189 protein-coding genes, 1 tRNA gene, 1 pseudogene and 1 riboswitch (2 of these 192 only partly in view) are annotated in these 230,686 nt (G+C 61.6%); of the genes and pseudogenes, 114 read left to right on the top strand and 77 right to left on the bottom strand.

Annotated elements, in window-relative coordinates; all coding sequences use genetic code 11:
• The 14 genes from JFN93_RS00490 to JFN93_RS00555 form a co-directional block, all read left to right on the top strand.
• Positions 1-1,014: the 3' portion of a glycosyltransferase gene (locus JFN93_RS00490; protein WP_199382018.1), read on the top strand. Its footprint begins 165 nt before the window's first position; 1,014 of the gene's 1,179 nt are visible here — the last part of the coding sequence; its start codon lies off the left edge, out of view; the stop codon is at positions 1,012-1,014.
• 151 nt (positions 1,015-1,165) lie between these two features.
• On the top strand, positions 1,166-2,329 hold the full coding sequence (locus tag JFN93_RS00495) for a hypothetical protein (protein WP_199382019.1): 1,164 nt from the start codon (positions 1,166-1,168) through the stop codon (positions 2,327-2,329).
• On the top strand, positions 2,326-3,759 hold the full coding sequence (locus JFN93_RS00500; RefSeq protein ID WP_199382020.1) for an MBOAT family O-acyltransferase: 1,434 nt from the start codon (positions 2,326-2,328) through the stop codon (positions 3,757-3,759). The genes JFN93_RS00495 and JFN93_RS00500 overlap by 4 nt, the downstream gene beginning before the upstream one ends.
• A gap of 138 nt (positions 3,760-3,897) precedes the next feature.
• Complete coding sequence (locus tag JFN93_RS00505) at positions 3,898-5,655, top strand: carbamoyltransferase family protein (RefSeq protein ID WP_199382021.1); 1,758 nt, start codon at positions 3,898-3,900, stop codon at positions 5,653-5,655.
• Positions 5,656-5,664: 9 nt separating this feature from the next.
• A complete protein-coding gene (locus tag JFN93_RS00510) occupies positions 5,665-6,414 on the top strand; it encodes a glycosyltransferase family 2 protein (RefSeq protein WP_199382022.1) in 750 nt (249 codons plus the stop codon).
• On the top strand, positions 6,411-7,364 hold the full coding sequence (locus JFN93_RS00515; protein WP_199382023.1) for an NAD-dependent epimerase/dehydratase family protein: 954 nt from the start codon (positions 6,411-6,413) through the stop codon (positions 7,362-7,364). The genes JFN93_RS00510 and JFN93_RS00515 overlap by 4 nt, the downstream gene beginning before the upstream one ends.
• 54 nt (positions 7,365-7,418) lie before the next feature.
• Complete coding sequence (locus tag JFN93_RS00520) at positions 7,419-7,832, top strand: four helix bundle protein (protein WP_199382024.1); 414 nt, start codon at positions 7,419-7,421, stop codon at positions 7,830-7,832.
• A complete protein-coding gene (locus tag JFN93_RS00525; protein ID WP_199382025.1) occupies positions 7,829-8,389 on the top strand; it encodes a sugar transferase in 561 nt (186 codons plus the stop codon). Before JFN93_RS00520 ends, JFN93_RS00525 begins: the two co-directional genes overlap by 4 nt.
• Positions 8,390-8,538: 149 nt before the next feature.
• Positions 8,539-10,476 (top strand): polysaccharide biosynthesis protein, encoded by a 1,938-nt coding sequence (locus tag JFN93_RS00530; RefSeq protein ID WP_199382026.1) that lies wholly within the window; start codon positions 8,539-8,541, stop codon positions 10,474-10,476.
• A gap of 138 nt (positions 10,477-10,614) precedes the next feature.
• Positions 10,615-12,261 (top strand): capsule assembly Wzi family protein, encoded by a 1,647-nt coding sequence (locus JFN93_RS00535; protein WP_199382027.1) that lies wholly within the window; start codon positions 10,615-10,617, stop codon positions 12,259-12,261.
• Positions 12,262-12,440: 179 nt separating this feature from the next.
• A complete protein-coding gene (locus JFN93_RS00540; protein ID WP_199382028.1) occupies positions 12,441-13,316 on the top strand; it encodes an ExeA family protein in 876 nt (291 codons plus the stop codon).
• A 120-nt stretch (positions 13,317-13,436) separates the two neighbouring features.
• The gene (locus tag JFN93_RS00545) at positions 13,437-14,300 is read left to right on the top strand and encodes a hypothetical protein (protein ID WP_199382029.1); all 864 of its coding nucleotides are present in this window, start codon (positions 13,437-13,439) and stop codon (positions 14,298-14,300) included.
• A gap of 234 nt (positions 14,301-14,534) precedes the next feature.
• Positions 14,535-14,810 (top strand): CxxCxxCC domain-containing protein, encoded by a 276-nt coding sequence (locus JFN93_RS00550; protein ID WP_199382030.1) that lies wholly within the window; start codon positions 14,535-14,537, stop codon positions 14,808-14,810.
• Positions 14,811-14,896: 86 nt separating this feature from the next.
• Complete coding sequence (locus tag JFN93_RS00555; protein ID WP_199382031.1) at positions 14,897-16,153, top strand: DUF6178 family protein; 1,257 nt, start codon at positions 14,897-14,899, stop codon at positions 16,151-16,153.
• 207 nt (positions 16,154-16,360) lie between these two features.
• Here the strand turns inward: JFN93_RS00555 and mtaB are convergent, their stop codons facing one another.
• The 4 genes from mtaB to JFN93_RS00575 all read right to left on the bottom strand — a co-directional run bounded on the left by mtaB (position 16,361) and on the right by JFN93_RS00575 (position 21,531).
• Positions 16,361-17,653 (bottom strand): tRNA (N(6)-L-threonylcarbamoyladenosine(37)-C(2))-methylthiotransferase MtaB, encoded by a 1,293-nt coding sequence (gene mtaB, locus JFN93_RS00560; RefSeq protein ID WP_199382032.1) that lies wholly within the window; start codon positions 17,651-17,653, stop codon positions 16,361-16,363.
• Positions 17,654-17,940: 287 nt separating this feature from the next.
• The gene (locus JFN93_RS00565) at positions 17,941-19,209 is read right to left on the bottom strand and encodes a glycosyltransferase family 2 protein (RefSeq protein ID WP_199382033.1); all 1,269 of its coding nucleotides are present in this window, start codon (positions 19,207-19,209) and stop codon (positions 17,941-17,943) included.
• Between the two features lie 10 nt (positions 19,210-19,219).
• Positions 19,220-20,119, bottom strand: a complete 900-nt coding sequence (gene miaA, locus JFN93_RS00570) for a tRNA (adenosine(37)-N6)-dimethylallyltransferase MiaA (protein WP_328753203.1) — start codon at positions 20,117-20,119, stop codon at positions 19,220-19,222.
• A gap of 2 nt (positions 20,120-20,121) precedes the next feature.
• Positions 20,122-21,531 carry a S41 family peptidase gene (locus tag JFN93_RS00575; RefSeq protein ID WP_199382263.1) on the bottom strand — a complete coding sequence of 470 codons (1,410 nt, stop codon included), beginning with the start codon at positions 21,529-21,531 and terminating at the stop codon, positions 20,122-20,124.
• A 138-nt stretch (positions 21,532-21,669) separates the two neighbouring features.
• On the opposite strand from JFN93_RS00575, the gene JFN93_RS00580 reads away from it, so the two are divergent.
• The 3 genes from JFN93_RS00580 (at position 21,670) to JFN93_RS00590 (ending at position 24,175) form a co-directional block, all read left to right on the top strand.
• Positions 21,670-22,386, top strand: coding sequence for a response regulator (locus tag JFN93_RS00580; protein ID WP_199382034.1), 717 nt, complete (start codon positions 21,670-21,672; stop codon positions 22,384-22,386).
• Between the two features lie 169 nt (positions 22,387-22,555).
• On the top strand, positions 22,556-23,146 hold the full coding sequence (locus JFN93_RS00585) for a DUF502 domain-containing protein (RefSeq protein WP_199382035.1): 591 nt from the start codon (positions 22,556-22,558) through the stop codon (positions 23,144-23,146).
• Positions 23,147-23,194: 48 nt separating this feature from the next.
• Complete coding sequence (locus tag JFN93_RS00590) at positions 23,195-24,175, top strand: D-2-hydroxyacid dehydrogenase (RefSeq protein WP_199382036.1); 981 nt, start codon at positions 23,195-23,197, stop codon at positions 24,173-24,175.
• Between the two features lie 651 nt (positions 24,176-24,826).
• Here JFN93_RS00590 and phoU read toward each other — a convergent pair.
• The 5 genes from phoU to pstS form a co-directional block, all read right to left on the bottom strand.
• Positions 24,827-25,498, bottom strand: a complete 672-nt coding sequence (gene phoU / locus JFN93_RS00595; RefSeq protein ID WP_199382037.1) for a phosphate signaling complex protein PhoU — start codon at positions 25,496-25,498, stop codon at positions 24,827-24,829.
• A 150-nt stretch (positions 25,499-25,648) separates the two neighbouring features.
• A complete protein-coding gene (gene pstB / locus JFN93_RS00600; RefSeq protein ID WP_199382038.1) occupies positions 25,649-26,407 on the bottom strand; it encodes a phosphate ABC transporter ATP-binding protein PstB in 759 nt (252 codons plus the stop codon).
• A gap of 80 nt (positions 26,408-26,487) precedes the next feature.
• Complete coding sequence (pstA, locus tag JFN93_RS00605; RefSeq protein ID WP_407931865.1) at positions 26,488-27,327, bottom strand: phosphate ABC transporter permease PstA; 840 nt, start codon at positions 27,325-27,327, stop codon at positions 26,488-26,490.
• Complete coding sequence (pstC, locus tag JFN93_RS00610; protein WP_328753210.1) at positions 27,327-28,259, bottom strand: phosphate ABC transporter permease subunit PstC; 933 nt, start codon at positions 28,257-28,259, stop codon at positions 27,327-27,329. The genes pstA and pstC overlap by 1 nt, the downstream gene beginning before the upstream one ends.
• Before the next feature lie 105 nt (positions 28,260-28,364).
• The gene (gene pstS, locus JFN93_RS00615) at positions 28,365-29,390 is read right to left on the bottom strand and encodes a phosphate ABC transporter substrate-binding protein PstS (protein WP_199382040.1); all 1,026 of its coding nucleotides are present in this window, start codon (positions 29,388-29,390) and stop codon (positions 28,365-28,367) included.
• 402 nt (positions 29,391-29,792) lie between these two features.
• Here pstS and pdhA point away from each other — a divergent pair, with 402 nt between their 5' ends.
• The 3 genes from pdhA to JFN93_RS00630 are packed head-to-tail and all read left to right on the top strand — an operon-like array spanning position 29,793 to position 33,013.
• Positions 29,793-30,848, top strand: a complete 1,056-nt coding sequence (gene pdhA, locus JFN93_RS00620; protein WP_199382041.1) for a pyruvate dehydrogenase (acetyl-transferring) E1 component subunit alpha — start codon at positions 29,793-29,795, stop codon at positions 30,846-30,848.
• Between the two features lies 1 nt (position 30,849).
• Positions 30,850-31,809, top strand: coding sequence for an alpha-ketoacid dehydrogenase subunit beta (locus tag JFN93_RS00625; RefSeq protein ID WP_199382042.1), 960 nt, complete (start codon positions 30,850-30,852; stop codon positions 31,807-31,809).
• A 1-nt stretch (position 31,810) separates the two neighbouring features.
• On the top strand, positions 31,811-33,013 hold the full coding sequence (locus JFN93_RS00630) for a dihydrolipoamide acetyltransferase family protein (RefSeq protein WP_199382043.1): 1,203 nt from the start codon (positions 31,811-31,813) through the stop codon (positions 33,011-33,013).
• A 362-nt stretch (positions 33,014-33,375) separates the two neighbouring features.
• Here the strand turns inward: JFN93_RS00630 and pnpS are convergent, their stop codons facing one another.
• Both pnpS and JFN93_RS00640 read right to left on the bottom strand, forming a co-directional pair.
• Positions 33,376-35,121 (bottom strand): two-component system histidine kinase PnpS, encoded by a 1,746-nt coding sequence (gene pnpS / locus JFN93_RS00635; RefSeq protein ID WP_199382044.1) that lies wholly within the window; start codon positions 35,119-35,121, stop codon positions 33,376-33,378.
• On the bottom strand, positions 35,121-35,795 hold the full coding sequence (locus JFN93_RS00640) for a winged helix-turn-helix domain-containing protein (protein WP_199382045.1): 675 nt from the start codon (positions 35,793-35,795) through the stop codon (positions 35,121-35,123). The genes pnpS and JFN93_RS00640 overlap by 1 nt, the downstream gene beginning before the upstream one ends.
• Before the next feature lie 527 nt (positions 35,796-36,322).
• On the opposite strand from JFN93_RS00640, the gene JFN93_RS00645 reads away from it, so the two are divergent.
• Together JFN93_RS00645 and JFN93_RS00650 are read left to right on the top strand one after the other, a co-directional pair.
• Positions 36,323-37,549 carry a M24 family metallopeptidase gene (locus JFN93_RS00645; protein WP_215907647.1) on the top strand — a complete coding sequence of 409 codons (1,227 nt, stop codon included), beginning with the start codon at positions 36,323-36,325 and terminating at the stop codon, positions 37,547-37,549.
• A 232-nt stretch (positions 37,550-37,781) separates the two neighbouring features.
• Entirely contained in the window at positions 37,782-39,107 is a 1,326-nt protein-coding gene (locus JFN93_RS00650; protein WP_199382046.1) for a citrate (Si)-synthase, read from the top strand.
• A gap of 287 nt (positions 39,108-39,394) precedes the next feature.
• Here JFN93_RS00650 and amrA read toward each other — a convergent pair whose 3' ends face one another.
• Positions 39,395-39,946 carry an AmmeMemoRadiSam system protein A gene (gene amrA, locus JFN93_RS00655; protein WP_199382047.1) on the bottom strand — a complete coding sequence of 184 codons (552 nt, stop codon included), beginning with the start codon at positions 39,944-39,946 and terminating at the stop codon, positions 39,395-39,397.
• A 577-nt stretch (positions 39,947-40,523) separates the two neighbouring features.
• Between amrA and JFN93_RS00660 the strand changes: the two genes are divergently transcribed.
• From JFN93_RS00660 to coaBC, 15 genes are all read left to right on the top strand, one after another.
• Positions 40,524-40,742, top strand: a complete 219-nt coding sequence (locus JFN93_RS00660; RefSeq protein ID WP_199382048.1) for a hypothetical protein — start codon at positions 40,524-40,526, stop codon at positions 40,740-40,742.
• A gap of 138 nt (positions 40,743-40,880) precedes the next feature.
• The gene (gene ndk / locus JFN93_RS00665; protein WP_199382049.1) at positions 40,881-41,294 is read left to right on the top strand and encodes a nucleoside-diphosphate kinase; all 414 of its coding nucleotides are present in this window, start codon (positions 40,881-40,883) and stop codon (positions 41,292-41,294) included.
• A gap of 63 nt (positions 41,295-41,357) precedes the next feature.
• Complete coding sequence (gene rlmN / locus JFN93_RS00670) at positions 41,358-42,413, top strand: 23S rRNA (adenine(2503)-C(2))-methyltransferase RlmN (protein ID WP_199382050.1); 1,056 nt, start codon at positions 41,358-41,360, stop codon at positions 42,411-42,413.
• 43 nt (positions 42,414-42,456) lie between these two features.
• Positions 42,457-43,320: an S-methyl-5'-thioadenosine phosphorylase gene (gene mtnP / locus JFN93_RS00675; protein ID WP_199382051.1), complete on the top strand. Its 864-nt coding sequence runs from the start codon at positions 42,457-42,459 to the stop codon at positions 43,318-43,320.
• A gap of 53 nt (positions 43,321-43,373) precedes the next feature.
• Positions 43,374-44,291, top strand: a complete 918-nt coding sequence (locus JFN93_RS00680) for a PfkB family carbohydrate kinase (RefSeq protein ID WP_199382052.1) — start codon at positions 43,374-43,376, stop codon at positions 44,289-44,291.
• Between the two features lie 112 nt (positions 44,292-44,403).
• Positions 44,404-45,150, top strand: a complete 747-nt coding sequence (locus JFN93_RS00685; protein WP_199382053.1) for a tetratricopeptide repeat protein — start codon at positions 44,404-44,406, stop codon at positions 45,148-45,150.
• Between the two features lie 7 nt (positions 45,151-45,157).
• Positions 45,158-46,072: a helix-turn-helix domain-containing protein gene (locus JFN93_RS00690; protein ID WP_199382054.1), complete on the top strand. Its 915-nt coding sequence runs from the start codon at positions 45,158-45,160 to the stop codon at positions 46,070-46,072.
• A 228-nt stretch (positions 46,073-46,300) separates the two neighbouring features.
• Positions 46,301-46,741, top strand: a complete 441-nt coding sequence (locus tag JFN93_RS00695; RefSeq protein ID WP_236021463.1) for a response regulator — start codon at positions 46,301-46,303, stop codon at positions 46,739-46,741.
• The gene (locus tag JFN93_RS00700) at positions 46,707-47,150 is read left to right on the top strand and encodes a universal stress protein (protein ID WP_199382055.1); all 444 of its coding nucleotides are present in this window, start codon (positions 46,707-46,709) and stop codon (positions 47,148-47,150) included. Before JFN93_RS00695 ends, JFN93_RS00700 begins: the two co-directional genes overlap by 35 nt.
• Positions 47,151-47,226: 76 nt before the next feature.
• Positions 47,227-48,420 (top strand): response regulator, encoded by a 1,194-nt coding sequence (locus tag JFN93_RS00705; protein WP_199382056.1) that lies wholly within the window; start codon positions 47,227-47,229, stop codon positions 48,418-48,420.
• A gap of 77 nt (positions 48,421-48,497) precedes the next feature.
• Complete coding sequence (locus JFN93_RS00710) at positions 48,498-48,890, top strand: response regulator (RefSeq protein ID WP_199382057.1); 393 nt, start codon at positions 48,498-48,500, stop codon at positions 48,888-48,890.
• Between the two features lie 5 nt (positions 48,891-48,895).
• A complete protein-coding gene (locus tag JFN93_RS00715; RefSeq protein WP_199382058.1) occupies positions 48,896-50,461 on the top strand; it encodes an NAD(P)/FAD-dependent oxidoreductase in 1,566 nt (521 codons plus the stop codon).
• Between the two features lie 191 nt (positions 50,462-50,652).
• Positions 50,653-51,786, top strand: coding sequence for a 3'-5' exoribonuclease YhaM family protein (locus JFN93_RS00720; protein WP_199382059.1), 1,134 nt, complete (start codon positions 50,653-50,655; stop codon positions 51,784-51,786).
• A 349-nt stretch (positions 51,787-52,135) separates the two neighbouring features.
• Positions 52,136-52,756 (top strand): MBL fold metallo-hydrolase, encoded by a 621-nt coding sequence (locus tag JFN93_RS00725; RefSeq protein WP_328753227.1) that lies wholly within the window; start codon positions 52,136-52,138, stop codon positions 52,754-52,756.
• A 9-nt stretch (positions 52,757-52,765) separates the two neighbouring features.
• Complete coding sequence (coaBC, locus tag JFN93_RS00730; protein ID WP_199382061.1) at positions 52,766-53,974, top strand: bifunctional phosphopantothenoylcysteine decarboxylase/phosphopantothenate--cysteine ligase CoaBC; 1,209 nt, start codon at positions 52,766-52,768, stop codon at positions 53,972-53,974.
• 243 nt (positions 53,975-54,217) lie between these two features.
• Here coaBC and JFN93_RS00735 read toward each other — a convergent pair whose 3' ends face one another.
• Positions 54,218-55,126 (bottom strand): zinc dependent phospholipase C family protein, encoded by a 909-nt coding sequence (locus tag JFN93_RS00735; protein ID WP_199382062.1) that lies wholly within the window; start codon positions 55,124-55,126, stop codon positions 54,218-54,220.
• 50 nt (positions 55,127-55,176) lie between these two features.
• On the opposite strand from JFN93_RS00735, the gene JFN93_RS00740 reads away from it, so the two are divergent.
• Positions 55,177-55,932 carry a uracil-DNA glycosylase gene (locus JFN93_RS00740; RefSeq protein ID WP_199382063.1) on the top strand — a complete coding sequence of 252 codons (756 nt, stop codon included), beginning with the start codon at positions 55,177-55,179 and terminating at the stop codon, positions 55,930-55,932.
• Positions 55,933-55,984: 52 nt separating this feature from the next.
• Here JFN93_RS00740 and JFN93_RS00745 read toward each other — a convergent pair whose 3' ends face one another.
• Positions 55,985-57,664, bottom strand: a complete 1,680-nt coding sequence (locus JFN93_RS00745; protein ID WP_199382064.1) for a thiamine pyrophosphate-binding protein — start codon at positions 57,662-57,664, stop codon at positions 55,985-55,987.
• Between the two features lie 377 nt (positions 57,665-58,041).
• Between JFN93_RS00745 and JFN93_RS00750 the strand changes: the two genes are divergently transcribed.
• Both JFN93_RS00750 and JFN93_RS00755 read left to right on the top strand, forming a co-directional pair.
• Positions 58,042-58,503: a YaiI/YqxD family protein gene (locus JFN93_RS00750; RefSeq protein ID WP_199382266.1), complete on the top strand. Its 462-nt coding sequence runs from the start codon at positions 58,042-58,044 to the stop codon at positions 58,501-58,503.
• 2 nt (positions 58,504-58,505) lie between these two features.
• Positions 58,506-59,051 carry a YaeQ family protein gene (locus JFN93_RS00755; protein WP_199382065.1) on the top strand — a complete coding sequence of 182 codons (546 nt, stop codon included), beginning with the start codon at positions 58,506-58,508 and terminating at the stop codon, positions 59,049-59,051.
• Between the two features lie 117 nt (positions 59,052-59,168).
• Here JFN93_RS00755 and JFN93_RS00760 read toward each other — a convergent pair whose 3' ends face one another.
• The 3 genes from JFN93_RS00760 to JFN93_RS00770 form a co-directional block, all read right to left on the bottom strand.
• Positions 59,169-59,780: a helix-turn-helix transcriptional regulator gene (locus tag JFN93_RS00760; protein WP_199382066.1), complete on the bottom strand. Its 612-nt coding sequence runs from the start codon at positions 59,778-59,780 to the stop codon at positions 59,169-59,171.
• Between the two features lie 379 nt (positions 59,781-60,159).
• The gene (locus JFN93_RS00765; protein ID WP_199382067.1) at positions 60,160-63,291 is read right to left on the bottom strand and encodes an EAL domain-containing protein; all 3,132 of its coding nucleotides are present in this window, start codon (positions 63,289-63,291) and stop codon (positions 60,160-60,162) included.
• A gap of 414 nt (positions 63,292-63,705) precedes the next feature.
• Positions 63,706-64,146, bottom strand: coding sequence for a PaaI family thioesterase (locus tag JFN93_RS00770; protein WP_199382068.1), 441 nt, complete (start codon positions 64,144-64,146; stop codon positions 63,706-63,708).
• 214 nt (positions 64,147-64,360) lie between these two features.
• Here JFN93_RS00770 and JFN93_RS00775 point away from each other — a divergent pair, with 214 nt between their 5' ends.
• On the top strand, positions 64,361-64,846 hold the full coding sequence (locus tag JFN93_RS00775; RefSeq protein WP_199382069.1) for a protease complex subunit PrcB family protein: 486 nt from the start codon (positions 64,361-64,363) through the stop codon (positions 64,844-64,846).
• A 7-nt stretch (positions 64,847-64,853) separates the two neighbouring features.
• Here JFN93_RS00775 and JFN93_RS00780 read toward each other — a convergent pair whose 3' ends face one another.
• Positions 64,854-65,987: a tetratricopeptide repeat protein gene (locus JFN93_RS00780; RefSeq protein WP_199382070.1), complete on the bottom strand. Its 1,134-nt coding sequence runs from the start codon at positions 65,985-65,987 to the stop codon at positions 64,854-64,856.
• Between the two features lie 211 nt (positions 65,988-66,198).
• The gene (locus JFN93_RS00785) at positions 66,199-66,888 is read right to left on the bottom strand and encodes a hypothetical protein (RefSeq protein ID WP_199382071.1); all 690 of its coding nucleotides are present in this window, start codon (positions 66,886-66,888) and stop codon (positions 66,199-66,201) included.
• A gap of 213 nt (positions 66,889-67,101) precedes the next feature.
• Here JFN93_RS00785 and prfB point away from each other — a divergent pair.
• Positions 67,102-67,227: pseudogene (gene prfB, locus JFN93_RS00790) on the top strand (peptide chain release factor 2); the annotation flags it as partial.
• A gap of 151 nt (positions 67,228-67,378) precedes the next feature.
• Here prfB and JFN93_RS00795 read toward each other — a convergent pair.
• Entirely contained in the window at positions 67,379-68,053 is a 675-nt protein-coding gene (locus JFN93_RS00795) for a lipid-binding SYLF domain-containing protein (RefSeq protein WP_199382072.1), read from the bottom strand.
• A gap of 98 nt (positions 68,054-68,151) precedes the next feature.
• A riboswitch (cyclic di-GMP riboswitch) is annotated at positions 68,152-68,228 on the bottom strand.
• 392 nt (positions 68,229-68,620) lie between these two features.
• Between JFN93_RS00795 and JFN93_RS00800 the strand changes: the two genes are divergently transcribed.
• On the top strand, positions 68,621-69,310 hold the full coding sequence (locus JFN93_RS00800; RefSeq protein ID WP_199382073.1) for a type 1 glutamine amidotransferase domain-containing protein: 690 nt from the start codon (positions 68,621-68,623) through the stop codon (positions 69,308-69,310).
• A gap of 162 nt (positions 69,311-69,472) precedes the next feature.
• Here JFN93_RS00800 and JFN93_RS00805 read toward each other — a convergent pair whose 3' ends face one another.
• Positions 69,473-69,946 carry a VOC family protein gene (locus JFN93_RS00805; RefSeq protein ID WP_199382074.1) on the bottom strand — a complete coding sequence of 158 codons (474 nt, stop codon included), beginning with the start codon at positions 69,944-69,946 and terminating at the stop codon, positions 69,473-69,475.
• Between the two features lie 520 nt (positions 69,947-70,466).
• On the opposite strand from JFN93_RS00805, the gene ercA (JFN93_RS00810) reads away from it, so the two are divergent.
• Positions 70,467-71,627 carry an alcohol dehydrogenase-like regulatory protein ErcA gene (gene ercA, locus JFN93_RS00810; protein ID WP_199382075.1) on the top strand — a complete coding sequence of 387 codons (1,161 nt, stop codon included), beginning with the start codon at positions 70,467-70,469 and terminating at the stop codon, positions 71,625-71,627.
• Complete coding sequence (locus JFN93_RS00815; protein WP_199382076.1) at positions 71,611-73,617, top strand: hybrid sensor histidine kinase/response regulator; 2,007 nt, start codon at positions 71,611-71,613, stop codon at positions 73,615-73,617. The genes ercA (JFN93_RS00810) and JFN93_RS00815 overlap by 17 nt, the downstream gene beginning before the upstream one ends.
• Positions 73,618-73,681: 64 nt before the next feature.
• Here the strand turns inward: JFN93_RS00815 and JFN93_RS00820 are convergent, their stop codons facing one another.
• Positions 73,682-74,011: a helix-turn-helix domain-containing protein gene (locus JFN93_RS00820; RefSeq protein ID WP_236021464.1), complete on the bottom strand. Its 330-nt coding sequence runs from the start codon at positions 74,009-74,011 to the stop codon at positions 73,682-73,684.
• A gap of 606 nt (positions 74,012-74,617) precedes the next feature.
• On the opposite strand from JFN93_RS00820, the gene JFN93_RS00825 reads away from it, so the two are divergent.
• From JFN93_RS00825 to JFN93_RS00835, 3 genes are all read left to right on the top strand, one after another.
• The gene (locus JFN93_RS00825) at positions 74,618-75,976 is read left to right on the top strand and encodes an FAD-dependent oxidoreductase (RefSeq protein ID WP_199382078.1); all 1,359 of its coding nucleotides are present in this window, start codon (positions 74,618-74,620) and stop codon (positions 75,974-75,976) included.
• A gap of 122 nt (positions 75,977-76,098) precedes the next feature.
• A complete protein-coding gene (locus JFN93_RS00830; protein WP_199382079.1) occupies positions 76,099-76,818 on the top strand; it encodes a PAS domain-containing transcriptional regulator in 720 nt (239 codons plus the stop codon).
• Positions 76,819-76,913: 95 nt separating this feature from the next.
• The gene (locus JFN93_RS00835; RefSeq protein ID WP_199382080.1) at positions 76,914-77,969 is read left to right on the top strand and encodes a rhodanese-like domain-containing protein; all 1,056 of its coding nucleotides are present in this window, start codon (positions 76,914-76,916) and stop codon (positions 77,967-77,969) included.
• 941 nt (positions 77,970-78,910) lie between these two features.
• Here JFN93_RS00835 and JFN93_RS00840 read toward each other — a convergent pair.
• From JFN93_RS00840 to JFN93_RS00875, 8 genes are all read right to left on the bottom strand, one after another.
• A complete protein-coding gene (locus JFN93_RS00840) occupies positions 78,911-80,053 on the bottom strand; it encodes an ABC transporter substrate-binding protein (RefSeq protein WP_199382081.1) in 1,143 nt (380 codons plus the stop codon).
• Between the two features lie 411 nt (positions 80,054-80,464).
• On the bottom strand, positions 80,465-82,480 hold the full coding sequence (locus tag JFN93_RS00845) for a kelch repeat-containing protein (protein WP_199382082.1): 2,016 nt from the start codon (positions 82,478-82,480) through the stop codon (positions 80,465-80,467).
• Positions 82,481-82,510: 30 nt separating this feature from the next.
• Positions 82,511-83,497 carry a DUF3089 domain-containing protein gene (locus JFN93_RS00850; protein WP_199382083.1) on the bottom strand — a complete coding sequence of 329 codons (987 nt, stop codon included), beginning with the start codon at positions 83,495-83,497 and terminating at the stop codon, positions 82,511-82,513.
• A 191-nt stretch (positions 83,498-83,688) separates the two neighbouring features.
• Positions 83,689-83,910, bottom strand: a complete 222-nt coding sequence (locus JFN93_RS00855) for a Franean1_4349 family RiPP (RefSeq protein ID WP_199382084.1) — start codon at positions 83,908-83,910, stop codon at positions 83,689-83,691.
• 39 nt (positions 83,911-83,949) lie between these two features.
• The gene (locus tag JFN93_RS00860) at positions 83,950-85,971 is read right to left on the bottom strand and encodes a kelch repeat-containing protein (RefSeq protein WP_199382085.1); all 2,022 of its coding nucleotides are present in this window, start codon (positions 85,969-85,971) and stop codon (positions 83,950-83,952) included.
• A gap of 278 nt (positions 85,972-86,249) precedes the next feature.
• The gene (locus JFN93_RS00865) at positions 86,250-87,608 is read right to left on the bottom strand and encodes a sigma-54-dependent transcriptional regulator (protein WP_199382086.1); all 1,359 of its coding nucleotides are present in this window, start codon (positions 87,606-87,608) and stop codon (positions 86,250-86,252) included.
• A complete protein-coding gene (locus tag JFN93_RS00870; protein ID WP_199382087.1) occupies positions 87,605-89,581 on the bottom strand; it encodes an ATP-binding protein in 1,977 nt (658 codons plus the stop codon). The genes JFN93_RS00865 and JFN93_RS00870 overlap by 4 nt, the downstream gene beginning before the upstream one ends.
• Positions 89,582-89,786: 205 nt before the next feature.
• The gene (locus JFN93_RS00875; protein ID WP_199382088.1) at positions 89,787-91,169 is read right to left on the bottom strand and encodes a sigma-54-dependent transcriptional regulator; all 1,383 of its coding nucleotides are present in this window, start codon (positions 91,167-91,169) and stop codon (positions 89,787-89,789) included.
• Positions 91,170-91,294: 125 nt separating this feature from the next.
• Between JFN93_RS00875 and JFN93_RS00880 the strand changes: the two genes are divergently transcribed.
• Together JFN93_RS00880 and JFN93_RS00885 are read left to right on the top strand one after the other, a co-directional pair.
• Positions 91,295-92,065 (top strand): slipin family protein, encoded by a 771-nt coding sequence (locus tag JFN93_RS00880; RefSeq protein WP_199382089.1) that lies wholly within the window; start codon positions 91,295-91,297, stop codon positions 92,063-92,065.
• Positions 92,066-92,192: 127 nt separating this feature from the next.
• Positions 92,193-92,705 (top strand): ferritin, encoded by a 513-nt coding sequence (locus JFN93_RS00885; protein WP_199382090.1) that lies wholly within the window; start codon positions 92,193-92,195, stop codon positions 92,703-92,705.
• Positions 92,706-93,007: 302 nt separating this feature from the next.
• Here the strand turns inward: JFN93_RS00885 and JFN93_RS00890 are convergent, their stop codons facing one another.
• Entirely contained in the window at positions 93,008-94,006 is a 999-nt protein-coding gene (locus JFN93_RS00890; RefSeq protein ID WP_199382091.1) for a peptidylprolyl isomerase, read from the bottom strand.
• Between the two features lie 235 nt (positions 94,007-94,241).
• Here JFN93_RS00890 and JFN93_RS00895 point away from each other — a divergent pair, with 235 nt between their 5' ends.
• Complete coding sequence (locus JFN93_RS00895; RefSeq protein ID WP_199382092.1) at positions 94,242-94,469, top strand: YtxH domain-containing protein; 228 nt, start codon at positions 94,242-94,244, stop codon at positions 94,467-94,469.
• On the opposite strand, the gene ptsP is transcribed toward JFN93_RS00895, so the two are convergent.
• Complete coding sequence (ptsP, locus tag JFN93_RS00900) at positions 94,466-96,811, bottom strand: phosphoenolpyruvate--protein phosphotransferase (RefSeq protein WP_199382093.1); 2,346 nt, start codon at positions 96,809-96,811, stop codon at positions 94,466-94,468. The two genes, JFN93_RS00895 and ptsP, sit on opposite strands and share 4 nt — an antisense overlap.
• 152 nt (positions 96,812-96,963) lie before the next feature.
• Between ptsP and JFN93_RS00905 the strand changes: the two genes are divergently transcribed.
• A complete protein-coding gene (locus tag JFN93_RS00905; RefSeq protein WP_199382094.1) occupies positions 96,964-97,758 on the top strand; it encodes a tetratricopeptide repeat protein in 795 nt (264 codons plus the stop codon).
• A gap of 327 nt (positions 97,759-98,085) precedes the next feature.
• Here the strand turns inward: JFN93_RS00905 and JFN93_RS00910 are convergent, their stop codons facing one another.
• Positions 98,086-99,198 (bottom strand): NAD(P)-binding domain-containing protein, encoded by a 1,113-nt coding sequence (locus tag JFN93_RS00910; RefSeq protein WP_199382095.1) that lies wholly within the window; start codon positions 99,196-99,198, stop codon positions 98,086-98,088.
• 286 nt (positions 99,199-99,484) lie between these two features.
• Here JFN93_RS00910 and JFN93_RS00915 point away from each other — a divergent pair, with 286 nt between their 5' ends.
• The gene (locus JFN93_RS00915) at positions 99,485-99,847 is read left to right on the top strand and encodes a YtxH domain-containing protein (protein WP_199382096.1); all 363 of its coding nucleotides are present in this window, start codon (positions 99,485-99,487) and stop codon (positions 99,845-99,847) included.
• Here JFN93_RS00915 and JFN93_RS00920 read toward each other — a convergent pair.
• The 3 genes from JFN93_RS00920 to JFN93_RS00930 all read right to left on the bottom strand — a co-directional run bounded on the left by JFN93_RS00920 (position 99,844) and on the right by JFN93_RS00930 (position 103,148).
• Positions 99,844-100,476, bottom strand: a complete 633-nt coding sequence (locus tag JFN93_RS00920) for a DUF3047 domain-containing protein (protein WP_199382097.1) — start codon at positions 100,474-100,476, stop codon at positions 99,844-99,846. The genes JFN93_RS00915 and JFN93_RS00920 overlap by 4 nt on opposite strands.
• 12 nt (positions 100,477-100,488) lie before the next feature.
• Entirely contained in the window at positions 100,489-101,379 is an 891-nt protein-coding gene (locus JFN93_RS00925) for a phosphoribosylaminoimidazolesuccinocarboxamide synthase (protein WP_199382098.1), read from the bottom strand.
• Positions 101,380-101,555: 176 nt separating this feature from the next.
• Entirely contained in the window at positions 101,556-103,148 is a 1,593-nt protein-coding gene (locus JFN93_RS00930; RefSeq protein WP_199382099.1) for a SurA N-terminal domain-containing protein, read from the bottom strand.
• Positions 103,149-103,580: 432 nt separating this feature from the next.
• On the opposite strand from JFN93_RS00930, the gene JFN93_RS00935 reads away from it, so the two are divergent.
• The 6 genes from JFN93_RS00935 to JFN93_RS00960 all read left to right on the top strand — a co-directional run bounded on the left by JFN93_RS00935 (position 103,581) and on the right by JFN93_RS00960 (position 108,935).
• Complete coding sequence (locus JFN93_RS00935) at positions 103,581-104,621, top strand: rod shape-determining protein (RefSeq protein WP_215907641.1); 1,041 nt, start codon at positions 103,581-103,583, stop codon at positions 104,619-104,621.
• A gap of 8 nt (positions 104,622-104,629) precedes the next feature.
• Positions 104,630-105,640 carry a glycosyltransferase gene (locus JFN93_RS00940; RefSeq protein WP_199382100.1) on the top strand — a complete coding sequence of 337 codons (1,011 nt, stop codon included), beginning with the start codon at positions 104,630-104,632 and terminating at the stop codon, positions 105,638-105,640.
• Between the two features lie 139 nt (positions 105,641-105,779).
• Entirely contained in the window at positions 105,780-106,370 is a 591-nt protein-coding gene (gmhA, locus tag JFN93_RS00945; protein ID WP_199382101.1) for a D-sedoheptulose 7-phosphate isomerase, read from the top strand.
• Between the two features lie 7 nt (positions 106,371-106,377).
• On the top strand, positions 106,378-106,962 hold the full coding sequence (gmhB, locus tag JFN93_RS00950; protein WP_199382102.1) for a D-glycero-beta-D-manno-heptose 1,7-bisphosphate 7-phosphatase: 585 nt from the start codon (positions 106,378-106,380) through the stop codon (positions 106,960-106,962).
• Positions 106,963-107,068: 106 nt separating this feature from the next.
• Positions 107,069-107,836: a TSUP family transporter gene (locus JFN93_RS00955; RefSeq protein ID WP_199382103.1), complete on the top strand. Its 768-nt coding sequence runs from the start codon at positions 107,069-107,071 to the stop codon at positions 107,834-107,836.
• Between the two features lie 367 nt (positions 107,837-108,203).
• Positions 108,204-108,935, top strand: coding sequence for a peptidylprolyl isomerase (locus JFN93_RS00960; protein WP_199382104.1), 732 nt, complete (start codon positions 108,204-108,206; stop codon positions 108,933-108,935).
• A gap of 3 nt (positions 108,936-108,938) precedes the next feature.
• Here JFN93_RS00960 and JFN93_RS00965 read toward each other — a convergent pair whose 3' ends face one another.
• Positions 108,939-109,727: a L,D-transpeptidase gene (locus JFN93_RS00965; protein ID WP_199382105.1), complete on the bottom strand. Its 789-nt coding sequence runs from the start codon at positions 109,725-109,727 to the stop codon at positions 108,939-108,941.
• 82 nt (positions 109,728-109,809) lie between these two features.
• Positions 109,810-111,036: an MFS transporter gene (locus JFN93_RS00970; protein WP_236021467.1), complete on the bottom strand. Its 1,227-nt coding sequence runs from the start codon at positions 111,034-111,036 to the stop codon at positions 109,810-109,812.
• A 702-nt stretch (positions 111,037-111,738) separates the two neighbouring features.
• On the opposite strand from JFN93_RS00970, the gene JFN93_RS00975 reads away from it, so the two are divergent.
• Together JFN93_RS00975 and ygiD are read left to right on the top strand one after the other, a co-directional pair.
• On the top strand, positions 111,739-112,242 hold the full coding sequence (locus JFN93_RS00975; RefSeq protein ID WP_199382107.1) for a DNA-processing protein DprA: 504 nt from the start codon (positions 111,739-111,741) through the stop codon (positions 112,240-112,242).
• Positions 112,239-113,024, top strand: coding sequence for a 4,5-DOPA-extradiol-dioxygenase (gene ygiD, locus JFN93_RS00980; RefSeq protein WP_236021468.1), 786 nt, complete (start codon positions 112,239-112,241; stop codon positions 113,022-113,024). Before JFN93_RS00975 ends, ygiD begins: the two co-directional genes overlap by 4 nt.
• Before the next feature lie 73 nt (positions 113,025-113,097).
• Here ygiD and JFN93_RS00985 read toward each other — a convergent pair whose 3' ends face one another.
• Positions 113,098-113,496 (bottom strand): response regulator, encoded by a 399-nt coding sequence (locus tag JFN93_RS00985; protein WP_199382108.1) that lies wholly within the window; start codon positions 113,494-113,496, stop codon positions 113,098-113,100.
• 529 nt (positions 113,497-114,025) lie between these two features.
• On the opposite strand from JFN93_RS00985, the gene JFN93_RS00990 reads away from it, so the two are divergent.
• Positions 114,026-115,090, top strand: a complete 1,065-nt coding sequence (locus tag JFN93_RS00990) for a sigma 54-interacting transcriptional regulator (RefSeq protein WP_199382109.1) — start codon at positions 114,026-114,028, stop codon at positions 115,088-115,090.
• A 3-nt stretch (positions 115,091-115,093) separates the two neighbouring features.
• Here the strand turns inward: JFN93_RS00990 and JFN93_RS00995 are convergent, their stop codons facing one another.
• The gene (locus JFN93_RS00995) at positions 115,094-115,546 is read right to left on the bottom strand and encodes a hypothetical protein (RefSeq protein ID WP_199382110.1); all 453 of its coding nucleotides are present in this window, start codon (positions 115,544-115,546) and stop codon (positions 115,094-115,096) included.
• 220 nt (positions 115,547-115,766) lie between these two features.
• Between JFN93_RS00995 and cysD the strand changes: the two genes are divergently transcribed.
• Both cysD and cysC read left to right on the top strand, forming a co-directional pair.
• Complete coding sequence (cysD, locus tag JFN93_RS01000) at positions 115,767-116,678, top strand: sulfate adenylyltransferase subunit CysD (RefSeq protein ID WP_199382111.1); 912 nt, start codon at positions 115,767-115,769, stop codon at positions 116,676-116,678.
• Positions 116,678-118,597 carry an adenylyl-sulfate kinase gene (gene cysC / locus JFN93_RS01005; RefSeq protein WP_199382112.1) on the top strand — a complete coding sequence of 640 codons (1,920 nt, stop codon included), beginning with the start codon at positions 116,678-116,680 and terminating at the stop codon, positions 118,595-118,597. Before cysD ends, cysC begins: the two co-directional genes overlap by 1 nt.
• A gap of 156 nt (positions 118,598-118,753) precedes the next feature.
• Here the strand turns inward: cysC and JFN93_RS01010 are convergent, their stop codons facing one another.
• From JFN93_RS01010 to JFN93_RS01020, 3 genes are all read right to left on the bottom strand, one after another.
• Positions 118,754-118,951 carry a hypothetical protein gene (locus JFN93_RS01010; RefSeq protein WP_199382113.1) on the bottom strand — a complete coding sequence of 66 codons (198 nt, stop codon included), beginning with the start codon at positions 118,949-118,951 and terminating at the stop codon, positions 118,754-118,756.
• A 96-nt stretch (positions 118,952-119,047) separates the two neighbouring features.
• Complete coding sequence (locus JFN93_RS01015; RefSeq protein WP_199382114.1) at positions 119,048-120,430, bottom strand: TldD/PmbA family protein; 1,383 nt, start codon at positions 120,428-120,430, stop codon at positions 119,048-119,050.
• Positions 120,415-120,654, bottom strand: coding sequence for a DUF4911 domain-containing protein (locus tag JFN93_RS01020; RefSeq protein WP_199382115.1), 240 nt, complete (start codon positions 120,652-120,654; stop codon positions 120,415-120,417). Before JFN93_RS01020 ends, JFN93_RS01015 begins: the two co-directional genes overlap by 16 nt.
• Positions 120,655-120,769: 115 nt before the next feature.
• Between JFN93_RS01020 and JFN93_RS01025 the strand changes: the two genes are divergently transcribed.
• From JFN93_RS01025 to JFN93_RS01045, 5 genes are all read left to right on the top strand, one after another.
• Positions 120,770-122,062: a DUF11 domain-containing protein gene (locus JFN93_RS01025; protein WP_199382116.1), complete on the top strand. Its 1,293-nt coding sequence runs from the start codon at positions 120,770-120,772 to the stop codon at positions 122,060-122,062.
• 311 nt (positions 122,063-122,373) lie between these two features.
• Positions 122,374-128,292, top strand: coding sequence for an OmpA family protein (locus tag JFN93_RS01030; RefSeq protein ID WP_236021469.1), 5,919 nt, complete (start codon positions 122,374-122,376; stop codon positions 128,290-128,292).
• On the top strand, positions 128,289-129,593 hold the full coding sequence (locus JFN93_RS01035) for a FecR domain-containing protein (RefSeq protein WP_328753267.1): 1,305 nt from the start codon (positions 128,289-128,291) through the stop codon (positions 129,591-129,593). The genes JFN93_RS01030 and JFN93_RS01035 overlap by 4 nt, the downstream gene beginning before the upstream one ends.
• Positions 129,594-129,658: 65 nt before the next feature.
• The gene (locus JFN93_RS01040) at positions 129,659-131,425 is read left to right on the top strand and encodes an ATP-binding protein (RefSeq protein WP_199382118.1); all 1,767 of its coding nucleotides are present in this window, start codon (positions 129,659-129,661) and stop codon (positions 131,423-131,425) included.
• A gap of 9 nt (positions 131,426-131,434) precedes the next feature.
• Positions 131,435-132,376, top strand: coding sequence for a GGDEF domain-containing response regulator (locus tag JFN93_RS01045; protein ID WP_199382119.1), 942 nt, complete (start codon positions 131,435-131,437; stop codon positions 132,374-132,376).
• A 13-nt stretch (positions 132,377-132,389) separates the two neighbouring features.
• Here the strand turns inward: JFN93_RS01045 and JFN93_RS01050 are convergent, their stop codons facing one another.
• From JFN93_RS01050 to JFN93_RS01085, 8 genes are all read right to left on the bottom strand, one after another.
• Complete coding sequence (locus JFN93_RS01050; protein WP_199382120.1) at positions 132,390-133,664, bottom strand: hypothetical protein; 1,275 nt, start codon at positions 133,662-133,664, stop codon at positions 132,390-132,392.
• 368 nt (positions 133,665-134,032) lie between these two features.
• Complete coding sequence (locus tag JFN93_RS01055) at positions 134,033-134,920, bottom strand: 4-deoxy-4-formamido-L-arabinose-phosphoundecaprenol deformylase (RefSeq protein ID WP_199382121.1); 888 nt, start codon at positions 134,918-134,920, stop codon at positions 134,033-134,035.
• Positions 134,921-135,121: 201 nt separating this feature from the next.
• The gene (locus tag JFN93_RS01060) at positions 135,122-136,162 is read right to left on the bottom strand and encodes a bifunctional UDP-4-keto-pentose/UDP-xylose synthase (RefSeq protein ID WP_199382122.1); all 1,041 of its coding nucleotides are present in this window, start codon (positions 136,160-136,162) and stop codon (positions 135,122-135,124) included.
• Positions 136,163-136,323: 161 nt separating this feature from the next.
• Positions 136,324-137,244, bottom strand: coding sequence for a formyltransferase (locus JFN93_RS01065; protein ID WP_199382123.1), 921 nt, complete (start codon positions 137,242-137,244; stop codon positions 136,324-136,326).
• 18 nt (positions 137,245-137,262) lie between these two features.
• On the bottom strand, positions 137,263-138,198 hold the full coding sequence (locus JFN93_RS01070) for a glycosyltransferase (protein ID WP_199382124.1): 936 nt from the start codon (positions 138,196-138,198) through the stop codon (positions 137,263-137,265).
• Between the two features lie 248 nt (positions 138,199-138,446).
• On the bottom strand, positions 138,447-139,622 hold the full coding sequence (locus JFN93_RS01075; protein WP_199382125.1) for a DegT/DnrJ/EryC1/StrS family aminotransferase: 1,176 nt from the start codon (positions 139,620-139,622) through the stop codon (positions 138,447-138,449).
• 64 nt (positions 139,623-139,686) lie between these two features.
• Positions 139,687-141,354, bottom strand: a complete 1,668-nt coding sequence (locus JFN93_RS01080; protein ID WP_199382126.1) for a phospholipid carrier-dependent glycosyltransferase — start codon at positions 141,352-141,354, stop codon at positions 139,687-139,689.
• Positions 141,351-142,571 (bottom strand): peptidase U32 family protein, encoded by a 1,221-nt coding sequence (locus tag JFN93_RS01085; RefSeq protein WP_199382127.1) that lies wholly within the window; start codon positions 142,569-142,571, stop codon positions 141,351-141,353. The genes JFN93_RS01080 and JFN93_RS01085 overlap by 4 nt, the downstream gene beginning before the upstream one ends.
• Before the next feature lie 295 nt (positions 142,572-142,866).
• Here JFN93_RS01085 and ybgF point away from each other — a divergent pair, with 295 nt between their 5' ends.
• The 9 genes from ybgF to JFN93_RS01130 all read left to right on the top strand — a co-directional run bounded on the left by ybgF (position 142,867) and on the right by JFN93_RS01130 (position 152,060).
• Positions 142,867-143,721, top strand: coding sequence for a tol-pal system protein YbgF (ybgF, locus tag JFN93_RS01090; protein WP_199382128.1), 855 nt, complete (start codon positions 142,867-142,869; stop codon positions 143,719-143,721).
• Positions 143,722-143,735: 14 nt separating this feature from the next.
• The gene (locus tag JFN93_RS01095; RefSeq protein WP_199382129.1) at positions 143,736-144,770 is read left to right on the top strand and encodes a LysM peptidoglycan-binding domain-containing protein; all 1,035 of its coding nucleotides are present in this window, start codon (positions 143,736-143,738) and stop codon (positions 144,768-144,770) included.
• A gap of 27 nt (positions 144,771-144,797) precedes the next feature.
• Positions 144,798-145,862 carry a DNA-processing protein DprA gene (gene dprA, locus JFN93_RS01100; protein WP_215907643.1) on the top strand — a complete coding sequence of 355 codons (1,065 nt, stop codon included), beginning with the start codon at positions 144,798-144,800 and terminating at the stop codon, positions 145,860-145,862.
• Positions 145,863-145,931: 69 nt separating this feature from the next.
• Entirely contained in the window at positions 145,932-148,256 is a 2,325-nt protein-coding gene (topA, locus tag JFN93_RS01105) for a type I DNA topoisomerase (RefSeq protein ID WP_199382131.1), read from the top strand.
• 236 nt (positions 148,257-148,492) lie between these two features.
• Positions 148,493-149,806, top strand: coding sequence for a methylenetetrahydrofolate--tRNA-(uracil(54)-C(5))-methyltransferase (FADH(2)-oxidizing) TrmFO (gene trmFO / locus JFN93_RS01110; RefSeq protein ID WP_199382132.1), 1,314 nt, complete (start codon positions 148,493-148,495; stop codon positions 149,804-149,806).
• A gap of 161 nt (positions 149,807-149,967) precedes the next feature.
• Complete coding sequence (locus JFN93_RS01115; protein WP_199382133.1) at positions 149,968-150,168, top strand: hypothetical protein; 201 nt, start codon at positions 149,968-149,970, stop codon at positions 150,166-150,168.
• 193 nt (positions 150,169-150,361) lie between these two features.
• Positions 150,362-150,943 carry a Maf family nucleotide pyrophosphatase gene (locus JFN93_RS01120; protein WP_199382134.1) on the top strand — a complete coding sequence of 194 codons (582 nt, stop codon included), beginning with the start codon at positions 150,362-150,364 and terminating at the stop codon, positions 150,941-150,943.
• On the top strand, positions 150,940-151,638 hold the full coding sequence (locus JFN93_RS01125) for a YggS family pyridoxal phosphate-dependent enzyme (RefSeq protein WP_199382135.1): 699 nt from the start codon (positions 150,940-150,942) through the stop codon (positions 151,636-151,638). Before JFN93_RS01120 ends, JFN93_RS01125 begins: the two co-directional genes overlap by 4 nt.
• 194 nt (positions 151,639-151,832) lie before the next feature.
• Positions 151,833-152,060, top strand: coding sequence for a hypothetical protein (locus JFN93_RS01130; protein WP_236021470.1), 228 nt, complete (start codon positions 151,833-151,835; stop codon positions 152,058-152,060).
• Here JFN93_RS01130 and JFN93_RS01135 read toward each other — a convergent pair whose 3' ends face one another.
• The gene (locus JFN93_RS01135; RefSeq protein WP_199382136.1) at positions 152,061-152,432 is read right to left on the bottom strand and encodes a hypothetical protein; all 372 of its coding nucleotides are present in this window, start codon (positions 152,430-152,432) and stop codon (positions 152,061-152,063) included.
• A 340-nt stretch (positions 152,433-152,772) separates the two neighbouring features.
• Between JFN93_RS01135 and JFN93_RS01140 the strand changes: the two genes are divergently transcribed.
• The 4 genes from JFN93_RS01140 (at position 152,773) to JFN93_RS01155 (ending at position 157,052) form a co-directional block, all read left to right on the top strand.
• Complete coding sequence (locus tag JFN93_RS01140) at positions 152,773-154,407, top strand: ABC-F family ATP-binding cassette domain-containing protein (protein ID WP_199382137.1); 1,635 nt, start codon at positions 152,773-152,775, stop codon at positions 154,405-154,407.
• Positions 154,408-154,741: 334 nt separating this feature from the next.
• Positions 154,742-155,119: a hypothetical protein gene (locus JFN93_RS01145; RefSeq protein ID WP_199382138.1), complete on the top strand. Its 378-nt coding sequence runs from the start codon at positions 154,742-154,744 to the stop codon at positions 155,117-155,119.
• Between the two features lie 10 nt (positions 155,120-155,129).
• On the top strand, positions 155,130-155,702 hold the full coding sequence (locus JFN93_RS01150) for a hypothetical protein (protein WP_199382139.1): 573 nt from the start codon (positions 155,130-155,132) through the stop codon (positions 155,700-155,702).
• Positions 155,703-155,996: 294 nt separating this feature from the next.
• Positions 155,997-157,052, top strand: coding sequence for a hypothetical protein (locus tag JFN93_RS01155; protein ID WP_199382140.1), 1,056 nt, complete (start codon positions 155,997-155,999; stop codon positions 157,050-157,052).
• 162 nt (positions 157,053-157,214) lie between these two features.
• Here the strand turns inward: JFN93_RS01155 and JFN93_RS01160 are convergent, their stop codons facing one another.
• Both JFN93_RS01160 and JFN93_RS01165 read right to left on the bottom strand, forming a co-directional pair.
• Positions 157,215-157,391 (bottom strand): hypothetical protein, encoded by a 177-nt coding sequence (locus JFN93_RS01160; RefSeq protein ID WP_199382141.1) that lies wholly within the window; start codon positions 157,389-157,391, stop codon positions 157,215-157,217.
• Positions 157,392-157,513: 122 nt separating this feature from the next.
• The gene (locus tag JFN93_RS01165) at positions 157,514-158,365 is read right to left on the bottom strand and encodes a polysaccharide deacetylase family protein (protein ID WP_199382142.1); all 852 of its coding nucleotides are present in this window, start codon (positions 158,363-158,365) and stop codon (positions 157,514-157,516) included.
• A gap of 166 nt (positions 158,366-158,531) precedes the next feature.
• Here JFN93_RS01165 and JFN93_RS01170 point away from each other — a divergent pair, with 166 nt between their 5' ends.
• Positions 158,532-158,972, top strand: a complete 441-nt coding sequence (locus tag JFN93_RS01170; protein WP_199382143.1) for a thioredoxin family protein — start codon at positions 158,532-158,534, stop codon at positions 158,970-158,972.
• Between the two features lie 233 nt (positions 158,973-159,205).
• On the opposite strand, the gene JFN93_RS01175 is transcribed toward JFN93_RS01170, so the two are convergent.
• Together JFN93_RS01175 and ligA are read right to left on the bottom strand one after the other, a co-directional pair.
• The gene (locus JFN93_RS01175; protein ID WP_199382144.1) at positions 159,206-159,940 is read right to left on the bottom strand and encodes an FKBP-type peptidyl-prolyl cis-trans isomerase; all 735 of its coding nucleotides are present in this window, start codon (positions 159,938-159,940) and stop codon (positions 159,206-159,208) included.
• 69 nt (positions 159,941-160,009) lie between these two features.
• Entirely contained in the window at positions 160,010-162,016 is a 2,007-nt protein-coding gene (gene ligA / locus JFN93_RS01180; protein WP_199382145.1) for an NAD-dependent DNA ligase LigA, read from the bottom strand.
• 366 nt (positions 162,017-162,382) lie between these two features.
• Between ligA and JFN93_RS01185 the strand changes: the two genes are divergently transcribed.
• Positions 162,383-164,419, top strand: coding sequence for an ATP-dependent helicase (locus JFN93_RS01185; protein WP_199382146.1), 2,037 nt, complete (start codon positions 162,383-162,385; stop codon positions 164,417-164,419).
• A 1-nt stretch (position 164,420) separates the two neighbouring features.
• Here the strand turns inward: JFN93_RS01185 and JFN93_RS26005 are convergent, their stop codons facing one another.
• Genes JFN93_RS26005 through JFN93_RS01200 form a run of 3 tightly spaced genes read right to left on the bottom strand, consistent with a single transcriptional unit; the run spans position 164,421 to position 165,622 of the window.
• Positions 164,421-164,738 (bottom strand): type II toxin-antitoxin system RelE/ParE family toxin, encoded by a 318-nt coding sequence (locus JFN93_RS26005; RefSeq protein WP_199382147.1) that lies wholly within the window; start codon positions 164,736-164,738, stop codon positions 164,421-164,423.
• Positions 164,707-164,946 carry an addiction module protein gene (locus JFN93_RS01195; RefSeq protein WP_199382148.1) on the bottom strand — a complete coding sequence of 80 codons (240 nt, stop codon included), beginning with the start codon at positions 164,944-164,946 and terminating at the stop codon, positions 164,707-164,709. The genes JFN93_RS26005 and JFN93_RS01195 overlap by 32 nt, the downstream gene beginning before the upstream one ends.
• A gap of 58 nt (positions 164,947-165,004) precedes the next feature.
• Positions 165,005-165,622 (bottom strand): peroxiredoxin, encoded by a 618-nt coding sequence (locus tag JFN93_RS01200; protein WP_199382149.1) that lies wholly within the window; start codon positions 165,620-165,622, stop codon positions 165,005-165,007.
• Between the two features lie 191 nt (positions 165,623-165,813).
• Between JFN93_RS01200 and JFN93_RS01205 the strand changes: the two genes are divergently transcribed.
• The 5 genes from JFN93_RS01205 to JFN93_RS01225 all read left to right on the top strand — a co-directional run bounded on the left by JFN93_RS01205 (position 165,814) and on the right by JFN93_RS01225 (position 172,272).
• The gene (locus JFN93_RS01205; protein WP_199382150.1) at positions 165,814-166,332 is read left to right on the top strand and encodes a peptidylprolyl isomerase; all 519 of its coding nucleotides are present in this window, start codon (positions 165,814-165,816) and stop codon (positions 166,330-166,332) included.
• Positions 166,333-166,655: 323 nt separating this feature from the next.
• Positions 166,656-168,422, top strand: coding sequence for an ATP-binding protein (locus JFN93_RS01210; protein ID WP_199382151.1), 1,767 nt, complete (start codon positions 166,656-166,658; stop codon positions 168,420-168,422).
• Complete coding sequence (locus JFN93_RS25415) at positions 168,419-170,179, top strand: sensor histidine kinase (protein ID WP_236021472.1); 1,761 nt, start codon at positions 168,419-168,421, stop codon at positions 170,177-170,179. The genes JFN93_RS01210 and JFN93_RS25415 overlap by 4 nt, the downstream gene beginning before the upstream one ends.
• Before the next feature lie 4 nt (positions 170,180-170,183).
• A complete protein-coding gene (locus JFN93_RS01220; RefSeq protein ID WP_199382152.1) occupies positions 170,184-170,558 on the top strand; it encodes a response regulator in 375 nt (124 codons plus the stop codon).
• Between the two features lie 46 nt (positions 170,559-170,604).
• Positions 170,605-172,272, top strand: coding sequence for a response regulator (locus JFN93_RS01225; protein WP_199382153.1), 1,668 nt, complete (start codon positions 170,605-170,607; stop codon positions 172,270-172,272).
• A 176-nt stretch (positions 172,273-172,448) separates the two neighbouring features.
• Here JFN93_RS01225 and JFN93_RS01230 read toward each other — a convergent pair whose 3' ends face one another.
• Together JFN93_RS01230 and JFN93_RS01235 are read right to left on the bottom strand one after the other, a co-directional pair.
• On the bottom strand, positions 172,449-172,931 hold the full coding sequence (locus tag JFN93_RS01230; protein ID WP_199382154.1) for a hypothetical protein: 483 nt from the start codon (positions 172,929-172,931) through the stop codon (positions 172,449-172,451).
• A gap of 137 nt (positions 172,932-173,068) precedes the next feature.
• Entirely contained in the window at positions 173,069-181,120 is an 8,052-nt protein-coding gene (locus tag JFN93_RS01235) for an MBG domain-containing protein (RefSeq protein ID WP_199382155.1), read from the bottom strand.
• A gap of 247 nt (positions 181,121-181,367) precedes the next feature.
• Between JFN93_RS01235 and metK the strand changes: the two genes are divergently transcribed.
• Positions 181,368-182,537: a methionine adenosyltransferase gene (gene metK, locus JFN93_RS01240; protein WP_199382156.1), complete on the top strand. Its 1,170-nt coding sequence runs from the start codon at positions 181,368-181,370 to the stop codon at positions 182,535-182,537.
• A gap of 178 nt (positions 182,538-182,715) precedes the next feature.
• On the opposite strand, the gene JFN93_RS01245 is transcribed toward metK, so the two are convergent.
• Together JFN93_RS01245 and JFN93_RS01250 are read right to left on the bottom strand one after the other, a co-directional pair.
• Positions 182,716-183,417, bottom strand: a complete 702-nt coding sequence (locus JFN93_RS01245) for a response regulator transcription factor (RefSeq protein WP_199382157.1) — start codon at positions 183,415-183,417, stop codon at positions 182,716-182,718.
• Positions 183,418-183,420: 3 nt separating this feature from the next.
• Entirely contained in the window at positions 183,421-184,377 is a 957-nt protein-coding gene (locus JFN93_RS01250; RefSeq protein WP_199382158.1) for a sensor histidine kinase, read from the bottom strand.
• A 272-nt stretch (positions 184,378-184,649) separates the two neighbouring features.
• On the opposite strand from JFN93_RS01250, the gene JFN93_RS01255 reads away from it, so the two are divergent.
• The 9 genes from JFN93_RS01255 (at position 184,650) to JFN93_RS01295 (ending at position 196,579) form a co-directional block, all read left to right on the top strand.
• Positions 184,650-185,798 (top strand): NAD(P)H-dependent flavin oxidoreductase, encoded by a 1,149-nt coding sequence (locus JFN93_RS01255; RefSeq protein ID WP_199382159.1) that lies wholly within the window; start codon positions 184,650-184,652, stop codon positions 185,796-185,798.
• 231 nt (positions 185,799-186,029) lie between these two features.
• On the top strand, positions 186,030-186,941 hold the full coding sequence (locus JFN93_RS01260; RefSeq protein ID WP_199382160.1) for an ArsR/SmtB family transcription factor: 912 nt from the start codon (positions 186,030-186,032) through the stop codon (positions 186,939-186,941).
• A 184-nt stretch (positions 186,942-187,125) separates the two neighbouring features.
• Positions 187,126-188,517 (top strand): adenosylhomocysteinase, encoded by a 1,392-nt coding sequence (gene ahcY, locus JFN93_RS01265; protein ID WP_199382161.1) that lies wholly within the window; start codon positions 187,126-187,128, stop codon positions 188,515-188,517.
• 814 nt (positions 188,518-189,331) lie between these two features.
• Positions 189,332-189,406: transfer RNA gene (locus tag JFN93_RS01270), tRNA-Gly, on the top strand.
• A gap of 602 nt (positions 189,407-190,008) precedes the next feature.
• Positions 190,009-190,773 carry a PEP-CTERM sorting domain-containing protein gene (locus JFN93_RS01275; protein ID WP_199382162.1) on the top strand — a complete coding sequence of 255 codons (765 nt, stop codon included), beginning with the start codon at positions 190,009-190,011 and terminating at the stop codon, positions 190,771-190,773.
• 708 nt (positions 190,774-191,481) lie between these two features.
• Positions 191,482-192,153 (top strand): hypothetical protein, encoded by a 672-nt coding sequence (locus JFN93_RS01280; protein ID WP_199382163.1) that lies wholly within the window; start codon positions 191,482-191,484, stop codon positions 192,151-192,153.
• Between the two features lie 402 nt (positions 192,154-192,555).
• A complete protein-coding gene (locus JFN93_RS01285) occupies positions 192,556-193,401 on the top strand; it encodes a site-2 protease family protein (protein ID WP_199382164.1) in 846 nt (281 codons plus the stop codon).
• Between the two features lie 176 nt (positions 193,402-193,577).
• Entirely contained in the window at positions 193,578-195,239 is a 1,662-nt protein-coding gene (locus JFN93_RS01290) for an Ig-like domain-containing protein (RefSeq protein WP_199382165.1), read from the top strand.
• Between the two features lie 782 nt (positions 195,240-196,021).
• Positions 196,022-196,579, top strand: coding sequence for a hypothetical protein (locus JFN93_RS01295; RefSeq protein WP_199382166.1), 558 nt, complete (start codon positions 196,022-196,024; stop codon positions 196,577-196,579).
• A gap of 788 nt (positions 196,580-197,367) precedes the next feature.
• On the opposite strand, the gene JFN93_RS01300 is transcribed toward JFN93_RS01295, so the two are convergent.
• Entirely contained in the window at positions 197,368-198,897 is a 1,530-nt protein-coding gene (locus JFN93_RS01300) for a sigma-54-dependent transcriptional regulator (RefSeq protein ID WP_328753301.1), read from the bottom strand.
• Between the two features lie 218 nt (positions 198,898-199,115).
• On the opposite strand from JFN93_RS01300, the gene JFN93_RS01305 reads away from it, so the two are divergent.
• The 4 genes from JFN93_RS01305 to JFN93_RS01320 all read left to right on the top strand — a co-directional run bounded on the left by JFN93_RS01305 (position 199,116) and on the right by JFN93_RS01320 (position 206,469).
• Complete coding sequence (locus tag JFN93_RS01305) at positions 199,116-200,153, top strand: amidohydrolase family protein (protein WP_328753303.1); 1,038 nt, start codon at positions 199,116-199,118, stop codon at positions 200,151-200,153.
• Complete coding sequence (locus JFN93_RS01310; protein WP_199382168.1) at positions 200,150-203,554, top strand: acyl-[ACP]--phospholipid O-acyltransferase; 3,405 nt, start codon at positions 200,150-200,152, stop codon at positions 203,552-203,554. The genes JFN93_RS01305 and JFN93_RS01310 overlap by 4 nt, the downstream gene beginning before the upstream one ends.
• Positions 203,555-203,571: 17 nt before the next feature.
• Positions 203,572-204,942 (top strand): B12-binding domain-containing radical SAM protein, encoded by a 1,371-nt coding sequence (locus JFN93_RS01315; protein WP_199382169.1) that lies wholly within the window; start codon positions 203,572-203,574, stop codon positions 204,940-204,942.
• A 525-nt stretch (positions 204,943-205,467) separates the two neighbouring features.
• Complete coding sequence (locus JFN93_RS01320; RefSeq protein WP_199382170.1) at positions 205,468-206,469, top strand: metalloregulator ArsR/SmtB family transcription factor; 1,002 nt, start codon at positions 205,468-205,470, stop codon at positions 206,467-206,469.
• A gap of 132 nt (positions 206,470-206,601) precedes the next feature.
• Here the strand turns inward: JFN93_RS01320 and JFN93_RS01325 are convergent, their stop codons facing one another.
• A complete protein-coding gene (locus JFN93_RS01325) occupies positions 206,602-207,027 on the bottom strand; it encodes a type II toxin-antitoxin system VapC family toxin (protein ID WP_199382171.1) in 426 nt (141 codons plus the stop codon).
• Entirely contained in the window at positions 207,024-207,323 is a 300-nt protein-coding gene (locus JFN93_RS01330; RefSeq protein ID WP_199382172.1) for a type II toxin-antitoxin system Phd/YefM family antitoxin, read from the bottom strand. The genes JFN93_RS01325 and JFN93_RS01330 overlap by 4 nt, the downstream gene beginning before the upstream one ends.
• Positions 207,324-207,734: 411 nt before the next feature.
• Here JFN93_RS01330 and JFN93_RS01335 point away from each other — a divergent pair, with 411 nt between their 5' ends.
• The gene (locus tag JFN93_RS01335) at positions 207,735-208,106 is read left to right on the top strand and encodes a hypothetical protein (protein ID WP_199382173.1); all 372 of its coding nucleotides are present in this window, start codon (positions 207,735-207,737) and stop codon (positions 208,104-208,106) included.
• Between the two features lie 241 nt (positions 208,107-208,347).
• Here JFN93_RS01335 and JFN93_RS01340 read toward each other — a convergent pair whose 3' ends face one another.
• Positions 208,348-208,992, bottom strand: coding sequence for a flavodoxin family protein (locus JFN93_RS01340; RefSeq protein ID WP_199382174.1), 645 nt, complete (start codon positions 208,990-208,992; stop codon positions 208,348-208,350).
• Positions 208,993-209,165: 173 nt separating this feature from the next.
• On the opposite strand from JFN93_RS01340, the gene JFN93_RS01345 reads away from it, so the two are divergent.
• The 4 genes from JFN93_RS01345 to JFN93_RS01360 all read left to right on the top strand — a co-directional run bounded on the left by JFN93_RS01345 (position 209,166) and on the right by JFN93_RS01360 (position 213,453).
• Positions 209,166-209,480 (top strand): ArsR/SmtB family transcription factor, encoded by a 315-nt coding sequence (locus JFN93_RS01345; protein WP_199382175.1) that lies wholly within the window; start codon positions 209,166-209,168, stop codon positions 209,478-209,480.
• Between the two features lie 480 nt (positions 209,481-209,960).
• Entirely contained in the window at positions 209,961-211,592 is a 1,632-nt protein-coding gene (locus JFN93_RS01350; RefSeq protein ID WP_236021473.1) for a methyl-accepting chemotaxis protein, read from the top strand.
• Positions 211,593-211,863: 271 nt separating this feature from the next.
• Entirely contained in the window at positions 211,864-212,406 is a 543-nt protein-coding gene (locus JFN93_RS01355; protein ID WP_199382176.1) for an AAA family ATPase, read from the top strand.
• A gap of 345 nt (positions 212,407-212,751) precedes the next feature.
• Positions 212,752-213,453 carry a hypothetical protein gene (locus JFN93_RS01360; protein ID WP_199382177.1) on the top strand — a complete coding sequence of 234 codons (702 nt, stop codon included), beginning with the start codon at positions 212,752-212,754 and terminating at the stop codon, positions 213,451-213,453.
• Between the two features lie 173 nt (positions 213,454-213,626).
• Here JFN93_RS01360 and JFN93_RS01365 read toward each other — a convergent pair whose 3' ends face one another.
• On the bottom strand, positions 213,627-214,529 hold the full coding sequence (locus JFN93_RS01365) for a DUF3108 domain-containing protein (RefSeq protein ID WP_236021474.1): 903 nt from the start codon (positions 214,527-214,529) through the stop codon (positions 213,627-213,629).
• Positions 214,530-214,637: 108 nt separating this feature from the next.
• Between JFN93_RS01365 and JFN93_RS01370 the strand changes: the two genes are divergently transcribed.
• The gene (locus JFN93_RS01370) at positions 214,638-214,817 is read left to right on the top strand and encodes a DUF1059 domain-containing protein (RefSeq protein ID WP_199382178.1); all 180 of its coding nucleotides are present in this window, start codon (positions 214,638-214,640) and stop codon (positions 214,815-214,817) included.
• 91 nt (positions 214,818-214,908) lie between these two features.
• Here the strand turns inward: JFN93_RS01370 and JFN93_RS01375 are convergent, their stop codons facing one another.
• Positions 214,909-215,277, bottom strand: coding sequence for a CZB domain-containing protein (locus JFN93_RS01375; RefSeq protein ID WP_199382179.1), 369 nt, complete (start codon positions 215,275-215,277; stop codon positions 214,909-214,911).
• 293 nt (positions 215,278-215,570) lie between these two features.
• On the opposite strand from JFN93_RS01375, the gene JFN93_RS01380 reads away from it, so the two are divergent.
• The 5 genes from JFN93_RS01380 (at position 215,571) to JFN93_RS01400 (ending at position 222,582) form a co-directional block, all read left to right on the top strand.
• Positions 215,571-216,044, top strand: coding sequence for a hypothetical protein (locus JFN93_RS01380; protein ID WP_199382180.1), 474 nt, complete (start codon positions 215,571-215,573; stop codon positions 216,042-216,044).
• A complete protein-coding gene (locus tag JFN93_RS01385) occupies positions 216,041-216,328 on the top strand; it encodes a J domain-containing protein (RefSeq protein ID WP_199382181.1) in 288 nt (95 codons plus the stop codon). Before JFN93_RS01380 ends, JFN93_RS01385 begins: the two co-directional genes overlap by 4 nt.
• 365 nt (positions 216,329-216,693) lie before the next feature.
• A complete protein-coding gene (locus JFN93_RS01390) occupies positions 216,694-219,159 on the top strand; it encodes a bifunctional diguanylate cyclase/phosphodiesterase (protein ID WP_199382182.1) in 2,466 nt (821 codons plus the stop codon).
• Positions 219,160-219,671: 512 nt separating this feature from the next.
• Complete coding sequence (ercA, locus tag JFN93_RS01395) at positions 219,672-220,829, top strand: alcohol dehydrogenase-like regulatory protein ErcA (RefSeq protein WP_199382183.1); 1,158 nt, start codon at positions 219,672-219,674, stop codon at positions 220,827-220,829.
• Positions 220,813-222,582 carry a hybrid sensor histidine kinase/response regulator gene (locus JFN93_RS01400; protein ID WP_199382184.1) on the top strand — a complete coding sequence of 590 codons (1,770 nt, stop codon included), beginning with the start codon at positions 220,813-220,815 and terminating at the stop codon, positions 222,580-222,582. Before ercA (JFN93_RS01395) ends, JFN93_RS01400 begins: the two co-directional genes overlap by 17 nt.
• Positions 222,583-222,724: 142 nt before the next feature.
• On the opposite strand, the gene JFN93_RS01405 is transcribed toward JFN93_RS01400, so the two are convergent.
• The 8 genes from JFN93_RS01405 to JFN93_RS01440 all read right to left on the bottom strand — a co-directional run.
• Positions 222,725-224,836 carry a putative bifunctional diguanylate cyclase/phosphodiesterase gene (locus JFN93_RS01405; RefSeq protein WP_199382185.1) on the bottom strand — a complete coding sequence of 704 codons (2,112 nt, stop codon included), beginning with the start codon at positions 224,834-224,836 and terminating at the stop codon, positions 222,725-222,727.
• 242 nt (positions 224,837-225,078) lie between these two features.
• A complete protein-coding gene (locus JFN93_RS01410; RefSeq protein WP_199382186.1) occupies positions 225,079-226,074 on the bottom strand; it encodes a hypothetical protein in 996 nt (331 codons plus the stop codon).
• On the bottom strand, positions 226,071-226,757 hold the full coding sequence (locus tag JFN93_RS01415; protein ID WP_199382187.1) for an ABC transporter ATP-binding protein: 687 nt from the start codon (positions 226,755-226,757) through the stop codon (positions 226,071-226,073). The genes JFN93_RS01410 and JFN93_RS01415 overlap by 4 nt, the downstream gene beginning before the upstream one ends.
• A gap of 9 nt (positions 226,758-226,766) precedes the next feature.
• A complete protein-coding gene (locus tag JFN93_RS01420) occupies positions 226,767-227,894 on the bottom strand; it encodes an ABC transporter permease (RefSeq protein ID WP_199382188.1) in 1,128 nt (375 codons plus the stop codon).
• On the bottom strand, positions 227,878-228,195 hold the full coding sequence (locus JFN93_RS01425) for a hypothetical protein (protein ID WP_199382189.1): 318 nt from the start codon (positions 228,193-228,195) through the stop codon (positions 227,878-227,880). The genes JFN93_RS01420 and JFN93_RS01425 overlap by 17 nt, the downstream gene beginning before the upstream one ends.
• Complete coding sequence (locus JFN93_RS01430; RefSeq protein WP_199382190.1) at positions 228,192-228,662, bottom strand: nitrous oxide reductase accessory protein NosL; 471 nt, start codon at positions 228,660-228,662, stop codon at positions 228,192-228,194. The genes JFN93_RS01425 and JFN93_RS01430 overlap by 4 nt, the downstream gene beginning before the upstream one ends.
• 154 nt (positions 228,663-228,816) lie before the next feature.
• Complete coding sequence (locus tag JFN93_RS01435; RefSeq protein ID WP_199382191.1) at positions 228,817-229,986, bottom strand: YbfB/YjiJ family MFS transporter; 1,170 nt, start codon at positions 229,984-229,986, stop codon at positions 228,817-228,819.
• Positions 229,986-230,686 carry the 3' portion of an NAD(P)-dependent alcohol dehydrogenase gene (locus JFN93_RS01440; protein WP_199382192.1) on the bottom strand. The gene runs 349 nt beyond the window's last position, so the window shows 701 of its 1,050 coding nt (coding positions 350-1,050); its start codon lies beyond the right edge, outside the window — the gene reads right to left on this strand; the stop codon is at positions 229,986-229,988. Before JFN93_RS01440 ends, JFN93_RS01435 begins: the two co-directional genes overlap by 1 nt.

The following is a 230,686-nucleotide window of genomic DNA, read 5'->3' on the forward strand; positions in this document are numbered from 1 at the left end:
AAACCGCTCTGCTTTTCCACCTCAGGGCCGGTCACCTTCGGCTATGCTAAGGGACTCCTTCCCGGCCTGGAACAGGTGAACCCGGATCTGATCCATAACCACGGACTGTGGAAGTACACCTCCGTTGTCACCCAAAACTACTGTGGCAAAGCTAAAAAGCCATATCTGGTTTCTACCCACGGGATGCTCAATCCTCAGGCGCTGGGGATCAATAACTGGAAAAAAAAGGTTGGCGCGCTGCTCTACGAAAATCGTCACCTCAGGTCCGCCTCTTGTATTCACGCGCTGAGCTTGGCGGAGGCTAGGATGGTGAAAGCGTACGGAGTGACGGTTCCGATCTGCCAAATTCCGAATGGGATTGATTTGCCGCCCGCCGAGGCTGAGTTTTCCCCTCCCCCGTGGCTGGGGCGGGTGCCCCAGGGAAGACGGGTGCTTTTGTACCTGGGGCGCATCCATCCTATCAAGGGGATTGACAACTTGGTCGACGGTTGGTCGCTGCTCAAACGGAAAGCGGGGGGGGGGGGCTCGAACTGGACCTTGGTGATAGCCGGCTGGGGGCAGCATGGTCACGAATCCACTCTTGCCACCCGCGCCACTGAGCTTGGGCTGGGAGACGACATCCTGTTTCTCGGGCCGCAGTACGGTGACAGCAAGGCTTCCTGTTACCACTTCGCCGATGGTTTTGTCCTCCCTTCGTTGAGCGAGGCGTTTCCGATGGTGGTTTTGGAGGCTTGGGCTTACGGAAAGCCGGTGCTCATGACCCCGCAATGCAACGTCCCGGAAGGGTTCGCGGCCCGTGCCGCTTTGAGGATAGAGCCCGAACCCAGAGCTATCGCTGATGGCCTCGCCACCTTTTTTGAGATGGATGATGCTGAGCGCAGGTCGATTGGTGCCCACGGACTCGAACTGGTGCGAACTCGATTTACCTGGGGAAAAATTGCCTCCGAAATGAGGTCCGCATACGAGTGGCTTCTGGGCGGAGGTTCCCCTCCCCCCTGTATCCTCACAGATTAGTGCCGCGGCGTGTTTCCCCGGATGAGGGTTCAACCTCGGGGATCGAGCCTACTGGTCCGGGGGAAGCTGGAGGCCAACGCCGACTGTTCGGCAGCAGAACAAAGGAAGAGTCAGGGTTTTAAGGCATTCAACGGCAAGGAGTGTTGTTTTCATGGTTACCTCTCACCTCAAATTGCATACGATGGTCCGCGACAAAAGGCTTCTTTTCGGCGTGCCGACGCTGGTGATTTTTCTGTTGATTCTGGTTGATTTCTGTGTCATTTCCTGGCAGAAGGCCCTGACCCAGCAGCGGCAGCAAAATCTTTTGATCTCGGCTCCGCAAGATCCTTCGCGGCGGACCGTGAACTGGGACATGTCGGTCGGGGAGAACCTCGAGCAGTACCTCCCGTATCTCCCCGACAGCAGCATGGGGCGACTGACGATCCTGGCGGGCATGTCACAGATGTACGCCATCAACGACCAGAAGCCAGGCGACCGGATCATCGTCGAGCACCTCGATGCTGCTCTTTCGCCAAGCGGCATGCGCGCCTTTGGCCTGGCGGCGCCCAACATGCACAATGAAGAAGCGCTCCTGATGCTGCTCACCACCCTGAGCATACCCAAAGCCCACCCGAACTACTTCATTTATGGCGTCTGCTTTGACAAATTCCGTAACGTTGACCTCCGCCCCGGTCTGCAACGCCTGCTGGGCACCCGGCCTGAACTGGCGCAAATCTGGCGTGATGCGGCCCTCAGGTACCGCAACAGGTACCCCAAGGCGGCTGAGAAAATGCTTGCTTCGCTGGCCGCCGTCGAATCCACCCAGAAAAAGGGGGAGGTTACCTTTGAAGAGCGCCTGCGCAGCAAGGTGGCATCCCTGCTCCCGCTGGTGGCTGCCCGGCAGGACCTGAACGCGGTAACCATGGGGCAACTTTTCGAACTGCGCAACTGGATGTTCCATATCACGCCGCAGAGCAAACGGCCCATCCTGCAGTCTCGCTACCAGCTCAACCAGGAGTTTCTGGAAATGATCGCCGATGTTGCCAATGAGAACCATGTGCAGCCGATCTATTACGTTATTCCTTTGAATCCACTGGCCCGGAACCCGTACGTCCCTTCCCAGTATGCCGCCTTCAAGGTGTGGCTACAGCAGCTGTGCCAACAGAAGGCCATTCCATTCGCCAACCTCGAAGGGACCGTCCCCTCCAAGTACTGGGGGGAGTTCATGGGGGGGCCGGATTACAAACACTTCCGTGCCGAAGGCCATGCGATCACCGCCCAGGCGATCCTCAGGGAGTTCGGTCCGCTGTTGGGAAACGGGGGGAGGGCACAGTGATCTTCACCAGCTACACCTATTTGCTTTTCCTGTCCATGGTCTTTCTGCTCTACTGGAGCATGCCACCCCGCTGGCGCAACGTGCTCTTGATCGCCGCCAGCTACTTCTTTTACAGTACCTGGGACTGGCGCTTCGGGTTCCTGCTTCTTGGGATCAGCGTTTTCAACTGGGCCTATGGCCGTTTCCTGGCCACCCGGCAGGAGGCGAACACACCTCTTGTGCTGGGGGTCCTGGTCAACCTAGTACCGTTGCTGTATTTCAAGTACACGGGATTTTTCCTTACCAACCTCGCCGCACTGGTTACCGCTGCCGGGGGAGGGTGGCACCTGGACATCCCGAAAATCATCCTCCCCCTGGGGATCTCCTTCTTTACCTTTCAAGGGGTTGCCTACCTGGTTGACGTCTGGGTCGGCGAGGAGCCGTTTCAACGGCTGCGCGACTTCCTTCTCTTCAAGGCCTTTTGGCCGCAGCTCATCGCTGGCCCGATCATCCGGCCCCACGAGATCGCGGACCAGATCCTGGCAACGCGCCACGTGACCCAGGCTGACCTTGCTTTCGGCTGCCAGCGGATCCTGTTTGGGTTCTTCAAGAAAGTGGTGATTGCCGACGCGCTCTCCACCTACATCGATGCAGTCTTTCTACGCGGCGCCACACCCAACGGCGTGGACGCGATTTTCGCCACCTTCGGGTTCGGGCTGCAGATCTACTTCGACTTCAGCGCCTATTCCGACATCGCCATCGGATCGGCCCGACTGTTCGGGTTCACCTTCCCTGAGAACTTTAACTGGCCGTATGCCGCGCCTTCGCCGCAGGAGTTCTGGACCCGCTGGCACATGACCTTGTCCCGTTGGATTCGGGACTACGTGTTTACACCGATCAGTTTTTCCACCCGTAACTATCCTCGGTTGGCCCTGCTCTGGTTGCTGGTGGCCATGGCGATTTGCGGGCTCTGGCATGGTGCCCAATGGACTTTCGTGGCCTGGGGATGCTGGCACGGATCCCTGCTGGTGCTGAATCAGACCGCCCTGAAAGGCATCTTCACCCTGAACCGGAAGAAGCTCTCCAAAGGCGCCTATTTCATCAGGTACCTGATCGGGTGGGGAGTGACGTACCTAATGGTCAATCTCGCCTGGGTCCTGTTCCGGGCCCAGGACATGACGTCAGCCCTTTCCATGTACCGGGCCATCTTCACTCTGAAAGGGGGCCTGCATCCGGCGGTCATGCGGGAGAACACGATGGTGTTCATCGGCGTGGTGGCCCTGGCCCTTCTGGCACTCCAAGTGGCCCGGCCCTGGCTGGAAGTAAATCTCGGCCAGCAGCGCCCCCATCCGCTGCACATTTCCGGCCGGGCGCTCGTTTATACCGCAATGATCGTCGCGGTCATCGTCTTTGACACAAGTTCGAAGGCATTCGTGTATTTTCAGTTCTAGCAGTCGTTCCGACTCGAGGGCCTGGAGGTGCCGAACCCTCATCTGCTTGGGATTGCGACCGGAGACGACGTGTCTGCTCAACCAGCAGTTCATCCAAAAAATTCTTTTTTTAACTTTTTGATCGGGAGGTTACTACTCATGGCACGCATCCTCGGCATTAATGCCTATCACGGAGATTCCTCGGCCTGTCTGGTCGTCGACGGCAAACTGGTTGCTGCAGCGGAGGAGGAACGCTTCCGCCGGATCAAGCACTGGGCCGGCTTTCCCTCCGAGGCGATCAAGTACTGCCTCGCCGAGGCCGGGATCGGGATCGCCGAGGTGGACCACGTCGCGCTCAACCGCAACCCGAGCGCGAACCTGCTGAAAAAGGCGCTGTTCGCCTTCTCCAAACGCCCGAGCCTCGCAGCGATCAAGGACCGCCTTTCCAACGCCGGCAAGATCAAGGACGTGAAAACCGCCCTGGCCGAGGCGCTCGGCGTCTCCGCCGACAAGGTCCGCGCCGAGATCCATAACGTCGAGCACCACTTAGCCCACCTGGGGAGCTCCTTTTTCGTCTCTCCCTTCGACGAGGCGGCGGTGGTCTCGGTGGACGGCTTCGGCGACTTCGTGAGCACCATGTGGGGGACCGGGAAAGGGGGGCGGATCAGCGTCCGCGACCAGGTGAATTTCCCCCACTCCCTGGGGCTTTTCTACTTGGCCATGACCCAGTATCTCGGCTTTCCCCACTACGGCGACGAATACAAGGTGATGGGGCTTGCGCCCTACGGGAAACCGACCGAGATGGACAAGATGCGCCAGATCGTGAAGCTTCTCCCGAAGGGACGCTTCGAGCTCGATCTTGACTACTTCCTGCACCACTCGGAAGGAGTCTCCATGGTTTGGGACGACGGCGAGCCCAAGATCGGGACCGTCTTCTCCCAAAAGCTCGTGGAACTGCTCGGGCCGGCACGCGGCAAGGACGAACCCCTCACCGACTACCACAAAAACCTTGCCGCCTCGCTGCAGGAGATGTACGAGGAGGCCTTCTTCCACCTCCTCGACGAGGTGCACCGGGAGACCGGGAGCAATAACCTCTGCCTGGCCGGCGGCTGCGCCATGAACTCGGTCGCCAACGGGAAGGTCTTCGAAAAGAGCGCCTTTCGCGAACTCTACATCCAGTCCGCCGCCGGCGACGGGGGCGGGGCCATCGGGGCCGCCTTCTGCGTCTGGAACCAGGAGCTCGGTCAGCCGCGCGGCTTCGTCATGGACCACGCCTACCTGGGGTGCGGCTTTTCCCGTGATGACATCAAGGCCCGCCTGGACGGCAAGCAGGCGGAACTTGCCGCGGAGGGGTGCCGCGTCGAGCTGATCGAGGACGAAGCCGAGCTTTGCCGGCGCACCGCCGAGCGGGTCGCCGAGGGGAAGGTGATCGGCTGGTTCCAGGGCCGGATGGAGTGGGGTCCGCGCGCCCTGGGGAACCGCTCCATCGTCTGCGACCCGCGCCGTGCCGACATGAAGGACATCCTGAACCTCAAGATCAAGCGCCGGGAGTCCTTCCGCCCCTTCGCCCCCTCCATCATGCGCGAGGCGGTCGGAGAGTGGTTCGAGACCGACTACGACGTCCCCTTCATGCTGCAGGTCTACCAGATCCGCCCCGAGAAGCGCTCCCTCATCCCGGCGGTCACCCACGTGAACGGCTCCGGGCGCCTGCAGAGCGTGACCGAGGCGCAAAACCCCCGCTACTACCGGCTGATCAAGGCGTTTCAGGCTAAGACCGGCGTCCCGACCGTGCTCAACACCTCGTTCAACGAGAACGAGCCGGTGGTTTGCACTCCGAAGGAGGCCCTGGACTGCTTCTTGCGGACCAAGATGGACGTCCTGGTCTTGGGGGACTTTTTCGTCGAGCGCAAGGGGTAGGCTTTCCACGTGCGATTCTCCATCATCACGGCTACCTTCAACTCCGCGGCCACCGTCGCTGATTGCCTGCAAAGTGTGGCCGGCCAGACCGTCCCCGCCGAGCACATCGTCATCGACGGCGCTTCACGCGACGCCACCGTCGCGCTGGTGCGCCAGTTGGCCCCTGCCGCGCGGATCCTCTCCGAGCCGGACGAGGGGATCTACGACGCCATGAACAAGGGGATCGCCCTGGCGACCGGCGACATCGTGGGGATCCTCAATTCGGACGATTTCTACCCGGATGGCCAGGTGCTGGAGAAGGTGCGAGCGCTCTTCGAGGATCCAGGCGTGGACGCGGTCTTCGCCGATCTCGTCTTCGTGCGTCCGGAGGACCTGGAGCGGGTGGTCCGCTACTGCTCCGGGGCCCGCTTCACCCCCGATCAGTTCGCCTGGGGATGGATGCCGCCGCACCCGACCTTCTTCGTCCGCCGGAGGCTCTACGAAAAGTACGGGAGCTTCCGGACCGACTACCGGATCGCCGCGGATTTCGAGCTGACCGCGCGCTTTCTCTACCGGCACCGGGCCCGCTACGCCTACCTCCCCGAGGTGATCGTCAAGATGCGCACCGGAGGGGTGAGCACGCGCAACCTCAAGAGCAACCTCATCCTCAACCGGGAGATTCTCCGGGCCTGTGCGGAAAACGGCATCCGGACCAACATCCTCAAGGTGTACGCCAAGTACTTCCGCAAGGTGGGACAACTTATCGCGAGGCCGGCATGAACCTCTTCGTCACCGGCGCGACCGGTTTCGTCGGAAACGCGCTTTTGGCCCGGTTCTCCCGGGAGCCGGTAACCGTTACCGCCGCCGTCCTGGAAGGGGAGGATGCCTCACACCTCCCGGAGGCCGTGCGCCGGGCGGTGGTCCCCCCGCTGAGGCCGGACTGCGACTACGCCGGGGCGCTGGCCGGGGCGGAGGTGGTGATCCACCTGGCGGCGCGGGTCCACATCATGCGGGACACCGCCGCCGATCCTTTGGAGGAGTTCCGCAAGGTGAACCTCCATGGTACCGAGCGCCTGGCCCGCCAGGCGGCCGCCGCCGGGGTGCGCCGCTTCGTCTACGTGAGCACGGTCAAGGTGCTCGGGGAGGAAAGTCCGACCCCGTACCGCGCGGAGGATCCGTATCGGCCGCTCGACCCTTACGGGGTGAGCAAGGCGGAGTCCGAGGTGGCGCTCAAACGGGTGGCCGAGGAGACCGGCTTAGAAGTGGTGATCCTGCGTCCCCCTCTGGTGTACGGTCCCGGAGTGAAGGCGAACTTTTTGGCCCTCATGAAGGCTGTGCAGCGGGGTGTTCCGTTGCCGCTGGCAAGCCTCTCCAACCGGCGCAGCCTGGTGTACGTCGGCAATCTGGCCGATGCCCTGGCGGCGTGCGCTCTGCATCCCGCTGCGGCGGGGGAGACGTTTTTGGTCAGCGATGGCGAGGCCGTCTCGACCGCTGATTTGGTGCGCCGGATGGCCGCGGCTTTGGACCGAAGAGCGCATCTGCTTCCGGTACCGGAAGCTCTGTTGCGGCAGGTCGGACGACTCCTGGGGCGGTCCGCGGCGGTTGACCGGGTGGCCGGCTCGCTTCAGATCGATAGCAGCAAGATCACCCGCATCCTCGGCTGGCAACCACCCTTCACCTTGCAACAGGGACTGGCGGCGACGGCAGAATGGCTGAAAAAGCAGTTTTGAGTTTTGGGTTTTGGGTTCTGGGTTCTGAGTTTTTCTGCCGGAGGAACGGTGCGTATGCAGAAGAGTCTGGTGAAAGAAAAGAGCTACGCCTTCGCCCTGAACGTGATCGAATTCTGCAGACTGTTGACTGAGCAGAGAGAATTTGTCTTGTCCAAACAGCTGCTGCGTGCTGGGACGAGTATCGGCGCAAATATAGAAGAAGCTCTGGCAGGGCAGAGCCGGGCAGATTTTATTGCAAAAATGTCAATTGCTTCTAAAGAGGCACGGGAATCGAATTACTGGTTGCGTTTGTTTCGCGACAGCAAACTATCCACACTAAGACAGCTGCAGCCTCTTCTTAACGAGTCGGACGCACTGATCAACATGCTGACGGCAATCGTAAAGACTGCTACCACAAAGCAAGTGACAAAAGTATCCGGTAACGAGAAAACAACTCAAAACGCAAAACCCAAAACTCAAAACAAATGAAGCGAACTTTCGACATAGCCCTTTCCCTGTTTTTGCTTTCCATCTGTGCTGTTCCCATGCTTGTTGTGGCGGTCGCGGTGCAGCTGACCTCCAGGGGGCCGGCGCTGTACTGGTCGGACCGGGTCGGGCGGGACAACCGTATCTTCCGGATGCCCAAGTTCCGGACCATGCGGATCGACACCCCGGCGGTGGCAACCCACCTTCTGAACGATCCGTCGCGGTTTCTCACCCCGATCGGCGGTTTCCTCCGGAAGTCGAGCCTGGACGAGCTCCCCCAGCTTTTGAGCATCCTGTGCGGGGACATGAGCTTCGTCGGTCCCCGTCCCGCCCTTTTCAACCAGGACGACCTGATCGCGCTGCGCACCGAGAAGGGGGTGCACCGGATTACTCCCGGCCTTACTGGCTGGGCCCAGATCAATGGACGCGACGAGCTACCCATTCCGGTGAAGGTCGACTTCGACGCTTATTACCTGCAGCACCGCTCGTTGTTGCTGGACCTCCGGATCATGTTCCTAACCTTCGTCAAGGTGCTGCGCAGCGAAGGGGTGAAGCATTAACAGCCTGATCAGTGTAAGGTGTTTTGGGTATTACTTCTGTTAAAGTTGATCTAATGCATTGCTTTTTATGGTTTAGATGCTATATTAGCCCCCTGTCACACTCGGCTTTGAATTACAGCAGTTCTTCGTTTTGCTTTTGAGGGGGGTGTATGTTTCCTGCAAAAAGGATCTTCGTCTTTTTTCTCGACGTTGCCTTGATTGCTTCCGCGTTTTGCCTCTCCTTCCTGCTTCGTTTCGACTTCCAGATCCCCGATTACGAGATCACCGCCCTCAGTCAGGGGCTCATCGTGGTGCTGCTGGCCAAACCGGTGCTCTTCGCCGCCTCGGGAATGTACCGGAACATCTGGCGCTACGCCTCGCTCCAGGACGCCTACGAGATCTTGAAGGTCGTCACCTTTTCCTCCCTGGTCGCCGCATTCCTCCTGGTGTTCTCCAGGGGCCCCTTCATCCTGCCGCGCTCAATCTACGTACTGGACTGGTTCCTCCTTTTTGCCTTAGTGGCTGCCAGCCGCCTGGTCTGGAGGGTCTACCGGGAAATGCGCTTCATCCCGTCTTTGCGCAAAGGGAAGCGCACCCTCATCGTCGGCGCCGGGGAGGGGGGGAACCTGCTCTTGAAGGAGATTCGCAAGCAGTCCAATTCCCCCTTCAACGTGGTCGGCTTCGTCGACGACGACAAGAGAAAACACGGCCTGCGCCTGTCCGGGGTCCGGGTGCTCGGTGCCACCAATCGCTTAAGGGCGCTGGTGCGCAAGCATCGCGTGGAAGAGGTGATCTTCGCCATCCCCTCCGGAGACGGTCGCCTTTTGCGCCAGGTAATCGCCAGCTGCGACCGGACCAAGGCCCACTTCAAGACCCTTCCCGCCATCACCGACATCGTCAACGGGAAGCTTTCCATAGCCCAGATCAAGGACGTGGAGATCGAGGACCTGCTCGGGCGTGAGCCGGTCGTTTTGGACCAGACGGCGATCCGCAACTACCTCACCGACAAGAAGGTTCTGGTTACCGGCGCAGCCGGGAGCATCGGCAGCGAGATCTGTCGTCAGGTCGCCCTGTTTAACCCCACCAAGATCGTTCTTTTGGACAACGCGGAGACTCCCCTTTTCTACATCGAGAAGGAGCTTGCCGCCTCGTTCCCGGAGGTGCGGATCATCCCGATGGTCGCGGACGTGAAGAACCAGGAGCGCGTCGAGACCATCTTCGACGAGTTCAACCCTGACGTCGTCTTCCATGCCGCCGCCTACAAGCACGTTGCGATGATGGAATACAACCCGTCGGAGGCGATCCTCAACAATGTCATGGGCTCCAAGATCGTTGCCGATGCCGCCGATCGCTTCAAGGTGCGCAACTTCGTCATGGTCTCCACCGATAAGGCGGTAAACCCCACCAACATCATGGGGGCCAGCAAGCGCTGCGCCGAGATGTACGTGCAGGCTCTGGCCGCCAAGAGCAAGACCAAGTTCACCACCGTCCGTTTCGGAAACGTCCTCGGGAGCAACGGCAGCGTCATCCCGCTTTTCAAGGAGCAGATCCGAAACGGCGGGCCGGTCACGGTCACCCACCAGGATGTTGTCCGCTACTTCATGACCATCCCCGAGGCGTCCCAATTGGTGCTGCAGGCGGGCTGCATCGGCAAGGGGGGGGACATCTTCGTCTTGGACATGGGTGAACCGGTCCGGATCCTTTCCCTTGCGGAGGAACTGATCCGTCTCTCCGGCTTCGTCCCCTACAAGGAAATCGATATTGTCTTCACCGGGCTCAAGCCGGGGGAGAAGCTGTTCGAGGAACTTCTCATCGAGGGGGAGGGGATCAAGCCGACCACCCACAAGAAGATCCGGGTCATGGCGCCGGTGGAAAGCGACCTGGCCCAGATCTCTGCCGAGTTGGAGGAGCTCTTCACATTGGCGCGGGCCGAGGATATCGCTGCCCTGATGAAGCTGCTGCGGAGCACCGTGCCCGAATTCGTCCCGCGCTACAACTTCGACGTGGCCCCGCCGCTTTCCTTCCAGAGGGTTCGGCCCGACTTGTTCCCGCCCCAAAAGCTTGCCTTCATCCGGAACCTCCGCATCGCCGGTCAGGGCGACGGGTAGTCCCGACGAGCCTTGCCAGGCAAGCGGGATGAAAGGGATGGAGGCTATATTGCCTTATTCCCTGAGTCTCCTGAAACCGTCGTTTCGTGGTATCGCCTTTATCCCCAGCATCCCTGTTCTTTTTGATTGGATTCTTTGATGCGTCTTTTCCGACTGCTGTTCGCGCTTCTTGTCGCAGGACTCGCCTTTCCCGGCTTGGCTTCCGCCCTTTCCTCAACCAACATCCCTCTGGATAGCCCTATTTACCTCTACCTGGAGAAGCTCTCCGGGTTCGGCCTGATCCGCAGCGACTTCAAGGGGATCCGTCCCTTTTCCAAGGCCGAAGCGGCGCGACTGGTCGACGAGGCCCAGGAGCGGATGTCGCACGGTGATTATCCTCCCTTTGCCGCCGATCTGGTGGCCCGGCTCAAGGAACTTCTGCCGCGGGAAGAAAAGCTGCGCCGGGAGCCGGGTAGCGCCCCTTCCTTCGAAATCACCCCGGTTGCCAACGCGCGGGTCCGTTACGTCTACGTCGATGGCGTCCCCCGTAACTACACGCGCCCGGTCAACGACCCCGGCAACGATGGGGTCTTCGGCATCGGGTCCGGTCTGCGCCCCCCCAACCCCTACCCGACTCCGGTCCAGCAGCGGGGGACCGAGGGGACGCCGCTTTTCGAGAACAACCAGGGGGTGGTCTACGATCGGGGCAACAACCTCGACCTGCGCGGCACCGCCGAGGCGTACGTCGGCACCGCCGCATCGCTGCTGGTGGAGCCGCTGCTCCTCTGGTCAGAGCGCTCCGACGCGTCGCTCCGGATCAACAAGGGCTATCTCAAGCTGGGAGGAGGGGGGCTGGAACTCGAGGTTGGGCGCGATGAGAACTGGCTCGGCTTGGGGTACCGCGGCAACGTCACCCTCACCAACAACGCCAAGAACTTCGACCTCGTCAAGCTCTCCAGTCCGGAGCCGGTGCGCACCAAGTACCTTTGGGACCTCAAATACGACTTCATCTTCTCGCAATTTGAAAAGACGACGACTTTAGTTGGCGGCGTCCCTGTGGAGCGCCAGCCGCTGTTCATGGCGGGAAAGCTCTCGATGAAGCCGACCGAAAACTTCGAATTCGGTATCAACCTGGGGCGCCAGGTAGGGGGCCCCGGGATCAACAACAGCACGCTGGAGACGCTCCGGGGCCTGATCGGCGGATTCAACAACGACAACTCCAACTCGCTGGCCGGCTTCGAACTCCGCTTCCGTTTCCCGTGGTTGAGAGACAGCGAACTTTATGGCGAATATTCCGGCGAAGATGCCGCCGCTTTCTGGCCTATCGTGGAAAGCTACGTGGCCGGAATCTTCGTGCCGCGGCTCACCGAAAACGGCCGCGACGATCTTCGCTTCGAGTATTTCCTGGGCAACCAGATCCTCTACACGCATGGGATCTACCAGGAGGGGTACCTGCGCCACGGCATGCCCATCGGCGACTCCCAGGGGGGCGCCACCCAGGACTTCTTCCTCCGCTACAGCCACTGGTTCTCGGTCCGCAACAACCTCGCCCTGGAGGGGATCCGCACCTCCCGCGGCGATATCGGTAAGCTGCCGCAAAACGCCCAGGGGATCTACGACCCGAACGGAACGCCGCAGGCGATCGAACGGGTCGTCGCGGTGCGTGCCTTCTGGAGCTTTCCGGTCCACGGCGAGTGGAATGCGCTCCTCGGCTACGGACGGGAGTGGATCGACAATTTCGATCTCAAGCCCGGCGAGCACCGGGACAACCAGATCGTCCGCGCTGAGCTTACCTACCGGTATTGAACCGGTTCAACGTTCAAGGTGGGAGAAACCGGTTCAATGTTCAACGTTTTACGTCCAACGTTCGCCTTGCAAAGACATAAACCATTACGCCCAGACCTCCCGGTCAATCCCCTTTCCTTTCGGTAGGATTCGCGCTATATTCTCCCCCTGTACTATCGCCACCCTTTTCGAGGGCCCACATGTACTGTGAATTCTTCGGATTTCGGGAGAGCCCTTTCAGCATCACCCCGAATCCCCGGTTCCTTTTCATCAGCGAGCAGCACCGCGACGCCTACGCCCACCTGGTGTACGGGGTGGAGAGCCGCGCCGGCTTCATCGAGCTGACCGGGGAGGTCGGGACCGGGAAGACGACCCTGCTGCGTACCTTCCTCAATCGCCTCGATGCCGAAGGGCACCGCACCGCCTACATCTTCAATCCCTGCCTGTCATCGCTGGAGCTTTTGCAAAGTCTCAACCGGGAATTCGGCCTTCCCTGGGAACGGGAGAGCCGCACCGCGCTCTTGGAGATCCTCAACGCCTTTCTCCTGGAGCAGAAGCAGCTGGGGCACTGCGTGGTCCTGGTGCTGGATGAGGCGCAGAACCTTTCGGCCGAGGTGCTGGAGCAGATCCGCCTGATCTCCAACCTGGAGACCGAAACCGACAAGCTGATCCAGATCGTGCTCGCCGGGCAGCCGGAACTCCTCGCCCTTTTGGCCCGGGAGGACCTGCGGCAGCTCAACCAGCGGATCACGGTCCGCTATCATCTCCGCCCGATGGGGATCGACTGCATGCGGCGCTACATCGAGCACCGTATCGAACTGGCCGGCAAGTTCCGGGCCGCCGAGTTCACCCCTGCCGCGCAAAAGCTCCTCTACCGGTACTCCGGCGGCGTGCCGCGGCTGGTGAATATCGCCTGCGACCGGGCGCTGCTCGTGGCCTACACCGAAGACACCCGCGTGGTGAGCGGAAAGATCGCGGGACAGGCGATCCGGGAATTGGTCGAGGAGGCCTCCTTTGGCAAGGGGGCTCGGTTGATGGCGCAACTCGCGCGCTTCATTCCCGCCCTCAAAAGGTAAGCAACCGTTACGAGTTCCACGTTCAAAGTTCATGGTTGTGAATCTCAAACGACTTGCCCCTGCCGACCTCGAACCCTGAATGTTGAACCCTGAACCCTGAACGTTGAACTGGAGTAGTGAATGAGCTCGATCCTCAAGGCTTTGGAAAAAGTGGAACGTGAGCGGGCAGCGCGCCGTGAAGGGCTTTCCCCGGTGCTCTCTTCGGCGGGTAAACGCCGCTCACCCTGGACCCTTCCGGTTGGGGTCGCCATCGGCGCTGCGGTCGCTGGATTCGTGACCTTCGCTGTAATGGGGGGATTGTCCCGCCACAAAGGACCGGCTCCGGTGGCCCAGTCCGCTGCGCCGGAGCGCACGGTTGCCGCGGCACCGGCGGTAAAGGCGCCGAGCCTGGCGGCGACGCCGTCCGCGCCGGCTGAGCCGGCTCCCCGTGCCGCGGTCGCCCCGGTCGCCGCTTCGGTAAACAAAGTCGTGACCGTGAAGAAGATCGACCTGCCCAAGGCGGAGGTCGTATCCGCAGCCGCTTCGGCGGTTGCAACCAAGCCCATAGCTGCCGCAAAGACAGTCGCCAACAAGCCGGCGTCCAAGGTGCCGCCGGTGCCCGTGGCGAAGCGGGCCGTAACGGTCCCGGCCGCCCCGGTAAAACCGGCGGCCCGGGCAGCGGTACCGGTGAAATCGGTGCTGGCCAAAGCGGCTCCCGTCCAGCCATCGGCCAAGACTGCTCCCGCTCCGACGGCCGCACCTGCAGTTTCGTCCGTTGCGCCGGCTCCGCCCACTCCGGCTCCGGCCGCGCTTCCCGAGGTCAAGGTGAACGGGATTGCGCTGCAGAGCAACGGCGACACGAGCTTCGCCATCGTGAACGGCCGTCCGGTTTCCAAGGGGGGCGTGGTCGATGGGGCGCGCGTGGATGAGATCCTTGCCGACCGGGTCCGCTTTTCCAGCGGCGGCAAGCATTTCGAGGTGAAGGTCGAGGACGAGAAGCAGTAAACCCGGGGCTAGGGGCTAGGGGCCGCGGGCGTGGACTCCGAGCTGGTACTGTGAACTTGGAGTCGTATAGTCGTAGGTCGCGTTGAGGAAACGAAACGCGACTGGCTGCCGCCCATCATTTGGTGCGGATCACGAACACCGAGGGGATGTCGCGTTTCGTTCCTCAACGCGATCTACAGCTGTAAGCATTGAACGCTGAACCTTGAACGTTGAACTGAATTTGAGGAGAAGGGATTGAGTCTGGAGTCGTATAGCAAGGAAGAGTGGGAAGGGCTTTGCGAGCAGTGCGGGCTCTGCTGTTTCGAGAAGTTTGAGGACGAGGATGGGAGGATTCTCTTTACGTCGACTCCCTGCCGGTACCTCGATGTCGTTACCAGGCGCTGCAAGATTTACAAAAAGCGCTTCAAGGTATGCAAAGAGTGCATGCAGCTCACCCCGGAACTGGTAAAGGACCTGAAATGGTTGCACCGGGAGTGCGGATACAAGAAGGCAATGAGCAATGAGCAGTGAACAAAGAGCAAAGACGGCGTCAGCCGCGAAACGATAGGGTTTTGACGTCGAACGCCGAACGTCGAACGGAATTAAAGGAGCAACTTTTGGCAAAGGCAGGAAAAGACATCACTACTACCGGGAAGGTGTCGGCAAAGGAATTCGCCGCGCTTCCCGTTGATGAGAAACGCGCTCACCTTCAGACGGTCACTCCGAAAGAGCGGATGGACCTCATCATCGGCGACCCCGAAGGCAAGCGTCTGGTTCGGGCCATGGATCCGCAGGAATTCTTCTGGCTGGTAAAGGAGATCGGCGAGGCCGACTCCATGGAGATGATGCAGCTTGCCACGGCGGAGCAGATCATCTTCATCCTCGACATGGAAGTGTGGGACGGTTGGGCGTTTTCCCAGAAAAAGGCCTGCGAGTGGGTGGGGCACCTGGTGGAAAGCGGCAAGCCCCGGGTCCACGAATTCCTGAAAAAGGTCGATTTCGAATTCCTCCTCCTCTTCCTCGGCCGTGAACTCGCGGTAGGCGGGGGGATCGGCGACCTGGCCGACGACGAGGAGCGGTTCGCCGATTACGACCAGTCCTTTGACAACGTCTTCTTCCTTACCTTCAAAAACCCGCAGCACAGCCGGCTCATCGGCACCTTCGTCTCCATGCTTCTCGAACTGGACAAGGAGCTCTACACCTCCGTCCTGGAAGGGATCAAAGGGGGAATCGACGTGGAACTCGAGGAGGATTGCCAGCGATTCCGTGCCGGTCGGCTCCAGGACCTCGGTTTCCCTCCGCTGGAGGAAGCGGTTTCCATCTATGGTCGGGTGAACCCGGAATCCTTCGAGCTCTCCGGCACGAAGGAGCTCTATCCGACCGAGGGGAGGCAGGTGGTTCCCTTCTCGGCCCCCAAGGATTCGCTGCTGCTGCGTGCCCTGGCCCGCACCACTTCAACCGCCGTGATGCAGGAGCTCAACTACCTGGTGAACAACGCGCTGGTTGCCGAAGGTCAGGCTTTCCAGGATTCAGACCGGATAAACGACGTCCTGCAGCGGGTTTATGGTTACTTGAACATCGCCTTGGAGCGACTGACTTCCGGGGATGAGGCACGCGCCGCCGAGGTTTTGGTCCACGAGGAACTGAAACGCCTGTTCCAGCTCGGGTTCAGCGTCGTCCTCAACCTCAAGTTCGCCGCGGAGACCGTGCAGAGTTCGGACTATGCCAGCGGTAAGGTCCTGGCCGGACTAAAGCAGAAACGCCCGCGTTTCTATCGCGGTCTGGATCCGGACGGCATCGACGGCTATCGCGAGTTCCGCGATGTGACCGACGTGCAGCGGGTGGCCGATTTCCTGGCCATGTTCCACGGCTGAGCCGACAGGCAATTCCGCTAAAACAAAGGGGGCATTCCATTCCAGGAATGCCCCCTTTTTGTTTAGATGTGCCCATTACGGTGGGGGGGCCTTTTCAGGCGCGATCCGCCGCAGGCGGTGACAGCACTTTTCGGCTAAAACATTACAACCCGCCTGCGGGTTGATCGCGCCAGGAATGGCACTCCCACAGGGGGGGCTCCAGTCTCTTTAAGATTCGGCTGCCACGACCTTCCCGAACAGTTCTCCGCCCCGTGCCTCGGTGATCAGCACCGGGACCTCGGTATTGTATTCGGCCTTTCCTTCCAATAAGCGCACCGTCAGGTAGTTCCGCGAAAGACCGCTCTCGTTTTCCTTCTGCACGAGAACCTGGAGCTCCCTCCCGACGAACCTCAGGCAGTACTCTGCCATTTTCTTTTCCGAAATTTTCCGCAAGGCGGCGGCGCGGTCACGAACGACGGCAGGGGATATCTGCGGGGTCATCGTGGCGGCCGGAGTGCCGGGACGGGCGGAATAGGGGAATACATGCAGGTAGGCGAGGGGGAGCGACGCGATGAAGTCGCACGCCTCGGAAAACTCGGCGTCGGTCTCGGTGGGGAAACCGGCGATGACGTCGGCACCAAGGCAAATGTCCGGGACGGCGGCGACCAGCGATGCGACCAGTTCGCGGAAAAGGGCCGTGGTGTAGCCCCGGTTCATCCGGTCGAGAACCCCGTCGCTTCCGCTTTGCAAGGGAATGTGCAGGTGCGGGCAGACGGTGCGCGAGCCGGCCAGGAACTCGACGAACTCAGGAGGGATCTCGGTCGGCTCGACCGATCCGACCCTGAGCCGGGGAACTGCGGCTACTGCGTCAGCCTCCTCCAGCAGGAACAGGAGATTGGTGGGCGGCGTGAGATCGAGGCCGTAGGCGCCGAGGTGGATGCCGGTCAGGACGACCTCCTGGAAGCCCTTTGCCGCGAAGGAGGAGATGGCGTCCAGGGCCTCTCGGGGCGCAACGCTGCGGCTGGCGCCGCGCGCATAGGGGACGATGCAGTAGGCACAGCGGGCGTCGCAGCCGTTTTGAACCTGCAGAAAAGCGCGGGTGTGCTCGGCGAAGGTTTCCAGTTGGAACCCCTCGGTGCTCTTCTCCCGGGCGATGTCGCTCACCACCGCCTTCGGCTCGTCGCCCAGGTCCCTGAGGAAATCGGTGATGCTGCGCTTTTCGCTGTTTCCGAGGATCAGGTTCACCCCCGGGATCTTCAGGAGATCCTCGCCCGCCATTTGGGCATAGCAGCCGGTGACGACGATGCGGGCGTCCGGATTGAGCCGATTGCCCCTGCGGATGAGCCGGCGCGACTCGGCGTCGGTTTTGGCGGTAACGGTGCAGCTGTTGATGATATAGACGTCGGCCGTCTCCGAAAAGGGAACGAGTTCGTACCCTTCCTTGGCCAAGGCTTCCGTCATTGCCGCTGATTCGAATTGATTGATCTTGCACCCGAGGGTGGTGATGGCTACACGAGACATGTCTTTAACCTGTTCTACGTTAAGAACCTTTCTTTCAAAATGGGAAGCCGTCGCTGAGCGAGGTCCGCTACCTTCGTACCATGGCGGCCGGCAATACGTCAATTTATAAGGAGGTTATGTCTTCTTGCGGAGGGCGTGGGCAGGGGGGCATGAAGGGCGCTGCCGGTTCTTAAATACTATGTTCGCCATAACTGTGGGAGCGCCTTTCCAGGCGCGAATCGATCCTTAGGCTTCGGATTATTCGCGCCAGGAATGGCGCTCCCACAAGTGTGATTGGCTCTCTATGGTCATCGGTGGCCGAGCGCTTCGAAACCGCCGGTTCCCAGTTGCAGGTGCCTCAGTACTTCAAGTTGCGCCGATTCCGTTTCCGGGGCGTCAACGCCGTACTTTGCCAGCAGATGCGGGACGCTTTCCTCGGGCCGGCACCTCGGCAGGGCGGCCGAGAGATGGTGAATGAGGCGCACCGTCTTCAGCGAGTCAAACCATACGTGAAACGCTGCAGTGAGGGCGTCGGCCCCTTTACTGTTAGCCGCCAAACGGTCCCACACCGTTGGAAATCCGGCGTCTGCCAGATAATCGCCCAGCATCGGATGGATCTCTTTCGCCTGCTCCAGGAGGGCATCCCCGTCCTGCCCCAGTCCCTGTCCGGCGACCTCCAGCCACCGCTTCAGGATCTCGTAGCATTCAACCCGGTAGAAGCTGACGGCATCCTCACCTTCCGCAAGCAGCCGCGCAATGCTCTTACCGGTTCCGAAGGGGACCCTCCATGAGCTTCGCGCCGCGGGATGAACGGTGCAGCCTTGCACCTGCTCGATTCCCGCCGTCCGTTTGAGCTGCTGCAGGAAATAGAAGTCCTCTCCGGCGCAGCGGCTGTTCATCCCACCCATGCGAAGATAGGCCCGCGCGGTGCACGCCATGGCGCTGCCGACGGTGTGAAATGCATACGGCGAACCGGCGTAGTCGAGCCCCAGTACATAGTGGCGCAGGTACAACTCGTAGAGGGTGATCGCCCGCTCCTCGTGCTCACTTGCTCCCCGCTGGTGACGAAACGGGATGACCGCACCCCCGCAACGGCTGGTGGTGAAATGGGCCGAGATCGCCCGGAGGTAGTCAGGCCCGACCAGGGTATCCGCGTCGAGGCAAATCAGGATGCCGTCCGCCGCAAGGCGAGGCAGGGCCAAGTCCAGGCCGATCTTTCGCGCCAGTCCGACCCCGCCGGTGCGGGAGGGTAATTCCCGGTCGGGGGTCGCGGCATCGATGAAGGCCAGGTTCATAGGAGATTCCCAGCTCCGCAGCCGCTCCAGGGTCATCCGGTTGTCCTCTTTTTGCTGCGGCGTCGCGTCTTCCCGGTGGTTCACCACCACCAACACAAGAAATCGCTCCAGCATTTCCGGCGGATTTGCGGCGAGCGAATCCAGAGTGCCGAACAGCCGCTCCGACTCGCTCAGCGCCGGTATGACAACGGCCCCGGCGAATCCGGTCCCGGTGCACCTTTCAATGCTCCACGGCCCCTTCACGGAGCGGGTGGCGACGTATTTGGTGAGAAGGTTGTTCATGTAATGGACTCTACGTCAACATCTCCCCGTCGATCCACAGAATTTCGGTGCCGCGGCTTTCCATCTTCCGGAACCAGTTTTCCTGCTTCTTCGCGAAATCGTGGATGGCGCTGTTCAGCTTCTGAAACATGTCGTTGCGGTTCAGCTCCCCTTTCAGGTGCCGCGCGAGGTAGCGATATTCGAGGCCGTAGAACTCCATCTTCTCCCAGGGAACTCCTTCCGCGTGCAGGCGGGCGGCTTCTTCCACCATCCCGTTTTCCAGCCGGTCCTTGAGACGCGCGGTGATCCGGCCGCGCAGCACGGAGCGATCCCAGCGGATTCCCACCACCAGCGGTACGATGTCCGGCCATGGCTCGGTTTCGCCTTCATGCTCGGCGATCTCGATCGCCCGTATCAGGCGGTCCCGATCCAACAAGTCCGTCGTGTTATGCAGTTTCGGATTCGCTTGCCGCAGGCGCTCGGTGAGAGCTTCCCGGGAAAGGTTTGCCGATTCGGCGCGCAACGCCGCGTTCTCCGGTACCTCGGCGAGCCGGTAGCCGCGCAGCACGCAGTCGAGGTACATGCCGCTGCCGCCGGCCAGGATGGGCAACTTGCCACGACCGGTGATCTCTTCATAGCAGGTCAGAAAAAGGCGCTGGAACTCGTACAGGTTGAACTCGGAACCGGGGGGGAGAACGTCGATCAGGTGGTAGGGGACGGAGCCGTATTCGTGGAGGTCTTTGCCGGTGCCGATGTCCATGCCGCGGTAGACCTGGCGGGAGTCCGCCGAGATGATTTCGCCGCCGGTCAGCTGCGCGAGCTCCACCGCCAGCCGGGTTTTGCCGGAGGCGGTGGGGCCGAGGATCACGAGCAGGTTGTACGACCCTGCCTGGAGCTTTTGGGTGATGGTATTGAGGGGGGCTCGGTTCACTGCTATTGCTTCGTTGTCTTCGCCGTAACCGTCTTCGGTGCCTTTGCCGGGAGCGGATAGGTGCTCTTCATGTAGTTGAGCCCCTTGAGCAGGTCGACCGCCCGCATCACCTGGTTGTCGCTCTTGAGGAGTTCCACCATCTTCTCATCCGGCGATTTCTTCAGCGCGGGAGCGGAAGCCGGCTTTTTGGTCGGCGGAGTCACCGCGTCGTCGCCTCCGGAGATGTGTCCCTCGAGGTCCTTCTCGTGGATCTCATCTTCCTTGTCCTCCGGCTTGCCGGTTTTGGCGGTCTTCGCCGGCTTTTTGATGCGGTCGACGATGATGTCGGGGGTGATGCCGCGGGCCTGGATGGAGCGGCCGCTCGGCGTATAGTAGCGTGCCGTGGTCAGTTTCAAGCCGTCGCCGTTGGGAAGCTGGATGATCGACTGCACCGATCCTTTCCCGAAACTCTGGGTCCCCATGATCACCGCGCGCTTGTGGTCCTGAAGGGCGCCGGCGACGATCTCGGCGGCGCTGGCGCTCCCGCCGTTGATCAGGACCACCATCGGGTAGTTGGGCTCCTTCTGCCCGACGTAGGCGGTGAGGCTGCGGGTGGAGGAGGGTTCCCTCCCCTTGGTGGTGACGATGACCCCTTCGTCGGTCGGGTTGTCGCCGATGAACCGGTCCGCCACCCGGAAGGCCTGGTCCACGAGTCCGCCCGGGTTGTAACGCAGGTCCAGGATCAGCCCGGAGAGCGGCCCGCCGTTGTCGGCCGCCAGCGTCTTGAGCGCCTTGTCGAAATCCTCTCCGGTGCGCTCCTGGAACTCGGCAATGGTGACGTACCCGATGCCCGGTTCGAGCAGCCTCCCCTTGAGGCTCTTGGTCTTGATGATCGCCCGCACCAGCCGGAAGCTGAGCGGCGCACTGCCGGCCCGCTCGATGCCCAAGGTGACCGCGGTCCCCGGGGTTCCCCGCATGCGGCTGACCGCGTCGTTGATATTCATTCCCTTGGTCAGCTTGCCGTCGATCCTATAGATATGGTCGCCGGCCTGGATGCCGGCCCGGAAGGCGGGGGTGTCCTCGATCGGCGCGTTCACCGTCAGCTTGCCGTTTTCCATCCCCAGCTCGATCCCGACCCCGCCGAAAGCTCCGGCCATGTGGACCTTCATCTCGGTGAAGTCGGTGAGCGGCAGGTACTGGCTGTGCGGATCGAGTGCGGTCAGCATCCCGTTCACCGCCCCTTGCATCAGCTTCTTATTGTCGACGTCGGTGACGTAGCTTTTCTTGACGATGGTGACCACTTCGCGGAACAGGCGGAGGTAGTCGGCATCCGTTCTGGGCTGGCGCATCACCCTGAGGGCGTGGGGGGTGAGCAGCGCCGAGGCGACCAGGAATGTAATGACAGCGATAAGGACGAACCTTTTTTTCGACATCATCTGAGCCTTTTCGTGGATTTGGGGGTTGTGGAACGATGCACTGTATGATGTGGCCGCCCGGTTGTCAACAGGTAACGGCCGTTGCCAAACCCACATGCACTGCTAATCTTTTCCGGTGCCAAACGGAGGTGCCCCATGCCCAGGAAAAAAGTGCTTCTGGTGGACGACGTCGAGCCTTTTTTGGAGATGGAGAAAGCCCTTTTCAACGAGGATGAGTTCGAGATCCGCCTCGCGCGTGACGGCTACGATTGCCTGAGGAGCATCATGGAAAGCCGTCCGGAGCTCATTTTCATGGACCTCTTCATGCCGCGCATGGGGGGGCTGGAGTGCTGCCGGATCATCAAGGCCGACCGGGATTTGAAGACGATCCCCGTCGTCATGGTCACCGCAAGCGGCTACGAGTCCGATTACGAGAGTTGCCGCGAGGCGGGGTGCGATGAGGTCATGCCCAAGCCGGTGACCCGTTACCAGGTGCAGGCCATGGCGCGCCGGATGCTCGGCCTGAGGGTCCGCTACGAGGAACGCGCCCACGTGCGGCTGCTGGTGAGCTACGGCAGCAACAACGAGTTCCCCCTAACCGATTACAGTATCAACCTGAGCACCGGCGGCCTGTTCCTGGAGACCGAGGCGCTTCTTTCGGTCGGAACCCGGATCCAGGCGGAGTTCGTCCTGCCTCACGACAGCTCCTGTATCCGATGCAACGCCAAGATCGCCTGGATCAATTCCAGCTACTACCAGAGCAATCCTCAACTTGCGGTAGGGATGGGGGTGCAGTTCCTTGATCTCGGCCTCGATCATCTCGAAGCCATCCGCACCTTTGTCAGGACCCAAAACCTCGTCCCCGCCTGGTAATTCCCTTTTCCTTTCCCGGTCAGCCCGATCCGGCTGCCTCACCGGCCGGTTTCCCGGCATTCACCCACTTTGACGCCCCTTCGCCGCTCCAGGCCGCGCACCCCCGTGGAATTCTTGACTTTGTAACGGGAGTGCGCGTACATTCTCTCGTACTCTTCGGGAGGGTGTGATGGAGACGGTTGTCAACCATGTAAAAACGAAATTCGTAACCGGCCTTTTCGTGGTGGTTCCGGTCGGGATCACCATATTCATTCTCAAATTCCTCTTCAACTTCGCCGACGGCATCCTCGGGACCTACCTCGACTCCGCCTTCAGCGTCTTCATCCACCGCGACTACCATATCCCCGGGCTGGGGATGCTGACCGGCGCGGTCGTCATCTACTTTTCCGGAGTCCTCGCCACCAACGTCATGGGAACCCGGATCCTCAAGTCGTCCGACAAGATGCTTTCCAAGATCCCGCTGGTGAAGTCGATCTATACCTCCAGCAAGCAGCTCACCCAGGTGTTCAAGGAAGGGAAGACATCCTACCGGCGCGCCGTTTTCGTCGAGTGGCCGCGGGCCGGCGTCCGTGCGGTCGGCTTCGTGACCGGCGAGGTGGAGCGGGGCGGTGAGAAGCTGGTCGTCGTGTACATTCCTACCATGCCGAATCCCACCTCCGGGTTTGCCCTGTTTTTCCGCGAAAGCGAAGTCCACGACAGCGGCATGACCGTGGAGGAGGCCGTGAAGTTCGTAGTCTCCGGCGGCGCCGTCGTTCATTAGGGGACTGGCTCCAGGTGCCAGTCCCCTACTCATTTTTGGGAGCATGTCATGCAAACCACCCTGGTCGTCCTGGACGGCTATACCCTGAATCCCGGCGACAACCCATGGGATCCCGTCGCACGCTTCGGCTCCTTTTCCGTCTACGACCGCACCCCGGAAACCTTGGTGGTGGAGCGCACCGTCGACGCCGATATCGTCCTCACCAACAAGACCCGGCTCACCGCGGCAACGCTGGCCCAACTGCCGCGCCTCAAGCTGGTATGCGTCCTCGCCACCGGCTACAACGTGGTCGACCTGGAGGCCTGTTCCCGCTTGGGTGTTCCTGTCGTGAACGTTCCCGAGTACGGCAGCGATTCGGTGGCGCAGCACGCCTTCGCGCTCCTGCTCGAACTCACCAACCACGTCGCGCTTTACCATGCGGCGGTCCAGGAAGGGGAGTGGGCCCGGGCCCGGGACTTCACCCTGATCAAGGCGCCGCTGAGCGAGCTGTACGGCAAGACCTTCGGGATCGTAGGGATGGGGCGGATCGGCGGGTGTGTGGCGCGGATCGCGCATGCCTTCGGGATGAAGGTCCTCGCTTATAACCCGCGCAGCCGCAACGTCCCGGAAGGGGTCCCGGTGGAGTGGACCACGCTGGAAGAAGTGTTCCGGCGCTCCGACGTAGTGAGCCTGCACTCTCCGTTGACAGCGGAAAACCCGGCATTTGTGAACCGCTCGCTGCTGTCGCTCATGAAGCCCCATGCCTTTCTTTTGAATACGGCCCGGGGCGGCCTGATCAATGAGCGCGATCTTGCCGACGCCCTCAACGAGGGCGTGATCGGCGGCGCGGGACTCGACGTGGCCGCGGTGGAGCCGATGCCGGCGGACAGCCCGCTGCGCGGCGCCCGCAACTGCATCATCACCCCGCACATCGCCTGGGCCAGTCTGGCGGCACGCCAGCGGCTCATGGCCACCACCGCCAAAAACATCGAGCTGTTCCTCGCCGGTACCCCGCAAAACGTGGTGAACCAGCCGGTCCCGCGCTCGTAAGATCCCCGGCGAGATCCCCCTTCCCCTGGCGGGGTCGCGCGCGAGCGCCAGGTCGAAATGACAAGGGGGGGGACGCTGCCACGAAGGTCCATCTCATCTTTCCCCCATCCTCACCCTGTCCCTCTCCTTGAAGGAGAGGGGACGTGGAAACCAGACTTCTTTCAGTTGTTAGCGGATGCCTCCGTATCACCTCATCTCTTCCCTTTGCAGAACAATCATTCTTTTGTAATGGAACTGTAATATTGCGCTGTTATCTTTGCGCCAATACAAAAGGAGAGAGAATATGAAAACGTTGACGAGGGGAGATTTTTACGTGTGGTACTGCGAGTGGTGCGATTCCCGCAATCTTATCCCGTGGACCAAGGCCAGTTCTGGAAAAGTGTGCTGCGGCGGGTGTCATAAGGAATATCCGGTGGAAGCGACCGGTGTTCATTCCGACTTGCTCGCCGCGGTTTAGGCATAGAAGATAAATTCAGACAAATCGACTTTTGGGCCCTCTGGCCTCCCCGCCCGGCAGGTGTTGCACCTCCGGGCTTTTTTTTATCAGACCTTTTCTCCCTCTCCCGCCGGGAGAGGGAGAACTATCGGCATACAAGAAAAGGCGCCCTTAGAAGGACGCCTTTTCTTGCTGCAGCCTATACAGTGTCGCGACTACGCGATGGTATGCCGGATGTCCTTACCTTTGACCATGAAGATCACCATTTCCGCCACGTTGGTGGCGTGGTCGGCGATCCGCTCCAGGCATTTGGAGATGTGGTTGATCTTGATCGCCCGGCTGATGGTGGTGGGATCCCCCATCATGAAGGTCAAGAGTTCCCGCTGGATCTGCTCGTTCAGCTCGTCCACCGCCTGGTCGTCGGTGCAGACCTTGATGGCCAGCGCTTCGTCGCCGCGCACGAAGGCGTCGAGCGCCTCCTGGACCATGTCGGAGGCCTTCTGCGCCATCCGGGGAAGGTCGATGTACGGCTTGAGGGCCGGCTCCTGGTTGAGTTCCTTCGCCCTTTTGCAGATGTTGGCGCACTGGTCCCCGATCCGCTCCAGGTCGGTCACGATCTTGAGCGCCAGGGTAAGAAAGCGCAGGTCTCGTGCCGCAGGCTGGCGGCGGGCCAGTACCTCCAGGCACTTCTCATCGATCTCCATTTCCAGGCGGTTGATCTCATGATCGAAGGCGATCGTTTTGGCCGCCAGCGCAGTGTCCCGCTCCACCAGCGATTTCATGGCGTTGGCGATCATGACTTCGACCTTGCCCCCCATCTCCAGGAGTTTCTCCCGGATGTCATTCAGTTCGGCGTCGAATTGTTTGCTGAAATGCTCTCTTTCCATTAAATAGACTCCCTGCGTCTCTTATCATTTGCGTTCCCTCTCCTTCAAGGAGAGGGACAGGGTGAGGATGGGCGTACCGAGGCTGCCTGATGCGGGAAGTCTTTTCCTTTTTAGCCGCATGCCCTGTCCATCCATCAACCACCTGACTTGTTACCCGAACCGGCCGGTGATGTAATCCTCGGTCTGCTTCTGCTCCGGCGTGGTGAAGATCTTCTTGGTTTCGCCGCACTCGACCAGCTCCCCCATGTAGAGAAAGGCGGTGTAGTCGGAGACGCGGGCGGCCTGCTGCATGTTGTGGGTGACGATGATGATCGTGTAGCGTTCCTTGAGTTCCTCGATCAGCTCCTCGATCTTCAAGGTGGAGATCGGGTCGAGCGCCGAGGCCGGCTCGTCCATCAGGATCACTTCGGGCTTCACCGCGATGGTGCGTGCAATGCAAAGACGCTGCTGCTGGCCGCCGGAAAGGTTCATCGCGTTGGTCTTCAGGCGGTCCTTCACCTCTTCCCAGAGGGCAACCCGCTTCAGGCTGGTCTCGACGATGTCGTCCGCCTCGCTCTTTACCATGCGCCCGTTCAGCTTGTACCCGGCGATCACGTTGTCGTAGATGCTCATCGCGGGGAAGGGATTGGGCTTTTGGAAGACCATCCCGACCCGGCGCCGGATCGAGACCGGATCGACCCCTTTGTCGTAGATATCCGAGCCGTCGACCAGGATCCTCCCCTCGACGCGGGCGCTGGGAAAAAGGTCGTGCATCCGGTTGATCGAGCGGAGCAGCGTGGATTTGCCGCACCCGGAAGGCCCGATGATCGCGGTGACGCTGTTTTCCGGAAACAAGATGCTGACGTTCTTAACCGCGTGGGTCTTGCCGAAGTGGATGTTGACCTGGTCCAGTTGTACCTTGTTGTTCATGCCTTCCTCAACTTCCTGTTTTCATTGCGACGCCGCCGTGGCGCCGGTTGGGACTGGGATGCCCCCGCCAAATTCCTGTCTTAGATCCGGTACTTCTGCCTGCCGAAATACCGCGCGGTGAGGCTTAGGGTGAACATCACCACTACCAGGACCAGCGCGCCGGCCCAGGCCAGGCGGTGCCAATCCTCGTACGGGGAGATGGCGAAGGTGAAGATCTGCAGCGGGATCGCCGCCATCGGGGCGAAGAGGCTCTTGCCCCAGAACTGGTTCCCCAGCGCGGTGAAGAGCAGCGGCGCGGTCTCGCCGGCCACCCGGGCGATGGCGAGCAGGATGCCGGTAAGCACGCCGGAAGTGGCGCTTCTCAGGGTCACCTTCAGGCTGGTCCGCCAAAGCGGCACCCCGAGGGCAAGCGATGCTTCGCGCAGGGTTCCCGGCACCATCTTGAGCTGCTCCTCGGTGGTGCGGAGCACGATCGGGACCATGATCATCCCGAGCGCCGCGGCGCCGGCCATCGCGGAGAATCCCTTCATCGGCACGACCAAGAGCGAATAGGCGACCAGGCCGGTGATGATGGACGGGGTGCCGGAGAGGACGTCGGCGGCGAAGCGGATCGCGGCCGACATGCGGCTGCCGCCGTACTCGGTCAGGTAGATGGCTCCGAAGATCCCGATCGGCAGCCCCACCAGGGACGCCGCGCCGATCATGATCAGCGAGCCGAGCATGCCGTTGGCCATGCCGCCTCCCTGTTCGCCGGTCGGTTTCGGAATCTGGGTGAAGAAATCAACACTGAGCGAATCGATCCCCATCTTCACGATGTGAACGAAGATCAGGAGCAGGGGGAAAAGTACCGCTGCGGTAGCCGCTAACATCAGCGCGGTCATCAGGTGGTTCTTGGTATTACGCCAGGCGACACTGCGCATCATGCCGCACCTCCGGAGCTATCCTTGGTGACCCCCCAGATGAGGAGCCGGGCCAGGGCGTTGATAATGAGGGTGACCACCAGGAGCATGAGGCCGATTTCCATGAGCGCGGCGGTGTGCAGCTTGGAAACCGCTTCGGCAAACTCGTTGGCGATGACGCTCGGCATGGTGTAGGCCGGGGAGAGGAGCGAGGCCGAGATCTGCGGCGCGTTGCCGATCACCATGGTCACCGCCATGGTCTCGCCGACCGCGCGTCCCAGGCCGAGGATCGCCGCCCCCATGATGCCGGAGCGCCCGTAGGGGAGGACCGCCATCATGATGGTTTCCCAGCGGGTGGCGCCCAAGGCTATGGCCGCCTCCTTCTGGCTCTGCGGCACCGCGAGGAGTACCTCACGGGTGATCGAGGTGATGATCGGCACCACCATGATCATCAGGATGAAGACCGCGGCCAGCATGCTGACCCCGTACGGCGCTCCCTGGAAGAAGGGGAGAAAGCCGAAGCGCTCGATCAGAAACGGCTCCACCGTGGACTGCAGCCAGGGGGCCATCACCAGTACCCCCCAAAGGCCGTAGATGACCGAGGGGATCGCCGCCAGAAGCTCGACCAGCGGGGCGATCAGGCTCCCCAGCCGCTTCGGGGCGATCTCGGTGATGAAGATCGCGGCCCCAATGCTCAGCGGAGTTGCCAGCAGCAGGGCCAGCACCGAGGAGACCACCGACCCGTAAAGGTAGGGGAGCGCCCCGAAATGCCCCTGGACTGCGTCCCAGTCCCTGCCGGTCACGAACTGCCAGCCGAACTGCTTGAGCGCCGGCCAGCTCTCCCCCGCCATCTGGAACAGCATCAGCCCCAGGATGATGAGGATGCTGAAGGCAAACCCGGTGGTCATCCACTTGAAAATCCGGTCTCCGGTGATGGCTTTTTCCCTGTCCACTGTTCTTGGTTTCCCCACCGTCTGCTCCGTCCTGTCTGTTGCCGAGGTGGTGAAGGGGAGGCAATCCTTCCCTGTTTCTGCACGCTGTTGCACCACGTCCTCCGCTTATTTAATCGTCGCTACCGTTTTTCCCACCATCTTCGCCACGTTGGCCGGCAGCGGCGCGTAGAGGAGCTTTGCCGCCATCGACTGGCCCTGGCGCAGCTCCCAGCGCAGGAACTCGACGAGTTTCTTCCCCTTTGCCTTGTCCCGCTGGTCCTGGTAAACGAGGAGCCAGGTGAACCCGACGATCGGGTAGGCGTTCTTGCCCGGCTGGTTCACCAGGGAGATCCGGAAGTCCGCTGGCATCGATTTGGCGGCACCCGCCGCGGCTGCAGAGGTCGAGGCGATGGTCGGCTCCACGAAGGTCCCGGCGAGGTTTTTCAGGAAGGCGTAGGGGAGCTGGTTTTCGAAGGCATAGGCGAGCTCGACGTAGCCGATCGAAAACGGCGTGGTCCGGATCTGGCCGGCGACCCCTTCGTTACCCTTGCCCCCAAGCCCCACCGGCCACTTGACCGAGGTGCCTTTGCCGACGCCCTTGGCCCATGCCGGGCTGACGCTGGAGAGATAATCGGTGAAGATGCTGGTGGTGCCGCTCCCGTCGGAGCGGTGCACGACGATGATCGGCTTGTTGGGGAGCTTCAGGCCCGGGTTGTCGCGGGTGAGCCGCGGATCGCTCCACGAGGTCAGCTTGCCCTGGAAGATCTCGGTCAGCGTCTCGGGGGAAAGCTTGAGCCCCTTGGCGACGCCCGGGATGTTGTAGGTGACGACGACCGCACCCATCACGGTCGGGATGTGCAGGAGCTTGCCGGGAGCCGCCTTGAGTTCCTGGTCGGAGAGGAACTTGTCGCTCGCGCCGAAGTCGACGGTCTGCGCGGTGATCTGCTTGATGCCGCCGCCGCTGCCGATCGACTGGTAGTTGAACTTCACGCTCCGGTCGATCTTGGCGTATTCGGAAAACCATTTGGAATAGAGCGGGTAGGGGAAGGTGGCGCCGGCCCCGTTGATCAGGGTTTCCGCCGAGGCGGCAACCGGTGCCAGAAAGCCCGCCAGTGCCAGGGCCGCGATTGCGTTACGCAGGGATTTCAACATGTACAGACTCCTTCTTGGTTACGATCTCATGAACCCCCGGAGAATGCCGGAGAAATGTTACAGGCGGGTTACGCTTTTGCAAATGTTCCATGGCGCCCCGCCGAAGCTCGGCGCGAGGGCTCCCGAGGGGGCTACCTGCCTGAATCTGAGGCCAGCATAGCCCCCCTTTGTTACGGAATGGTTAAGAATGGGTCAGGAGTGGATGTCTTTTTAATGTGTTTTAGCGCTCCCGCCGCGGCCCGAACCAGGGGGCGGTGATCCAACGGATGGGACGGGAACGTCGGCGATCCCATTGTCCGAGCCCTTCCTCCTCATGAGACGCGCCCCTCTCGTTGACACCGCTTCGGCAGCCGCTAAACTGTTCTCCCAAACATGTCACAGCTAATGAGAAAAGGACCGGCCATGCCCCAAGAAATCCTTGCCACCTTCAACGTCCGGCGCCTGAGCATTCTCGATCCCGACGGCAACGTCGATGAGGCCTTGATGCCGGAGCTCCCCGACGCCGAGCTGCGGCGCATGTACGAGATGATGGTGCTGCTGCGCACCTACGACAACCGGGCTTTGGCGCTGCAGCGCGAAGGGAGGCTCGGCACGTACCCTCCGAGCTTCGGCCAGGAGGCTGCCCAGATCGGCAGCGCCTTTGCCCTCAAGCCGACCGACTGGGTCTTCCCGTCCTTCCGCGAGGTCGGCATCCACCTCACCCTGGGGTATCCGATCGCCCAACTCTATCAATACTGGGCCGGGGACGAGCGGGGACAGCGGGGGCCCGATCATCTCAACATCTTCCCGTTCTGCGTCTCGGTCGGGACCCATCTTCCCCATGCCGTCGGTGCCGCCCTGGCGGCGCGCTACCGCAAGGACCCGGTGGCGGTCGCCGTTTTCTTCGGGGACGGCGCCACTTCCAAGGGGGACTTCCACGAGGCCTTCAACATGGCCGGCGCCTTAAACGCTCCGGTGGTCTTCGTCTGCCAGAACAACCAGTGGGCGATTTCCATTCCGGTCCGGGAGCAGACCGCGGCAGCCACCCTGGCCCAAAAGGCTTTCGGCTACGGCTTCGAGGGGATCCAGGTGGACGGAAACGACGTCCTGGCGGTCTACCGCGGGGTGAAGGAGGCGCTGGACCGGGCCCGGGACGGGGGAGGGCCGACCTTCGTCGAGTGCCTCACCTACCGGATGGCCGACCACACCACGGCGGACGACGCGGCCCGCTACCGTCCCCCGGAGGAGGTGGCGAGCTGGCGTGAGCGCGATCCCTTGCTGCGCCTGGAGCGTTTTTTGGCGCGGCGCGGGCTTTGGGATGAGGCCTACCGGAACCAGGTGCAGGAGCAGGTGCAGCAGACGGTGGACGCAGGGGTGCGCGCCATGGAAGAAATTCCCCCGCCGGAGCGCTCCGATCTATTTACCTATACTGCCGCGGCACCGACGCCCCGGCAGGCCGCGCAGCTCGAGGAGTCCTAGCATGCCGCACCTAAACATGGTTCAGGCCATCAACCAGGCGTTGGCCCAGGAGATGGAGCGCGACGACCGGGTGGTGCTCCTGGGGGAGGACATCGGCAAGGACGGCGGTGTGTTCCGGGTTACCGAAGGGCTCTGGGAGCGCTTCGGCGCCGAACGGGTCATCGACACCCCGCTCTCCGAGTCCGGCATCGTCGGTACCGCCATCGGGATGGCCGCCTACGGGCTGCGCCCGGTCCCCGAGATCCAGTTCCTGGGCTTCGCGTACGCCGCGCTGGACCAGATCTTCACCCATGCGGCCCGGATCCGCAACCGTTCCCGGGGACGCTACAGCTGTCCAATGGTCATCCGCACCCCCTACGGCGGCGGGATCAAGGCGCCGGAACTTCACGAGGAGAGCTCCGAGGCGCTTTTCTGTCATATGCCGGGAATCAAGGTGGTGGTCCCCTCCGGCCCGTATCATGCCAAGGGGCTTTTGCTCCAGGCCCTGCGCGATCCGGACCCGGTCCTCTTTCTGGAACCGACCCGCCTCTACCGGATGATCCGGGAGGAGGTTCCCGAGGGGGAGTACACCATCCCCCTGGGAAAAGCGCGGGTGGTCCGGGAGGGAAAGCAGGTTACCGTGGTTTCCTGGGGGAGCATGCTGGAGCGGGTGCTGAAAGCGGTCGGCCCCGAGGCCGAGGTGATTGACTTGATGACCCTTTCCCCCTTCGACGCCGAGACCGTGCTCGCCTCGGTGCGCAAGACCGGACGCGCCGTGGTGGTCCAGGAGGCACCGAAGACCGGCGGGTTTGGCGCCGAGATCGTTGCGACCATCGCGGAGGAGGCCATTCTCTACCTGCGGGGACCGGTGCTGCGCGTGGCCGCCCCCGACGTCACCATGCCGCTTCCCAAGCTGATCGACGCCTATCTTCCCACCATGGACCATATTAGTAACGCGGTCCAGGAAGTCCTGAGGTACTGATATGAGCCATGTCTTCAAACTCCCCGACCTGGGCGAGGGAATCAGCGAGGTCGAGGTACGCCGCTGGCTGGTCCGCGAAGGGGACCGGGTCCGGGAGCACCAGTCGATGGTCGAGGTGGAAACCGACAAGGCGGTGGTCGAGGTCCCGTCCCCCTTCAGCGGGACGGTGCTCAGCATCAAGCGCCGCGAAGGGGAGATCGTCCAGGTGGGCGAGGTCCTTTTGGAAATCGGCGAGGAGCACGAACTGGCGCCAAAGGAGCCGGCGGCGCAAAGACGCCCGTCGGTGGGGATCGTCGGAGAACTCCCCGAGGCCGAGCCGGAGGCGGTGCCGACCGCGCCGCGCGAGCCGCTGGCCACCCCGTCGGTGCGCAAGAAGGCGCGCGAGTTGGGGATCTCGCTCTACGGGATCAGGGGGAGCGGGCCGCACGGGTCCATCACCCACGAGGACCTGGAAGGAGCCCAGCCGGCTGCCGCGGCCCCGCATCCGCTGGCAGAGGATGCCGACGTGGAGCTGATCCCGATGCGCGGGGTGCGGCGGGCGGTGGCGCGCAACGTCCTTGCCGCGCACCGGGCGTCGGCGCTGGTGACCACCATGGAAGAGGCGGACGTGACCGAGCTTTGGGAAATGCGCGACCGCGAGCAGCGGGAGGTGGAATCGCGGGGGGTGCATCTGACGTTCCTGCCGTTTTTCATGAAGGCGGCCCTGCATGCGCTCAAGGACCATCCGAACCTGAACGCTGCCGTCGATGAGGAGGGGCAGGTTATCATCCGCAAGAAGCGCTTCCATTTCGGGATTGCGGTGGATACCGAGGAGGGGCTCATGGTCCCGGTGATTCGGGACGTGGACCGCAAGACGATCCGCGAGCTGGCCGCGGATCTGATGGTCCTGGGCAAAAAGGCGCGGGAGCGGAGCATCACCTTGGAGGAGCTGAAAGGGAGCACCTTCACCCTCACCAACTACGGGCATTTCGGCGGGAGATTCTCGACCCCGATCGTGAACGCCCCCGACGTGGCGATCCTCGGCTGCGGGAGGATCACCGAGCGTCCCTGGGTGTACCGGGGGAGCTTGGCGGTGCGAAAGATCCTGCCGCTGTCGCTGACCTTCGACCACCGGGTCACCGACGGCGCCGAGGCGGGCAGGTTTCTGATGCAGATCGTGCATTACCTGGAGGATCCGGCGCTGCTTTTGATCGAAAGCGTGTGAGGTGGGGCAGGGTGGGGTAGAAAGGTAAAGGAAGCAGGGGCGAAAGCTCCTGCTTCTTTGGTATGTAAGCGGGAAGTCATTACCTTCGGAAAGCGGACCGGTGGGCGCTGCATGTTGCGCCCCTTCAGGATAGGGACGCAGTGGATCAACATAGGAAAGCAGTGGATCAGGATAGGGAAACCTGGATATGAATGAAGATAAGACAGGGTGTGAAGTCCCCCTTGGAAAAAGGGGGACTTAGGGGGATTTGGTTCTGAGGTTCTGGTCGATCAAGGGGACACCTCAAAGGCAAATTCCCCCCCAGTCTATACACCCTTCGCAAAGGGGGGAGCCCAAGGACCTATCTGCTCATTGCTCATTGCCTAGTTTCCTCCGGTTCGCAGGGTGAACGAGAATACGCTCCCTTCGCCGGGGTTGCTCTGGACCGATATCGCCCCGCCGTGGGCCTGGATGATGTGCTTCACGATGGAGAGCCCGAGTCCGGTACCCCCCTCCTCCCGGCTGCGCGCCTGGTCGACCCGGTAAAACCGCTCGAAAAGCCGCGCCAGTTCCTTTTCCGGAATCCCGATCCCGGTATCCTGCACCAGGATGCGCACCATCTCCCCCTCCCGCGCGGTGCTGACCTCGACCTTGCCCCCTTCCCGGCTGTACTTCACGGCGTTGTCCAGGAGGTTGATCAGGACCTGCTCGATCCGCCCCCGGTCGGCCAGCACGGCCTCTTTCCCGCCGCGGTACTCCATGGCGATCCCTTTCGCCTCGGCTTTTTGTTCCAATAAGAGGAAGGTCTGCCGTACCGCCGCTTCGACGGTGACCCGCTCCAGGTCGAGCTTGATCACGCCCGATTCCAGTTCGGACAGGGTGAGGAGGTCGCCGATCAGGTTGGTGAGGCGCTGGGCATGGGCGTGAATGATGCCGAGGAAGCGATCCCGCCGCTCCGGGTCCGTATCGAGTGCCCCGGAAAGCAGGGTCTCGGCGTAGCCCTGGATCACGGCAACCGGGGTCCGCAACTCGTGGGAGACGTTTGCCACGAAGTCGCGCCGCACCTTTTCCAGGTTCCTGATGTCGGTGATGTCGTGGAATACTGCCACCACCCCGGCCAGGCGCGCCTGTTCCACCAGGGGCACCCAGTGCACCAGGATGTGCTTGCCGGGGAGGGCAAGTTCCTGGATTTGCTCGTTCCGCGAAGTGGCAACCTCGCGGCAGGCGGCATGGAGGTCGGGATGCCGGCTCACTTCCAAAAGGAGCTTCCCTTCCACCCCGCGCACCCCGAACAGCTCACGGAACGCGGGATTGACGAGAGTCACCGTGCCGTCGGCATCGGTCACCATGACACCTTCACCCATCCCCTTGAAGATGGCGTCCAGCCGGTTCTTCTCCCGGGAGATCCGCTCCACCTGTTCCTCGATCTTGCGGGCCATCTCGTTGAGCACGCGGGCCAGCCCCCCCAGTTCGTCGGAGCTGCGCACCGGTACCCGGGTGGCGAGATTGCCGCGGCCGATCTGGGCGGCCGCCGCTGCGATGGTCCTGAGGTTGCCGGAGATCAGGTTGGAAAAAAGATAGGAAAGGGCCAGGGAGAGCAGGACCGCGACGGCGAAGGCGGCGGCGAGGCTGTGCTTGAGCTTCGTCTTGGCGAGGGCGAGGTCGGAAAGGGGGAGGGCGAGCCGGATCACCCCCTGGTTGGAGAACGGGACCGCCACGTACAGCATGTCCAGGTGCAGGGTTGCCGAGTAGCGGAGCGAACTGCCGCTTCCTCCGGCTGCCGCCTGCCGCACCTCGGGGCGCCCGGCATGGTTTTCCAGGTGGGGGAGCTCCGCGGGTTTCACCTCGGAGTCTCCGGTAACGACGCCGTCCGGCCCGATCACGGTGACCCGGGCCCGGACCGCTTTCGCGACCGCCGCGGTCAGTGCCGGCGCATCCTGGACCGGATCATGGATCTCCTTGGCCGCCATCAGTGCGGCCACCCGGGCCTGATCGAGCAGGTGGTCCCGGATCGAGGCGACCTGGCGCTCCTCCAGGTCCCGCATCAAATAGAAATAGATCCCCGCGCCGAGCAGGAGCACCAGGGCGAGGTACGAAGCCATCAGCTTGAGCCGGAAACTCCCTTTCATCACTGCTCCATCTTGTATCCGAAGCCGCGCACCGTCTTGATCATGTCACCGGCCGCGCCGAGCTTGCTGCGCAAGCGGGTCAGGTGGGTGTCGACGGTTCGGGTGTCGCCGATGTAGTTGTAGCCCCAGACCGTCTGCAGCAGATGCTCGCGGCTTTGCACCCGTCCCGGGCGCTCGGCGAGGTTCATCAGGAGCTTGTATTCGGTGGAGGTGAGCTGCACCTCCTCGCCATCCACGGTTACCAGGTGCTGCTCGGTGTCGATGGTGAGCGGCCCCAGCGCCATCTGGCTCGGTTTCGGGGCCTCGCCGTTGCGCCGCAGGACCGCACGCACCCGCAGCATGAGCTCCCGTACCGAAAAAGGTTTCACCACGTAATCGTCGGCGCCGAGCTCGAAGCCGACCACCCGGTCGATTTCCTCACCCTTGGCGGTCAAGACCACTACCGGCACCGCGGCGGTTTTTTCCGCCCCCTTCAAGATGCGGAGCACCTCGGTCCCCATCATTCCCGGAAGCATCAGGTCGAGCAGGATCAACTGCGGCGGGTTGTTGCGGGCCTCGTTGAGCCCGGCCAGCCCGTCGGCGACCACGACGGGGTGAAATCCTTCCTTCTCCAGGTGAAAGGCGATCAGTTCCGCCAAGTCCTGTTCGTCTTCTATGACCAGTACCGTCTGCATGAAAGAAGAAACCTCCATGAACTGCGGGGTTAGGGGCTCCGCCCCCCCCGGCGGGGGGCAGCCAACGTCGGGAAATCTTAGTGAATTTTGCCGGTTATCCCACCGATCCACACCAGCTGTGGAAAGCGCTGTGGAAAACTTGTTGATGGTTTCCAAAACCGCTTTCAAATTGACCGGATCAACAGATTGCCCAAAAAATAGGCAAGACGAGCCAGCCTGGCTGGGGGTCAAAAATCAACAAATACCGCTAGTTAATGCTAACTGTCAGTTTTTTGGAAGCTTTCTGCGTGTCAAGCCCTTTCACCAGATTTTCGGGGAGAGGAAGAGATTTCCCGGTGCAACGTGGGGTTTTCGCGCAGCTGAGGCGAAGCGCCTTATTATATATGCTTTGCTCCCCTGGCATACAAGTAATTTACGCGTGCCGCGATATCGCGGGCTGATCTTAATCGGGACGGGTTCCCGGCGGTCGGTATCGGCTCGGTGGCCGCTGGACCGCCCTTGACAGTTCCGGTGGCACTGTGCTAGAGATGAGCGCCTTTTTATCTTCGCTCGTCCGGGAGGAGCCGGTGCGCCTGACACCGAAAAACGAACTGGAATATCGCTACCGCACCCTGCAGGTTAGAATGGCGGCCGCCGGAGTCGACGCGGTCATCATGCTGCACAAGGCGGATCTATTTTATTTCACCGGCACGGTGCAGGCCGGTGCCCTCTACGTCCCCGCCTCGGGGGACCCGCTCTACCTGGTGCAGCGCGACTTTTTGCGGGCGCGGATGGAGAGCCCGCTCAAGGAGGTGCTTCCCTGCACCGACCTTCTGGAGCTGCCACGGCTGGTCGCCGATTTCGGTCATCCCTTCCCGGCCAAGGTCGCCCTCGAGCTGGACGTCCTTCCGGTCAACCTTTTCCAGCGGCTGCGCGCCTGGTATCCCGCCGCGACCATCAGCGACGCCTCCCCCCTCATTGCGCCGGTGCGGATGGTGAAATCGCACTACGAGATCCATATCCTTCAGGACGCCGCCCAGCAGGCGGACAAGGTCTACCGCCGCGCCGCCGAGATCCTGCGGGCCGGGGCGAGCGAGGTCGAGGTCGCGGCGGAGTTGGAGCGGCTGGCTCGCGTCGAAGGGCACCAGGGGGTGGTGCGGCTGCGTTCTTTCAACGGTGAATACAATGTGGCCCGGGTCCTGTCCGGCACCGATGCTGCCACCCCTTCGCCCGAACCGTTGGGCCTGGGCGGAATGGGGCTCACGCCGGCCTTCGGGCAGGGGGGGAGCTACCGCAGGATCGACCCCAACGACCCGGTGGTCGTCGACCTCGCTTGCTGCTACGACGGCTACCACGTCGCGCAGACGCGGGTGCTCTCCCTCGGGGAGCCGCCGGAGCTGATGCGGCGCGGCTATGACGCGATGCTGGAGCTGCAGCGGATCCTGCTGGAGCTGGCGGAGGGGGGCGACTGGGGGCTCCTCCACGAAACGGCGCTGCGTGAGGCGCATCGGCTCGGGATGGCGGAAAACTTCCTCGGGATGCCGGGGGCGCGGGCTCCCTGGCTGGGACACGGCACCGGCATCGAGCTCGACGAGCCCCCGTTCCTTGCTTCCGGGTATCCGGCCGGACCGTTGGAGCCGGGAGTGGTCTTTACCCTGGAGCCGCGGGTAGTCTTTCCTGGTGCCGGAGCGGTTGGTATTGGCAATACTTTTTACCTTTCTGGAGAAGGGGTTAAACGACTTACCTTTTCAAATGAGGAAATATTAATTGTGTAAAGGTAAACAAAAACGTCCTACAGCCTAAAACATGATTTTTTTATGTTGAATTTGGTCGAACTCGGTGGTATACATTTGCAAAATTTTGTATACAGTATACTATCTGGGCTGGCGCATAGGAGGGCCTGCTGTCAGACGGTAAAGATCTGGATATTTGCTGATTAACCCCGCCTCATTCACGATGTCTCATCGACAGTGTGTACAAACCCCAACAGCAAAGGAGATCAGGCACATGACGCAGTTAAAAGAAAAGTTGGCTGAGAAGATTCAAGCACACCGCGCCCGTACCACCCGACTCACCAAAGAATTCGCAAACGTCGTGATCGACAAGGTCGACATCGGCCAGTGCATCGGCGGCGCCCGCGACATCCGTAGCCTCGTCACCGATATCTCCTACCTCGATCCGCAGGAAGGGATCCGCTTCCGCGGCAAGACCATTCCCGAGACGTTCGCTGCCCTGCCGAAAGCTGCCGGCTCCGACTATCCGACCGTCGAGTCCTTCTGGTACTTCCTCCTCACCGGCGAAGTCCCGACCCCGGCTCAGGTCGACGCGGTTGTCGCCGAGTTCAAGACCCGCCAGCAGGTGCCTGAGTACGTCTTCACCGCCATCCGCGCCCTTCCGCGTGACAGCCACCCGATGGTGATGCTCTCGGTCGGTATCCTGGCCCTGCAGAAGGACTCCAAGTTCGCTGCCTTCTACAACTCGGGCAAGTTCAACAAGATGGTCGCCTGGGAAACCGTGTATGAGGATGCCTCCGACATCGTCGCCCGTATCCCGGTTATCGCTGCCTTCATCTACAACCTGAAGTATCGCGGCGACAAGCAGAACGCCATCGACCCGAGCCTCGACCTCGGTGCGAACTTCGCTCACATGATCGGCCAGAGCGAGCAGTACAAGGACGTCGCCAGGATGTACTTCATCCTCCACTCCGACCACGAGTCCGGCAACGTCTCCGCCCACACCACCCACCTGGTGCATTCGGCGCTCTCCGATCCGTACTACGCATACTCTGCTGGCCTCAACGGTCTCGCCGGCCCGCTGCACGGCCTGGCCAACCAGGAAGTTCTCGGCTGGATCATGGAGTTCCAGAAGAAGCTCAACGGCGCCGAGCCGACCAAAGAAAACGTCACCGCCGCTCTGTGGGATACCCTCAACGCCGGCCAGGTCGTTCCGGGCTACGGCCACGCCGTTCTCCGTAAGACCGACCCGCGCTACACCGCACAGCGCGAGTTCTGCCTCAAGACCCCGGGCCTCAAAGACGATCCGCTGTTCAAGCTGGTTGCCATGATCTTCGAGACCGCCCCGGGCGTCCTCACCGAGCACGGCAAAACCAAGAACCCCTGGCCGAACGTCGACGCACAGTCCGGCGTCATCCAGTGGTACTACGGCCTCAAGGAGTGGGACTTCTACACCGTCCTGTTCGGTGTTGGCCGCGCCCTGGGCTGCATGGCGAACATCACTTGGGACCGTGGTCTCGGCTACGCGATCGAGCGTCCGAAGTCCGTCACCACCGACATGCTCGAGAAGTGGGCTGCCGAAGGCGGCCGCAAGTTCTAAGCAGCAACCCGTAACAAGCAAGAGGGGGGCGTGGCAACACGCCCCCTTTTTTTATTGTTGTTGGCCGGGGCGCGTTGGTCGGATCGGTCGGATCGGTTTGGCGAGGTAGGTAAGGGAAGGTAAGCCGGGCGCGGCGATCTGCGGCAGCGGATAAAGCAAAACGGCCGGTGGGAAACCGGCCGCTTGCTCAGGAGGGGGGCATCGCTGCCCCTATATAGTATATATACGGCCGTTGGGTCGGGAGAAGAGGCTGCCGCTTCCCTTCCGCCTCAAGTTCCGTTTCGGGGTCACTTCTCCCCGAATACCTCGGCGGTGAACACGTAGATGTCGGCGCCTTCCTTCCAGTCGTCCTTTTTCAGGCCGGCTTTGAGCGAGGTCTGGCTGAGGAAGGTCTCCCGGTCCCAACCGTGCTCGGTGGCGACCTGCGGCAGCAGCACCCCGCGCGCGAAATTCTTCTCCAGGTACACGCCGTGTACCCCGACCTCAACCTCTTCGGGAGAGGATATCTTCGCCAGAGGGGAGAGCACGGAGATTTCCAGGTCGAAACCGCTGGCCAGGTCTTCCTCCTTCATCGGGTAGAAGCGCGGGTCCCGGGTGGCCGCCGAGACCGCCATTTCCTGGACCAACTGGTAGAGCGGCTTTTCCGAACTGAAATTGCCGATGCAGCCCCTGAGGGCCCCGCCGCGCTTGATGGTCACGAAACACCCCATCTTTTCCTGCAGCTGCGGGGCGCTAACCTCGCGTTGTGGCAGGCTTCCGGTGCTGACGCCGATGGTTATCGCCTCGCGGGCAAGTTCAAGGAGAAAGTGTTTGTCTTCGCTGCTGAGCGTCTGGTTCACGGGCCCCCCTCGGTAGACTATGGTGTTGCGGCAGGTGCCGAGTTTAATGCAGCTAACGTTAATATATTTGGGTTCCGTTTACAAGAGGCAATAGGGTAACGTTTTCATGATTACGTTTGGGGCTGCATGTTTATTTCATGAGAAAAACGGGGACATAGGCGACACCCTGTTTTAAGGATGGTGTCGCGGCCGGGGGCAACATTAATAAGAAATTTCCGGACGGAAGGGGGGGAAGGACGGCGGCAGGGGCCTTTTCGGGCCCGTGCCGGGGGCCCCGAAGTGCTGTAGAACGGCGTCTCTGCTGTGTTTGCTCGGGGAGGAGGACGTTACGCTGCAGGTGCGGCGGAACTGCCGAAATCGCTAAATAAAACCGCAACTTCTGCTTAGTATTAGAGGTGCGCCCGGCGCCGGGGCTGGTGGCCCTGCCGTGGCCCCCGGGGAGATACTATTTTTTTGCTGAAAAAGTGTTGACTTTTGCGGGAATGCTAGTATATTCGCGATTTGTTGTGACCAGAAAAAAACCGATGCGCTGTGCGCAGTATGGGTAAATCTAAAAAGAAAAGAGGTGATATCGTCAATGAAAAAACTGATCTCTTTCGCACTTTGCCTCGCTCTGGCTACCGCCTTTGCTGCTGGCTGCAAGAAGAAGGAAGAAGCTCCGGCTCCGGCCGCTGAGCAGGCTGCTCCGGCTCCGGCTCCGGCTCCGGCTCCGGCTCAGGGTCAGGCATCCTCCGCTAAGGGTGGTGCTGCCCCCGCTGCTCCGGCTGCTCCGGCTGCTCCCGCAGAGAAGAAGTAATCAGAAACTGGCAGTGCCTGTTTCACTAAAGCCCACAGAGCGATCTGTGGGCTTTTTTAGTGCTTTTGCCTTGACAGTTTTCCTTACCAAATGGTAATTTGAGCGGTCTTGTGACAATATCATGCTGGAGGAATAACCATGGAAAGAACTTTTGCAATCATAAAGCCCGATGCGGTTGAGAGAAACGTAACCGGCCAGGTCCTGTCGATGATCGAAGAGGCCGGGTTCAAGATCGTCGGGATGAAGAAGATCCAGCTTACCCGCAAGCAGGCGGAAGGCTTCTACTACGTCCACGCCGAGCGCCCCTTCTTCGGCGACCTCTGCACCTTCATGTCCCGCGGTCCGGTCATCGCGCTGGTTCTCGAGAAAGAAGACGCCATCTCCTCCTGGCGTAACCTGATGGGCGCCACCAACCCGGCCAACGCCGCCGAAGGGACCATCCGCAAGAAGCTCGGCGTCAGCATCGAGGAGAACACCGTCCACGGCTCCGACGCTCCGGAAACCGCCGCCTACGAAATCCCCTACTTCTTCAGCGCTCTCGAGCTCGTGTAAGAAGGAATCACCCCCAAAGGTTAATAAGGCAGGAAAGCCCTTCGTCAGGAAGGGCTTTTTTATATGCAACAAACGGAAAAAATCGACATCAAGAATCTGACCCTCGCCGACCTGGAGGGTTTCATCGCCGGGATGGGGAAGGAACGCTTCCGCGCCAAGCAGATTTTCAAGTGGCTCTACCAGTGCGACGCGCGCAGCTTCGACGAGATGACCAACGTCTCCAAGGAGTTCCGCGCCAGGCTCGAGGAGACCGCCTGCATCAGCAACCTGGTGCCCGAGGTCATCGAGGCCTCCGACGACGGGACCAAGAAGTACCTCTTCCGGCTTGCCGACGGCAATGCGGTGGAGTCGGTGCTGATCCCGGACGAGGGGCGCAACACCCTGTGCATCTCCAGCCAGGTCGGCTGCGCCATGGGGTGTGCCTTTTGCCTTACCGGCACCTTCGGGCTCACCCGCGACCTCACCCCCGCCGAGATCGTGAACCAGGTCTGCGCGGTGCAGCGGGACGAACCGGTGCGCAACATCGTCTTCATGGGGATGGGGGAGCCTCTGGCGAACCTCAAGGCGGTGGTCCCGGCGGTGAAGATCCTCACCGACCCGGACGGCTTCCAGTTCTCCAACCGCAAGGTCACCGTTTCCACCTCGGGACTGGTGCCGGAGATGGCGGAACTGGGCCGCGCCACCGTGGTGAACCTGGCGGTCTCCTTCAACGCGACCACCGACGAGGTGCGCCAGAAGATCATGCCGGTGAACCGGGCCTATCCCCTGAAGGAGCTGGTCCAGGCCTGCCGCAATTTCCCCCTTCCGTCGAGGCGCTGGATCACCGTCGAGTACGTGATGATCCGGGACCTGAACGACACGCTGGAGGACGCCAAGCGCCTGGTGCGCATGACCAGCCTCTTCCCCTCCAAGGTGAACCTGATCCCGTTCAACGAGCACGAGGGGTGTGAATTCAAGGCGCCGACCCAGGAGTCGATCGACCGTTTTCACAAGTTTTTGCTCGACAAGCACGTAACCGTCATCACCCGCTCCAGCCGGGGCGGGGATATCTCCGCCGCCTGCGGCCAGCTCAAGGGAAAACTCGACGAGCAGCAGCGCCGGGAGTCGGCGCAGGGCTAGGGCCAGGGCGGCTCCAAAAATAACGATTTCGGAGGTTGTTGGTATGGCTCAAGATGTTATCGGCGTCATCGGCGGGAGCGGACTCTACGAGATGGAGGGGATGACCGGGATCGAGCAGGTCACCGTGGACACCCCCTTCGGCAGGCCCTCCGACGACTACATCACCGGCACCCTCGACGGCGTCCCCGTCGTGTTTCTCCCCCGCCACGGCAAGGGGCACCGCCTCACCCCGAGCGAGGTCAACTACCGGGCCAACATCTACGGGATGAAAAAGCTCGGCGTCACCCGGATCATCTCGGTCTCCGCGGTGGGGAGCCTGCGCGAGGAGATCGTCCCGGGGCACATCGTGGTTCCGGACCAGTTCATCGACCGCACCAAGGGGATCCGCAAGGACACCTTCTTCGGCAACGGGATTGTCGGCCACGTGCAGTTCGCCGACCCGGTATGCCGCGAGCTCTCCGACCACCTTTTCGCCGCCGCCACCGCCCAGGGGGCGACCGTGCACCGCGGCGGGACCTACGTCTGCATGGAGGGCCCCGCCTTCTCCACCCGCGCCGAATCCCACCTCTACCGCTCCTTCGGCGCCTCCGTCATCGGCATGACCAACCTGACCGAGGCGAAACTCGCCCGGGAGGCGGAAATCTGCTACGGGGTCATCGCCCTTTCCACCGACTACGACTGCTGGCACGAAGGGCACGACGAGGTCTCGGTGGAGTCGGTGATCGCCATCATCAAGTCCAACGTCGCCATGGCCAAGGGGATCATCCGCGCCGCCGTGCAAAGGATCGGCGGGGAGCGGACCTGTCCCTGCGCCTCGGCCCTGCAGTATGCCGTGATCAGCGATACCGGCGTCATTCCGGTGGAAACCCGGGAGGGGCTGGAGCTCATCCTCGGCAAATACCTGTAACTTCCTTTTTCGCCCCTGTATCTATATAAATTCAATTCTCCTGGAGGTACCCCATGAGCATTCTCGTCGTCGGATCCGTCGCGCTCGACTCGGTCGAAACCCCCTTCGGTCAGAGAGACCGCGTGCTGGGCGGATCGGCCACCTACTTCTCCACTTCGGCGAGCTTTTTTACCGACGTCAACCTGGTTGCCGTCGTGGGCGAGGACTTCCCCGAGGAGCACACCCAGTTTTTAAAGTCGCGCAACATCGACCTGACCGGGCTCTCCCGGGTCGCCGGTGAGACCTTCCACTGGAAGGGGCGCTACGGCTTCGACCTCAACGAGGCGCAGACCCTGGAGACCCATCTCAACGTCTTCGAGAGCTTCAAGCCGGTGATCCCGGCCCAGTACGCCGACGCGGAGTACCTCATCCTCGCCAACATCGACCCGGAGCTCCAGATGGAGGTCCTGAACCAGGTGAAAAACCCCAAGGTGGTCGCCTGCGACACGATGAACTTCTGGATCTCCTCCAAGCCCGACGCGCTGCGCAAGGTGATCGCCAAGGCGGACTTCTTCATCATCAACGAAGGCGAGGCGCGCCAGCTTTCCGGCGAGGCGAACCTGGTCAAGGCCGCCCGCGCCATCCTCGCCATGGGGGTGAAGAACCTGATCGTGAAGCGGGGCGAGTACGGCGTGCTCCTCTTTTCCGGCCACTCCGTTTTCGCTGCCCCTGCCTACCCTCTGGAAGAGGTGTTCGACCCGACCGGCGCCGGGGACACCTTCGCCGGCGGTTTCATGGGCTACCTCGCCAACACCGGCGACCTCTCCGAGGACGGCGTGCGCCAGGCGATCATCTTCGGTTCGGTGATGGCCTCCTTCAACGTCGAGGCCTTCAGCCTGGACCGCCTCAAGACCCTCTCGTATCAGGAAATCGAGGCCCGCTACCGCGCCTTCAAGCGGATGACCCACTTCGAAGGGCTCGGGGAAGTCTGATCCGGCTCGGAAGTCGCGGGGTGTGAACTCCCATCCCCGCGGCTTCATTGACAATGCAACCTTAATCTGCTAATTTTCATCCAGTCTTTTTTTCCACACATAGGTGAGGGTTATGGCCCGTCGGCTACCGTATCTGCTCCTCGCTGTGACCATCCTCTGTTCGTCGTGCGCCACCAGTCGCGCCACGGCCAACAAGGCCGCCTATCATTTCCAGATGGGGCAGTCCCTTTACGCGGAGAACAACATCACCGGCGCCCTGGCGGAATTCGCCGAGGCCGAAAAGCTCACCCCGCGCGACCCGGAACTCCTCAATTACCTGGGGCTTTCCTACTACCGCAAGGGGCGCTTCGACCTCGCCGTGGAAAAGTACCGGGCGGCGCTGGAGATAAAGCCGACCTATTCCGAGGTCCGCAACAACCTCGGGGTGGACTACCTCGATATGAAGCGCTGGGACGACGCGATCCGCGAGTTCCAGAAGGTGCTTGACGACATCTTCTTCACCGGTCAGGAGGACGTCCAGATCAACCTGGGGCTTGCCTACCTGGGCAAGGGAGAGTTCGATCAGGCGCTCACCGTGCTGCGCCCCGTGGTCGCCAAGAACCCGGGGAACCCGCGGGGGCGGCTCTCCCTGGGAAGGGTCTACTTCGCGATGGAGAAGACCGAACTTGCGGCAGCGGAGTTCCAGAAGGCGCTGGAGTCCAATCCCTCCTACGCCAACGCGTACTACAACCTCGCCCTGGCCCGGGTGAAGCTCAAGGATTCGGCGGGGGCCCGCGCCGCCTTCAAGGAAGTAATCCGGCTCGCACCCGATTCCGAGATCGGGCAGCTCTCCAGAGAGTACCTGGACGCATTAAAGTGAGGGAATCGTGTCTGACGAAGAGGTGGTAAGCGGCGCAGCTATCGGGCCACTGCTGAAAAACGCTCGGGAAGCCAAGGGTGTGCAGCTCGAAGAGGCGTCCCGCGTCACCAAAATCGGTAAGAATTACCTTTCCGCCATCGAGGAGGGGGCCTTCGAGAAACTCCCCAACCCGGCCTACCTCAAGGGATTTCTTCGCCTTTACGCCACCTACCTGGGACTTTCCGGCGACGACATCATCGCCCGTTACCAACAGACTCTGACCACCACCCCCATTGCCGCTCCTGCCGCGCCTCCTCAGCCGGAGCCGCACGATGCCTCCGCCATGGGGGTGGAGCGGGTGACGTTCCGCGGCCACCGCCGCTGGGGCATTCCACTGCTCCTTTTGGGGCTGGTGATCGTGGCGGCGCTCTTTTTTTCCGAAAGCGAGGAAAAACGCGAAAAGCCGGCGTCGGCTCCTCCCCCGGCCCCCGCGCCGGCGGCAGTTCCGGCCCCGAAGCCGGTGCAGCCCCCGATGAGCTCGGCGGCCCGCCCGGCGCAGCCGCAAGCGGCGCTGCCGGTTCCGGCGCAACCGGGACAGCCGGTACCGCCCCCCGGTGCCGCTCCGGCTCCCCAGGCGGCACCCCCGACGGCCGCCCCGGTCGCTTCGGCGCCCCCGGCCACCCCGGCATCCAAGGAAGGGCGCAAGGGGGTGATCCTCAAGCTCCGCTTCACCCAGGACACCTGGATGAGCATCACCATTGACGGCGCCATCTCGCAGCGCTACGACCTCAAGGCCGGCGACATCATCGAGTGGAAGGGGGCCCACGGCTTCACCCTTGATCTCGGGGATGGCGGCGCGGCCGAGGGCGAATTCAACGGAAGGCCCCTCAAGGCCCTCGGGGAGCGGGGCAAGCCGGCCCACGTCGAACTGAAGGCGGATTAGCCGGGAAGGCTGCGTCCGGCCCAGCGGGAAGGCAATCCTAGGGCGCTATCATGATCTCCTCCTCAGGGGGGGCGGGCCCGGATCTGTTTCGGAGTTCCGGCGCACCTCCCCAACGTCGCGAAAGTTCGGGAAAAATGGCGCCCCCGGGGGATGCAGGAAGCAGCTTGACAGGATTCGTTCTCGTGCTAGAATCGACGAGTCTTTTTCATCTCAGCGCGGAGTAGGATTTTGCCCACACAGCCCAAGAGAATACTGGTAGTTGACGACGAGGAAAACGCGCGTATCGGTCTCTCGCGGCTGCTCGCCAAAGAGGGATTTCAGGTCGACTGCGTGGCGAACGGGTTCGAGGCATTGAACTACCTCCGGGAACAGGAAGTGAACCTCATCGTGACCGACATCAACATGCCGGAGATGAACGGGATCGCCTTCCTGAAGGAGCTCAACCGGAGCTACCCGCAAAGCAACGTGATCATGATCACCGCCTACGGCGGGGTGGAGTCCTACATCGAGGCGATGAACCTCGGCGCCTTCGAGTACATCAACAAGCCGGTCAAGATCGACGAGCTCAAGTCGATCCTCAAGAAGATCTTCAAGGAAGATTCGCCCAAGCGGTCTGGAGTGGGAGGGGGAACCGATGCCGAACTTCGCAAGGATACTGTTTGCTACTGACTTCTCGGAAAGTTCCGAGCACGCCTTTTCCTACGCCCTTTCCCTCGCGCGCCAGTTTGAAAGCCACCTGACCATCCTCCACGTCATCAACGAGCCGGTCGACCTGCGCGGCTTCTACGTTCCCCACGTATCCTTCGAGAACCTGGAGAAGGAGATCCACGAGGGTGCGGAAAAGATGCTGACCAAATTCTGCGCCACCCACCTCGGCGACTTCAAAAACTACGAGACCCTGATCGTCACCGGTATCCCCTACGAGGAGATCCTCAAGCGGGCGGAGCTGGAAAAAGCCTCTCTCATCGTCCTGGGGACCCAGGGGAGAAGCGGCATCGACCATCTTCTTTTCGGCTCCACCGCCGAGCGCGTTGTGCGGAAAGCGGCCTGCCCGGTCGTTACCGTTCGCCTCCCCTGATCCGGGGAGCAGTCCTGGTTTACCGGGGGCAGCGCAGGCTGCCCCTTTTTTAATGCCACGCGAGGCAAAGCACGCAATGACCACCAGCAGCAGCACCGAAAAACCGAACCGCGGCCGCATCCTCATCGTCGACGACGAGAGGATCATCCTCGATCTGACCGGCATCATCCTGAAAAACCGGGGCTACCAGGTCATCACCGCCCAAAGTGCCGCCGATGGTCTGAAGCTGATCGCGACCGAGCATCCGGAACTGGTCCTGCTCGACTACATGATGCCGAACATGGACGGCCTGACCGCGCTCAAGGAGATCAAGCGGCACCATCCGGACACCTACGTCATCATGTTCACCGGCAAGGGGAGCGAGGAGATCGCCGTCGAGCTGATGAAGGCCGGCGCCTCCGACTACATCCTCAAGCCGTTCAACAACCAGGACCTCGTCGAAAGGATCGAGAGCGTCCTCAAGCTGCGCGCGGTCGAGATGCAAAACCGTGCCCTTTTGAGCGAACGGGAGCGGCTTTTGGCGGAGATCGCGGACTGGAACCGCGAGCTGGAGGCGAGGGTCCACGAAAAGAGCGAGGCGCTCAAGAGGGCCCAGGCCGAGATCGTGCAGTCGGAAAAACTCGCCACCCTCGGTTACCTCTCGGCCGGAATGGCGCACGAGATCCGCAACCCGCTCAACTCGATCGCCCTTTTCGTCCAGCTCATCAAGTCCGGCCTCGACGAGGCGGAGCGCCAGGAGTACGTGGACAAGATCCTCAAGGAGGTGGACCGGATCGACGCCATCGTGCGCAAGCTCCTCGACGCCTCCAAGCGTCCCCACTTCGAGATCAGCGAGGTCCGGGTGGACCGGGTGCTCGAAGAGACCCTGGAGGCCTTCACCCCGCAGTTCCGCCAGAAGCGGATCCAGGTGGTGCAGGAAGTGAAGAGCATTCCTCCTGCGATCAAGGCCGACCCGATGGAGATCGAGCAGATCTTCACCAACCTTTTCCTGAATTCCATCCACGTGATGCCCGAGGAAGGCGTGCTCCGGGTGCAGCTCGACCAGGAAGACGGCTACATCCACGTCCGGGTCTCCGACAACGGCCCCGGCATCCCGCCGGAGAACCTCCCCAACATATTCGATCCCTTTTTCACCACCAACAGCCGGGGAACCGGCCTCGGCCTTTCCGTCGTACTGAGGATTGTGAAGACGTACAAGGGGAAGATCGAGGTGGAGAAAAGCGACGGGACCGGCACCACCTTCTCGGTCCGGCTCCCGCTGGCGGCCTGACCCGGCGGCGCTTTCCCCTTTCCATTTGCGGCGCATTTTTGCTATGATGCCCCATCCCACGACCCCCCGAGGTGGCCATGGCAGGGGAAAAAATTCTTTTGATCGACGATAACCGGTTCTTTCTGCAGATCCTGCAGGATGCCTTCAGTCAATCGGGCTTCGTCGTCGTCACCGCAAATGACGGCGCCAGCGCGGTCCAGGCCTTCCAGGAGCACCAGCCGGATGCGGTCATTTCCGACCTGGTCATGCCGGGGAAGGGTGGGGTGAGCACCTGCCTGGAGATCTCCAGCCTGGCCGGCGACCGGGACCCGGTCCTGGTCCTTTTGACCTCCATGTTCAAAGGGGCCCCCCACGAACACGAAAGCGCCGAAATGGGCGCCAAGATCCACATCCCGAAATCAACCCCGCCGCTCGACATCGTCATCATCGTCGAACAGCTTCTGGAGCGGAAGCGCTACCGCATCCCCTAACGTTCATGCCTTATCTGCTACGCAATCTCACCCTCGATCCCGGCCAGGACGAAGCCCAGCTTCCTCAACTGGCGGCGCGGAAGTTGGGGGTAGCTCCCACTGATATCGTCTCCTTCCGGCTGGTCCGCAAGGGGGTCGACGCCCGCAAGAAGGGGCGGATCAAGCTGGTCTACACCGTCGAGTTCTCCCTGAAGGGGGGGCGCAAGCCGGCGCTTGGCGGCGATCTTGAAGAGGTCCGCCCGACCGAGCCGCGCCGTTTCCCGAAGGTCAGCGGGAAGGGGCCGATCGCCATCGTCGGGATGGGGCCGGCGGGCCTTTTCGCCGCGCTGCGCCTGGCGCAATACGGACTGAGCGCCCTGATCCTGGAGCGGGGACGCCCGGTCGAGGAGCGAAACCGCGACGTGGCCCGCTTCTGGCGCGAAGGGGTGCTCGCCCCGGAGAGCAACGTCCAGTTCGGCGAGGGAGGAGCCGGGACCTTTTCCGACGGCAAGCTCACCTGCCGGGTCAAGGACCCCAATACCGGCTACGTCCTCGAACAGCTGGTCCGTTTCGGTGCGCCCCCCGAGATCCTCTATGCCGCCAAGCCGCACATCGGGACCGACCGGCTCCGCCTGGTGGTGCGCAACATCCGCGCGGCGCTCCTCGACGCCGGGTTCGAGATCCGTTTCGACGCGAAGCTCACCGGCATCCAGGGGGAGGGTAAGCTCCGCGGCGTCGTCGTGAACGAGCGCGACGAGCACCCCTGCCGGGCGCTGGTCCTGGCGCCGGGGCATTCCGCCCGCGACACCTATGCCATGCTGGCCGCCTCCGGGGTCGCCGTGGAGGCGAAGCCGTTTGCCGTGGGGCTTAGGGTGGAGCATCCGCAGGCGCTCATCGACGAGATCCAGTACGGGCGGGGCTCGCACCAGGGGCTTCCTCCGGCCGAGTACCAGCTCGCCTACAACAACACCGAAACCGGGCGCTCCGCCTACTCCTTTTGCATGTGCCCCGGCGGGATCGTCGTCGCCGCCGCCTCCGAAGCAGGGGGCGTCGTGGTGAACGGGATGAGCGGCTACCGGCGCAATTCACCCTTTGCCAACAGCGCGGTGGTGGTGAACGTCGGGCCGGCCGACTTCCCCGATCCTTCGCCGCTGGCGGGGGTGGAGTTTCAGCGGCTCCTGGAGCGAAACGCGTTTGGCGCCGGTGGGGGCGGTTACCTCGCTCCGGCGCAGGATGTCCTCTCCTTCCTCGGGAGCGGGCGGGGCAAGCTCTCCTCGACCTACCGCCCCGGCATCGTGGAAAGCGAGCTGGCCCAGCTCTTTCCCGCCGCGGTTTCTCAGACTTTGAAGGAGGGACTGCTCTTCTTCGACCGGAAGATGCGCGGGTTCGTCAGCGCCGAGGCCACCCTCACCGGGGTGGAGACGCGCACCTCGGCGCCGGTTCGCATCCTGCGCGGCGCCGACCTGCAGTCGGTCACCCTGGCCGGCCTCTACCCGAGCGGCGAGGGCGCGGGCTACGCCGGAGGGATCATGAGCGCCGCCCTGGACGGAATTCGGGTTGCCGATGCCATCGCTGAGGCGATGGACCATTGACACGCTGGACGTGCGTCGCTCTTAAATAGTGCGTCCTTCCCTTCTAGGGGGAGGACGGGAGGGGGATGGGGGGCGGCGAAACGGAAAACGAACCCCATCCTCACCCCGACCCTCTCCTTGACGGAGAGGGAGTTTACTTAATGCCGATGTCGCCCCAAGAGGGCGACTTTACAATGACAGGAGAATTTCCATTGAAAAAGATATGCGTTGCCGACATCAAGGACCGTGATCAGGTCGAAGCGGTTTTCCTGGTCAAGGACAAGATCATGGCCATGGCCAAAAACGGCAAGCCGTACCTGACCCTGAAGCTGATGGACAAAAGCGGCGAGGTCGATGCCAAGGTCTGGGACAACGCCGACGAGGTCGGGGCGCTCTTCGAAAAGAACGATTTCCTGGCGGTGCGCGCCAAGGCATCGGTTTACCTGGGCAAGATGCAGCTCATCCTCTCCGAGCTGAAACGGGTGCCGGAGGAGACGGTGCAGCTCGCCGATTTTCTCCCGGAGACCGAGCGGGATATCAACGCCATGGTGGCGGAGCTGCACGCCCTCATCGCATCCATCCGGGACGGCAACCTGCGGCAGCTCCTGGAAGGATTTTTCCGCGATCCGGAGATCATGGCGCTCTACCGGGTCGCCCCGGCGGCCAAGGGGATGCATCACGTCTACCTCGGCGGGCTTTTGGAACACTCCCTCTCGGTGGCCAAACTGGTCGAGGCGATCGTTCCCCTCTACGAAGGACTGAACCGCGACCTCCTGGTGGTGGGAGCCCTTTTGCATGATATCGGCAAGGTGCGCGAGATGACCTTCATGCGTTCCTTCGACTACTCCGACGAGGGAAAGCTGCTGGGGCACATCACCATCGGCGTGGAAATGATCCACGAGCAGATCATCCGCATCCCGGGCTTCCCGACGGAACTCGGCATGCTGGTCAAACACATGGTTCTCTCCCACCACGGCCAGTACGAGTACGGCTCGCCCAAACGCCCGAAGACCATCGAGGCGACCATCCTCAACTACCTGGACGATCTCGATTCCAAGATCAACGGGATCCGTACCCATATCAAGAAGGAGCCGGACAACGCGACCCGCTGGACTTCCTACCATCGGCTCTACGACCGCTACTTCTTCAAGGAAAACGGGCTTCCCGAGGAGTCCGCCGAGCCGCACGATCTCATCGAGATGATCGACCCGATACCCGAGCCGGTTACGACCGCTGCGGCCGCTCCCACCTCGCAGTCTCCGTCGGAACAGAAGGGGCGCGAACGGAAGAGCTTCAGCAACAATCCCTTCGCCGCGCTGAAGGGCGAGAATCTGGATCTGTTCTAGCGAGTTGCACGACCCCATCCTCACCCTGTCCCTCCCCTTGAAGGGGAGGGGACGTTAGGGCAACAGCTTTGGCTCGTTGGCGAGGTACTGCCGTCTCAGCATACAGGTCCCCTCCCCGCCGGCGGGGGAGGGTTAGGTTGGGTGGAAGTCGGCATCGGCGTCGAATCGCAAACGAAAGCTCCGTGGCACCTTCCCTCGCCCCCTAACCGTCGCAAGCTCGCACTTCCGCGCGCGACCCCGCCAAGGGAGCGGGGATTTTTTTTGCCGATGGGGGACGTTTGACTGTATGATAGGCCAGTTGCAGTTTTAATGTGCGTCTTGCCCTTTGTAAGGAGGAACATCAATGCTCATGGAAACGATAGTCGTCGGACCTTTGGGGGTGAACTGCTTCATCCTCGCCGACGCAGATAGCAAGGAAGGTGTGGTCGTCGACCCGGGCGAGGATGCCGGCGTCATCCTGGCCAAGGTCAAGGAGCTCGGCCTCACCATCAAATACGTCATCAACACCCACGGCCATTTCGACCATGTCGGCGCCAACAGCGCGGTCATCGAGGCGACCGGGGCTCCGCTGCTGATTCATGAGATGGACGCGGTGCTCCTCGGCAAGGCCTCCCGTTCCGCCGCCAACTACGGCCTGCGCGTTCAGGATTCCCCCGCGCCGGCCGGCTTTCTGACCGACGGCCAAAAGATCGAATTCGGGAAGTACACCATCGAAGTGCGGCACACCCCGGGGCACACCCAGGGGGGATGCTCCCTGTATCTTGCCGACCAGAACCTGGTGATCACCGGCGATACCCTCTTTCTCTACTCGGTCGGCCGCACCGACCTCCCCGGCGGCTCGCACGCCACCCTGATCGCCTCGATCCGGGAGAAGCTTTTGACCCTGCCCGACGAGACCGTCGTCTGGCCCGGCCACGGCCCCTCCTCCACCATCGGCGCCGAGCGTACCGGCAATCCGTACCTTACCTAGGGGGAAAGGATGCTCACCGGAAAAACGATCGTTCTCGGGGTAACGGGAGGCATCGCCGTTTACAAGGCGGTTGAGCTTTTGCGCCTTTTGACCAAGGCGGGGGCCACCGTGCACGTCGTGATGACCAAGGCGGCCACCGAGTTCGTCACGCCGCTCACCTTCCAGACCCTTTCCGGAAACCCGGTCCACACCGAGCTTTTCAACCTGATTTCCGAGCAGGAGATCGGGCACATCTCCCTGGCCGACCGGGCCGATCTCTTCATCATCGCCCCGGCCACCGCGAACTTCGTCGGCAAGGTCGCCTGCGGGCTGGCCGATGATCTGTTGAGCACCACGGTCATGGCGACCAAGGCGCCGGTCCTCTTCTCTCCGGCGATGAACGTCAACATGTACCAGAACCCGCTCTACAAGGAGAACGAGGAGCGCCTGAAACGGCACGGCTACCTCTTCGTCCCCGCGGTGAAGGGGATGCTGGCGTGCGGCTGGGAAGGGGAGGGGAAGCTCCCGGCCCCGGAGGTGATTTTCGAAGAGGCGGTCGCTGCCCTCACCCCGAAGAGCATGGCGGGGCGCCGGGTGCTGATCACCGCGGGACCGACCCGCGAGGAGATCGATCCGATCCGCTACATAAGCAACTACTCTTCCGGCAAGATGGGATACGCCATCGCCCGCGAAGCCCGGCTGCGGGGCGCCCAGGTGACCCTGGTGACCGGGCCGACGGCGCTCACCCTCCCTTGCGGGATCGACGTGGTGCCGGTGAACAGCGCTGAGGAGATGCGCCGTGCGGTGCTGGAGCGCCTGGAGCGGACCGACGTCGTCATCAAGGCGGCCGCGGTCGCCGATTACCGGCCCAAGGTGCGGGCGGCGGCCAAAGTGAAGAAGGGGGCGTCCGAGCTGGTGCTGGAGCTGGAGAAGAATCCGGACATCCTGGCAGAGGTCGGAGCGATGAAGGGGGACCGGGTGGTGGTAGGTTTTGCCGCCGAGACCCATGATCTGATCGCCAATGCAACGAAGAAGCTCACCGGCAAGAACGTCGACATGATCGTGGCCAACGACGTTTCCCAGGAGGGAGCCGGCTTCAACGTCGACACCAACATAGCGAAGCTTTTGCTGCGGGACGGAACCGTGGAAGAGCTCCCGAAGATGGGAAAGGACGAACTGGCGGGGGTGATCCTGGACCGGATCACTACCCTTGCGGAAGCGAAGGGGCGGGCAAAATAGGAGTTGGCAGGGCCGGCTCAGAGACGGTAGGGGCGCAGCATGCTCCGACAAGTCTCCCTTTGAGATGGGGGATTTAGGGGGATTTGCCGTTGGCGTTGCGGCCCTGGAAAGGCAAATCCCCCCCAACCCCCCTTTGTCAAAGGGGGGAGGTAAAGGGGCCACTTTGTCAAAGGGGGAGGTAAAGGGGCCACCTTTTGCCAGTGTTTGCCAGCGGGAGTTAAAGGAGAGTGGGGGGCAAAGGTCTTACGACGACTTGATCTGCTTGATGAGTGCCGGGTTGCAGATCGCCTCTTTGAGCTTCGCCCGGATGTCGTCCAGCTCCGCGTAGGCCTGCGGCTTGGTGATCTTCCCCGCCTTGTACAGCAGGCGCAGGTTCTTGCGCACCGCGGCCGCAGCCGACAGCGCCTTTTCCCCGGTCGGGTCGGCACTGTAGAAGCGGGAGTTCTGGTCGAAGTTGAGATAATCGAACACCGCCTCCTGGGCCAGCTGCATGTACTCCTCCCGGTCGTCGTCATCCAGCGGGAAGCGCGAGTTTTCGGTAACCGTCTGCATGAGGGCCTGCCACTTCTCCAGGCGGCTCACCAGCAGGATCGAGTTGAAGATCCGCTTGTTGGTCGTGAAGGAAAAGATGGTGTCGGAAAGCACCTTGCGCAAAAGCAGGTCGTTTTCGCTGAAGTGCTCCTTGCAGACCTTCTCCCCGGTTTCCCAGACCTCCTTCGGCACGTAGGTTTCGAAGCGCATCTCCCAGTAGGTGTGCTTGAGGGTGAGCGAGGAAAAGCTCCGCATGATCTTGAACGGCACGTAGTAGTTGTGGGCGATGCAGTCCGCGGCGAGATGGCTGAGGTACCCGTAGGCGCAGGCCTGTTCCGCTTCGTTGCCCGCCTTTTCCAGGATCTTGTGCCCCATGCGCCAGCGGTGGCAATGCAGCAGGTAGTGGGTGAACTTCTTGCCCAGGGTGATGTCGGCGGCGATGGTGCCGTAGAGGAAGTCGTAGGGATGCGCTCCGATGATCGAGGCGACCGTCGGTTGCAGCTGTTCCAGGTTGGCGAGGACGTTCATCCCCAACTGCAGGTGGATTCCGGCCCCCCAGGCATAGGCATGCTGAGGGAGGAGTACGATAAGCAGCGCCGTGACTGCAGAAAGTATGAGCATAATTTCAAAGGATAAATGAATCGTCGCTGAAAAGTAAAGGGGTTTCGGAAATGGAGTCGATCGAGGAGCGGGAGCTGCTGCTGGCGCAGCTGACGGAATATCTGGAAGAGCTGCGGGAGACCGGGGTGAACGAGCTGTATTATGCTCCGGAGGGTGCGGCCCTGCCGGCGGCGCCCGTGGCTGCGGTGCTTTGTCCCGATGCGCTCCACGAGGTTGCCGACGAAGACGAGCCGCCCCCCTACGATCCGGACGAGATGCTGGCAACTCCGGTGGCGGCGGCCGAGCCCGAAGCCTCCCCGGCCGCGGCACCGTCCGCGGCTGCCGTCGCGAGGCCCTCGGCGCAGCCGGCCGAGCCCGGGCGGGCGCGGGTTCCCAAACTCTTCCGCGCCATCGGCAACCCGAGGGCGAAGTTCTTCCTGGTCATGAACGGGGAGGGATTCCAGGGGGATGCCGGAGACCTTCTGGCGAAGATCATCCAGGCGATGGGGTTCACCGGGAAGGAAGTCTGCCTGCTGTGCTTTGCCGCGGTGCCGCCGATGGGCGAGGATCTCCGCGCCTCCTTGCTCCACGCCATCACCGCGTCGCGTCCCGAGATCGTCGTGACGCTGGGGACGCCGGCCACCCGCCTGCTTTTGCAGGATGACGCCCCGATCCAGGACCTGCGCGGTCGTATCTTCGAGGTGGAAGGGATCAAGTTCCTGCCGACCCTGCACCCCGAGGCCCTGCTGCGCGATCCGGGCCTCAAGCGCCCGGTCTGGGATGACATGCAGCAGGTGATGCGCCTTTTCGGCAAGAAAAGGGATTGACCGCTCCTTTAACTCCCCAACCCTCTCCCGGAGGGAGGGGGAGTTTAAGGTTTCATCCCGTCAGCGCTTCCTCCCGGATCGCCCCGATCGTCATCCTTGGCGTGATCGCCTCCGGATCCACCCTCAGCTCCACGAGTGCCGGCCCCCCGCACGCCACTGCCCGCTCGAATGCCCCCGCAAAATCTGCCGTCCTTTCCACCACTTCGCCAAAAGCTCCGTAGGCGCGGGCCAGCGCCGCGAAATCGGGATTGCTGAGCTCGGTCCCGGAGACCCGCCCCGGGTAGCGCCGTTCCTGGTGCATCCGGATGGTGCCGTACATCCCGTTGTTCACCACGATGATCACCACCGCCAGGTTGTACTGCACCGCCGTGGCGAGCTCCTGCCCGTTCATCAGAAAACAGCCATCCCCCGCGAAGCAGACCACGGTCCGATCCGGGTGCACCACCTTGGCCGCCACCGCCGCCGGCACGCCGTATCCCATCGACCCGTTCACCGGTGCGAGCTGGGTCCGGAAGCCGGGATACCGGTAGTAGCGGTGGACCCAGGCGGAGTAGTTACCCGCGCCGTTGGTAACGAGGGCATCTTCCGGGAGCCGCTCCCGCAGCCAGGCGACCACCGCTCCCAGGTCGAGTTCGAAGGGGGCCGGGTGGGGCTGCAGCCAGGAGAGGTACTCCTGCCGTCCCGCCTCGGTCCAGCCCCGCCAGGAAGGAGACGGTATCGGTGGGAGGCGCCGCGCTCCGGCAGCGAATTCCGCGATGCCGGAGTTGATCATCAGGTCCGCCTGGTAGACCCGCCCCAGCTCCTGGTACCCGGGATGGACGTGCACGAGTTTTTGGCGCGGGCGCGGCGGCACGATCAGGGTATAGCTGCTGGTCGTCATCTCGTCCAGGCGCGCCCCGACCGCCAGGATCAGGTCCGCCTCCCGGACTCGCTCGGCAAGAGCGGGGTTGATCCCGATGCCGACGTCCCCCAGGTAATTGCCCAGCCGGTTGTCGAAAAGATCCTGGCGCCGGAAGGCACAGGCGACCGGCAGGCCGTTGGCCACGGCGAAGGCGGCGATGTCGGCACACGCCGCCGCGGACCAGTCCCCGCCGCCCAATAGAAGCAGCGGGCGTTCGGCCCGGGTGAGTCTCCCCCACAGCTCGGCGAGGCTGTCTGCGCCGGGATGGGCCTGAACCCGCCGGTACGCGCCGACATCCGCCACTGCCGCCTGCGACGAGAGCATCTCCTCCGGAAGGGCCAGGACCACCGGCCCCGGGCGGCCGGAAACGGCCAGGTGGAAGGCCCGGCTCACCAACTCGGGAATCCGCTCGGCGCGGTCGATCTGGCCGACCCATTTCGCCATCTGTCCGAACATGCGGCGAAAGTCGATTTCCTGGAACGCCTCCCGCTCCACCAGCGCGCCCCCCACCTGTCCCACGAAGAGGATCAAAGGGGTCGAATCCTGGTAGGCGGTATGGACGCCGACACTCGCGTTGGTGGCACCCGGGCCGCGGGTTACGAAGCAGATTCCGGGGCGGCCGGTGAGCTTGCCGAACGCCTCCGCCATGTACGCCGCCCCCCCTTCCTGGCGGCAGACGATGAGCCGGATCGCCTCCTGCTCGTCGTAGAGGGCATCGAGCACCGGCAGAAAGCTTTCGCCGGGCACGCAGAAGGCGACGTCGACGCCGTGGATCTTGAGCGCGTCCACCAGGATGCGCCCGCCGCTGCGGGAGGGAAGTTGACCGGTCATGACTGCTCCTTGTCGCCAAAACTGGTTTCCAAAATCCTGAGTTGAAGATCGCTTTCCCAAGCCGTTTCCTGGCAGTGACTTGATACAATGATGGCCCCGGAGCCGATGTCAAGTAGCCGCGGCGTTGACCTGGCCGCCCACCCTGGGGAAAGCGCCTTTCCAGGCGATCAATCCGACCGCCATTACCGCCTGCGGCGGTTCGCGCCAGGAATGGCGCTCCCACAGGGTGCGGTTATTCGCGCCAGCAATGGCGCTCCCACAGGGTAGGCAGCTACCTTGCCTGTTCCCGATCGCCACCCGTTGGAAGCACCTATCCCTTAGTTCTCATCCATGCTAGTATGGCTCCTCTGCTTTCAACCCATGCATAGGAGTCCCCCCTGAAGATCTGGATCGATGCCGATGCCTGTCCGCGGGTGATCAAGGAGATCATCTTCCGCGCCTCGGAACGCCTCAACCTGCCGGTACGCCTCGTCGCCAACAAGAGCCTCGCCAAGCACCACTCCCGCCTGATCGACTCCGTCGTCGTTTCCGAAGGCTTCGACGTCGCCGACGACTACATCGCCGAAAACGCCGCCGCCGAAGATATCGTCATCACCGCCGACATCCCGCTCGCGGCGCGGATCGTCGCCAAGGGGGCGGTCGCGCTCGACCCGCGCGGGGAGCTCTACACCGAGGAGAACGTCGGGGAGCGGCTTTCCATCCGGGACCTGATGATGGAACTGCGCGACGGCGGCCTCCTCGTCGGTGGTCCGGCCCAGTTCAGCCTCACCGACCGCCAGAAATTCGCCTCGTCGCTGGACCGGCTCCTCACCCAACTCACCCGAAAAAAGAAGGTATAGACATGGCGCTTCCCTCCACCGTCCATCGGGCCACCGTACAGCTTTCCGACATCGACCGCGGGGTCTACCAATCCATTCAGACCACCTTGGCCCGACATCCCTCCGAAACGCAGGAGCGGCTGGTGGCACGGCTGCTCGCCTACCTCCTTTTCTACGAGGAAGATCTCCAATTCACCAAGGGGATCAGCGCCGGCGACGAGCCCGATCTCTGGTCCAAGGGGCCGGACGACCGGGTGCTCACCTGGGTCGAGGTGGGGCTCCCGGAACCGGAGCGCCTGCTGAAGGCGTCGCGTCATGCGGGGCGGGTGGCGCTGCTTCCCTGTGGCAACGGCTTTCCCCATTGGGAGCGCCAGCATCTCCCCAAGATAACCGGCATCGGCAACCTCACCCTGGTTACCGTCGATCCCGGTTTCCTCAGCCGCGTAGCGGCGCAGGTGGAGCGTTCCATCGTGTGGGAAGTGACGATAACCGAGGGGACGCTGTACCTGCAGTCCGCCGGAGAGTCGCTGGAAACCGAAGTGGTGGTCCGCTGCGGGGAGAGGGGCTGACGGCCGGTTCCGCAGGGTGGGCAGCCCTTTGCCCACGTAACCCTGCCTGGCATCGGTCCGCGTGGGCACGGGGTGCCCACCCTGCGTTTTGAAATCGGCGCGACGTTCGAGACGACTTCAGGTCGTCGGAGTGGACAGGTCGGGTTCGCGGGCGTTGAGCAGGCAGGTGACGAGCTGAGAGCGGCTGGTGACGTTGAACTTCTTGAAGATGCGGGACATGTGCGCCTTCACCGTGTGTTCGCTCATGTAGAGCTCCTCGGCGATCTCGCGGTTCTTCTTCCCCTGGGAGAGGTGTTGCAGGATCTCCTGCTCCCGCTTGCTGATCCGTTCTGTTTCCGGGGCGCGGGCGATGTTCCCGGCCCGGCTCAGCAGGGCCTTGACGTTGCTGTTGTTGATCCAGACCTGCCCTTGGTACACCAGGCGCAGGGCCTTCTGCATCAGGGGAAGATCGGCGTCGGTCGATATCACCCCGAAAAGCTGGTGCAGCAGGATGGTGGTGATCACCTCCTCCTGGTGCAGCCCGGTGTCCAAAAGGACCACCTTTGCCTGCGGCCAGCGCGACAACAGCTCCCCGGTGATGCTCCGTTTGTCCGCCACGACGAGGTCGGGCGCGTCCCCCGGTGCAGCATCGTGCTCCAGGAAGAACCGGTCTTCGGCATTGTCGCGGCTGAGCAGGTCGCGAAGGGCTTCCCCGACCACCCGGCTTTTTAGACAGAGCATTACGTTCATGGCAGGCTCGCTCCTGTTTCGTGCAGGGATGGACGCGACCTTATCGGTGACGTTCCCGGACTATCGATCGAACCAGTCAGCCAGACGTGCTACCGTGGGAAGGATGCAGCGGGCAAGGTAAGCCGCGGCCGCCGCTCGTACTGTCAGGAACGGCTGGCCGGGTAGGGAAAAGATATTGGGAAAAATACGGACAATGGATCAGCCGTATCTGCATTGAAAGCCGCACACCCTTTTATTCAAGCAACAGCTCCCTTTCCAAGAGGGAGAACATTGTCAATTGTATAAGGGGGGCGCGCCATTGCAAGCTGAGTCGCTGCAAAAACAAGCAGGACCGGTGCCGTGAGTTATCCGCACCGATGCTGTGACAGTTCGGAACACTCTACTGACTTCCCTCACCCCCGTAATGCAAGTCGCAGAATCCCTGCTTGATTTCCTGTACCACCTGCACCAGGCGCTCGGCGGCGACCGGCGGGGAATAGAGGTATCCCTGGATGTAGTCGCAGCCGAGATCGCTCAGGATGTCCTGCTGGTCCATCCCTTCCACCCCTTCGGCGACGGTACAGGTGCCGAAGCTCTTGGCCAGCTCGACGATGGAGCGGGCGATCGCCCGGTCCCCGGCGTTTTTCGCCAGCTCGCAGATGAAGGAACGGTCTATCTTCAGGCAGGTGACCGGGAAGTTGCGGAGATAGCTGAGCGATGAGTAGCCGGTTCCGAAATCGTCGATGGCGATGCCGCAGCCGATCTCGCGCAGGTTGTTCATGGTCTTCATGGCCGCTTCCGGTTTTTCCACCAGGGTGCTCTCGGTGAGCTCCAGCTCCAGCCGGGCCGGATCGATGCCGGTCTCGGCAATCGCGGAGGAGACCTGGCTGATCACCGCCTGCGACTTGAACTGGATCGGCGAGATGTTTACCGCCATGTCCAGGTCCAGGCCCTGTTCGCGCCAGGCCACCTGCTGGCGGCACGCGGTGCGCAGCACCCACTCTCCGATCGGGATGATGGTGCGGTTGGACTCGGCGATGGGGATGAACCGGATCGGTGAGACCATGCCGAAGGTCGGGCTGTTCCAGCGCAAAAGCGCTTCCACGCCGGTCACCTCCCCCGTCTCCAGATTCACTTTCGGCTGGTAGAGCAGCACCAGTTCGTCGTTCTGCACGGCGTGGCGCAGGGCGTGGTCCAGCGCCATGTGGTCGCGGGTGATGCGGTTCAGCTCCTCGTGGAAGAAGCGGAAGGTGTTCTTGCCTTCGCCCTTGGAGTGGTACAGCGCGATGTCCGCGTGTTTTTCCAGGGTCTCCGCATCGGCGCCGTCGCGCGGGAACAGGGCGATACCGATACTCACCGATACCGTCACCTCCATCCCCTCCAGTTCGACCGGATTCGTCGTCTGTTCCAGCAGTTTCGAGGCGACCACCGCGACATCCTCCTCGTTGCGGATGTCGTGCAGGATGATGGCGAACTCGTCCCCCCCCAGCCGGCAGACGATGTCGTCGTCGCGCAGCGACTCGCGATAGCGCCGGGACATCTCGCGCAGCAGCTGGTCCCCGGCCGGGTGCCCGAGGCTGTCGTTGATGTGCTTGAAGGTGTCCAGGTCGAGGTACATCAGGGCGATGGAATTTTCCTGGCGCCGGCTGCGGCGCATCGCCAGGTCGAGCCGGTCCTTGAGCATGCGGCGGTTGGGGAGTTCGGTGAGCGGGTCGTAGTAAGCCAGGTGCTCGATGGTCGCCTCGGCGTTTTTCCGCTCGTTGATGTCCTCCACGTTGGCGATGAAGTGGGTGATCTCCCCCTTTTCGTTGCGCAGCGGGCTGATCGAGGCGACCGACCAGTAGACCTCGCCGGTCTTGCGGCGGTTCAGCACCTCGCCGCGCCACTCGCGCCCGCTCAGGATGGTGTTCCAGAGGTCCTTGAACACCTCCGGGGGGGTCGACTGCGACTTCATGATGCGCGGGTTCTTGCCCAGCGCCTCTTCCGGGGCGTAGCCGGTCACCTCGGTGAACTTGCGGTTCACGTACTCGATGGTGCCGTGCACGTCGGTGATCATGACCGCGCTGGCGCTGTTTTCCAGGCCGTGGTAGAGCTTGCGCAGGTATTCCTGGTTTTGCACCATGGCCGCCTGGACCTCTTTCTGCTTGGTCACGTCCCGGATCGACTCGATGGTCCCGATGCGCTTGCCGACCGAGTCGTAAAGCGGCGCGGCGACCGCCCAGACGTAGGCCCCGACCCCGCCGTGCAGGGACGGGCAGAAGCTCTCCACCCCGACCGTCTCGCCGCGGTGGGTGACGGCGGAGTATTTGCCGATGATGACTTCCTTGTGGTCATCCACGTAGTCCACCAGCATCTTGCGGCGCTGTCCGTAGAACGGGACGGTGTACTCGTAATCCCCCTTGCCGACCATTTCCTCCTTGCTTACCCCGGTCATCTCCTCCATGGCGCGGTTCCAGATCACGACCTTCTTGTCGTTGTTGGTCACCAGCACCGCGTCGGGAAGAAAGTCGATCATCTCGCGCAGCTGCTGCTGGGTCTCCCTCAGCTCCGCATCGGTCCGTTCCACGATCTGACGCTGTTTCTGCTGGAACCTCTGGAATCCCGCCAGCGCGACGCTGGAGGAAAACGAGATGAAAAGGAGGATGCCGAGCTGGTTGCGGGCGTGTTCCCGCCAGTTGCTGGTGATCGCCGACATGCTGCGGGTGGTGGCGATCAAAAAACCCTTGTCCATGAGGAGGTCGCGCGGTTTCACGCTGATCACCGCCGTCATCCGGGTCTGGCCGCTCTGCCCGGTGCCGTAGATAAAGACGTCGGACTGCTTGCCGCTGGCGAGGTGCCGGGCGTAGACCGAATCGGAGCTGCGGATGTTGGGGACGTGGTCCGGCTTCCCCGGCAGGGTGACGAACTCGCCGCCGTCCTCGTGGACGATGGCCGACTGCATGTCCGGCGCGTAGTTGACGGAGTCGAGGAGCGGCTTGAAAGAGGCCGGGTCGATGCCCGCCGCGACGACGCCGGCAAAGCCGCGTTCGTCGCTGATCCCCCGGACCAGGTTCATGATCCAGTGCCCGCTGCGGGTCTTCAGCGGCGGAGAGAGGTACAGGGTCGCGGCGTTAGGATTCTTGCGCGCCTGCCGGAAGTAATCGCGCTGGCTCAGATCGAGCCCCTCCAGTTCCTTGCGGTTGGAAAGCCGCACCTTCCCTTGCCGGTCCAGTACCAAGACGGCCCGGATTCCGGAGACCTCCTCGTCGATGAGCTTCGACTCGTAGGCAAAAGAGGTTCTTTTCCAGTTTTCCGTCGGCATCTCGCTCAGTTCGTCCCGGATTGCCATCATGGTATGTTCGGTACCCATCAGGCGGTTGTTCAGGTTTTCGCCGATGACCCTCGCCTGGGCGAGCAGTCGGTACTTCTCCGTTTCGACGGTATCGCGATAGATCCGGTAGAGGTTGTGAGCCACCGCACCGGTCACCAGGAAAATGGTGATCCCGAGCATGGTCCACTGAATCTTTTTATTCTTTTCGAAATCCTTACTCATGCCTTCTCCTCAGTTCCCTTCGAGATCATGCCCAAAGAAAACCGAAATTGCCGCTCCGCCGAATCGTGCCATGGCTCGGATTCCGACGGATTCACTACGTTACCGGATCAGTTAAGAACAATAATGTCTGGAAGTTACCCCATCGCTACTTATCGGCTCTCTTTGCCTTTTCTTGAATTCTGGTGGTCCTGAGCTAACTGGCGCCGCAATGAGACTTTTTTGGTCTTTTATGGGGTTCGAGAAGAAAAAAAGTTGGTGCTGGATGCAGATTTTTTTTGGATGCCGTGAGGGGACCGAAACGAAAAAGCGCCGGCACCCTGAGGTGCCGACGCCTGATACTTACCGCGGAAACTTGACCGGTGGGAGCGCCTTTCCAGGCGCGAATACCACCGACCGATCGAGTACCCCGTCCCTTCACCGCTTCTTTCGGATCAGGAAAAAGGCGCTGAATTCGGCAACCTTCTCGGTGCCGCTGAAGATGTCCGCTGCCCCGGTTATTTTACGTTCGTCGAGCCGGGTCGCCCTGGCCTCGGCGCGCACCGTCCCTTCGTGGACCGCGGCGAGGAATTTGAGCGTCATCTCCACCGTCACAAAATCAGTCCCTTCCGGGACCAGGCTCTTGATAGCCATGGCAACCGCGGTATCCGCCAGCGAGGTGACCGCACCGCCGTGCATGACCCCCGCCCCCTGGGCGAGCTTGATCTTGAAGGGCATGGTAAGAACGGCCCGTCCCGCTTCGGCCGCCTCGATCGTCATCCCCAGGTACTCCTCAAACGGGGCGCACGCGATCCATTCCGGCAGCTCGAAGGGGATCTGATTCGGATCTATCGTCTGTTCGTACAGCTTTTCGTACATAGTGGCTACCTTTTCTCGCGTACCTTTCCCAACCGGGAAACCTGGTCCAAAAACAGAGCCGGGATGGTCATTAGGCGGCCATCGGAAGGGGTTTATTGAACGTTTCTGGTAAAAACCTGATTTCCTTGGGGTTTGATTTTGTGATATAAGGGTCGATTTGCAGGTGGTAATTGGGTTGACTTCCGCGTCAGCTTCCATGGGAGGAGTCACTGTTATGACAATGAGAGCTTTGGCGGCTCTGCTATTCCTGCTCGGCGGGGTGCTCCTTATTGGCAGCACGGACTCATGCAACGCGCAGGAACCGCTCGAATTCTCGGTGGTGAAAAAAGGAGAAGTGTCGCCTTCCGGTAACCATGCCCCCGTGGTGAAGGTGATCCGTAACAATACCGAGTGGGGAAATTTCTGGATCGAGTTGAATATCAACGCCTTCATCGTCCCGGCACGCCCGGCGGTCGATTTTGACCACACGATCCTGATTGCCGTCGTCGATGCCCCGCAGCCGACGGGAGGTCACGCGATTGCCGTGACTTCGGTACTGCCGACATCGACCGGCGTAGTCGTCGTCGCTCAGCAGGTGGCTCCGGGGCCGGGCTGTATCGTCAGCGAGGACTTGAAGCAGCCGTTTCAGGTTGTCGCCGTGCCCGGTTTTTCCGGTGCAGCAACTCTGGCCCTGTCACCGGCGGTATGCGACTGTGACTGACGCGGTTTCAACTCAGTTCCGAGATACGTTCGCTGATCAGCGAGCAAACCTCCTCGGAGTTTTTATTCAGTAGTTGGACGTGACGGAAGAATTCGAGAGCAAGATCCTTACTACCCCGCTCCACGAGTAACTCCCCCGGTTCCATAAAAAGCCTCGTGTCACCCCCCTCCTTGCGAAAGAGCTTGTCGTAGCAGGCACAGGCCTCCTTCAGTTGACCCAACTGGCAGTGCATCTTCAACATCCCCAGGAAAGCGAACTTGTCATAACTGCGATCCAGGCAGCTTTGGTAGGCATGTTCGGCGGCGTCGAATCGGCCCAGGTTACGGTACGCATCCCCCAAACGGGTCAAGAGGTTCGGGGTCCCGCTGTCGTGTTGCAGGATTTGCTCCCACACCTCGACGGCCCGCTCGTAGTTGCACATCCTCCGGTAGTAGTTCCCCAATCCGTAGAGCGCATGGTTGTTGTGCGGTTCCTGTTGGAGAGCCATTTCAAAGTAATGGCGGGCCTGCTCAAAGTTTTCGTGCTTCAGGTGCAGGTTGCCCAGGATGGTCACGATCGTGATGGTACTGACGCCGATGGCAAGCGATTTTTCATAGTACTCGATGGCGAGAAGTTCCTGGCCCGTCGTTTTGTACAGGTCGGCCAACCCCAGCAAGACATAGCGGTCCTTCTGCCTGATGGCGTAAGCCTTTTTGTAAAAGGTCTCCGCATTTTCGTAATCGCCGATCTTCTTGTAGCTGTCGGCAATGCGCGTCAGAACCATTAAGTTGTTCGGGTTCTTGTGGAGTGATCTTCTAAAGCACTCAATAGACTCGCCGTATTGATACATCCCCCGCAGCGCGTCACCCAGTCCGACCAGGGAAAAGGCATTTTCCGGATCGAAGTCCAACACCTTGCGGTAGCATTCGGCAGCGTTGGAAAATTTCTTCTGGTAGCGCAGCGCGTCACCCATTCCCGTCAGCACATACGGATTTCGTGCGTCGATTCCCAAAGCGGTTTCATAAACAGCGTAAGCTTCAGCGTATCGCTTGGCTCGAACCAGATTATGCCCTTGCTTTGAGAGTTCCAGTACCCTTGCATGTGCGGTATCGGTGACCTTCATACCACTGGCATTGAGGTCGGTATCCTGAGGTACGATCATGGCTGATCATGTTCCTTTATCTGAAGAATGGAAAGTTGAAGGCGATCGCGAGCGACCGAAAACAGGGGCAACCCGAGGGAGTTCCAGAACTGCCGGGTCTGCTTTCTGTTTCGTTTTAGTGAGCTTTGGATAATACGAGCTTTGTAACCGGATTTCAATAGAAGCTTTTCCGCTGGGAACGACCCGGGTCTTGATAAGAGATACCTGCGCTCTACTCAATATCAATTCTCTCGACGGTCACCTGCTCGTCGGATACCAGTCTGGCAAGGGTCGACCCCGCATCGAAGGTGCAGGTCGCTTCTTCTATCTTCATCCCGAGAGTTTCCAGTCCCGAATTCAATTCAGCCAGAGCCGGCTGCACAAATGCATTCGCGTCTTCATCTCCTTTCGGAGGCGACGGCCAGGTTATCCGGGCGGCGCTGTTGTACAACTTTCGCTTCACTATCAGGGGGAGTTCATCCTGATAACGGATAAAGTAGTCGTAGGCTCGCTGCAATGAGGTCAGATCCATGATGTAGCTGAGGGTCAGTGACAGCCGGCAGGAAATCACCCCCCCTTGCCGGTCGGGAAAAAATATCTCCACGACATGGGGACGGTCCAAGAGGCGAAAGCTCGGTAATTCGACGATGGTCTGGCCGCGCGAGGCGAAATCGAAGCGGTCGCGGACCGATTTCTCCGGTATGAAGTAGACGACCTTGCCCTTGCGCACCATGACCGAATTGGCCGGAACCCGGATGCGGACCAACCCGAAGTAGAGGACGAGGACGAACACGATCAGGAAAACCAGGGCCGCCCGCAACTCCCCCTCGGCCAGGGTATAGATCAGGCCGATCAGAGCCGGCAGCATCAAGAAATAGAAGATCATCCTGCCGAGAAACCGGATAAGTCTCTGAACGAACATGAGTTTTCCCCCTCAATCCATTCTCGCCGTCATCACCCCGGAGTGTCAACTGCATCACTGGGAGGGGTAGCTCTCATGTGACCTGACAATGCTAGTCTCACATTAAGGTGACTATATAGTATCTGCAGGTCATGTCAAAGTGTCGTTTCGACGGATTGGGCGCATCATCATCGAAGGGGGGATCTTGCCCTTTCCGGAAGACGGAATTTTCCACCAAGGAACAGCAACGCTCGACGCCACACCTCGTTCGCGTCGTTCTTCGTTTTCCCGGTGATTGAGGAAGAGGACATCGACATCAAGATCGCCGAAAGCGACCTGCGGGTGGACACCTACCGCACCAGGTCCGGCCTTAATACCCCCCTTTGACAAAGGGGGGATGGGGGGATTTGCCGTTCATCTGGTTCTCCCGGGAATTCCTGACGCGCCAAATAAAAGCCCTCCTGGCCTGTGGCACCAGAAGGGCTCTTTTGTTCCGGTCATGTTTCCGTGCTTATTGCAGCAGCTTTAGCAGCTCCGTTACCGCCGGCGTCGGCTTTACGCCGGTTCCCGCCTCGATCTCCTTGGGCTCGATGCCCTGTTTGCCATAGAAGGCGGCGTTGGCGTCGTCGTCGATCATCAGGGCGGCGCCATCGAGCGCGATTCCGGCGAAGAGGCCCCGGCTGCGAGAGTAGGAGTAGATCTCCGCTTTGAGCGTCAGGTCGGTAGCCCCTTCGGCGCTGCGCCCGACCGGGCCCGCCGCTACCGAGGCGTCGGCCCCCAAGGTGAGTTTCCCTTTGAGGATGCCGTCCACGCTCTTTTTCGTCTTGAAAACGAGAATGAGGTCGGTGGACTGCGCTCCGATCTGCCAGCCGAGGCTGCCGCCGGCGATCTTGACGAAGACGGGGTTGCTCCAGGTCCCCTTCTCGTCGCGCACGGTGAGGATGCCGGTTCCGTAGCGGCCGCCGACCACGAAGCCGACCTTGATGACCCCGGGAATGATCATGATGCCCTGGGCGTTTTGCAAAAGGACCGGCGGAACCCCTTTCTCGGGGATGGCCTTGACCGCCTTGACGACCTCGATGCAATCGTCGATTTTTGCGCTCTCGCGTTCCGCGAAGGCTGAGGTGGCAAACAAGGTGAGTATCAGGGATGCACATACGGTCATAAGGAAGTTCGATCTTCTCATAGGGTTACCTCTCACGTTTGTTTTAATGAGTTTACCGCAGCCGGTCCGAGTTTCCGGTCTCGGACGCAAAAAAGCCGGGGCTGAATATCGGTTGATATTTCGGCAACCCGGCTGTCTCAGAGAGACCCTTTAGGCTTTCCGCCCCATCCTCGCGGATGGTTGAGTATTATCGTGTACCACCAATCAGGGTAATGGAATGTGAGCTGCATTATGCACAGTCATAGCGTGATGTCAATCAGGTAGAACAATTGGCCTCAGACTGTAGGAGCGACATTGCTGTCGCGATTAACCGCAACCGCTGTCGCCGCCTCCGGCGGTTCGCGCCAGAAATGGCGCTCCCACAGAAAAATCAGCGGAAAAGCCGCATCACCATCTGGGTAGACGACCGCGGTTGCGGTCAATCGCATCTGGAGAGGCGCTCCCGGAGTGTTCGCAGCTACGTCGTTAAGGACTCTCCCTTAAAGACGCGAAAAGGATCATAATTCCCCTCAGGGGAAAAAATAGCTGGATTCTGCACCTTCCGGGTGGCTGCGATGCACCCGGGGGACTGCAAACGAGGAGCGCAAAATGAAAATTCTCATGGTTCTAACGTCGCACGACCAACTCGGCGACACCGGCCGCAAAACCGGTTTCTGGCTGGAAGAATTTGCGGCGCCGTATTACGTTTTCCAGGATGCCGATGTCCAGGTGACGCTCGCCTCTCCGAAAGGGGGGCAGCCTCCGCTCGATCCCAAAAGCGACCTGCCGGAGAATCAGACCGAGGCAATGGCCCGTTTCAAGAAGGATGCGAGGGCGCAACAGGCGCTCGCGCATACCGCCCGGCTTGAGGATGTGAAGGCGGAAGATTTCGACACCGTTTTTTACCCGGGCGGACACGGCCCCATGTGGGATCTCGCCGAAAGTCCCGTTTCTGCCGCGTTGCTCGAGGCGTTCTACAACTCCGGCAAGCCGATCGCGCTAGTCTGCCACGCTCCGGGTGTCCTGCGCCACGTCACCTACCAGGGGGAGCCGCTGGTGCAGGGGAAGCGGGTAACCGGTTTTACCAACGAGGAGGAGGAAGCGGTTCAGCTCACCCATGTTGTGCCGTTTCTCGTCGAGGATGAGCTGAAACGGCTGGGGGCTAACTTCCAGAAGGTTCCCAATTGGCAGCCCTTCTCCATCGTTGACGGCCGACTGATCACCGGGCAGAATCCTGCCTCGTCGACGTCCGCCGCCCACGCGCTGCTCAGGGTGCTCGGCGTGGAAAAGGCGGCCTGATCGAGCCGCTTGGTTTCTTGCCGCGCGGAAAGAAGCGGTGCCGCTCCTACAGCGAAAATGATTGGACCAACGGGTCCGCAAATAAAAAGAGCCCCCCTGCCAGCATGGGCAGGAGGGCTCTTGGTTCACGGCAGGACAGGTACCCTTACTCCTGCGTGGACGCTATCCCTTCTGCATCTGAGCGCAGGCCGCCTGAGCGCCTTCCTCCAGTTCCTGCCTGGTTGGATCCTTGATGTGGGTCGCCAGGGTCCAGTTGAACCCGAACGGGTCCTGCACGCTGCCGACCCGGTCACCCCAGAACATGTCCGCGACCTGCATGCGGACCTGGGCGCCTGCTTCCAAAGCCCTTCGGAACGCCTTGTCCACGTCTTCCACGTAAAAGTAGAAGCCGATCGGGGAGCCCCCCATGGTTTGCGCGCTTTTACAGGGATTCTGCGGACTTTCTTCACCGAACATTACGATCGAATCGCCGATGATGATCTCTGCGTGCATCACCCCTTTGCCATCGGGGCCCGGCATGACGAACCGCTCCTGGGCGCCGAAGGCCTGTTTGTAGAACTCGATCGCCTTGCGGGCATCGGTAAAGGTGAACGTCGGCGTGATGCTATGGAATCCTTCCGGTATCGCTTTTGACATGGTTTCCTCCTTCGTGCCGCTGAATATCCTCCTTACGCTTGCCGCTTTATTTTATCATTCCAGGTGATTGAAAAGCTGAATTTCCTTTCGCTTGCTGGTGCTGACGAACACAGCTGGAACGACCGCACCAAGCCGAAAGCAGGCTCGAAGGGATCGACCGTCTGGACTCTCAACCCACAGGCACCGTTTGGGGCTGTTGGCGCAAGCATCTTCGGCACTTGGTCCGCGCAGCCGACGTCTCGCCAGGGTCCCTTCTCTCGTGAATGCATCATGTAAACAATATGCTTGACGAGGAAACCCACATATGTAATTTAGGAATTTATTTGGGTGAGGCGTAGGGCTACTCTGCCATTGGTCGCCCCTTCTGCCAATAACCCTCCGGTTGCGACTCTCGTTTCACCCGCACCTCGATGCTGCTCATTCATGCCGTGATTGACTGAATTTTATGACAGGGTCCATACTTGAAGCAGTAGGTTCAGTAGATTTTTTCTGGCGACCAAAGCAAACCAGGAGACATCGCATGACGAGTAGCTTTGAACTGCGTAAATTCCTTGCTCCGGAATTTATCTTCGGGGTAGGCGCCCGGAAGCTCGCGGGCCGTTACGCCAGAAACCTCGGCGGGAAAAAGGTCCTGCTGGTATCCGATCCGGGGGTGGTCCACGCGGGGTGGGTCAAAGAGGTCGGCGAGAGCCTGGAGGCGGCCGGGCTTTCCTTCACCATCTTTACCGGGGTCACCCCCAACCCGAAGGTCGCCGAGATAGAGGCGGGGGTCGCCGTCTATCAGGAGGAACACTGCGATGCCCTGGTTGCGGTCGGAGGGGGGAGCGTCATCGACTGCGCCAAAGGGATCGGGATCGTAACTACCAACCGCAAGCCGATCCAGGCCTTTGAAGGGGTGGACATGGTGACGATTCCCATCCCCCCGCTGGTCTGCATCCCGACCACCGGCGGGACCTCGGCCGACGTCTCCCAGTTCGCCATCATAAAAGATCCGCTGGAACGGGTGAAATTCGCCATCATCAGCAAGTCGGTGGTCCCGGATATCTCCCTCATCGACCCGGAAACCCTGACCACGATGGATTCCTATCTCACCGCCTGCACCGGGCTCGACGCCCTCACCCATGCCATCGAGGCGTTCGTCTCCACCGCCCGCTCCACGATGACCGACCTGCACGCCCTCGAGGCGATGCGCCTCCTCTCCCGGAACCTGATCCCCTCCGTTCTCGACCTCGACGACCTGGAATTCCGCACCCAGGTGATGCAGGGGAGCCTTCAGGCCGGCCTCGCCTTTTCCAACGCCATCCTCGGGGCGAACCACGCCATGGCCCACAGCCTCGGCGGCGCCATCGACCTCGCCCACGGCGAATGCAACGCGATCATCCTGGATCACGTGATCGAATTCAACTACTCCTCCGCCCCGGAGCGCTACGAGCTCATCGCAGAGGCGATGGGGCTCGACCTGCGCGGCACGTCCCCGGCGCTCAGGAAGAAGGCCCTGCTGGAGCACATCCGCTCCATCAAGGAGGCGGTCGGAATCCGGCGCAGCCTCTCCGGGGTCGGCGTTTCCTCCGCCGACCTCCGCTTCTTCAGCGATCATGCCCTCAAGGATCCCTGCATGGTCACCAACCCCCGCCGACCAACCCACCGCGACATCGAGGTCGTCTATGAAGAATCCCTCTGATCCCTCGGAAACCCACGCTGGGCTGCACGAAAAGCTGGCCGGACTCGGGGAGTCGTCGGTACGGAAAACGTACTATCCGGCGCTGCAGGCGCGGATGGAGGAACTGGAGCGGCTCAAGGCCTTTCTCGATCACAGCAACGACATCTTCTTCCTGGTCGAGGTCCCTTCGGGGGCGATCGTCGACGTCAACCTGTTCGCATCGACCCAGATGGGGTGGCGACGCGAGGAATTCCTTGCCGGAACGCTCTTCGACGTCTCCGATCTGGCGCGGTGCCCCGAGGGGGATGAACTGATCCGCTCGCCCCAGGCGCGGGACCGGGCCCAGGCGCTGACCGCCCTGCACCGCAAGGACGGGGGGACGTTCCCCGCAGAGCTCACCCTCAACCGGATGGTTTTCCACGATCAAGCCTACGTCCTTGCCGTAGCCCGCGACATCACCGAGCGGAAGCGGGCCGAGGAGGCGCTGCGTTACAGCGAGAACTTCCTGAAAAACGTGGTGGACAACATCCCCGCCATCGTCTTTGCCAAGGAAGCTGCCGAGTTGCGCTACGTGGCGCTGAACCGGGCCGCCGAAGAGTTTCTCGGCTACACCCGCGAGGAGGTCCTGGGCCGGCGAGACGATGACCTGTTTCCCCCGGAGCAGGCCGAATATTTTACCCAGAGCGACCGGCTGGCCCTGGATACCCGGAGGCTGATCGAGATTTCCGAGGAGGCGGTGAAGTCGGCCGGTGGGAAGCAGATGTTCCTGCGGGCCAAGAAGTTGCCCCTCTACGATGCCGAGGGGGTGCCGCGTTTTGTCCTGGGGATCGCCGAGGATATCACCGAGCGCAGGCGCCTTGAGGAGCAGCTCCTGCATTCCCAGAAGATGGAGGCCCTGGGGCAGCTGGCGGGTGGGGTGGCCCACGATTTCAACAACATCCTGATGGTCATCATGGGCTATGCCGAGATGCTCAAGGGGGATGCCGCCCTGGGCCCGGCCCAGAAGGACAAGGTCGCCCAGATCATGGAATCTTCGGAGAAGGCGGCCGAGCTGACCAGGAGCCTGCTCACCTTTTCCCGCAAACAGATCATGATCCCGCGCACCTTCGATCTCAACGAGCTGATCGTGCGGGTGCAGCGCTTCCTGGTGCGGATCATCGGGGAGGACGTCCGGCTCAGGACCTCGGTATACGGGGAGCCCCTGTTTGCCGAGGTGGATACCGGGCAGATCGAACAGGTGCTGGTGAACCTCGCCACCAACGCGCGCGACGCGATGCCGAAGGGGGGGATCCTGAGCATCGAGACGGCGCACCAGGTGGTGGACGAAGCCTTTGCCGAGCAGAATCTGCCCGGGGCCCGGGGGCATTACGCGGTGATCTCTGTGTCGGACACCGGCATCGGGATGGACGATAGGACCCGGGTGAAGATATTCGAGCCCTTTTTCACGACCAAGGAGCCGGGGAAGGGAACCGGCCTGGGAATGGCGATCGTCTACGGCATCGTCTCACAGCACAACGGATTCATCAATGTCTACAGCGAGCCCGGCGTCGGCACCACCTTCCGGATCTATCTCCCCCTGGCGCAGGCCCCGGCCGGGACGGCCGGAGAGCGGACGGATCAGGCGGCGCCGCGCGGGGGTACCGAAACGATCCTGGTGGCCGAGGACGAACCGGCCCTGCGCAAGCTTTTGGAAACGGTCCTGACCGATAGCGGTTACACGGTGCTGTTGGCCGCCGACGGCAGGGAGGCGGTGGAGCAGTTCCAGCGGGCGCAGGGGAAGGTTGACCTGGTTCTGATGGACGTGGTGATGCCGCAACTGAGTGGGAAGGAGGCGGGGGAGGCGATCCGGGCGCTTAATCCGGAGGTTTCTCTTCTCTACACCAGCGGTTACACCCGGGACATCATCGTCACTCGCGACATCCTGCACGAGGGGACCGAGCTCGTGATGAAGCCGGTGCAGCCCCGGGAGCTCCTGAGTAAGGTCCGGGCTCTGTTGGACCGGAAGCAGTAGGATGGAAGCCGATAAGGACAAGGCTCGGGTATCATGCAAAAGGCACCAGGTTTTCGACCTGCCTTTACAAAAACACCCGGTAATCCACGTTGAGTGCCTCAGCCAGTTTCTTGGCCGTCTCCCTTCCAATAGACCTTTTCCCGTTTTCCATCTCGGAGAGGTGCCGCTGGGGTATCCCGGTAAGTTTGGATAGTTCCACCTGAGTCAAACCTTCCTTGGTACGCCCGCCCCTGATGCAGATCCCACCATTGTTGGCCAGCATCTCAGGCATGACCTGCTCCAGCGGAACGGTTTCGGTGGTGTCCCTGAGCCCGAGTTTTTTTGCATAGAGTTTCAACTCCCTGATCTTCGCGGGTTCCCCCGCAAAACGGACCTCGACCGTTCGCCCCTTCATGGTCTCTTCAGTAGGGTGCCTTTTCGTGCGTTCCAACATAAATAACCTCGATGATTTGAATCCCCGCCGTTTCTTCTCTCCAAACGGCTACATAGGTGGGCTTACCTTTCTTCAAGTGGCAGTGACGCCGGGAGTCTGGGAGTTTGCTGTAATTTGGCCAGTTGCCGCGCACTGGCCCGGCTTTCCTCATTTCAATCACCAAGAGAGCTGCCGAGTCTTGAACGGCCCTGGGCAGTTTTTCGAATTGCTGAGCAGCCTTTTTTGACAGATTGACTGCCCACACCATCGGTATACCCTATACTGTTTTTTGGTATATTTCAACGCAATAAGTCGGTGGGTCGCGTTGAGGGAAACTCGACATCCTTTCCCGATGGAGGCAAGGAGAGATGCCGTATATAGACCTTGAGCAGGAGAATGCAACCAGGAAAAGCGGTTCTCCTTCGTTGCTTTGTCGCGCAGGCTTCCCTGCCTTTGAGTCATTAAAACGAGCCCTCCTTTAAGCACTGGCAGGAGGGCTCTTTTATTATCTACTTGCAGATATGATTATTGAGGATCTAGGATAAATTCTAAGCTCTTTGGACAACAGTGATAAGGAGGGCAAAAGCCATGACGACCAATAGACTCATCGTTGTCGGCGGCGATGCGGCGGGGATGAGCGCCGCTTCCCAGGCTAAACGCCGGCGTCCGGATCTGGAAATCATCGTATTCGAGAGGGGCCCGCACGTATCCTATTCCGCCTGAGGCATCCCCTACTATGTCGGCCGGGTTGTCGACAAGGAAGATGCACTCATGATCCGCACTCCCGAACGGTTCCGGGAAAAAGAAGGGATCGACGTCCGGATCCGTCATGAAGTCGAGGAAATCGATGCGGCAGGAGGAAGGGTCCGCGTTCTCGAGCTGCAAACCGGCAACGTCTCATGGGAGCCGTACGATCAGCTCCTGCTGGCAACCGGCGCTAAGCCGGTCTGCCCGAAGGTTCCGGGCTCCGACGCGGTCGAGATCTGCGGGATCAACACCCTGCAGAGCGGGGTCGAAATGCGCATGCTTTTGGACAGCAAGTCCGCCCGAAAAGGGGTTGTCGTGGGCGGTGGATATATCGGTCTGGAAATGGCCGAAGCCCTGGTCCGGCAGGGATTGGATGTTTCCTTGGTGACGAAGTCACCGGAAGTGATGTCCACGCTCGATTCGGACATGGGGCGTCTGGTCTCCCAGGCGCTGCGCGATCTAGGGGTGACCCTCTACCTCGGGGAGACGCTGGAAGCATTTGATACCAAGAACGGCAAGCTGACCGGCGTAATCACCGACCAGCGGACCCTGCCGGCGGATGTCGTCGTGCTCGGTCTCGGGGTGCGCCCCAACGCGGCACTTGCCGAAGCCGCGGGCATTCCGCTCGGAGAAAAAGGATCGATCCGGGTGAACGATAGGATGCAAACCGGGACGGCCGGGATCTGGGCTGCCGGAGATTGTGCCGAGTCGTTCCACCTGATCAGCCGCCGGCCCTTCTACATCGCCCTCGGCACCGTCGCCAACCGGCACGGGAGGGTAGCGGGAATCAACCTCGGCGGAGGGTACGCCACCTTTCCCGGGGTGGTGGGAACCGCCGTCACCAAGATCTGTGAAGTGGAAATAGCCCGCACCGGCCTGCAGGAAGAGGAGATCAGGAGGCTGGGCCTCGAATGGGTGAGTGCGGTGATCAAGAGCCGGACCAAGGCGGGGTACTACCCGGGAGCCGGAGAAATAACGGTCAAGGTACTTGCCGAAAAGGGGAGCGGCCGCCTGTTGGGTGGCCAGATCGTCGGGAAAGCCGGATCCGCCAAAAGGATCGACACCCTGGCAACCGCGCTGCATGCAGGCTTCACCGTCGAACAGATGATCAACCTCGACCTGAGCTACGCACCTCCCTTCTCCCCGGTCTGGGACCCGGTCGTGATCGCCGCCCGCGAGGCGGCAAAGAAATTAGGGTAGTCGTAGGTTAGGCAGTCCGCTGCCCACCGTCCCTTGGTCTCGCTCGGTGGGCGCCGGGGGGCCGCCCTGGCACCGTGATCGCGGATACCATCTCTCGATGCGCGGAATTTTGAGGAATAACTATGTCTTACAGCCGCGGCACCATTTCCTCCAGCGATGACCTGAACTTCGGGCTGGTACTTCTATCCGACGACTTCACCGTGGTCGGCATGAACCAGTGCGCGCTCCAGATCGTCGGAAACCAAACGGGACCGCTGGGGAAAGATCTGCTTGGTTTCCACCAGCCGAAGACCCGGGAGAAGGTACGGGGGCTTTTGCAGGAGCTCACCGAGCCCGCAGACACCCTGCAGAACACGCTGGTTCTCGATTTCCTGGGCCGGGTCCTGATGATGAGCATGTCCCGCATGACGGTCAGCACTGCGGAGGGGGCGGCATCATGGTCGGTGATCTTCGTTGACGTCACCGAGCAGACCGGCGCGCTGACCAATCCGGTGACGGGGCACCTGGAACTGAAAAAACTGCCGGTACACGAAAACGGGAACTTTATCTTCCTGTCCGCGGACGAGGTCCGCCTGATCCAGGCCGACGGCAATTACTGCCGGATTTTCACCGGGTCAAAACGGCATTACCTCCTGATGAGCCTGAAGACAGCTCTGGAGAAGTTGCCCGGCAACGGTTTCTTCCGCGTCCACAAGAGCTTCATCGTCAACCTCAAGCACGTCCGCGGCATCGAGCACGGCGATGGGAGCCGCCTCTTGGTCTCCTTTGATGATCCCGCTATCCCGAAGGTCCCCGTCTCATGCCGCCTCGCGCCGGCCCTTAAGAAAGCACTGGGGCAATAACGGCACCGTTCATCCAGCCCCTGCCTCCGTTCGTCAAGTACTCCTTGAGCATCCTCTGGTCGGTGAGGTATGTAGAGCTCACGGAGGGAAACGCAATGAGACCAGATGCAAAGACGATCGCCAAATGGACCATCCTGTCACTCTGCCTGTTGTTGCCCACAGGGGCTCTCGCAGACAGCACCAAGAGCAAAACGAAAACCCTCGATGCCGGCTCGATAAAGGAAAAGATCGATCCGAGCGACGAGATTCTTAAGGCCAGCCGTGCATTCTTTGCCGGATTACCGTTCATGCAGGCCGAGGCTTACTACAAGAAGGTAATCCTGGGCAAGGACCAGTCCTACTTCCTGGTGAGCGTTCAGAGTGCGGATGAGTTTGCCAGAGGGCACGTGCCCGGTGCCGTCAACATCCCATATAACGAGATCGCCAGCGGCAAGGCCGGGAAGATCCTCCCGAAGGACAAGAAGATCGTGGTGACCTGCGCGGACGGGCATCGCTCCATGGTCGCCGCCCTGTATTTCGGGCAGCTCGGCTACGACACCACTGTCCTGTCGTTCGGGATGACCCATTGGAACGCCTCCCAGTCCGGGATAACCGATCCTTACCCCGGCTCGGCCGGTTATCCGGTAAGCACGGCGCAGGTCGATGCCGCCGGGGGCAACGTGTTGCCTGCCATCGCAACCGTGGGAAGCACCGGGAAAAATGTGGTGCCGGCGCGGGCTGAAGCGGTATTGAGTTCCAAACGCGATCTGCTGATCGACCGCGCGGAAGTCTACCAAAAGGCGGTAGTCGGCGGCGACCACTCCTATTTTCTCGTCAGCCTGCAACGGCCCGAAGATTACGCAAAAGGTCACGTCCCGGGGGCGATCAACATACCGGCAAAGGAGATTGCGAAGGTTGAGAACCTGCGCAAGCTCCCCCGCGACAAGAAGATCGTTCTCATCTGCTACATAGGCCACTGGGGCGCCGCCAGCGCATTTCTGCTCAACCAGCTGGGATACGAAGCTTATGACATGCGTTTTGGCACCATGGGGTGGAACGATCAGACTGAAGGGCTTGGCGAGCTGCGGGAGGTGATGCTGGGGCTTGCGCGTTCCTTGAACTATCAGGTAGAAAAAGGGAAGCACGAAAGCCGGGCTATGGTGGAGAAGTAGATCCTTTCGACCAGACGCAGTTACTTTGTTCGTGGCGAGAGAGGGGGACTGGCACCTGCGGAGCCAGTCCCCTTCGTCCTTGCAGCGTTAGTCTTGAGATGACCATGATTGGTCTCGAGATGACTATGGTTGGTCTCGAGATGACCATGGTTGGTCTTTGCGATGACGGTGCCTGGAGTTGGTGATTGGTCTCCTCAAGAAAAACGTGGGCGTACGCGGTCAGAACTTACCACGCATCTTTAGCTGACCTTCCGCATCTTTGGTCGTAGCAGGACCCTTGGTTGTCATGAAATACGGTGGCAGCTGGTCCAAGGTACCCTTGTTTTGGCGCGGATTATGCCCTTATGACGTCCAACGATGAGGGGTTTCTCGTGGGATTACTTAGGACGTTTGCTCTCGCGATGGAGTTCTTTTGGGGGAATATTATGCTATCCCGAGAGCATGTATGCCCGTATTTGGTCTTGTGATGGCGATCACGAGACCAAACACGGATGTGACGAGACCAAAGACGGGCATCGCCTGTTGAAAACAGTGGCATCCCTGGGGTAGGCAAGTGATTCGTCCGGACCAGGCATGCCCGTCTTTCACGAAAGTACGTTCACCTTACCCGTGATCATGGCTATCACCGGGTTCAAATGCCCTCCCCCGTGCCAGGACCGGTGACGCCCATCATTATCTTCAACGACGCGCGTTGCAAGTTGAGATCTGTCCGTCTTGGAACTGTTGATGGGCATCTTTGCTCGAAAGATGAAGGTAACCAGAGGAATACGACCGTTGGGACCGACATTGGGTGGGGGAAACCAAGGGATCAAGCGGCAGGTTGAGGCTGGAGGGGAATTATTAATAAGTAGGTCAAGTAGGTCGCGTTGAGGCACGAAACGACATCCTTCACGCGAATTGAAGTCGCGTTTCGTGCCTCAACGTTTATTGCCAATACCCCGCTACTTGGTGAGCATGATCCACTTCCCTTTGGTGATCTTCACCATCACCAGGGAGGACAGATCGAGGCCGTTGTGGTCCTTGGGGCTCATGGTGAAGATGCCGGAGACGCTGGGTATTTTCTTGGCCTGTTCGATGCCGTTTCTGATCTGCTCGGGGGTCGTGTTCCCCTTTTCCACGGCAGCGACGATCAACCGATAGGCGTCGTAGCCGAACCCGCCGAAGGTGGTGGCCTCTTCGCCATACTGCTTTTGGTAATTCAGGTGGTAGTCCTTGAGCAACTTCGCCTGCGGGTCCGACTTGGGCAGTGAATCGTAGATCGCCAATTTGCCGGCCGGATGTATCACCCCCTCAGCTGCCTCACCGGCCAGTTCCAGGTATTTATTGGTAGACGTGCCGTGGCTCATGTAAAGCGGGACCTTGATGTTGAGCTGCTTCACATTTTTGGTGATGATGGCCATCCCGGGGTTCAGGGCCCAGGCGATGATGGCATCCGGCTTGATGGCCCGGATCTTGGTCAGCTGTGCGGTCATGTCGGTGTCTTTGGGGGCGAACACTTCGTCCGCCACGATGGTAAAGCCTTGCTTGGCCGCATACGCCTTGAGCTGCTCGCGACCGGAGGTGCCGAATCCGTCGGAAACCGTGAGGATGGCGATCCGCTTCTGATTCTTGCTGCGCACGTAATTGAGGAGCTTTTCGACGGCGATATGGTCGCTGGCAGCGGTCTTGAACACCCAGTGTTTGACCGGGTCCACGATCTTGCCCCCGGCCGCATTCGATATCATGGGGATCTTCGCCCGCTCGACCAGGGGGATGACCGCCATGCTTTCGCCGGTCGTGGAAGGACCGATGATGACCTGTACCTTGTCCTCCTTGATCAGCTTGGTCGCCAGTTGGACCGCCTTGGTCGGATCACCTCCGGTGTCGTAGATGACGGTCTCCACCTTCATGCCGTTGATGCCCCCCTTGCGGTTGGTCTCCTTCACCAACATTTCCAGGGTTTTCTTTGCCGGATCACCGATGAAGGCGGCCGGACCCGTCACGGCAAACAACCCTCCGATCCGGATGGTGCCGGCGGCGAAGGCGCTGCCGCAGAACAGCATGGTTATGAATGCCGAAACGATTCCCACAAACCACTTTTTCATCTTGATCCCCTCACTGGTTAATGTATTTCGCCGGCTCCCCGGATGGGGGGGCGGTCATAAGGAATTCATGTCTGCCATCAAGAGAGTGTTGCTGGGACATCGGCTTGTAATAGCATGGTTTTTACCTCCAGGGCAACATCAGTCCTTGAAGTACCAATGGGAAATATCCTTTTGGGGCTACACTTTCCCCCACAAATGGAAAGGGGGCGCCAATGCGCCCCCTTTCCACCTTACCTCACCTTTCCGGTTCCTTCATGTACCGTGTTCAAGCTCCATTAATTATCAAGCATCAGTTTCCCTCATTCATCAATTTATTCCGGGCTCGAATAAGGGGGCAGGCACCAATTACCCTGTCTGCTGAATGTTTTTCCAATCAGGTGCCTGTTCCCTTCTTGCTTCACGGTACGGAGGTCAAGGCCCCGGGAAGAACAACTCCGAACTGGCAAGATTACCGCCAAAAATTCCTCCGGTAATGAGCACCGCTCCATTGTCCAACAGGGTCGCAGTATGCTTGGTTCGGCGGTCGTTTAAAGAGCCGGTCAGGGTCCATGTGCCGGTAGCAGGATCGTAGATCTCCGCGCTGCCATCAGTGTCGGCGTCAGCTGCTCCTGAAACAAGCACCTTCCCGTTTAGCAATAATGTTGCCGTGTGTCCAAGGCATTGGTTATTCAAAGAACCGGTTTGAGTCCATTTGCCGGTAGCAGGATCGTAGATCTCTGCGCTGGCACGAACCGCCCACCCGTTATCTCCATCGCCTCCTGCAACGAGCACCTTCCCGTCTTGCAGCAGCGTTGCCGTGTACTCAGAGCGGTCGTAATTCAAAGAACCGGTTTGGGTCCATTTGCCGGTAGCAGGATCGTAGATCTCTGCACTGGCACGTACGTCGAGAACGGCACTCCAGGTTGACTGATCTCCTGTCTGACCTCCTGCAACGAGCACCCTCCCGTCGTGCAGTAATGTTGCCGTGTGATAATAGCGTTTGTAATTCAGAGAACCGGTTTGGGTCCATGTGCCGGTAGCAGGATCGTAGATCTCTGCGGTGGCGCTTGTGCTCAACGTGTCCGTTCCTCCTGCAACGAGCACCCTCCCGTCTTGCAGTAATGTTGCCGTGTGTTCATAGCGGTCGTATTTCAAAGAACCGGTTTGGGTCCATGTGCCGGTAGCGGGATCGTAGATCTCGGCGCTGGCGCGTGTGGCGAGAGATCCAATCCACGTCCAGTACCAACCTCCTGCAACGAGCACCCTCCCGTCACGCAGTAACGTTGCCGTATGACCATAGCGTTTGTAATTCAAAGAACCGGTTTGGGTCCATTTGCCGGTAGCAGGATCGTAGATCTCGGCGCTGGCACGAGTGCTTCCACTCCCGCTCAGTCCTCCTGCAACGAGCACCTTCCCGTTTTGCAGCAACGTTGCCGTGTGGTCACAGCGATCGTAAATCAAAGAACCGGTCCGGACCCATTTATTTATGTTGGGTCCTGCCATGGTGGGCGCCGACACAAAATCAACGGTTTTGACATCGGCGCCGCTGACCGCAAAACTGTTGTCCAGAGGAGCGAAGGCGCTGTTCCCATTCGAGGGGGTTACCCGGTATTCCCCGGCGGGAACCGTGAAACGGTAGGTGCCGTCGGCATCCGTTGTGGCGGTCAGGGTCTGGTCTCCCTCAAGGGCAACGGTGACGCCGGCCAAGCCGGTATCCGATTGGGAAATCTTGCCGGAAATGGTGTAGAGAGCCGTGAACGTGGCGGTGTTGGTGGCCGGATTGGCAGAGTCGGAGGGGTTTACTTCAACCACGCTGGTATGGATAGCCTTGGCATCATCACTCACAAGAGCCGTGTACGTCAGGGTATGATTGCCGCCGGCAGTGGTGACGCATACCAGCTTGCCATTGGTGATACTCCATGTGCCGCTGAAGGTGGATGAACCGATAGTCGTGCTCCAGGTGCCGTCGGCATTGACTGCCAGTGTTCCCGTAGAGCCGGCGCTCGAATACGCAAACGTTTTGCCGGATACCTGCCCGGTGGTGAAGGTTGCGGTTAAGGTAGCAGTGCCGTTCGCCGGATTATCGGGGGCAGCGGGATTTACTTCGACGAAACTGGTATTGATGCTGTTGGACGTGGTCGAGAGCAGTGTGTAGGTAACCGTATGATCCCCGCCGGCGGTAGTCACGCAGACGAGCTTGCCGTCGCTGACGCTCCATGTCCCGCTGAAGGTGGACGAGGCAATCGTTGTGCTCCAGGTGCCGTCGGCATTGAATGCGAGTGTTCCGGTGGAACCGGCGCTGGCATACGCAAACGTTTTGCCGGACACCTGGCCGGCGGTAAATGTTCCCGTCGGCGTGCTGTCGCTCCCTCCACACCCCGCCAACAACAGGACTGCAAAGCCCAACAGCACAAATACCAGGCGACTGATCTGCAGCGTAGTTTTCATGGTAGTTCTCCGTATTCCGGGACGTCTCAATTATTGATTCAGATACCTGGCAACGCGGTTGGCGGCGTTGGCGGCAATGTTGCTGTAATAGAACGGGTAGTCGTAGCTATGAAAAAAACCGGGCGCGATCGGGCTCGGCCGCTTGATCGTTGCCGGGTCCACGGTGGAACAGAGCACTACTTCTGTCGCAGAGTTCGGGTCGAGAGCGCTCGTGGTCGGGTTGATCGCGGCGATTTGCGCATCTGCATAGCCGGTCACGGTCTGCACGGGGAATATGACATCGCCCTGGTAAAACGGGGCCGGTGCCGTTGCATCGAACAGGCGCAGCGAACCGGCATTGGCTGAGGCTGGCGCCAGGGTTGCCGTTCTGGTCCAGGAGATCGGGTTGATTGCCATGGCGCCGGGGAAGACCACGGGGTTTCTGCCCGTAAAGGAGGGGCTTTGGGTGTTGTACGAGATGATCACACCGGTATCATCCGGTCCCTGGGCGAATTTCAGATGGGGGTTCCGGTCGAAATAGTCCTGCGTGAAGGACCAGCCGATGGCGTAGGCGGCAATCATCCTCTGGTAGACGTCTGGATTGGCTTTCATGTAGTTTTGCAGCAGGAGCGCGACTATTGTTGACCCCTGGGAATGACTCACAAGGATGAACGGCCGGTTGTTGTTGTAGTTTTTGATGTAATAGTCGAACGCTGCGATGACATCCGTGGCCGGAGTCCCGCCGATAAAGTCATAGACGGCGTCTGTAGACGGCAAACCAAGCGTGTAGACGGCATCCGCCTGCCGATAATAGGGGGCGTAGATATTGCCGACCGTGGCAAAGGCGGTCGCATTTTTCTGAAAGGCGTATTTGGCACCGGCCATCATCTGGGCGTTGTTTATTTCGCTGATGAGCGCCCCCCCCGTGCCTGCCGAATATGCAGTCGGATAGACGTAGAAGACATCGACATTTTTAACGGGATCAAGCTGGGAAGGAAGGGACAGCCAGTTGGCGGCCTTTGCATAATCGATGGCCACGGGAGTGCTCGTAGCGGCATTATCGCTCCCGCACCCAGCCACAAACAGACAAACCGAAAGAACTGCGATTACGACTACAAAAAATCTGTTTTTCACGTGATCCCCCTCATACTCTTGTGATTTCCTGCCGCATTATATTTTCCAACCTCAAAGGCCCCACCGTCGAACCCTCACGGAATACGTTTCCCGCATCAGGGAAGCGGGGTGTCTGCCCGCATCAACCCGGGGTTGATGCGGGCGGCAAGGGCGCCGATCTCCTTCAGCTCCAGTTCCGACAAAAAACGCAGCTCGGTGGGGGACAGAGTGTAGCCTTGCTGCACACATGCCGCCTCAAGCGAATCGCTCACCGCGCGGCGGAAGCGCTCATCGGTAATGAGTCGTCCTAACACCCGCTCAACCGCATCTTGTGCCATTGCTACCTCCGGCCCAGAAATCTGTCCCCATCGGGACGGTCATAGCCCCGGGAAAAACAACTCCGTACTGGTGCGTTCACTAAGATCCCCAGTCCCTCCTACAACGAGCACCAGTCCGCTATCCAGCAATGTCGCGGCGGGAGCGCTGCGTTTGTAGTTTAAAGAGCCGGTTTGGGTCCATTTGCTGGTGGCAGGATCGTAGATCTCTGCACTGCCAGAGAGAGAATACGTTAGTCCCCCTGCAACGAGCACTTTCCCGTCTTGCAGCAACGTTGCCGTGTGCTGTCCGCGTGGGTCAGCCAAAGAACCGGTTTGAGTCCATTTGCCGGTAGCGGGATCATAGGTTTCTGCGCTGGATGTGGTATGGGCGGTACCGCCGTTAAGTCCTCCAGCTGCTGTAATTCCTCCTGCAACGAGCACCCTCCCGTCTTGCAGCAATGTTGCCGTATGTTGACTGGACGTGTAAGGCAGTGAACCGGTATCCGTCCATTTGCCGGTAGCCGGGTCATAAATCTCAGCGCTGGCAAGAAAATCTCCCGAATCCCCCCCAGCAACAAGTACCTTCCCGTCTTGCAGCAACGTTGCCGTGTGATGATAGCGTTTGTGGTTCAAAGAACCGGTTTGGGTCCATTTATCGGTTTTAGGATCGTAGATCTCCGCGGTGGCGCCAGTGCTTATTTCGTCCTTTCCTCCTGCAACGAGTACCCTCCCGTCTTGCAGTAACGTTGCCGTGTGACCATAGCGATCGTAAGCCAAAGAAGCGGTTTCCGCCCATTTGCCGGTTTTAGGATCGTAAAGCTCTGCACTGGCATGTGTGCTCCAAATCAACAGGGACGGGCTATTATGACCTCCTGCAACGAGTACCCTCCCATCTTTCAGTAACGTTGCCGTATGTTCACTGCGCTTGTAATTCAAAGAACCGGTTTGGATCCAGGCGCCGGTAGCAGGATCGTAGATTTCTGCGCTGGCGCGCATTGTGTAAGAGAGGAAGACGAAATACTCTCCTCCTGCAACGAGCACCTTCCCGTTTTGCAGCAACGTTGCCGTATGCCTTGCGCGCTTGTAAATCAAAGAACCAGTCTGGATCCACTTATTTATGTTGGGTCCTGCCATGGTGGGCGCCAACGCAAAATCCACGGCTCCGACATCGGCGCCGCTGACCGCAAAACTGTTGTCCAGAGGAGCAAAGGCACTGTTCCCTTTCGAGGGGGTTACCCGGTATTCCCCGGCGGGAACCGTGAAATGGTAGGTGCCGTCGGCATCGGTTGTGGCGGTCTGGGTCTGGTCGCCATCCAGGGCAACGGTGACACCGGCCCAGCCGGTATTCGATTGGGAAACCTTGCCGGAAACAGTGTAGAGAGCCGTGAGCGTGGCGGTGGAGGTGGTCGGATTGGCAGGGTCAGCGGGATTTACTTCAACCACACTGGTATGGATAGCCTTTGCATCATTACTCACAAGAGCCGTGTACGTCAGGGTATGATTGCCGCCGGCAGAGGTGACACAGACCAGCTTGCCGTCACTGATACTCCATGTCCCGCTGAAGGTGGACGTACCAATCGTTGTGCTCCAGGTACTATCGGCATTGAATACGAGTGTTCCCGTGGAACCGGCGCTGGAATACGCGAACGTTTTGCCGGATACCTGGCCGGTGGTAAAAGTTGCGGCAAAGGTAGCAGTGCCGTTCGCCGGGTCATTGGGGGCAGCGGGGTTTACTTCGACGAAACTGGTATTGATGCTGTCTGACGTGGTGGAGAGCAGTGTGTAGGTAACGGTATGATCACCGCCGGCAGTAGTCACGCAGACCAGCTTGCCGCCGGTGATACTCCACGTCCCGCTGAAGGTTGACGTACCGATGGTTGTGCTCCAGGTGCCGTCGGCATTGAATGCCAGCGTTCCCGTGGAACCGGCGCTGGAATACGCGAACGTTTTGCCGGATACCTGTTCGGCGGTAAATGTTCCTGCCGGCGTGCTGGCGCTGCCTCCACTGCAGCCCGCGAACAACAGTACCGCAAAGCTCAAAACCACAAACACCAGGCGACTGAACGGCAGCATACTTTGCATGGTAGTTCTCCTCATTCCGTGAAATATCCCGACAAGAGACCAAAGCTCGCAAATTGTTTAGCTTCCTGTGACATATTCATCTCCTGCGCTCGAAGCTCTGTCCCAAATGGGACAGATTCGTCCCTGGCTAACAGCAACTACCACATAGGACAGGCGAGATGTATGCCAGAACCAATGATGAAATGTTTCAGGATGTTACGTGATGTAGCGTAGGGGGACTTGTCCCGGGCTGGACAGGTTGTCCGAAATGGGACGGCAGTGGGATGTGAGAAAGGTGATTAGTAGAAAAGTTTGCGGGAGGCTTTTAACAGGCGCGCGGCAGAGGATTTGTTGCCGTTGCTCTTCTCCAGAGCCCACGCCATCAACTGTGTGGTAACGGCATCCAATGAGAACTCTTCGGGGGAGAAGTTGAAATTGAGGGTGATCCGGTCCTTGGCCTGGCCTCCGTGAAAATGTTGAGGCTCGTGTTGAAGGCGCAGGTGCTCGGGCTGGATCAGGTCACCGTTGGTGACAATGCAGGCATACTCCAGCAGGTTGCGAAGTTCCCGTACGTTGCCGGGCCAGTCATGGGCAAGCAGAAGGTCGAGGGCCGCTCGGGAGAGACCGGGGAGCGATTTGCCCTGATGTTTCCGGAAGCTGTTCAGAAAATGTTCCGAAAGGTTCGGAATGTCCTCGCGGCGTTCGCGCAGGGGCGGAATGGTGATCGGGAAGATATTCAGGCGATGATAGAGATCCCGCCGAAAGGTTCCCTGGTTGCAGCATTCATCGAGGTTTCGGTGGGTGGCAACGATGATCCTGAAGTCGGCGGTCGCCTGCCGGTCGGAACCGACCTTTTCGTACACCCTCTCCTCCAAAAGACGCAGCAGCTTGGGTTGGAGCGACAGCGGCATATCGCCGATCTCGTCCAAAAACAGCGTGCCTCCCTGTGCGCGGCTGCACTTCCCCTCGCGCTCGCGGTCGGCCCCGGTGAAGGCGCCTTTCGCGTGGCCGAACAGCTCGCTTTCCAGAAGAGTTTCCGGTATGGCGGCACAGTTGACCGCAACAAAGCTGCTCATGGTCTGGCCGGTGCCCACATGGATGGCCCGGGCCAGCACCTCTTTTCCGACTCCGCTTTCTCCATAAAGGGAAACGGTGGTGCGGGGCGAGGCGACCACCTGCTTGGCCGCTGACAGCGTTTTTCCCATGGCAGGAGAGGTACTGCTGATGTTCTGAAAACTGAACTTTTCCCGTTCCGAATCGAGCATGCGACCATAGTTGGCCCGCAGCCGGGCATACTCCAGCAGCCGTTCCACCACCACCAGCAGTTCTTCCCGATTGAGCGGTTTCAGCAGGTAGTCATCGGCCCCCTCTTTCATGGCGGCCACGGCGCTGTCAACACTGCCATGGGCGGTGACGAGCACAAAGGGAAGCAGCGGATGGCTGCTGCGCACCTGGCGCAGCAAGGTCATGCCGTCCATTTCGGGCATAACCATGTCGGACAGCACCAGGTCAAAACAGCCCTGCTCAAGCTGTACCAGGGCCTCAGCCCCGCTTGCTGCGCACTCCGCCTGATACCCGGCATCATCCAGGTACCCCTTGATCATGAAGCGAAAGCTCTGTTTATCGTCAACCACCAGTATCCGTGCATCGATGCTCATGGAGCGCACTCCTTCGCCAATCCGGTTCGCAACTGTTCCATTACCTGCCTTAGCTGCTCGGGGCTGGCAGACGGGGCGAGGTGCTGCAGCCAGGACGCCAGTTCCGCCGGTTTCGGGTTCGCAAGATGCCCGCATAAACCTTTCAGGGTGTGGGCGGCCCGGCCAAGACCATTTCGATCGTCGCCCTCAAGGGCGGTCTGCATACACTCCAGCTCATCGTTGATATCGGCAAGCAGCATCTCACGATACTGACGGGCGCGCTCGGGGGAGTTATTCAGGTCGCTGCGGGTCTGCCTGCTCAAAAGCATTTCCCCGCCGGTTGCCGCCGCGATGGTTCCACCGCACTGCTCATATATGGCCTTGGCCAGCTGTTCGGGGATGATCGGTTTGGGCAGAACCGCGTTGATGCCGGCGTCGACGCAGGCTTCAAAGGTGGCTGCTTCGACATCTGCGGTAATGGCGATGATCGGAATGGGGGGCTGGCCTCCCTCCTGCTCCCGGCGCCTGATCCGGCGGGCGACCTCCATGCCGTCCATGTCAGGCATGCGGATATCCAGCAGGACCAGGTCGAAAGGCCGCTGCTCCAAAAACTGCAGCCCCTGCCACCCATTTTCCGCCAACACAACCTGTTGCCCCCACGCGGTCAAAATATCCCCCAACAGCCGGCGATTGAATTCGTTATCCTCAATAGCCAGCACCGAGCCCAAAGCCAGGTTGACCGGGTGGGCGGGCTCATCAGACAACGGTTCGACATCGGGCAAAGGCAACTCGACTAAAAAAGAGCTCCCGGCGCCGTGTCGGCTATTCATGGTGATGCGCCCCCGCATCATTTCGACGAGGCTATGCACGATGGCTAAACCGAGGCCGCTGCCGCCGAACTTGCGGGTGATCGTCGGATCGAGTTGTCGAAACGGTTGAAAAAGGTGGGCACGAGCGGCTTCGGGAATGCCGATGCCGGTGTCCCTCACCTCAAAACGAACCAGCGGGTCTCCGGCAGCCACCGTGCGATCGGACGAATCGACGATGAATCCGACTTCTCCGCTGTTGGTGAACTTTACGGCATTGGCAAGGAGGTTGGCCAGGATCTGCCGCAGGCGGACCGGGTCGCCAAGGACCCACTCCGGAAGCTCATCGGCCATAACGACCCGGAAAGCCAAATTTTTCTGCTCCGCCAGAGGGCGATACTGTTCTTCCAGGCCGGCTGCCAGTTGACGCAGATTGAACGGCACCGCTTCGAGCTCCATGCGTCCGGCCTCGATCTTGCTCATATCAAGGATGTCGTTAACCAGATCCATCAGGGAGCGAGACGATTGTTCGAGGATGGCGTGGTACTGCTTTAGCTTGACCGGATCGGTTGTCGTGCGAACCATGCTGCTGAATCCCACCAGGGCGTTCAGTGGGGTGCGGATTTCATGGCTGACGGTGGCCAGGAATTGATTTTTTGCACTGTTGGCGGCTTCCGCGGCTTTCTTTGCCTCAGTAAGTTGTAGCGTCCGCTGGGCGATCTGCTCCTCCAGCAGTTGATTACGTTCGGTGAGTTCCTGGAGCGGATAGACTTCGCCGGCACGGGCCATGCCATCGGGAAGTGACACGCTGCTGTGACAGATTTTCCAGCCGGAGGATTCCTTGCGGAAGATCAGTACCAGGCGGGCTACGGTCCGTGAAAGGATGTGTTCTTCAATGGGGAGATGAAGCGTGGAAAAGGCGGTGACAACGGCGATGGTGTCTGATAGTGATTGGATGGCCAGGTCTTTAAGTTCAATTCTGAGCGGATCTTTGACCTGGGCGAAATCCTTGCGGGTGATCGCGACCCATTCCTCCCGGTCTTTGACCAGATGGTCCCCCCCGCCGGTAAATCCGGAAAAGTTCTCGCTGAATAAGGTTGTCAGCTGATCGTCGCGGGCCCCATACATCCTCTGGTAGTCGTCAAACAGTTGCCGGATTTCCTGATAGTCGTTCGTATCCAATGACATATGGCCTCAGAGCAAGGTAAGAATTCTGCATCCCGTGAGATTAAGCCACGCATATGGGATTGCCAGTACTGAGGAGATCCCCAAAAGACAGGAGGATATAAAGTAACGGCTATATAGTCAAAGGATTTTGGTCAATCGAGGAGAAAGGTAAGGACTCTCTTGTCGATGCAGGGACTTAATTGTCTCTCGACAGTGAGTGAGTGTATTAGGAGAGGGGGATGCCTAAGCGGCGCATCTTCTCGACGAGGGTGGTGCGGTTGATGCTGAGCATCGCCGCGGCGCGGGCTTTGACTCCGCCGGACAGCTGCAGGGCGTCGTTGATCATGCGGCGCTCGATCTCGCTGATCGCCGCCACCATGTCGACGCCGTTGGGGGTCACGTTGGTGGGGGCGCCGCCGCGCTCCTGGAAGTTCTTCTCGATGTTGGAGGGGAGGTCGTGCAGGGTGATGACGTCGCCGTCGGTTAAGGCAACGATCCGTTCCATGATGTTTTCCAGCTCGCGGACGTTGCCGTTCCACGGGTAGGCTTCCAGCGCCTCCAGCGCCTCTTTGTCGAGGTGCATCATCGGACGCTGCATGGCGCGGCAGTTCTTTTCCAAAAAGTGCTTGGTCAGCGGAAGGATGTCGTCGATCCGCTCGCGCAAGGGGGGGATCACCACCGGGATGACGTTGAGCCGGTAGAAAAGGTCCTCGCGGAAGTTGCCGCGCAGCACCTCTTCCTCAAGATTCACGTTGGTCGCGGAGACGACCCGGACGTCCAGCTTGATGGGGCGGTTGGAGCCGACCCGCTCCACTTCCTGTTCCTGCAATACGCGCAACAGCTTGGTCTGCAGGTGCATGGGGAGGGTGCCGATCTCGTCCAGAAAGATGGTCCCCTGGTTGGCGGCCTCGAATTTCCCCATCTTCTCCTTCACCGCGCCGGTGAAGGCCCCTTTGGTGTGCCCGAAGAGCTCGCTTTCCAGGAGATTTTCGGGGATCGCGGAGCAGTTCACGGCGATGAACGGCTTCTCGCGGCGCGGACCGTTGAAGTGGATCGCCTTGGCGACGAGCTCTTTTCCCGTCCCGGACTCGCCCAGGATGAGGACGGTGGAGTCGGTCTTGATGATCTTCTTCATCCGGGAGAAGAGCTGCTGCATCGGCTGCGAATTGCCGATGATGTTCGCGAACTCGTACTTGTCCCGAAGCTGTTTCTTCAAGTAGATGTTTTCGGAGCGCAGGGCGACCTTCTCGACCGCCTTGTCCACGATGATCCGGAGCTCGTCGATGTTGAGCGGCTTGGTGATGTAGTCGAAGGCCCCTTCCTTCATCGCCTTCACCGCGGTCTCGGCCGAGGCGTGGCCGGTGATCATGATGACCTCGGTCCCCGGGGCGGACTGCTTGACCTGGGTGAGGATATCGATCCCGTTCCGGTCGGGGAGGAAGAGGTCGGTGATCACGATGTTGAACCCCTCCGCCTTCAAAAGGCGCAACCCTTCCTCACCGCTGCCGCACCCCGTCATGGTGTAGCCGGTCGCCCGAAGCAACATCAGGAGCGCCTCGCGGCTTCCCTGGTCGTCCTCGATGAGCAGGATTTTGGTGTTCGCTTTCATCTAAGCCCCTTCTATTGTTAGCGTTTGTTGAATAACATGGATGGCATTATTTGGCAAGGGCGCATTTGACCGGGGGACGGTCTCGGGTATAATTAGCGGGCTTAAAAATTTAAGGAGGCATTCTCATGAATCCGTTCGACATAGTTCCTGCATTAATATTGCTGGCCGTGTTGGTAGCCCTTTTGTCCAACGCGATCAAGATCCTCCCCGAATACGAACGCGGGGTCCTGTTCCGGCTCGGGCGGGTGAGGACCGTGCGCGGCCCCGGTCTGATCCTGATCATCCCCGGTATCGACCGGCTGGTGCGGGTCTCCCTGCGGATCGTCGCCATGGACGTCCCGTCCCAGGACGTGATCACCCACGACAACGTGACGGTCAAGGTCTCCGCCGTTATCTATTTCCGGGTGGTCGACGCGGTGAAGGCGGTGGTGGAGGTGGAGAACTTCCTCTATGCCACGAGCCAGCTTTCCCAAACCACCCTGCGCAGCGTGCTGGGGCAGGTCGACCTCGACGAGCTTTTGGCCAACCGCGAGAAGATCAACAAGGAGCTGCAGGAGATCCTGGATCGGCAGACCGAGCCGTGGGGGGTGAAGGTGACCCTGGTCGAGGTGAAGAACATCGATCTGCCGCAGGAGATGCAGCGGGCGATCGCGCGTCAGGCCGAAGCGGAGCGGGAGCGGCGGGCGAAGATCATCCATGCCGAAGGCGAGTTGCAGGCCTCGGAAAAACTCGCCCAGGCGGCGCACGCCCTTGCTGCCGAGCCGGCCTCGTTACAGCTGCGCTACCTGCAGACCTTGACCGAGATCGCCGCGGAGAAAAACTCCACCACCATCTTCCCGGTCCCCATCGACCTGATCAAGATGTTCCTGGATAAACGGGGGGACGGTGGACAATAACAATGAACGGTGAAACAATCGGACGTCCCCTCTCCTTCAAGGGTTGCGTGCGAGAGCACGGCCTGCAACGGACAGGGTGAGGATGGGGTACACCCCCTTGTAATGACTTAAAAGGAGAGTGAATCGAATGTTGAAAAAGAAAGTAAGCGAAGCACTGAACAAGCATCTGAACAAGGAAATGTACTCCGCCAATCTCTATCTTTCCATGTCGTCTTTTGCCGGCTCGATCGGGTTCAAGGGGACGGCCAACTGGTTCATGGTCCAGTATCAGGAGGAGATGGTCCATGCGATGAAGTTCTACAACTACATCAACAGCCATGGCGAGCACGTGCAGATGGCTGCCATGGCGGCGCCGCCTGCCACGTTCAAAGGGCTGCTGGACCTGTTCGAGCAGACTTTGAAGCACGAGATGTCGATCACCTCGGCGCTGAACGATCTCCTCGACCTGGCCCTGACCGAGAAGGATCATGCGACCAACATCTTCCTGCAGTGGTTCATTACCGAGCAGATCGAAGAGGAAGAGAACGACCGGGACATCATCGGGAAGCTGAAGCTGATCGGCGATAACGGGCAGGGACTGCTGATGCTGGACAGCGAGCTGGGGACGAGGGTTTTCGTGCCGCCGGCGACGGCGGCGTAATAGGTCCCGATTGGCTGTTGCCGACCATCGGTGCGCGTGGGCACGGGGTGCCCACCCTACGACCTTTGGCCTTCCGGCAGTACCCATCCTCACCCTGTGCTGCAAGCTCGCGCGCGCAACTCCCTTGAAGGGGAGGGGACGTTGGGGCGAGGGTGGTGGCGGAGTTCTATAAGCTGGAGGGGTGTCGACGTTTATCGGCGTTCATCTGCGGATACATTAGGTTTTCAGTAATCTGTTTTGCCAATAAAAAAGGCCCGCTTTTCGGCGGGCCTTTTTTTCGCTTCGGGGATCGAATCCCTTTTTTACATCTTCTCGATCTTGGCGGTCTTCTTGAGATCCTGCACGTACTCCTGCAGGGCCTTGGCCGCCTTCTCGCGCTTGAGGTTGTCGACGATGACGGTCTTGACCTTCTCGAACGGCTCGGTGCTCGCCGGGTTCTTCTCGGTCAGCTTGATGATGTGGTAGCCGAACTGGGTCTCGACCACGCCGCTCACCTCGCCGGTCTTGAGCGCAAAGGCCGCTTCTTCAAACGGCTTCACCATCTGACCTTTGCCGAAGGTTCCGAGATCGCCACCCTGGGCGCTGGAGGGGCAGGAGGACTCGGCCCGGGCGAGGGTCGCGAAGTCTTCACCGGCTTTCACCCGCTTCAGGATCGCTTCGGCCTTCTCTTTGGCCTTCTTCTTGTCATCGGCCGAGGCGTTCTGGTCGGCGCCGATCAGGATGTGGCTTGCTTTGACGGTCTCGCCTTTCTTGAAGTACTTGTCCAGGTTGGCGTCGTAGAACTTCTTGGCCTCTTCGTCGGTCACCTTGATCTTGCTGGAGAACTGCCCTTCCAGGAAGCTGCTGACCACGATCCCCTTGCGGTTGACCTCCTTGAGGTCGGCGAAGGTCATATCCATGTCCTGCAGTCTCTGGTTCATTTCCGCTTCGGTCTTGAACTGCGACTTGATCTTGTCCATCTGGGTCTTCAGCTGGGAATCCAGATCCTTCACCGGAACTTTTTCCGCTTTCTGATAGATGAGTTCCTGTGCGACCAGCTGGTCCAGAGCGGCTTCTTCGGCACGCTTCTGAAGCTCGGGCGGCGCCGGCTGCGGAACGCGGTTGCGAGCCAGCATGTATTTCACCTCGCGGTCCAGCTCCTTGCGGGTGATGGTGGTTCCGTTGACCTTGACCACGACGTCGGTCGGTTTGGCTGCTGCCGTTTCGGGGGCTTTGGCCGTCTTGTCGGCGGCAAAGGCCGGGACTGCGGCGAAGAGGAGGGAGACGATGGCGGTGGAGGCTATCTTTTTATACCAAGACATTGAAAAGGCTCCTTTGGAAAAATAGGTTCCCGGGATAGTAGCATTTCCGGTTCAGGTTTACAAACGCGCTTTCAAATTTTCACAATGATTTCAGTTTTCCGGGGGGGCGACGATAAGAGTCTTAGGTCTCATTGCGGCGCCCTCATGTTGGGGGTTTCCTTGGGCGACGGAATATGGTAATAATACTCGGCACAAACGCCGGTTGTTTTCAGTCCTGACCACAAAGGAGCAGAGCATGTCCAAAAGAAACGAACAGGCAGCAGTGCTGGCCTTCATCGCCGGGGCCGTGGTGGCTGCCGGAGCCGCACTTCTTCTCACCCCGAAATCCGGCCGCGAAGTGCGCGAAAAACTGGGCGCTGCGAAACAGGATGCGCTCACCAAGCTGAAAGCTTGCGTCAACAAAGGAAAACGTGGTTCTCACGGCGAAGGTTTGGACTACGACGGCGGCGACGCCTGGATCTAGCCCCGCGCGGCTATCTCCGCGTTCACTCCTTCCAGGTACTTACGGATCGCCTGGCCGCTCTCCATCCGGAGAACCCGCCCGGCGATCTTTTTTGCCTCCTCCATGCTTACCCGCCGGATCGCCTCCTTCACCGCCGGAATGGCCGGTGCCGAGAGGCTGAAGCTCCGGATCCCCAATCCCATCAGTAACAGCGCGTTCACCGGGTCGGCGGCCATCTCGCCGCACAAGGTCACCGGTTTCCCCGCGTCCCGTGCCGCGTCGGCCACCCGCCGGATCGACCGGAGCACCGCAGGGTGGTACGGGTCGTACCAGCGCTTGACCCGCTGGTTGTTCCGGTCGCAGGCCAGGGTGTACTGGATGAGGTCGTTGGTCCCGATCGAGAAGTAATCGACTTCCTTGGCCAGAAACTCCGCGCAGAAAACCGCCGCGGGAAGCTCCACCATGATCCCCACCCCGATCTCGTCGCTGACCTGTCTCCCCTCGCGCACCAGCTCGTCCCGCACTTCCTGCAGGATGGTTTTGATGCTGCGCACCTCGTCCACCCCGGAAACCAGGGGGAACATGATATTGCATTTGCCGTAGGGAGAGGCGAGAAGCACCCCCGCCAGCTGCTCCCGGAAGATCTCCTCGCGCTCCAAGGAAACGCGGATCGAGCGCCACCCCATGAACGGGTTGTCTTCCTTGGGCTGCGGGAAGTAGGGAAGTGCCTTGTCGCCGCCGATGTCCAGGGTCCGGATGGTGACCGGCAGCCCGGAAAATCCCTGCAGCACCTTCTTGTAGATTTCGGCCTGCTCCTGGCGCCCGGGAAAGGCGCTGCGGGTCATGAAGGGGAACTCGGTCCGGTAGAGCCCGACCCCCTCGGCGCCGTTTTGCAGCGCCACCCGGATGTCACTCAAAAGACCGATGTTGGCAAGGAGGCTCACCCGCTCACCGTCGGTGGTCTCGGCAGGGAGTTCCCGGATGCCTTCCAGGACGCGCTGTTTCTGGTTGAACTCTCCCTGCAGCCGCTGGTATTCCTGGCGCACCCGCTCGTCCGGGTTGACGTAGACGAAGCCCGAGGTGCCGTCGAGGATCACCTCGCTTTTCGCACTCACCTGCTTGAGCAGGCTCTCCACCCCGAAGACGGCCGGGATCCCGAGCGCCCGCGCCATGATGGCGGCGTGGGAGTTGTGGTTCCCCTTCTCGGTGGCGATCCCGATCACCTTGTCGTGGTCGATGGTGGCGAGATCGGACGGGAGGAGCTCCTCGGCGATCACCACGCGCTTGTCGCGAAGCTTCTGCAGCGTGTGGTGGTTCCCGTTGAGGGCGTCCACCAGGCGGCGGCCGATGTCCTCCATGTCCGCGGAACGCTCCCTGAGGTAGGGGTCCTCCATCTTGGAAAAGGCGGAGACGTATTTTCCCACCACCTCGGTAACCGCGCGCACCGCGCCGAAATCCTGGTCGATGAGGTCGGTGATCTTGGCGACGAAGCCGCGGTCCTCGAGGATCATCAGGTGGCTGTGGAAGATGGCGGCGTCCTCGGCGGAGAGCATCTCTCCCATCTTCTTTTCCAGGTAGATGGTCTGGATGCGCGCCTTTTCCAGCGCCATGGCAAAGTGCTTCTGCTCCTCGGCGCGGGGGCGGACCCTTTCCAGGACCACCTCGCGGGCGAGACCGCGGCTTAAGACCGAGACCTTGCCGGCGGCGAATCCCGGGGCGATGGCGAGTCCGGTGAAGACTCCCTGCCGGTTCGCGACCCGGCGCGGGCGCTCCTTGGGAGCCGGCTCGATCCCCTTGAGCCGCTCGACCTCCGCCTCGTAGAAGGCGCGCTCCTGCTCCTTCTTCCGGATGGAGTCGAGGAGTTTGGCGCTGGCGACGATGGAGGAAATCTGCCACGCGATGGTGCTCATCGCGCTGATCTCGGCGGGGGTGAAGGTGCGCGCCTCGCGGGTCTGGATGACCATGACGCCGATCGGCGTCTCGCGCTCGAAAAAGGGGACCCCCAGGAAGGAGAGGAACTTCTCCTCTCGGGTCTCGCGGAAGTATTTGTAGCGGGGGTGCAGCGGCGCGTTGTCGGTGTTGACCACGCCGCGCTGCTCGATGGCAAGACCGGTGAGACCTTCGGAGGTCTTCATGGTGATGCCGAGAGAGGGGCGGGCGAGACCGCGGGTGGCGTGGAGGCGGAGGGTTTCGCCGTCCTCGTCGAGGAGGTAGATGGAGCAGACGTCGGAGGCCATGCGCTTGGCCACGAGGGTGACGATATTGTCCAATGTCTCCTGCAGGTCGTGCGACTGAAGGATCAGGGCACTGATATCTTCCAGCGTCCGTAAACCCAGCGTTTCCCTGCTATCAGGTGCCCCCATGCCCGCTCCTTGTAAGAATAGTCCGATGTAGTATAGATAGTGCGGCCGGGAAAGGGAAACATTTTAATCATAATGAACATCCAAGATTGGCAAAAAAGAAGGGCTCTGCTATAGTAGGCCGAAAATTTCCGCGCCACTGCACGGGAGGGGCCATGGGTACGACTTTTGACGAAAAACTTTCGGACGGCATCGCACAGCTTGAGGCTTGCGAGTACGCTCGGGCTGCCGAGCAGTTCCGGGGGTGCATCGCGTTGGAGCCGAACAACGCCGAGGGGTATTTTTATCTCGGGGAGGCGCTTTCGGAGCAGGGGAAGCATGACGAGGCGATCACGGCGCTGAAGAAGGGGCTGGAACTTGCGCCGGAGGACCTGGACGGCCTGACCGCGCTGGGAGATGTCTACTTCGAGTCGGGCAAGCACAAGGATGCCTTGGCCTGTTTCAAGAAGGTGACCGAGTTGAGCCCGAAGGAAGCGGACGGCTACGTCAGCATGGGGCTCGTCTACAACGCGCTGGAGCGCGCCGAGGATGCCCTGAAGGCCTTCCTGCGGGCCCTGGAGCTCGATCCGAAAAACGTCTTCGCCTTGAACGCCCTGGGTGATCTTTACTATGGGCTTGGGGAGAACGACAAGGCGATCGAATCCTACCGCAAGGGGATCGAGATCGACCCGGACGACGCGACGGCTCGCTTCAACCTGGGTGAGCTCTTCTACGACATGGACGACCTGGAGGCTGCCCAGCGCGAGACGCTGGAGGCGATCCGGCTCGATCCCGACTTCACCATGAGCTACCTGACCATGGGGAACATCTGCATCGATCAGGAGCGGATGCAGGACGCGATCAACTACTTCGAGACCTACCTGAAGAAGGAGCATTCGCCGCAGGCCTCGGAGATGATCGCCGAGGTGAGAGCGGTGGTCGAGGGGCTCAAAGAAGAGCTGCGCGGGTAACAGGAAGAAAGGGCTGAAAAAGGGACTGGCACCGAAGGTGCCTGTTCCTCTCAGCTAAGGCGCTAGAAATGAAAAGAGAGGGGCTTCCATTGCGGAGGCCCCTCTCTGTTTGTTTGTGAGGGATGATTGGGAAACGAAGGGGCGCAGCATGCAGCGCCCGTCGATCCGAGTAAGTCCCCCTTTGCGAAGGGGGATTTAGGGATTTGCCTTTGAGGTTCTGCCTTTCAGCAGGTTCACGAGAACCTGAGAACCAAATCCCCCCGGCCCCCCTTTTGTCAAAGGGGGGAGTTCAAGGGGCTACCTTTGTCAACGGGGGGAGGCGTAGGGTTACTTCTCTTTCTTTTGCAGCTTCTCCGCGATCGCGTTCACCACGTGGTGGGCGTCGTTCAGCGCGGTGTAGATCAGGTTGGGGTGCTTCTCCTCGACGATCGCCCCCTTGGATATCCGCATGTAGGACGGGGAAATCGCCCCGCCGATCGCATAGACTCCCTTGCGGGTGGTCTCGTATTCGGCGGTCAAAAGCAGCAGCCGGTCTCCTTCCTTGGCCACCTGGCAGATCCCCTCGGTGCAGGCGATGGTCTGCACGCCGATCCGGTCGAAGATGGAGGTCGGCCCCTGGCTTCCGATGCAGGCGATGACGTTTTTCATCGGGAAGCTCATGGCATGGTAGCGCTCGATCCCCCCCTCGATCTTCTCCTCGCTCACCCGGATCACCAGTCGGTCCACCCCTTCGTCGTCCACCTCGCCGATCCGCGGGGTCGCACCGGGGAGGAGCCGGATGTTGCCGCCGAGCAGGATCTCCTCGCCCAACCGCTGGGCGGTCTCCTTGTTGACATCGAAGGTCTCCGCGACGTGCGCCCAGTAGACCGGCTCCTTGTCGCTTGCGTTACGTTTCTCCTTGAGGATGGAGATGATCACGTCCGCGGCGCTGTTGCCGCCACCGATCACCAGGGTGCGCACCCCGACGAACTTCTTCGGATCGTCCAGCCCCTTGGCCACCATCTTGGCGTCGCCGTAGACGGTAAGTTCCTTGGGAATCGAGCTTCCGAAGGCGAGGAGGACCCGGCGCGCCTTGAAGGTGCCGCGCGAGGTGTGGACCTTGAGGAATTCCCGCCCGGTCTCGATGTCCTCGAATTCGGTCTCGGTCATCACGTTGAGCCCCTCGTGCTGGACGAAGTGCTGCACGTACTGGATGTACTTCTCCACGGTGACCGGCTTGTCGGGCGGCCGGAGCTCCTCGACCAGGAACGGCTCCGGGTTCTCCTTGGGCTTGGAAGGGTAGACGTTTTTCCCTTCCGGGTAGGTGTTGGCGATGCCCTGGAAGACCCCCTTGCCGGACTCGATGATCAGGTGGGAAAGCCCCCGCTTGTGGCACAGATAAGCGGCGGCGACCCCGCCGGGGCCCCCGCCGACGATGAGCACGTCGTAACTGTTATGCATGTAGAACCTCGCTGCGCTTTACTTTCTCATGAGGGCAACTATACACCCGCTGCCCGGAGGATTTAAACCTAAAGATATGGAAGCCGTCCTGGTTTTCATTCCCTCTCCCGGAGGGAGAGGGAGGTCGGATCGGGAGTGATATCGAACTCGTTTGTCGTCTGTAAGGGTTAATGATCATCGTTCGCGGTTCATTTAATAAAGGCTCTTGGCAGATGCAACATTTACGGTACCATTACTCACGTCCAAAATTTCCGGGCACATTTTGCAGTTTCAAGGGGGTAGAGGCATGGCATCGAATGACAATGACAACAGTCTGATTGCTGGAGCTCTTTTTCTGGTTGCCGGGGGGATCGTCGGGGCGGGGGTGGCACTGTTGTTTGCGCCCCAAAGCGGTACCAAGACACGCAAGGACATCTGCCGTTTCGCCCGGAAGGCGCGCCGCAGCGCCGAGGACGCGGTAGAGGTGGTTGAGGATTTCAAAGACAACCTCTCCGACATCGTGGAAGAGGTGGGCGAGCGCGCCACCGAAATCCTGGAAACCGGCAAGGATATGGCGTACGGCGCCAAGAAAAAACTGCTCAAGGCTCTCGAGGAGAGCGGTGAGCAGTTGGAAAAACAGCGGGCGAAACTTTCCAAGCTGGTCGGCTAGTCTTTCGGCTGACGCAGCGTGATGTCCCCATACCAGGCGGTGGCATCGTCCTGGGTATCGTCCGTATCGGTCATGATGGCAACCCCCCCCAGCGGGGGGGGCTCCTCTCCAAAAATCCTCTTGTAGTCCTCGTAGATGTTCCGCTCCTCGAAGACCCAGTTCCCCGCCTTTTCATCCCCGCTTTCCACGGCGACGATCGCCGAGTTCGACGTGTAGGGGCTTCTCGCCTCGGATCCCTTCGGCATCTTCGCCGACCAGACGTAGTTGATCGCCCGCATGCGCCAGATGAAGGTCCGCGGGAAGATCACGTAGACCCGGGCCACGAAGTCGTCGCCGCTTTTGCTTTTGACGTCCTCGCGCTTCAAGGTGTGGTCGATGCGCCAGCTCCAGGTAAGGCGCGGATACTTCTTGGCGTCGACCTTCAGGGTCTTGACCATTCCCGAGGCGGCCTTGACCGCGTGCGCCTTCATGGCGCCGTTGTCGATGGCGTAGCCGGTATGCCCCTTGAAGGTCTTTTCGGACCACCCCGAGACGTCCCCGGCGCTGAAGCGTCCCACCGGGATCTCCGGCGCGGCGGTCGTCGTTACGGCGGCCAGGGCCGCCGCAGCTATGACGAGATTGGCGATCATCGCGGGAAAGGCTTACAGCCCCTTGCCGGTCAGCTTCACCAGCGCTTCCATGTACTTCTCGCCGGTCTTCTGGACGATCTCGGCCGGAAGCGGCGGAGCGGGAGCGGTCTTGTTCCAGGTGAGGGTCTCCAGGTAGTCGCGCAAAAACTGCTTGTCGAAGGAGGGCTGCGGACCGCCGGGGTGGTAGCTCTCTTTCGGCCAGAAGCGGCTGGAGTCGGGGGTCATGCACTCGTCGATGATGATGAGCTCGCCGTTATAGATGCCGTATTCGAACTTGGTGTCGGCGATGATGATCCCCTTCTCGTCGGCGATGGCGCGCGCCTTCTCGTAGATCGCCAGCGTCACCTCGCGCACCCTTTGGGCGGTCTCTTCGCCGCACAGCTCAGCCATCTTCTCAAAGGAGATGTTTTCGTCGTGGGTCCCGAGTTCCGCCTTGGTCGAGGGGGTGAAGATCGGCTGCGGCAGGCGGTCACTTTCCTTGAGCCCGGCCGGGAGCTTGATGCCGCAGATGGAGCCGGTCGCCTGGTAGTCCTTCCAGCCGGAGCCGGAGATGTAGCCGCGCACGATGCACTCGGCCGGCAGCGGCTGGGCCTTTTTCACCAGCATGGAGCGGCCGGCGAGGACGTCGGCGTAGGGCTGGCACTCCTTCGGGAAGTCGGCGACGTCGGTGGAGATGATGTGGTTCTTGATGATCCCTTCCATCTGGCGGAACCAGAAGGCCGAGATCTGGGTGAGGACGTACCCCTTGTTGGGAATCCCCTCGTTCATGATGACGTCGAAAGCGGAGATCCGGTCGGTGGTGACGATGAGCAGCGCCTCGCCGAGATCGTAGATGTCGCGCACCTTGCCGCGCGCTGCGAGTTTTAACCCAGGGAAATCCGTGGTAAGGATCGGTTGCGTCATGATTGCCTCCTTGTGTGGTGCGGGTTCGAGCGTGAAAAGTGAAAGGTGAAGAGTGCCGGCACCCTTCACCTTATTAGATATAGGGGGACGGGCGCCTTTTAGGGCCCGTCCCCGGGTGAATCAAGGGGGACCGGCACCTGCGGAGCCAGTCCCCTTGTTGCGTGTATTTAATTAAATTACTGGTTCTGGTTGGCCAGGATCGACGGGTTGATGTCGATCTTCGCCTTGGCGCGCAGCCCCTTGAGCCAGGTATCGACCGCCTCCTGCTGCTTCTTGGGAAGGAGGGTCTTCTTGATCTCGTCCTTCTTGGCGGCGAGGTCGGTGGTCGGGGCCTCGATGCGGGACTTGAGCTTCACCGCGTACCAGCGCTCCCCGACTTTCACCGCCTGCTTCGCGGCCGGGGACGCGGTGGTCAGGGCGAAGGCCTGTTCCATCAGTTCCGGAGAGGTGCCGATGGTGGGAACCTTGCCGGTCGGGTCGTAGCCGAAGTTGCCGGTTTCCTTCATCCCCGCGACGTTCCCCTTGGCGAGCTGCGCCAGGGTGTCCTGAGCCTTTTTCTGGGCCACTTCAATCGCCTTGGCGGCAAGCGCCTTCTCTTCGACTTTGGAGCGGATCTGCGCCAAGGGCGGGACGGCGGCCGGCTTGCGCTCGGTCACCTTGACCAGGTAGATACCCTTGGCGGTCTCGACCGGGCCCCCGATCTCACCCTGCTTGGTGGCAAAGGAGCGGGCGATCACGTCTTTTTCGCCGGCCAGTGCCGCCGGCGCAGCGTCGGCGGTGAAGATGCCGGTCTTCTCGACCTTGGCGCCAAGCGCATTGGCGGCGGCGTCGATGTCGCCGTTGGCCTTGAACTTGTTGGCGGCGTCGGCGGCCTTCTCGTAGGCCTCCTTGGCTTCCTTCTGCTTGAGCGCGTCGGCGGTCGCCTGCTCCTTGACTTGGTCGAACGGCAGTATACCACCCTTGGCCTGGTAACGGTCGATGTTCTTCTGGTAGTAGGTCTGGGCCTCTTCCGGGGTTACCGAGATCTTGCTGGCGAACTGCTCCGGGGAAACCCGGACAAAAGCCACGCTGACCTGTTCCGGGGTGCGGAACTCGGCCTGGTGACCCTGCAGGTAGCTGTCGAGGTCGGCGTCGGTCAGCTTGATCCCGCTTTTCACGTCGGCCGGGCCGAACGAGACGTAGGCGAGGTCGATCTTGTCGTTTTGTTTGTGGAACTGCTGGGTGATCTCCTGGTCGGTCACCGTCACGCCGCTCTGTATCTTGGCGCGGGCCTTTTTGACCAGCAGGTCATCCTCTTCGGCCTCCTCGAACCCCTTCGGGGTGATGCGGTTCATCTTCAGGACCTGCTGGTAGGTGTTGAAGTCGAAGGCGCCGTCTTTCTGGAAGGCGGGGATCTTGGCGATCTCGCCGGCCACCTCGTCCTTGCTCACCGAAAGGCCCATGTGCTTCGCCTCGTTGCGGATCAGGACGTTGTCGATCAGGTTGTCGAGGGTCATCTTCCGGAGGTTCATCTGCTTTTCCATCTCCGGAGTGAGCGAACGGCCGTAGATCTGCTCGTAGAGGCCGCGGGTGCGGTAGTACGCTTTATCGAATTCTTCCAGGGAGACCTTGGTGCCGTCGACCTTCGCCGCGTAGGCGACCGAACCCGATTCCCCTTTGCTCCCCCGTCCCCAGACCAGGAAAATAGTCCCAATGAACGAGGCCACGATGACCACGAATACAATCTTGATCACGATGGACTCTTTGTATTTCCTCATTATGCCTAGCATTACGTATCTACTCCTTTGGACGGGAAATGGGTGCCAGCTTTCGGGCAATAGTTGCGAATAGTAATATGAATTAATCGCAAAATCAACAAGAGAATGCCGCATCATGCGGGCGCCGGGCGGCGGTCTGTGCCAGCTGACCGCGGGGCACCACTGTATTCAGCGCGCCGCGCTTTTCTCTGTCGCGGCAGCTATCCCGCCTTTAATCAAAATGCTCCTTCCTCCCGGACGGCATCCGAGCAATCCGGTCGGAATCAACGCTGCGGCTGAAACTGAAGCGAACCGGCTGGAACCTGCGTCGCTGCGTGAAAAAAAGCCGTAAAAACCCGTTGAAAGGGGCTAGTTTTTGTTGCAAGCAGGTGTCGTTTTTGCTAGTCTTTCTAATTTTGCGGGTCTGTGCATCCGTAAGCATAGTGAAGGACAAAGGAGTGACAGATGATCAAGATTTTCGATGCCCTTTTCGGCATGTTTTCTAATGACCTCGCCATCGACCTCGGGACCGCCAACACCCTCGTCTACCTGAAAGGGAAGGGGATCGTGGTGCGCGAACCTTCCGTGGTCGCGGTGCAGAAGATGCAGAACGGGCAGAAGGTCCTGGCGGTCGGGATGGAAGCCAAGAAGATGCTCGGCCGTACCCCCGGGACCATTACCGCGATCCGCCCGATGAAAGACGGCGTCATCGCCGACTTCGACATCACCGAGGAGATGCTGCGCTATTTCATCCACAAGGTGCACAACCGCAAGACTCTGGTCCGCCCCCGGATCGTCATCTGCGTCCCCTCCGGGATCACCCAGGTGGAGAAGCGGGCGGTCAAGGAATCGGCGGAATCGGCCGGCGCCCGCGAGGTCTACCTGATCGAGGAGCCGATGGCGGCGGCGATCGGGGCGGGGCTTCCCATCACCGAGGCTTCCGGCAACATGATCGTCGATATCGGGGGGGGGACCACCGAGGTCGCGGTCATCTCGCTCGCCGGCATCGTCTATACCAAGAGCGTCCGGGTGGGCGGCGACAAGATGGACGAGGCGATCGTCCAGTACATCAAGAGAAAGTACAACCTCTTGATCGGCGACCGGATGGCCGAGCTGATCAAGATCGAGATCGGCGAGGCGTACCCGGGGAACGAACTGCTGCACATGGAAGTCAAGGGGCGCGACCTGGTCTCCGGGATTCCCAAGACCACCGAGATCGACTCCAACGAGATCCGCGACGCGCTCTCCGAGCCGGTCACCGCGATCGTCGACGCGGTCCGCAACTGCCTGGAGCGGACCCCGCCCGAACTGGCCGCCGACCTCGTCGACAAGGGGATCGTGCTTGCCGGCGGCGGCGCGCTGTTGCGCAACCTCGACATCCTGCTCCGCGAGGAGACCGGGCTGCCGGTGGTCACCGCCGAAGACCCGCTCTCCTGCGTCGTCCTCGGGTCCGGAAAGGTGCTCGACGAGCTCGCCCTGTTGCGTAACGTCGCCGTGAGCTCCTGATCCGGCTCATGGGTGGAGCAAACATCGACATCGTCGTACCGATCTGGAACAAGCCGAACGAAACCCGCAACTGCCTGGTCAACCTGATCAACTTCACCCCGGACGCCCGGCTGGTGATGATGGACAACGGTAGCGAGCGCGAGACCGAAAAGCTCCTGCAGGAGCTGGCCGACGGTCTCGACGACCGCGCCCTCTTGATCCGCGACGACAGCAACCATGGCTTCGTCAAAGCCGCCAACCGTGGGATCGGCCGCAGCGAAGCACCCTTCATCGCCCTTTTGCGGAGCACCACCCAGGTCACCTCCGGGTGGTTGCAACCGATCCTCGACTTTGCCGCCTCCCACCCCGAGGCGGGGATTCTCATGCCCCGCCTCGCGGCGGTGGAGCCCCCTTCCACCGGTCCCATCGAGGTGGCAAGCTGTTCCTTCACCGCCATGGTCATGACCCGCGCCGCCTACGATGCCGTCGGTCCCTTTGACGAGGAGCTCGACGGCGGGACCTGGTGCCTCAAGGATTTCACCCGTCGGGCCTGCTCCGAAGGGTTCCTCACCTATCTGATCCCCACTTCCAGGGTATTTCACGAGGACGAAGTGGCGCTCGGTTCGGAGCGTCGGCGCGAGGAGACGCTGCGGCGTTCCCTGGCAACCTTCATCGAGCGCTGGGGGGAGGAGCGTTCCTTCTTGATCCACCTTCCCAAGGGGCTGGAAGTGGACACCCTGCGGCACAAGCTCGACATCCTGCAGACCGGCGCCCAGCACGGCGACAGCTACACCATTCTCCTTCCGGCGGCGCTTTACAAGGAGGCGCTGCGGGTCCACCTCGCCTTCCGGCACGAGAAGGTCCGGCTGGTGCCGCTGCCGCTTTTGAGCACCGCCTCCGCCAAGCGCCGCATCTTCGAGAAGGCGGTGGCGGAGAACCCGGGGAGCACGCTGGTCGCCGGCGTCGACGGGATCCCGTTCCCCTGGAGCGACCAGTTCATCACCTTCTCCGATCTGTCCGGGATGGTCCGGCACCGGTAATTTCAATGACCAATGATCAATGATCAGAAGCAGTGATCAGCGGTGAGCACAGCGGAACGCCTTCTTCCGGCGTCCCCTCTTCTTCAAGGAGAGGGACCGGGTGAGGATGGGGTTCTACCGCCTCAAGGAAGCGAACCATATGCAAGATGAGATAAAGGCACAACTTCGGCAGCACGTTGAGGTGATGACGGCGATTGAGCGGGACCTGGCCCAGCCGGTGCAGGATGCGGTGGAGCTGCTGCTGGCTGCCTACCGAAGCGGCAGGAAACTGCTGGTCATGGGGAACGGCGGTTCCGCCGCCGACGCGCAGCACCTCGCTGCGGAGATCGTCGGGCGGTTCAAGATGGAGCGCCGGGCCCTGCCGGCATTGGCTCTTACCACCGATACCTCCATCCTCACCGCGGTAGGAAACGATTACGGGTTCGACGCGGTCTTCTCGCGCCAGGTCGAGGCGCTCGCCGAGACCGGAGACGTGGTCATCGGGATCTCCACTTCCGGGAACTCCCCCAACGTGCAAAAGGCGCTGGAAGTCGCCAACGCCAAGGGGTGCCGCACCGTCGCGCTTTTGGGCAAGGACGGCGGCACCATCAAGGACGTCGCCGAGTTGAGTCTGATCGTTCCCAGCAACGACACGCCCCGGATCCAGGAAGGGCACATCACCATCATTCACATCGTCTGCGATCTTTTCGAGCGGGGCCTGTTTCTTGGTCCGGCTATGACCGCTCGCTGAGGTAAGCATGGGGACCCGCAAAGCTGTCTTTTTGGACCGGGACGGCACCATCAACGTCGAGGTCGAGTATTTGAGCCGGGTCGAGGACTTCCAGTTCATTCCCGGCGCGCCCCTGGCGATCAAGTCCCTCAAGGAGGCCGGGTTCCTGCTGGTGGTGGTCACCAACCAGTCCGGGATCGGCCGCGGTTATTACGACGAGACGGCGCTGGAGCGCGTGCACCGCTTCATGCACGAGGAGCTGGAGAAGTTCGGGGTCTCCATCGACGCCTGCTACTTCTGCCCGCACCACCCCGAACATGGCGTCGGCCCTTACCGGATCGACTGCGCCTGCCGCAAGCCCCTGCCCGGGATGTTGCTGCAGGCCGCCCACGACCTGAACATCGACCTTGCCGCGTCCTACATGATCGGCGACAAGCTGGCCGACGTGAAGGCCGGCCTCAAGGCGGGTTGCTCCTCGATCCTGGTCCAGACCGGCTACGGCGCGAAGGATGTCGCACGGCTCCCCGCCGGCGTCGCGACCTACCCGGATATCCTCTCCGCCGCCGAGGCGATCATCGCCCAAAGCAATGAGGAGAAAGCGGGGGCGAAGTAGCTAATCGCCCTTCTCCGCACATCGATCTGACTGATCTGACTGATCCTGCCCAGCTGCCCCCCCTTTTCCCTTGCCACTCATTGCCCCCTTCTGCTATCAACGAGGGATGACTGTTACCCCTGATCTCGCGCTTTCTCCGTTCACGCTGTTCCTGCTCTTTCTCGCCGGCGGGCTCGCCGGGCTCATCGACGCCATCGCCGGAGGGGGCGGGCTCATCACCGTCCCGGTGCTCCTCGGCGTCGGCTTGCCGCCCCAGTTCGCCCTGGGCACCAACAAGCTCCAGTCGACCTTCGGCTCGGCCAGCGCCATGGCCCACTTCGTTCGCGCCGGCACGGTGCGGCTCCGCCCCGCTCTGGCGGGCATCCTCTGGACCGCCGTCGGTGCCTGCCTCGGTGCCTGGGCGGTGCAGCAGATCGACCCCTCCTTCCTGAAACGGCTCATCCCTTACCTGCTGCTGGGAATCCTCTGCTATACCGTATTCACCCCGAAGCTCGGGATGGAGGAGGTGCACCCGCGCCTTTCCCACGGTGTTTTCTATGCCCTGTTCGGCCTGCTGCTCGGCTTTTACGACGGATTCCTCGGTCCCGGCACCGGGTCGTTCTGGGTGGTCGCCATCATGCTCTGTCTCGGCTATGACATGCGTAAGGCGACCGGACATACCAAGCTCTTCAACTTCGTCAGCAACATCGTCTCGCTGGTGGTTTTCCTGGTGGGAGGGCATGTGGTGTTCGTTGCGGGGCTGGTGATGGGGGCCGGGCAGGCGATCGGCGCCCGGCTGGGAGCGAAGCTCGTGATCAAGAAGGGGGCGCGCTTTATCCGCCCGGTGTTCATCTGCTCGGTCCTGGCGGTGACGATCAAGCTGTTCTTCAATTGACAATGGATAATTGACAATTGACAACGAAAGGCAATTCTTCTTCTCTCACCTTCCAGGCAACAGTGCATAGGTCGCGGGTGCTGCCAGGGGAGGAGGCGGCCTAAATTCCTGTGGGAGCGCCTTTCCAGGCGCGAATGCTTGATTGGCCCAGCGGCTATTTGAAAATCTTTAGCGGTCCCAAGATCCCAAACGGTAGGAGCGACATTCCTGTCGCGATGAATACCCGCAGCATGGACTGCCACTGGGCGATGCGCCCGATGATCGCGCCTGAAAAGGCGCTTCCACCGGGATGGCGCTTGCATTGGTGATTGGACGCGGTTGGCATGCTGGCCCGCAGCATCCCAACGACCCTGGACAGGAGCGAGACATGAAGCAGCGACTTGCGGCTGGTATCGTTCTGATTCTCCTTGTTTTCGCCGCGGCGGCCTGGGCCGACCCGCCGGCGCCCTCCGCCGATCCGCTCCCCGGAACGGTTGTTGCCCCAGCCCCAAAAGCCGCTGCGCCGCCGATCCCGCAACTCTCCCCGCCGCTGCCGCAAAACGCCGCGCAGGGGCGGATCATCGATGCCGCTCCGCCCGCGGCGCAGCCGAAACCGCCCCAGGTTCTCTTGAAAACCAGCGCCGGGGACATCGTCATCGAACTCGATCCCGTCCGCGCCCCCATCTCGGTCCAGAACTTCCTCGACTACGTCCGGAGCGGCTTTTACAACGGGACCATCTTCCACCGGGTCGTTCGCGATTACCTGATCCAGGGTGGGCTGTACACCCCGTACCTCAAGCGCAAAGAGACCGATCCCCCCATCACCAACGAGGCGAAAAACGGCCTGCGCAACCGGCGCGGCACCGTCGGAGTGGCGCGTCCGGTGGAGCCGGACAGCGGGACCTCCGAGTTCTACATCAACGTGGTGGACAACCGCTTTCTCGATCACAAGGATGATTCGGTGCAGGGGTATGGCTATGCCATCTTCGGGAGGGTGGTCCAGGGGATGAATGTCGTGGACCGGATGAGCCGGGTCCGCACCGGAAAGGCGGACGGGATGAAGAACGTGCCGGACGTTCCGCTGATCATCTATTCGGCGCGGGTGATCCAGGAACCCTAAGCACTACTGCGGCGGCTCGCCGATCACGACCAGCCGGGGCCCGTAATCTATCTTGTGGAAGTCGCCACTGTCGGGGTGGTCGCCGATCACCCATTCGTAGAGCCTCTTGGCATCGGTGAGCACCGGGGCCCGGGGGCTCTTATAGTATTGGGCCTGCATCTCCTCGTCGTAGAGGCCGACGCAGCCGTGCGAGGCGGGGTGGCCGGGAACGTCCCGGCCGTGGATCCAGTAGCTGATCCAGTAGAACTTGTCGATCAGGAACCGCATACCGTAATGCATGGGATAGGTGTCGTCGGTCCCCTCCATCGTGTAGGTGTCGGATTCGTGGTCCCGGTCGACGGCATCGATGCGAAACTCGCCGTTGGGGGTGGCATGTCCGGGCATGCCCACCGCCGCCGGCATCGAGAAGACGAGCTTGCCGTACTCGTAGGCGCCCAGGAAGGACTCGGACTGATCGAGCAGGATGAACTTTTCCTCCCCGCTCGCCTCCGGATAGCTCTCCGGAAGCGGGGTGAAGTTCCGGATCTCTTCGGCGCGAACCGGCACCTTCACCCTTTTACCCGCAATCAGATGCCGCCGGTCCAGCCGGTTGAAGCGCAGCACCTCTTCCCAATCCGGACCGAAAGCCTGCTTGGCGTTGCCGGTCTTCACCTTCACGCACTTCCACTCGATGCCGTCATCGCTGGGATAGTGGATGTCGCACATGGATCTGGAGAAATCCGATCCCGCCTGCGCACTTGACGCCAATGCGGTCACTATTCCCACTGCCAACGCAACTATCAGTGTTTTCATGATTTTTCCCCGCGTCGCTGTCTGATTTTACAACCACTGCGAGTAAAAAAGCATCCTTATTGCGCCGGCAGGTGGGTGTTCCCTACAGGTATTCCTCGAAAAAGTCCATGTCCTGGTGGAAGGTCTCCCTAAGCCGCCACAGGGAGAAGAGCCCCAGGACCATGCAGATCCCCCCCACCCAGAGTGCTCCCTGGGTGAGCCCCAGCCCGTGCCTAAACAGCTGGAAAAGTTGGGTGATCGGGATGACCATCCCGCGCACGAAGTTCGGGACCGAGGTCGCCACCGTGGCGCGCAGGTTGGTGCCGAACTGCTCCGCGGCGATGGTGACGAAAACGGCCCAGTAGCCGCCGGCGAAGCCGAGGAAGATGCAGATGGCGTAGAACCATTGCACCGTCGCCCCGCCGGAGAGGAAATAGGCGGCGATCCCCCCGATCATCAGGGAGAGGAAGAGGAACACCACCCGGCGGCGGCTCTTGAGGAGCTGGCTCAAGGCGCCGCTGGCGAGGTCGCCGAAGACGAGCCCCAGATAGCAGAACATGACCGAGTTCCCGGCGCTGACCATCCCCTGGATGTGCAGTTCCTTGGCGAACTCCGGGGAGAAGGTGATCAATACCGCGACCACGAACCAGGTGGGAACCCCGATCATGGTGGAGTGGTAGAACCTCCCGAACCGGTCCCGACTGGTGAAGAGGGAGAGGAAGTTGCCCCGTTGCACCGAGGCCGCCTCCATGCCCTGGAACATCCCCGATTCCGCCACCTTGAAGCGCAGGGCGAGGAGGAAAAGCCCGAGGATGCCGCCGATGACGAAGGCGGTGCGCCAGTCGAACCCCTTGGCGACGAAGTTGGCGAGGACCGCGCCGGAAACGCCTACCGAGGCGACCATCATGGTGCCGTAACCGCGCACGCTTTTATGAAGCACCTCGCTCACCAGGGTGATCCCGGCTCCCAGCTCTCCGGCCAGGCCGACCCCGGCGATGAACCTGAGCGTCGCGTAGGCGGGGAGGGAGTCGACGGCGGCATTGAGCAGGTTCGCGACCGAATAGATGAAGATCGAGGCGAACATGATCTTCAGCCGCCCCTTGCGGTCCCCCAGGACCCCCCAGAGGATGCCTCCCAGGAGCATCCCCGCCATTTGCATGTTGAGCAGGAACACTCCCTGGTTGATCAGTTCCGCCCCGCCCAATCCAAGGCTTTTGAGACTGGGAACGCGGATGATGCTGAAGAGAACCAGGTCGTAGATGTCGACGAAGTAGCCGAGTGCCGCGACGATGACCGGCATGCTGAATATGGTAGTAAGGGTTCCGCTCATAACAGGTACTTCCGTCTTCATTTGATCCATGAAATCCTCTGCTCAATCACTTTGGTACGCGGGTGGGGCCACCCTCCAATCTGACGTGGGGTTTCGTTTGCTCTCAGCAGGCGCGGTTCTGTCATAGGTTCATCCGTTGTGAGAGAGCAGGGGGGCCCTTTTTCGCGCGGCAATAATAGCACCGCGAAAATAGTGTGGCAAACAGGAAGATGAGAGAGTCCCGAAAAAAGGGGAATGAGTGCGGGGGAGGGAAGGGGATCTGCGGTGCAGCGTTTCTATGTGGCAGTAGCCATGACTGAGGGAGGGGCTCGGAAGATGCTGGTACTAGCAGAGTTGTTGCGTTGTTACCGCCTTCGGCGGATCGCGCCTGGAAAGGCGCTCCCACAGGGCCGGTGGTACTGATCGCGACAGGAATGTCGCTCCTACAACCTCGGACCGGCGGGTTGCGCTGATTCAGCAGCCGACGCTTGTTGATTCGCGCCTGGAAAGGCGCTCCCACAGGGGCGTCGGTGCCGGTCGCGACAGGAAGGTCGCTTCTAGCGCATGGATCCCCACCGGTACCCTTTGACTTCCCTCCGGATTTCTCTGCTTCCACATAAAAAAAGGTGGACTGGCATCTGGGGAGCCTGTCCCCTGTTATCCATCGGAAATGTGGTACCGTTGACACTTATTTTTCCCGTGCCCGCTTTGGCGAGGGTGCCGATGACCGTTCAACTCTCCCCGACCCTGCATACCCTTGGCAACACCGACCTGCTTGCGTTGCGCAAGATCGCCTTTCTCTGCTCGCGGCGCTCCCCGGAGTCTGCCTGCCGCAAGGCCCTGGCCTGGGCCGCCACTGCCGGCCGCGCCGGAGGCTGCATCGTCTCGGGTTGCCAATCGGCGGTGGAAAAGGATCTCTTCCGCGCCCTCGCGACCCAATGCCAGCCGATGATCGTCGTCCTCGCCCGGGGGCTGCGGCAGCCGCCGGAAGCGGAGTTCGCCGGGCTGCTCGCGGCGGGGCGACTCCTTCTCATGACGCGCTACGCCGCCACGGTGACCCACCCCTGCGAGGAGAAATGCCTGCAGCGCAACCGGCTGATGATGGAGCTGTCCGATGAAATTGTCGTGGGATATGCCGCGCCGGGAGGCACCCTGCAACGGCTCTGCCGGGAGTTTGAAACGAGGAAGGAACTTATCTATCTGACCGGACGTGAGGGGGAGCCATGAATCCTGCCGCCACCATGCCGACCTTTTTCTTCGGACACGGCAACCCGATGAACGCGCTATGGGACAACAACGTAACTGCCGCCTGGAAAAGTATCGGACGGAACCTGCCGCGGCCGCGGGCCATCCTTTGCATTTCGGCCCACTGGTATACCCGGGGAACCCGGGTAAGCCCCCAGGAGCGCCCGGAAACCATCCACGATTTCGGCGGGTTTCCCCCGCAGCTCTCTGCGGTCGAGTATCCGGCCCCGGGCGATCCGCAGCTTGCGGCGCGGGTCCGGGAACTCTTGAGGCCGGCGGCGGTGCTGGCCGACCCGCAGTGGGGCCTCGATCACGGCACCTGGGTGGTTTTGCGCCACCTCCGTCCCGACGCGGACCTTCCGGTCGTCCAGTTGAGTGTGGACCGCACCCTCGCCCCTGCCGACCACTTCGAGCTGGGCCGGCGCCTGGCTCCGCTACGGGACGAAGGGGTGGTTATTATTGGCAGCGGCAACGTGGTGCACAACCTGCACGCCGCCTTGTGGGGGGAACGTGCGGCCGAGCCGTTCGACTGGGCGCTTCGCTTCGAACAACGGGTCCGCGAAATGATTCTGACCCGCGATCATGACATGCTCGTGGATTACCCCTCGCTGGGAGCTGACGCACTCCTCTCTATTCCAACACCCGATCATTATCTCCCCCTCCTCTACATCCTGGCGGTGACGCGTCCCTCGGACCGGATCACGATCCCGGCGGCAGGTATCCAGAACGGTTCGGTTTCGATGCTGGCAATCGGTTATTCGTGAAGAAACAGTCGCTGCTGCGGTTGAGCGCGGAAGATCCCCTTTCCTTCCCCTCCGTCTGCTACCGGTTCGTCTTTCACCCGAAGGCCGCCTCCTGCTCCGGCGGCGGTGCCTCGACGTACTTTTTCACGATCTGAAGGAGTTCGTTGGGGTTGAACGGCTTCTGGATGTAGTCGGCGACGTGGCGGCGCAACTCGGGGTCGTCGCAGTCGCTGTCGATGCGTGCCGTCAAGATGATGATGGTATTGTCGCGGTGCAGGTCCCTCTCCGTTATCCTCCTGAGCGTTTCCCACCCGTCCATCCCCGGCATCTGGATGTCGAGGAGCAGCACCCCGCGAAACCCGTTTTCCAGGTGCTTCAGGCAGTCGAAACCGCTGGCGGCGCTGTGCACCTCCATCCCTTCCGTACTGAAAAACATCTCCACCGAATCCCTGACGAAATCATTGTCATCGACAATCATTACACGTTTATCCATGGTCCTTACGACTCCTTTGACTGCTGGTCGGTCGTCCCGGCCTAACCGGCGGCCTGATTGCCGGAGGGGGGCCTGGTCGGACCTTGCCTGCTGCAGGTTCGATACCAACTCAGCCGAGGTGCCTCCTCCCGCGGATTCTCGGCAAAATCGGCGCGCGACGCCGGGGTGACCCCTGCAACTTATGTTTCCCCGTTCCCAAAAGTCGCCCGCTAACGAGCAGTGCTGACCGTTGGGAAGCCGTATACACATAAAGTTGCAGGCGCAACCTTCGTCGCAGGGGTTGCTGCTGAAAGCAATGATTCGTTAAGGATACTCTGATAAATAAAATTTCCTGTACTTCAAATTGTAGTGGGCGTATCATCGACCCGCTTGCCAAAGTTATAAGGAGCCAAGATCTCTTATAGCGCGGTAATCCCTCCTTTCCGGGTCGACAATAGTATACCGGAAAATTAGTCTGATACAATCTTGCTTTGCTTATTTGTGGTGCTATGAGTACAGCGGGATCGGACGAAACAGGAGTGCGGCAGAGATGGGAACAGAGACGGTTGTTCAATGTGCGATCGAGATGGGCAGCGGCGACGACGCCCCGAACGGTGGGGACGGTGCCATAAAGAAGGCCTTCTCCCCGATCCTTACCCAAAGCCCGAAGCTGCGCGGCATCTTCGAGTACCTGACGGCGGTGGCCGGTACCGGGCAGCCGGTATTGGTGACCGGGGAGACCGGGGTCGGCAAGGAACTGGTGGCCCGCTCGCTGCATGACGCAAGCGGCCGCTGCGGCCCCTTCGTCGCCGTCAACGTGGCCGGCCTCGACGATCACATGTTTTCCGACGCCCTGTTCGGGCACGGCAAGGGGGCTTTCACCGGAGCCGACCAGAGCCGCGACGGCCTGGTGGCCCGAGCCGCGGAGGGGACGCTTTTTCTCGACGAGATCGGCGACCTCTCGCTGCAGTCCCAGATCAAGCTGCTGCGCCTGCTCCAGGAAGGGGAATACTACCCGCTGGGGACCGACCGCCCCCGGAAGAGCTCGGCGCGGGTGGTGGTCGCGACCAACTGCGACCTGTCCCACAAGATGGGGGCGGGGCTTTTCCGCAAGGACCTCTACTACCGTCTCAACGCGCACCATGCGAGCATCCCGCCGCTCCGCGAGCGCCTCGAGGACCTCCCGCTGCTGGTCGATTTCTTTCTGGACCAGGCGGCGCAGATCCTGGAGCGCCCGCGCCCGGCCCATCCCCCCGAGCTGATCGACTACCTGAAGAGCTACGACTTCCCCGGCAACGTACGCCAGCTCAAGGCCATGCTCTTCGACGCCGTGGCGCGGCACCGGCGCGGGGTCCTCTCGCTTTCCTCCTTCCGTCAGATGATCGGGGCCCGGCGGGGGAGCGCCGTCAAGGAGCCGCTGGAATACCTCCGGCGGCTGGGCGACGAGAAGTTCGGTGCCCGGATGCCGACCCTGAAGGAAGCCGAGGAGGCGCTGATCGCGCATGCCCTGGAGGCGGCCGGCGGCAACCAGGGGATCGCCGCCTCCTACCTCGGCATCACCCGGCAGGCCCTCAACAAGAGGCTCGCGCGCCGGAAGGAAAGTTCAGAAAAGTAGCCCCTACTGCTGTTCCACCTTGTCTCCGTCCCGAAGCCCCGGTTTCAAGGTCCAGCTCCCGGTGTTGTTCACCGCGCGCACCCCCACCAGGCCGTACCCGTCCCTGCCGAGATGCACGGTCAGCTCCACCGTCGTGTCGCCGTCCATCCAGTCGTCGAAGATCAGGTCCTTGATGGCGCAGCGCGGCTCCTCGAGCACCGCCCGCGCCGCGGTGCAGGTAAGTCCTGGGCCGGGGGGGGCAACGCTCCCCTCGTCGCAGCGCCGGACCACCTTCCGGGCGACCCGGCAATCCTCGGGAAAGCCCAGGTGGGCCTCCATGTCGCGGACCTGGACGTGGTTGGGGAAGGGTGAGCTGTTTTCGAGCGTGATGGTGATGGTCCGGCGGTAGGACTGGGCCTGCACCGGTGCCGCTGCCCAGGTGGCGATAAGCATAAGGGAAAGAAAAAGAAATCTCATGGTGAAGGCTCCTCGCCCCATTGTCGGACGCCCGCCGTCAAGATGTCAATAAGCCGGTCCCGGAGGGCACGGCTTGGCCCCTCCCTGACTTCCCGTAATTCCCCTGGCTCGCGATCCTGCTTCCCTGAAACGGCGAAACTGGGTATACTCTCCAGATTTTAAAGGGCGGCGGCATGCCGCCTGTCCCCATTGCCGCCGCAACGGCGGCTGCCGAGGTGCCATGGAATCGCGCAACGTCCCCTCCTTCCTGTCGGCGCTGGAAAACGAGGCAATCCGGATCATCCGCGAGGCGACCGCCGAAGCGGAGCGTCCGGTGCTGCTTTATTCCATCGGCAAGGATTCTTCGGTGCTGCTTCACCTCGCCCTCAAGGCGTTCTACCCGATGAAGCCTCCGTTTCCCCTCATGCATGTGAACACCACCTGGAAGTTCCGGGAGATGATCTCCTTTCGGGACGAGACCGCGCAGCGGCTCGGCCTGGAACTGATCAGCCATACCAACGAGGCCGGGGTGCGCGAAGGGGTCACCCCCTTTAGCCACGGCAGCCGGGCCTACACCGACATCATGAAGACCCAGGCGCTGCTCCAGTCGCTGGAAAGCTACCGCTTCGACATGATCTTCGGCGGCGCCCGGCGCGACGAGGAGAAGAGCCGGGCCAAGGAGCGGGTCTTCTCCTTCCGCGACGCGGCCCATGCCTGGGAGCCGCGGGACCAGCGTCCCGAGCTCTGGAGCATTCCCAATCTCCGCCGCCGCGAGGGGGAGAGCTTCCGGGTCTTCCCCCTTTCCAACTGGACCGAGCTCGATATCTGGCGCTACATCGCCTGGCAGCGCATCCCCGTTGTCCCCCTCTATTTCGCGGCGGAGCGCCCGGTGGTCGACCGGGGGGGGCAGTGGATCATGGTGGACGACGAGCGGATGCCGCTCTACCCGGATGAAAAGCCGCAGCTGCGCCGGGTCCGCTTCCGCACCCTCGGCTGCTATCCGCTCACCGCCGGGGTGGAGTCCGACGCCACCACCGTGGAGGAGATCGTCGCGGAACTGGAGGCGGCGCGGGACTCGGAACGCTGCGGCCGCCTGATCGACTTCGACCAGAGCGGATCGATGGAGAAAAAGAAACGGGAGGGATATTTCTGATGAGCCGACACGACGGTATCCTCCGTTTTCTCACCTGCGGCAGCGTCGATGACGGCAAGTCGACCCTGATCGGACACCTGCTCGCCCTGACCGGGAACCTCTACGACGACCAGCTGCAGCTTTTGGAGAAGGAGAGCGGCGGCCCCGGGACCCCCCGCGACACCCTGGACTATTCCCTTTTGCTGGACGGCCTGATCGCCGAGCGGGAACAGGGGATCACCATCGACGTCGCCTACCGCTACTTCGAGACGCCGGCCCGCAAGTTCGTCGTCGCCGACACCCCGGGACACGAGCGCTACACCCGCAACATGGCGACCGGGGCCTCCAACTGCTCCGCGGCCCTGATCCTCATCGACGCCACCCTCGGGGTGCTCCCCCAGACCCGGCGCCATGCGCTAATCTGTTCCCTTTTGGGGATCACCCACCTGCTCTTCGCGGTCAACAAGATGGACAAGGTGGGGTGGGACCCGGCGCTCTTTGACAAGGTGCAGCAGCAGTGCCGTGCCCTGGCGCGCGACCTGGAACGGTTCGGGGTGGCCCCGAAGGAGCACATCGAAATCCCCGTTTCCGCGCTGTACGGCGACAACCTCACCGAGGCATCCCCCCGCAGCGCCTGGTACGACGGGCCGACCGTCATGCAGTGGCTCGAGACGGTGGCGCCCCCCGAGGCCGCCTCGCAGCGGCCGTTGCGGCTGCCGGTTCAGTACGTGATCCGGGGCGGGGACGGCGAGAAGGGGTGGCAGCCGCAGGCGCGCAGACAAAACGGCGACGGACCGGAGCGCGTCTTTCGTGCCTACGCCGGGAGCATCGCCTCCGGGGGGCTCCATCCGGGCGACCGCGTCGCCGTGTTGCCGGGCGGGTTCGAGACCACGGTCCGGGAACTCTGGCACGCCGACGAAAAACTCGCCGAAGCGGGAGTCGGCACGGCGGTTTCCGTCGTCCTGGAAGGGGAGCACGACGTGGCGCGCGGCGACCTGCTCGCCGCTCCCGACACGCTCCCCCAGGTGGCAAGTCTCTTCAAGGCGCAACTGGTCTGGATGAGCAGCGAGCCGCTCTATGCGGGCCGGTCCTATGTCTACCGCGGGGTCTGCGGCAGCGCCGGCGCCGAGGCAACCCGCATCAGGAGCCGCATCGAGCTCAACTCCTACCACCGGCTCGCCTCGGACCGTCTGGAGCTCAACGACGTGGGGGAGGTGGAGATCACCCTCTCCCGGGCGGTCCCGCTCGACCCGTACCGGGAGAACCGGGAAACGGGAAGCTTCATCCTCGTCGACCGCGCCACCAACGCCACCGTCGCCTGCGGGATGGTCCTGCACCCGCTGCGCCGGGGCAGCAACCTCGCCCGGCGCACCCAGGCGGTGAGCGCCCAGGAGCGGGCCGCGCTCAAGGGACAGCGCCCCTGCGTCATCTGGCTCACCGGCCTTTCCGGCGCGGGTAAGTCGACCCTGGCGAACCTGGTGGAGCGCCGGCTGCTCGGGATGGGGAAGCATTGCATGCTGCTCGACGGCGATCACGTGCGCCTGGGACTGAACCGCGACCTCGGCTTCACCGAGGCGGACCGGGTGGAGAACATCCGGCGCATCGGGGAGGTGGCCAAGCTGATGACCGACGCCGGCCTCATCGTGCTGACCGCCTTCATCTCCCCGTTTCGTGCCGACCGGGACATGGTGCGCGCGCTCTTCCCGGAAGGGGGGTTCCTCGAGGTGCATGTCGCCACGCCGCTTGACGAGTGCGCCCGCCGAGATCCCAAGGGGCTCTACGCCAAGGCCAGGCGCGGCGAGATCCCCAACTTCACCGGGATCAGCTCCCCGTACGAGCCCCCCGAGTCCCCGGAGCTGCGGATCGACACCGAGGGGGAGCCGGTGGAAAGCTCCGCGGAGCGGATCATCAGCTGCCTTAAGGAGCGGGGGCTCCTGTAGGAAACGGCAAACCGCTCCTCACCCCGGCCGTCGCAAGCTCACGCTCCCGCGCGCGACCTTGAGGGGAGGGGCCGGAGGCCAGCAATGAAAAAGGCCGCCCGGCGGAGTCTTGGACTCGGCCGGGCGGCCTTTTCATCTGCAGGATACGGACCGGAACTAGTGGAGCATGGAGTGGTCGCCGCTTATGTGCGGGAACATCTCGTGGTGTACTTCATGGTTCAAATCCGGAATCGTGCCGCAGCTTACGCAGAGGAACTTTTCGTCCAGCGTCTTGAAGTCACCCCGCTCGCAGTCCGGGCTCCAGATCCTGGTGTCGCACGTCTTTTCCGACGTTTTTTCCAATGGTTCCTTCATGACTTCTCCTTTCCGCGCTTCGCGTGCCAGCCGAAACGCCGGGGGCTTGGCCCAGCTTCAGTATAGCAAAATGCGCCTGCGGAAGGGAGCCTGCCGTCAGGCGGCGCCGCCGACGGTGATCCCCGGGATCAGGAGGGTCGGCTGGGCGTCGGCCACCGGGACCCCCTGGCCGTCCTTGCCGCAGGTCCCGATCCCGAATCCGAGATCGTTTCCCACCATGCTGATCGCCTTCAAAACCTCCGGGCCGTTGCCGGTCAGCGTCGCCCCCCGCACCGGCTCGCCGACCGTCCCGTTCTCGATCAGGTACCCCTCGCTCACCTCGAAGACGAAGTCGCCGGTCACCGTGTTGACCTGCCCCCCACCCATCTTGCGCACGAAGAGCCCGCTCGGGACGCTTTTCAGGATCTCCTCCGGGGTGCTCTCCCCCGGAGCGATCAGGGTGTTGCTCATCCGGGCGATGGGACGGGTCCGGTAGGTCTCCCGGCGTCCGTTGCCGGTGGAGTGCCACCCCCCTTTCATGGCGGAGAGCCGGTCCGAGATGTACCCCTTGAGCACGCCATTTTCCACCAGGACGGTGCGCTGCGCCGGGGTCCCCTCGTCGTCGAAGGAGTAGGAGCCGCGCGCGTTGGGGATGGTGGCGTCGTCGATGACGGTGATCAGCGGCGACGCGACCTGCTCGCCGATCCGGCCGGCGTAGACCGAGGTCTTCGCCTGGACCAGGTCCGCCTCCAGGCCGTGCCCGATCGCCTCGTGGACCATGGTCCCCCCGGCCTCGGAGGAAAGGACCACCGGGAGCACCCCGGCCGGCGACTTGCGCGCCCCGAGCATCATGACGGCACGCCCCGCCGCCCGCAGGCCGAGCTCCTCGGGAGAGGCCTGCTGGAACAGTTCCAGGCCGCTGAAGCCCCCCAGCGGCTCGTAACCGGTCTGCAGCACCTCGCCGTCGCGGGCCACCGCCTGCACGGTGAACACCGTCGCGGTCCGGGTCTCGTCGGTGAAGTCCCCCAGGGAATTGGCCACCTGGACCCGCACCTCGGCGTCCCGGTAGCTCACCCCCACCTGGCGCACCCGCGGGTCGAAGCCGCGGGCGGCCCGTTCGGCCCGGTTCACCAGGGCCACCTTCTCCTCCAGCGGCACGCTGCCCGGCCGGGTCAGGATCGGGTACCCCGCCCCGATCCGGGGCGCGCCCAGCGCGATCGCGGCGGCGAAGGCCCTTCCCCGCACCCCTTTGCTCACCGTGTCGGCCAGCTCCAAAAGCGCCGCTTCGGTCAGCACGTTGCTGTAGGCGTAGGCGGTGCAGAGATCGGCGATCACCCGGATACCCACCCCCCGGTCCGAAGCGGCGAGGAGCCGTTCGATCTTGCCGTCTTCGCATGCCACCATGGTAAACGCGCCGTCCTCGAAGTAGATCTCCGCGAACTCCCCCCCTCCGGCCAGCGCCCTGCGCAGTATGCGCGCCGCATCTATCCGTTCCAGCACCCGTCACCCCCTTGGGTCACTTCGGTGACCGTGATTTCTTTTGCCAGCGCCTGCATGAGCGACTCGACGTCGTCGGCAAAGGCGACCGGGTAAACGACCTTGACGATCCCCTGGCGAGGGTCGACGGTGCTCATGGTGGAGAGCCCTTCGTACGCCTCGAGGATGAATTTCAGGTAGACGAGGTCCTTCCCCGACACCCGGTAAAAACGGCAGCGATCTTCCATCTTCCCTCCGCGGGGCTTTCCCGCCCGTCGAAGGTTAATACCATTTGGCCGGCCAAAAGACAAATGCATCTTTGCCGCCTTGCCTCCTCATGATCATCTGATATTGTACTCAACCATGTTTAAGCCATTAATACAAATTAATGAAATTGTCCGCCTGGCCACGGTGGCGAGCGCGCTGCTGGCGCTGCTCCTGGTCGCGACACCCTCCCGGGCCGACGCCGCCTACCAGCCCGACCTCGCCGCGAAGCTCGCCCGCGAGGCCGATGCCGCCTATGTCGGGTTCGGGGTCTACGAGGCCGATCCGCGCACCCAGTTCAAGTACCAATCCCTTCCCACCGGCCACGCCGGCTCCTTCCGCCTGACGGTCAAAAACGCCGGCGACCTGCCGGACCGCTTCACCCTCGGGGGAACCGGCAGCGGCAGCGGCTTCACGGTCCGCTACCTCGACCCGGGGGGGAGCGACGTCACGGCGGCAGTCGCGGCGGGAACCTACCGGACTGCCCTGCTGCAGCCGGGGGAGTCCGTGGTGCTGTCGGTCGAGGTCACCCCTTCCGACCTTCCGATCGGCACCTCCTACCAGGTGGGGGTGGGGGCGGTTTCCGCCGCAGATGCCACCCGCGCCGACCGTTTCAACCTCGAGACGGTGACCTGCGGCAGCACCCCGGCGGTGACCATCACCTCCCCCCCCGATGCCACCGGCACTCCCGGCGGGAGCGTCGTCTACCCCTACACGGTCACCAACGTCGGGACCGATACCAACACCTTCGCCCTGGCTTCCGGGAGCACCGCGGGAACCTCAGTGCTCATTGCCGATGACGGAGCGGGGGGGGGGATCGCCGGCGACGGGATCCGCCAGGCCGGGGAGACCAACGTTGCCTCCACCACCGGGGTCCTCGCCCCGGGGCAGGGATACCGCTTCTTCGCCGTGGTGACGCTCCCCGGGAGCAGCGTCAACGGTAACACCTCGGTCACCACGGTCACCGCCACCGGGACCGGGGCCACTGCCAGCGACCAGACCACCACCACGACCGTGGCGCCGGTGGTCAGCGTCGAGGAGAGTGTCCGCAACTTCAGCCAGGGGGGCGGCTTTTCCGCCGCGGCCGACGCCCAGCCGGGAGAAACCGTGGAGTACCGGATGCGGGTGACCAATTCCGGTGCCGCAGCGGCCACCGCGGTCGTGCTCACCGCACCGCTACCGGCCGATGTGACCCTGGTGCCCGGATCGGTGAAGGTGACCACCTCGGCAGTGGGAGACGGCGACCCCTGTGTCCCCTCGGCGTGCGGGCAGGCGAGCGCGGGTGGCAACGGCATCAGCGCCTTTTTGGGCACCGGGGCGGGGGACGGGACCGGCGGGGCGCTGGCTCCCGGAAACACGCTCTACGTCTTTTTCCGGGCGGTCGTGCAATAGAAGGGGCGCAGGGTGGAGGATCGGGCGAGGCGTAGCGGGAGGCGCGGCATTCCTGCCCGAATCGGCTGTTAGATGAATCGCGCCGGGAAAGGCGCTCCCACAGAATCGGTGGCCCCCAATCGCGTGGAATGTCGCTTCTACAGGGCAAGCGCCTGCTCGTGTTGTTCGCGCCGCCCCTCCAGTGACGGGAGGATGGTTAATTCATACGGTTATTCCCGGCGGCCTCGATGCCCCGGTGGCACCCATACAAGTAGATTTCCGGAGCGCTGCGCTGGCAGCGGGAATGCTGATCGGTTGTCGGAGGGATGGCGATGTGGCGTTCGATCTGGAGGGGAAAGGGGGGATTATTGGGCGCAGTGGTCGCACTGGCGCTCCTCCTCACCCCGGCCGCCGCCCTTCCGACCACCCCCGCCGGCACCGTTGTCACCCACAGCTGCCAGCTCCGCTACGGGGCCGCCCCCACGACGGTTTCCTCCAACGAAACCCGGGTCACCGTGGGCGGCATCTGCGATCTCACCATCGCTCCTCCCCGTAATGCCGTCTCCCATCCCGGCCAGGCGGTCGACTTCCTCCATACCATATCCAACCAGGGAAACGCGCCGGACCGTTTCCTGCTCACCGCGGTCCATGCCGGCGGGCTCCCCGACGGGGCGAGTCCCTGCCGGCTCGAATTCTACGACAAGGACGGCAAGACGAAGCTGCCGCTCGATACCACGGGCGCCGCCCTCACCGGGACCGTTGCCGCCGGTGGCACCCTCGACGTCATCCTGAGGGTGACCCCCCCCTCCGGCTCCGAAGGGCGGCAGATGAACCTCGTGGTCAAGGCCGTGAGCCAGGCGGTCCCGACCCGGAGCAGTTCCCTCAACGACCAGGTCGCCATCCCGGTCTCCTCCTTCGCCGACCCGACCAAGAGCGTCTCCCCGGCGGGGGCGGTCCTCCCCGGGGCGGCATTGACCTATACCATCGCCTTCGCAACCAGCGACCTTCCCGCCACCGGCATCGTGGTCACCGACCAGCTCGATCCGCTACTCAACTTCACCGCGGGCAGTGCGGCGTTTTCCACCGGCAGCGTCGGCGGGACCGCCAGCTTCGACCCGGTCACCCGCACCCTCACCTTCCGCCTGCCGAACCTGGCCGCCAGCACCGGCGCCGCCGTCACCTTCCAGGCGACGGTGCGCGCCGACGCCCCGTTTGATGCCGTGATCCTCAACACGGCGAACCTGAGCAGCGACCAGAACCCGGTGCCGCAGGCGTCGAACACCACGCGCACCCCGGTCCGCGGGCAGCCGCTCCAGCTGATCAAGGGGGCCGGGGTGTCCAGTGCCGAGGCCGGGGACATCATCCCCTACACCATCCAGGTGAAAAACAACGGCGCGGTCCCCCTCAACAACGTGACGGTGCACGACGCACCGCCGCGCGGCTTCCGTTACCTGAAAGGCTCCTCGCTGCTGGACGGGAGCACCTTTGCCGACCCGACCCCTTCCGGCGGCGGGCTCTTCTGGAACCTCGGAACCCTGGCGCCGGGAGAGACCCGGGTCCTGGTGTACCGGATGGCGGTCTCGACCGATGCCCCGGTGGGGAACAACCAGAACCAGGCGTTCGCTTTCGGGACCACCCCGGGCGGCACCAGCACCGCATCTCCCAACATCGGCGCCACCGTGCTGATCCGCGCCTCGATCCTCGGGAGCAAGGCGATCATCATGGGGCGGGTCTTCATCGACCCCAACGGCAACGGCCTTCCCGATCCGGGCGAGACCGGCGTCGCCGGGGTCCGGATCTACCTCGACGACGGCTCCTTCTCCTTCACCGATCCCCTCGGCCAGTACACCTTCACCGGAGTCTCCGCCGGCAACCACGTGGTGAAGATCGACCGCTCCACCCTGCCGCGCAACCTGCACCCGGTCCCGTTCAACACCGCCTTCGCCGGGGTCGGCTGGTCCCAGTTCATCACCGTCCCCTTCGGTGGCCCGGCCCGCGGCGACTTCGCCTTGAAGGAGATCACGGTCGGCCCCGAGCCGCCGGCCCCCCCGGCCCCGCCGGTCCCGCCGCCCCCGGCGCCGATCTCCCCGGCCGGGGTGGGGGCCGGCCCGGCCAAGAAGATCGTGGTGAACCCGGACCGGGTCGACATGCCGGCCGATGCCAAGAGCGTGATCCCCTTTACCGTCGAAATCCTGAATGCCGAAGGGAAGCGGGTGGCCGGGGAATCCCTGGTGACGGTGCGCCTGGGCAAGGGGGAGATCCGGGAGCCGGATGCCGATCCCAAGCAGCCGGGGCACCAGGTGCGGGTCCACGACGGCATCGGCGTCTTCCACGTCCGCGCCGCGAAATCGCCCGGGGCCGACCCGATCACCATCCAGGGGGCGGGGGTGCAGCAGACGGTGGATCTCTTCTTCAGCTCGCCGTTACGCGACTGGATCCTGGTCGGCATCGGGAGTCTCACCGTGGGGGGACGCTCGGTATCGAGCCACGTCGAGCCGACCGACAAGGATGACCGCTTCGACTCCGGGCTTTTCCATGAAGAGCGCCTCTCCTTCTTCACCCGCGGCAAGATCCTCGGCAAGTACCTGGTCACCGCCGCCTACGACTCGGGAAAGGAGCGGCGCGAGGGGCTGTTCCAGGAGATCGATCCGGAAAAATACTATCCGGTCTACGGCGACGCCTCGGACATCGGCTACGAGGCGCCGTCGCGCGGCAAGCTCTACGTGAAGGTGGAAGCCGGCCGCTCCTACCTCATCGGCGGCGACTACCGGACCGACCTCTCGGAAAACGAGTTCTCCCGCTACGACCGGGCCCTGAACGGGGTGAAGCTCGAGGTGAACGAGCCCGGGGTGATCCTGAGGGGGTTCCAAAGCAGCAACAAGGAGGTGGTCACCCGCGACGAGTTTCCGGGCAACGGCACCTCGGGCTACTTCTTCCTGAGCCGCACCCCGGTCTTCGAGAACAGCGAACGGGTCCGGATCGAAACCCGCGACCGCTACCACAGCGAACGGGTCCTGTCGGTGGTGGAAAAGATCCGCTACGCCGACTACAGCATCGACTACGGCGCCGGCACCATCCTGTTCAAGGAGCCGGTCCCGGCCCTGGACAAGAACATGAACCCGATCACCATCGTGGTGAACTACCAGAGCGAGCGGGGCGGGGTGGAGCGCCAGACCTACGGCGGGCGCGCGGTGGTCGGCTCCCGCGCGGGGAGCTGGTTCGGGGGCACCGCGGTGGTCGAGGAGCAGAGCGTCAAGAACAACACCCTGTACGGCCTGGACGGCGGCCTGAAGCTCCTCGGGGACCAGATCGCCCTGAAGGGGGAGGGCGCGGTGAGCGAGAACCTGGAGCACGGCCGCGGCAGCGCCTGGAAGGCTGAGGCCTTCACCCATCCCGCCCAGGAGTTCAACCTGGGCGGCTACTACCGGAAGGTGGACGCGGATTTCTACAACCCCTCGATGACCGGCAGCGAACTGGGGACCACCAAGTACGGCGGCAAGGCCGACTACCGGCTCCCATCCAAGACGCTGCTCACGGCCGAGAGCTTCGTGGAGAAAAGCGAGATCACCGGGATTCGGCTCTTCGGCAACCAGGCCGGCTTCGCCCACAAGTTCTCCCTTTGGGATACCGAGGCCGGTTACAAGCGGATCGAGGAGGAGGCCGGCGGGCGCAACGGGGTCTCCGACATCGTGTACGCCGGGGTCAAGGGGCCGCTCACCGCCAAGCTCGACGCGACCCTGCGCCGCGAGCAGCTCCTCGCCCCTTCCCTGGTGGCCGACTACCAGACCAAGACCTATCTCCGCCTCGACTACCGCATTTCGGAGCGCACCCGCGCCTTCGTCGCCGAGGAATACCAGGAGGGGGCGCCGAAACAGCGCCAGGCGACCCTGGTCGGGATGGAGAGCAAGCTCTCCGAGAAGATGCGGCTTTCCACCGGCTACCAGCTCTCCAGCGGCACGGCCGGGAGCACCAGCCAGGGAAACGTCGACCTGAACACCAAGGTGTACGAGGAGCGCGGGCTGGTCATCGACACCCGGACCGGGTACCAGATCCAGGACTCCCTCTCGGCGCAGCGCGGCCAGGCGATTCTGGGGTTGAACAGCCGCTACGAGGTGAGCAAGGGGCTTTTGTTCAGCTCCAGCCTGGAGCGGATCGAAACTGTCCAGGGGCACGGCGGGGAAGGGACCGCCTTCACCCTGGCGGGGGAATACCTGCGCGCCAAGGAGCTCAAGGTCACCGGCCGCTACGAGATCAAGTCCGCCCCGGGCGAGCTCACCTCCCTCTACGCCGCCCAGGCCGCCTACAAGCTGAACGAAAGCCTCACCCTGGTGGGCAAATCCAGCTTGTGGACCCGCGACGCCGACGCCGGTGACGACGTCGTCTACGACGGCTACGTCGGCACCGCCTGGCGCCCGATCGCCGGCAACCCGCTCCATCTCCTCACCCTGGCCCGGTTCAAGATCGACGACAAGGACAGCGTCCCGGGCGGACCGCATACCAAGAGCCTGGTCCTCTCCGCCGAGCCGACCTTCCGGATGAACAAGCGCTGGACCCTGCAGGGGAAATACGCCGGCAAGCTCTCCTTCGAGTCGAGCGGTCCGGTGGGGGTGCAAAGCTACACCGACCTCGCCCTGGCCGGGGTCTCCTACGACCTCGCCGAAAAATGGGAACTCACCGTGTACGGCAAGCTGACCAGCCAGTACGAGGCCGGGCTGCACGACTTCGGGGTGACCGGCACGATCGGGTACCGGGTCTACCGCAACGTGGTCCTCATGACCGGTTACAACTACGCCCGGCTCGACGACCGCGACCTTACCGGGGAGACCTTCCAGGGGCAGGGGCCGTTTTTCGGGGTGAAGGTGAAGTTCGACGAGGAGATGTTCGAGCACGACGAGGCCGAGGTCCGGCCGATCAAGGAACCGGTCCGGGCCGAGGTCCCCAAGGCGGCGCCGCCCGCGCCTCCGGTCGTCCCCGTGGTCCCCGCCGTCGCCATCGTCGGGGTGCGCGAGGATATCCCGCTGCAGATCTCCGGGAGCGCGGAGCTCCTCACCCTGCTGGTCAACGGCGAGAAGCCGCGGCTCCCCTCGACCGAGGTGAACCTGACCCGCGAGATCCTGGACTCGGTGGAACTCTCCGGAGGCAAGCTGAAGCGCCCGATCCGCTTCCGGACCTCGGTGGAGAAGCCGGGCGAGGTCAAGGGGTGGCATTTCGGGATCCTGGACGCGCAGGGGCGGGGGATCCGCGCCCTCAAGGGGGAGGGGGCGCCGCCGGAACAGCTGGTCTGGAACGGCGAGACCGACGGGCCGGCGCTGGTGAAGGGTGAGATCTACCAGTACCAGATGGAACTCGTCTACAAGGACGGCTCCTACGTCGCAACGCCGCGCGGGCTCTTCGGGGTGAGCCGGAAAGAGGCGGTTCTCCTGTCACTCTCCGGCGGTGCCTTCGTCTTCGAAAAGTGGAACCTGACCGACCAGGCACGGCGGCTTTTGAAAGAGGCGGCGCGGGTGCTGCGGGCCAATCCGAAAGAAAAGGTCATCGTCGAGGGGCACACCGACGGCATCGGTACGGTGCCGTACAACGTGGGGCTTTCCAAAAAGCGCTGCGACTCCGCCGCCAACTACCTGGTGCGTCAGGAGGGGATCCCTGAGGCGCGCATCATCCGGCGCTGGTACGGGAAGTCGCGCCCCATCGCGGACAACGCGACCACCCCGGGGCGCCGGCTCAACCGCCGGGTGGAGATCCTTGGCGACTTCGGCCGCAACGTCCCGACCCTGCCGGACCGGTTCCGCGCCAAGCCGTTCGTGGTGATCAACGGGACCCCTTTGCCGCTCGACCCGGACGGCCGCTTCGCCACCACCATTCCGGCCGACGTCGGCAAGCTCAAGGTGGAGATGGGGGATTCCAGCGGGCGCGGCCTGGCGACCGTCCTTCCGGTGCCGAGCCTCGACATCGCGGCCCCGACCGGCGCACGGGTGGTCCCGTTCGGGGTAACCCGCGCCGGTTACAAGGTGGACACCGACGGTCACTCCGCCTGCACCCTCGCGGCCGGGACCGACCCGGGGAACCGGGTCGAGTTGGACGGAAAGCTCCTGGTGGTGGACGGCAAGGGGGGCTTTTCCACCGAGCTTTCCCTGGTGCGGGGTGAGAAGGTGTTCGGGATGGTGGTGCGAAACGGCGCCGGCTGTTCCAGGCTGTTGAACCTGAAGGTGCGGACTGCTCCGCAGGAACTCAGGGGGCAAAGCGAGCCGTGAAGCGGGAAACCTTGAAAAAGGGGGCGGCGCTGACGGCGGAAGTCGTCGGGTCGCTCTTGCTGGTTGCCGGGGCATATGCGCTCTTCATGCTCCTGTTGAACTCCCTGTTTCCCTCCGGCACCCCGCTGAAGGAGCTGATGGAGAGCGAGCCCGAGCCGCCGTCCCATACCCGGCCCGCCGACGGCACGATCTCGGTTGAGGCGACCCTCTCCGAACTGGTGCGGGACGTCCGCTTCCGCCGCGGCAATTCGGTCGCCTGGGGGAGCGCCCAGGAGGGGATGCCTCTTTTCAGCCAGGACGCGGTGCAGACCCTGGACCGCTCCGGGGCCCGCATCTCCTTCGATGCCCACAACCACCTCGAGCTCGGGAGCAACTCCATGGTGCTCGTGGAGCGGGTAAAGGAGGAGACCGACGGCGTGCGCCGCTACCGGGTGCGGGTGCAGGGAGAGCTGGAAGGCTCGCTGGTTCCGACCAGGAAGATGAACCTGGAACTGGAGACTGCCGGTCACGTCGCTCGCATCGGGAAGAAGGGGGCGGATTTCCGGGTGGTCACCTTGAACGACGATTCCTCGAGCGTCTCGGTCTATTCCGGCGAGGCGCAGTTGCTGCGCCCCGGTCATCCGCTGGTCGTCACCGCCAACCAGGGGGTGACCCTGCGGCGCGGCGTCGCGGTGAGCGCAGTCTACGCGCTGCCGGCGCCGCCGCAGCTGCAGGGATGCCGCAGCGGCCAGTACCGGTACCGGGTCATCCCCCCCCGGCTCACCTTCACCTGGAAGGGGGCTCCCGGCGAATACCGCTTCCAGCTCTCCCGCTGGGCCCATTTCGGCGAGACGATCCTGGATCTTCGGGTGAGCAGCACCTCCTTCACCACCCAGCAGCTGGAGAAGGGGAACTATTACTGGCGGGTGAGCCGGATCGAGGACGGCCGGGTGGGGCGCTTCAGCACCATCGGGCGGCTGGAGGTCGTGCAGAGCCAGACCCCGCCGCCGCTCACCGTCTCCTTCCCCGGCGAGCGGGCGACCGCCAGCACCTACGTACTGCAAGGCAAATGCGAGCCCGGCACCAGGATCTTCGTGGACGGCAAGGAAGTTACCGGATGCGAGGAGGGAGAGTTCCGGCACGAGGTGAGTCTGAAACCCGGGGTGAACCTGATCCGGGTCGAGGCGGTGGACCCCGCCGGCAACAGCGCCTACGCCTCGCGGATCGTTTACGGCGAAGGGAGCTCAGAGGGGGCCGAGGGGTCCCAACCGGCGGTGCTGACGGTGCCGCGAAATGGGGCAGGTGGGGAAGGCTCACCTTGACACGCCGATCGGTCGATCCGACCGCGGTCCAATTTAGAGGAAGATGAGCGAGGAGGTGCGCCGCCATGACCCTGAAACTGCGCTTTCCGCTGCGGTTCAAGATTCTCATCGCCCAGCTGCTTTTGGTCTCGGTCACGCTCAGCCTGATCACCTTCACCATGGCCCGGCTGTTCCACAACGACAAGACCGCCTACATCCACGACCTCACCTCGACCGTGGTGCTGCACACCGCCGAGGAGGCGAACGCGCTTTTGGGCGATTACAAGGAGCGGCTGCGCATCTTCGCCCGCCTCATGTCGGCAGCGCCCGCCTCCGGAAACAGCGGCGCGCTGGAGGCGATGTTCGAGGAGTTCGGGGACTTCGTCATGGTCACCTGGGACGGGGCGGGACGTCATGAAATCGTCTTCGACGAGGAGGGGCTGGGGCAGATCGGCATCACCAAGGATGCCCTGGTCGCCTACCGCGCCCAGCATCCGCTTCCGAACCTGAAGCCGGGCGAGCTTTATCTGGAAAACGCCGCGGTCGCCCCGAACCGCCCGACGCTGGCGGTGACCCTGGCGGAGAAGGATGGGGCGGCGACTGCCTTCGTCGGCATGGACCAGATCCAGCGCCTGGCTCGGCGCTCGCGCGTCTTCGAAACCTTCCTGCTCGACTCCGCCGGAAGGTACGTCGCTCACAGCGACCGACGCCGCATCGGCGCCAAGGCCGATGCCAGCTGGTGGGAGCGGGTGCGCGGCGTCGCGGTCCTCGGCAGCACCATCGAGTACCAGGTCCAGGGGAAGGGGATGGTGGGGGGCTTCGCCAAGGTCCCGGTCGGCGGCCTGGTCGCCGGGGTGCAGCTGCCCAAGAGCGCGGCCTATCTCACCTCGCGGGAGCTTTTGAGCGACCTCCTGCTGGTCTCGGTCTACCTGCTCGGCGGCGGGACGATCCTGAGTCTATTCTGGTCCCGCCGGCTCACCCGTCCCATCGAGGAGCTTTCCCGGGCGACCCGGATGGTCGGACAGGGGCAGTTCGAGATCCAGGTGCAGGCGGGAACTGCGGACGAGATCGGCGACCTGGGAACCTCCTTCAACCGGATGGCCGGGGAGCTGAAAAACCGCGAAGCGGCGCTCAAGGAGCTCTACGAACAACTGGTGCAGTCGGAGAAGATGGCGGCCTTCGGAGCGCTCGGCGCGGGGATCGCCCACGAGGTGAAGAACCCGCTGGCCGGCATCCTGGGGCTCGCTCAGCTTTCGCAGCGCGCCGTCGAGAAGGGGACCCAGCTGGAAAAGAACCTTTTGACCATAGAGAAGGAGACCAAGCGCTGCCGGACCATCATCGAGAACCTGCTGCGGTTCGCGCGCCAGGAAAAGGTGGAGTTTGCCGAGCTCGAGATCGGGCAGGTGGTGGAAGACGCCCTGGCGATCGTCGATCATCAGTTGGGGATCAACGGAATCCGCGTGGAAAAGGAGCTCGACCGGGAACTCCCGCCGCTCAAGGGGAACGCGAACCAGTTGCAGCAGGTGCTGATGAACCTCATGATCAACGCGCAGCAGGCGATGGAGGGGAGTTCGGGGACGGTCCGCCTGAGCGCCAAGAAGCTGGAGGGGGCGGTGGAGGTGCGGGTCTGCGACAACGGCCCGGGGATCGACGAGGCGGTGCAGTCCCGGATCTTCGAGCCCTTTTTCACCACCAAACCCGCCGGCAAAGGGACCGGGCTCGGGCTGTCGGTGACCTATGGCATCGTCAAGGACCACGGCGGGGAGATTCGTCTGGAAAGCCGGAAAGGTGAGGGCGCCACCTTCATCATCACCCTGCCGGTGGCGGGGGAGACGACTATTGCGGCCGGCTAGGAGGAGGCTATGGAACTTCTGGTTGTCGACGACGAGGAAACCTTGAGAAACGTGATCTCGCAGGTCTTGACCGCGGACGGCTTCAGTGTCGCGGAGGCCGCCACCGGCGAAGAGGCGCTCGAGGCGTTCCGGCTCCGGCGGCACCCGCTGGTCATCACCGACATCCGGATGGCCGGCATGAGCGGGATCGAGCTTTTGCACCAGATCAAGGAACACAATCCGGAGACCGAGGTGGTGATCATGACCAGTCACGCCTCGCTCGACAGTGCGTTGACCGCACTGCGGGCCGGTGCCTACGATTACCTGATCAAGCCGTTCGAGAGCCTGGATCTGATCTCGGCGGTGGCGGCGCGGGCCGCCGAGAAGGCGCGCCTGGTGGCGCAGAACCGGGAGCTTCTGGCCCAGTTGCAGCGGGCCAACCGCGAGCTCCAGGAGGCGAATGACACCCTGAAGGAGATGGCGGTGCGCGACGGACTCACCTCGCTTTTCAACCACCGCTACTTCCAGGAGACCCTGGCCCGCGAGGTGGCGCGCTGCCGGCGCTACCAAAAGGAGTGCTCCGTCATCTTCATGGACGTCGACAACTTCAAGCTGTACAACGACACCCACGGGCACCCGGAGGGGGACCGGCTGTTGAGCACCCTGTCCGGGCTCCTCTGCGAGCACCTGCGCGAATCGGATCTCGCGGCGCGCTACGGCGGGGAGGAATTCGTCCTGCTGCTGCCGGAGACGGGAAAAGAAGGGGCGCTGGTGACCGCGGATGAGGTGCGGGGGCGGGTGGCGCGCCACCTCTTCCCGGGAGGCGAAAGCCAGCCGCTGGGGAAGGTGACCATCAGCGTCGGGGTGGCATCCTTTCCGGCCGACGGTGGGGATCCGTCCGAGATCGTCGAGGCGGCGGACCGGATGCTCTACCGCGCCAAGCACGAAGGGAAGAACCGGGTCTGCGGGTAGGCGGGGGTGGTGGTTACCCGAACCGGTAGATCAACTGGCCGTCCTGGTAGAGGTCGATGGGTCCGTCCTGCGACACCTTGATCACCTTGCCGAAGTAGGAGGCGGCGCTGGCCGCCGTGGTCCTCCCGCCGCCGATCACCACCTCCCGGGCATGGGTGGTGTCGAAGATGAACCCGGTTTCCATGAGCTTTCCGCTCTTGTTGAACACCGTCATGCCGTCGGCGGACAGGATGCGCAACAGAAGTCCCGCCTGTTTCAAGTCGCTGACGCTTCGCTTTTGGACCCGGCCGATCAGGAGTTTGCTGATCGGGTCGTCTCCCCCCACCGATCCCTTCTTGAGCCGGTTCAGTTTCTGGGGCCCCCGATTGTAAATCAGGATCACCGTCCCGTTCCTCTCCTTGGAAAGGGCGTAGAGCGTCCAGAGCAGCTCGTCGATGGACGCGGCGTCGATGCTTCCGGCGAGAAAGGAGCGGAAAATGTCCGGGTCGAAAATGGACCAGGCACCCTTGCGCCGCACCAGAAGCCGTGCCGGGCTCGTCAGCACCTCGATCTCGGAGACCTTGTTGACGGTGACGGCGAAGGCTCCCTTGCCGGCGCGCCGCACCAGCGAGAACATCTCCCGCTGGGTCAGCCGTTCGATGTCGTTGTGCGTTGCCGTCGCGGAGGTGCGCAGAACACCGGTCACCTGCATCTGGATGTTGGCGACGAAAAAGAGGTTGGTGCCGTCGACAAAGCGGTAGGGGAGCGGATTGCAGAAGAAATCCGGAGAAATCTCCTCCGGCGGCTGCAGGGGGATCAGGGTGTGGTGCCGCTCGTGGAACAGGGCGTTGATCAGGGGGGAGGTAGTGCGGTGGACGAGGAACCCGGTGGTTGCGGGCTTTCCTTCGTAGCGCTGGTAGGAGAGGCTCTTCAGCAACTGGATCAACTGCTGGATCGGCCAAAACCCCCTGCTGTGGTTGCCGCGCAGCGAACGCGCCACGGTGATGTCCATGATGGAGGCAAGGAGCGCGGTGCGGAATTGCGCCGCATAGCCTTCCTGCTGGAAGCCGCTGTAGAGGCCGGAGAAGGCGGTCAGCAGTTCGCGGCAGAAAGCGATTTCGCTGCGGGTGAAGGCAAGCGCCTTGCGTTGCGCTTTGAAAGAGTAGGGACGCTCCTCGATCGTGACCGATTCCCAGAAGGAGGTGGGGTCCGGGGTCCGTTCGGCATCGCCGGGAAGCAGGTCGACCTCGGCGCCACCCAAAAAGGAGCTGATGTTGTCTCGGATCACCTCAAATGCGGCGACAGGCATGGCAGGGCCTCGTCAAAGGGGATTAGCGACCGGCAGTGCCTGTAACATTAAGGCAAACGCAAGGGAACGTCTACCTTTTTCATGGTTTGAAGTTAACAAAGGGTTTCTTGCGCAGGAAGGAGCAGTGGCAGGTCGCGTTGAGGGACGAAACGCGACGGCGGGGGGAGCCTTTCACGTTCCCAACGGTTCACCTCAGCAACACGCCGATGTCAAAGCTCCAGCTTGGTAAGGTGGGGGGCGAAGCTGGAGCTTCGAAAAAGGTTGGCGTTCCCAAGCCGGAGCTTGGGAACGAGGTCCAAAAAGAGGGATTAGGGAACGAGGTGTAAAAAGAGGAGCTTGGGACGGTGGTTCCGGTGCTTTGCCTTCGCCTACCCCTGGATGGCGACGTTTCCGGCGCGGCCGGGGAGTTCCCCCATGGTCAGGGGAGCATCGGGGGCCGAGCTGCCGAACTCCGCGGCGACTTCGGCGAGGGTGACAAAGCGAACGCCGGCATCCTTCAACCGTACCAGCAGGTTGCGGAACGCATCGGCCATCACCCCCCCTTCCATCTCGGCATGGATGGTATGGACGTTGAGCCCTTCCTTGAGCCGGGAGAGGTAGTAGTCGTTGACGTTTTCCGCCGTCACCCCGTCGGCGCCGAGGATCTCGTCGAGGGTCGGCCAGGTGCTTGGGATCTGGAGGGTTTGGTAACGCTTGCCCTCAAAGACCGGGTAGAAGGGAGCGTAACCGCGGGAGTCGCTGCAGTAGCTCAGGTTGATCGAATCCTGGAAGGCAAGGGAATTGGCCGATACGGTCCACCCCGGTGCCGCGGTGGTGGCGGGGGCGCGACCGATGATCTCTCCGAACAGCTTCACGCCGCGTCCCAGTTGGGCCTCGACCTGTTGCGGGTTCAGGCGGGGGAGGTAGTCGTGCCACAGCACGTGGTCCCAGCAGTGGACCCCGACTTCGTGGCCCCGGGCCGCGGTCTGGCGCAGCACCTCGGGGAGGTTCTCGGCGATCATGGGGGGGGGCAGCAGCGTGCCGTAGAGCATGGTCTTGATGCCATAGGCGCTCGGCGCCCCGGTGCGGAGCATCTTGGTGAGGAATCCCTTGCGGGTGAAGATGCGCCGGATCGCCTTGCCGGAGTTGTCCGGCCCCATCGAGAAATAGAAGGTTGCCTTGACCCCCGCCTCGTCCATGAGGTCAAGGAGGCGCGGCACCCCGTCCCGGGTTCCGACAAAGGTATCGACATCGACTTTCAAAGCTATGGTTTTCATAAGTCCTTGCATGGCAATGCCACCGGTTCCAAAGGGAAGCGGTGGCATTTAGTTTAGGGCTCTGGATTTCTGGCATTTGGGGCTGGCGGTAGGAAAACCTTAGAAGCAAATCCCCCCCAGCCGCACCTTTGGTAAAGGGGGGAGCCTGCGGGGTTCAAGGTGGCGGTTTAACCCCCGACCCCAGACCCCAGACCCCGGCCGTTACAGCAGGTGCTCGATCTTCTCGCGCTGTTCGATCAGGTAGAAATCGAGGGTCTTCTTCAGGGCGTCGTCGATGCCGGTGGTCGGAGCCCAGCCGAGTTTCTGCTTGGCGTTTTTGACCGACGGCACGCGGGTCAGCATGTCCTGGTACCCCTTGCCGTAGAAGTTGTCCGAGGTGGTCTCGACGATCTGGCAGTTCATGGCTTTCTCACGGTAGTCCGGATACTGGGCCACCATGTCCCGCAGCTTTTCGGCGAGTTCCTTGACGGAGAGGTCGTTGCCCGGGTTGCCGATGTTGAAGATCCCCCCGTCGGCACAGCCGTCGGCGTTCTCGATGATCTTCATCAGGCAGTCGATGCCGTCCTCGATGAAGGTGAAGGAGCGGCGCTGGTTGCCGCCGTCCACGAGAGAGATCGGCTCGCCGGCCAGGATGTTGTAGAGGAACTGGGTGAGGACCCGGGAGCTCCCTTCCTTGGCGGTGGAGATGGAGTCGAGCTTGGGGCCGATCCAGTTGAACGGGCGGAACAAAGAGTAGCGCAGCCCCTCGTGCTCGCCGTAGGCGTAGATGACGCGGTCCAGCATCTGCTTCGCGCAGGAGTAGATCCAGCGCTCCTTGTTGATCGGACCGAGCATGAGCGGGGAGTTTTCCTCGTCGAACTCCTTGTCCGGGCTCATCCCGTAGACCTCGGAGGTGGAGGGGAAGATCACCCGCTTCTTGTATTTCACGCACTGGCGGATGATTTTCAGGTTCTCTTCGAAGTCGAGTTCGAAGACCCGCAGCGGATCCTTGACGTAGGTGACCGGGGTCGCGATGGCGACCAGGGGCAGCACCACGTCGCATTTCTTGATGTTGTACTCGATCCACTCCTTGTTGATGGTGATGTCACCTTCGAGGAAGTTGAAGCGGGGGTGGCCGATGGAGTGCTCCAGCTTGTCCTGGCTCATGTCGAGGCCGTAGACTTCCCAATCGGTGGTATCGAGGATCCTCCTGGTCAGGGCATTGCCGATGAAGCCGTTAACACCCAGTATCAGAACTTTCATTATCTTCTCCAATCCAATGATTTTAGGTAGCGCCGCACGGTTGGTGCGTCCAGTTGACTAAAACGTGTAGGGGCACAGCATGCTGCGCCGGTAAAACCCGATCGGCTGAAGGGCCGGCATGCTGCGCCCCTGCGACCGTAACGCCAGTATTTCCCCGGGGATTACTGCTTTGCCGAGAACAGCTGCCCGACCTTGAGCTGGTTTGCGAACGCCGCCGCGTCGCGCTCGGCATCGCCGTCTTTTTGCAGGACCAGGATCTCCAGGAGTCCGTCCCCGGTTCCCACCCTGAGCGGCGCCAGGCTGACGATCTGCCCCGGTTCCCCTTTCCCTTCGACCGGGCGAGCCTTCCAGATCAGGAATCGCGTCGCACCGAGGTGGGTGAACGCGCCGGGATAGGGATGGGTAACGCCGCGGATCAGGTTGTAGATCTCCACGGCGCTCTTTTCCCAGTCGATCCTGCCGTCCTCGGGGCGCCGTCCGCCGAAGTAGCTCCCCTGCGCCAGATCCATCGGGATGCGTGCCGCGGTTCCCGCCACCAGCTGCGGGTAGGCGCGGGCCAGTACCTTCACCGCGGCGTCGGTGACCTTGTTGAAGACGTCGTAGGCGGTGTCGGTGAAATCGATCGGCACCTTTTCCTGGTCCACGATGTCGCCGGCGTCCGGTTTTTCGACCATGTAGTGCAGCGTGGCGCCGGTTTCGGTCTCCCCGTTGATCACCGCCCAGTTCACCGGGACCCGGCCGCGGTACTTGGGAAGGTAGGAACCGTGCAGGTTCAGCGCGCCCCGCTTCGGAATGTCGAGCACTTCGCTGCGGATCATGTTCCGGTAGTAGAAGGAGAGCAGGAAGTCCGGGGCGATCTCGCGCAAAAGCGCGATGTTCTCTTTGTAATTGATCTCGGAGGTGACCACCGGGATGTGGTGCGCCGCGGCAAGCTCCCGGACCGACGAGAACCAGATCTCCTCGCTGGGGGAGTCGTCGTGGGTGAACACGAGCGAGATCTCCGCTCCCTGCCGGATCAGCTCCTGGAGGCAGCGGTACCCAACGTTATGGTAGGCGCAGACGACGATGCTGCTTTTTCTCAAGGGTCACCTCGATAAGGGCTACTTTTCGAACCCGTGCAGGCGGCGCACCACGTAGCGCGGGCGCCGGCGGACTTCCTGGTAGATCCGGCCGACGTACTCGCCGACCAGCCCGATGCCGAAGATGACGATGCCGATGAAGAAGAACAGGATGGCGAAGAGGGTGAAGACCCCCTCGACCTCAGCCCCGATCAAAAACCGGCGCACCATGAGGAAGACGGCGAAGGCGACGGCGGCCAGCGAGGTCATGATCCCCATCAGGGCAAAGAGCTGCAGCGGCACCACCGAAAACCCGGTCATCAGGTCGAAGTTCAGCCGGATCAGCTTGTAAAGGGAGTATTTGCTTTCCCCTTCGCTCCGCTCCGCGTGGGCGACCTCGATCTCGGTCGGGTTGGAGGAGAAGGTCTGCGCCAGCGCCGGGATGAAGGTGGTGGTCTCCTGGCAGTGGTTGATGTTGTCGATGATGCCCCGGCTGTAGGCGCGCAGCATGCAGCCGTAGTCGCTCATCTGCATCCCGGTCATCTTGTTGGTGGTGATGTTGACGATGCGCGAGGCGACCTTGCGGAACACGGTGTCCTGGCGCTTCATGCGGATCGTCCCGACCACGTCGTGACCCTTCTCGACCTCCGCGACCAGCTTGGGGATCTCTTCGGGCGGGTTCTGCAGGTCGGCATCCAGGGTGATGATGATGTCGCCGCTGGTCTTTTCGAAGGCGGCGAGGATCGCCATGTGCTGGCCGAAGTTGCCGTTGAACTCGATGACCTTCACTTCGGGGATGCTCTCGGCCATCTGGCGCAGGATGCGCAGGGAACCGTCCCGGGAGCCGTCGTCGGTGAAGACGATCTCGAAGCTCTTGCCGGTGCCGCGCATGACCGGAAGGAGCCGATTCATGAGGTTGTTGAGGTTCCCCTCCTCGTTATAGGCGGGGATGACCACTGATACGTAAGGTTTGTCCATGATGGCGACCTGTGGAATGAGATTTCGGGGGACAGACATCGGGTGTCCGGAACCCCATCCTCACCCTGTCCCTCTTCTTGAAGGAGAGGGGACGTAGAGCGGGGCTGATCTATTGCTCGTCGGGCATTCATAATGCCGCTTAGCGGAATCTTCGAAGGACAATTTACTCCCTCTCCTTCGAGGGGGCGCGCGCGACAGGGCGAGCTCGCGACGGTCGGAGTGAGGATTGGGGTAACCCCGTTACCCCCTCAGCCCTGAATACTTTTCTTGCTGCGCCCTATCACCCTCTTCACCGCGTCGACCGTGTCCTGGGCGTCCTGCATGGTCATCTGCGGGAAAAGCGGCAGCGAGAGGATCCGGTCCGAGGCGTAGTCGGCGTTGGGAAGCGCGCCCGCGGGGATCTTCAGGGTGTCGCGGTAGTACGGGTGGTGGTGGATCGCCTTGAAGTGCAGCCCGCTGCCGATGTTTTCCTTCTTGAGCTCGGCCATGAACTGGTCGCGGTCGATGGTGAGTGCCTCCACCTTGATCAGCGGGGTGTAGAGGTGCCAGGCGTGGCGGTGCGGGTACGGCACCAGCTTGGGGGTGAGGACTTCCTCCACCTCGGCGAACGCCTTGTTGTAGAACTCGGCGAAGACGGTCCGGTCGTCGATGAAGCCGTCCAGCCGCTTCAGCTGGTGCAGCCCGAGCGCGGCCTGGATGTCCATCATGTTGTACTTGAACCCCGGCATGACGATGTCGTAGTTGGGGGTGCCGCTCGCCTCGTAACGCTTCCAGGCCTCCTTGTTCATGCCGTGGAACTTCATCAGCGAGATCTCTTCGGCCAGCTGCTCGTCGTGGGTGGCGAGCATGCCCCCTTCACCGGTGGTGATGTTCTTGATCGGATGGAAGGAGAAGATGGAGGTGGTGTCGAAGGAGCCGATCCGTTTCCCCTTGTATTCGGTCCCGATGGCGTGGGCCGCGTCCTCGATCACCTCGAGCTTAAACTCCCGGGCCAGGTCGAAGATGCGGTCCATGTCGCAGGGCTGGCCGGCGAAGTGCACCGGGACGATGGCGCGGGTGCGCGGGGTGATCTTGGTGCGGACCTGGTCCACGTCGATGTTGAGGGTGCCGGGCTCGATGTCGGCGAGGACCGGGGTCCCGCCCCCCTGCACGATCATGCTGACGGTGGCGGCAAAGGTCATCGGGGTGGTGATCACCTCGTCGCCGGGCTGAAGCTTGAGCGCCAGCATCCTGAGGTGGAGTCCCGCCGTGGCGGAGGAAAGGGGAACCGCATAGGTGGCGCCGGTGTATTCCTTCAGCGCCTCCTCGAATCGCTTGACCTTGGGGCCGGTGGTGATCCATCCGCTTCTTAGCGAATCGACCACTTCGTTGATCTCGTCCTCCCCCAGGTTAGGGATGGAAAAAGGAAGGAAATTCTCGCGCACGTGCCGCCTCCTCTTGGTGAAACATCGACCCGCGAATATCACATGAAACGCACGCGGGGTCAAACTATTTCAACGCGCCGACCGTCCCCGTCACCTCGCGGTTGCACACCAGCAATTTCTCCTTTCCTTGCACCGCAACCACCCGGACCGGCGTCCGGACCGACTGCTGCAGGGTGGAGAGGTCCCGCCGCCTCAGCGTCGCAAAGACCGTGTCCCCGGAATCCCACAGCCGGTGGAACTGGTCGCGGTCCAGGTACCATCCCGTGTTGTCCCCGCGCTCGCTGCCGAACTGCAGCTCGTCCCGGTCGCCGACCACGATGGCGCGCCGGTGGGTGTAGAAGGGGACTCCCTGTTCGTAGGTCATATAACAGGCGATCTTCGCGTCTTGGCCGGCTTTCTCGCGCAAAGCGAGGGAGAGCGTCTTGACCGAGCTCTTGTCGACCATCCGGGCGTAGACCACCGGCGGCGCGGCCAGCGCAAAGAGGTAGCCGGCGACCCCGAGCGAGGCGAAGAGGGTGAAGGGATTCCCGGTCCGGCCCGCCCAAAGCGCCACCACCCCCTCGACGAGGAAGAGTCCGCCGACGATGGCGCCATCCACGACGGCGACCTCGGGCTTGGGGGCCACCAGCGGATAGCCGATGGCACCCGCCCCCAGGAGCAGGAGCAGGCTCCCGACCGCGATCCCGTGGCGCCGGACCGCCGCTGCGCTCGTTGCCTCGCGGAACCAGTTCCCGATCAAAAGCGCCAGCGGCGGAAAGACCGGCAGGATGTAGGGAACCAGCTTTGAGTTTGATTTGGAGAAGAAGGCGAAGATCACCCCGGCCCAGAGCAGGAGGTAGAGGGCGTCGCCGTTTTTATGCTCCTGCCACCCCTTTTTCAGCGCCGCCGGGATGAACGGGGACCAGGGGAGCAGCGTGGCGGCGAGGATCGGGATGAAGAACCAGGGGGGCTGGTAGCGGTGGTGCACCTTGGTCAAAAAGCGCTGGAAATGCTCGTGGATGAAGAAGAACTGCGGGAATTCGGGGTTTCTCAGCGACACCAGCACGAACCAGGGGGCGGCAACGGCCAGAAAGACGAGGATCCCGGTGCCCAGCCGCATCTCCCGGAGCAGGCGCCACCTTTTGGTGAAGGCCAGGTAGGCGAGGATCACCCCGCCGGGGAGCACGATGCCGATCAGCCCCTTGGCGAGGACGGCGAGCGCCATGAATATATAGAAGAGACAGTAGTTACGTCCCCGGTGCTCCGCCCCCTCGCGCGAGGCGAGCATGAAGAAGGCGAACGCGGCGCTCAAAAAGAAGGTGAGCGTCATGTCGGTATAGTTGATCCGGGCCAAGACCAGGAAGCCCCCGGCGGTACCGAGGATGCCGGCGGAGATGAGGGCGGCGCGGCGGTCGTAGATCTTTCGCCCCAGATAGTAGGTAAGCAGGACGGTGGCCAGGCCGCAGAGGGTCCCGGCGAAGCGCGCAGCGAACTCGTTTTCGCCGAAGACGGCGAGCGAGATGGCGTTGAGCCAGTAATGCAGGGGGGGCTTCTCGAAATACTTTACGTAGTTCAGGGTCGGGGTGATGAAGTCGCCGCGCTCCAGCATCTCGCGCGGGATCTCGACGTAGCGCCCCTCGTCCGGGTCGATCAGGGGGAGTCGCCCCAAAAACTGGAAGTAGAGGACGCCGAACACCAGGCCGAGCAGGGCGAGGTCCTTGCCGATCCCTTGTTCGCGGTCGAAAAATTTCACGCTGCCACCTCCCGCTGCTCGCGGCGGATCAGGTCCAGCGGCTGCGCCCCGGAAAGGCCGGGGAAGATCACCCGCTGGTTCGGGTTTGCGACGCTGAGGGGAAGCCCGTCGACGTCGGTCATCTGGTCGACGCGGAAGGTCACCTCTTTCAGCGCCGGGCCGAGGAGCTCCAGCTCGTCGCCCAGCCGGATCCGGTTCTTCACGGTGACCAGAGTGCCGCGCGGGGTAGTCTCCTCCACCAGGGCGACGAACTGGAAGTTCCGCACGTAGCGGGACTTGAACTCGTGGTCCACCTCGGTCGGTTTGCCCAGGAGAAACCCGGTGGTGTAGCCGCGGTGGCTCACCTTGGCGAGCTCCTCCAGCCATTGCGGATCCAGCCGGTAGCCGGCCGGGTCGGCGCAGTAGGCATCCAGGGCGGTCCGGTAGACGCGGAGCACCGAGGCCAGGTAGTAGATCCCCTTCATCCTCCCCTCGATCTTGAGCGAGGCGACTCCGCTTGCCGCCAGCTCGGGGAGGTATTCGATCAGGCAGAGGTCCTTGGAGTTGAAGATGAAGCTCTCCCCCCCTTCCTCGCTGATCGGAAAGTATTCGCCGGGGCGGGTTTCCTCGACGATGGCGTACTTCCAGCGACAGGGGTGGGTGCACTCCCCCTTGTTCGCCTCGCGCCCGGTGAGGGCGCTGGAGAGGAGGCAGCGGCCGGAGTAGGACATGCACATGGCCCCGTGCACGAAGGTCTCCAGCTCCATGTCGCAGCGGCGCGCGGTTTCCTCAAGGTCGGCAAGCGACATCTCGCGGGCGCAGTTCACCCGGGTCACCCCGAACTGCTCCCAGAAGCGGACGCTGCGCCAGTTGGTGGTGTTCGCCTGGGTGGAGAGGTGGATTTCCCGCTCCGGGTCGCGCTCCCGGATCAGGGCGAGAAGCCCGGGGTCGGAGACGATGTAGGCGTCGACCGGGATCGAGGCGATCTCGTCGAGGTAGCGCTCCAGCGCGGGGAGGTCGGCGTTTTCCGGATAGGAGTTGAGGGTGAGGTAGACCTTGACCCCGGCGGCGTGGGCGTAGTCAACGGCTTGGGCGAGCTCTTCGTTATCGAAGTTGTCGGCAAGGTTTCTCAGGCCGAAGTTCTTTCCGCCGAGGTAGACGGCGTCGGCGCCGTAATGGACGGCGATCTTGAGTTTTTCCATGTTTCCGGCCGGGGCCAGAAGCTCGGGTTTCTTCATCTATTGGGTGCGACCTTTCTATAAATAGTGTTAGCTCTGCCGGTGGTGCACATCCCCTGTGGGAGCGCCATTGGTGGCGCGAATGAGCGGCCGTCGAACGCGCCACCAATGGCGCTCCCACAGCTTCGTTCACCCTTGGGGATTGCCTCCGATCCGTTCAAAAAGACCCTTTTCGGACCAGGGCGGGATGGTAGCACAGAACGTCAAACTAATGAAAGTGCAAAGCCCGCTTTATTCTTGACAAGGAGGGGCAAAAAGTTTTAATTGTGATAAATTTTTCGGCCGTGGAGGGGATATGCAGCGTAAGTTGTGGCCGGTAATCGGGATTTTCGCCGTGACGCTTGCCGGTTGTTCCGGCAGCGACGTCATCGTTCGCAAGCAGGTGGAGATGGAAGGGACCCTGGATCGGCTGACCCAGGAGAATGCCGCCCTCGGCCTGCGGGTGACCAAATTCGGCGAGGCCCTGAAGGACCTCCAGACCCAGGTCAAAGCTGCCGCCGGCGATCCCGAGGTGTTCAGCCAGTTCCGCGTGCAGGTCGACTCGATGCAGCACCAGCTCACCGAGCTGAACCGGTCGGTAGCCCAACTGCAGCAGGCCCAGACCCAGCAGGCCGCCCAACAGCTTGCCGCCCCGCCGGCAGCTCCGGCCGCCCCGGCCGCAGGCGAGGCCGTTTCGGCGCACCACGACGCGGCTTTGGCCCCGGCGGTTCCCGAGGCTGCCCCGGTTGCGACGCATGCCGAGCCCAAAGCGGCAGCGGCCAAGGCCCCGGAGGGGAAGCGTCCGGCCAAGGAAGCCTACGACAAGGCCTTTGCCCTTTTCAACGCCCAGAATTTCGACGGCGCCGCCGCGGCCTTCGAGAAATTCGCCAAGGACGAGCCGCGCCACGTCCTCGCGCCCAATGCCTACTATTGGGCCGGCGAATGCTACTACAGCCAGAAGCGTTACGCCCGCGCCCTGGAAACGTTCAACAAGGTCGTCGCGCAGTATCCCAAGGCGAGCAAGGTACCTGATGCCCTCCTCAAGATCGGCTTCACCCAGATCAGCCTCAACGATCAGGTGAAGGCGAAAGGCACCCTGAAGTCCCTGGTGGAGAAATTTCCCAAGAGCCCCGCCGCCGCCAAGGCGCGGGAACGGTTGGCCCACCTGTAGCAAGCGAGGAGCGTATGAGAAAGCACGTTGTTCTGGCCCTGCTGGCTCTCGGTCTGGCGCTGCCGGCGGCCCGCGCCGTTGCCGCCGACCGCGAACCGGTCGTCTATACGGTGGTCCCGGGCGATACCCTCTGGGGGCTCTCCGAGCGCTTTTTCAATGATCCCCACTACTGGCCCAACCTCTGGGCCGCCAATCCCGACATCGCCAACCCCCATTTCATCTATCCCGGGCAGCAGCTCCGCTTCTACGAGAACCGGGTCGAGATCGTTCCGGCTCCCGCCCCGCCGGCTCCCACCGCCACTGCCGAGAAGCAGAGCGCGGTGCCGACGCCCCCACCCGAGGCGCTTCCCGAGCAGCCGGCCAAGGGGAAGGACTTCCGGACCAGCGGTGGCGAGGGATACCTCCTGGAGCGCGACCTGCATCCGGCCGGCTTCATCCTCTCGACGCACCAGAACCGCCAGATCGTGGGCGAAGACGACATCGTCTACACCGACATCGGCCGGGTCAACGGCGCCAACGTCGGCGACCGGTACACCATCTATACGAAGCTGGGCGCCGTCAGCCACCCGGTGACCAACGTCATCCTAGGCTACAAGGTGATCCCCCTGGGGGACCTCCAGCTCTCCGAGGTGGAAGAAAAGGCCTCCAAGGCGATCATCACCAGGAGCTACCAGGAAATCACCGCCGGCGCATACCTGATGCCGTATCGGGACCGCCGGGTGGTCGTGCCGCTCAAGGCTGCCGACCGCGACCTGGTCGGCTACATCGTGGAGACCCAGACCGGCAACCAGGCGCTCGCCGTGGGCGACGTGGTGTTCCTCGACCTGGGGCGCTCCCACGGGATCAAGCGCGGCAACCTTCTCTACATCGTGCGGGACGTGGCGCCGGATCAGCGTTACGCCCAAGCCAAGATCGAGAGCCTCCCCGTCGAGGTGGTCGGAGCCCTGGTCGTTACCGAGACCGGCTTCAACACCTCCACCGCGGTCATCGTGAAGAGCGTTGACACGATCTACCGGGGCGATCGGGTGGAGCTCAAGAAAAGCAGGTAACCCGCCGTGCCGGGCGCCGGTGGGCACTTGCACTGGTTCGCGCTGAAGTCCGTGCCGCACGTCGGCAACGTGACCTTTCTCCGCCTTCTTGCCCACTTCGGTACCCCCGAAAGAGCCCTCAAGGCCTCAGAAGACGAGCTCTCCCGCGTCAAGGGACTGAGCCGGGCCGCTCAGGCCGCTCTTCTGAGCCACGATGGCTCTTTTTTTGCGCAGCAGGAATCCGAGCGGGTGGCGGCGGCCGGAGTCGAGGTGGTGGACATCCTCTCGGAGCGCTACCCGCGGCTTTTGATGGAGATCAGCGACCCGCCGCCGTACCTCTACGTACGGGGAACCCTTTCCGGAAACGAAGTGGCGATCGCCGTGGTCGGCTCCCGGCGCGCCTCGGTCTACGGCCTTTCCACGACGAGCCGGCTCACCCGCGACCTCGCGTTGTCCGGCGTCACCATCGTCTCCGGGATGGCGCGCGGCATCGACACCGCCGCCCACTGGGGGGCGATCAAGTCGGGGGGCCGGAGCATCGCGGTCTTGGGGTGCGGCATCGACGTGGCCTACCCGCCGGAAAACGGGGCGCTGATCGAGGCGGTCGCCCGGGCCGGAGCCATCATCTCGGAGTTCCCGATGGGGACCGAGCCGCTCGCCGAAAACTTTCCGCGCCGAAACCGGATCATCAGTGCATTGTCGCGGGGGGTGCTGGTGGTGGAAGCCGGGGAGAAAAGCGGGTCGCTGATCACCGCCCGTTTTGCCCTGGAGCAGGGGCGGGAGGTGTTCGCGGTTCCCGGCAACGTGACCAACGCCGGGAGCAGCGGCGGGAACCGGCTGATCAAAGAGGGGGCGAAGCTCGTCGAGTCGGTGGAGGACATCCTGAACGAGTTTCCGGACGTCGCCACGCTCAAGCGCAGCCTCCCCGAGCCGTTCGATCTGACTCCGCAGGAGGCCGAACTGTACGCCCTGCTCAGCCAGGGGGCGCTGCAGATGGATGACATCATTTCCCGCAGCGCGTTGACAGCGGGGGAGGTTTCCGCTATTTTACTCCGCCTGGAGCTCAAGGGAGCCGTCCAGCAGCTGCCGGGGAAGCATTTCGCCGTCACTTGATGGGGTTTTGCGTTTTTTTTCGCTTCCAACTACACTGTATTGAATTTTGAAACCCCCAGGGGATTAGCCATGTCGCAACATCTCGTAATCGTTGAGTCTCCCGCCAAGGCGAAGACCATAGAAAAGTTCCTGGGCCCCGAGTACAAGGTCCTTGCCTCGTTCGGACACGTCCGGGCGCTCCCCTCCAAGCAGGGCTCGGTCGACGTCGACCACGAGTTCGAGCCGAAGTACGCGGTGCTGCCGGAGAGCAAGAAGCACATCGAGGCGATCAAGAAGGAAACCAAGGGGATCGCCTCTTTGCTTCTGGCGACAGACCCCGACCGCGAAGGGGAGGCGATCTCCTGGCACCTTTTGGCCGCCCTCGGGCTGGACCGCAAGAAGGCGCCCTTCGACATCCGCCGCGTGGTCTTCCACGAGATCACCAAGGACGCCATCATCAACGCGGTGAAAAACCCGCGCGACATCGCCCTCGACCTCGTCGACGCCCAGCAGGCGCGTTCCATCCTCGATTACCTCGTCGGTTTCAACCTCTCCCCGTTCTTGTGGAAGAAGATCCGCTACGGACTTTCCGCCGGCCGCGTCCAATCGGTGGCGCTGCGGCTGATCTGCGAGCGGGAAAAGGAGATCCAGGCCTTCCAGGAGCGGGAGTACTGGACCATCGGGGCGAAGCTCGAAACCGGGAAGAAACAGACGGTGACCGCGTCGCTTGTCGAGGCCCACGGCAAGAAACTCGGCAAGTTCGACATCCCGGACCGCCAGACCGCCTTCGAGTTCTTCACCAAGCTCGGCGGGGTGGAATTCCCGAAACAGCCGGACAGCGACGAGCCGGTGCTCAAGGTAACCAACCCCCAGCATCCGGTCTACCGGGTCGACAAGATCTCCAAAACCGAACGCAAGCGCCAGCCCTCGCCGCCGTTCACCACCTCCACCCTGCAGCAGGAGGCGGCCCGCAAGCTCGGGTTCTCGGCGAAAAAGACGATGTCGGTGGCCCAGAAGCTGTACGAGGGGATCGACGTCGGCGAAGGCGCGGTCGGTCTCATCACCTACATGCGTACCGACTCGGTCGCCCTTTCCACCGTGGCGCTCGACGACGCCAAGGCGCTCATCACCAGCCTCTACGGCAAGGAATACGCGCTCGAGAAGCCGCGCTTTTTCAAGAACAAGTCGAAAAACGCCCAGGAAGCGCACGAGGCGGTCCGACCGACCTACATCGCCAAGACCCCGATCGAGCTGAAGAAATTCCTCTCCTCGGACCAGTTCAAGCTCTACGACCTGATCTGGAAGCGCACCGTCGCCTGCCAGATGGCCGAGGCCCTTCTGGACCAGACCTCGGTGGACATCGGCGCCGGCGAAGGCTTCCGGTTCCGTGCCGCCGGGACGGTGATCCGCTTCGCCGGTTTCATGAAGCTCTACATCGAAGGGGTCGATGACGAGGACGAAGAAAAGGAAGGGCTCCTCCCGCCGCTCAACGAAGGGGACCTCCTCAACCTGCAGGAACTCCTGCCGGAGAGACACTTCACCCAGCCGCCGCCTCGCTACACCGAGGCGACCCTGGTGAAGACCCTCGAGGAGTACGGGATCGGCCGTCCGTCGACCTACGCCTCGATCATGAACACCCTCACCGAGCGCAAATACGCCCGGCTGGACAAGAAGCGCTTCTTCCCCGAGGACGTCGGGATGGTCGTCTCCGACCTCCTCACCAAGCACTTCACCCAGTACGTCGACTACAACTTCACGGCGAACCTCGAAGAGGAGCTGGACATGGTCTCCCGCGGGGAGAAGCACTGGCGTCCGCTGCTCCACGAGTTCTGGGGGCCGTTCATCGAGCTCCTCAAGCAGAAAGAGGGGGAGGTCAACAAGTCCGATCTGACCACCGAGGCGACCGACGAGGTCTGCCCCGAGTGCGGCAAGCCGCTGGTGGTCAAGCTCGGCAAGTTCGGCAAGTTCTTCGCCTGCACCGGGTATCCCGAGTGCCGCTACATCCGCGCCATGGACAAGGAGTCGGGCGAGGTGGTCGAGCCGGTCCTGTCCGAGGAAGTCTGCGACAAGTGCGGCAGCAAGATGCTGATCAAGGAAGGGCGCTTCGGCAAGTACCTCGCCTGCTCGGCGTATCCCAACTGCAAGAACATCCAGCCGCTGGTGAAGCCCAAGGGAACCGGCATCACCTGCGTCAGCTGCGGCAAGGGGGAGCTGATCGAGAAGAAGTCCCGCTTCGGCAAGCTTTTCTACTCCTGCAACCGGTACCCGGAGTGCAAGTTCGCCCTGTGGGATTTGCCGGTCCAGCAACCGTGCCCCAAGTGCGGCTTCCCGCTCTTGGTCAAGAAGGTCTACAAGCGCGAAGGCGAATTCCTCAAGTGCCCGAAGGACGGGTGCGACTACCAGAGCAACAAGTAGTTCCTGGCCCCCCTCTCCCCCGGGAGAGGGCTGGGGTGAGGGACGTACAAACGTGGCAAGAAACGCGGGGTCCTCGACCCCGCTTTTTATTTGAGGACGGGCGATCCTTTACACGGCCAGGTTTTCTGTCATAGATGAATCATGCTGTGGCTGCTCACTAACATTGGATCCCCTTTTTATGATTGCGTCCCCGGCTGGTACTATCCCAAAATAAGACTAAGAGGTTCGGTAGCACGATGACCCAAATGATAACGGTAATAGGTGGCGGATTGGCCGGCTGCGAGTGCGCCTGGCAGGCAGCGCAGCGCGGCGTTAAGGTTCGGCTTTTCGAGATGAAGCCGAGTGTCTATACTCCCGCCCACCATCTCCCCGGGCTGAGCGAGCTGGTCTGTTCCAACTCCTTGCGCGGCGACTCGCTGGAAAACGCGGTCGGGCTTTTGAAGGAAGAGCTGCGTCGGCTCGGTTCGCTGTTCATGGAAGGGGCGGAAGCAACCAAGGTCCCCGCCGGCGGAGCGCTCGCCGTCGACCGGCAGCTTTTTTCCGATTACGTCACCCGGCGCATCGAGGAGCATCCGCTGATCGAGGTGGTGCGAGAAGAAGTGCCCCGGATTCCTGACGACGGGATCGTCGTGATCGCTTCGGGTCCGCTTACTTCCGGTGCGCTTGCCGAGGAAATCGGCCGGTTGAGCGGCGAGTACCTCTACTTTTACGATGCCATCGCCCCCATCGTCACGGCGGAATCCCTGAACTACGACAAGGTGTTCCGCGCCTCCCGCTACGGCAAGGGGGACGGCGACGATTACCTGAACTGCCCCATGGACGAGGAGAGCTACCGGGCTTTTGTGGCGGAGATCCTGGCGGCGGAGAAGGTGGAGCCGAAGAGTTTCGAGAAGGTGGTGCATTTCGAAGGGTGCATGCCGATCGAGGAGATGGCCAGCCGCGGCCTCGACACCCTCCGTTTCGGTCCCATGAAGCCGGTCGGCCTCGTCGACCCGCGGGTCGGCGTCGAGGCGCATGCGGTGATCCAGCTGCGCCAGGAAAACCGCGAGGGTACCATGTACAACCTGGTCGGTTTCCAGACCAAGCTGACCTGGCCCGAGCAGCGGCGCATCTTCCGGATGATCCCCGGCCTGGAGCAGGCGGAGTTCGTCCGGCTGGGGTCGATGCACCGCAACACCTTCATCAACGCGCCGCAGCTTTTGCTCCCGACCTGCCAGTTGAAGTCCGATCCGAGGATCTTCTTCGCCGGGCAGATCACCGGCGTGGAAGGCTACGTGGAGTCGGCGTCGAGCGGGTTCGTGGCCGGGGTGAACGCGGCCCGTCTCGCCAAAGGGGACGCGCTGACCGTTCCGCCGCCGGAGACCGCGATCGGGGCGCTCGCGGTTCATATCACGAACGCAGCGGCGGCCCATTTCCAGCCCATGAACGTCAACTACGGGCTTTTCCCGGAGTTGGGGGTGCGGATCAAGAAGAAGGAAAAACGGGGCCGTCTGGCGCAACGCGCGCTGGAGGCGCTGGAAGGGTGGCGGCAGTTGCTCGATGAACAATGATTGATGAACAAAGAGCGGTAGCCTAAAAAGGGCACCGCCTCGCCGGGCGTCCCCTCCCCTTCAAGGGGGTGCGTACGGGAGCACGGCTTGCAACACAGGGTGAGGATGGGATTTGCAGTCAGCGCTTCACAACACTGCCCGGCAGGGCAGGGGAGGCGACCATGAAAGGCGACAAGGAACGGCAGGAAGTTTCTCTGATCGGACGGCTTCTATCTATGGAGGTGCTGATCCTGTTGATGGGCATCGCCTCGCTGGTCACCGGCATCATCAACAGCCGGCCGGCCAACATCGTCGCCGGCATCCTGTTGCTGCTGTCACTCTTCCTTCTGAACACGCTCGGGAGAAGATGGCTGCACCACTAATCAATGAACAATGAAAATGAACAATGGGCAGAAAGTCCCGTAGGTCGCGTTGAGGCACGCAACGCGACGTCAAGGCCTGATGTTGCGTTGCGCAGCGCTCAACGCAACCTACGGGTCGCATGCTGCGCCCATAAGCCCTTGGTCGGCATCATCCGGTCGGGGGCTACTCGATTAGATACCAGGAGCACATACCATGACCACTGAATTGATCGTTCTCGCTTCCGCCTCGCCACGGCGCAGCGAGCTTTTGGAATCCGCCGGCATCACCTTCCGCGTCGCCCCTGCCGATATCAATGAGGACGCGCTCCCCGAAGAGGAACCGATCGATTACGTCCTCCGCCTCGCTGAAGGAAAGGCGCGCGCCAGCGCCGAAAACGAGAGCTCCGGCCGCTTCTTCGTCGGCGCCGATACCATCGTCTTGTGCGACGGTGAGATCATGGGCAAACCCAAAGATCGCGCCGATGCCGAGCGCATGCTGCGCAAGCTCTCCGGGGTGGCCCACGAAGTGGTGACCGGCTTTGCCCTCTACGATAAGGAACGTAAGGGCGTGGTGCGCGAGGCGATCCGGACCAAGGTCTTCTTCAAGCAGCTCCGGGAAGAGGAAATCCAAAGCTATATCGATACCGGCTGCCCGTTCGACAAGGCCGGTGCCTATGCCATCCAGGGGGGCGCGGCCCACATGGTGCAGAAGATCGACGGCTCCTACACCAACGTCGTCGGGCTGCCGCTGTGCGAGGTGGTCGCGGCGCTGCGGGTAATGGGGGCGCTGCCATGAATGGAGCAATCGCAGGGAATATCGCCGCGGTAAAGGAACGGATTGCTGCCGCCTCCCGCCGGGCCGGCCGCGCTCCGGAAGAGGTGCGCCTGGTAGCGGTCTCGAAAACCAAGCCGGCCTCTGCGATTGCCGAAGCCTTTGCCGCAGGGCAGACCTTGTTCGGTGAGAACTACGTGCAGGAGTTGGTCGGAAAGCTCGCCGAGATGGATGAGCCGGTCACCTGGCACTTCATCGGCTCCTTGCAAAGCAACAAGGTGCGCCAGATCGCCGGAAAGGTGGCGATGATCCACTCGGTGGATCGTCTTTCCCTGGCGACGGAGATCGACCGGCAGTGGGGGGCTCTGGGGCAGAATTGCGACGTGCTGATCCAGGTGAACATCGCGCAGGAGGCCACCAAGAGCGGGACCACCACCTCCGATGCGTTCGATCTCGTGCGGGAGGTGGCAAAGCTCGCCCACGTGCGGGTGCGGGGCCTGATGACCATGCCGCCGTTCTTCGACGACCCGGAAGGGGCGCGCCCGTACTTCCGCCAGCTCAAGGAGCTTTCGAAGCAGATAGCGGTGGCAGGGATTCCCGGAGTGGAGATGAAGGAACTATCCATGGGGATGTCGGGGGACTTCGAGGCCGCGATCGAGGAAGGGGCCACCCTGGTGCGGGTCGGCTCCGCCCTGTTCGGCGAGCGGATTTACCGGTAGTTCCGCTTGTGGGGAAAGATGCCTCTGGTTTAGCAGGCATGCCGCCTGACGTTCCCTCTCCTTCAAGAAGATGGACAGGGTGAGGATGGGGGCAGAGACGAAAAAGGGGAAAGGCACCTTCGGAGCCAGTCCCCGTATAAACGACATCGGGGCGACCGTCTGGTCGCCCCGATGCTTTCTGACAGGTGCTTATCATGATGAATCGCCAGAATACTCCCCGATCTCCCTTGCAACGCCCCTTCGTCATCGGTGGGGCGGTCATCGGCGTCGGACTTTGCGCTTGGTACCTGGCGGGGAACCTGGGGCGAAGCGTTCCGGACCCGCTTTGGACCCGTTTTGTGAACGTCGCCCTTATCCTGTTTGTTTCGATTTACGTTGCCAACCTGGTGCGGCGCATGGTGGACCGGCTCCGCTCCAGGTAACTACTTCTCGCGCACCTTCACCCGTACCGGGATGGTCCGGAGCAGCCCCGCTACTTTCTGAGCCAGGAACGACTCGGCGATCGCCAGCAGCAGCGTCACGGTTACATAGAGGGCAATGCTGTCGGTCAAAGCCGCCGGAACGCCGGGGCCTTGGTGACTCATCAGCAGCCAGACCAGCCCGAGCCCCGCAACGCCACAGGAGAAAAAGCGGTTGATCCAGTCATTCTGGTCCGCCAGCAGTTCCGCCAGACGCTCCGCATCTCTCTCCTCATTCAACTGCGCCGCCTTCATCCAAGACATATACATACGGGGCACCATGATCACCAGGATGGTGAGGGTGATGGTCATCATTATTGCCGGAAACAACGTCATGACGCCCTCCTTTAGATTGGTTGCTTGATCTGCATGCCTTATCAAAAGCAGCAAACAGGCCCAAAGTTCCGCTTGACTGAGTTATTTATTGTTAATCTATCTTCCGTTCTTTTTTGAGTAGTTAGCCAGATCCTGTTAGAGAGACCTGCCGCTTTCTCGGTAAATAGCTTCGACAGTTCTGTACAAGTTCTGAACAGCTGTCCGCTGAACAATGAACAGGGCCTGTAGCGCGGATTGCAGCCGGCTCATTGCCCTTCCCTCATTGCTTTTCGGTTGTAACCATTTTCCCTTCGTGCTAACGGTGAATGGTTGTGGTTCAGCCCCATTTTTGGAGTAATGCATGATTCATCTGTCCAACATCACCAAGCAGTACGGCTCGCAGGTCCTCTTCCGCGAGGCGAGCTTTCAGATCCTCCCCGGCACCCGCTCCGGCCTGGTCGGCCCCAACGGTGCCGGCAAAACGTCGCTGTTTCGGATCATTACCGGCGAGGAGGAAGTCGACGCCGGAGAGATCACCGTCGGCAAGAACACGACCATCGGCTACTTCTCCCAGAACATCGGGGACATGAAGGGGCGTACCGCGCTTGAGGAAGTCATGGCGGTCTCCGCCGACACCGTGCGGCTGGCCGGCGAGCTCAAGGAGATGGAAGCGCGGATGTCGGAGCCGCTCCCCGATGACGAGATGGAGTCCCTGCTGGCGCGCTACGGAAGTGCCCTGGAAGAGTTCGAACACCGCGGCGGCTACGATCTGGACTCCCGGGCCCAGGAGGTCCTCACCGGTCTCGGGATCGGACCGGACCGTTTTTCTAACCCGGTGGAGTCGTTCAGCGGCGGGTGGCGCATGCGCGTGGCCTTGGCCGGCATCCTCACCCTGCAGCCCGACGTTCTCCTCCTGGACGAGCCGACCAACCATCTCGACGTGGAGTCGATCATCTGGCTGGAAGAGTGGATCGCCAACGAGTTCAAGGGGGCGCTCCTGATGACGAGCCACGACCGCGATTTCATGAACCGTGTCGTCGGCCGGATTGTGGAGGTGGCCAACAAGACCATCACCACCTACGGCGGCAACTACGATTTCTACGAGCGGGAGCGCGATATCCGCCGCGAACAGCTCATCGCCAGCTACAACCGCCAGCAGGAGATGCTCTCCAAAGAGGAGGAATTCATCGCCCGGTTCGCCGCGCGTGCCTCCCACGCCGCCCAGGTGCAGTCCCGGGTAAAGAAGATCGAAAAGATCGACCGGATCGAGATTCCGCCCGAGGACCGGGTGGTCAAGTTCGTCTTCAAGGAGCCGCCGCGCAGCGGGGACGACGTGGTGGTGATGGATGGCCTCGGCAAGACCTGGCCCTTGCATGGCGGCGGGACCCATCCCGTCTTCTCGGGAGTGACCGGCATCATCAAGCGGCTCAGCAAGATCGCGGTCGTCGGGGTGAACGGGGCGGGTAAATCGACCTTTCTGAAGGTGCTCGCCGGCGAGGCCGAACCGACCGCCGGGACGGTCGCCCTGGGCGCCAACGTCGAGGTCGGCTACTTCAGCCAGCATGCCATGGAGATCCTGGACCCGAAGAAGACCATCTTCGAGACGTTGCAGGATGTCATCCCGCTGGCGACCATCGGCGTGATCCGCAACCTTTTGGGGTCGTTCCTGTTCCAGGGGGACGACGTGGACAAGCGGATCGAGAACCTCTCCGGTGGCGAGAAGAGCCGCGTGGTGCTGGCGACCCTTCTCGCCCGCCCGGTGAATTTCCTGATCCTCGACGAGCCGACCAACCACCTGGACATCAAGTCCCGCGAGATCCTGCTGAATGCGCTTGCCGACTTTGCCGGAACGGTCATCCTGGTAAGCCACGACCGTCACTTCCTGCGCAAACTGGTGGACCGGGTGGTCGAGATCGACCACGGCGAGATGCGCCACTACGAAGGAAACTACGACTACTACCTCTCCAAGACCAACCGCAATTTGCACATCAACTAGCGTATCTGCCGGCAAACCGGCCTCCTCGCAATTACCGGTCCCCCTCCCCATCCGGGAGGGGGCCTGGGGGGACGCTGCCGCGACTGCCACTCCCAGCATCGAACCTCACCCCCAATCCCCTTTGCCAAAAGGGAAACCTCTGTCTGTCTTAGATCCGCTCCGTTCGCGCATTAAATCTCGTTCCCGGTTTCTCCCGGCCAACTGCGCACGTATATTTGCTCCATCGGTAACCTCAATGGCACGTTTGTCACCATTAGTTGTTTGCCATGGAACGCGCTCCATGTTATAAAAATGCGCTGCTTGTAAAACCACACCCTCAAAGGAGAGCATCACGATGGCAAACAAACCCGAAATGACCTTCAAATACATTTTCACCTACGACTACAACCCGGTGTATGTGAACGGTGCCCACGGCGGGGTTTCCCCGCGCGGCGAACTGGTGATGAACTTCTACCTGGAGCGCCAGCCGCTTCCGAACGCACTGGGCTATGAGATCAACCAAAACGGCACCATCGGCGCGGAAACCACCGTTGAGCCGGAGGATTTGCAGCGCAGCCTGGTCCGTCACGTAGCCAATGGCGTGGTGGTGAATCTGCAGACCGCACGTGACCTGCACTTCTGGCTGGGCGAGAAGATCAAGGAAATGGAGGCGATGGAAGAAGCCAAAGCCGCCATGGCCGCCGCTGCCGCTGAAGGCCAGGTAACCCATTAACGCCGCGCCGGTGGTCAAGGAGGTCGCCTGCCAGCAGGTGCTGCTCCCGGACCACTCGGTGCATTCGGTTCAGTGGATCGATCTGCCGGAAGTCGGCGAGCTCCCGATCGGATGCGCGTCATTCCTGCTGGAACGGTATCTGAACCACATCCGGAAATGCACCTTTGGGATGGTCCGTCCGGTCCAGACCGCATCCGGAGTCAGCTTCAGGCTCTTGGTCATCCCGCTGTTGAGTTTTGAGCCCCCTCGTTTCGATGTCGTAAACGAGGGGGAGCGGGTCTTGCTGCCGATTTGCGGCGGCGTGCTTCTTCGGAAGGGCGAAGCCGACGGCAGTTTCTCGCTGGCTGGCTGGAAACTGGATGCTGGGGTGCGGATCCAAGCGGAACTTACCGGCTACCACCCGCTCCTGCTGGGGAAAGTCCCCCCGTCTGCCTTAGGGCGCATGTTCTACCGGTACACCCAAGGCTTCATCCACCGGCTGGTGACGGTCAGCTATCTTGCTGTGGTAGCTGGGGAGCTGATCGGGAAAAAGGTCGAGGCGAGGGTACGCGAGGTGCCTCACCAGGAAGGGCGCAAGACCTGACCGCTGAACCCGACATAGGTGTGAAGGGAAAGGCCCGCTTGAAGCGGGCCTTTTTTTTTGAGCGGCGGTGGCGCGTGTGTCGAAAACAATGAAGCTGGCACCATGTGTATTGATTTAATGTTGCAAGGCATGATAGGATCTGCGGGATAAAATTCCGGGTGCTCCGGCACTCCACTACTGCCAGAGGGGGTTGTAATGCATTGTCTCAAGTTGCTGTCGTTTTCGTTACTCGCACTGTCATTGTCCGGCTGTTACATGGGATCGCCTCGGCAACTTACTCCGGAACAGATGGCCATGCGGGAGAAAGTCCTGGCAAGATACCTCGGGAAACAAAGCCGGGAACAGCAACCGGTGAATCAGCAGAAATCGGACGTCATGACCGAAGAGGCCTTTGCGGAAAAGATCGCCGCGCTTCCCAAACTCGACTCCGGCGTCCTCTTTGTCCGCAAGACCGACGGCTTCGAAGCCAACGGCAACCATTACACCGATCCGGAAGGGAAGATCGTCAAGTACGGCACCAACCCGGTGACCGGGGACGTGACCTACGTGGCGCAGGTTTCCCCCCAATCCTATGTCATCAAATTCATGCGGGTTGGGTCGGAGCCGCTTCTTCTGGCTACCGTCGACAAGCGGGGAAGCGACTACGCCATTACCACCGTTACCGGAAAGAAGATCACCGGTGAGACCCTGATTCCGCTCTCCCATGGGATCCTGGTGGGCAGGGGTACCACGGGTTTTCTGTACACCCCCGGCAAAGGGACTGCCAGCATCCCCGTCCCGGATGGCTTCACGGTCGCTCCCTTCCAAAACGGCGATGTCGAAGGGACCAAGTACGTGCTGCTCGAAAGAGTTCCGGTCGAAGGTCAGGTGGAGGGGGTGGTCAACGCCTTCAAAAACGTCGGGAGCGCCTTCGGCATCAGCAAGAAGGAGGACTACCTGCTGCTCAACTACGAGACCAGGAAGCAGGTCGCAATCGACGTATCGATGGATGATAAAAACGAAGGGAACTATTCCGGCTGCCGAAAGAAGAAGTTCGGCAACGTCTGTGACAAGGTGGAGTTCTTTGAAAGTCTCTTCGACAAGTACGGGATGCCCAACGCCGGGCACTACTACTGGCGTATTTCCTGGGCCAATACCAAGCTCGGCCCGGTAGCGGTCGTCACCGAAAACGGCATGACCAAGACGATCGCCGAGAACCTCGACACCGGCAACAAGGCCACGATCTTCAGCCGGGTGCTCGGCATCAACTATGTCATCGTCACCGAGCAGGCCGACGGCCGTATCGCGGCCGAAGCCAAGCTTGGCTTCAGCAAGGAAGTCATCGACGACATCACTACCAAATTCAACTGATCTCTTTCGAGCGATCAACGTTGAGGATGCAACGGGAAGGGCGCAGCCATGCTGCGCCCGCTCTCGCCGCTCCGGGGTCACCCGGAGAGTCCAGCTGAAAATGAAAAAGGCCCGCGAAAGCTGCGGGCCTTTTTGCATCTTGGGAATGAATCTTCGGTCGGTTCAGTCGCTCTTCTTGCCGTTGACCTTTTCGTAGAGCTCGATCTGTTCGGCGATGGAGAGCTTTTTCTTGCAGCCTTTTTCGCCGCGGCACATCCGGCAGCGGTCGTCGGAACACCACTGGCAGAAGGTGCAGTCGGGACAGGGATGCTTCTTGTCGTGCTCGGCGCCGTTGGGCATCTGCCAACCCCATACTCACCCGGTCCCTCCCCGGGAAGGGGAGGGACGTCGGGGAACCTTTTGTGCCTGGGCATTCCTCTCGTCTTCCGGTAGAGGGTGGAGTGACGGTAGGAACAGCCGGGTTAGTAGACGATGTTCCGTTTCGGCGCGGTGCCTTCTACGATGCGCGCGAAGTACTTGCCCTGGTCGGAGTTGATCAGCAGGTAGCGGGGCAGCTTCATCACGCTGTCGCGGGCGGTTGCATGGTGCGCCTCGATGGTAAAGGTCGCGATGTAACCGGCCTCGCCGGCCTTCTTGAGCAGGTAGTCGTCGTAGATCCCGAACGGCCAGGCAAGCATGTCGATCTTGTCGCCGAGCTGTTTTTCCAGCCGATCCTTCGATTTGGTCAGCTGGGTATGGACCGACTTCTCATACTCGGCCGGGGTCATTTTCTTCTTGTCCTTGCGGAAGTTCGGGTGCCAGAAGGTATGCGACTGGATGTCGAACAGACCGGTTTTCTTGAGGGTGCGGATCTGGTCCCAGGTCAGGGCGTATTTTGCGTTGGAGATGGCAGAGGGGTAGACGAACATGGTAACCGGGACGTTGTACTTCTTAACCAGCGGCAGCATGTCGCTGTAGACGCTCTTGTGCGCGTCATCTTCAACGATTACGACCGATTTCGGCGCGGGGGCCGGCCCTTTTTTCAGGTACCAGTTCACCAGGGCTCGCAGCGGGATGACCTTGTAGCCATTGTCGCGCAGGTACTTCAGGTGCTCCTCGAAAACCGAGGTCTTGATGGTCATGCCATCAACGACCGCCGGACCGAAGCGGTGGTAGAGCAGGATCGGTACGTTCACTCCCTGTGCGGTCGGCGCAGGGGCGGCCTTGGCAGCCTGGGGCGCTGCGTTTTGTGCCTGCGCCGAGAGTGCGAAGTAGGTAAGCGACGCCGCGACCATCGCGACGATCAGCAGGAGAGAGAGACGGCTTTTCTTCATGCGGGGAATCCTCCGGTAACTGCCCCTGCCAGGGGCCTTTTATAGTGGTCAATCCAGTACCATACCAGAAAGCGCCGGCGAGTGGAACGATAAATGACAGGAACAAACTCGGAGCGGAAACTGCTAGTATAGGGCTGGTGAATCAATAGGATAGGGGAGATCTCTCATGGCAGCATACATCGTAACTTGTGCCGAATGCGGGACGGCTAATCGTATCCCCGCGGAGAAGGAAGGCGTCGCCGGTAAATGCGGCAGCTGCAAGGCCCAGCTCCCGCCCTTGTACCTGCATCCGCAACAACTGGACGACCACAGCTTCGACCGATTCGTTGCCGGCTATCATGCGCCGGTGATCGCGGAGTTCTGGGCACCCTGGTGACCGCACTGCGTCTCACTCGCACCGGGCGTGCGAAAGGTGGCAGAACTTCTGGCGGGGAAAGCGGCGGTGGTGCAGGTCAATACCGACGAGAGTCCCGACACTTCGGCGCGTTTCGGAGTGCGCGGCATTCCGGCGCTTTTTCTGCTGCGACATGGAAAGGTTGTTGATCGCCTGACCGGCAATCAACCCGTTGACGCGATCATCGCGTGGTTCAACAAGCATCGGGGGTAGGGGGGGACCTTTGCGCTCCCAAGGTCGACCTTGGGAAACGAGGCAAAGGTGGACCTTGGGAACGAGGCAAAACGAGGCAAAACGAGGCGAGGTCAGCAAGCGGATGACGGTGGCGCCGCGTCCCCTCCCCTTCAAGGGGAGGGACAGGGTGAGGATGGGGTCCTAACCTGTTCCCACCCAGGAAAAGGGAGCGGACGTGGATCGACATCTTGAGGTTTCGCCCGGTAAAGGTGCTACTTGCTCTCCTTGCTCTCCGGGGCCGGTTTTACTTCGAGCAGCTCAATCTCGAAGACCAAGGTGGAGTTGGCCGGGATGGGGCCGGAACCGTACTCGCCGTAGGCGAGCGACGGGGGGCAGATCAGCCGCGCCTTTCCTCCGGTTTTCATTTTGGGCACCCCTTCCGTCCAGCAGGAGATCACGCCGTTCAGCGGAAACTCCGCCGGCTCGCCACGCTTGTACGAATTGTCGAACTCCTTCCCATCGATGAGGGTCCCCCGGTAGTGGACCTTCACCGTATCCCCCTGCTTCGGGCTCGGCCCGGTCCCCTCACGCAGCGATTTATACACCAGTCCCGATTCCGCCTTGATCGCCCCTTTTTCGGCGGCAGCCTTGGCAACGAATTCATCGGCCTGCGCAGAAAGCTTTTCACCCTGCGCGGCGCGGCGGGCATTGGCCAGGTCCCGGATCTGCCCGAGGTAGGGCTCCATGTTGGATACCGGGGTCTTCCCGGTCAATCCGTCCTGAAGTCCCTTCATGACCTGGCTCAGCTCGGCCGGGGACATGTCGAAGACCGAGAGCTGCCGGGCGACGGTGAGCCCCACCGCGTAGAATATCTCGTCTTTGGTGGGCTCGGCAGCCTTGGCTTCGGCGGCCGGCGGCGGTGTTGCGTTTGCCTTCGTGTCCTTGTCAGCGGCGAAGGCCGGTGCGGCAAGAAGCGTCACGATGGCAGCGACAATGAACTTGTGCATTATTCCTCCTGAGTTTTCATAACATGTGAATTTAAATGATGTTGATTGATACGGCGATGCTGCGGTCTGCTACTTCATCAGCTCCATGAATTCGTCCTCGGTCAGCACCTTCACCCCGAGCTGCCGGGCCTTTTCCAGCTTGCTTCCCGCCTCGGCGCCGGCGACGACGTAGTCGGTCTTCTTGGAGACCGATCCTGCCGCGTGGCCTCCTTCCGCCTCCACCATCCGCTTCGCTTCGTCACGGGTGAACCGGGTCAGCGCGCCGGTGAAGACGAAGGTCTTGCCGGTGAATTTCCCGCCCAGCGTCTTTTCCTCGACGGTCGGGGCGACCCCGTTTTGCTGCAACCGTTTGATCACCGCGCGGTTGTCGTCATTTTTGAAGAAGTCGACGATGCTCGCCGCGACCAGGGGGCCGACCTCGCGGACCGAGGTCAGTTCCTCCTCGCTCGCCTGCTCCAGATGTTCCATGCTGCCGAAGGCGCGGGCGAGGAGCTTCGCGGTGTGCTCACCGACGTTGCGGATTCCCAATGCATAGATGAGGCGGGAGAGATCCCGGGTCTTGGATGCCTCGATCGCGTTCAGGAGGTTATCGGCGAGCTTGTCACCCATCCGCTCGAACTTCATGAAGTCCTCGCGCTTGAGCTCGTAGATGTCGGCGACGTTCTGCACCAGGCCGAGACTCAAAAGCTGCTCGATGAACTTCTCGCCGAGCCCCTCGATGTCCATGGCCCGGCGCGACGCGAAGTGCTTGAGGGACTCGCGCAATTGCGCCGGACAGGCAAGGCCGATGCAGCGCACCGCCACCTCCCCGGGAATGCGAACCACCTCTCCGCCGCACTCGGGGCAGGTGGCGGGGATTTCCAGCGGGACCTCGGCGCCGGTCCGCTGGTCGGTGAGCACCTGCACCACCGCCGGGATGACGTCACCGGCCCGTTCCACGACCACGGTGTCGCCGGAGCGGACGTCCTTGCGCTGCATCTCCTCCCAGTTATGCAAGGTGGCCCGGGAGACGATGACCCCGGAAACCTCGACCGGTTTGAGGTGGGCCACCGGCGTGATCACCCCGGTCCGTCCGACTTGGGGGACGATCTGCTCGACCACGGTGATTGCCTGGCGCGGCGGGAACTTCCAGGCGATCGCCCAGCGCGGCGACCGGCTCTTCTCGCCCAGTTCGCGCTGCAGGGAAAAGGGATCGACCTTGACCACGACCCCGTCGATCTCGTACGGAAGCTCCTCCCGTCGCGCCATCATGTCCTCGTAGTAGGCGTGGACGGCGGCGATGCCGGAGACGCTGCGCACCAGGTCGTTCACCGGAAACCCCCAGGCGGGAATGGTCCGGAGGAATGCCCCTTGGGAGCCGAATTCGTAGCCGATCACCTCTCCGGGGGCGTAACAGAAAATGGAGAGCGGGCGCTTGGCGGTGATGCGGGAATCGAGCTGGCGCAGGCTTCCGGCGGCGGCGTTGCGCGGATTGGCGAACGGCGGTTCCCCGGCCTCCTGGCGTTCCTCGTTGAATTTCTGGAACGGGGCCAACGGGAGGTAAACCTCGCCGCGCACCACGAGCAACTCGGGAGGCTGCGGCGTTCTCAGCCGCAGGGGGATTGCCTTCACGGTCTTCAGGTTCTCGGTCACGTCCTCGCCGACGATCCCGTCGCCGCGGGTGGAGCCGACCGTGAAGAGCCCGTTCTCGTAGATCAACTCCACGGCAACGCCGTCCATCTTGGGCTCGCAGGTGTAGTCGATCTGCGCATCGCCGGCCAGACCCAGGAAACGTTTGATCCGGTCGTCGAAGTCCGTCATGTCGTCGGCGGTGAAGGCGTTTTCCAGCGAAAGCATCGGGGTCCGGTGGGCGACCGGGACGAACTTGTCCAGCGGCCGTCCGCCGACCCGGCGGGTCGGGGAATCGGGGAGAGCCAGTTCGGGATACGTTTCCTCCAGCTCCTTGAGTTCCTTGAAGAGCTGGTCGTATGCCGCGTCGGTGATTTCCGGTTGATCCTGTTCGTAGTAGAGGCGGTTATGCCGTTCGAGCTCGGCGCTGAGCTCGGCAATCCGGCGCGCCGCGTCCTGGTTCTCCATGCTGGTTCCTTCCCCAAAAAATTTTCGGCCGCACGGGGCGCGGTCGAAGCCACTCTTTATAGCATAGAGGCGGCCGGAAGGGAACCGCGGTGGCACGGATCTCGCCCCCTTGAAACAAAGCCGCGCATTTGGTAAATAAGATGCTCCCCCGGCAGCGAGCCCCGCAGATATCTCCCCGCCGCGTCGGTATTTTCCTTCCCTACATGCCAGGCTTTCAAGTCCCCCTTTGCGAAGAGGGATTTAGGGGGATTTGCTTTTAAGGTTTTGCCGAGGCAAATCCCCCCGACCCTCCTTTTGCAAAGGGGGGAGCCCCTGAGTTCGTTTTCCATTGTCCATTGTCCATTGTCCATTGCTTTTTGAGGTACCATGCTCGATCTTTCCCGTTTGAATCCCCAGCAGCTTGCCGCGGTGCAGCACACGGAAGGACCGCTTTTGGTCCTCGCCGGCGCCGGCTCCGGCAAGACCGGGGTCATCACCTACCGCATCGCCCATCTGATCCTGGACAAGAAGGTTCCGGGGGACCAGATCCTGGCGGTCACCTTTACCAACAAGGCGGCCAAGGAGATGAAGGAGCGGGTGCAGCACCTCGTGGGACGCAAGGGGTCCAAGGGGGTGGTCCTTTCCACCTTCCATTCCCTGGGGGTCCGCATCCTGAAACGGGACATCGAGCGCCTGGGTTACAAGAGGAACTTTTCCATCTATTCCACCGCCGACCAGGTCGGCCTGGTGCGCCAGATCGTGCGCGAGATCAACACCACCGACGTCAAGTACGACGCGGAGAAGATCATCTGGTGCATCTCCGGGGCGAAGAACAAGCTGATCCCTCCCGATAAGTACATCCCCTCCTTCGGCGACGACATCGACTTCATGGCGGCGCAGGTCTATCCGCGCTACCAGTCGGCGCTCAAGGCGTTCAACGCCATCGACTTCGACGACATCATCATGCTCACCGCCGAGCTTTTGCAGCACCATCCGGAGGTGCTCAAATACTGGCAGGAGCGCTTCCGGTACATCATGGTGGACGAGTACCAGGACACCAACTCCTCCCAGTACCTGCTGGTGAACCACCTGGCGGCGGGGTGGGGGAACCTCTGCGTGGTCGGGGACGACGACCAGTCGATCTACGGCTGGCGCGGCGCGGACGTCGGCAACATCCTCGATTTCGAGAAGGATTTCAAAGGGTGCCGCACCATCAAGCTGGAGCAGAACTACCGCTCCAAAGGGAACATCCTGGAGGCCGCCAACGCGGTGATCAGCAACAACAAGGTGCGCAAGGAGAAAAGGCTTTGGACCGCCGCCGGCTCCGGCCCTCCCATCGATCTCTGCATCGTGCAGGACGACGAGGAGGAGGCGACCTCGGTGGTGGAACGGATCCAACTGGAGCGCTTCAACCGGGATACCCCCTACAGCTCGTTCGCCATCCTCTACCGCACCAACGCCCAAAGCCGCGCCTTCGAGGAGCAGCTGCGCTTCGAGGACATCCCGTACGTTTTGATCGGCGGCACCCAGTTCTACGAACGCAAGGAGGTCAAGGATTCGCTCTCCTACCTCAAGGTGATCGCCAACCCGCTCGACGAGGTGGCGCTGCTGCGGATCGTGAACTTCCCCAAGCGGGGCATCGGCGACGGGACCGTGATCCGGATCAACCAGTGGTCCATCGAGCACGAGTGCCCGCTTTTCGAGGCCTTCGGGCGGGTCGCGGAGATCGAGGGGGTCGCGGAAGCTACCCGGGAGAAGGTGCTCGCCTTCCACCGCACCCTGCTCGACGCGGCGCAGGCCTTCGCCGCGGAGGGGGGGCTGGCGGAGAAGGGGGCGGAACTATTCAAGAAGCTCAAGATCGAAGAGGAGATCTTCCGCACCATCGACGACGCGGCGGCCGCGCGGCGCAAGGTGGAGAACGTCGAGCAGATCATCAACTCGATGGCCGGTTACGCGGAGCGGATTCCCAACCCGACGCTGTCCGGATTTCTGGAGAAGGTCTCCCTGATGGACGAAGACCGCTTCAGCGGCAAGGACAAGAAGGATCACGGCCGCGACGCGGTGACGCTGATGTCGCTGCATTCCAGCAAGGGGCTGGAGTTTCCCTTTGTCTTTTTGGTGGGGCTGGAGGACGAGATCCTGCCGCATCGGCGGGCGATCTACGAGGACTTCACCGTGGACGAGGAACGGCGGCTTTGCTACGTGGGGATCACCCGGGCCAGGGAACAGCTGGTAATGACCCGGGCACTCTACCGGAAGAAGTACGGCAAGCTGCAGGAGCGGATACCTTCGCGGTTTTTGGAGGAGTTTCCGGCTTCAGTCCTTAATGTGCAGCAAAGCGGTGTAGTGAAGGAGACGTCGCCGGAGGAAGAGGTAAAAAGCGCGGAGAACTTCTTTTCGAAGATGAAGGAGATGTTTGGGTAGTTCAGGATCGATGCTTCCAGTAGCCGTGGCGGCGACCGTGATGAGCTACCGCCATTATGACAATTTCAGCGTCACCAATGCGACAGATGATGGCAAAAGGAAACCGCCTGAGCAGAACCCGGCCAGTACGCCGGCGTGGCGAGAGCCACCGATGTGGAGCCTCTACGAGCAGTTCAAAAGAACGGTCGAATTCGCGCTCGAAACTCTCCGCCAAATGCTCCGCCCGTTCGGCATACCATTCGAAAGCCTCAGCATAGTCTTCGATCGCTTCAGGGTGAAAGGTGACTTCATACTTTGTTCTTGACCCGCTGTCTGGCATATGCTTTGACCTCTGCCCAAGGGACCGTAGTTACCCGCCCCTCATCTAGATCCAGCATGCGTCTATCCAATTCAGCAGCCCATTCTGCATTGATTGCCGCTTCGTCTTCAGGCTCTAAAGACACTAAAAGCTCATCCACCAGTCTTGCCCGCTCGTCGTAAGGCAACTGCAGAGCCTCGGTGATTATCTGATCAAACTTGTCGCTCATTACTGATACACCTCCAATGCCGTATGCTAGAGCAGTGCAAATATCATTGCAAGACCGATTACTTGGACGGCCCCAATGTCCGCTGCCCCGGTTTCCATCCCAGCGGACAGAGCGAGCCGGTCTGCAGCGCCTCCAGCACCCGCAGGGTCTCGTCGACGTTGCGCCCCACATCCAGGTTGTGTACCACCTGGTACTGCAGCACTCCCTCCGGATCGATGATGTAAAGGGCCCTAAGCGCCACCCCTTCCTTCTCGTCCAGGCACCCGTACCGGGCCGCCACTTCCTTCTTCACGTCCGCCGCCAGCGGGATCTTCAGCTCGCCGAGATCGCCCCGCTTCACCCAGGCGAGGTGGGAGAACTTGTTGTCGGTGGAGGCGCCGATCACCTCGGCGTTGAGCTTTTTGAACTCGCCCGCCGCTTCGCTGAACCCCTTGATCTCGGTCGGACAGACAAAGGTGAAATCGGCGGGATAGAAGAAGAGGACGACCCACTTGCCGTGCAGGCTTTTCAGGTCGACGGTACCGAACTCTTTTCCCGGGGCGGTGGAGACGAGCGCATCCAGGGCGAACTCCGGCGCTTGCTGGCCGACCTTGGCCGGCGGCTGGCAGGCGGGCTGGGCCGAGGCGCTCAGCGGGATCGCCAGGGCAAGAAGTAACAGCAGCAGATATCGTTTCATCGGATCCTCCGAAAGCAAAAATGTTCCTCTGCGTCCCTCCGCGCCCTCTGCGGTGCGCTTTCAAATGACGTAGGGTCAGAATATACCTGCCGGTGCCGGCTTTGCAATGAGAGTGTGCGCCGACTTGCCGCTCTCTCATTTGTATGCTAAAAGAGAGGGCCGATCAAAAATCAATAAGGAGCGACGCAAACATGACTGAAGAAAAAAATCCGCAGGTCATTATGGAAACCTCTATGGGTACCGTGAAGATCGAGCTTTTTAAGGACAAGGCCCCCATTTCGGTGCGTAACTTCCTTTCCTACGTGAAGGAGAACTACTACGACGGGCTCATCTTCCACCGGGTCATCAAGGAGTTCATGATCCAGGGGGGCGGGCTGGACGAGAACATGAACCCGAAGAAGACCAAGTTCGCCATCAAGAACGAAGCGACCAACGGCCTGAAAAACGTCCGCGGCACCCTCGCCATGGCCCGCACCAGCATGGTCGACAGCGCCACCTCCCAGTTCTTCATCAACGTTGTCGATAACGCCTTCCTGGACCACTCCGGCAAGACCCCGGACCGTTTCGGCTACGCCGTCTTCGGGCAGGTGATCGAAGGTATGGACGTCGTCGACCAGATCCGCGCCGTCAAGACCGGCAACAAGGGCGGTCACCAGGACGTTCCGGTCGAGCCGGTGGTCATCAACTCGATCCGGCCCGTGGAAGAGTAGATCCCGCTCCCGCAGCACCGATTCATCCCCAAAAGCCCCCGGCACTCCCCGGGGGCTTTTTGTTTTTCCGTTCGCCACTTCGCAAGGTGGGAGCCCTCTGCCCACCGGTACCGGTTCCGGACGCTCAATCCAAATCTGCGTTACACGGCAAGCCTCAGAGTTTTTGCTCACAGTCGGTCGTATGACTGTCAAAGCCGGTACCCGCCGGGGGCTTCGAACCATGCTTTTCCCGTGCAACACAACAATAACGCTCGCCAAATTCACTCAAAAGTGCTAAATAAAGTCGTGCTAATTCGCTGCGGCTTATTGCGAAGAGGAATCGTATGTCGGGAGCTGTCAACCACCACAAGGCTTACATTCCTTTCCTTCGCCCGGCTCCCGTCTTTCATCCTTTCCGCTGCCTTTCCTTTCTGCTGCTACTGCTCATTACACTCCCTGACCTTGCCCATGCCGTATCGCGCAACGTCTCGGTCGGCATCTATGAGAATGCCCCCAAGGTATTTACCTCCACCACCGGCAAACCGGCCGGTATCTTCGTCGAGATCATCGAAAACATCGCCAAGGCCGAAGGCTGGAACCTGCGCTATGTCCCCGGGACCTGGGCCGAAGGGCTGGACCGGCTCTCCAGGGGAGAGATCGACCTGATGCCCGACGTGGCGTACACCACGGAGCGGGACCGGATCTACGCCTTCCACAAGATCCCGGTCCTTTCGGTCTGGTCCCAGGTATACGCGCGGAAAGGGAGCGGCATCCAGTCGCTTCTGGATCTCAACGGCAAGCGGATCGCCGCCCTGGAAAACACCATCCAACTGGAGACCTTCACCCGCCTCACCAACAGCTTCGGCTTGAAATTCACCCTCATCCCGGTGCCGAACTACCAGACCGAGTTCCAGATGGTGGCCGACAACCGGGCCGACGCCGGTCTCACCAACCGGCTCTACGGGCTGATGTACGCGCGCAAGTACGGTTTGGAGGACACCCCGGTCATGTTCGACCCGGCCCCCTTTTTCTTTGCGGCTCCGAAGGAGAAGGGGGATTTGCTGGCGGTCATCGACCGGCATCTGGCGGAGATGAAGAAGGACCCGCGTTCCGCGTACTATGCGGCAATGAAAAGGTGGACCAGCGATGAGGTGGAGTTCAAGCTCCCGGCCTGGCTGCAGGTCTCCGCGCTGGTCTTGGGGAGCGTGCTGGTGATGAGCGTGGTGGGTGGGTTCGTGCTCAAGCACCAGGTAAACGCGCGGACCGCGGAGCTGGCGCTGATGAACCGGGAGATGGAACGGCGGATCGACGAGCGGACCCTGACCCTCAAGGAGACCAACGAGAAGCTCCGTGCCGCCCTGGAGGACCTCGAAGATGCCAAGGAACGCGCCGAGCAGGCGGACCGGCTGAAATCGGCGTTTCTGGCGACGATGTCCCACGAGCTGCGCACGCCGCTCAACTCGATCATCGGCTTCACCGGGATCCTGCAGCAGGGGCTCGGGGGACCGGTGAACGAGGAGCAGAAGAAGCAGCTCGCGATGGTGCGCAAAAGCTCCGACCATCTCCTGGCCCTGATCAGCGACGTGCTCGACATCTCCAAGATCGAGGCGGGGCAACTGCGCGTGGAATCGGAAACCTTTCATCTGGCCGAATCGATCCGCAAGGTGGAGCAGGCGGTACGCCCGCTGGCCGAGAAGAAGGGGTTGGAGCTCTACCTGGACCTTTCCGGGGATGTCGGTCCGGTGACCGGAGACGCCCGGAGGGTGGAACAGATCCTGTTCAACCTGCTGAGCAACTCGATCAAGTTCACCGAGCAGGGCTCGGTCACCGTCCGCAGCAGACGCGACGGGGATTTCCTGGTCACCTGCGTCGCGGACACCGGGATCGGCATCAAGGAAGCGGACCTCGATCGGCTGTTCCAGCCCTTCCAGCAGATCGATACCGGGTTGAACCGCAAGTACGAGGGGACCGGCCTGGGACTCTCCATCTGCAAGAAACTGGTCGAGCTGATGGGCGGGACGATCCGGGTGGAAAGCGCGCCGGGGCGCGGAACCAGCTTCACCTTTACGCTGCCGGTCCGTCCGCCCGGAGCCGACGGAGTTGCCGCATGAGCCGGAGCCGTTTTTTCGCGTCGTCTTTGCTGCACAACCTGGCGGTTGCGCTTGCCTACCTGGCGACGGCCAAACTGGGCTTTCTGCTGGCCCTGGAACAGACCAACGCGACCGCGGTGTGGGCTCCGACCGGAATCGCGCTGGCGGCCTGCCTGCAGTTCGGCTACCGGGTCTGGCCCGGGGTGTTCGTGGGAGCGCTGGCGGCCAACCTGCTGCTCCTTGCCGGGGCGCCGACGGCGTCGGCGGCGACCCTGCTGGTGGCCGGCGTCACCGCGCTGGGAAACACGCTGGAGGCCCTGGCCGGAGGCTTCCTGGTGCGGCGCTGCATCGGGAACGAGGACCCCTTCGCCGGCACCCGATACGCCTCCTGCTTCATCATCCTGGGCGCCCTGGCCAGCCCGCTTCTGAGCGCCACCATCGGCACCGCGGCCTTCTCGAGCTACTCCGGCGACTGGTCGCGCAGCGGCCAGATGTGCCTCACCTGGTGGCTGGGGGATGCGGTCGGCGCCCTCGTGGTGACGCCCCTTTTATTGACCTGGGAAGGGCGTCCCACTTCGCGCTGGAGCGCGGCCAAAGCAGGGGAAGCGCTGCTCCTGGTGCTCCTTTTGTTCCTGGTCGAGGCGGTGGTTTTCGGGAAAAACCTGCCGCTCGAGTACCTGGTCTTCCCGGTGCTGTTCTGGACCGCCTTCCGTTTCGGGCGTTTCGAGACGGCGGTCCTGGTGGCCCTGGTGATGGTGAGCTTCTTGATCTGGACCGTGAACGGGCGGGGCCCGTTCACCGGGTACCCGCTGAACGGCGCACTCCTCTTGCTGCAGTCCTACTTCGGCGTCGCCGCGGCCTCGACGCTTCTTTTGTCGACCCTGATCACCGCCCGCAACCGGGCCGAGGAGCGCCTGCGCGAATACCAGGACGGCCTTGCCCGGCTGGTGGACGAGCGCACCGCCGAGCTGCGGCGCACCCTGGACGAACTGGCCCAGGCCAAGGAACATGCCGAGTTCGCCGACCAGCTGAAATCGGCGTTTTTGGCCACCATGTCTCATGAATTGCGCACCCCGCTCAACTCCATCATCGGCTTCAGCGGGATCCTCCTGCAAAAGCTGGCCGGCCCGCTCAATGCCGAACAGGAAAAGCAGCTGGGACTGGTGCGCAACAGCGCCAACCATCTCCTGGCCCTGATCGGCGACATCCTCGACATCTCCAAGATCGAGGCGGGGCAGCTGACCATCACCTGCGAGACCTTCGCCTACGGCGAGCTGATCCGCAAGGCGGTGCACACCATCCGGCCGCTGGCGGAGAAGAAGGGGCTCGCGCTGTCGGTGCAGCTTTCCGAGGAGGTCGCTGCCATGACCGGCGATCTGCGCCGGGTGGAGCAGGTACTGCTGAACCTCTTGAGCAATGCGGTGAAATTTACCGAAAAGGGGGAGATCACCGTTACCTGCGAACGCGAGGGTGCCCTGTACCGTACCACGGTGCGCGACACCGGCATCGGCATCGCCGCCGAGGAACTGGAGGTGCTGTTCAAGCCGTTTCGGCAGGTGGACAGCGGGCTCAGCCGCAAATACGAGGGGACCGGGCTGGGGCTGTCGATCTGCAAGAAGCTGGTGGATCTGATGGGGGGGCGCATCAGCGTCGAAAGCCGGCGCGGGGAGGGGAGTTCCTTCACCTTCCTCCTTCCGGCGCAAGGCAACCCCTTCGCGGCGCCCCCGATCGAACCGGGGCTGCCCGCCGGGACACCGCAACCAACCTGTGAGGTATGAAGCGATGAAAAAGAAGGTCCTGTACATCGAGGACAACGAGCAGAACCTCTACCTGATCCAGTTCATCCTGGAGAAAAACGGCTACGAGTTCTCATCCGCCACCGACGGCAGGGAAGGGATCGAGCTCGCCGTCCGCTCCAAGCCGGACCTGATCCTGCTCGACATCCAGCTTCCCCGCATGGACGGCTACACCGTGGCGCGGCACCTGCGGGCCCATCCCGACCTGGCCCAGGTGCCGATCGTGGCGGTGACTTCATATGCCATGGCCGGAGACCGGGACAAGGCGCTCGCCTCCGGATGCAGCGGTTACATAGAAAAGCCGATCAATCCCGATACCTTCATCCAGCAGATGGAGGCGCATCTCGGGACGCCGGCGTGACGGGAACTCCGGCACCGATTCGGGCCAACGACACAGGGGAATTGACATGCAGAGGGTTTTGATCGTCGACGACATGCCGGACAACCTCTACTACCTCGAGGTGCTCCTCAAGGGAAACGGCTACGAGCCGGTTTCCGCCTTAAACGGCGCCGAGGCGCTCGCCGCGGCCCGGTCGGCGCCACCGGACCTGGTGATCAGCGACATCCTGATGCCGGTGATGGACGGCTACGCCCTGTGCCGGGAATGGCGCGCCGACCAGAGCTTGCAGGCGATCCCCTTCATCTTCTACACCGCCACGTTCACCGAAAAACAGGACGAGGAGCTTGCCTTGAGCCTGGGGGCGGACCGCTTCCTGGTCAAGCCGCAGGACCCCGAGGTGCTGATGACCGAGATCGCCCGGGTGCTTGCCGCCAGCCAGGAGAAGAGTTCGGCTGCCGACGGGCTGTCCGATGAGATGCGGCTGCTCAAGGATTACAACGAGGCCCTTTTCCGCAAGCTGAGCAAGAAGGTGGGGGAACTGGAGCGGGCCAACAGCGAGCTGAGCCAGCGGATCGAGGAGCAAAAAAGGCTGGAGGATGCGCTGCGCCAGGCGCAGAAAATGGAGGCGATCGGGCGCTTTGCCGCCGGGGTCGCCCACGACTTCAACAACATCCTGACGGTGATCTTCGGCTACGGCGGGATCATGCGCATGAGCGACACCCTGCAGGACGACATGCGGGAAAAGCTGGACCGCATCCTGGAGGCAGCGGAGCGGGCGGGAAGCCTGGCGTCGACCCTGCTCACCTTCAGCCGCAAGCAACCGATCCGGCTGGAGCGGCTCGATCTGAACCGCACGGTTGCCGGGGTGGAAAGCTTCCTGCGCCGGGTCATCGGCAACGGGATCGACCTGCAGGTGGCCGCACATCCCGGGCCGCTGCCGGTCCTGGCCGACAAGGGGAATCTGGAGCAGGTCTTGATGAACCTTGCCGCCAACGCGCGCGATGCCATGCCCCGCGGTGGGACCCTTTCCATCGGGACCTCCCGTTTGATCATCGACGACGCATTCGTCCGCTGCCACGGGTTCGGTGTCCCGGGAGAGTACGTCGAGCTGTGGGTCTCGGACACCGGTGTCGGGATGGACCCGGCTACCTGCCGGCAGATCTTCGAACCGTTTTTCACCACCAAGAAGAGTAACGGGACCGGGCTGGGACTCTCCATCGTCTACGGACTGGTTCAGCAGCATAAGGGGCACATCAGGGTGGAGAGCGAGCCGGAGCGCGGCACCTCCTTCCATATCCTGCTGCCGCTGGCCGAAGAGGGGCGCAGCTTCGAGCCGGCGGAGGCGTCCCAGGACCGCCTGCCCCGGGGTGGGGAGACCATCCTGGTGGTCGACGACGAGCCGCAGATCCGCGATTATCTCGAGATGTTTTTGACTACGATGGGGTACCGCGTCTACGTCGCCGGGGACGGGAAGGAGGCCGTACGTCTGTTCCGCCTGAAGGAGGGGGAGATCGACCTGGTGCTGATGGACGTGATCATGCCGCACAAGATCGGCCGGGAGGCCGGGATCGAGATCCGGAACCTGAAACCCGACGCGAAAATCCTGTTCATGAGCGGCTACTCCGTGGATGTGGTCCGGGCGCGGGATCTGCTGCTGGAAGGAGCGGAGATGATCGTGAAGCCGCTCACCCCGACCAACGTCGCCAAGAAGGTACGGGAAGTGCTGGATCCATGACCAGTCAATTTGCGGCTCTTCACGTCGGGTCCCTCCCCCTTCCGGGGGGCACCGGTGGCGGGGGGGGCCGTGAGCTGCGACTTAAACCCCATCCTCACCCCGGCCCTCTCCTTGAAGGAGAGGGGGTAAAGCGCGAGCTTGCGACGGACCGGTGGGGGACGGGGTTCTCTGGACGCTTACAAGACCGCATAGCCGAGCGCCGGGGTGACCCCCTCGATCGGGACCGTATCGTTTCCCACCACCGCCCAGGCGGAAAAATGCGTTACCGTGAAGGCCGCTGCCGTCGGCGTCGCGCCGGGGCTGACTTGGCAGGCGACGTTGACCAGCTCGCCGACCGTCAATCCGGCAGCGTTACTGGCGATGATGGTGACGGTGGCCGGCGTCGAGGCACCGGCGGCAACGTATCTGCCCCCCACCAAGGTTCCCGCGACCTTGGGAACGATGACCCCGTCGGCCACCGCCCCGGTCGCATCGGCCGCCACCGTGACCCCGGCCGGTAGCTGTACGGTCAGTTCCACCCCATAGACCACGGTGCTCGACAGGGCCGCCCGCGTTGCCACCTCGATGGTCGGCGTCGGAGCATCGGCCACCCCGCCTCCCCCGCCGCAGCCGGCAATCAGTGCCGTCCCTACCAAGAGTAACAGCAGTGCCTTTTTCATTTTTTCCCTCCCGGTCAACAGGTACTCGGCTGACTTTTAGCTCGACCTATGCGGACCCCCGCTGTGGGAGCGCCTTTCCCGGCGCGATGCGCGCCACGGCGCGCCGGGCTTTTGCCCTCCTGCGGGCCTTCCCCATCCTAGAACCCGGTCAGCCCCACGATCTTGCGCAAAAGGACCAACACGTCCCCGACGTCGATGTTCCCGTCCGGCTTGGAAACCCCGTCGAGCACCGGCGCCAGGTCGGCCCGCGCCCGGGCCGCGTCGGTCACCGGGGCGAGCCCCAATGCCATCCGGAGCACCAGCGCCGCGTCGGCGACATCCACCAGGCCGTCCCCGTTCAAATCGCCCAGGATGAGGTCGGCACGGATCAGGTTGCGCCGCGCGAACCCGGTGCTCCCGTTCCCGTCGGTGACGGTGGCCTTCACCCGGTATTCACCCGCGGTGTCCAGCGCGATCGCCTGCTGGAAGGTGCCGCCGGTGACGGCCGGGTGGTAACTGGTCCCGTTCACCTCCAGAAGAAGAGTGATCGGCGCCGTCCCGCTCGCGGTCCCCTTGAGCATGACCGAGGGTTGCTCGGTCCGGACGTCGCACCCCGGATCGTTGATGGAGATCTCGGGGCCGCCGGGAACCAGCGCCACGCTGCGCTTCACCTGGCTGGTCTGCCCGTCCCGGGTGGCGATGACCCGGATCGTGTTCACCCCCTGGACCAGGGTCCCCGATGCCGCAAAGCTTCCCGATGCGTCGACGGCCAGAGGCTGCAGGGTGGTGTCGTTCAAGACCAGGGCTGCCGTGGTCCCGGGGGCGACCTTGCCGGCGATCGGGAAGGTGGCGTTGCCGGTCATGCCGTTGTCCGGCGGCAGGGAAAGTTCGATGGCCGGCGCGCTGGCATCGTAGGTGATCGTGCGGCTGTCGGTGCTGCGGTTTCCGGCGCCGTCGCGCGCGGTTACCGAGACCAGGTTGTCGCCACTGGTGAGGGGGACCGCCCCGCTGAAGAGCGCCCCCTGGTCGGTGTAGTCGCGGTCGTTGATGGTGAGCCGCTCGATCCCGGAGGCGTCCGCGGTGAGCCCTTCCACGTTGAGGACCGGGGAGGCGGTGATCGCGCCGAAGGGGAGGGTGGAGAGGGCGACCAGCGGCGGCACCCCTTCCTGGACCACGGTGAGCGGCTGCGAGACCGCCAGTGCCGGCTCGTAGTTGCCGTCTCCGGCCTGGGTGGCGGTGAGGACCGCCGTCCCGACCCCGGTCAGGGTGACCACCTTTCCGGCCACCGTGGCGACCTCGGGATTGAGGCTGCGGAAGGTGATCGGGAGCCCGCTCGACGCGGTGGCGCTGATCGGGAAGGGGGGATCTCCCATTACTTTCTGGCCCGGGGTGGAGAAGGTGATCTGCTGTCCCCCTTTGTGCACCACGATCGTCTGCGAGGCGTCCGGGGCGGGAGTGACGTCGCCGCTTCCGGTCTGGGAGGCGGTGACGGTGGCGCTCCCGGCGCCCACGATGGTGATGACGTTCCCGTTGATCCGTACCACGTTGGTCGACGAGCTGGCGAAGGTGAGGTTCAGGCCGGAGCAGGCGAGGGCGACGATCTGGAACGGCGGGTCGCCGTAGGTCCGGTCCTGAAGGGGCGGAAAGACGATCTCCTGGCAGCTCTTGATCACGTTGAGCCGGCCGTTTTGCAGGATGAAGGTGTAGTTGCGCGCGGTCAGGCTCCCCAGTCCGGTGACGATGTCGTAGCTTGCCACCGGGCTCAGCTCGGCGGCATCGGTTTGCAGGGTGCAGGCGCCGGAGATCGCGCCCATCCCCTCGCCCAGGACAAACCCGGTGTAGGTCGCGGTGAGGGCGGGGTTGGCGGTCCGGTAGGCACGGGTCTTGTCGTCGGCGCGCACGGTGAGGGGAGCCTTGTTGACCGTGAAGCTCCGGGGAATGTCGCCGGCCGGGTTGTAGGTGCCGTTCCCCCCCTGGCTTGCGGTGATGGTGGTGGTCCCGGCCCCGGTGATGTGGATCCCGTCGCCGACGACGGTGGCGACGGTCGGGTCCGAGCTCGTGTAGGTGACCGGCAGCCCGCTGGTGCTGGTCCCCCCCGGCGGGAAGTCCGGGTCGCCGTAAGTCTTGGTCGGCAGCGGCGGGAAGTCGGTCGTCTGGTCCAGCCGTTTGGTGGTGAAGGGGACGTCGTTGCCGTAGGCGGTCCCCATGACGTTGGTCGCGAAGCCGCGCACGTGGTAGACGGTCCCCGGGGCCAGTCCGGCGAGGTCTAAGGTGAAGCTCCCGACACCGTCACCCGCGTGGAGGCAGTTCCCCGACCGATCCGGGTTCGCGGCCAGCCCCCAGCAGATGCCGCGGTCGGTCGGAGGATAGTAGTTGGGATAGACCGTGGCGCCGGAGGTGAGCCCGGTGGCGGTCAGGTTGCTGATGGCGGCGGTCTCCAGAAGCGGCAGGAACGCGCCGGAGACGATCCAGTTGGAGGCGGCGCCGTCCAGGGCGAAGTTGGCAAGGGCGCCGGCGGCGAGGTTCCCGGTCCGCTCCGGCGCGGTGGCAAAGGCGGCGTTGGCAAGACCGGCGCCCCCCTCGTCGAAATGGAAGTAGCCGGCGAGGCTCGGCTCGTCCAACGGGTCGACGATCTGGGAGCCGGCGGCGCGGATCTGGTCGCGGCTGCGGGGCTCGCTCCAGATGCGGGTCTCGTCCAGTTCCCCCTTGAAGAAGTGCTGCCCGGTGCCGTCCACGCCGAGTTTCAGCTCGGCGCCGTTTTGGATGGTCCCGGCGAGGCCGGTCACGTCGGCGGTGGCTTCGACCCTGCCGTCGAAGTAGAGCTGGGCGGTGTGGGCGGTCCGGTCGACCACCAGGGCGACCTGGTGCCACCGGCCGTCGTCCAAGGGGCTGGTCCCGAGAAGCCCCTGGGGGACCCCGACGCTCGCCGTGCCGTCGCCGATCTCGGCGCCGATCCGGTTCCGGCTGATCACGAGCTGGTACCCGTTGAGCGGAGCCGAGCCGTCCCCCTTGGCGAGGATGCCGGTGCCGTCGGGCTGCGGGCCGTCCAGGTGGAGCCAGGTCTCGATGGTGAAGCTCGTCCCGGCGGGGAAGGCCAGGCGCGGCGCGTCGGCGACCCGCAGCGTGTCGTCGATCCCGTCGAAGCCGAGTCCGTTCCAGGGGGGCGGGTGGACCAGCAGTTGCCGGGTGACGCTTTGGGCCGCATCCCACACGGCATCGCCGGGCTGGGATGCGGTGATGTCGGCGGTCCCCGGTGCCACGACGCGGATCTTCCCGTTGACCACCGCCGCGACCGTTGGGTCCGAACTGGTAAAGCTCACCGGCAGGCCGCTGCTGGCGGTCGCCGGCGGGACGAAATCGCCGTCGCCGTAGGTCTTGGCGCGCAGCGGCGGGAAGTCGATGGTCTGCTCCCCGGTGGTGACGGTGAGGATGCCGTCGACCAGGGTGTAGCTGTAGTTGGGGTTGTTGATACCGCCGATGGCGACGCTGATCGGGTAGGTGCCCGCCGGGCTGTTCTGATCGGCGGTGGTCGACAGGGCGGGGGCGCCACCGAGGGCTGCCGCGGTGTCGCCGTTGACCAGGCCGGTGATGGTCGCGGTGAGCGGCGGGTTTGCCGTGCCGGCCCCCCTGGATTTGGCATCGGCCCGGATGGTGAGCGGGGCCGTGGTGACGGTAAGGGACCCTCCGACCAGGTTGAAGCTGTAGTTGGCGGCGCCGAGGTTCCCGGCGGCGACGGCGATCGGGTAGCTCCCCGGGGGAGTCGCCGCGGCGGCGCCGGTGGAAAGGAGCGGTGCCCCGCTGAGCGCCGCGGCGGTGTCTCCGTTCAAGAAACCGGTGTAGCTTGCCGTGAGGGTCGGATTGGTCCCCCCGTAGGGGCGGGACTTGGCATCGGCGGTGATGGTGAGGACCGCCTTGTCGACGGTGAGGGTGCCGTTGACCGGGGTGAAGCTGTAGTTGGCGGCGGACAGTGCCGAGGCGTCGGCCACGATGGGGTAGCTGCCGGCCGGGCTCGCCGGGGTCGCCGGCGTGGAGAGGGTGGGCGCGCCGGTGAGCACCGCGGCGGTGTCGCCGTTGACGAAACCGGCGTAGCTTGCCGTGAGGGGCGGATTGGACCCGCCGTAGCCGCGCGACTTGTTGTCGGCGCTGACGGTGAGCGTCGCCCTCCCCACGGTAAGAGTTCCGGCGGCCGGGGTGAAGCCGTAGTTGGCAGCGGTCAGGGTGCCGAGGGCGACGTCGATCGGGTAGGTGCCGGGGGGACTTGCCGCCACGGCCGCGGTCGACAGTACCGGTGTCCCGCTCACCACCCCGGCGGCGCTCTCGCCGTTGACAAACCCGGTGTAGCTCGCGGTGAAGGCCGGATTGGCCCCCCCGTAGCTGCGGGTGGCGTCGTCGGCCCGGACGGTGAGGGTGGCCTTGGAGACGGTGAGCGTCCCGGGCACCGCGTTGAAGTCGTAGTTGGCGGCGGCAAGGCTCCCCTGGGCGATGCCGATGGGATACCCCCCGATCGCCGATGTCGCCCCGGCGCTGCAGGTGAAGCTGGGCGCGCCGCTGAGGACGGCCTGGGTCTCGCCGTTGACGAACCCGGTGTAGCTTGCGCTGAAGCCCGGATTGGCGACCCCGTAACTGCGGCTGGCGTCGTTGGCCCGCACGGTGAGGGGCACCTTGGTCACGGTGAGGGTCGCCCCGACGAGGTTGAAGCTGTAGTTTGCCGCCGAGAGGGTGCCCGCGGCGATGGTGATCGGGTAGTTCCCGGCAATGCTGGAGCCGGACGCGGCGCAGGAGAGGACCGGGACACCGGATACCACGACGGTGGTGTCGCCGTTCACCAACCCGGCCGGGTCGAGGTGCCAGGCGAAGGAGGGATTGGCGGCGCCGTAGGCGCGGCTTGCGTTCTCGGCGCTGACGGTCAGCCCCTTCCTGGTGACGGTGAGGGTCCCGTTCGCCGCAGCGAAGCTGTAGTTGGGGGCCGACAGCGCGCCGAGCCCCGCGGTGATCGGGTAGCTCCCCACCCCGCTGCTCGGGTCGGCGACCGTGCCCAGGGTCGGGGCCCCGGAGATGAGGGCGGCGGTCTCGCCGTTGACGAACCCGGAGTAGGTGGCGCTGAAGGCGGGATTGGCGTCGCCGTAGGTCTTGGTCGCGTTGGCGACGTTGACCGTGAGGACCGCCGGTGCGACGGTAAAAAGCACCGGCACGGGCGGCGCGGCATCGAAGACGTCGCTTCCCCCCTGGCTGGCGGTGATGGTGGTACTCCCCGCCTTGAGGATGTGAATCCTGCCGGCAGCGTTCACCGTGGCGACGCTGGGGTCGGAGCTTGCGTAGCTGACGGCAAGCCCGCTGGTCGCGATGGCCCCGGCATTGAAATCGGCATCGCCATAGTTTTTCGGCGGCAGTGCGAAGTGGATGGTCTGGTCCAGCTTGGTCGTGGCGACCACCCGCGATACGTTGGGCGCGGGCTCATAGGTGTCGTTGCCGTCCTGCATGGCGGTGATGACGGCGGTCCCCGGGACCCCCATCAGGTGCACCATCCCGTTGACGATGGTCGCGATGCTGGGATCGGAACTCAGGTAGGTGACCGGCAACCCGCTGCTCGCGGTGGCCCCGGGGTCGAAATCCGGAGCGTTGGGAAGCTTCAGCGGTATCTCCGGGAAGGTGATGGTCTGCGGGAGCCGGTTCACCGTGTACAGGCGCACCGGTTGGTAGATGGTCCCCTGCATGGTGCGGTCCCCGACCTGCGTGTACCCCTTGGCCCGGATGTAGTGGTGGTGCCGGGAGGGGAAGGCGAGACCCGAGAGCGACCATCCCCCGGCGATCCGGGTGGCGTCGCCGATCCAGCTCCAGTTGGTGCCGTCGGCGGACTCTTCGACGGCGACCCGCCAAAGCTCGGCGTCGCTGCCGGAGCGCATCCAGCGCACCTCGGTGCCGTCCGGGGCCACGGTGAGGCGGTCGTAACTGCTGCCGTTGGCCATCCGGGTGAAATAGGTGTTGCCGGCACCGTTGATCGTGCTGTAGTTCCCGCCGATCAGCATCTTGCCGTCGGGCTGCAGGTTGATCGTCGCGACGACCGGATACTGAGCACCGACCCCTGCGGCATCCGCCACGAAATCCTGGTCCAGGGTGCCGTCCGGGTTGAGCCGGAGCACGCAGCTCCGGGCATAGGAGACCCCGTTGACCCTGATGGTGAAGAACCTGCCGTAGAGGAGGATCTTGCCGTCGGCCTGCAGCGTTCCTCCATACAGCCACCAGTCCGTGCCCACCCGGAAGGTCGGATCGAGGCTGCCGTCGGCATTCAGGCGCAGCGCATTGCCCAGCTCTCCGCCGAACGGGTCGTCGAATACCCCCAATGCGATGTACTTCCCATCGGCGGTCATGAGCAGTTGGAAAACCGGTGTCGGATCGCCCCGGGGTACCGCATCGTCGTTGGGGGCATAGCGGATCACCGGCAGCCGCGAGTTGAAATCGTCATCCGGGGAACCGTCGGGGTTCAGTCGCTTGATCTTGCCGGTAAACGACCCGGTGATGATGATCTTCCCGTCCGGGAGAAGGTTGATGCCGTAAACGGCGGCATCCAGGGTCGGGGGGTGGAAGGTGTGGTCGATGTTCCCGGAGAGATCCATTCGGACCAGGTTGATGTAGGTTTCGCCGTTCACCTGGTCGAAGGTCCCCCCGACCAGGAGTTTTCCGTCGCGCTGCAGCGCCATCGTGTTGACGCCGGTGGAAACCGGCGCCGAGGAGTACAGGAGCGCCGGGGCGAAGGTCGGATCCATCGCGCCGGTGTTCGGATCGACTATGGCGATGGCGTGCTGCTGGATGCCGGTCGGGTAAGGACCGTTGATGTACCAGTACATCCCCGCCGCGACGATCCGTCCGTCCGGCAGCGGGATGGTCGACGTCATCATGCTGTTCAGATCCGGATTGAAGACGGGGTCCAGGGACCAATCGGGTTTCAGCTTGGCGATGCGGTCCCGCTGGGTGCCGTCCACCTTGAGGAGGTACCCGCCGATGACCATCTGCTCGTCGGGGAGGAGGAACTGGGTGTACACCCCGGAGGTCACCACCTCGTTCAAGGTGACGGAAACATCCGCGTCGGGCTGCCCGCTGGGATAGTAACGGGCCAGACCGTACTGCGGGGTCCGGGTGCTCCCGACCGTGATGATCTTGCCGTCGCTTTGCAGGATGACGCAGGAGAGCCACGTCCCCGTTTCGGTGGGACCGGCGAGACCGGTTTCGACGACGCCGGTGCGGGTGATACGGGCGAGCTTTTGGATAGCGGTGCTGCCGATGCCGGTGAAGGTGCCGCTGACGACGATCCTTCCGTCCGGCTGCACCGCGATGGAGGCGAAGCCGTTTCCGTACGGGTCCTGGATCGGGACGTTGAAGGTTTGATCGACGTTGCCGCTTTGATTGAGCCGGGCGAACGGTCCGCGGGGAATCCCCTGCACCTGGGTGAAGAACCCCGAGATCAGGATACTCCCGTCGTCTTCCAGGGCGAGGACGGAGACCTCGTTGTCGACGTCGGGGGCAAACGCGGCATCGATGGTCCCGTCGGCGTTGAGCCGGCCCAGGTAGTTGCGCGGCACCCCGTCCAGCATCGTGAACGCCCCAGCGACCAGGATCTTGCCGTCCGGCTGCAGCACGACGGTGTCGAGCCAGGAGTCGGTCCGGGCCAGGAACTGCGGGTCGATGCTCCCGTCGGCAAGGAGCCGCACCACGTTGCGCGGGCCGCTGCTGTCGTTGAAGTCCCCCCCCGCGATGAATTTCCCGTCGGGGAGGGCGGCGAGGCCAAAGATGCCCCCCCACCCGGGGTCGATCAGGCCGCTGGGATCGAACGTGCTGTCCAGGGTGCCGTCGGCGTTCAGCCGTGCCAGAAAGCTGCGCGGGGTGCCGCCGACGGTGGAAAAGCTGCCGTAAATCATGATCCTGCCGTCGCTCAAGGGGAGCACCCCCGACAGGGGCCAGTCCGTGGTCAGTTTGGTGAAGGTGCTGTCCCGGGTACCGTCGGGATTGAGCCGGAGCAAGAAGCCGTACCCGTCGAACCCGTTATATGCGGTGACCAGGATCTTCCCGTCCCGCTGGACGGCGGCCGCAAACGGTGTCTCCCGCATCTCGTCGATTACCGGCTTGAACCCGTCGACGACGGCCGCCCCGAAAAGGGGCGCCGGGAGCAACGACAGCAGCACGACCAGTGCCATCAGGCACCACCTCTGGACCATGGCGTTCCTCCGCTAATGAGATCCGTAGCAGGCGAAAAAATGAGCCAAGTTTAACGGAGATTGAATTTGTTTCAATTAATGAACTTGTTCGGGGGCGCGAATCTGGAACAACGAGGGGGGAAAAGGTGCTGGCACAAGAGGTTGGGCGGATTTAATCCGTTGACAAAGCAACACGTGAAGTTATAGAATCCCCCGTTTCTTGAACAGCATCGACTCACCTATCAATAACGTTTGGGGGATTCACTACATGGAAATGAAGGATTACATCTTTACCTCCGAGTCGGTTTCGGAGGGTCATCCGGACAAGGTCGCGGACCAGGTCTCTGACGCCATTCTCGACGCCATTCTCGCCCAGGACCCGAAGTCCCGGGTCGCTTGCGAAACGCTGGTTACGACCGGCATGGCGGTGATCGCCGGTGAGATCACCACCAACGCCATCGTGGATTACCCCAAGATCGTTCGCGAGACCATCAAGGAGATCGGCTACAACGATTCGGCCATGGGTTTCGACTGGGAGACCTGCGCCATCCTGACCTCCATCGACAAGCAGTCCCCGGACATCTCCCAGGGCGTAACCGAAGGGGAGGGGCTGTTCAAGGAGCAGGGGGCCGGTGACCAGGGGCTCATGTTCGGCTTCGCCTGCAACGAGACTCCGCAGTTGATGCCGATGTCCATCCTGCTCGCCCACCAGCTCGTGGAGAAACTTTCCAACGTGCGCAAAAGCGGCGTGCTCGACTTCCTCCGCCCCGACTCCAAGTCGCAGGTCTCGATCAAGTACGTCGACGACAAGCCGGTCCACGTCGATACCGTGGTCATCTCCTCGCAGCACACCCCCGAGGTCTCCTACGAGATGATCAAGGAAGGGATCATCGAGGAAGTCGTGAAGAAGATCATCCCGGCGCATCTCATGGACGCCAACACCAAGTTCCTGATCAACCCGACCGGGCGTTTCGTCATCGGCGGCCCGATGGGCGACTGCGGTCTGACCGGCCGCAAGATCATCGTCGACTCCTACGGCGGGCACGGCGCGCACGGCGGCGGCGCCTTCTCCGGCAAGGACCCCTCCAAGGTGGACCGTTCCGCGGCCTACATGGGGCGTTACGTGGCCAAGAACCTGGTTGCCGCCGGGCTGTGCGACAAGTGCGAGGTGCAGGTAGCCTACGCGATCGGCGTCGCCGAGCCGGTTTCCGTCATGGTCGACACCTCCGGTACCGGCAAGATCCCGTCTTCGCGCATCTCCGAGATCGTGCGTGAAGTCTTCGACCTGCGTCCCCGCGCCATCACCGAGACCCTCGACCTGCTCCGTCCGATTTACCGCAAGACCGCGGCGTACGGCCACTTCGGCCGCGAGCTCCCCGAGTTCACCTGGGAGCGCACCGACAAGGTCGACATCATCCGGCAGAAGGCAGGGCTGTAACAATGAACCATGAGACAATGAGACAATGAACAATCAAGACAAGCGGTTGTTCATGCTCATTGAGCGTTGATTGACGTAGTAATAGAAAGGGCCGGTTGGCAGATGCCAAACCGGCCCTTTTCTATGTTGCTGTCTTTTTTCGAGAGTACCATCCCTCTCGTTTCATCGTTTCATCGTTTCATTGTCTTTTGAACCTATACCCCACCCCTCTCACGGTCTGGAAATAGATCGGGTGGCTCGGCTCGGGCTCGAAGTACTTGCGCAGCCGCACGATGAAGTTGTCCAGGGTCCTCGTCTCGGCGTCGGTTGAGTACCCCCACACGTTTTCCAAAAGCACGCTGCGCGGGATCGCGTCCCCTTCGCGCTGGAAAAAAAGCGAGAGCATCCGCACCTCCAGGTCGGTCAGGTCGATCTCCCCCTGGGAGGTCCGGGCCCGGTAGGAGAGGAGAAATACCTCGTTCTCTCCGAAGCGATACCCCTCCTCCACCGGCTCGGGACGGTACCACGACGAGCGGCGCAGCATCCCGGAGACCCTGAGCAGGAACTCCTTCAGGTTGAACGGTTTGGCGATGTAGTCGTCGGCTCCTTGGGCAAGCCCGGCGATCCGGTCGCTTTCGTCGCCGCGTGCGGTCAGCATCAGGATCGGCACCCGCGCGTCCAGGGTGCGCACCTCGCGGCAAACCTGGTAGCCGTCGATCCCCGGCAGCATGACGTCGAGGATGATCAGCTCGAACCGCTCGACCTTCACCTTCTCCAGGGCCTCCTCGCCGCTTTCCACGTGGCTTACCAGGTAACCTTCCTGCTCCAGGTTGAAGGTGATCCCGCGGGCGAGATGGATCTCGTCCTCCACCAGGAGTATTTGCGGTTTCTCTTCCGACATGCGTTATCCTCGCTGCTGCTGCCCGGTCGCTTGGGGCAGGATGATCTGGAAGGTGCACCCCTTGCCGGGGCCCGGGCTCGCCACGCTGACCTTTCCACCGTGCGCCGTCACCACCGATCTCACGATGTAGAGACCCAGGCCGGTGCCGCGGATGTTCTCCCCCGGGGTCCGCACCCGGTAGAAGATCTCGAAGATCCGTTTTTCCTCCCCTTTGGCGAGCCCCTTGCCGTTGTCCTGGATGTCGAGCTGACAATGCCTCCCCATCCGTTTCAGGCTCACCCGGATCTCCGGGGAGACCGGCGAGTACAAAAGGGCGTTTTCCAGGAGGTTGCGCAGCGCCATCTCCATCCCCTCGACGTCGATAACGGCGAAAATGCCCGGTTCGACGTCGACGGTCAGCTTTCCCCCCTCCGGAAGGTCGCTTTCCTTCTGCTGCATGTAATCGGTGATGAAGCGGGAGAAGTCGATCCGCTTCGCCTTTTCCCCCAGTTGGCGGAACTCGATGCGGGTTGCCATGAGGAGGTTGCTCGCCAGGTGGTTGAGCCGCTCGGTATCGGACAGCATCGTATCGACGAAGGCCTGGAGCTTTTCCGGCGGCAGGTTGCGAAGCTTTACCGTCTCGAGGTGGAGCTGGATCGAGGCGAGCGGCGACTTGAGCTCGTGGGTGAGCTGCGAGATGTAGCTGCGCTGCTGCAGGTAGAGCTTCGCCTGGCGTCGCCAGTAGACGAAGATGACGTAGACCCCGATCAGGATGGCCACCAGCATCAATAGCCCCTCGACGAGGACCAGCCACTCCATCCCCTTGGTCACCAGTTCCGGCTTGTAGCGCAGCGCGAGTTCCCGGAAGTCGTGACTGCGACCGATGAACCAGTAGACCCAGAACACGACCACGACGACCCAGAGAAGCTGGATGCCGATGAGTGCAAGGATCGGATTGGACAGTCTTTTATGGAGTTTCATGCCACCTCTGTAGTTGTTTGCGGCGTGGTTTGTCAATACTTTTAATAGGACTTGATACGCCACCTCTCCCGCCGGGAGGGAAAAAGGGGGCGGGGGAAGCTGCCCCGGAGCGACAAATGTGTCGACTCCGCCCCCTCCCCAGGTTCGCCTGCATCCGTTCCATATCACTGACCTAACGAGACAATTCCCACTTTTACATTTCTATTACAAAGAAGATTCCCCAACTCTGCTATGTTAACGTCGTCCTTTCACAGGTAAGAAGGAGGTCGGAAATGCTGCAGCCGTTGCGAATTGGAAAACACGAAGCACGCTACCCCTTGATCCAGGGTGGGATGGGAGTCAGGATTTCCGCCGGGTCGCTTGCCGGGCACGTCGCCAAGTGTGGCGGCGTCGGCCTTGTCGCATCGCCGGGGGTCGCCCTGCAGGGGGAAGCCTTCGACGGGAAGAACTACCGGCAGGCGGACATGCTGGCCCTGAAGGAGGAGATCAGGAAAGCCTACGAGATCGCTCCCGACGGCATCATCGGCGTCAACGTCATGGTGGCCCTTTCCGATTTCGAGGAGCTCGTGCAGGCCGCGGTGGAAGCCGGGGCGAAGGTCCTGGTCTGCGGCGCGGGGCTTCCGATGACCCTCCCGGGGCTGACCCAAGACGCCCCCGACGTTGCGCTGGTTCCCATCGTCTCCTCGGTGCGCGCGGCACAGCTCATTGCCAAGAAATGGGACAAGTCCTACAACCGGCTTCCCGACGCGGTCGTCGTCGAAGATCCGGACACCGCCGGCGGTCATCTCGGCGAGAAACTCGAGAACATCGGTAACGGCGAATATGACCAGTACGCGACCGTGCGCGGCGTGAAGGAATTCTTCCGCAGCGAGTACGGCCTCGACATTCCGGTGATCGCGGCCGGCGGGATCTGGGACCGCGCCGACGTGATGAACGCCCTGGCCCAGGGGGCGGACGGAGTCCAGATGGCCAGCCGCTTCGTGCCGACCGTCGAATGCGACGCCGACGACGCCTTCAAGCAGGCCTACCTTGACTGCAAGAAAGAGGACATCGGCCTGGTGATGAGCCCCGCCGGCCTTCCCGGCCGCGCCATCGTCACCAACACCGAGGCGATTACCCAGTACGACCGGGACGAGAAGACCCCCTGCAGCTACGGCTGCCTGAAAAAATGCTCTTACAAGGAGAGCCGGGAGCGCTTCTGCATCGTCAAGGCCCTGGACCGCGCCCACCGCGGCGAGATCGAGCACGGCCTGGTCTTTTGCGGCACCAACGCCTGGAAGGCGGACCGGATCTGCACCGTCCAGGAGATCTTCGACGAACTCTTCGCCGAAGAGGCCACCGAAGAGGCCACCGAAGAGGTCACCGAAGTGGTCACCGAAGCGGTCGCCGAAGAGTGCCCGTCCGAATGCGAAGCCGCCTAGCCTGACCTGGTACCTCTTTCGCCATAGCGTCCCCTCTCCTTCAAGGGTCGCGCGCGTCAGCGCAAGATCGCGACGGACAGGGTGAGGATGGGGTCCCCGTCCATACCGATAAAAAGTTCCCCCTGCCGGCCACGCGCTCCAGGGGGTTCTTTTTTACCTAAAGTTCTTGATCCTCTCTGCCGAATATGTTAAATCAAGAAAACTTGATATAACAAAGCATCGGAACTTGATATGCTCGACCTCTTCAAAGCCCTGGCTGATCCCTGCCGCCTCCGACTGGTGGCGGTGCTTTTGCGCGGTGAGTTCACCGTGCAGGAGCTGACCCGCATCATGGGGATGGGGCAGTCGCGCATCTCGCGGCACCTGAAGATCCTCGCCGAAGCGGGGGTCCTGTCGGTGAAGCGCCAGGGAACCTGGAGCTACTATCGGATCGGCGAGGCAAACGCCTTCTTCGGCGCCATCCGTGCCGCCTTCGAGCGGGAACTGGAAAGCCTACCCAACCGCCAGGAAGATCTGGCCGCCCAGGCCCAGGTGCTTGAGGAGCGTCGCCGGCGCAGCTTCGAGTTTTTCGACCGGCACGCCCGGCAGTGGGACGACCTGGCCCGGACCCTCCTCCCGGTACCCGAGTACCAGGAGCGCCTCTTGAGCGAGGTCCCCGGCGGTTCAACCGTGCTGGAGGTGGGGGTCGGGACCGGCGGGCTTTTGCCGGAACTGGCCGCGCGCGCCGAGCGGGTGATCGGGGTGGACCATTCCCCGGCCATGCTCGAGGAAGCCCGTCATCGGCTGAACGGCACCGGCAAAATCGAGCTCCGCCTGGGCGAGATGACCCATCTCCCCATCTCCGATGGCGGCGCCGGGTGCGTGGTGGCCAACATGGTATTGCATCACGCCGCCGAGCCCGTGGCGGTCTTAAAAGAGATGGTGCGCGTCCTGGCTCCCGGCGGGACGCTCCTGATCGCCGATCTGGCCCGCCACGAGCGGGAATGGGTTCGCGAGCAGCTCGCCGACCAGTGGCTCGGTTTCGGCGAGGAAGAGCTGAACGAGTGGACCCATGCCGCCGGCCTGACCTCCGTTGCGGTGGACCGCATCCCCGGAGCCGAAGGGCAGGAAACGGTCCTCCTGGTCCGGGCCGTAAAACGATAATGAGCCCCGCTTCCGGATCCACCCGGGGCGGGCCGCCCCAAAAATGTCGGAACCGGCCCTGCGGAACGGCCGGAAATGGAACTGTCGGGGCGCAGGATGCTGCGCCCGTTAAACCCGCTCGTTTTGATGCAAAACATCCCACAATCTCTGTGCCTCAGTGGCAAAACCAAGAAAGGAGAAAGAAATGGCAGATTACATCGTAAAAGACCTCTCGTTAGCGGATTGGGGCCGTAAGGAAATGATCATCGCCGAGACCGAAATGCCGGGCCTCATGGCGATCCGCGAGGAATACGCGAAGAGCCAGCCGCTCAAGGGCGCCCGCATCGCCGGCTCGCTGCACATGACCATCCAGACCGCAATGCTCATCGAGACCCTCACCGCCCTGGGCGCCGAGGTCCGCTGGGCTTCCTGCAACATCTTCTCGACCCAGGACCACGCCGCCGCGGCCATCGCCGCCGCCGGCATCCCGGTCTTCGCCGAAAAGGGCGAGACCCTGACCGAGTACTGGGAGTACACCCACAAGATCTTCGAGTGGCACGACGGCGGCTTCCCGAACATGATCCTCGACGACGGCGGCGATGCGACCCTGCTGCTGCACCTCGGCTCCGACGCCGAGAAGGACCCCTCCGTCATCGCCAACCCGACCTGCGAGGAGGAGGAAGTTCTTTTCGCCGCCATCAAGAAGCGCCTGGCGACCCATCCCGGCTGGTACACCAAGGCAGCCGCCGGCATCAAAGGCGTGACCGAAGAGACCACCACCGGCGTGCACCGTCTCTACCAGATGGCCGAAAAAGGGAAGCTCAAGTTCCCGGCCATCAACGTCAACGACTCGGTCACCAAATCCAAGTTCGACAACATCTACGGCTGCCGCGAGTCCCTGATGGACGGCATCAAGCGCGCCACCGACGTGATGGTGGCCGGCAAGGTCGCCGTCATCTGCGGCTACGGCGACGTCGGCAAAGGGTGCGCCCAGGCGATGCGCGGCCTCCAGGCCCAGGTCTGGGTGACCGAGGTCGACCCGATCTGCGCCCTGCAGGCGGCGATGGAAGGCTACAAGGTCGTGACCATGGAATATGCCGCCGACAAGGCCGACATCTTCGTCACCACCACCGGCAACATCGACGTCATCACCCACGACCACATGAAAGCGATGAAGCACAACGCCATCGTCTGCAACATCGGGCACTTCGACAACGAGATCGAGGTCGCCAAGCTGCGCCAGTACAAGTGGGAGAACATCAAGCCCCAGGTCGACCACATCATCTTCCCGGACGGCAAAAGGATCATCCTTTTGGCCGAAGGGCGCCTGGTAAACCTGGGCTGCGCGACCGGACATCCGTCCTTCGTCATGTCCTCCTCCTTCGCCAACCAGACCCTGGCGCAGATGGAGATCTTCACCAACCCCGGCAAATACCCGGTCGGCGTCTACACCCTGCCGAAGGAGCTCGACGAGAAAGTGGCCCGCCTGCAGCTGAAGACCCTCGGCGCGATGCTGACCGAGCTGACCGACGCCCAGGCCGCCTACATCGGCGTGAAGAAAGAAGGTCCGTACAAGTCCGAGCACTATCGGTACTAAGAAGCGAAGCACACCGCAGAGGACGCGAAGGCGCGCGGAGGAAAACCTTTTTTCTCTGGTGTCATCCTCCGGGTCTCTGCTTGAAGAAAAAAAGGAGGGCGTCGGTGCAATCACCGGCGCCCTTCTTCTATTCGCAAGGATGAACAGGATGCTCTGTTCCTCCATGACCTCTGTGGTTCATGATCGACAGGCAGGTCCTACAGCATTTCAGCTTTTATCCCGTTCATCCTGTCCATCCCTGTTCAAATACGTACGGCTTTCCTATGTGTTTCCCGTGCCCCGCTGAGGTTAAGGTTTGCCGGTTTTTTCCTTGTCTTCTTCAGCGTTATTCCTTTGTCCCCGGGACCCCGAGGTGCAAGCCGGCGACATTCACGTAGCGACCCCGAGCCGCGGCAGCACGTACTTCTGCAGGACCACCCAAACCACCAGAAACCCGCCCATTACCAGGATATCTTGCATGACTAACCTCCGTGCCCCCGAGGATAGCAAACATATCGCTTTTTGCATATCTAAAAAACGAAATAGGCCAAGCAAAGCCGAACCACAGAGGAGCACGGAGGAACACAGAGGGAATCCTCTTGACGCTGCTGTGGGCTCACCGCCATCCAAGACTGCTTTACCGACGACAATGGCCTACGCTGCAGGAGCGACATTCCTGTCTCGAAGTATCAAACACCAAAGGGGGCAGGGGATTTGCTTCCCAGTTTGGTCAAAAACCGAGCGATTTAAATCGAGCCCCTGGTTCCCAGTCCCTAATCCCCATTTTTATCGTTGACTTACAAAATGGGATTTGCTATAAACGGAGACTCGTTGAGCGGGAATAACTCAGTGGTAGAGTGCAACCTTGCCAAGGTTGAAGTCGCGGGTTCGAACCCCGTTTCCCGCTCCAAATAACTAACAAAGGCCAAGCTCAAAAAGCTTGGCCTTTTTATTTTGTGATTTTTCAGCTGTATCTGACTCAACGGTGTCATCCTCCTGATCACTCCTCTCTTAAGAGAAGCCCCCTCCGATTTATTTGGTGCACTCAGCAGTTCCTGTTGCCGAAGTGACGGTGGCTTTGAGGTCGACGTCGCCGCGATTCGCCATCAGGATGTGTCCCTGGTATCAGAGTTTCCCCACTTTGAGCTCCCCGTTTTTTCGGATAATGTGCAATCAATGTGGATTTGTGTGCGCCCGGCTGAAAAAACGGTGCATTCATCGGTCTTCGTCGGCGAAGGTAGCGCCCTTTCCACTTTGCCGGCGCATTATGCGACAGCATAAATTCGATGTCATTTCGGCGTGCTGCGTCGGATTGGAAATTTTAGCCCTCCAATTTGTTGCAACCCTTGGTCTCCAATTTGCCAGGTGCGGAACCATAAATGTGGCCACTTATCGGTTTGTCCGATGGTATTCATCGATAACGGGCGTGTTGGTATTGAAGTTGCGGATACTTCCTCAAACGGCATCGGGTGCACGTGAAACGTGCCAACAATTGCGATCAAGGGAGGAAGTATGCGTCGGTTCGAAATGATGATGGCTGTATTGGGAGTTGTGGTGTTGATCGGAGTCCAATCCGCGCAGGCAACGACATTTGGCTTCAGCGACATCTATTATCTGGGGAATAAGACCGCTTATTCGACGGATTTTCCTGGAGCGACTGGCAGTACCGGCAATAGCAACAGTCAGGGATGGTACCAGGAGACCAATCCCAGCCCCATAACCATCACCAAGTTGAGTAACGGGAGCGCCGCCCCCGGCGAATACGTTGAGGGAACCAATCAGGAACTCGCGCTGTTTGGTTGGCAGGGTGCCAACAGTAACAGCAAGTTAGGACCGATGGGGAGTGTATTCAACCTCAACAACCCTACCTACGGGACCAACACCTACTTCCGTTATACCGTAGGTGGCGCAACCACCCCCTTCACCTTCAACGGATTCGACCTGCGCGGTCCTTTCAGTTCCGCAAACCTGGCTTTCACCCTGCAGGGGTACCTCGGAGGCAAACTGGTCGATTCGGCCCTACTCAACGTAACTGGCAATACTTTCGAGACTTTCAACGAGAACTGGCGGAATGTCGATACCATTGAAATCGTTTCTACGTCATCCCTGCCGGTGAACTGGGGCTCCGGCACGCTCTACATGGATAATGTCAGGATTAATGACAGCGTCCCCGCGCCGGTGCCGGAGCCGAGTACCGTGGCGCTTCTCAGTGCCGGTCTTTTTAGCCTGGCGATTTTCGGAAAGAGGCGGAGGAACGTACTCGTTCAGAGCGCCTGATTGAGACGACAGCGTCGGCGGCATTGACGCCGCCCTCCGGCGGCACGAGAAAAACCGCGCCCAGTCTCAAGGAGCCCGCTCCAAATAATAACGAAAGGGTCCAGACCATCCCGGTCTGGACCCTTTTTGCGTATGACCTTCGTAGTCTACCCGGTCCATCCGAGTTCCCTTCACCCGTCCCTCCCGCGGTTCCCCTATGCTGTTGGACATTCTCGATTTTCGTCAGGAGGCGTTAGGCCTTTGGAAAGAAATCATGCTTTTGGAGAGAAAACGAAACTTTCCGAACACGAAATGACATTTCCCGATCTGAAAATGACACTTCAGGATTTGAAATGACACTTTCGGATTTGAAAACGACACTTCAGAAATTGAAATGACATTTTCGGAACAGAAAACGTCATTTTCCGCATCGAAAATTTCACTTCGCGAAATAAAACGTCACTTTCGAAAAATAAACATCACTTTCCGACCCAAAAGCACCTTTCCGGTGCTTGTTGGTAAAAGCTGACGCAGCTTTCCCCTCCCCTGAAAGACGCACTCCTCAGAGCAGTTTTGTAACCTTTCAACTTCATAAGAACAAATTAGAAACCTCTTGAAATTACAGGGTCTTTGCGTTAGCTTCACGCATCAAACCCCTGTTATTGCACAGTGTTGGTAAACCATTCCAATGTAGTGACACCATCGGGTGAGGATAAAGAGGAGCGACCAGTGACCAAGATAATCGCATGTTTTTGTACCGTTTTACTGCTCGCAGCATGCGGTTCTAGTCAGAATGCTGCTCCGTCCGTTGCCGTCGTAGATATCTCGCCAGCTTTTTTCAATTACACCTCATCTGCCGTCCTGAGCGCTGCGAAGGCAGGATTGCCCTTTTGGGTCGGAACCATCGGCAACGAATGGGCAGACTTTGGTTTCCAAAGCCAAGATGAAGTTGCCTTTGCACAACTTGGCGGGCCATATCCTGTCTTTGTTCTCAAAAACGCTGGCAAAAGCAATCAGTCCATAGCCGCCACGGACCAATGGGAGTTTCCCGTTACCGCCAACGATCAATATCGGTGCATGCTGACCATGGACAAGATCAACGGGGAGTGGGTTACCGCGAGCATCGGATCTGCGGGGTACGCCAAGGCGCTACAAACAACAGAAAACACTCATCCAGGGCTGAGCATCAAGAACAAAGCTATCCTCAGGGTCTTTGGATTCTCCTGTGGTTACTATGACATCCTGGCAATAAATCTCTCCGACCCCCAACCTTCTTTCCTTATGGTGGGCTCGGCAACATCCTTCGTTAATAAGCTGCCGCAATATGCCGCATGGGTCAATACCGATCCGGTACCCGTGCTGACGCTCGATGATCTCTACACGATATTTTCGAAGATGTAGGCAGAGGGTTGCGATCACCTGGAACACCGGCTTACAGTTGCAGAATGCATGAAACACATTTACGTGCTGAATGTGACATGGAAATAAGTATTGTGACCCCAGAAAGAACCTAAGCAAAAATCGATAAGTCCGCTTTGAAGTCCCCCTTTGCGAAGGGGGATTTAGGGGGATTTGCTTTTGAAGTGCAAAACGCAGATGCAGCCGTCGGATTGATATCCCAGTGGTTCCGATATTGCCTTCGCATTAAGGCGGCAGATCCAACCCAAAGACTGACAAAGGAAGCATATGCCCTGGAAATGTCCTGTTTGTGGTAACCCGGATAATCTGGACGACTCCCTGCGTTGTTCCTGTCAGTACGAGTTACGGACCGACCCAAGCCATCCGAATGCTGGTGAGTATTGGATGCGCGGAACGGTGGGGGACAAAGACGACTGGAACATCGGGACGGACGGCACGGCAACCGTTCCCATCACCACACCGCCGGAAGTTGCAAAGCCGAAACGCTCCGGCATCGTCGCCGCCCTCGCGGTCGCCGGGGCGGCCGTCCTGAAGGTGCTGAAACCGCTTCTGATCGGCTTGAAGTTTTTCAAGCTCGGTGCTGCCTTTAAAACCGGGCTCACCATGATTCTCAGCATGTGGGCCTATGCCATGACCTGGGGTTGGTCCTTTGCCGCGCTTTTCGTTCTTCTCCTCTTCATCCATGAAATGGGTCACGCTATCGCACTGAAAAAGTTCGGCGTGAACGCAGGCGCTCCCGTCTTCATCCCTTTTGTCGGGGCTTTCATTGCAATGAAAGAGATGCCGAAGGACGTGCGGGTGGAGGCGTGGACGGCGATGGCCGGACCGCTCGCCGGAACCGCCGGAGCCATCGCCTGCTGCGCCGTTGCCATTGCCCTGCACAGCAAATTGTTGGTGGCCGCCGCTTACTCCGGGTTCTTCCTCAACCTCTTCAATCTCATCCCGATCAGTCCCCTGGACGGCGGCCGCGTCGTTGCCGCCATCTCTCCCAGACTCTGGATCTTCGGCTTCATCGGCATCCTCCTGTTCTTCCTGCAGTCCTGGAATCCGATTCTGCTCATCATCCTCATCCCGGCCGGTCGCAACGTCTACAACCTTTGGAAAAAGAAGGACGCGGCACAATCCCAGTATTACGAAGTCGACCGAAAGACGAAGATCAAGATAGGTATTCTCTACTTCGCCCTCCTCGCGTTTCTCCCGTTGGCGATGGCGGTGACACATGTAAGGTAAGGAGCGAAATTGCGGTGAGAATATGCATTCGGTCCCTTCGAAGCGTTGTAATTGCATAATTACAAGCCTGACCCTGGCCTCTGGCCCCTCGGTAGGCTTAGGGCCGTACTGTGGATCGTGTCCAGCGTGTCTATCTCTCTCTGGTGGTGAAAAAATAAATATTCTAGAAGTTTTGGATGCATCTTGAGGTGTTTATGGGGGATAAAATTTTCAGATCGTTAGTCGCTTTGGCAGTGGCAATTTTTATGACTTCATGTGGTGCAGGAAGCGGAGGGGGAGACAACGGAGATCCAAATTCACCACGGCCACAAATCCAAGCAGTCATTCTTAGCTTCGATAATAGATCCAATAAAGGCAATATTCCAAATGTGAGTGTTGTTGTTAAGGACGGTGCCACAGGGGTAGACGTTACGGAGGCAGTTGTAACCGTTAATGACATGATTTTTGGTTACAATTCGGCACCAGGGCATGGTGCTTTTGAAGGAAACATCTCTATTTCTCCTGGTGATCCGGTTGTTCTCAAGGTGAAAATTGGCAAAACTACTTATTCCGCGTCCAGCACTCAATTTACTTCATATCCTATCCTCTCGGCCCCTGATGCGTGGCATAACGTATTACCGACTCCCGTTAGCTGGACTCAGGGAGATTCAGGAGCGGACTCTTGGTATAACCTGGCGATTCTTGATGCGCAGGACCCCTATGGTGTCATTGTCTGGCCCAAAAGCGATGGAACATATCTCTATCTAGATAAAGGAACCACTACCTACAGAATTTCTTCGGGAAGTCCATCCGTCGGGAATCGCCTTCTTTTTGCCGCTTTGGTCAGATATGTAGGGATATATGGAGCCTCTAGCGATTCAAAAATGTTTGTTGCTGGTGGTAGTACCAAGCCCATTACCGTTGTGGATGCTGCCCTGAAGTCCCTTTCAGTTACACCAACGAACTTGATGGTGCCATGGGGAGCTAAGCAGCAATTTCAAGCAACCGGAGTATTTGCAGACGACAGTGTGGCCGATGTTACCAATCAGGTCAAATGGGACACATCCTTTTACCGTCAGGAAAATACCGATAATGGGTTACTGACAGTTGAGGGCAATGGCGGGCAAGAAACCATTTCGGTTTCTGCGAACCAAGTTTTAGGCTCTACAGCAGTAACAGTACTGGCCCCGAGATTACGCTCGATCGTTATCTCCCCCGATAGTCGAACCGTGGTGCCCAACACCGTTCAGCACTTCACTGCCAACGGCTACTATGAAAATAATAGGTGGAAGGATATTACTAATTCGGTAACGTGGAGTTCGTCCAATACTCAAGTGGCCACCGTTGGAAACGACTCCGGCAACATTGGGCAAGCTACATTTCTCTCTACCGGGAACACGGCAATTTCTGCCACCTTGGAGGGGGTAACGCAGTCTGCGGCTTTGGCGGTCGTGCCCTTGCCGACATTCTCCGGCAGTTATGCCTACCTCCAAAGTGATACAGGAGATAACATAGGGCAAGGAGGTACTTATACCTTTACGGAGCAGAATGCCAGGTTCAGATATGACAGTGATACAGGTAATGGCATTCTTTCGTTTTCAATTGATGGGTCGCAGGATTCAGTGTCGGCCAACTTTTCCAGTGACAATATACTTAATAAATTTACTCTGGGACAGAGCCCTAACGTGGCAGTTACAATGAGTAGTAGGGGGTGTGAATTCGCTTCACGTTGGTATTATCTAGATAGTATCAGGTATACAAACAACAGTTATATATCCTCTGTTGATCTTCATTTTGTACAGCACTGTTATTACGATACGTCTCCAGCGCTTTACGGGTGGATTCATTTGGAACGTTGATTCTTAGATAATGATTTAGGCGTTGCCGGTCGCAGTAGTCTGAATCGGTGGAAGAAAAGCGCAAACAAGGGGGACATCCCATGTAATTATGCGTTTCTCCCAGCACCAACGCATGATTACATGGGCGTCCCCTTTTTTCTCACTTGGTTACGGCGCTAATGCATTCATCAGATTTTCCTGGCAATAACGGGTGTGATTCATGAAAACGACACTATTTTTTGCTGTTGTATATGTTCTAATTTTATTGTTTTCGGCGATTAGCGAAATAACCTACAAAAAACGAAAAATTAGTGAAGTTGCTACCGATTTTAAGTACATTGCTAAAAAAAGTGCAATTGCGCTTATCGTATTGCTGATATTCTCATATCTATACTATCTTTTGGGGGGGAAGTTTGAATGAATCAGATGGGCTAGTGAATCCACCAGTTCAACAACACCTACACGAAGTACACCTACGACAACGCGAACCGCTGACTGCTCTTGAAAAACCGTCTCTCCAACGCGGGAAGCCAAATAGCGACGCACTTCTACACCCTGGACGGCAACGGGAACCGGACCGGCGTCACCCAGACCATTCCCATCGGCCTCAACGTGGCCGCTTCGAATGTAGGACGGGTGCCTAGGACGGGTGCCAGATCTTGAATTACAAGGTTTTGTCTTAAAGTGATTTTTAAAGATCTGACACCGCGCCCCCTGCGATAACCTACACGAAAACATTTGGCTATTTCAGCATCATGCACAAATGACTTACCAGCAGGTCGATAAAACGGAGATACCATTCTATGTTGAATATTTTTTCTGCGACGGTCGTGTTCCTAAGAATTTTTGCAGGGTATCTCTTCCTCAACGCAGCTCTTACATCAGCTGGTTTTTTTGCCTTCATAGCAAAGCTTGGTGGCTCAGATCAAGGTTATAAAACTTATACAACGGTGACCGCACTCGGGACATTAGCGTTGTTATTGATAGGTTTTTTAGTTGTAATAAAGAGCAGAAAAATAGCTCACTTTATTACTCGTGACTTAGAAAATGATCTGATTGAATTTGACCAAACATCATATGAGGTATTACAAGCGGTTGGCTTTTCCTTGCTTGGTGTTTACGTCCTCCTCCATGCAATTCCATTCACAGTAAAAATATTGGCATCCTACGCGTTTCCCGCACCAACTAACAAATACGACGTTTTTGTTACCCCTTCAGGCTATAAAACAAAGGTCCCCTTACCCGACATTCTTGAAGACCTCACTCAGATTGGGCTAGGTGCGTGGCTCCTGTTTGGCTCGAAGAAGATAACCATTGCTCTGAAGCAAACGTGGGCAAAAGGAAAGACACTAGGAAGTTAGACCGACGACTGGTCGGGGCAATGAATGCCAACTATTAGGGAAAAGTTTAGATTGGCTAGAGGTATGAATGATATGCCCCAAATGCAAAGCTGAATATCGAGATGGGTTCTTCACTTGCTCTGACTGCCAAGTGGACTTGAGAAAACAGGGGGACGCCCATGAAATTATGCCTTTCTCGTTGCATCAACGCATAATTCATGAGCGTCCGTTCGCAGTAACAACTGCTTATCTAGCAGGTTAAAGTCCTGTCTGGGGAATTATCCGTTCATCCCGGTAGCTCAAGGGAGCGGCGTTCTGGTAACAGAGGGTCGTAAGGTCCCAATTGGCAAAGCGGTCCACCTGATGGGACGTTGTTAAGATTTTAAGATTCCTAAGGTCGTTGGCGGAGACGCCGCGCTGGAGGCTAGAAGAGCGAACGGCCGAACAGGAAGAAGACCCTGATCAGCCGTTTGTTTCCGAAACACGGGCGTGTAGCTTTTCCGCATTTTTCATTGGAATCTGCGAGAACTTAAAATCTTGACAACGTCCCTCTGATTCTGGCGCCTTCAGACAATTGAGGTCTACAACCAAAGTAGACCGGGGTGGATGTGTAAACAGTGCGGTTGGGAAACTCGGGTCAAACATACCTGACGCGGCAAATCGAAGGTCGGAATGGGGGGACGAGGAGAACACCCCTGAGGCGGGGTAGCGAGGTGGCAGGCTGATACGCGGACGAAGCGCACCAAGCAGGGGCTTTACTGTTTACCATTGGTTGCGAATAGTCACCAAACAAGACCCCCTGGAATATTCTAGCGGGCTTTTAAAAGTGCCAACCCCATCTGCACGTATTTCTTTGCAGTTCGACGGTCTAGATCTGTACGCCTAGAGACGTCCTCATACGTAGAAAAATGTTGGTAAAGTAAGCCGCAATAACCCGCGAGCAAACCCTCGGCATCTAAAGTTCCTTCTTTCATCCTTAAAACCAGCCAATCCGCAGCATCCTGCTTCTGCTTTTCCCCCTTCATCACTTGGTAGCGGCCGGTCAGAATGATCCGTTTCACGGCCTGTTCCAGTTCACGCACGTTCCCAGGCCAGTGATAATCCGGTCCCACGTCCCGCTTTAGGGCATTCTTGACAAGCTGTTTTTCCCTGTCAGAGGCCTCTCCTGCCAACCGGGAGAGGACACTGTCCAGAAGGTTGTCCATCTCCGCAGGTTCCTCTTGAAGCCGTTGACGCAGGGTAGGCAGGGTGATGACGTCGGAGCAGAGACGGTAGAAAAAATCTTCTCGGAATTTACCGGCCGTCAGCATGTCCTCGAGCGGTCGGTTGGTCGCGGCGACGATCCGCCCACTAAACCGCTTAGCTTCGTGGCTTCCAACTGGGAAGAAAATCCGCTCTTGCAAGACCTGCAGGAGCTTGATCTGTACGGGAGCACCGACGTCACCTATTTCGTCAAGAAAGATTACTCCATGGGGGGCACACCGACTGAATAGCCCTTCGTGATTTTCCACGGCACCGGTAAACGCACCCTTTCGGTGACCGAATAGCTCTGATTCGAGCACGCCTTCAGAGTACTGAGAGAGGTTTGTGGCGATGAAATTGCGGGTGAAGCTTTCGGTGAAACTGTTGGTGGCAGGGTTAAAAGGGATAAACCCGGAACGGCCAATGGCAGCGGCTGCAGCGCCTTTGCCAGTGCCAGTTTCGCCTAGGAGGAGAACGGAGAAGTCCTCCATCCGGTCCCAGAGGCGTGACTCGAACCACCGCATGTCATGTGTGAAAACGCAATCCCACAGGTGCTTTCTGAGTGATCGCATCGAGAGGGAACCGCCGACCAATCCGTTTCGGATAAAGTAAAACGCCCGTCGCAACTGATAGAAGACTGCAAAGAAACGAACGGCCTCCTCTTCAATAAAGCCGAACCCACCAAGGCCGTGCAATACCTCTTTAGCAAAAGAGACGCGGCTCGGGGAGTCGCCGCCCTTCAGTTGAGCCTGGATCAGTCGGTCGAAATTCTCTGTGTGACGGTGAAACAGGTGGAATAGAAAGACAGTCCGCAACACATCCCGCCGGCTCCCTTCGTAGCGCCGCAGATCGGCCTTGCCCTTACGTTGCATTTCGTTGATCCGCTGTTCGATGCGGATGACGACGGCTTGGAGTATTTCCTCGGCTGAGGAACCTGGAGCGGCACCGCCGATAACCACGTCAAGATCGTCCCGTATTTCCCCGAATGGGTTGGCGAATGCCGCCCGGGCCACCGTTTCAAAAAACGTCCACTCTGCAGTTCTATCTTTTTGGCTCCCCATGCATTTGATGTATAGGTAATATGCAAATAATGTCAATCAATAATTGATGGTATAGAAAGGCAAAGAGGCCTCACCCCAAAAAAGCGTTAAATATTAAATTGTTATCCAGTGAGAAGAATTCGGCACGATCCCTGTAAAAGCCAGATTGATAAATATCATTGAACAGGGAAGGAAGGTAATCCATGAACTCATTCTGTCTCGCTGCCACAGCCTTCATACTTTTGTTTTGTCTCTCGTCTCGGAGAGTAGATGCTGTGGAACATGGTAAGAACATCATCGACATTCATTGCCATACTGCAGGGATCGGTGCCGGTGGGAGCGGCTGTTTCGTTTCCCCCGCGCTTCAGAATAGCTGGAAATACCGGATCTACCTTAAGGCGTTTGGCGTGACCGAGAAGGAATTGCAGAAAGAAGGGGATAGCCTGATCCTCCGCCGACTTTCGGAAAAACTGGCTGCATCCCAGCGTGTCGCCGCGGCGGTAATACTGGCCATGGATGGGGTGGTGAACGATGCCGGCGAGCTCGACACAGCCCGAACCGAAATCTATATCCCGAACGAGTTTCTTGCGCGTGAGGTACGGCGTTATCCGAACCTTATGTTCGGTGCAAGCGTAAACCCATACCGACGGGACGCCATACAGCGACTGGAAAAGGTCGCCGACGGTGGCGCCGTTTTGGTTAAGTGGCTTCCCTCCATCCAACACATCGACCCTGCCGACAAACGGCTGGTTCCTTTCTATCTGAAGCTGAAGGAGCTTGGACTACCGCTACTTACCCATACCGGCGAGGAAAGCTCCTTTACCAGGACGCGAGACGAGTTGGGAGACCCGGAGCGGTTGAGGCTGCCTCTGTCCTTGGGAGTAACAGTGATAGCCGCTCATGCCGCGAGCAACGGTCGCAATTGCGGTGAGCGTAACCATGATCGCTTTCTGCGTCTCAGCCAGGAATACCCCAACCTCTATGCCGACATTTCAGCCCTTACCCAAATGAACCGTCTCGGCCACCTGCTTCGCCTCCTTAATCATAAGGAACTGCACGAAAGGCTTCTGTACGGCACCGACATGCCGCTTTTGAAAACCGGGATTGTTTCTCCGTATGCCTTTCTCTTTCGGCTGCCCCCCGCAAAGCTGTTGGCCATCACTGGGATTGAGAATCCATGGGATCGAGACGTTGCCCTAAAGGAAGCTCTCGGGGTGGATGATGTGATTTTTACGAATGTGGCGGCACTTATCAGAATGCCTGCACGAATTGCTAAGTTGATCAGCTCGAAGTCGAACGGAGGTCGCCAATGAGCACCGAACGGACCTTAGGGAAATCCTTCACCTGGCTGAACATGACACAGTTTCTTGGCGCTCTCAACGACAACATCCTGAAGCTTCTCATTATTTTCTGCCTTATCGCCAGCCAGGGACGAACGATGGCAGGGGGCATAACTGCAGCAATCGGTGCGGCCTTTGTCCTGCCATTTCTTCTCTTCTCGGCCCCCGCTGGAGGCCTGGCTGACCGTCTCTCCAAATCCCGCCTGATCGTTATGGTCAAACTGGTCGAAGTTGCGGTGACAACTCTGGCGGTGGCGGCTTTCGCTTTGCAAATGGGAAACGCTCTCTATCTCGTAGTCTTTCTGATGGCGACCCACAGCGCCTTCTTCGCCCCGGCCAAATACGGCATCATCCCTGAATTGGTCGGCAAGGAACGGCTCTCGCGGGCCAACGGACTTATGGAATCGTGTACCTTCCTGGCGATCATCATCGGGACCGCGTTCGCTTCCGTGCTGACCCAGCTGGTGGGTGGCCGGTTCTGGCTGGCAGCCCTCGCTTGTCTTGGCGTCGCATTGGGCGGTCTCGGCTCCGCCTGGATGATGGCGAAGACCGAGCCGTCCGATGCAGGCCGACCGGTTGCGCTCTTCCCGGCAGAAATATTCCGTACGATAAATAGCATCAGTAGTGACCGGCATCTCATGCTGGCAATAATCGGTCTCGCCTACTTCATGTTTATCGCGGCCTTTGCGCAGTTGAACCTGATCGGTTACGGGATGGAACGCTTGGGATTGACCGAAGCGCAGAGTGGGTACCTCTTCCTTGCGGCGGCCCTTGGCATAGGCATCGGTTCTCTCCTGGCGGCAAAGCTCTCCGGCCGGGATGTCGAATTCGGCATTGTCCCCTTAGGTGCAGCGGGGCTCACCATTGCGCCGATACTGCTCCATGCCGCCCCAAGCAACCTGGCCACCTGTCTGCTTATCATCGTCCTTTTCGGTTTCTCCGCCGGTCTGTTCAGCCTTCCCCTCCAGGCTTTCATCCAGTTTCGGGCCATTCCAGCCAAACGGGGGGAGGTTCTGGCCGCGTCCACCTTTGTCAACTGGGGCGGAATTCTCCTGGCATCGGCCCTCACCTGGCTCTTCTGTGGCCCGCTTGGACTGACGGCTGCCCAAGGTTTCAGCCTGATCGGGGTGGCCACCCTCCTGTTAACTGTGCTCTCTTTCTACATTCTGCCGGACTTCCTTCTCAGGTTCATTGCCTTGGTCACCATGCGCATCTTCTATCGCCTGAAGATTTTTGGCGCCGAGCATCTGCCTGTTGAAGGGCCGGCTCTTCTCATCCCCAACCATGTAACCTGGGTCGATGCTCTGCTTCTGACCGCAACCAATCAGCGCCGCATTCGCTTCGTCATGGAGCGGCGGATCTACAACACTCCTCTTTTGCGCGGGCTCTTCCGACTGATGGGGGTGATTCCCGTTTCCTCCAATGACAACCGCAAGGAAATGGTGGAGTTCATCCGTCAGGCCCGGGCTGCCCTAGACGATGGCTACATGGTCTGCATCTTCGCCGAGGGCGCACTCACGAGAAACGGTATGCTTCAAGAGTTTCGCGGCGGCTTCGAGCGCATTGTGAAGGACCGTGGGTATCCGGTCATCCCGGTTTACATCGGCGGTGCGTGGGGGAGCATCCTCTCCTACGCCCACGGCCGACTCCTGTCCAGGCCACCGGCGTTATCTCCGTATCCCGTGACCATCCTTTTCGGGGCGCCGATGCCCGCCACCAGCACGGCCCGGGAGGTTAGGCAGAAGGTCATGGAGCTCTCCTGCGATTATTTTGACTCCAGGAAGCCTGGTCGCCGGCCACTGGCCGAATACTTCATCCGTACCGCCAAGAGGAATAATGGGCGCCGTGCGGTCGCCGATACTTCCGGCAAGGCCCTCACCTATGGTGAGACGTTGGTGGCCACTCTCGCTTTGGCAAAGAAGCTGGACGGGCAGATCGGTGGGGAAGAGCATGTGGGTGTCTTGCTCCCTCCCTCTGTCGGTGGTGTGCTTGTCAACCTATCCCTCTCGGTTTTGGGCCGCGTGCCTGTCAATCTGAACTACACCGCCGCTGATGCCTCCTTCTGTTCCGCGGTTAACCAATGCGGAATCACGACAGTAATAACGGCGCGGACGTTTCTCGAGAAGCTGCCGAACGTCCCGAGAGTCGAGGGAATGATCTTCCTCGAGGATATCCTCCCCAGCATATCCACCGCTGAAAAGTTTATAGCGCTGCTCAAGGCCCGTCTCATTCCTGCCCGGTGGCTCTGTTGCCGTGACGGCTTCCGTGCCGACCGCCCTGCAACGGTGATTTTTTCCTCCGGCAGCACAGGCGATCCGAAAGGAGTCATGCTCACCCACCACAACATCATGTCCAACATCGAAGCTCTTCGTATGGTTTTTCGGGTGAACCTGGACGACAACGTCTGCTCAGCCTTGCCGTTCTTCCATTCACTCGGTTTTACCGGAACCCTTTGGTTTCCCTTGGTGAGCGGTTTCTCTGCCACCTATCATCCCAATCCTATGGAGGGGGAAAAGATCGCCGAGGTGGTCCGCGAGCACAAATCAACCCTCCTCCTGGCGACGCCGACCTTCCTCCTGGCCTATCTGCGCCGGGCGAAGAAGGAAGACTTCGCCAGCCTGCGTCTGGTCATTACCGGGGCTGAGAAGTTGAAGGGGAAGGTGGCCGACCTTTTTCAGGAAAAGTTCGCCATTCGGCCGTTGGAAGGATACGGAGCAACTGAGTTGTCGCCCGTTATCACCCTGAGTCTTCCGGATGTGGAGATCGACGGCGTGCTGCAGCACGGCGTTAAGGAGGGCAGCGTGGGGCGCCCGATCCCGGGCGTTGCTATCCGCGTGGTTGACCCTGAAAACGGTGAGATTCTCAAGCCGGGTGAGCCGGGAATGTTACAGGTCAAGGGGCCCAATGTCATGCTTGGCTACCTGGGGCGGCCCGATACGACCGCCGAGGTGGTCCGTGACGGATGGTATCTTACCGGGGACATCGGCGTCATGGATGACGACGGCTTTATCCGCATTACCGACCGGATATCACGCTTCAGCAAGATTGGCGGCGAGATGATTCCGCATGGCGTGGTGGAGGACGAGTTGCACGGGCGCTTAGGGCAGGCGGGCGTGGTCGCGGTTACCTCGGTGCCGGATGAGCGAAAGGGGGAGAAGCTGGTGGTTCTCTATGTGAAGGGAGCCACCGACGCTGCATCGCTTCAGCTGATGCTGACAGAGAGTACGCTTCCCAACCTCTGGAAGCCGGGCCGTGACTGCTACATCGAAGTGGAAGGGCTTCCCATTCTAGGTGCCGGGAAGTTGGATCTTAAAGGACTGAAAGAGATCGCTTTAGCGGCCGTTGGAGCGCAATCGATTGTCGAATCACTCTGATGGGATTGGAGACCAAAATGAAAATTCTACTTGTCTTACCGGCGAATCACACGTTGAGAGTTACCACTGAACGGCCAGAAGTACCGCAAAGAAAGATGCTTCGTTTCAGCCTTCTCCCCCTTACCACTGTGGCGGCACTAACTCCTCCGGAACACGAGGTAGCAATCTGCGATGAGCACGTCCAACCCCTCGATTTCGACTGTGACGTCGATATGGTGGGGGTATCGTTCATGACCGCCCTCGCGCCGCGGGCGTATGAGATAGCCGCCGAGTTCAGCCGAAGGGGAAAGATCGTGGTGGCCGGTGGCTACCACCCGACCTTCCTGCCTGACGAGGCAAGCCAGCACTTCAATGCGGTGCTCGTGGGAGATGCAGAGGGGCTTTGGCCGGCGCTTGTCCTGGATGCGGTTGCTGGAAGTTTGAAAAAGCTATATCAACACGATGCATTGCCACAGTTGGATCTGTCACCTGCTCCTCGCCGGGAACTGCTGCGTACGACCGCCCAGTACTACGCGACGACTGACGCGGTCCAGACCGCTCGAGGGTGCCTTCACCAGTGCCGCTACTGTTCTGTGACCGCATTCCACAACGGCAGCTATCGACATCGCCCGGTGGCGCGGGTCCTGGAGGAACTGCGGGAGATCGGGCGGGACTTCATCTTTGTTGACGATAACATCATTGCCGACACGCCGTATGCTAAAGAGCTCTTTCAGCAAATGGCGCCCTTGCGAAAAAGGTGGGTTTCCCAAGCGGCCATAACCATCGCCGACGATCAGGAACTGCTCCGCCTCGCAAGAAAAGCAGGCTGTCAAGGGCTCTTCATCGGCGTGGAAACGACCAACGCAGATAACCTTGCCGCAGTAGGCAAGGGATTTAACGATGCATCCTCGTATGCGGAACGGATACGCAAAATAAAGAAGGCGGGCATCGGCGTTATTGCTGGGATCATCGTCGGTATGGACGATGATCGGGTGGGGGTGTTCGAGAAAACGCTCCGTTTCCTTCAGCAGACCGACGTTGACGCCATCCAGGTCAATATTCTTACCCCGCTGCCAGGCACTCCTCTTTTCGGTGATATGGAAAGGGAAGGGAGAATTCTGGACCGGGATTGGGAGCATTACGATTACCGCCACGTCGTATTTCATCCTGCGAAGATGACGAAAAGGGAGTTGCAGAACGGCGCAGACTGGCTCTATCACGAATTTTACCGTCTCGACCGGATAATCTTCCGGTCAATCCGGGCGTTTTTCATCCATGGACCGATTCAGTCCTTACTCTCTTTTCGGCTCAACATGACTTACCGGTACGACAACCGACGGGAGCAGATCATCGGTCGGAATCCCGCAACTGCTAAGCAAGCTGGCGTCAGGGAATTGGTCGTCAATTGACCGAGAAGTACAAAACAGGGGGACATCCCATGAAATTATGCGTTTCTCGCTGCATCAACGCATAATTCATAGGCGTCCCCCTTCCTTACCCTATCAGACACCCTGATTCTCGCGCGGCACAACCTGGGGGGCTTGCAACTATGCAATTACAAATGTTCTAGTTGCAGAATTGCAAGCCTGAGGTCCACCTGAGGGGAGGTCCACCCGAGGGAACGTTGTTAAGATTTTAAGATTCCTTAGGCGTTTGGCGGTGAAGCCGCGCTGGAGGCTAGAAGAGCGAAAGGGTCCCGAACGAACGGTCGGGACCCCTTTTGTTTCAGCTCAACTATCGCCATCGGTACCGGGCGAAGCGCGGCCGTTCACGCAGATGACGGCAACTGGGCGTGCCTTTTTGCTGACCGGCGCAACCTCGTGCTTTGGCCCTGTTGTTTTTTTGTAATTCGATATCGATAAAAATAGATTGACAGTGCGCGACCGCTCTGGTTAAATTTGTTTCGACGTTTATCAAAACAGAGGTGCAAAAAAATGGATGCCGATCAGAGTCTCGCCATCATCAAAGCCCTTGCCGACGAATCACGTCTGGCAATCGTCGGCTCGCTGCTGGAGCAGCCCCAGTATGTGGAGGAAATCGCCAAGCGACATGCTCTGGCCCCCTCGACGGTATCCTTTCATCTGAAAAAACTGGAACATGCCGGGCTGATCCGCAGCCGCAAGGAACAGTACTACGTGATGGTGACGGCAAACGAAGGGCTCTTGCACACCACGCTCAAGGAGCTGGTGGAAGCCGGCGCCGCCGGCAGGGCTGTGCAGGAGCAGCGGTTCGACGACTACCGCGCCAAGGTGGTCGCCACCTTTTTTCCCCACGGCACGCTGGAGCGGTTGCCGGCCCAGCACAAGAAACGCCTGATCGTGCTGGAACAGTTTGCCGCGCGCTTCGAGGAGGGACACCGCTACATGGAAAGCGAAGTGACCGGTCTGATCCGGCCGTTGTTCGACGATTACTGCACCGTGCGCCGCCTGCTGGTGGATGAAGGGTTGATCCGGCGTGATGACAGTCACTATTGGCGGGAGGCGCCGGCGACCGAGACGAGGGTGCTTCCCCTTCCGAAAGCCCCTAAATCCCGCGCGAGCCATAGTGAAACACCTCGGCAGCGGCGGGCGGAGTTGAAGCGCGAGTATCAGGAGAGTCGTCCGGCGATGGGAATTTACCAGATCAGAAATACGAACAACGGCCGGCTGTTCATCGATGGCAGCATTGACCTGAAGAGCGCGAAAACCAGCCGGGAGTTTCAACTGCGCATGGGCAGTTTCCCGTCCAGCCAGAGTCTGAAGAAAGACCTGGCGGAACACGGCGCGCCGGCTTTTGAGTTCACCGTACTGGAGGAGTTGCCGCCCCCGCAGCCGGGAGAGCGGACGGAGAGGCTCCTGCTGGCCGCCAAGTTGCGCTGGCAGCGCCAACTGCAACCGTTCGGCGATCAGGGGTACAACAGCCGTGCCCAGTTTGAGCGTGAAACCAATCAGGTCTAGTCCGGCCGGGCCGGGGTTGCACATTTCACGAAAAACAGCAAAAAAGGGTCCTGACCTAAGCGGTCAGGACCCTTTTTGCTTTATGCCGGGGTGATTTCAGGTGAGGAAACCGCAAGTATCTCTGCTCCACCCTTACTGGGTCCAGGGATTCAGCAGGGTAACCTTGGCTCGTGCAAAATCAGGCGTGTTGCGCGTAACGACGGTTAGACCACTTTGCAAGGCGGTTGCGGCTATAATCAGGTCGGGCTGTGAAAACGTATGCCGCACCCTGCGTCCCTCTTCTACCAGTAACCGCCACGAGAACATCACGTCCTCGCTCACCGGTAAAATTCGCCCCACGAACATAGGGCGAACTTTGTGGCTCAGCCAGTGGCTCAGCTCTTCTCGGCGTAAGGCGTCGTCAATTATTTCGATGCCGAAACGGATTTCGGCCAGAGTGACGACACTGACGAAGAGTTCCCGTAACGGCTGTTGGGCGATAAATTTCACCACCTTGGGTTCCGGCTTAGGTCTTCGTAACTCGGAAAGAACGTTAGTATCAAGCAGCCACCCCTTCATAGCTGTTCGACATCCCGAACCGGCATAGGCATGCGCTGCGGTTCGAGCTCCAACTCACGGTAGGGTGACGCCTGCATCGCGTCAATCAAGGCTTGTCCTGTCATGCCTCCCTGGAGACGCTGGTATTCCTCTTCCGAGATCACCACGACTTCATCCCGTCCGTGCACCGAAACGTGCTGTGGTCCCTCGCTCTTGGCGCGCCTCACCAATTCACTGAAACGCGCCTTGGCATTTTGCAAACGCCAATGGTTGGGCAGGTTAAACGAACCATGAGATTGTTTCATTTTGTCGCTCATATCTGCACGCTCCAGTTCTGGTCAGATTGACCAGAATATAATGCATCGCAAATTCATTTGCAACCATCGAAGGTTGCGCCCGATTGGCCACCCACCGTTTCCGCTCTTCGTCCTTCTCAGGACAACACCCGTGGGAGCGGTTCCATCAATTTCCTCGGGGCGCAAGGGGGGCATCACGCAAGAGGGGCAAGTCTTTTCTCTTGATGTTCAAGGGGCAGGCGATCAAAGTAACCTTCGGGTGTACTCTTCTCGCGAGAATCAGGGTTTCTGGTAGGGAGGTAGAGACTAGGGGGAAGAAGCTTGCGAACAGCATCGGCCAGCCTAAGGCGTTGGGATGGCGGTGAAGAACCGGAAGTCGAATGGGCGTTTGACGAAGCGGCGCGGATAACGGGGAACCGAAAGGAGAGACCTATGAGCAATGGCACCGAAATTACTTGGAAACCAGAGCCGGAAGAGAAGGACTACCCCGCGGCGGAATCGTACCTTTCCCTGATCTATGAGAGCAAGGATGCTCAGGAGATTGTGGCAAAGCTCCGTAAAGCCCCCATCACCAAATTCAAGGCGAAAGATATCTTCAGAGCTTCAGGTCTATCTCTCCTTGGGGTCAGCAACTCGCATGTGGACAAGGACCGGAAAAAGATCAAGGATGGCAAAGGGGTGTCGCCGATTCTTCTGGTCCGGGACGCAAAACATGGCAGGGTCATTGTCGCCGATGGCTATCACCGCATGTGTGCGGTCTATTCCTTCAATGAAGATGAGTGCATTCCCTGTCAAATCGTTTAAGGCCCTGGCGCGAGGCTGTCCCGGTGAGAAAAAAGCTCGTTGTGGTGTCGGTAATCATTCCTTCGGCGCCCCGGGGCCCGGAACCGGACTGACTCGTCCCGAATATCCTTCGCTTTTTCAACCTATCCACGTCCTGCCGTAACCATCCCTGCACCGACCGTAACGGCAAGGGGACGGACTGTATTTCGACAGCCCGTCCCCTTTTTGTTTTTTTCCGCTTCTTATTCTATGCGGTAATGCTCTATGCTCCGGCCAGCCGCTGGCCCAGTTCGAAGGCTCGTTGGCATTCCTGGGGGAACACCTCGCTGCGGCGCGCGGCTTTGTGGACCGGGTCAAAGCTTTCGATCACTACCTTGGAATAATCTTCCGTCTGGCAGGTGTCATAGGCGCACAGGGTTTCTGCCGGCCCCAGGAGCATTTGCTGGTAACGCTCATTGGTGCCGAACATCTGACCGTACCCGTATTGCTTGCTCATCTCTTCGGTAACGTTCATCGTGTAAATGAAACCGGTCTTGAGCTTTCTCGGGAATAAGGTTCCGTACGGGATGGTGTAGGTGAGGTAGGGGAACAGGAGCCGCTCGATAAAGCTGCGGGTCTCGCCGGTGACCCCGCCGAAATAGATCGGCGAGCCGATGATGAGCGCGTCGGCGTCGGCAATCTTTTCCAGTACCGGGGCCAGATCGTCGTTCAGGACGCATTTCCCGTAGCTTTTCCCTCCGCGGGTCTTGCAGGCGAGGCACCCCTTGCATCCCTTGAAATCCAGGTCGTAAAGATGGATCAGTTCCGTCGCCGCTCCCTGCGCCGCAGCTCCCTCCAGCGCCTTGGCAACCAGGGTGCCGGTGTTCCACGTTTTCCGCGCACTTCCGTTGATTCCGATGACCTTCATGTCCGTTTCTCCTTTGGGGGGGACGGTTGCCTTTCGCTTCCTATCCCGCCGTCTGCGACTGAGTCTGAGTATTTCGATAAATCTCGAACAAGACGGTTCGAAAATAGTCGAACCATCTTGCAATGTCAATCCCCTTTCTATAAGATGGGGAAAAATATGAGAGAGACTGGCAAATGACCAAATGTACCGACATTCTCCAACCTTTACCGAACGAGATTTCCCTGTCCAAGGTCCTGCACGCCCTCAGCGACCCGGTACGGATGGAGATTGTCCTCAAGATCGCCAAAGCCGGGCAGGTGGCCTGCGGAGCGTTCGACATCCCGATGCCCAAATCGACGTTGTCGCACCACTTCAAAGTGCTGCGGGAATCGGGGGTGGTCACGAGCCGGCGGGAAGGTAACGAGTTGATGAACTCGTTGCGCAGTGAGGAGCTGGAAGAGCGGTTTCCCGGTCTTCTGAAGTCGATAATCGCGGCCGGGAGCCGGTGATGGTCCCGCTGGATCGATGACACCGTGAGCCGGGCCTTGAATCCTCGGGCTTTCTGCGGAATTTTCAGGTTCATAATCAACTTTGCCCAAAGGCCCGCTCCTGGAGGCGGGCCTTTTATTTCCATTCGTCGCGTTTCGACGCGAACTATCGGGCTAACTCTCATAAAGTCAAAACCTTAAAGCTAAATCCCCCTCAATCCCCCTTTGTTAAAGGGGGACTTCAAACCACTATCCTGAGACCCGGCACGATCGGTTCCATTCCCTGTGGATGAACCTCTTTTCCCGTCCTCTTTTTCTTGCCTTGGCGGCTTCCCGCCTCATTAACGATTCCCCGCAAATTGGTAAAGAAAATTTCTCAAGTACTGCATTTATCGACCGATATGTAGGGAAATTACCTACAACGGGGTAGGGATGGTCTTACGCGGGATCCCGACGCGGATCGCGCCTGAGGCAGGACCGCAGGATAAAGGGAGGAGTTGTATGTCTTTTACCAATCTGAGTATTGCAGCGCGGATGTCGTTGGTCTTCGGGGTCATCCTGGTGATGATGGGGGCGATTGTCATCCTGAACTATATGTACATGAACAAGATCGAAAGCGGCCTGGAACGGATCGTCATGAACAACAACGTCCGCGTGGTCAGTGCCAGTAACGCGCAGACCGACATCGTGGAGATCGCCGCGGCGGTGCGCGGCTGTGTCGTCAACGCCGGCGACAGCGCGGCAATCGAGGCTGAACTCAACAAGATCTCCGAGTTCAGGAAAGCCTACCGCGCCGAGATTGAGCAGATAAAGAAGCTGGATCCGACCGAAAAGGGAAAGGAGATGCAGGGCGCCCTCACCGATGCCATTCAGGTCTTGGCCGGGGTCAACAACCGGATCATCGACCTGGCCAAGCAGCAAAAGGTTCAGGAGGCGCGAGATCTCATGAAAGCAGAAGGGGAGCCGAAGAATCAACGGGTCAGGGAGCTTTTTGACAAATTCCAGCGCTACCAGGTAGAACGGAACCAGTTCCGCTATCAGGAGGCGACCGCGTTGTCGAAAACCGCCCGGACCGTCTCGGTCTCCCTGGCGCTGGTATCTCTGGTGCTCGCCATTGGCGCCGCGGTTACCATCACCCGAAACATTTCCGGGGCGGTCAACAGCTTTTATGCGACCCTGGCCCAGATCGCAGCGGGTGACCTCACCGCGCGGTCGACCATTTCGAGTAAAGACGAGATGGGGAACCTGGCCCAGGAACTCAACAAGATGACGGAGGAGTTGGCCGGGATCATGCGCCAGGTGGTGGGTACCTCGGGGGAGGTCGTCCAGGCGGCCGAGCTGGTTTCGACCAACGCCGAGCAGATTGCCACCGGTGCCGAGGAGGTCGCCAGGCAGGCGGCCACCATCGCCACCGCCGGGGAAGAGATGTCGGCCACCTCGGCGGATATCGCCCGAAACTGCCACCACGCCGCCGAAAACTCCAAGGTCGCCACCGATGTCGCGCTCTCCGGGGCCAAGGTCGTCGACAGCACCGTCGTCCTCATGGACAAAATCGCCGGGAGGGTCACCGGCTCGGCCCGTACCGTCGAGGGGCTCGGCGCCCGCAGCGATCAAATCGGCACCATCATCGGAACGATCGAGGATATCGCCGACCAGACGAACCTGCTCGCCCTCAATGCCGCGATCGAAGCGGCGCGCGCCGGAGAACAGGGGCGCGGCTTCGCGGTGGTTGCCGACGAGGTAAGGGCGCTGGCGGAACGGACCACCCGGGCCACTCACGAGATAAGCGACATGATCAAGGCGATCCAGAGCGAGACCAGGACCGCGGTCTCGGACATGGACGCCGGCGTTCAGGACGTGGAACTGGGGACGGAAGAAGCGGGGAAATCCGGCGAGGCGCTGCAGCACATCATCCAGCAGATCAACGGGGTAACCATGCAGGTCAACCAGATCGCCACCGCTGCCGAGGAACAAACGGCCACCACCCACGAGATCAGCAGCAACATCGGTGAACTGCAGATGGTGATGAATCAGACCGCCGACGGCGCCCACCAGTCCGCGCGCGCCGCTCACCAATTGAACGTCCTGGCGTCGGACCTGAAAGGATTGGTGGAACGGTTCCGGCTGGCATGATCGGACGGCGCAACGGGGGCTCGTCGGATCGGCGGCTCAACGCAGCCTTACTGATAACCACCTAAACTTGTTGACAACTCCGCTTTGGTGCGGCAAGGTAGCGCCATGATCCGTCGCGAACGTTACATTACGCTGATTATTATCGCCATTTCGGAAAGGGCGGGGTAGCAGGCGTTGGTAACGACGCTCATACATTAAAAAGACCCGCCCCTGGAGGCGGGTCTTTTTGTTTCCGCTTCCCGGGGCTACTTCCATCAAAGGAGCGTACCTCATGTCCCATTACGAATCCTCTCCCGGCGGCGCTGCCGGTGGCGCGGCACTCCCTTCGGCAGCGAAGCCGATGCTGTACCTGGTGTGCGGCAAAGCCGGATCCGGAAAGTCCACTCTTGCCCGAAACCTCGCCGATAAACACGAAAGCATCCTGATCGATGAAGACGATTGGCTTGCCCGGCTGTACCGCGACCAGATTCATGACCTTGCCGACTACGTGCGCTGTACCGGGATGCTGCGCGACGTCCTCGGTGACCACCTTGTCGTGCTGCTAAAGCGGGGGGTGTCGGTGGTACTGGATTTTCCGGCGAACACGCTGGCCTTCCGGCAGTGGGCCAAGGGCATTTTCGATAAGGCCGGCGTCGCCCACGAGCTTCACTATCTCGAGGTGCCCGATGCAACCTGCAAGGCCCGCCTGCGGGAACGCAACGCATCCGGTTGCCATCCGTTCACCGTCAGCGAGGAAGCCTTCGATGCGATCACGCGGTATTTCGTCCCGCCCGCACCGGAAGAGGGATTCAATACCTTCCTGCATCGGGAATAGGGCCGAGAGGGGGCCCGGAAGGCGGGTGTGGGAAGGCTCTTCGTGGTGATTTCCCTCTCCCCGACCCTCTCCCGCAGGGAGAGGGAGGTCACTGTCGTCGGGTATGCAGATTGACGCTAATCAGCTTCCTCATTGCAAAGCCGGAGCTTTGAAGAAAATAAACAGTCCCTTCCCAAGGTGGACTTTGGGGACGAGGAATAACCTGAGGCGTAGGCGGGTCGGGTAGCTCAGGCCGGCTCGTTCGCTCTTTCCGTCTTGCGTTCGTCTTCTGCAATGAGTACACTCCGCGCTTTAGACAATGTGACGCTGCGGCGTTTGAAGCTACTGAAATGACAGGAGGATGTAATGGGAAAGGCCTTGCTGGTCCTGGTATTGATCTTCTCTTTGGTGCAACCCGGTTTTGCGCAGGACAATGTCCCGGAAGGGGGGGCGCGGCCCGAAGCCGGCCCGAATCCCGCGGGGCAGCCGGCGCTGCCGTCGAACCAATCCGTCGGCAGCATCCGGCCGGTATTTACGCATCTCGTGGGCTTCAGCTATCCGGCCGGGTTCGCTCCGGTCTACGAAAAAGCCAATCCCTCGCAATATATCCAGGAGGCGGTGAAAAGTGGAGAAACGGTCGATAACTGGACCGAAATGATCACGGTGACCGGTTACAAGGGGTTCGGCGCGAGCGACAGGATCACCCCCAGGGTGTTTGCCGAATCGCTGGCGGGCGGGTACCGGAAACACTGCCCGACCACGTTCAGTGCCGCGGTATTGGGTGAGGCTAAAGTCGACGGGCGCGATGCCTTTGAAGTGATCCTGGGGTGTGGAACTGCCGATGGTTCCGGGAGCCCGCACAGCGAGTCCGCCCTGGTCGTCGTCATCAAGGGGGGGCAGGACTTCTACACGATCCAGTGGTCCGAAAGAACCGCCCCCGCTGCCGCGCCGCTTTCCCTGGACAAGGAAAAGTGGGGGGAGAGATTGAAGCAGTTGGAGCCGATCCGGGTTTGCGACCGCGTTCCCGGCGAAGCCGCACCGTATCCCTCGTGCGTGGATCGGAAATGACCGGCCGGATCACGTGCTGACCGATTTCGGCAGCGGTGCCAAGTGCCACTTATTGGAAAACAGCAAGGCCCGCGGCGCATTGAAGCCGCGGGCCTATTTTATTCCGACGGGGGAGGGGGACAAAGGGGGGAGGGGGACAGGCACCTGCGGAGCCAGTCCCCTTTTGGTGCCCGCTACCCTTCCTTGTCGAAGTTTCCGCCCACCAGGGTCAGGGTTACCTCGCCGACCTTGAGCTGGGTCGCGATCTTCACCGGAATCCGGCGGCTGTCGTCGGTGAACCAGAAGGTGGTGTTGCCCACCTTGGAGGTGCTCCCGTTGGACCTGAGCTGGGACGTCACCATGACCGTCTTGAATTTTCCGAGCGGGGTCTTCACTTCTTCCCGTTTGATCACCCGTACTTCGGTCTTCCACAGGTGCTTGAAGTCGTAGAGGTCGAAGGTTATGGATCTTCTCGGCTCGAGATCGCAGGAACGGATGAAGTAGATGCTGGAGAGGCTGTCGTAGGTCCGCGCGGTGATCGGGTCGGCCTTTTCCGTCTGGTGCAAAAGGTCGGTGCTTTCGGCAGTCAGGTTGGCGTGGTTGAAGCGGGCTTCCTTGCGGGCCCGGTATTTCCCTTCCTTGATGTTCTCCTTGAAAAGCCGGGGCAAGCCGAAACGGTTTTCTTCCCGGGACATGATCGACTCCTGCCGGTCGTCGATGGAGAAGAAGGTGGAAACGAACCCGTTGGAGCGGATGGTATTCACGATCCGGAGCTCGTCCCCCTGCGGCGTCACCTCCTGAACCGCGATACCCGCCTTGATGGCACCCCAGTGCACGTCGTAGACGAACTTTTCGGCCCCCCCAAGGGCGAAGGCCGAGGTGCCCCCCGAGAGAGAGAACAGGACCAGTGATGCAATGAGAGCTTTTGTTTTCATTTTTTCAGGATAGCGATAACCGCGCAAAATTACGACAATAAACTCGTTGGCCTTTTCCGAAAGCCGGCTTCTCTCGGTGAAAGCGCCGTTCCAGAAGCGGTCTTCCAGCGTTGGTCGCGCCTGGAAGGGCGCTCCCACCAGGGAGGCTTGCCGGGGCGTCATTCGATGGGTCTCTCCGCGAGTGCCGGCGCCGCGGTGGTCGTTGCTATCGCTTGGACATAAAAGGTAAAATGAAAAGGTAGAGCATGAAGAGAGATCGAGGGAGGATATATGTCAAAGGTACTGGAATGCAGTCAAGTCGATCCGTCCAGCAACTGCAAGTTTGTCGCTCGTGGTGAGACGGAAAAGGAAATACTGGATCAGGTAGCCGTTCACGCCAAAGAACATGGTATCAACCAGGTGACTCCGGACCTTATTGCACGGGTCAAAGCAAACATTCACGAAGGTTAGCCGCTGGTCCCCTGTCCCGCTCGCTGCTCATGCGGGCGGCTTCTCCTTGGGTACTTACCGAAGTTCGCCTCTCACACGAGAGGCTTTTTTTTTACCCGGCTGATGCCGCTTCTTTCCAGGCCTGCAGGGTGTTGGTCAGCTCGATCGAGGTCTGCACGAAATCCCCCCTGAGGTCACTGACCCGGGCCAGCGCCTCCTCGCCCTTGCCGGAAAGGGCCAGGTGCAGGATTCGCCCCGCTTCCCGATGGAACTGCTCGTGCAGCTCCTTTACCTTTTCCCAAAACGCGGGCGGCCGGTCCGCATCGGGAATACGATAAAGCCACTTGCCGAACTCACATTCGTGGTCCTGCGATACCGTGAAGGGATCGAACTCGCTGGTGCCGTTGGCAATAGCCTCCCGCAAACGAACTTTCCATACTCCGTGGGCGGCCATCGCCTTGTTTAATTCCCTGGGATCCATGTACACTCCTGCCTTCCGGATACTGCTTGTCAAATCGTCACGCTATTCGTTTGCCACAGTTGCTTTTTTACTGCAATATTTATTTTCCCCCGGAGGGTGCGGGAATGATCGAAGGACCATTCCCGCCAAGGTGTGGTGCTGGCGAAATACCCATGGGCGCCGGTACTCTAGCCGCGTCGACCAACGGTGGGCAATGACAACAGCATCTTGATTCCTGATGCGTCGGGCGTTCATCCAGAAGTACCCCGGTGGAATAGGGAAATGGCCCGGTATGGGCCTCGACAGGAGTAACCGTGAACATTCTCAAGGGAAATGCCCAGGACGCAGATACCCGCGGCACCGGCTGGTTTGTCGGTTTCGGGGACTGGACCGTCCTGCCGGGATCGGATCTGCTGCATGTCCCCAAGGATCAGCCGCTCGCCGGGTTGTGCATCAAGTGGTACGACCACCCCGAGTCCCAGGAGAGCGGGCCGAAACCGGTGAGCGAGGGAAGGACCATCTCCATCCTCGTTTCCGACGGCTGCTTCGAGGTCGATTTCAGTACCGACCCCGACTTCCACCCCGATGCCGGCGTGGAGCGCGTGGTGCTCCGGCGGCAGGGGGATTTCGTCGCCTGGGGGGAGGGGATCTACCACCGCTGGCGCTGTGCGGAGCGGACCAAGGTACTGACCGTGCGCTGGGGCGAGGCTGCCGCCAGGCGGGAAGAGGGCGGAAGGGCGGATGGCGCGGGCGAGGTGGCCCCATCCGCGGCGGGGAGGAGATCATGACCTTTTCTGATCTGCAGGAGGCGTGTCGGGTGTTCGGGCTGGAGGAACGGGCCTCGCTCGAAGAAATAAAGGCCCGCCACAAGGAACTGGTGAAGCGGTATCACCCGGATACCGGCTCGCAGGAGGAGCCGGAGATGATCCGGAGGGTAAACGCCGCCTACCGGTTGCTGATCGACTACGTCTCCGGATACCGCTTTTCCTTTGCCGAGGAGGAATTCTACGAGCAAAACCCCGACGAGCAGCTGCGTCGGCAGTTCATGACCGATCCTCTGTACGGCGGATAGGCCGCGGCTCGGGCTGATCCAACCGTGCCCCCCTTGCCGACGGGAGCCAAGCGGTGGACAACAAAGGGCAAATCCCCCCTGCCCCCCGTCGCAAAGGGGGGAACGTAATGCCTCGCCTAGTCCTTCAAGGAAGCACCTCTCCGGAATTCCCGAAAAAACCTTCCCAAAGGGGGGAGGTAATGCCTCGCCTGATCCTTTCCGGCATACGGATCCCTGACGCTCCAGAACTCCAGGATGAAGGTTTTTGGGGAGCGGTGGGCATTTACTGTTAAAGATTCCCTACAAGACTCCGAAGAATAGGATAAGGCAGAAAACCGCCTGTCGGCGCCGAATCGGCTCAGGCAATCATCAACCTGGAGCTTGTAATGTCGTTTTTCCAGAACCTGTCGATCAGAGCTAAATTGCTCCTGATCATGTTGCTGTCCGGGATCCCGATCTTCCTGGTTTTCCTCTACTTTCTCGGTAGCCAGTACCTCGACAAACGCAACGCCGCCGAACACTCGGTCCTCTCCGCGGTGCAATCGATCGCCTTCGAGCACACCGCCCAGGTCGAGGGGATGCGCAGCCTCCTGATCGCCCTCTCCCAGTACCCGGAAATCCGGCGTAAGGACGCCGCCGGAAGCTCCAAAATCCTGAACCTGATATTGGAAAAAAGCCCGTCCAGCCTCAACGTCGGCGTGGCCGACCGCTACGGCAACATCATCGCCACCGGTTTGAAGCAGCCGTTGCCGATCGCCTATACCATCGGCGACCGCAAGTATTTCCGGGATGCGGTCCGCACCAAGCGCTTCAGCGCCGGAGAATACAGCGTCAGCCGTTCCATACAGAAGACGGTTACCCTCCACTTCGCCCTTCCCGTTCTGGACAGGCGCGGCGACGTCGACCTGGTCCTCTACGCCGCCTACAACATGGCGAGCTTCCGCAATATCTTCACGACCCAGGATCTCCCGTTCGGCTCCATCCTCAATCTCACCGACCACAACGGCAAGGTGCTGTTCCGGTTTTCGAAGCTTGCCCTGGAAGACCTGAACGGCCAGATCGACAAGTCGGAGCTGCGTCGCCACATGATCGGAGTGAACGAGGAAGGGGTCCTCTCCGGTGTCGGGATGGACGGTACTCGGCGGCACTTTGCCTACAAGAGGCTGCGCCTCTCCCCCGCCGACCCGCCCTATCTCTACATCCGCGTGTCCATCCCCGAGGCGGTTGCCACCGCCAACACCCGGCGGGCGATGGAGATCTCCCTGGCGGTCTTTCTGATCGCCACCGGGCTCACCCTGTATTTGAGCCGGATCATCGGCGGACGGTACCTGGCCGCGCCCCTGCAGCAGCTGGTCGAGGCGACCGAGCGGGTCGAAGAGGGGGATCTTTCGGCGCGCAGCGGGCTTCCCTACACCGGCGACGAGATCGGCCGGCTGGCCCGTTCCTTCGACGACATGACGCTCTCCCTGGACGAGCGGATCCGGGAGATCAGCCGCAACGAGGCGGAAAAGCACCGTCTGGCCTACTACGATCCCCTTACCACCCTGCCGAACCGGCGCCTTTTGCGGGAGCGGCTCGATCTCGCCCTGGTGCGCTGCCGGCGGCAACGCACCTCCTTTGCCCTTTTGTACATCGACGTCGACAACTTCAAGAACATCAACGACAGCCTCGGGCATTCCGCCGGGGACAGCGTGTTGAAGGTGATCGCCACGCGCTACGCCGCCATCATCCGGGAGGACGACGTGGTCTGCCGGATGGGGGGCGACGAGTTCGCCATCGTCCTGCACGACATCAACCATCCCATCGACGTCACCCTCATCGTGGAGCGCCTCCTCGCGGCGACGGCCGCGCCGCTGGTGCTGGACGGGCGCGAGCTTCTGGTGACCGCGAGCATCGGTATCGCCCTTTACCCCAAGGATGCCGAGGACACCGGAACCCTGGAGCGCGACGCCGACATCGCCCTCTACAACGCGAAGGACGAGGGGAAGAACACCTTCCGGATGTTCTCTGAGGAGTTGAACCGCTCCTCGCACGAGCGGATCCAGCTGGTCCATGCCCTGCAGCATGCCATGGAAAAGAACGAGCTGTCGCTTCACTATCAGCCCAAGATCAGCAACGGGGACGGCCGGATCATCGGGGTGGAGGCGCTTTTGCGCTGGAATAGCGAAGAGCTCGGGGCGGTGACGCCGGACCGCTTCATTCCGCTTGCCGAGGAGAGCCGGCTGATCATGCCGATCGGCGAGTGGGTGCTGCGGACCGCCTGCCGGCAGCAGGTTGCCTGGCGGGAACAGGGGCTCGACCTGTGCCTGGCGGTGAACATCTCCGCGGTGCAGCTCAAATCGCCGCACCTCATCGAGACGGTCCAGGCGATCATCGAAGAGACCGGGATCGTGCCGGAGCAGCTCGAGCTCGAGCTGACCGAGAGTTCGCTGGTGGACAAGCCCGAGGAGGTGACCCGGATTCTGGAGCGGCTGCGCGGGCTGAAATGCAACATCGCCATCGACGATTTCGGCGTGGGCTACTCTTCGCTCAGCTACCTGAAAAACTTCCCGGTGACGGTTTTGAAGATCGACCGCTCCTTCGTCAAGGATCTCTCCCACAACTCCAGCGACCGGGCCATCGCGCAGTCGGTGGTGGACCTCGCCAACAACCTCAACATGGTGACCGTGGCGGAAGGGGTGGAGCATCCCGACCAGCAGCGGATCCTCGAGGAGATCGGCTGCAGCTACGTCCAGGGATACCTGCACTGCCGGCCGGTCCCCCCCGAACAGATCCCGGGCATCGTCAGGGAGCGAAACGGCGCCGCGCCGGCGGCCCACGCTGCCGGCGGTTTGGAAGTGACTCACGCGTAGGCGCGACATTGCGGTCGCGATTATCTGAAATCACCGCCTGCGGCGGATCGCGCCAGAAATGGCGCTCCCACAGTGAAAAGGCCTCCCGTCCTTTCTGTCGGCACGACACTCTTTCCGCGCAGCTTTGGGCGGCAAAACGAAGCGGCACTTCCCTCCGGGGAGGCCGCTTTTTTTGCGTCTTCCGGGGCGGGTCACCTTCTCCGGCCCAACCGCTGTCCCGCCGTTAATGCCGTTTCCCAGCACCATCTCCTCGCGAAAATCAAATATTGCAAAACTTTGTTACATTTTTGCCGATAGGTAGGGTGGTGGCTCCGTGAAAACGCGGCCTCGCAGCGAGTGGCCCGGATTACGTTCCGGTAAGGTCTGGGTGGCGGCAATGGCAGAATAGCCAGGGCTCTTGGTCCGGTAACACGGCTTCGGAATCCTTGGTGATTATGAGAAAAAAATTACTACCATTTTGTGAAATGCCGTTTTAATATGCGGTAACGAAATGGTAATGGTTTGGGGGCCGCATGGATTCGATTTCCTTTCGCAAATTCGTGGTCCCGGAGATGATCTTCGGCAACGGCTCGTTTGCCCTGGTTGACGGGTACGCGAAGCGGTTCGGCCTGAAGCGGGTGCTCCTGGTCTCCGATCCCGGGGTGACCGAGGCGGGGTGGACCGAAGGGGTCATCGGCTGCCTCGGGAAATCCGGTATCGAGGCCGAGCTCTTCAACGCCGTCAGCTCCAACCCCAAGGACCGGGAGGTCATGGCGGGGGCCGATTGCTACCGCGCCGCCGCCTGCGACGGGATCGTCGCGGTCGGCGGCGGCAGCCCGATCGACTGTGCCAAAGGGATCGGCATCGTCTGCTCCAACGGCGGCCACATCCTCGACTTCGAGGGGATCGACCGGGTCCCTCTTCCCATGCCTCCCCTGATCTGCATTCCAACCACCGCCGGGACCGCGGCGGACATCTCCCAGTTCGCCATCATCAGCGCGACCCAAGAGCAGCGCAAGGTTGCCATCGTCAGCAAGGCGCTCGTTCCCGACCTCGCCCTCATCGATCCCCTCACGACCACCACCATGGATCGCAGCCTCACCGCCTGCACCGGCATCGACGCGCTGGTCCACGCCATCGAGGCGTACGTCTCCACCGGAGGCTCCCCGCTCACCGATCTCCATGCCCTGGAGGCGATCCGGCTCGTGTCCCGGCACCTCCCCAAGGTCCTGGCCCAGCCGGATAACCTCGAGCAGCGCGAAGCGATGATGCTCGCCAGCACCCACGCCGGAATGGCGTTTTCCAACGGGAGTCTCGGCGCGGTCCATGCCATGGCCCACAGCCTGGGCGGCTTGCTGGACAGCCCCCACGGCGACTGCAACGCCCAGCTTCTGGAACACGTCGTCGCCTTCAACTATCCCGCCTGTCCGCAGCGCTGCCGGCGCATCGCCGAAGCGATGGGGATCGATCTCGTTGAGATGACCGACGGGGCGGTCCGCGCCGCGCTGACCTCCGCCATCCACGCCCTCAGGGCCCGGGCGGGGATCGTGGGGAGCCTTGCCGACCGGGGGGTGACGCGGGAGATGATCCCCCGGCTGGCCGCCAACGCGATGCAGGATCCTTGCATGGTGACCAATCCCCGCCAGCCGTCGCGCGGGGAAATCGAGGCTATCTATGTCGCAGCTCTTTGATCCAAGGGTGGATTGGGAGGCGCTTCACAGCCAGATCGCCCGGCTCGGGGAGCAGTCGACCCGCAAGAGCTACTACCCGCTGCTCCAAAAGCGCCTGCACGAACTGGAGGAGGAGATCCGGCACCGGCTGGTCCTGGAGCAGGAGCTCTTCATGAACAACACCATGCTGGAGGAGGAAATCGCCCACCGGCAGACGGCGGAGGCCCTTGCCTCCACCGAACGGGACAACGCGCGGGCCATTTTCGAGGCCGCGCCGGTCGGCATGCTCATCGTGGACCAGGAGGTCCGGGTCCTCGACGCGAACCGGGCCCTGGAGGCGATCACCCGGCGCCCTTCCGGCGGGCTCTCCGGTGGTTCGCCCGGGGCCGCCTTCGGCTGCGCCTTCTTCGATTCGGAAGGGTGCTGCGGCGAGACCCAGCACTGCGGTGAGTGCCGTCTGCGCCAACTGGTGTGCGAGGTGATGCAGTCGCGCCGGGGCTGCTACGGCATCGAGCTGAGCCTGATCCGGCGGCAGGGGGAGCGCCGCGAGACCCTCTGGCTCAAGACGAGCGTGGAGCCGATCACGGTTTCCGGCGGGGCGTGTGCCATCATCGCCGTGGAGGACATTACCGAACATCGTCGCATGCAGGAGGAGATGTTGCGCAACCACAAGCTCGAATCGCTGGGGGTCCTGGCCGGCGGTATCGCCCATGATTTCAACAACCTTTTGACCGGAGTGATCGCCAACCTCTCCATGGCCGTGGCCAAGGGGGAGGCCGACAACAGCTCCCTGATCAAGCGGGCGCTCCAATCCGCCGAAGGGGCGCGCGAGCTCACCCGGCAGCTTCTGACCTTTGCCAAGGGGGGAGCCCCGGTCAAGCAGCTGGTCTCCATCGCGGACATCGTGAAGGATTCGGCGGAGTTCGCGCTGAGGGGTGCCAAGGTGGCCTGCCGCTTCCATATCGCGGAAGGGGTGTGGGATGCCGAGGTGGACGTCGGGCAACTGAGCCAGGTGATCAGCAACCTCGTGATCAACGCCGACCAGGCGATGCCCGCGGGGGGGATCATCCGGATCGCGATCGGCAACCAGGAATTTACCGCCCCGGCGCACCACCTTCCCGCCGGGCGCTACGTCTGCATCAGCGTCGCTGACGAAGGGGTCGGCATCCCGCCCGAGTGCATCAACCGCATCTTCGACCCCTACTTCACCACCAAGGAGACCGGGACCGGGCTCGGTCTCGCCATGGTCCACTCCATCGTCACCCGCCACGGCGGCCAGATCGAGATCGCTTCCGGCCCCCTGTGCGGGTCCACCTTTACCGTCTACCTGCCTGCCTCGGACCGCAGCGTCGCGGTCGTGGCGGCGGCGCCGGACCGCCAGATCCGGACCGGACGGGGGCGCGTGCTGGTGATGGACGACGAGCCGATCATCCGGGAGGTTGCCGAGGAGATGCTGGAGATGCTCGGCTACCAGTGCTGCACCTGCAACGACGGGGAGCAGGCGATCGAGCTCTACCGTGCGGCGCTGGCAAACGACGAGCCCTTTGCCGCGGTGATCATGGACCTCACCATTGCCGGCGGGATGGGGGGCGTGGAGGCGATCGCGCGGATCCGGGCGCTCGATCCGGCGGTGCGGGCCATCGTCTCCAGCGGTTACAACAGCGACCCCATCGTCGGCTCCCACAAGGAGTACGGCTTCAAGGCCGCGGTCCCCAAGCCGTTCACCATGGCGGCGATGGCCGAGGCGCTCGCCGAGGTGATCGGCCTGCAGTAGCGGTCCCGGGGACTGGCTCCGAAGGTGCCTGTCCCCCTCAATCAACTCTGAGACCGATCCGACCCGGCGGCAACCGCACCAAAAAAAAGGGCTTCCCCCGATCCGGGGGAAGCCCTTTTGGCGCTCCTGCCGCGCCAAGCGCTCACCCTGCCGCCAGCTCGACCTTCCCGGTGAAAAACTTCTCCACCTCCTCGGCGACTACCGGTCGCGAGATCAGATACCCCTGGACCGCATGGCACCCCTCCTGGCGCAAAAGTTCCAGCTGCTCCAGCGTTTCCACCCCCTCGGCCACCACCTGCAGCTTGAGGCTCTCCGCCATCGCGATGATCGCGGCGACGATGGCCCGGTCCTCCTCGCTCTTGGTCATGTTCCAGACGAAGGTCCGGTCGATCTTCAGGATGTCGATCGGGTAGCGGTGCAGATAGCTCAGCGAGGAGTAGCCGGTGCCGAAATCGTCGATGGATACGGTGATCCCGGCGCGCCGCAGTTGGGCCAGCGCCTCTCTCGTGTATTCGTTGTTCTGCATCAGGGATGACTCGGTGATCTCGATCTCCAGAAGATGCGGGTCGAGTCCGGTCTCTTCCAGCGCCGAGACTACGGTCCGCTCCACGTCCTGCCGCTTGAAATGCACCGGGGAGAGGTTTACCGCGACCCGGATCGGCTGGTGGTCCACCTCCTGCCAGTGCCGGGCCTGCCGGGTGGCGCTGCGGAGCACCCAGTCGGTAACGCCGGTAATGATCCCGCTCTCCTCGGCCAGGGGGATGAACCGGTCCGGCGCCACGAGCCCCAGTTTCGGGTGGTTCCAGCGCAAAAGCGCCTCCACCGCGGTGACCCGGCCGCTGTCGAGGTCGACCTTGGGCTGGTAGTGCAAAAAGAGTTCGCCGCGGTCCAGCGCGAGCCGCAGGTCGGTCTGCAGCGAGACGCGGTCGCTGGCGTTCTGGGTCATTTTCTTGTTGAAGAGGCGGAAGGCGTTTTTGCCGCTGTCCTTGGCATGGTACATCGCGATGTCGGCATTCATGAGCAGTTCATCCACGCTCTGCCCGTCGTACGGGAACAGGGTGGCCCCGACGCTCGCGGTGATGTAAACCTCCTCGTCCCCCATCAAGAAGGGGAGGGCGAAGAGGTCCAGGATCTTCGCCCCGACCAGGGCGACGTGGTCCGCGGTGCCGATGTTCTGCACGAAGAGGGTGAACTCGTCTCCCCCAAGCCGCGCCACCGTGTCGCACTCGCGCACCACCCTGCCGAGGCGCTGGGCGACCCCCAAAAGCAGCAGGTCGCCGGTGCGGTGCCCCCGGGTGTCGTTGATGTCCTTGAACCGGTCCAGGTCGATGAACAGAACGGCGAGCTCGCTTTTTTGGCGCTCGGCATGGCGCAGGGCCTGGGTCAGCCGGTCGTAGAAGAGGGTCCGGTTGGGGAGGCGGGTCAGGGGGTCGTAGTGGGCGAGCTGTTCCAGGTGCGCCTGGCGCTGCCTCAGAATCTGGTTGCGCTCCTCGATCTCGCAGAGCATGTGGTTGAAGCCGTGATAAAGCATCCCGATCTCGTCCTGGGACGGGGCTTCGGCGCGCAGGGCGTAGTTTCTGGTCTCGGCCACTTCCTGCATGGTTCCCACCAGGTTGAGCAGCGGCGACGAGATCGTCTTCTGCATCTGTGCGGAGAGAAAGAAGGCGGTGGCGAAGGCACCGGCCATGAAAAGGATCGAGGTGACCAGGGTCGAGCGCAGGCTGCTGAAGAAGTGATCGGTGCTGCCGTGAATGATGACGGTGCCGATCTCCTCGGCGTCGACCTTGATCGGGCGGGTCAGGGTGGAGTAGCCTTCGGTGAGCGAGGAGCGGGCGGCGTTCAGCTTGAGCTGCTCGACCTTGCAAAGAACGGTAGCGGGGGGCGCGCCGAGAGGAATCTGTTCCAGGGGGAGCTGGGTGGTGTCGCGCCCCTTCGCGAGGTGCCGGGCGAAGATGCGTCCGTCCCGGCTGACCACGTACGCGGCGAGGATGGACGATTTGACCGTGAGGGGGCGGATGGTGTCCTGGGCTTCCTGGGGGTAGTCGAACAGGACCGCGGAGGCGGTGTTCTTCACGATCATGTCGGCAAAAGAGACCAGGTCCTCCTGCTGGGCGTAGTAGAGGAGCCTCGCCTCCCGGATCACGAAGAACAGCGACGCGAGGATCAGCGTGACCGTGCAGCCCGCCAGGATCATCAGGGTCAGCTTCTGCTTGAGCGGAAGGTTGGTGACCGCCCTCGTGTTAAGGATCTTCATGGTTCACCGTTGCGGTTCAAACATACCCGCCCACGGCGACCCTCGGTCGGGCGTGGGGGCAGGGCCAACCCCGGAGAAACCGGGAAAAGCCGCATTGCAGGAGGGCACCGGGCTGAGCCGCCGGGACGCGGCGACAGGAATCTGCAACCGTTGCAATACGTTCGTTATCGGCAGCTCATGGCCACTGCTTTAATGCCGGGCGAAAAATGTCGGGAATGTACCTACAGCCAAAGAAGGGAGGGTTAGCGCAGGGTGAGCTGCGAGGTGGCGATGCAGGCGGCGACGATCCCGAGGAAGAGAAGTTCCGCCGCGATGGTCCAGCGGGCGAGCCGGCGCCGGAACCGCGGCAGCTCGCCCGCAGCGGTTTCGGCGCGCCCGACGGCCAGCGCCCCGACGCCGACGCTGGTGACGGTCGCCGCCAGAAGCGCCGGGTAGATCAGGTAGCCGACGTAACGGTATTCGCGCTGCAGGAGGCAAAACGGGCAGTGGTGGGTGGGGAGCTCGTAGACGTAAGGGGATACCGCGGAAATGATGGCGGCGAGGGCGACGGCGAAGTGGACCGTGCCGGCGGCGCCGAGGAGAAGGGGGGCAAGACGCCGCTGGGAGCGTGCCGTCCAGAAAGCGCACAGCAGCAGCGCCGCTCCGGCCGCGACCAGGGCGATGAGCGCGGTCCGGGGGGGGAGCGCCGCCAGGTCGGTCTCCGTGCCGGCCGCGCTGCTGAAGAGGCTGCCGCAGCAGGAGGTGATGACGTCCGGCTTAAGGCGCAGGAAGAACAGGGCCTCAAGCACCGCCTCGGCCGCGGACAGCGGCGCCAGGACCAGGAGCAGGAGGTACTTGGGGCGGATCAGCGGGTAGTCCGGGACGAGGTTGTCGGCGTGGTTCAGTACCAGCCACAGGCCGCTCAAAAGAAACAGCGCGAGCTTCAGGTAGAGGGTTGCGAATCCATAGCCGTTCGCCTGAAGGGTCCCCACCGCGCACATCGCCCCGATCAGAAGCGGCGCGATCCGGTCCGCGCTGGAGACGAAGAGAAAGAGCGAGAGGAGCTCGAAGGAGAGGACGGTCCCCACCAGGGCGGAGGTGAGGTAGGTGCGCCGCTCCAGGGCGAGCTGGCGTTCGCTGCCGCTGGAGAGGTCCCAGTGGCGCAGGATTCCCACCCCGTGGCAGGCGGCCAGGGCGGTCAGCAGCGCGGTCGCTCCCGAGGCGACCAGGAGCGCCAGGACGTTCGGGGCGAGGATCATGGCGTGCCGTCCGCAGAAACCACCGCCCCGTCGCGCAGCTCGATCACGCGGCTTACCGCCCGTCCGGTCCAGACCCGCGGGTCGTGGCTGGTGACCAGCACCGTCTTCCCCTGAAGGTTCAACTGCGCCAGCAGGTCCAGGAATTCGGCGGCCAGCGCGCCGTCCAGGTGGGCGGTCGGCTCGTCGGCGATGATCGCGGCGGGGTCGTTCACCAGGGCCCGGGCGATGGCGACCCGCTGCGCCTCGCCGCCGGAGAGCCATTCCACCTTCGCACCGGCCCGGCCGGCGAGCCCGAAACGCTCCAGAAGCTCCAGGGCGCGCCGCCTGAGCCGGGTATGGGGCTCGCCGGAAGGGTAGGCGGGGGCCATGACGTTCTCCAGCGCGCTCAGCCCCCGGATCAGGTTCAGCGACTGGAAGACGAAGCCGAAGCTTTGGCGCCGGATTTCGGTGAGAAAGCGCTCGGGGAGGCTCGAGATCTCCCGGCCGGAAACGAAGATGCGCCCGGAGGTTGGGCGCGCCATCCCGCCGACCAGGGTGAGCAGGGTGGTCTTGCCGGAACCGCTCGGCCCCTTGATGACGACGAATTCTCCCGCCTCGACGGTGACCGACACCTCGCGCAGCGCGCGGTACTCGTTGGGCTTTCCCTGGTTGTAGGTCTTGGTTATGCCGACGGTCTCGATCACGGTCTGCTCCTAACGCATCACCTGGTCCGGATCCACCGTCGCGGCGCGCCAGGCGGGGACGATGGTCGCGGCGGTGTACGGGACGACGGTTAAGAAAAAGAGGGTGATCAGCTGCTCCGGGCCCAGGTAGGGGGCGATCCGGAAACTCGGGTACAGGGTGGACCACCCCTTGAGCGCCGCGACAATGACGAAGCCGTTGCCGGCAAAGACGTGCCAGTAGGCGAGCAGCGACCCGGCGCCAAAGGCGAGCAGCGATACCGAGCACCCTTCCCAGAACTTCATCAGCATGATGTCCCCGGTATCCCACCCCACGGCCTTGAGGATCCCGATCTCGCGGCGCTCCTCGGCGGAAAGCGCGGTCGCCTTGTCCCAGGCGAGGATGAGAAAGGCGAGCAGCGTCGCGGAAAGGACGGCGAGCATCATGCCGCCGCGCCAGTCGAAGAGGGAGTCGTAGGTGCGCAGGATCTCGCTGCGCAGGATGGGGCGGGCGTGGGGGAAGAGCCCGGCGATCTTCTCGGCGACCGCCGGGACCTCCTTGGCATTGGGGACCCGCACCGCGAGATCGGTGACCAGCCCCGCCGGAGCCCCGGTCAGACGGCGGTAGTCCCCCTCGGCGATCAGGATCAGGTCGGCGGAGAGGAGCTCGGAGGCTTCGCTCAAGACCCCCGTGACCTCGAAGCTGGTGAAGGTGCCGTCGAAAGCGTCGAAGGAGATGGTGTCGCCGGGATAGGCGCCGCGCGCCCGGGAGAGGGCGGCACCGAGGAGCACCTTTCCCGGCTCGGCGCGCCGGTCGACGAGAAAGGTGTAGTTCGCCTTGAGCCCCGGATCGAAGTAATAGCCCCACAGCCGCGGCTGCACCTCGCTCACCCCGCGCAGGGCGCGGACCTTTTCCGTCCAGTCGGCAGGAACCGGCTCGTAGCGCCCCATTACCGTGCGCTGCACCACGATCTCCGGTGCCTCGGCCAAAAGCCGGGCCGCTTCCCTTTTGATGCCATGGGTGAAGAAGAGGGTGGAGCCGAGCAAAAAGACCACCAGGGTGTAGACCCCGATCAGGGCGGCGTTTTTCCCCTTGCGGCGCAAAAGCGAGGCGAGGGCGAAATCGAGCAGGTGGCGGTGGCGTTCAACGGCGCGGAGCATGGGTAGGGGTGAGGTGCGGCGGCGGCGCGATCAGCGCCCCGCTCGGGAAGTGTTCCAGGGCGCCCGGGTGGTCCTGGAACGGGGTGCGGGCGTCGGTGAGCGCCGGGTTTCTGCAGTAGGATGCCTCGGTGGTGAGGCAGAGATCGGTGAGGCCAAGCCGCGCCACCAGGGTGCGCCCCTCGTTTTCGGCCGCGGCGGCGGCAATCCGGGCCGTCCGGGCGTGGAGCCCCGCGGCGGCGGTCCCGGCCAGAAGCAGCAGGATCGCGGCGCCGAAGAGGGTGGATGGGCGCAGCCGGGTCATTCCAGCCCCTTGAGCAGCGCCGGGGTCACCTCGGTGAAACGGAGGATGCGGGTCCCCTTGTGGTCTTTCATGAGATCGTTCGCCTCCGCCCTACTGCTGCAGGGGACCAGTTCCTTCCCCATCGGGCCGAAGACGTCGGTGCCGAGGACGTAGAGCGCCTTTTTGCCGTCGATGGCGGCGAGCGAATAGTAATTGGTGACGGTGACTTCGGCGACGTCCTTCTTCTGGTGGCGCCGGTCGTAGGCCGCCATGTTGTTGTAGAACCGGAAGAGGTCCTTCGGCCCGTCGAACCAGGCGACCGCCCCGTCCCGGAAGGCGATCCGGGCCAGGAAGTCGGGATACTTGGCGACGAACATGCCGCAGACCTGGCATTTCACGTTGGCCGCCGGTTTGGGGAGCGGCCCGGCGGCAAGCGCCGGCACGGCAAACGCGAGCAGTAAGAGAAGCGCGGAGATCGTGCGTGGCATTGGTATCCCTCCGTGTCTTAAGGCTTAAAGCAAAATCTCCGCAACCCCCGCTTTTTCAAGGGGGGGGAGGTTCGCCGGCTGGAAGCGTGGCGTTTCCGTTCTTGTACTCCACCGGTACCGTCGGGGTCAATGATTATGGTTGGATGGGGAAGCCTTACCGCTGCGGGTTCTTTCGGCCGAAGGCGTCGCCGGAGATGAGGAGCCCGGCGGCCACCACCGTGGCGGCGGCGCAGGCCAGCGCGAGCTGGTAGCTCCCGGTGCGGGCTGCGACGTAGCCGGCGAGCGACGGCCCGGCGATCTGGCCGATGCCGTAAATCCCGGTCATGAAACCGACCACCCGCGCCCGTGCCGCCGGGGCGTAGGAGGCCCCCTCGGAAAGGGCGAGGGTGACGATGCCCATGAAGGTGGCGCCGAACAAAAGGGCTCCGGCGACGACGGCGGGTGCCCCCCCGACCAGGGCGGGGAGCACGATCCCGGTTGCCTGGATCAAAAAGGCTGCCACCAAGGGCTTCAGTCTCCCCCATTTGCGCGCCGCCTGGGACCAGAGAAAGGCCGAAGGGAAGGCGGCGCATCCGGCGGCGACCCAGGCGATCTGGGCGCCGGCGGCACCGACGGTCGCCTTGGCCGCGGCGACCATGAAGGTCCCGGTGATGATGTAGCCGAACCCCTCCAGGCCGTAGGCGATCACCAGACGGAGGTAGCGGGGATCCCGGGGGAGCGGCCTCTTGGGTGCTGCCGCCTGGTCGTGGCGGGGCCCCTCCTGCCGGCGCAGCAGGAAGATGACGACCAGGGATAAAAGGGCGCTCACCCCCCCGAAGACGACCCAGGTACCGGCCGCACCCGCGAACTGCGCGACCGGTGGCGCGGCGAGTCCGGTCGCCACGATTCCGGCACCGACCCCGCCGTAATAGAGGCCGGCGAGATTCTCTTTCCCGGCGCGGGCGATCAGCATCAGGACCAGTCCCGATACCGCCACGAAGGCAAGCGCGCTCGCGTTGCCGGCCAAGAGGCGGGAGCCGCAGACGGCGGGAAACTGGGTCAAAAGCCCGGTTGTGGCGGTGGTGAGGCAGGAGAGGAAAAGCCCGGCGGCGAGCACCCTGAGCTCCCCGAAACGGTGGCAGAGGGGGCCGGCCGAGAAGGCCCCGACCAGGTAGCCGACGTAGTTCAGAGAGGCGAGAAAACCGGCCTGGTCGGGACGCATCCCGTACTCGGTGAGCATGAGCGGCAGCAGGGGGGTGTACAAAAAACGCCCGATCCCCATGGCCACCGCGAGGGTGATGAAGCCGGCGGCGACGCCGCCGGCCACGTGCTGCTCCTTATCCATCAGGTCTCCTTGATGCTGGCGATGTCGATGACGAAGCGGTAGCGGACGTCGCTTTGGACCACCCGGTCATACGCCTCGTTCACCCGCTCGATCGGGATCACCTCCACGTCGGCGGCGACGTTGTGCCGCGCGCAGAAATCGAGCATCTCCTGGGTTTCGCGGATTCCGCCGATCAGCGAGCCGGCCAACTGACGCCGTTTCAGGACCAGGGAGGCGGCGTGCAGCTCGGTCGGTTCGGGAATCCCAACCAGCACCATGGTGCCGTCGCGGCGCAGGAGCTCCAGGTACCGGTTGTAGTCGTGCCGTGCCGAGACCGTGTCGAGGATGAAGTCGAAGCGGCCGGCGTTCTTCGGAAAGGCATCGGGCTCCCCGGTGGCGATGAAGTCGTTTGCCCCCAGCCGGAGCGCCTCCTCGCGCTTGCCCGGGGAGTGGCTCAAAACCGTCACGTGCGCCCCCATGGCCCGGGCGATCTTCACCCCCATGTGCCCCAGCCCCCCAAGGCCGACCACGGCGACCTTGTCGCCGTCCTTGATGCCGAAGCGGCGCAGCGGGGAATAGGTAGTGATGCCGGCGCATAAAAGGGGCGCGGTCCGCTCCAGGGGCATCCCTTCCGGGATGCGCAGGACGTAGTTTTCGTCGACGGTGATCCGGGTGGAATAGCCGCCGTAGGTCGGGGTCTTGCCGTCGCGCTCCAAGCTGT

The sequence above is a fragment of the Geomesophilobacter sediminis genome (assembly GCF_016458275.1).
Lineage (GTDB): Bacteria > Desulfobacterota > Desulfuromonadia > Geobacterales > Geobacteraceae > Geomesophilobacter > Geomesophilobacter sediminis.

What these genes read in the sequence shown, in the direction of transcription:
- JFN93_RS00650 (WP_199382046.1), top strand. Translation starts at nt 37,782, where the DNA reads ATGACGCAGTTAAAAGAAAAGTTGGCTGAGAAGATTCAAGCACACCGC.
- JFN93_RS01185 (WP_199382146.1), top strand. Translation starts at nt 162,383, where the DNA reads ATGCTCGATCTTTCCCGTTTGAATCCCCAGCAGCTTGCCGCGGTGCAG.
- JFN93_RS01130 (WP_236021470.1), top strand. Translation starts at nt 151,833, where the DNA reads ATGATGAATCGCCAGAATACTCCCCGATCTCCCTTGCAACGCCCCTTC.
- JFN93_RS00855 (WP_199382084.1), bottom strand. Translation starts at nt 83,910, where the DNA reads ATGGCACAAGATGCGGTTGAGCGGGTGTTAGGACGACTCATTACCGAT.
- JFN93_RS01085 (WP_199382127.1), bottom strand. Translation starts at nt 142,571, where the DNA reads ATGAAGAAACCCGAGCTTCTGGCCCCGGCCGGAAACATGGAAAAACTC.
- JFN93_RS00660 (WP_199382048.1), top strand. Translation starts at nt 40,524, where the DNA reads ATGAAAAAACTGATCTCTTTCGCACTTTGCCTCGCTCTGGCTACCGCC.
- JFN93_RS01200 (WP_199382149.1), bottom strand. Translation starts at nt 165,622, where the DNA reads ATGAAACGATATCTGCTGCTGTTACTTCTTGCCCTGGCGATCCCGCTG.
- JFN93_RS00705 (WP_199382056.1), top strand. Translation starts at nt 47,227, where the DNA reads ATGACCACCAGCAGCAGCACCGAAAAACCGAACCGCGGCCGCATCCTC.
- JFN93_RS00755 (WP_199382065.1), top strand. Translation starts at nt 58,506, where the DNA reads ATGGCGCTTCCCTCCACCGTCCATCGGGCCACCGTACAGCTTTCCGAC.
- JFN93_RS01410 (WP_199382186.1), bottom strand. Translation starts at nt 226,074, where the DNA reads ATGATCCTCGCCCCGAACGTCCTGGCGCTCCTGGTCGCCTCGGGAGCG.
- JFN93_RS00565 (WP_199382033.1), bottom strand. Translation starts at nt 19,209, where the DNA reads ATGAACAACCTTCTCACCAAATACGTCGCCACCCGCTCCGTGAAGGGG.
- JFN93_RS01205 (WP_199382150.1), top strand. Translation starts at nt 165,814, where the DNA reads ATGACTGAAGAAAAAAATCCGCAGGTCATTATGGAAACCTCTATGGGT.
- JFN93_RS00545 (WP_199382029.1), top strand. Translation starts at nt 13,437, where the DNA reads ATGAGCTCGATCCTCAAGGCTTTGGAAAAAGTGGAACGTGAGCGGGCA.
- JFN93_RS00740 (WP_199382063.1), top strand. Translation starts at nt 55,177, where the DNA reads ATGGAGTCGATCGAGGAGCGGGAGCTGCTGCTGGCGCAGCTGACGGAA.
- ybgF (WP_199382128.1), top strand. Translation starts at nt 142,867, where the DNA reads ATGCAGCGTAAGTTGTGGCCGGTAATCGGGATTTTCGCCGTGACGCTT.
- JFN93_RS00990 (WP_199382109.1), top strand. Translation starts at nt 114,026, where the DNA reads ATGGGAACAGAGACGGTTGTTCAATGTGCGATCGAGATGGGCAGCGGC.
- JFN93_RS00795 (WP_199382072.1), bottom strand. Translation starts at nt 68,053, where the DNA reads ATGAGAAGATCGAACTTCCTTATGACCGTATGTGCATCCCTGATACTC.
- JFN93_RS01295 (WP_199382166.1), top strand. Translation starts at nt 196,022, where the DNA reads ATGTTGAATATTTTTTCTGCGACGGTCGTGTTCCTAAGAATTTTTGCA.
- coaBC (WP_199382061.1), top strand. Translation starts at nt 52,766, where the DNA reads ATGCTCACCGGAAAAACGATCGTTCTCGGGGTAACGGGAGGCATCGCC.
- JFN93_RS00935 (WP_215907641.1), top strand. Translation starts at nt 103,581, where the DNA reads ATGATCAAGATTTTCGATGCCCTTTTCGGCATGTTTTCTAATGACCTC.
- JFN93_RS01145 (WP_199382138.1), top strand. Translation starts at nt 154,742, where the DNA reads ATGGCAAACAAACCCGAAATGACCTTCAAATACATTTTCACCTACGAC.
- JFN93_RS01165 (WP_199382142.1), bottom strand. Translation starts at nt 158,365, where the DNA reads ATGAAGAAAAGCCGTCTCTCTCTCCTGCTGATCGTCGCGATGGTCGCG.
- JFN93_RS00745 (WP_199382064.1), bottom strand. Translation starts at nt 57,664, where the DNA reads ATGACCGGTCAACTTCCCTCCCGCAGCGGCGGGCGCATCCTGGTGGAC.
- JFN93_RS01055 (WP_199382121.1), bottom strand. Translation starts at nt 134,920, where the DNA reads ATGAAAACCATAGCTTTGAAAGTCGATGTCGATACCTTTGTCGGAACC.
- phoU (WP_199382037.1), bottom strand. Translation starts at nt 25,498, where the DNA reads ATGGAAAGAGAGCATTTCAGCAAACAATTCGACGCCGAACTGAATGAC.
- ercA (WP_199382075.1), top strand. Translation starts at nt 70,467, where the DNA reads ATGACGAGTAGCTTTGAACTGCGTAAATTCCTTGCTCCGGAATTTATC.
- JFN93_RS00815 (WP_199382076.1), top strand. Translation starts at nt 71,611, where the DNA reads ATGAAGAATCCCTCTGATCCCTCGGAAACCCACGCTGGGCTGCACGAA.
- JFN93_RS00515 (WP_199382023.1), top strand. Translation starts at nt 6,411, where the DNA reads ATGAACCTCTTCGTCACCGGCGCGACCGGTTTCGTCGGAAACGCGCTT.
- JFN93_RS01050 (WP_199382120.1), bottom strand. Translation starts at nt 133,664, where the DNA reads ATGCCTGTCGCCGCATTTGAGGTGATCCGAGACAACATCAGCTCCTTT.
- JFN93_RS00930 (WP_199382099.1), bottom strand. Translation starts at nt 103,148, where the DNA reads ATGCTAGGCATAATGAGGAAATACAAAGAGTCCATCGTGATCAAGATT.
- JFN93_RS01315 (WP_199382169.1), top strand. Translation starts at nt 203,572, where the DNA reads ATGAAAATTCTACTTGTCTTACCGGCGAATCACACGTTGAGAGTTACC.
- JFN93_RS01390 (WP_199382182.1), top strand. Translation starts at nt 216,694, where the DNA reads ATGTCGTTTTTCCAGAACCTGTCGATCAGAGCTAAATTGCTCCTGATC.
- JFN93_RS01420 (WP_199382188.1), bottom strand. Translation starts at nt 227,894, where the DNA reads ATGCTCCGCGCCGTTGAACGCCACCGCCACCTGCTCGATTTCGCCCTC.
- JFN93_RS01335 (WP_199382173.1), top strand. Translation starts at nt 207,735, where the DNA reads ATGAGCAATGGCACCGAAATTACTTGGAAACCAGAGCCGGAAGAGAAG.
- JFN93_RS01245 (WP_199382157.1), bottom strand. Translation starts at nt 183,417, where the DNA reads ATGTCGGAAGAGAAACCGCAAATACTCCTGGTGGAGGACGAGATCCAT.
- ercA (WP_199382183.1), top strand. Translation starts at nt 219,672, where the DNA reads ATGGATTCGATTTCCTTTCGCAAATTCGTGGTCCCGGAGATGATCTTC.
- JFN93_RS00865 (WP_199382086.1), bottom strand. Translation starts at nt 87,608, where the DNA reads ATGAGCATCGATGCACGGATACTGGTGGTTGACGATAAACAGAGCTTT.
- JFN93_RS00685 (WP_199382053.1), top strand. Translation starts at nt 44,404, where the DNA reads ATGGCCCGTCGGCTACCGTATCTGCTCCTCGCTGTGACCATCCTCTGT.
- JFN93_RS00970 (WP_236021467.1), bottom strand. Translation starts at nt 111,036, where the DNA reads ATGAGCGGAACCCTTACTACCATATTCAGCATGCCGGTCATCGTCGCG.
- JFN93_RS01125 (WP_199382135.1), top strand. Translation starts at nt 150,940, where the DNA reads ATGAATGGAGCAATCGCAGGGAATATCGCCGCGGTAAAGGAACGGATT.
- ahcY (WP_199382161.1), top strand. Translation starts at nt 187,126, where the DNA reads ATGGCAGATTACATCGTAAAAGACCTCTCGTTAGCGGATTGGGGCCGT.
- JFN93_RS01330 (WP_199382172.1), bottom strand. Translation starts at nt 207,323, where the DNA reads ATGAGCGACAAAATGAAACAATCTCATGGTTCGTTTAACCTGCCCAAC.
- JFN93_RS00835 (WP_199382080.1), top strand. Translation starts at nt 76,914, where the DNA reads ATGAGACCAGATGCAAAGACGATCGCCAAATGGACCATCCTGTCACTC.
- JFN93_RS01365 (WP_236021474.1), bottom strand. Translation starts at nt 214,529, where the DNA reads ATGACGCCCCGGCAAGCCTCCCTGGTGGGAGCGCCCTTCCAGGCGCGA.
- JFN93_RS01340 (WP_199382174.1), bottom strand. Translation starts at nt 208,992, where the DNA reads ATGAAGGTCATCGGAATCAACGGAAGTGCGCGGAAAACGTGGAACACC.
- JFN93_RS25415 (WP_236021472.1), top strand. Translation starts at nt 168,419, where the DNA reads ATGAGCCGGAGCCGTTTTTTCGCGTCGTCTTTGCTGCACAACCTGGCG.
- gmhA (WP_199382101.1), top strand. Translation starts at nt 105,780, where the DNA reads ATGCAAGATGAGATAAAGGCACAACTTCGGCAGCACGTTGAGGTGATG.
- JFN93_RS00985 (WP_199382108.1), bottom strand. Translation starts at nt 113,496, where the DNA reads ATGGATAAACGTGTAATGATTGTCGATGACAATGATTTCGTCAGGGAT.
- ligA (WP_199382145.1), bottom strand. Translation starts at nt 162,016, where the DNA reads ATGGAGAACCAGGACGCGGCGCGCCGGATTGCCGAGCTCAGCGCCGAG.
- JFN93_RS00700 (WP_199382055.1), top strand. Translation starts at nt 46,707, where the DNA reads ATGCCGAACTTCGCAAGGATACTGTTTGCTACTGACTTCTCGGAAAGT.
- JFN93_RS00590 (WP_199382036.1), top strand. Translation starts at nt 23,195, where the DNA reads ATGCAAACCACCCTGGTCGTCCTGGACGGCTATACCCTGAATCCCGGC.
- JFN93_RS00765 (WP_199382067.1), bottom strand. Translation starts at nt 63,291, where the DNA reads ATGAGTAAGGATTTCGAAAAGAATAAAAAGATTCAGTGGACCATGCTC.
- trmFO (WP_199382132.1), top strand. Translation starts at nt 148,493, where the DNA reads ATGACCCAAATGATAACGGTAATAGGTGGCGGATTGGCCGGCTGCGAG.
- JFN93_RS01430 (WP_199382190.1), bottom strand. Translation starts at nt 228,662, where the DNA reads ATGCCACGCACGATCTCCGCGCTTCTCTTACTGCTCGCGTTTGCCGTG.
- JFN93_RS00785 (WP_199382071.1), bottom strand. Translation starts at nt 66,888, where the DNA reads ATGTTCGTTCAGAGACTTATCCGGTTTCTCGGCAGGATGATCTTCTAT.
- JFN93_RS01290 (WP_199382165.1), top strand. Translation starts at nt 193,578, where the DNA reads ATGCATCTTGAGGTGTTTATGGGGGATAAAATTTTCAGATCGTTAGTC.
- mtaB (WP_199382032.1), bottom strand. Translation starts at nt 17,653, where the DNA reads ATGTCTCGTGTAGCCATCACCACCCTCGGGTGCAAGATCAATCAATTC.
- JFN93_RS01325 (WP_199382171.1), bottom strand. Translation starts at nt 207,027, where the DNA reads ATGAAGGGGTGGCTGCTTGATACTAACGTTCTTTCCGAGTTACGAAGA.
- pnpS (WP_199382044.1), bottom strand. Translation starts at nt 35,121, where the DNA reads ATGAAAGGGAGTTTCCGGCTCAAGCTGATGGCTTCGTACCTCGCCCTG.
- JFN93_RS00625 (WP_199382042.1), top strand. Translation starts at nt 30,850, where the DNA reads ATGCCGCACCTAAACATGGTTCAGGCCATCAACCAGGCGTTGGCCCAG.
- metK (WP_199382156.1), top strand. Translation starts at nt 181,368, where the DNA reads ATGGAAATGAAGGATTACATCTTTACCTCCGAGTCGGTTTCGGAGGGT.
- pdhA (WP_199382041.1), top strand. Translation starts at nt 29,793, where the DNA reads ATGCCCCAAGAAATCCTTGCCACCTTCAACGTCCGGCGCCTGAGCATT.
- JFN93_RS01355 (WP_199382176.1), top strand. Translation starts at nt 211,864, where the DNA reads ATGTCCCATTACGAATCCTCTCCCGGCGGCGCTGCCGGTGGCGCGGCA.
- JFN93_RS01140 (WP_199382137.1), top strand. Translation starts at nt 152,773, where the DNA reads ATGATTCATCTGTCCAACATCACCAAGCAGTACGGCTCGCAGGTCCTC.
- JFN93_RS01030 (WP_236021469.1), top strand. Translation starts at nt 122,374, where the DNA reads ATGTGGCGTTCGATCTGGAGGGGAAAGGGGGGATTATTGGGCGCAGTG.
- JFN93_RS26005 (WP_199382147.1), bottom strand. Translation starts at nt 164,738, where the DNA reads ATGCCAGACAGCGGGTCAAGAACAAAGTATGAAGTCACCTTTCACCCT.
- JFN93_RS00540 (WP_199382028.1), top strand. Translation starts at nt 12,441, where the DNA reads ATGTACTGTGAATTCTTCGGATTTCGGGAGAGCCCTTTCAGCATCACC.
- JFN93_RS01045 (WP_199382119.1), top strand. Translation starts at nt 131,435, where the DNA reads ATGGAACTTCTGGTTGTCGACGACGAGGAAACCTTGAGAAACGTGATC.
- JFN93_RS01250 (WP_199382158.1), bottom strand. Translation starts at nt 184,377, where the DNA reads ATGAAACTCCATAAAAGACTGTCCAATCCGATCCTTGCACTCATCGGC.
- JFN93_RS00645 (WP_215907647.1), top strand. Translation starts at nt 36,323, where the DNA reads ATGAGCGCCTTTTTATCTTCGCTCGTCCGGGAGGAGCCGGTGCGCCTG.
- JFN93_RS01095 (WP_199382129.1), top strand. Translation starts at nt 143,736, where the DNA reads ATGAGAAAGCACGTTGTTCTGGCCCTGCTGGCTCTCGGTCTGGCGCTG.
- JFN93_RS01310 (WP_199382168.1), top strand. Translation starts at nt 200,150, where the DNA reads ATGAGCACCGAACGGACCTTAGGGAAATCCTTCACCTGGCTGAACATG.
- JFN93_RS01425 (WP_199382189.1), bottom strand. Translation starts at nt 228,195, where the DNA reads ATGACCCGGCTGCGCCCATCCACCCTCTTCGGCGCCGCGATCCTGCTG.
- JFN93_RS01350 (WP_236021473.1), top strand. Translation starts at nt 209,961, where the DNA reads ATGTCTTTTACCAATCTGAGTATTGCAGCGCGGATGTCGTTGGTCTTC.
- JFN93_RS01025 (WP_199382116.1), top strand. Translation starts at nt 120,770, where the DNA reads ATGTTTAAGCCATTAATACAAATTAATGAAATTGTCCGCCTGGCCACG.
- JFN93_RS01320 (WP_199382170.1), top strand. Translation starts at nt 205,468, where the DNA reads ATGGATGCCGATCAGAGTCTCGCCATCATCAAAGCCCTTGCCGACGAA.
- JFN93_RS00710 (WP_199382057.1), top strand. Translation starts at nt 48,498, where the DNA reads ATGGCAGGGGAAAAAATTCTTTTGATCGACGATAACCGGTTCTTTCTG.
- topA (WP_199382131.1), top strand. Translation starts at nt 145,932, where the DNA reads ATGTCGCAACATCTCGTAATCGTTGAGTCTCCCGCCAAGGCGAAGACC.
- JFN93_RS01115 (WP_199382133.1), top strand. Translation starts at nt 149,968, where the DNA reads ATGAAAGGCGACAAGGAACGGCAGGAAGTTTCTCTGATCGGACGGCTT.
- JFN93_RS01010 (WP_199382113.1), bottom strand. Translation starts at nt 118,951, where the DNA reads ATGAAGGAACCATTGGAAAAAACGTCGGAAAAGACGTGCGACACCAGG.
- pstA (WP_407931865.1), bottom strand. Translation starts at nt 27,327, where the DNA reads ATGCGCAGTGTCGCCTGGCGTAATACCAAGAACCACCTGATGACCGCG.
- JFN93_RS00640 (WP_199382045.1), bottom strand. Translation starts at nt 35,795, where the DNA reads ATGCAGACGGTACTGGTCATAGAAGACGAACAGGACTTGGCGGAACTG.
- JFN93_RS00800 (WP_199382073.1), top strand. Translation starts at nt 68,621, where the DNA reads ATGAAAATTCTCATGGTTCTAACGTCGCACGACCAACTCGGCGACACC.
- JFN93_RS00505 (WP_199382021.1), top strand. Translation starts at nt 3,898, where the DNA reads ATGGCACGCATCCTCGGCATTAATGCCTATCACGGAGATTCCTCGGCC.
- JFN93_RS01405 (WP_199382185.1), bottom strand. Translation starts at nt 224,836, where the DNA reads ATGAAGATCCTTAACACGAGGGCGGTCACCAACCTTCCGCTCAAGCAG.
- gmhB (WP_199382102.1), top strand. Translation starts at nt 106,378, where the DNA reads ATGGGGACCCGCAAAGCTGTCTTTTTGGACCGGGACGGCACCATCAAC.
- pstB (WP_199382038.1), bottom strand. Translation starts at nt 26,407, where the DNA reads ATGAACAACAAGGTACAACTGGACCAGGTCAACATCCACTTCGGCAAG.
- JFN93_RS00525 (WP_199382025.1), top strand. Translation starts at nt 7,829, where the DNA reads ATGAAGCGAACTTTCGACATAGCCCTTTCCCTGTTTTTGCTTTCCATC.
- JFN93_RS01020 (WP_199382115.1), bottom strand. Translation starts at nt 120,654, where the DNA reads ATGGAAGATCGCTGCCGTTTTTACCGGGTGTCGGGGAAGGACCTCGTC.
- JFN93_RS01345 (WP_199382175.1), top strand. Translation starts at nt 209,166, where the DNA reads ATGACCAAATGTACCGACATTCTCCAACCTTTACCGAACGAGATTTCC.
- rlmN (WP_199382050.1), top strand. Translation starts at nt 41,358, where the DNA reads ATGCAACAAACGGAAAAAATCGACATCAAGAATCTGACCCTCGCCGAC.
- JFN93_RS00915 (WP_199382096.1), top strand. Translation starts at nt 99,485, where the DNA reads ATGGCATCGAATGACAATGACAACAGTCTGATTGCTGGAGCTCTTTTT.
- JFN93_RS00870 (WP_199382087.1), bottom strand. Translation starts at nt 89,581, where the DNA reads ATGTCATTGGATACGAACGACTATCAGGAAATCCGGCAACTGTTTGAC.
- ygiD (WP_236021468.1), top strand. Translation starts at nt 112,239, where the DNA reads ATGAATCCTGCCGCCACCATGCCGACCTTTTTCTTCGGACACGGCAAC.
- JFN93_RS00580 (WP_199382034.1), top strand. Translation starts at nt 21,670, where the DNA reads ATGCCCAGGAAAAAAGTGCTTCTGGTGGACGACGTCGAGCCTTTTTTG.
- JFN93_RS00975 (WP_199382107.1), top strand. Translation starts at nt 111,739, where the DNA reads ATGACCGTTCAACTCTCCCCGACCCTGCATACCCTTGGCAACACCGAC.
- JFN93_RS01155 (WP_199382140.1), top strand. Translation starts at nt 155,997, where the DNA reads ATGCGGGAGAAAGTCCTGGCAAGATACCTCGGGAAACAAAGCCGGGAA.
- JFN93_RS01370 (WP_199382178.1), top strand. Translation starts at nt 214,638, where the DNA reads ATGTCAAAGGTACTGGAATGCAGTCAAGTCGATCCGTCCAGCAACTGC.
- JFN93_RS00775 (WP_199382069.1), top strand. Translation starts at nt 64,361, where the DNA reads ATGACAATGAGAGCTTTGGCGGCTCTGCTATTCCTGCTCGGCGGGGTG.
- JFN93_RS00760 (WP_199382066.1), bottom strand. Translation starts at nt 59,780, where the DNA reads ATGAACGTAATGCTCTGTCTAAAAAGCCGGGTGGTCGGGGAAGCCCTT.
- JFN93_RS00960 (WP_199382104.1), top strand. Translation starts at nt 108,204, where the DNA reads ATGAAGCAGCGACTTGCGGCTGGTATCGTTCTGATTCTCCTTGTTTTC.
- ndk (WP_199382049.1), top strand. Translation starts at nt 40,881, where the DNA reads ATGGAAAGAACTTTTGCAATCATAAAGCCCGATGCGGTTGAGAGAAAC.
- JFN93_RS01385 (WP_199382181.1), top strand. Translation starts at nt 216,041, where the DNA reads ATGACCTTTTCTGATCTGCAGGAGGCGTGTCGGGTGTTCGGGCTGGAG.
- JFN93_RS01160 (WP_199382141.1), bottom strand. Translation starts at nt 157,391, where the DNA reads ATGCCCAACGGCGCCGAGCACGACAAGAAGCATCCCTGTCCCGACTGC.
- JFN93_RS00495 (WP_199382019.1), top strand. Translation starts at nt 1,166, where the DNA reads ATGGTTACCTCTCACCTCAAATTGCATACGATGGTCCGCGACAAAAGG.
- cysC (WP_199382112.1), top strand. Translation starts at nt 116,678, where the DNA reads ATGAGCCGACACGACGGTATCCTCCGTTTTCTCACCTGCGGCAGCGTC.
- JFN93_RS01175 (WP_199382144.1), bottom strand. Translation starts at nt 159,940, where the DNA reads ATGCACAAGTTCATTGTCGCTGCCATCGTGACGCTTCTTGCCGCACCG.
- JFN93_RS01135 (WP_199382136.1), bottom strand. Translation starts at nt 152,432, where the DNA reads ATGACGTTGTTTCCGGCAATAATGATGACCATCACCCTCACCATCCTG.
- JFN93_RS00845 (WP_199382082.1), bottom strand. Translation starts at nt 82,480, where the DNA reads ATGAAAACTACGCTGCAGATCAGTCGCCTGGTATTTGTGCTGTTGGGC.
- JFN93_RS00725 (WP_328753227.1), top strand. Translation starts at nt 52,136, where the DNA reads ATGGAAACGATAGTCGTCGGACCTTTGGGGGTGAACTGCTTCATCCTC.
- JFN93_RS01060 (WP_199382122.1), bottom strand. Translation starts at nt 136,162, where the DNA reads ATGAAAGTTCTGATACTGGGTGTTAACGGCTTCATCGGCAATGCCCTG.
- JFN93_RS00905 (WP_199382094.1), top strand. Translation starts at nt 96,964, where the DNA reads ATGGGTACGACTTTTGACGAAAAACTTTCGGACGGCATCGCACAGCTT.
- JFN93_RS00940 (WP_199382100.1), top strand. Translation starts at nt 104,630, where the DNA reads ATGGGTGGAGCAAACATCGACATCGTCGTACCGATCTGGAACAAGCCG.
- cysD (WP_199382111.1), top strand. Translation starts at nt 115,767, where the DNA reads ATGGAATCGCGCAACGTCCCCTCCTTCCTGTCGGCGCTGGAAAACGAG.
- JFN93_RS00630 (WP_199382043.1), top strand. Translation starts at nt 31,811, where the DNA reads ATGAGCCATGTCTTCAAACTCCCCGACCTGGGCGAGGGAATCAGCGAG.
- JFN93_RS00530 (WP_199382026.1), top strand. Translation starts at nt 8,539, where the DNA reads ATGTTTCCTGCAAAAAGGATCTTCGTCTTTTTTCTCGACGTTGCCTTG.
- JFN93_RS00925 (WP_199382098.1), bottom strand. Translation starts at nt 101,379, where the DNA reads ATGACGCAACCGATCCTTACCACGGATTTCCCTGGGTTAAAACTCGCA.
- JFN93_RS00735 (WP_199382062.1), bottom strand. Translation starts at nt 55,126, where the DNA reads ATGCTCATACTTTCTGCAGTCACGGCGCTGCTTATCGTACTCCTCCCT.
- JFN93_RS00680 (WP_199382052.1), top strand. Translation starts at nt 43,374, where the DNA reads ATGAGCATTCTCGTCGTCGGATCCGTCGCGCTCGACTCGGTCGAAACC.
- JFN93_RS00585 (WP_199382035.1), top strand. Translation starts at nt 22,556, where the DNA reads ATGGAGACGGTTGTCAACCATGTAAAAACGAAATTCGTAACCGGCCTT.
- JFN93_RS01360 (WP_199382177.1), top strand. Translation starts at nt 212,752, where the DNA reads ATGGGAAAGGCCTTGCTGGTCCTGGTATTGATCTTCTCTTTGGTGCAA.
- JFN93_RS00920 (WP_199382097.1), bottom strand. Translation starts at nt 100,476, where the DNA reads ATGATCGCCAATCTCGTCATAGCTGCGGCGGCCCTGGCCGCCGTAACG.
- JFN93_RS00820 (WP_236021464.1), bottom strand. Translation starts at nt 74,011, where the DNA reads ATGAAGGGGCGAACGGTCGAGGTCCGTTTTGCGGGGGAACCCGCGAAG.
- JFN93_RS01220 (WP_199382152.1), top strand. Translation starts at nt 170,184, where the DNA reads ATGAAAAAGAAGGTCCTGTACATCGAGGACAACGAGCAGAACCTCTAC.
- JFN93_RS00780 (WP_199382070.1), bottom strand. Translation starts at nt 65,987, where the DNA reads ATGATCGTACCTCAGGATACCGACCTCAATGCCAGTGGTATGAAGGTC.
- JFN93_RS01040 (WP_199382118.1), top strand. Translation starts at nt 129,659, where the DNA reads ATGACCCTGAAACTGCGCTTTCCGCTGCGGTTCAAGATTCTCATCGCC.
- JFN93_RS01120 (WP_199382134.1), top strand. Translation starts at nt 150,362, where the DNA reads ATGACCACTGAATTGATCGTTCTCGCTTCCGCCTCGCCACGGCGCAGC.
- JFN93_RS00965 (WP_199382105.1), bottom strand. Translation starts at nt 109,727, where the DNA reads ATGAAAACACTGATAGTTGCGTTGGCAGTGGGAATAGTGACCGCATTG.
- JFN93_RS00875 (WP_199382088.1), bottom strand. Translation starts at nt 91,169, where the DNA reads ATGAAAGCGAACACCAAAATCCTGCTCATCGAGGACGACCAGGGAAGC.
- JFN93_RS01375 (WP_199382179.1), bottom strand. Translation starts at nt 215,277, where the DNA reads ATGGATCCCAGGGAATTAAACAAGGCGATGGCCGCCCACGGAGTATGG.
- JFN93_RS00535 (WP_199382027.1), top strand. Translation starts at nt 10,615, where the DNA reads ATGCGTCTTTTCCGACTGCTGTTCGCGCTTCTTGTCGCAGGACTCGCC.
- JFN93_RS01275 (WP_199382162.1), top strand. Translation starts at nt 190,009, where the DNA reads ATGCGTCGGTTCGAAATGATGATGGCTGTATTGGGAGTTGTGGTGTTG.
- JFN93_RS01400 (WP_199382184.1), top strand. Translation starts at nt 220,813, where the DNA reads ATGTCGCAGCTCTTTGATCCAAGGGTGGATTGGGAGGCGCTTCACAGC.
- JFN93_RS00860 (WP_199382085.1), bottom strand. Translation starts at nt 85,971, where the DNA reads ATGCAAAGTATGCTGCCGTTCAGTCGCCTGGTGTTTGTGGTTTTGAGC.
- JFN93_RS01435 (WP_199382191.1), bottom strand. Translation starts at nt 229,986, where the DNA reads ATGGATAAGGAGCAGCACGTGGCCGGCGGCGTCGCCGCCGGCTTCATC.
- JFN93_RS01230 (WP_199382154.1), bottom strand. Translation starts at nt 172,931, where the DNA reads ATGAAAAAGGCACTGCTGTTACTCTTGGTAGGGACGGCACTGATTGCC.
- JFN93_RS01260 (WP_199382160.1), top strand. Translation starts at nt 186,030, where the DNA reads ATGCTCGACCTCTTCAAAGCCCTGGCTGATCCCTGCCGCCTCCGACTG.
- JFN93_RS00955 (WP_199382103.1), top strand. Translation starts at nt 107,069, where the DNA reads ATGACTGTTACCCCTGATCTCGCGCTTTCTCCGTTCACGCTGTTCCTG.
- JFN93_RS00995 (WP_199382110.1), bottom strand. Translation starts at nt 115,546, where the DNA reads ATGAGATTTCTTTTTCTTTCCCTTATGCTTATCGCCACCTGGGCAGCG.
- JFN93_RS00770 (WP_199382068.1), bottom strand. Translation starts at nt 64,146, where the DNA reads ATGTACGAAAAGCTGTACGAACAGACGATAGATCCGAATCAGATCCCC.
- JFN93_RS00840 (WP_199382081.1), bottom strand. Translation starts at nt 80,053, where the DNA reads ATGAAAAAGTGGTTTGTGGGAATCGTTTCGGCATTCATAACCATGCTG.
- JFN93_RS01210 (WP_199382151.1), top strand. Translation starts at nt 166,656, where the DNA reads ATGTCGGGAGCTGTCAACCACCACAAGGCTTACATTCCTTTCCTTCGC.
- JFN93_RS00805 (WP_199382074.1), bottom strand. Translation starts at nt 69,946, where the DNA reads ATGTCAAAAGCGATACCGGAAGGATTCCATAGCATCACGCCGACGTTC.
- JFN93_RS01195 (WP_199382148.1), bottom strand. Translation starts at nt 164,946, where the DNA reads ATGAGCGACAAGTTTGATCAGATAATCACCGAGGCTCTGCAGTTGCCT.
- pstS (WP_199382040.1), bottom strand. Translation starts at nt 29,390, where the DNA reads ATGTTGAAATCCCTGCGTAACGCAATCGCGGCCCTGGCACTGGCGGGC.
- JFN93_RS00910 (WP_199382095.1), bottom strand. Translation starts at nt 99,198, where the DNA reads ATGCATAACAGTTACGACGTGCTCATCGTCGGCGGGGGCCCCGGCGGG.
- ptsP (WP_199382093.1), bottom strand. Translation starts at nt 96,811, where the DNA reads ATGGGGGCACCTGATAGCAGGGAAACGCTGGGTTTACGGACGCTGGAA.
- JFN93_RS01235 (WP_199382155.1), bottom strand. Translation starts at nt 181,120, where the DNA reads ATGGTCCAGAGGTGGTGCCTGATGGCACTGGTCGTGCTGCTGTCGTTG.
- JFN93_RS00520 (WP_199382024.1), top strand. Translation starts at nt 7,419, where the DNA reads ATGCAGAAGAGTCTGGTGAAAGAAAAGAGCTACGCCTTCGCCCTGAAC.
- JFN93_RS00890 (WP_199382091.1), bottom strand. Translation starts at nt 94,006, where the DNA reads ATGTCTTGGTATAAAAAGATAGCCTCCACCGCCATCGTCTCCCTCCTC.
- JFN93_RS00885 (WP_199382090.1), top strand. Translation starts at nt 92,193, where the DNA reads ATGTTGAAAAAGAAAGTAAGCGAAGCACTGAACAAGCATCTGAACAAG.
- JFN93_RS00715 (WP_199382058.1), top strand. Translation starts at nt 48,896, where the DNA reads ATGCCTTATCTGCTACGCAATCTCACCCTCGATCCCGGCCAGGACGAA.
- mtnP (WP_199382051.1), top strand. Translation starts at nt 42,457, where the DNA reads ATGGCTCAAGATGTTATCGGCGTCATCGGCGGGAGCGGACTCTACGAG.
- JFN93_RS01070 (WP_199382124.1), bottom strand. Translation starts at nt 138,198, where the DNA reads ATGGACAAACCTTACGTATCAGTGGTCATCCCCGCCTATAACGAGGAG.
- JFN93_RS00575 (WP_199382263.1), bottom strand. Translation starts at nt 21,531, where the DNA reads ATGTCGAAAAAAAGGTTCGTCCTTATCGCTGTCATTACATTCCTGGTC.
- JFN93_RS00880 (WP_199382089.1), top strand. Translation starts at nt 91,295, where the DNA reads ATGAATCCGTTCGACATAGTTCCTGCATTAATATTGCTGGCCGTGTTG.
- JFN93_RS01225 (WP_199382153.1), top strand. Translation starts at nt 170,605, where the DNA reads ATGCAGAGGGTTTTGATCGTCGACGACATGCCGGACAACCTCTACTAC.
- JFN93_RS00895 (WP_199382092.1), top strand. Translation starts at nt 94,242, where the DNA reads ATGTCCAAAAGAAACGAACAGGCAGCAGTGCTGGCCTTCATCGCCGGG.
- JFN93_RS01255 (WP_199382159.1), top strand. Translation starts at nt 184,650, where the DNA reads ATGCTGCAGCCGTTGCGAATTGGAAAACACGAAGCACGCTACCCCTTG.
- JFN93_RS00830 (WP_199382079.1), top strand. Translation starts at nt 76,099, where the DNA reads ATGTCTTACAGCCGCGGCACCATTTCCTCCAGCGATGACCTGAACTTC.
- JFN93_RS01285 (WP_199382164.1), top strand. Translation starts at nt 192,556, where the DNA reads ATGCGCGGAACGGTGGGGGACAAAGACGACTGGAACATCGGGACGGAC.